Genomic DNA, 228,392 nt, shown 5'->3' on the forward strand with positions numbered 1-228,392 from the left:
GTGACGACGGTGCCGGCTTCGAGCTTCGCGGCAATGGCATCGTGGGCCGGCCGATCGGTGCTCTCGTTGAACGAGGCGAGGTAGACCGCCATCGCGCGGATGTCCTGGTTGGGCAGCGCGGCGAGCTCCTGCACGACCGGCGCCATCGGCCCCGCGGCTACGCCGTGCAGGCGGGACTCGCCGGTGCGCAAATAGGCGTAGAGCTCGTCCTCGCTCCAGGGGATCGGCGCCTTCGACAGCGACGTCAGCGCCGGCGCCTCCCAGCCTTCCGCGAAGCCGCCGGCGAGATAGGCGCTTTGGCGCTCGGCGCCGAGCGCATTGCGTGGCGAGTGGCAGGCGCTGCAATGGCCGAGCCCCTCGATCAGATAGGCGCCGCGATTCCACACTTCCGATTTAGTGGGATCAGGTTGGAACGTGTTGGGCCGATGGAACAGCGCATTCCATCCGGCGAGCAGCGGCCGCAAATTGAACGGGAAGGCAAGCGTATTCGCCGGCGTCTCGGCGCGCACCGGCGGTTGCACCATCAGATAGGCATAGAGCGCCTGCAGGTCGGCATCACTGGTCCTGGCGAAATGCGTGTACGGGAACGCCGGATAGAGATGGTGCCCGTCGCGATGAATGCCCTCGCGCATCGCGCGCTCGAACGCGGGATAGGACCAGGCGCCGATGCCGGTGTCGACATCGGGTGTGATGTTGGTGGTGAAGATGGTGCCGAACGGCGTCTCCAGCGGCCGACCGCCTGCGTTCAGGACACCGTGCTCCGAGGTGTGGCAGACGGCGCAGGCGCCGAGCGCTGCAAGCTCCTTGCCACGGGCGATCGTCGCGGTGGAATAGACCGAGGCGTCAGGCCGCGCGATCGGCGCGATCGCGCGCCACGGCAGCACGGCCGCGCCGATGCCGATCGCCGCTGCGCAGAGTGCGGCAATGCCGGCGAGCACGCCGCCGCGCTTTGCAAAGGGATTCTGCCATCTGTTGAGGTCGGCCGTCTGCGCAGGCGGCGGGAGCGCGGCGGGCGCGACCGGTTGCTCGCCGCGCAATCCCTTCAAAATGCGCTCTGGCGTGAACGGCAATTCGCGGAAGCGCACGCCGGTCGCGTCATAGATCGCGTTGGCAATCGCAGCGGCGCTCGGCACCGAGGCGGACTCGCCGACCCCGAGCGGCGGTTGATCCTGCCGCGGCAGCATCAGCACGTCGATCTTGGGCAGCTCAGGAAACTTGATGATGGGATAGGCGCCCCATTCCCGCGCCGTCACCGCGCCGCGCTCGAAGGACACCTCCTCCATCAGCGCGCGGCTGGTCGACTGGATCACGTTGCCTTCGATCTGGTGCCGTACGCCCTCCGGATTGATCATCAATCCGGAATCCTGGCCGGCGACGACGCGGGTCACGCTGACATCGCCGGTCGCCTTGTTGACGGCGACATCGGCGATCCACGCCGACCACGCCGCGCCGTAACCGGGAAACTTGCTGTGCACATAGAGCGCATAGGCAAAGCCGCGGCCGCGCACGATATCGCCGTCCGCCTCAGGCTCTTTCCACACCGGGCGCGGTGTCCAGCCGGCGCGCTCGGCGACCGCCTTGACGAGATCAATCGCGCGCTTGTCCCTGAGATAGCGCAGCCGGTACTCGATCGGATCGACCTTCGCCTCCGCCGCAAGCTCGTCGATGTAGGATTCATGCGCAAAAGTGTTCGGCAGCGCCGAGACGCCGCGAAACCATGACGCGCGCACGATCGGTGGCATGTCGTTGGCGACCACGCGCATGTTCTCGTAATCGTAGGGCGGGATCGCGGTGCGGTCGCCCATCTCGAACACGGCCGCTTCAGGCGCGATCCGCCCGGTGAGCAGCAGCGCCAGCGTCGGCGCGCCGTTCGACGGATAGCGCGTCGCAAAATCGTAACCCGCAACGCTGCCGTCGGCGTTGAGCCCGCCATTGACATCCATCAGCTGCGCGGTGCCCTTCGGCTCCCAGGCATGTTCCTGCTCGCGGGTGAGCTGGACGCGCACCGGACGGCCGACCGCGCGCGACAGCAATAGCGCATCGGCGGAGACATCATCGGCGCAGTTGCGGCCGTAGCAGCCGGCCGCCTCCATCCGGATCACGTCGATCTCGGATTCCGGCCGTTGGATCAGTAGCGCGAGGTCGCCGCGCAGGATGTGCGGGTTCTGCGTGCCGGACCAGACCCGGATCGCGCCCTCGCTGTAATCGGCAACCGCGCAGGACGGGCCGATCGAGCCGTGCATCTGGTAGGGCCAGAGGTAGGTCCGCTGCATCGACTTGGCGGCCGCCTTGAGCGCGGCGTCGACGTCGCCCTTGTCGATCAGCTGGCGCGGCGTCGAGGGATTGGCGCGCAGCGCTCGCTCCACGTCGGCAAGATCGGTCAGCGCCGGCCCCGGCTTCCAGCTCACCTTGAGCTGCGCGGCCGCCTTGATCGCATTCTCCTCGCGCTCGGCGACGACGCCGACGAAATCGCCGATCCGCACCACCGCGACGAGGCCCGGAATATCGCGCACCGAAGCTTCATCGACCGCGATCAGGCTGGTGCCGACGAACGGACCGGTATCGACGCCGGCGTAAGGCGGGCGGACCACGCGGCCGTGCAGCATGCCGGGCACGCGCACATCGTGGACATAGACGAGCTCGCCGGTGGCCTTCGCCGGCACGTCGACGCGCGGCACCGACTTGCCGACGACCGAATAGGCGCTCACGGCCTTGACCGGAACGTTTTCCGCGAGCTCGAGCCGGATGGTCTCGTCCGCGATCAGCTCGCCATAGGTGATGCTGCGGTTGTCGTGGCCGCGGATCAGGCCGTCCTCGATCGTGAGGTTACTCGCCGGCAGCTCAAGCCGCTCGGCCGCGCGTGCGAGCAAGAAGTGTCGCGCTTGCGCGGCGGCCTTGCGCAGGGGAACGGCGGTGATCTGGATGGTCTCGCTCGCGATCGTCGCGCCCTGGTTCGGCACCACGGCGGTGTCGCCGAGGATCACGACGACGCGGGCAAAGGAGACGTCGAGCTCTTCGGCAACGATCTGTCCGAGCGCGGTGCGGATGCCGGTGCCGAGGTCGACATGGCCATTATAGGCATTGATCGTGCCGTCGGCCGTGATGGTGATGAAGGTCTCGAACGCGCCTTCCGCGCCCAGCACCGCAGGGCGGACGACCGACAGCGAGCCGCGCCGGCGTTGCTCGGGAGCCCGTGCGTCGACCATCAATCGCGCGCCTCGAGCGCGTGACCGGCCGCGCGCATCGCCGCGCGGACGATCTGGATATGCGCGCCGCAGCGGCAGAGGTTGTAGCGCAGCGCTTCCAGCACCTCGTGCTCGGACGGATTTGGATTGCGCGCCAGCAAGGCCTTGGTGGTGATGATCATGCCGTTGAGGCAATAGCCGCACTGCGCGGCCTGTTCGCGGATGAAGGCATCCTGCACGGGATCGGGATGCTCGCGGCTGCCGAGGCCTTCGAGCGTGACGATGCTGCGCCCCGCGCAGCCTTCGATCGGAATCACGCAGGCGCGCGCGGCGACGCCGTCGATCAGCACCGCGCAAGCGCCGCATTCGCCGAGCCCGCAGCCATATTTCGGTCCGTTCAATTCGAGGTCGTTGCGCAGCACGTAAAGCAATGCGGTGTCGGGAGCGGCGTCGACATCATGATTCCTGCCGTTCACGGTCAGGCGCATTGCCCCGGTTCTCCCCTGATGTTTTGCGCTGCAAAGTCAGCGTCAGATCGCCGACGAGGATAACGTTTGTATACAAACGTGCAAGCGGCGGCATGCCGCGCTGCAGCGCGTGCTCGCTTTATGAACAGGGTGCGCAAGCGAAGGGCAGGGTTTGATCGCAAAGGCCGCTTGACAGCTCCCGGGCTCGCGCGCAGGATCATTCGTATACGAACGATATGCATGGGAGGCGGAGGGCAGTATGATCGACCGCCGCAACAAGTCCAGGCTTGGTCACGATGGCTGACACAATGACCGTCGCCGCCGGCGACAAGATCCGCTGCGATGCCTGTCCGGTGATGTGCTACATCAAGCCGGGCGCGGCCGGCGCCTGCGACCGCTATGCCAATCATGACGGCACGCTGGTGCGCGTCGATCCGCATGTCGTGCTGGAGCGCACCGTGTCGCACGGCGGCAAGCTGGTTCCGTTCCAGGTGAGCGGCGACTGGGACGGCAAGATCGTCCGCCAACCCGAACTGTTCGTCACCGCGATCGGCGCCGGAACCACCTATCCGGACTACAAGCCCGCGCCCTTCATCGTGTCGTCGGAAGTCGACGGCGTCGACATGGTCACCGTGGTGACCGAAGGCATTTTCTCGTATTGCGGGGTCAAGGTGAAGATCGACACCGACCGCTATCTCGGCCCGGAAACCGCGATCGTGCGCGCGGACGGCGAGGCGGTCGGCCATGTCACGACCAGCGAATATGGCTCGCAGATGCTCTCGCTCGGCGGGGTGCATCATCTGACCGGCGGCTCCAAGAAGGAGGGCCGCGTCACCTGCGACACGCTGATGGATCTCTCCAACTGCAAGGCGGTAGAGCTGACGATCGACGGCGGCGCCACCGTCGTGGTGCAGGCCGGCAGGCCGCCGATCGTCAATGGTGTGGCAGAAGAGCGCATGCGGGTCGGCTGCGGCTCGGCGACCATCGGCATGTTCGCCAAGCAATGGCACGGCAAGGTCGACGAGGTCGTGGTGGTCGACGACCACATCACCGGCGTGCTCAGCGAGCACCAGGCCGGCAAGCTGCTCGACATCGCCGACACCGGGATCAAGATGAAGGGGCGGCGCTCGACGCCCGGCCGCTATTTCCAGGTCGCCGATCCCGGCACCGGGTGGGGCGGCACCGACATCTCCGATCCGCTGTCGATCCTCGGTCCCTTCAATGCGAAGGAGGCGCGGCCCGGGCTCACCATGCTGATGGTCTCGACCACCGGAGAGCATGCTTCCTATTACGTGCTCGATGAGGCGCTGAAGCCGATCGAGACCGAAATGCCGGCGGACCTCAAATTTTCGGTCGAGCGCATTCAGGAGAATTGCGAGCCGGCGCTGTGCACCGTGCTGTTCATGGGCGGCGCGGGCGGATCGCTGCGCGCCGGCGTCACCGACAATCCGGTGCGGCTGACGCGCTCGGTCAAGGACGCGCTGACGCGGGTGACCAGCGGCGGCGCGCCGGTCTATGTCTGGCCCGGCGGCGGCATCACCTTCATGGTCGATGTCACGCAAATGCCGGCCGGCGCCTTCGGCTATGTGCCGACCCCGGCGCTGGTGGCGCCGATCGAGTTCACGATGAAGCTGTCGGATTACGCGGCGCTTGGCGGCCATATGGACTATGTCCGGCCGCTGTCGTCGCTGCGGGACAGCGCCGAGGTCCGGCCGATGCCGTATCTCCCCGGGCGGCGCGCATGACCAGAGCGTTTTCCAGCGAAGTGGATACCGGTTCGCGCAAAGAAAACGCGTCAAAACAGGAATCTGGAGCCCCGTTCCGATTCCATCGGAACGGAAGAGGCTCCAGGCTCCCGCAAATCGCGCTTCTTCCTGACGGCAAGCGGCTGCATTTGCAGGACGGTCCGATTGATCTGGTTATCGAGGCCAAGGGCGGCGATGCTGACATTCGTACCGCCTATCAGGCTGCGGCGGAGCGCTTCACCGGCTTGCTCGACGAACTCTGCGCGGAACTGGCCGAACTGCGCAGCGCAGCCGCTCCGGGCGGGTGCACGCTGAAAGGTGTGGTCGCACAGCGCATGCATGCGGCGGTCGCGCCGTTTGCCGCCGATTGCTTCATCACGCCGATGGCAGCGGTCGCGGGCTCGGTCGCCGAGGAAATTTTGGGCGCGATGCTTGAGGCCGCAACGCTCGACCGCGCCTATGTCAACAACGGCGGCGACATTGCCCTGCATCTTGGCGACGGCGAACAATTCACCGTCGGCCTGATGGACCGGCCGGACCGCCATGGCGTGATGCGCACCATGACGGTCGATGCCGACACCCCGGTCCGCGGCATCGCGACCAGCGGCCGCCGCGGCCGCAGCTTCTCGCTCGGCATTGCCGATGCCGTCACCGTGCTGGCGCGGACGGCGTCGCAGGCGGATGCCGCGGCGACGGTGATCGCCAATGCGGTCGATCTGCCCAATCATCCCGCGATCCTGCGCGTTCCGGCGAGCGAGCTGCAGCCCGACAGCGACCTCGGCGCGCGGCTGGTGACCCGCGATGTCGGGCGGCTGGCGGAACACGAGGTCGAGCAGGCGCTCGAGGCGGGGGCGGCGCGGGCGCGCGACCTCCTGATGTCGGGATTGATCGAGGGCGCGGCATTGCGTCTACTGGGCGAAATGCGGCTTGTCGGTGCAACTGGGATTGGGGCGCCGGCGTCGCACGCGTTACAGAGAAGAACGACAGAACACCTGCTGCAGGCATGACCGGAAGCGAGGCAAGATGAGCGCCGTCATTCGCAAGATCGTCACCGTGGTCGAGGAGACCCATCTGGAGATGGGCAAGACCATCGCACCGCCGACAAGGCGTGCCGCCGCGATCGCCGTGATCGAAAACCCCTTTGCCGGCCGCTATGTCGAGGACCTGTCGCCGCTGATCGCGATCGGCGAGGAACTCGGCGAACTGCTCTCGAAGCGGGCCGTCGCCGCGCTCGGCATCGACGGCGCCAAGGCGCACAGCTACGGCAAGGCCGCCGCCGTCGGCGAGAATGGCGAGCTCGAGCATGCGGCGGCGATCCTGCATCCGAAGATGGGCGCGCCGGTGCGCAAGGTGCTGTCGAAGGGCGCGGCGCTGATCCCGTCGTCGAAGAAGCGCTCGGGGCCCGGCACCACGCTGGATATTCCGCTCGGGCACAAGGACGCGGCTTTCGTGCGCAGCCATTTCGACGGCATGGAAGTGCAGATCAACGACGCGCCGCGGGCCAACGAGATCATGGTCGCGGTTGCGGTGACCGACAGTGGCCGGCCGCTGCCGCGCGTCGGCGGGCTGACGGTCGGCGAGATCAAGGGCGAAGACGGATTGAGATAATCTCTTTGAAGAAAAACTGGAGGACGGGATGCGTGGTTATTTCGTAGGGGCGGGATTGGCGATCGCGGTCGCGACCATGGCAACGAGCGCCATGACGACGCAGGCCATGGCGCAGAGCGAAATCAAGATCGGCGAGATCAACTCTTATTCCTTGCTGCCGGCGTTCACCGAGCCCTATCGCAAGGGCTGGCAACTGGCGGTGGAGGAGATCAATGCCGCCGGCGGTATTGGCGGCAAGAAGCTCGTTGTCGTTTCCAAGGACGACGGCGGCAAGCCGGCGGACGCGCAGACCGCGGCCAACGAGCTGGTGTCGAGCGAGAACGTCGCGATGCTCACCGGCACGTTCCTCTCCAACATCGGCCTTGCCGTTTCCGACTTCGCCAACCAGAAGAAGGTGTTTTTCCTTGCGGCTGAGCCTTTGACCGACGCGATCACGTGGTCGAAAGGCAACCGCTACACGTTCCGCCTGCGTCCGTCGAACTACATGCAGGCGGCAATGTTGGTGGAAGAAGCCGCAAAACTGCCTGCAAAACGCTGGGCGACGATCGCGCCGAACTATGAATACGGCCAGTCGGCGGTCGCGGTGTTCAAGAAGCTGATGTCGGCGAAGCGGCCCGACATCCAGTGGGTCGACGAGCAGTGGCCGCCGCAGGGCAAGATCGACGCCGGCCCGGTGGTGCAGGCGGTTGCGGCGGCGAACCCGGAAGCGATCCTCAACGTCACCTTCGGCGCCGACCTCGTCAAGCTCGTGCGCGAAGGCAACACCCGGGGCCTGTTCAAGGGCCGCACCGTGGTGAGCTTCCTGACCGGCGAGCCGGAATATCTCGATCCGCTCAAGGATGAGACACCGGAGGGCTGGATCGTCACCGGCTATCCCTGGTACGCGATCAAGACGCCGGAGCATGACGCGTTCTTGAAGGCCTATCAGGCCAAGTACAACGACTATCCGCGGCTCGGCTCGATCGTCGGCTACCAAACCATCAAGGCGGCGGCGGCGATCCTTGCCAAGGCAGGTTCGAGCGATCCGGAGAAGCTGATCGCGGCGGCGGAAGGCATCTCGATGCCGTCGCCGTTCGGCGAGATCACCTTCCGCAAGATCGATCACCAGTCGACGCTGGGCGCCTTCACCGGCAAGACCGCGCTGAAGGACGGCAAGGGCATCATGGTCGACACCGCCTATCGCAAGGGCTCGGACTATCTGCCCAGCGATGCCGAGATCGAGAAGCTGCGGCCGAAGGATTGAACTGCAACCTTCTCCCTCGCCCCGCGCTTGCGGGGTCGAGACGAGCGAAGCTCGCTCTTTGAGGGGCGGGGTGAGGGGCTGTCTCCACAATCGTGCTTGCGGAGAGTCCCCCTCACCCGAAACTCAAGCTGGTGCTTGAGTTTCAACCTCGCCCGCAGGCGGGGCGAGGTGAACAGAAACTCCAACGCGGACCGCCCATGGCTTTCTACGTCGTCCAGTTCCTGACCGGTCTTGCCAGCGCGGCGTCGCTGTTCCTGGTCGCTTCGGGTCTGTCGATCATCTTCGGCGTGACGCGGATCGTGAATTTCGCGCATGGCGCGTTCTACATGCTCGGCGCCTATGTCGCCTTCACGCTGACCGAACGCTTTTCCGGCGCGCTCGGCTTCTGGGGCGGCATCGTCGTCGCAGCGCTGGCCGTGGCCGCCATCGGCGTGCTGGTCGAGATGGTGCTGCTGCGCCGGATCTATCATTCGCCGGAGCTGTTCCAGTTGCTCGCCACCTTCGGCCTGACGCTGATGGTCGAGGATCTCGTGGTTCTGATCTGGGGCCCGGACGATCTGGTCGGCCGCCGCGCGCCCGGCTTCAAGGGCGCGATCGATTTCTTCGGCCAGAATATTCCGAGCTATGATCTGTTCCTGATCGTGCTCGGGCCGGTCGTGCTCGGCGTCCTCTGGCTGTTGTTCCAGCGCACCCGCTGGGGCGTGCTGGTGCGTGCGGCGACGCAGGACCGCGACATGGTCGCGGCGCTCGGCGTCAATCAGAAATGGCTGTTCACCAGCGTGTTCGCGCTCGGCGTCTTCCTCGCCGCACTCGGCGGCGCGCTGCAGATTCCGCGCGACGCGGTCAACCACGCGATGGATCTGCGCGTCATCGTCGAGGTCTTCGTCGTGGTGGTGATCGGCGGCCTCGGCAGCATCATCGGCGCCTTCGTCGCGGCGGTGCTGGTGTCGGAGCTCAACGCCTTCGGCATCCTGATCTTTCCGAAGATCTCCATCATCCTGGTGTTCCTGGTGATGGCGGTGGTGCTCATCGTCCGGCCGTGGGGACTGTTCGGCAAGCCCGAGGCGCCGGCACGGCGCACGCCGGGGCTGACCGTCAATCCGTGGCGGCCGCTGACGATGAACGAGCGGTTCGCCGCGATTGCCGTGCTCGTCCTCGCCGCCGCGCTGCCCTTCGTCGCCGGCAATTATTTGCTCACGGTCGGCTCGGAGATCGCGATCTTCGTGATCTTCGCGGTCAGTCTGCACTTCCTGATGTCGGTCGGCGGGCTCGCCTCGTTCGGCCACGCGGCCTATTTCGGCCTCGGCGCCTATGGCGTGGCGCTGCTCGCCAAGATGGCCGGTTTGCCGATGATCGCCTGCCTGCTGCTCGGCCCGCTGCTCGGGCTAATGGGCGCGGCCGTGTTCGGCTTCTTCGCGGTGCAGCTCTCCGGGGTCTATTTCGCGATGCTGACCCTGGCCTTTGCCCAGATCGTCTGGTCGATCGCGTTCCAGTGGGTATCGGTCACCGGCGGCGACAACGGCATCCTCGGGGTCTGGCCGGAAAAATGGGCTGCGAGCCCGTCACATTTCTATTGGCTGTCGCTCGGCATCGCCGCGCTTGCGGTGGTGATTCTCCGCATCATCGTGTTCTCGCCGTTCGGCTTCGCGCTGCGCGCGACGCGCGATTCGCCGCTGCGCAGCGAAGCCATCGGCATCGACGGCAAGCGCATCCAGTGGACCGCCTTCGTGATCGCGGGCACGGTCGCCGGCCTTGCCGGCGCGCTGTTCGCCTATCTCAAGGGCAGCGTGTTCCCCGACAATATGGGCATCTCGCTGTCGGTCGATGCGCTGGTCATGGTGCTGCTCGGCGGTGTCGAGACGGTGTCGGGCGCGGTGGTCGGCGCCATCGTCTACAAGGCGCTCAACATCTGGCTGGTCAGCCAGACCGATTGGTCAAAACTCGTGCTCGGCGCGTTCGTGGTGCTGATCGTGGTCGCGTTCCCCAAGGGCATCGTCGGCACGCTCGAAGCCTTGATGCATCGCCGGCGCAAATCCTCGTCGTCGGTATCGCCCTTGCTGACCTCCCGCATCGAGAGCGCCGAATGAGCATGGTTCCCACATTGCTGTCGGTCGAGGGGCTGACCAAATCCTATGGCGGCGTGCATGCCGTGCGCGGCGTCTCCTTCGAACTGCGCGCGGGCGAGATTTTGGCGCTGATCGGGCCGAACGGCGCGGGAAAAAGCACCTGCTTCGACATGCTCAACGGCCAGAACATTCCCGACAGCGGCCGCATCCGCGTGCTGGGCGCGGAGACCACCGGCAAGAAGCCGCGCGTGATCTGGCGCATGGGCGTCGGCCGCACCTTCCAGATCGCGGCGACGTTCCCAACCATGACGGTACGCGAGAACGTGCAGGTCGCGCTGGTCTCGCATGGCGGGCAGTTGTTCAATCTGTGGGCCTCGACCGCCCGCCACGCTCGAGACGAGGCCGGGCGGCTGCTCGATCTGGTCGGCATGGGCGCCTATGCGGAGCGGCCCTGCGGCGAGCTCGCCTATGGCGACGTCAAGCGGCTCGAGCTTGCGATCGCTCTCGCCAACCAGCCGAAGCTGCTCTTGATGGACGAACCGACCGCCGGCATGGCGCCGCGCGAGCGCGTCGAGCTGATGCGGCTGACGGCGCGGATCGCGCGCGAGCAATCGATCGGCGTGCTGTTCACCGAGCACGACATGGACGTGGTGTTCGAGCATGCCGACCGCATCCTGGTGCTCAACCGCGGCAGCCTGATCGCCGAAGGTTCGCCCGAAGACGTGCGCGGCAACGCCCAGGTGCGCGCGATCTATCTCGGCGAGGGTCTCGTCTATGACGCCCGGCACCGCGAGGGAGCATCGGCATGAAGCTGACGGTGAAGGATCTCAACAGCTTCTACGGCCCGGCGCATATCCTGTTCGACATCGCGCTCGAGGTCGGCGAGGGCGAAGTGGTCGCCTTGCTCGGGCGCAACGGCGCCGGCAAATCGACCACGTTCCGCTCCATCGTCGGCCTGGTCCAGAACTGCTCCGGCCGCGTGATGTTCGAGGGCCGGGACGTCTCTGATCTGCCGACGCATGCGATCGTGCGCGGCGGGCTCGGCTACGTCCCGGAGGAGCGGCGCATCTTCACGGATTTGACGGTCGAGGAGAATCTCGAGGTTGGCCGGCAGCCGAACCGGGCAGGCGCGCCGCAATGGGATCGCGAAAAACTGTTCAAGCTGTTTCCCAATCTCGGCGAGATGCGCGGCCGGCCCGGCGGGCGCATGAGCGGCGGCGAGCAGCAGATGCTGACGATCGCGCGCACGCTGATGGGCAATCCGTCGCTGGTGCTGCTCGATGAGCCCTCCGAAGGTCTGTCGCCGAAGATCGTCGAGCAGATGGTCGATGCGATCCTGGCGATGAAGAAAGAGGGCGTGAGCATCGTCGTCTCCGAGCAGAATCTGCATTTCGCACGATTGATCTCGGATCGCGCCTATATCATCGAGCGCGGCCGGATCTGCTTCGGTGGCACCATGGCGGAGCTCGATGCGCGTCCGGATATCCGCGACGCGCATCTGTCGCTGTAAGGGCGGAGTGGACAATGGCGAGGAGTGCGGCACCGAAGCGAAACGGGAAGGCGACCAGGCCGGGATACGTGCTGGACGAGCAGATCGGCTTCATCCTGCGCCAGGTGTCGCAGCGCCACGCCGTGATCTTCGCCCGAGAGATCGGCATCAATCTGACGCCGACGCAGTGGGCGGCGCTGTCGAAGCTGTCGGAGGTCGGCGCTTGCTCGCAGAACCAGCTCGGACGGCTGACCTCGATGGACGTTGCGACCATCAAGGGCGTGATCGATCGCCTGACCGCGCGCGGCCTGACCGAGACCTCGCCCGATCCCGACGACGGCCGCCGCCTGCTGGTGAGCTTGACACGCGCCGGCCAGCAGATGGCCGACAAGGCCGCGCCCAATGCGCTGGTGATCTCCAGGGAGACGCTGGCGCCGCTCGACGCCAAGGAGCGCGAGACGCTGATCGCGCTGCTCGGCAAGTTGCGGTGATCGATATACCCCTGCGGCAAGTAAAACGTCGATCCGAATTCGATGGCCGCCCCCGGAGGCTGAAGAGCCCCTTACGCGCTTTGAATATCAGTGGCGAGCAGGCGCTCCCTGAAAGTCGTTGAAAACGTCTCAGAACGAATCGTGTCGCGAATTCGTTCCTGTGTGGTTACTCCCATTTCCTTTAGTCTGATCTCAATAATTGACACGATCTTGATTACCGCGGCCTTCAATCCTTCTTCATCTTTGCAAAGGCGAATCATGGCGTCGGCGGTTGCTGCCAATTTCGCTTTCTTCATGCCGAACACGTTGCTCGATCGGGTCATATGAAGACCCACCCCGGCAAGAATGTAGTATCGGAACGTCTTGAATCGGTTCTCTATCCTCTGATTTCGCCAAAGAAATTCGAGTCGATAGTAGAGGTAGCAAACGGCATGATAGATACGGACGTCATGATCATCCAAAAAGATCGTCTCCTCATATTCAGAGAGTATTCCGCGATAATCTCGAGCGGCTCGCTGCGGTTGAAATAGCAAGCATGCCGCCACAGCCTTCATTAGCACTGAAGGCTGCATGATCCGTGTCCTTTCTATCTCCTGATTTCGGTACTGATTCTCCCGTCGCTCAAAGTAGATTACTTCTTCCGGATCGAGGTTGCGGCAATACTCCTCAAGGCTTTTCATAAACGGCCGCAGAGCCCAGAATTGCTCATCTCTTACTAGATTCTGTCGATTAGTTCCCACAATGATCGACGATACAAAATCATCGTCCTTGGAGCCGATTAGACGGAAGGGGACCTGAATACTGAGAGCTAGATCCTCTCCTCCGGGTCCGACCGCAGTGCCATCACCACAAACCAAGTCGAAGATAATATTGCTGGTCTGGCAGCCGTTGACTATTTGGAAGTCCTCAAGCCGAAATGTGTCGCCGGTCCGGTCAATGTTCTTCGAAACAACAGTTATGCCGTTGTTTCGGAAAACAAACTCAGCTCCGCCTCCGGAGAGGACACTTTCCTTAATGGAGATATTGATTTTCGACTTTGAGTCGTAATCACGAATGTTGTCGAAGAACACGGCGCGGTTGACGCCGATTACCGCATCGAAGAATTTGGAGATGTCGCCGTAGTCATAGCTGGTGCTGGTTTTCGCTTGAAAGAAAATGAACTCAATCGAGGGATTATTGACTGCCGCCAGTTTTTCATCGGCTTCTTGACGGTTGCGTACAAGTTCGCCTTGGATCACTACAGCAATCCCATCGACACCGAACTCGTCGCCATCGAGATGAACGTCGTAGGAGTCTATTGTTTCTCCGAGCAAGCCGCTGAGAATTGAGTAAATCGCGTATATTTCGAATTGCTTCTCTTCGGGATCGGCAGTGATCGAATTGGCTTTTGCAAACTCGCGAAGTTGAGCGCGGATGACTGGATTCATGAATTAACTCAAGTAAGGCTGCATTCGACTTTTATGTTACTTGATCGCCTATTGAAATTCTAGGTAGACGAGCGTTTCCTTTATGCGACTTATTGTGGAGTTCAGTTCAGGCCTAGAAGTGTCCCTGATAATCTCCGGCGCCTTGCTTTCCGGCGGCGTGTCGCGTCCGAATCACATAGCAAGACCGAGCGCGACGGCGCCCACCAGCACGAGGCTGAGTGCCCAAACCGTGTCGAGGTTGAACCAGCTCCGGGATACGAATTTCAGGCCGAGGTAGCGGTAGACCAGCCACGCCAGGCATCCGCCGGCGGCGATCATCGCGCCGGCATGGACGATCGAGACCAGCACGGCCATGGTGAGGCTGGTATCGATCAGGCTGTTGGCAGCCGCATGGCCTTGGTCGGCTTCAGCCTCGCGGCACAGCCCCAGATAGATCGGCACCAACATCAGCGCCGCGCCATGGGCGATCGCCACCGCGAATGACCACAGGACAAGTTGCGTCGGCGGTATCCGCGCCAAGGCCCGCGGATGGCGCCGGTCGATCAGCCGATAGACGCCGAACAGGATGACGAGCAGGCTGGCGCCGATCCGGATCGTGCGCTGCCATTCGACGAGGGTGATCAGCAGCGCGAACGGAAGGATCACCAGCAGCATCGCCAGCAAATGACCGATCGCGAGCGGGCCAAGCGCGGTCACCAGCGCACGCGAACTCCTCTGCATCAATCCCGCAGAAACGGCGAGCGGCCAGCCCATGCCCGGGTTGATCCCGTGGTAGAGGCCGCTCGCGATGACCGCCAGCCACAGCCAGGCCGGAGTCCAGTCGGCCGGGCTCACGTCAGGGCCTTTTCCGTTCCGATCGAATCGGAACGGGCTCTGGATTCTTGTTTTGACGCGTATTCTTCACGCGAACCGGTACCTACCTCGCTCGAAAACGCTCTAGACCGACGGATAGCAGAACGAGTCGGTGGAGCAGTCGCCGCCATCGAGCCGGATCTGGTGCGCCCGGTAGCCGTCGGGGAAGCTGACCCAGTAGTCCTTCGCCAGTTCGAGCCCACCGCCCGGGCTTGCATTCGCCATCACCTCGGCGCCGGGAATGCCTTGCGGATAGAACTGGTCGTCCCAGGTCGAATAGAGCGAATTGGTCCAGTACACCCGCTTGCCGTCACGGCTGATCTCGACCATCTGCGGCCCGCCGGCAAAGACCTGTCCGTTCGCGTGAGGCGCGCGACGAACGATGCCGCCGATGCGGACCGATCCGGCGAGCTTCGGCTTGCGCGGATCGCTGACATCGTATTGGCGCATCTCGCCGGTGCCCCAGCAGGCGACGTAGAGAAACTTGTCATCCATCGACAAGTCGATATCGGTCACCAGCGGAGGTACGGCGCCGAAACCCTGCAACAGCGGCGGCAGCTGGTCTTTCGATGCAGGCTCGGGCGGGATCGTCACCGTCTTCTCGATGTGAAACTTGCCGCCCTCGCGCCACCAGGTCCAGATCGAACCCTCGAGGTTCGTGGTATCGACCACGACGCCAACGAAGCCGTGTTCGCGAACCGGATCGTGCGCCGGACGCACCTCCAGCGCCATCTGATGATTGGCGCCGAGGTCGATGGTCTGGACATTGCGTCGGGCGCGCAGGTCCCAGAAATGCAGCCGGTGGCCGTATTTGTTCGACAGCAGGTCTTCCGGCACGATGCCGTTCTCGAACTGCGGCGGCAAGGCCCACTCGCTGCTCACCATGTAGTCGCGCGGCAGGTTCCACCAGAAATCATAATGCTTGGTCTGCGGGCCACGATCGATCTCCCACCGGCCGAGTACCTCGAATGTCTCGCAGTCCATGATGAAGATGCCGGGCGGGCCGTCGGTGCCGTCCTTGCCGCTCCCGCCGAGCGTGCTGACATAGATGCCTTCCGGCCCGCAGTGGATGGTATGCGGTCGCGAGTAGCCGGTCTTCTTGAAGATTTCCTCGGGCTCGATGATCTTGTGGATCTTCGCTTGCGTCGGGTCCGGCTTGGTGTCGACGATATAGATCCGGGAGGATCGCATGCCGGGGATGATGAGATAGCGACGCTCGAGGAAGGCGTGTCCGGCCAGCGGGGACAGCGCCGACGAGCAGGCGTTCCAGCCGAAATGGTGGAACTCGTCGCCCTTGTTGGGCATCGTCACGGTGTGGACGATCTTGCTGTAGGTCGGAGAGCCGGGCTTGACGTCGATCACCGCGAGTGCGTCCGGCTTTGAAAAATCCGGACTGAGCAGCACGGTGTAGGCAAAGCTCTCGGCCGGCGCTTCCATCGCGAGCTTCGGCGACGCGTGGAACGTAGGATCTGGCCTCATCGTCATCGGCTGCCTCCTGATTGTGTGATGTGGATCGACACGGCACGGCGGCATACAGCAGCAAGAACTTAAATCCGGATCGAAAAATGCCTCTTGCGAGTGCTGCCGGCTAAGGTTCGCTTGCGGGCAGACTACACCTCAACGGTGACAGCTGAAAACAAGGTTCGGTGACGGCGCCGGCGCGGCAAAGCCGCGCGGCGCCGGGCGCGCGATCTGGCAGCCTGCTCAAGGGGTTGAGCAAGCACCGATCCAGTTATCGCCCTGAGAGCAAGTGAACGTATGACTCACGAGCGGCACCAAACACTCAGTGTCGTCCCGGCCTTCGCCGGGGCGACACCGGATATGTTGCACCGCTGTTCACCCCGTCACCCGCGCGCAACGGCTTTGGTGCACCTCACTTCGCCACCACCTCCGGCACCTTGCCCGCGGGCGGCGTGTTGCGGCTGCGCTGGGTGCGGACGATGCCGTCGATGATGGTCATGCCGATGCCCGGGAGATCGCCGAGCTGAACGCTCTCCAGGATGTTCTTGCCTGGCGAATGCTGCGCTTTGTCCATCAGCACGAAATCGGCCGAGCGGCCGATCTCGATCAGGCCGCAATCGAGCTCGCGCATCCGCGCGGTATTGCCGGTCGCCAGGCAGAACGCCAGCTCGGCCGGGAGCTCGCCGAGCGAGGACAATAGCGAGACCATCCGCAAGATGCCGAGCGGCTGCACGCCGGAGCCGGCCGGCGCGTCGGTGCCGAGGATGACGCGATGCAGATCGCCCATCTCGCGCGCGGTCCGCAGTGTGAACAGCGCCGAGCGCTCATTGCCGTTATGCACCAGCTCGAGCCCGCGCTTGCAGCCCTCGCAGATGCAGCGGATCTGGTCGTCGGGCAGGGCGGTGTGGCCGCCATTGATGTGGCCGACCACATCGGTGTCGGCCTCCAGCACCACGTCCTTGTCGATCAGGCCGGAGCCCGGGATCGACGGGCCGCCGGTGTGAATCGTGCTCTGAATGCCGTATTTGCGCGCCCAGCCGACCATCTTGCGCGCGGTCGGTCCGTCCTTGACGCCGCCGAGCCCGACCTCGCCGAGCAGCTTGACGCCGGCCGCGGCCATTTCCTTGAAGTCGTCCTCCACCATCTCGCATTCGATCACGGGCGCGCCGGCATGCACCTTCACGCCGCCCGGACGCAGCGTCCAGAACGCGCGTTGCGCGAAGATCGCCATCGCCTTCAACCCGACGACGTCGCGCGGCCGCCCGGGCATGTGCACCTCGCCGGCGGAGATCATGGTGGTGACGCCGCCATGCAAATAGCTGTCGATCCAGTTGATCTGGTTCTGCCGCGGCGTCCAGTCGCCGGCGACAGGGTGGACGTGGCTGTCGATCAGGCCGGGCGCGACCGTCGTGCCATTGGCGTCGACGATGGTGGTGGCGCCTTCGGTGTCGACCTCCTTGAGGCGGCCGATCGCCGTGATCTTGCCGTTCTCGGCGACGATGGTATCGGCATCCAGGATCGGCTTTTCCAGGGCCCCCGACAGCAACAGCCCGATATTGCGGATCACCAGCTTGCTCGGACCGGTCGCCTGGGGTGCATCGTGCGCCATGGTTTTTCCTTTTGGTTCAACGCCTTCGCCGGCCATTGTGCCCGTGGCTTGACGGCCGGATCAAGCTGGATTATTCATTTGTATACGAACGATCGTGTACAAATGATTTTGCCGCCAATCCGGCCCGCGCGTCAAGGAAACTGACGATGAGCAATTTCAACCAGGAAAGCGTCCTCAGCGTTCACCACTGGACCGACACGCTGTTCTCTTTCAAAACCACGCGCAATCCGTCGTTCCGCTTTCGCAACGGCGAGTTCACCATGATCGGGCTCAGGGTCGGCGAGAAGCCGCTGCTGCGGGCCTACAGCGTCGCCAGCGCGAACTACGAGGACACGCTGGAGTTCTTCTCGATCAAGGTTCCGGACGGCCCGCTGACCTCGCGCCTCCAGCACCTCAAGGAAGGCGACGAGATCATCGTCAGCCGCAAGGCCACCGGCACGCTGGTCATCGACAACCTCGAGGACGGTCGCAACCTCTATCTGGTCGGCACCGGCACCGGCCTCGCGCCGTTCCTCAGCGTGATCAAGGATCCCGAGACCTATGACCGGTTCGAGAAGGTCGTGCTGCTGCACGGCTGCCGCCGCGTCAAGGAGCTCGCCTATGGCGAGATGATCACCGAGAAGCTGCCGCAGGACGAACTGATCGGCGAATTGGTGCGCGACCAGCTGATCTACTACCCGACCGTGACGCGCGATCCGTTCCGCAACCGCGGCCGCATCACCGATCTCATCACCTCGGGCAAGCTGTTCACCGACATCGGCCTGCCGGCGCTCGATGCCGCGCATGACCGCGTCATGATCTGCGGCTCGCCGGCGCTGGTCGCCGACACCCGCATGCTGCTGAACGGCCGCGGCTTCGTCGAGGGCAATCACGGCGAGCCCGCGCAGTTTGTGGTCGAGAAGGCGTTCGCCGAGCGCTGACCGCTACACAGTAACTCCATCTCCTCACCCTGAGGAGCTTGCGCAGCAAGCGTCTCGAAGGGCAAGGCCCGACTGGGGCCTCATGGTTCGAGACGCGCTTTCGTGCTCCTCACCATGAGGGTTGGCGCTAAAGCATGATCCGGAAAAGTGCGAAGCGGTTTTCCGAAAAGATCATGCTCAAACAAGGAGCTAAAGCGCGATGGCGATTCAACCTAATCTCATCGCGCTTTAGGGCCTGACCGCCGGCGTCTCGACCGGCATGCCGCGCGCTCGCGTCATCAGATAGAGCTCGAGCTCGACCAGTTCGGGCGAGCCGTAATCATAAGCCTGCGCGCGGATGCCGGTGATGCAGGCGCGCAGCCGCCGCTGCAACGATCCGAGCGCCTGCCATTCCAGCCGGTACAGCGGATAGCCGGTCGGCTGGCCTTGCGTGATCGCGCTGCCCGCGAGCTTCTTGTCCCAGTTATCATCGTGGCAATTGGTGCAGCCGAGATTGAGCTGGCCCTGCCGTTGCATGAACAGCGCGTGGCCCTGTTCGATGAACGGCGCGAGCTCCGGATCGCCGCCGGCCGTAATCGGCATGCCGCGCGATTGCCGTGCGACATAGGCGGTCAGCGCCAGCAGCTCACGGCTTTCATAGGCGAAGGGCGAGGCCTGCTGGTGGTTGGTCCGGCAGAGGTTGATCCGTCCCTCGAGGTCGACCGGCTTGCCCAGCGCCTTGTCGAAGGCCGGATAGTGCGCCGCGACGCCCTTCATGCTGACGCGGGCGTCGTTGTGGCAGTCGGCGCAGGCCTTGTTGGCGGCGCCGGCCTTGCGCATCCACAGCGTCTCGCCGTCGAGCACGGACAGCATGCCGGGATTGGCGGTGTCCTCGTCCTGCATTGCCTTGCTGTCCGCGCTCATGAAGCTGTAGCCGGAGCGGCGTTCGGATCGCGGGATCTCGGTCGCGAGCGCGGCGCCCGCCATCGCCGTCAGCAGCGCGATGCAGACGGCAATCTTCATTCGACCGTGATCGAAGCCTGCGTGGTCTCCGAAAATCCCTTGTCGCCGATCCATTCGAATTCGAACTTGCCGCTCTCGGTTACCGTCGTGAAGAAGGTGATGAACGGATTGGCCGCGATCGCGGGATAAAGATCGGCGCGGAACACTTCCTTGCCGTTGAAGCGGCAAATGAAGCTCGTGATGATGTCGCGCGGCACAACGCTGCCTGAGGCCGTGTGGCGGTAGCCGGTTTCCATGATGTGCGACATCAGCGTCTTGATCTCGATGACGCTGCCGCGCTTGGCCTTGGCCGGAACATTGATCAGGGCCGACGGCATCAGATCGCCTCCTCGGTGCAGGCGGCGAGCGTCACCACGACGTCGGCGGTTGCCGACCAGAACGTGTCGTCGGACAGCCGCGCGATGGCGGTGACCTTCTGGCTGTCGGCGAGGCGGATGCGGGTCGACACCTGCGCGCGTCCGGCGCGCGGCCCGAGATAAAAATTGCCGATGTTCGGCTGCGGATTCTTCTCGTTGAAGACGTGGATGCTCTTCACATATTCGTCCGCCGTCATCGGGCTGGTGACGCTGACCGTCATCGGCACCGTGTTGCCGTTCTCGACCAGCGGCGGAATGTCGAGCTTGACCTTGCCGGTGTGCACATCGGCCTCGCCGACGACATTGCGGACCGCGGCCGACAGCATCGCCGGCGTTGCGTCCACGGGGCGCACGATCACCAGCGCGGCGGCGCCGCCAGTCAGGCTCAGAAACGTCCGGCGTGTGGTGTAGTCGGAAATCGCCATCGCTTGGTCCTAGTTCCGCAGTATCGTCAAGTAAGCTACGAGATCCTCGATCTGCTCCGCCGACAAGATCGGCCTGCCGCGCCACGAGGTGCCGACGCGCACGAGCCCGTCGACGCGATAGTAGGACGGCATGATCGTCGCCGCATTGAGATGCGACGCATCGACCAGGCGGAGCCGCAACTGTCCTTCCGACCAGCGGCTGCCGCTGCCGGCGAGGTTCGGCGCGAGGTCGCCCTGGAACGCCTGCTCGGGAAATGGGCCGCTGTGACAGAGGATGCAAGTGGAGGAACGCTCGACGATCAGCGCGCGGCCGCGCGCGACATCGCCCTTGGTTCCCGTCAGCGAAACCGGAATCGCATCGCCCACGACGGTGTAGGACCGCAGCTCCTCGGCGCCCGCGGGCCAGCACGCCGCGAACAGTCCTGCGGCGAGAAGCATTGTGAGGGCGAGCCTAGCCAAAGGCCTCTCCCGTGATCCTATTGAACCAGTCGAGCGCTTGGTGAGCTTCTTGCTGGCGCACCTCGCGCGGCGCGTCGACCGGGCTCGTGGTCACCTCCGCCTCGGCGTACTGATCTTCCTTCGGCTGATAGATGCCCTTCAGCGAGAAGGCGTAGCCCGGCGCGACCGTGTTGTAACAGGCACCATCGAGCCGCGGCGTCTCCGGCGCCTTGCCGGCCAGCGCGCTCACGATCGCCGCCGCGCAGGCGCGGCCTTGCGCCGCCGCCGCGGAGGCGGATTTCGGGATGCCGCCGGCGATCGCGGCATCACCGATGACGTGGATGTTGGGCACGAGCTTTGAAGCAAAGGTGACGGGATCGATCGGGCACCAGCCGGTGTAGTCGGCGGCTCCGGCGATGTCAGCGATGCGGCCGGCCCTTTGCGGCGGGATCACATTGGCGACCGCGGCGGTGTAGTTGCCGAAGTCGGTGACGATCTCGTTGGTTGCCGGATCGACCGATGTCACCCGTCCGCCCTGCGACAGCGCGATCCGTTCGATCATGCCGGGATAGAGCTCCGCCCAGGCTTTCTCGAACAGCTTCTGCTGCGAGTAATTGTCCTTGGCGTCGAGCACCAGGATCTTCGACTTCGGCTTGTTCGCCTTCAGATAATGCGCGATCAGGCTGGCGCGCTCGTAAGGCGCGGGCGGACAGCGCAGCGGCGCAGCGGGGACTGCGATCACGACGAGGCCGCCATCGTCCATGGCTTCAAGCTGCCTGCGCAGCAGCAGGGTTTGCTCGCCGGCCTTCCAGGCGTGCGGCATCTTCTCGGCCGCTGCCTCGTCATAGCCGGAGAGGGCGTCGAAGCGCATGTCGATGCCGGGGGCCAGCACCAGCCGGTCATAGGACAGCGTCGTGCCGTCAGCGAGCGCGATGCTGCGCGCCTGGGCGTCGACCTTCGTCGCCGCCTGTGCGGCAATCGTGATGCCGTCCGCCGCAACCTTGTCATAGCTGAATTGCTGTGCGGCAAGCTCGCGCAGACCTGCGATCACCTCGTTGCTGAACGGGCAGGCGGTGAAAGTCCTGTTCGGCTCGATCAGCGTGACCTGAAGCTTTGTGTCGAGCCGCCGCAGCGCCCGCACGCAGGCCGCGCCGCCGAAGCCGCCGCCGATCACCGCGATGCGCGGCGCTGCCTGCGCCAACGCCGGACGCGCCAAGGCAGCCGCTGCGACGGCAGCGGCGCCACGGATCACATCCCTGCGCGTCTGATGACGCGTGACGGCCATGCGCGAGAATCCGAAAAAAGGAGGCGGCGGCCGGTCGGGGCCGCCGCTTTTGGTTTGATCAGGCGAAGCTGATGTTCTGGTTGCGCAGCGGGAAGCTGCGGATGCGCTTTCCCGTCGCGGCGAAATAGGCGTTGAGCACCGCCGGCGCCGCGACGCCGATGGTCGGCTCGCCGACGCCGCCCCAGAACCCGCCGCTCGGCACCATCACCGATTCCACCTTCGGCATTTCGTTAATGCGCATCGAGTTGTAGGTGTCGAAATTGGTCTGCTCGATGCGGCCGTCCTTCACAGTGCAGCCGCCGTAGAACAGCGCGCTGAGGCCGTAGACGAAGGAGCCCGCGATCTGCCGCTCGACCTGCGCCGGGTTGACGACATAGCCGGGGTCGGTGGAGGCGACGATGCGATGCACCTTGATCTTGCTGCCGTCGGTCACCGAGATCTCGGCGGCGCCGGCAACATAGCTGCCATAGCCCATCACCTGCGCGATACCGCGATAGACGCCCTGCGGCGCCGGCGTGCCCCAGCCGATCTTCTCGGCCACGGCGTTGAGCACGGCGAGATGCTTGGGGTGCTTGCCCATCAGCTTGCGGCGGAATTCGAGCGGGTCCTGGCCGACCGCCAGCGCCAGCTCGTCCATGAAGCATTCCATGTAGATCGCGTTGTGATTGACGTTGACGCCGCGCCAGAAGCCCGGCGGAACGTGCGGGTTGCGCATCGAATGCTCGACCAGCAGGTTCGGCACCGAATAGCCGATCGCGGCCTCGCCGGCTTGAGCGACGCCCTGGAACGCGGCGGGGTCCATGCCGTTCTGCAGCGCTTCCGGGCGCACCGAGAACAGGATGGATTGGCCCGACAGCCGGTAGTGCAGCGCGACCAGGTTGTTGTCGGCATCGAACGCGCCGGTCAGCTTGCACTGCGTGATCGGGTGATACTTGCCGTGCTGCATGTCCTCTTCGCGCGACCACAGCAGCTTGATCGGCGTGCCCGGCATCTGCTTGGCGATCGCCACCGCCTGCCGCACATAGTCGGTCATGCCGCGCCGGCCGAAGCCGCCGCCGAGCATCAGCTTGTGCACGTCGACCTTCTCCGCCGGCAGGCCGGAGGCCTCGAGCGCCGCCGCGAATGCCGCCTCGCCATTCTGCGTGCCGCACCACACCTCGCATTTGTCGGGCGTGTAGAGCACGGTGGCGTTCATCGGCTCCATGGTGGCGTGGTTCTGGTAGGGATAGCTGTAGACCGCCTCGACCTTCTTGGCCGCGCTGGCGATCGCCGCCTTGGCGTCGCCGTTCTGGTTGCCGACATAGGCCGGCTGCGCATTGTCGAGACCTTCGGCGAGCCATGTCGCGATCGTCTCGCTGGAGACCTTGGCGTTGGGGCCTTCGTCCCAGACGATCGGCAGCGCATCCAGCGCGGTCTTGGCGTGCCACCAGGTGTCGGCGACGACGGCAACCGCGGTGTCGCCGACCTGCACCACTTTCTTGACGCCCTTCATGCCGGCGATCTTGGCTTCGTCAAAGCTCTTCACCTTGCCGCCGAACACCGGGCAATCCTTGATCGCGGCGTTCAGCATGCCCGGCAGCTTGACGTCGATGCCGTAGACCATCTTGCCGGTGGTCTTGTCGACGGTGTCGAGCCGCTTCAGGCCCTTGCCGGCGATGGTCCAGTCCTTCGGGTCCTTCAGCTTGACGTCGGCCGGCGGCTCGAGCTTGGCCGCGGCTTCCGCGACCTTGCCGTAGGTCGTCGTCTTGCCCGAGGGTGTGTGGGTGATGATGCTGTTGGCGGCCTTGCATTCCGAGGCCGGCACCTTCCACTCGTTGGCTGCCGCCTGGATCAGCATCACGCGCGCGGTGGCGCCGCCCTTGCGGACATAGTCCTGCGAGGTGCGGATGCCGCGGCTGCCGCCGGTCGAGAAATCGCCCCAGGCGCGCTTGCGGGCGACGCTCTGGCCCGGCGTCGGATATTCGGTCGTGACCTTCGACCAGTCGCATTCCAGTTCTTCGGCGACGAGCTGGGCGAGGCCGGTGAGCGTGCCCTGGCCCATTTCGGAGCGGGCGATGCGGATCACCACGGTGTCATCGGGCCGGATCACGACCCAGGCGTTGACTTCAGGCGCGCCGTCGGCCGCGCGCACCACGGCGGGGCCGCCGAATGGCAGATCGAGGCCGAGCGCGAGGCCGGCGCCGGCGGTTGCGGTGCCGATCACGAAGGCGCGGCGATTGAGCTTTGGCATGACGTGCTGGTTCATCGCTGCGTCCTTATGCGTTCGCGGCAGCATGGATCGCCTCGCGCACCTGCTGGAAGGTGCCGCAGCGGCAGATATTGGTGATGGCGTCGTTGATGTCGTCGTCGGTCGGCTTCGGATTGTCCTTCAAGAGCGCCGCGACGGCCATGATCATGCCGCTCTGGCAATAGCCGCATTGCGGCACGTCGCTGGCGATCCAGGCGAGCTGCACCTTGTGCATCACGCCGCCCGCCGCGAGACCCTCGATCGTGGTGATCTCCTTGCCCGCCGCTTCGCTCACCGTCACGCCGCAGGAGCGCATCGCGACGCCGTCGATATGCACGGTGCAGGCGCCGCATTGGGCGATGCCGCAACCGTATTTGGTCCCCGTCAGTCCGACGTTCTCTCTGATAGCCCACAACAGTGGCGTATCGTCCTCGACGTCTACAGTGATTGTCTTGCCGTTAATTTTGAGGTTTGCCATCGCGATCCCCTGAATGGTCCGATCCTCCGACCGAACTGCAGTGCGATGTTGGCCTTGAAACTGGAACGGTTCAAATCAAGAAAATGCGCTCGCAGCGCGAAAGAAAGTTGATGCTGTGGTGTTTGGCCGCGGACTGTGCGCGCTGCATACCTGTCATGACTTTTGCGGCGAAGCGACCGCCAAACGCAGGAAGCTCATGACGCTGCCGACCGCGGCAAATCCGGCACCCAGCGCCAGCGCCACAGTGGCGCCCTCGCGGTCGGCCAATGCGAAGCAGAGCGCGGCGAGGGCGGCGCCGGTGGTCTGCCCCGTCAGCCGCGCGGTCGCGACGATGCCGCTGGCGCTGCCGCTGCGATGCGACGGCGCGCTCGACATGATCGCCTTCATGTTCGGGGTCTGGAAGAAGCCGAAGCCGATGCCGCAGATCATCGTGCGCCAGACGATGTTGGCGACGCTGGGCTCGGCCGGCAGGGTCGCGAGCAGCACCATACCAAGTCCCAGCAGCAGCATGCCGATGCCGCCGAGGATGCCGGCCGGATAGCGGTCCGACAGCCGGCCGCCGATCGGCGCCATGAAGGCGACCACCAGCGGCCAGGGCGTCATGAAGAAGCCGGTCTCGACCTGCGAGCGGTGCAATATGTCCTCGAAGTAGAACGGCAGCGATACGAAGGCGAGGCCCTGCACAGCGAATGAGCAGACGGCGGTCGCGGCGGACAGCGCGAAGATCGGCCGCCGGAACAGGTCGATCGGCAGCATCGGCGCCGGATGATCGGCATGCCGCCGGGTCAGAATCCAGCCGATCACCAGTGCGCCGACAAGGTCGGCGATGACAAGCGCCGGCGCGGCCTTGTGCGCGGCGCTGCCGATGCCGATGATGAAGAGGCCGAGGCAGGCGCAGGCCAGCGCCGCGCCGGTGAAATCGAAGGCGTGGGTGGCGCGCGGCGTCGTCGGCAGCGTCTTCATGCCGATCAGCAACGCGACGACGCCAAAGGGAATGTTGACGGCGAACAGCCAGGGCCATGGGCCGAGCGCGAGGATTCCGGAGGCGATGGTCGGCCCCAGCGTGAAGGCGGTCGCGACCACGAGCGCATTGTGGCCGAAGCCGCGGCCGTGCATCCGGCTCGGATAGACGAAGCGCACCAGCGCGGTGTTGACGCTCATCAGGCCGCTGGCGCCGAGCCCTTGCAAGGTGCGCGCGACCAGCAGGCTCGGCAGCGACCATGCCAGCGCGCAGCCGAGTGACGCCAATGTGAACAGCAGCAGGCCGCCGAGATAGATCCGCTGATGGCCGACGATTTCACCGAGCGCGCCGAGCGGCAGCAGCGTCGCGACCAGCGCGATCTGATAGACGTTGACGACCCAGACCACTTCCGCAGGGCTGACATGCAGATCGCTCGCAATCGCCGGCAGCGCGATATTGGCGATCGCGGTATCGAGCGAGGCCATCGCCAGCGCCGTGAAGATCGCGGCCACCGCCCAGCGGCGGCGTTCCCAAGGCAATCCATCCGGCAGTCCATCGGTGATCGGCGTCGCTGCCGCGGTGGTCGGGGTCTTCTCGAGCATGCCTGAAAATGTCTCCGGGACCGCCATGTACTACGCCGGCATCCCGTTCCCCAGCCGCGGCATTGCATGATGCGTATGCGAAGCGGCCTTGCCGGAAGCGTCAAGAGTCCGGCCGCGGACCGAACAGATATCCCTCGATGGCGCGCAGCACCCGCCGGCTGGCCGCAGCCTGCGAGAGGTCGTTTTGAAGCGCATGGTCGACCATGGCGCGGCTGATCACGATCAGATCCTCGACGGCGTCATCGTCGACTGGCCTTGCGATCTCACGACGATGCCGCGCCAGCAGGTCGGCGACCAGTTCCTTCAATTCGCCGGCCGCTGACGTGCCCGATGACGCCGGGCGCAGGCGATCCTCCTCGGCCTCCAGAATGCGATTGAGCCCGGCCCGCTCGGCATGCGCCTCGAGCTGCGCCCGAACGATCAGGTTGAGCGACGCCGTCAGGCTCTTGCCCTCGGATGCCGCGACCGCATCCCGTACTTTCGCCAGCAGCGCGTCCTCGAACCTCGTGATCAAAGCCAGCGTCAGCGCGTCCTTGTTCGGGAAGTACTGGTACACCGAGCCGATGCTGATCCCGCCGCGCTCGGCGACCGCGTTGGTGTTGTAGCCCTCGAGCCCGCGCGCTTCCAAAACGCGAGCCGCCGCTTCCAGAATCACCGCCACGGTTTCCCGCGAACGCTGCTGAAGCGGCTGTTTGCGGGCCTTTGTGCGCCGCTTCGGCGGCATGGCGGCATCTCCCAAAACGCGAGTTGTGGAATATGAGCAATTACTCACATTATGGCCGTGAAAGGAGAACCGATCAATGGTGACACTGCAAACGACCTCGTCTCCCGTGCTTCCCGAGCACGAGGACGATCCGCACAGGTTTCATATCTTCGTCATGGTCAAGACCACGCGGCACTGGCTCGATCTGAAGACCGAACAGCGCCTCGCCTTCCTGCACGAGGAGGTCATTCCTTTGCTCCGGCGCCGTCCGGAGCTGAAGGTGCGCTGGTTCGAGCCGGAGGCCTTCTCGACCAGGGCGACCGACGTCATGATCTGCGAGACCGATGACCTCTTGGCGTGGGCGTGGTTCTGCGACCACCTGCGCGAGACGAGGTTCTGGGACCACTATTTCGAAGTGCTCGACATCATGCCGGCACTCGAAGGCAATTACCTTGCCTAGGATGCCGACGCCGGCCCGGATCGTTCCGGGCCGGCGTTCCGGCAGCCTGTGGCGACGCAACTTCGTTCCCATCCACATCTGTCATCGCCCGGCTCGAGCGGGCGATCCCAGTACGCCGCGGCCCATCGGTTCAAGCACTGGCGTCTCTGGAATCCAGGATCACCCGCTTTCGCTTTCGCGGTGATGACACCGAGTGGCTGTTTTGGCATCTCGAATTGCGCCCACCCGCATCGTCGTCCCGGCGCAGGCCGGACCCATAATCACCGATGCTGTTTGTCGGGCAATGCTGGAACGACGAGTCCCGTTCAAGACATCCGCCGCGGAGTATGGGTCCCGGCCTTCGCCGGGGCGACGGCGGTGGATGCAGCGTGCGAGCGCGATCAGTCCGAATTCGTGTTCCCGTGGTGTGTCACACAATCGCACGCAAGCGACTTTCGGATAGCTTGCGTCACAGTCCCGATCGACTACCCTTGGTATACAAGCAGGCCCGGCGTCAGATCGGGCCGCAAGAGGGAATGCGCATTGCACGGACAGGCCGACCGGCGCAGCGAAGCCATGCGAAGCGCCAGCGAGGGAACTCGCCGCCGCGCGTTCACCGGCCTCTGGGTCGCGGCATTGCTGGCGATCCTGACCTTCCTGGTCATCTATCCCGTCTTCATGCTGCTGCTCGGCGCGCTCACCGACACCAATCCGGTGGTCGACGGCATCCGTCTCAGCCTGAGCCATTTGTCGATCGCCAATTTCCTCGCCGTGCTGGCCAATCCGAACGTCGCCGAAGCGCTGCTCAACACGCTGATCGCCTGCGGCGGCGGCACGGTGATCGCGGTCGCGATCGGGCTCCTGTTCTCCTGGATCGTGGTGCGCACCAACACGCCGTTCAAGGGCTTCATCGCCGCGGCCAGCATCCTGCCGCTGTTCGCACCGCCGCTGGTCGCGGGCGTGGCCTGGGCCATTCTCGGCTCGCCGAAGACCGGCTTGATCAACACGATGTTCAAGTGGATGGGCTCCGACCTGCGCGTCGATCTCTATTCGATGTGGGGCCTGGTGTTCGTGTTCGGCATCTATTACGCGCCCTATGTTTACATGTTCACCTCGTCGGCGCTGCGCAACATGGACCCGAGCCTGGAGGAGGCCGCGGAAATCTCCGGCGCGAGCCCGGTCGCGACCCTGTTCACGGTGACGTTCCCGCTGATCATGCCGGCGATTGTCTCGGGCATGCTGCTGTCGTTCATTGTGATGCTCGGCATCTACGGCATCCCGGCCGTGCTCGGCGCGCCGACCAACCTGAACGTGCTCACCACCTACATCTTCAAGCTCACCAACTGGTCGCCGCCGCTCTACAACACCGCAGCGGCGGTCGCGATCATCCTGATGGTGGTCACGGGGCTCTTGGTCTATCTGCAGCAGAAATTGCTGAGCGGACGCAGCTATACCACCGTCGCGGGCAAGGCGTTCCGGCCGCGCAGCCTCGATCTCGGCCCGTGGCGCTGGCTCACTTTCGCGATCGGGATCGTCTACCTCCTCATTGTCGTGGTGCTGCCGTCGCTGGCGCTGATCGTCGCGGCGTTCCGCAAGTTCATGTTCATCCGCGACGTCGCGAGCCTGTTCGACATGCGGCAATATTCGCTGACGCATTTCGAGAGCATCTTCGACAATCCGTTGACGATGCGGTCGATCTACAATGCGATCGAGGTCGGCGTCATCACGGCTGTTGTCGGCGGCGCGCTCGCCTTTGCGATCGGCTACACCATCCATCGCACCCGCGTCAGCGGCCGCGGCGCCATCGACCTGATCTCGACCCTGCCGGTCGCGATCCCCGGGCTGGTGATCGGCGTCGCCTATCTCTGGGCCTGGATCGGCGTGCCGGGCGGGCTCTACGGCACGATCTGGATTCTCGCGCTGGCCTTCATTGCGCGCTTCATGCCGGACACCGTGAAGGCGCTGTCGACCTCGTTCCTGCAAATCCACCGCGAGCTCGAGGAGGCGGCCTGGGTCTGCGGCAAGGGCATGCTCGGCACCATCAGGACGATCGTTTTGCCGCTGGCGCGGCCGGGCGTGCTGGCGTCGATGACGCTGCTGTTCGTGCTGGCGATCCGCGAGCTCGGCTCGTCGCTGTTCCTCTACACCAGCAACACCATGGTGATGTCGGTGCTGCTGCTCGACTATTACGAAGGCGGCAATATCGGCAAGACCGCGGCCTTCAGCCTGGTGCAGACGGTGCTGCTCGGTGTCCTGATCGGCGGCGCCAACTGGCTGTCGCGCGGATCAGCGCAGGGCAACGTGGCGCGGACCGGATAACAACGAATAAGGGGAGGATTGCGATGGATAGACGAACCTTCACTACGCTGGCCTTGGCAAGCGTGGCGACGCTTGCATTGGCGCCTGCGGCACAGGCGCAGGAGTTCGGCTCGGCGGAGTTGATCGCGGCGGCCAAGTCAGAAGGCAAGCTCGTTTACTACACCGCGAACTTCGCCGAGATCGAGCAGCAGGTCATCAAGGCCTTCAACAAGCGCTTCCCCGAGATCAAGGTCGAGATGGTTCGCGCGCCCGGCGGCCAGCTGATCACCCGCGTCAAGACGGAGGCCGCGGCCGGCAAGCTGATCGCCGACGTCGTCGACCATTCCGACCGCGCGCTGATGCAGCCGCTGGAAGACCTGTTCCAGGATTACGCGCCGCCGAACGCGGCCGATTACGATCCGCACGCGCTGATCTCGCCGAAATACTGGCCGCGCGCGACGATCGCCTGGTCGATCGCCTACAACACCGAGCTGGTGAAGGACCCGCCGAAATCCTGGATGGACCTGACCAAGCCGCGATATGACAAGCTGATCGGGCAGGTGTTCGCGCAGTCCGGCGGCACCACCTGGACGCGGATCATGTTCGAGCGCCAGGTGCTCGGCGAAGACTACTGGGCCAAGCAGGCCGCGACCCATCCGGTGCTGTATCCCTCCGGCGCGCCGACGGCCGATGCGCTGGTGCGCGGCGAGATCGCGATCGCGCCGCTGCTCTACAACGTGATCTACCAGAAGAAGAAGGACGGCGCGCCGATCGAGATCTTCTTTCCGCCTGAAGGCGCTCCGGTCAATCCCTACGCGACCGGCATTCCGAAGACGGCGGCTCATCCCAATGCAGCAAAGCTGTTCCTGAACTGGTGCCTGTCGAAGGAAGGGCAGACCTTCATGATCAAGGAGCTCGGCAATCTCACGTCGTTAAAGACGCCGCCGGCATATCCGGAGGGGTTCGATCCAAAGGTGGTCAAGCTCTGGTATCCGAAGTTCGACGAGTATGTGAAGCTGCATGCGGCGTGGGTCGCGGACTGGGACAAGACGTTTGGCTACCGGCAATAGGCTGATGGTGCAGCAATGACGGCGACGCTCGAAGTCACCGATCTCAGGAAGCAGTTCTCGATCGGCCGGCCGGCCATCGACGGCGTCAGCTTTGGCGTGCCGGCCGGTGAGATCGTGGTGCTGCTGGGGCCGTCCGGCTGCGGCAAGACCACGACGCTGCGCTGTGTCGCCGGGCTCGAGCATCCGACCGGCGGCGAGATCAGCATTTCCGGGCGGGTGGTCTCCTCGCCCGCAAGCGGCATCCTCGTGCCTCCGCGTTCGCGCGATCTCGGCATGGTGTTCCAGTCCTATGCGGTGTGGCCGCATATGACGGTGCGGCAGAACGTGATCTATCCGCTGAAGCACCGCAAGATCGGGCGCACCGATGCCGCCCGCATGGTCGAGGAGGCGCTGGCGCTGGTCGGACTGTCCGACTATGCCGACCGGCCGGTGGTGGCGTTGTCGGGCGGCCAGATGCAGCGCGTCGCGTTGGCGCGCAGCATGGTGTACCGGCCGCAACTGTTGCTGCTCGACGAGCCGCTGTCGAACCTCGATGCCAAACTGCGCCTGCGGCTGCGCGACGACCTTCGCGTCATCCTCAAGCAGACCGGGATGACCGCGCTCTACGTCACCCATGACCAGGCCGAGGCGGTCGTGCTCGGCGACCGGATCGGCGTGATGCGCGACGGCAAGCTGTTGCAGATGGACACGCCCGACGTGATCTACAATCGTCCGGCCGACCTGTTCGTCGCCAATTTCACCGGCGCCACCAACGAGCTCGCGGGCACGCTCGTCACATGCAATGGCCGCTATGGGGTGGTCGATTTCGGTGACGGCCGGCAGGGGGAGGTCGCGCTGTGCCAGACGCTCAAGCCCGACGAGAAAGTGCGGATCGCGCTGCGGCCCGAGAACATCGCGATCGGCCGCCCCGACGGCGCCAACACCTTCTCGGCAAAGGTGCTCGACCGCAGATATCAGGGCACCCAGACCGCCTACGGCATCGAGCTGTTCGGCAAACGGCTGGAAGCGATCGAGCTCGGCACCGCCGCACGCCATCAGGTCGGCGTCGAGGCGCAGGTCGCGCTGCCGCGCGAATGTCTGTGGGCCTATCGCGACAGCGGGCCGGCATCGCATGATTAGCGAGACCGCGGCCGTCGTCGGTTCGCAATGATGTGAGGCGACCCGTGCCGCCGGTTCGCCGCCTAACCTTCCTCCACCAGCGCGCGGATGCTGCGGGCGAGTCCGAGGATGCGCGGGCCGCATTCGCGCTCGATCTGCTCGGCGCTGAAGCGGAAGGAGGGAACGCCGCAATTGACCGACAGGCATTCTCCGGTCGGCGTGCGATAGAGCGGGGCGGCGACGCCGAAGATCTCGCGCCGCCATTCGCCGAGCGAGACGGCAAAGCCGCGCTCGCGGCACAATTCGATGTCGGGCAAGGTGCGCTTCTGCACGTAGTCGAACTCGTCGGGGCGCTCGGCCTTGACGCGCGCGACATAGGCGCCGAGCTCGTCCTCGGTGAACAGCGACAGCAGTGCGCGCCCGACCGCGGTCGGCGCCAGCGCGCTGACAAAGCCGACGTCGGGCACGTGCGGCGCCGTATCCGTCGTGCGCAGCGTCTCGACATAGATGAAGTCGATCCCGAACGGCATCGCGATCGACACCGTGCCGCCGGCATAGGTCGCGAAGTCGCGCATCAGCGGACGTGCCAGCTGACGCACCTTCAGCGCGGACAACACAGGATAGGCGGCGGCGAGCGCGCCCAGCCCGAGCACGAAGCGGCCCTTGGTGTCGCGTCTGAGATAGCCGAGTTGCTCGAGCGTGTAGGTCAGCCGCGACACCGTCGGCCGCGACAGGCCGGTATGCAACGCGAGTTCGGCGTTCGACAACGAGCCAGGATGACGGCGAAACGCCGCCAGCACGTCGAGGCCATGCGCCAGGGTGGTCGCAAAGGACGGGTCCGCCTGAGCCTCGGCATGGGAAGATGCTGTCATACGGAATATTGGTCTCAGACTGCCATATTTGTCAATATATCGGAATGAATTTGCAAATCGTGTCGATATCGGTTTATCTGCCGGGAATAAGGACAAGGAACCGCTGGAGCGAGGCGCCTTCCGATGACGATGACCGAGCAAGCCCGAGACGTGAAGCCCGCCGCGATCGAGAAGGAGCGGCTGCGCCTGAAGTATCAGGAGGAGCGCAACAAGCGGCTGCGTCCCGACGGCAACGACCAGTATCTCCAGATCAAGGGCCAGCTCGCGCATTATCTCGATGATCCCTACACGCCGGTCACAGAGCGCGCGCCGAAGACCGATCACGTCACCTTCGCCTTCATCGGCGGCGGCTTTGCCGGGCTCGCCACCGCGGCGCGGCTGACCGAGGCCGGGATCAAGGACGTCCGCATTGTCGAGAAGGGCGGCGATTTCGGCGGCACCTGGTACTGGAACCGGTATCCCGGCGCGCAATGCGACACGGCGTCGATGGTCTACATGCCGCTGCTCGAAGAGACCGGCCACATGCCGTCCGAGAAATACGCGCATGCGCCCGAGATCCTCGCGCACTGCCAGCGGATCGGCCGGCAATTCAATCTCTACGACAACGCGCTATTCCATACCGAAGTGACGAGCCTCGATTGGGACGCCGCGCAATCGCGCTGGATCATCCGCACCACGCGGGGCGACGCGTTCACCGCGCAATATGTCGGCATCGGTACCGGCCCGCTGCACGTGCCGAAACTGCCCGGCATTCCCGGCATCGAGCGCTTCAAGGGCCACTCGTTCCACACCAGCCGCTGGGATTACGACTACACCGGCGGCGATCCCAAAGGCGCACCGATGGAGAAGCTGGCCGACAAGCGCGTCGGCATCATCGGCACCGGCGCGACCTCGGTGCAATGCATTCCGCACCTCGCGCGCGCCTGCAAGGAGCTCTACGTATACCAGCGCACGCCATCGTCGGTCGATGTGCGCGGCAACGGGCCGATCGATCCCGACTGGTTTGCCGAGATCGCGACGCCGGGCTGGCAACAGCGCTGGCTGGAGAATTTCACCGCCAACCAGGCCGGCGGATCGGCCGAGGAAGATCTGGTGCAGGACGGCTGGACCGACCTGTCGAAGCGGATTCGCGCCAAGATCATGCTGCTGCCGCGCGAGCAGCGCAGCGTGGAAAACATGCGGGCCGCGTTTGAGGATTCCGACTTCGAGAAGATGGAGGAAATCCGCAACCGGGTCGACACCATCGTCCGCGACGTCGACACCGCGAGGAATCTCAAGGCCTGGTACGGCCAGCTCTGCAAGCGCCCTTGCTTCCACGACGCCTATCTGCAGGCGTTCAATACGGCGGGCACCCATCTGGTCGATACCGACGGCAAGGGCGTCGAGGAGATCACCGAGAACGGGATCGTCGTCGCCGGCAAGGAATACGCGCTCGACTGCATCATCTATGCGTCCGGCTTCGAGGTCGGTACCGAGTACAAGCGTCGCGCCGGCTTCGATCTGACCGGCCGCGGCGGCGTCAAGCTGTCGGAGCATTGGGCCGAGGGCATGCGCACCAAGCACGGCATCCACGTGCACGGTTTCCCCAACGTATTCTTCGTGCAGCCGACGCAGGGTGCCAATCTGATCTCCAACGTGCCGCACAATCTGACCGAAGCGGCGCGGACCATCGCGCTGATGGTCGGCCACGCGCAGGACAACGGCTTCAAGGAAATCGAGGTCAGCAGGGAAGCCGAGGATCGCTGGGTCGAGCTGCTGCTGACCGGCGTCGGCCGGATGATCGGCGGGCCGGATTGCACGCCCGGCTACTACAACAATGAGGGCCGTGAGCCCGGTCCCGCGGCCAAGCTCAATGTCGGCCATCCCTCGGGCGCGCTGGCCTACTTCAAATATATCGACGGCTGGCGCCGCAGCGGCCAGTTCGAGGGCGTGCAATTCCGCTGAGGGAAGCGCGATCGGAACCGATTTCCGCCAATCGAGGGAGTGCTTGAGTATGGCCCAGACAACCGCAAGCGAAACGTCGCACGAAGGTCCGAAGGCGGCATCCGCGCCGGTCATCGCGCAGCACGCGGCGACGCTGAAGGCGCTGCCGTTCGCCGACACCAGGGATTTCGACGACGCCGCGCGCGGCTTTCTCGGCACCATCGAGAACGCACGCGTCACCTCGGCCCAGGGCAGGGTGGTCTGGAGTCTCGAGCCTTACGGATTCCTGTCCGAGGAAAAAGCGCCTGCGACCGTTGATCCGAGCCTGTGGCGGCAGTCGCGGCTCAACATGCATCACGGCCTGTTTGAGGTGGTGCCGGGCGTCTACCAGGTGCGCGGCCTCGACATCGCCAACATGACCCTGATCGAGGGCGGCAAGGGCGTCATCGTGGTCGACACGCTGACCTCGATCGAGGGCGCGCGCGCCGCGATGGAGCTGTACTTCCAGCATCGCGGCAAGCGGCCAGTCGCCGCCGTCATCTTCACGCACACCCACACCGACCATTGGGGCGGCGCGCGCGGCGTGCTCGACGACGCCACGCTGGCTGCGGGCGTGCCGATCATCGCGCCGAACTTCTTCATGGAGCACGCGGTCTCCGAGAACATCATCGCGGGGCCGGCGATGCTGCGCCGCGCGCAATACCAGTTCGGGCCGTTCCTCGCCAAGGGCGCGCGCGGCCATGTCGACTGCGGCCTCGGCAAGACCATGGCGGCGGGCGGTGTGGCGCTGCTGCGGCCAACCGATCTGATCATCGCGACCGGCGACAAGCGCGTGATCGACGGCGTCGAGTTCGAATTCCAGATGGCGCCGAACAGCGAGGCGCCGGCGGAGATGCATTTCTTCATCCCGCGCTACAGGCTGCTGAACCTCGCTGAGAACTGCACGCACAATTTCCACAATCTGCTGCCGTTCCGCGGCGCCGACGTGCGCGACGCGCTGGCCTGGTCGAAATATCTCGGCGAGGCGCTGCAGATGTGGGGCGGCAAGGCGGAAGCGATGTGCGGCCAGCATCACTGGCCGGTGTGGGGGCAGGCGCGGATCGACACCATGATCCGCGAGCAGCGCGACCTCTACAAATACGCGCATGACCAGACCATCCGTCTGATGAACCACGGGCTCAACGCAGCCGAGATCGCCGAGACGATCCGCCTGCCGCAGAGCCTGGAGGGCGCCTGGCACGGCCGCGGCTATTACGGCCACATCAGGCACAATGTGAAGGCGATCTACCAGAAATATCTCGGCTGGTACGACGCCAATCCGGCCAATCTCGATTCCTTGCCCCCGGTCGAGGCCGGCAGGAAGTATGTCGAGTATATGGGCGGCGCCGACGCGATCCTGAAACGCGCCGCGGCGGATTTTGCCAAGGGCGAGTTCCGCTTCGTGGCGCAGGCCGTCAGCCATCTCGTGTTCGCCGAGCCTGATAATCAGGCCGCGCGTTCGCTCCTCGCCGACACCTTCGAGCAGCTCGGCTATGCCGCGGAAAGCTCGACCTGGCGCAACGCCTATCTGTTCGGCGCGCAGGAATTGCGGCAGGGCATGCCGAAGACGCCGCCGCGCTCGCCGATGCCGCGCGAGACGCTGGCCGCGCTGCGCACCGAGCAGCTTTGGGACGTGCTCGGCATCCGCCTCAACGGCCCCAAGGCCGAGGGCAAGCGCATCGTGCTGAACTGGAGCTTCACCGATACCGGCGAGACCTTCGTGCTCAGCCTCGAGAATTCAGCCCTGACCTACGTTAGGGGTGCGCAGGCGGCCGATGCGCAGGCAAGCTTCACGCTGGCGCGCAGCGTGCTGGACGAGGTCATCGCCAAGCTGACCACGTTCCCGGACGCCGTCGGCGCCGGCAAGATCATGGTAGCCGGTGAGCCGCTGCGGCTCGGCGAGTTGATGGCGCTGATGGACGAATTCCCGCGGATGTTCGAGATCGTCGAGCCGAAGCGGACGGCGGTGACGTAACGGACAAATACTCAGAACGACACCCGTCACCCTGAGGAGCGAGCTCTTGCGCGCGTCTCGAAGGGTCGACCAGCCCGGCTGGTGGCCGCGCGTCCGTCGAGGCGCGCTCGCACCTCGGGATGAAGGGATGGCCAGGTGTGTTTGCGTCATTGCGAGGAAGCGGAACGACGAAGCGGATGGCTTCGCTTCGCTCGCAATGACGGGACGGGTCGCCCTCGGGCGCGGTCTCAAATCCCGAGATACGCCGCCTGTACCTGCTTGTTGTTGGCGAGCTCGGCGCTCGTGCCCTGCATGATCACCTTGCCGCTTTCCAGCACATAGGCGCGCTGCACCAGCGACAGCGCGCGGCTGACATTCTGCTCGACCAAGAGGATCGCGGTGCCCATCTTGTGGATCTCGCCGATCTTCTCGAAGGTGACGTCGGTCATCACGGGAGCTAAGCCGAGCGAGGGCTCGTCCAGCATCAGCAGGCGGGGCTTCAGCATCAGCCCGCGGCCGACCGCGACCATCTGCTGCTCGCCGCCGCTCATGGTGCCGGCGAGCTGTTTCCTGCGGTCGGCGAGCCGCGGGAAGACGCTGTAGACGAGCTCCATCGTGCGCGCGCGATCCGCCTTGGCCTTCGGCGTGTAGGCGCCGATCTCGAGATTCTCCTGTACCGTCATTTCCGGGAACACCTGGCGGCCTTCCGGGACATGCGCGATGCCGAGCTCGGGAATCCGGTAGGGCGGCAGCGTGGCGAGGTCGACGCCGTCGAACGTGACCTTGCCGCCGAACAGTTTGACGAGACCGGAGACGGCGCGCAGCGTCGTGCTCTTGCCGGCGCCGTTGGCGCCGAGCAGGCCGACGGCTTCGCCTTCGCCGATGGAGATGCTGACATCGGTGATGGCAGGGACCGAGCCGTAGCTGGCGCTGACGCGGGAGAGCTCAAGCATGGGCGTCTCCCTGCGCCGGCGGATGCACATAGGAGCCGAGATAGGCGCGGATCACTTCCGGATTCTCCACGATCTCCTTCGGCGCGCCCTCGGCGATCTTCTGGCCGTGGTCGAGCACCACGATGTGGCGGGCCACCGCCATGATCGCGCGCATCACATGCTCGACGATCACGATTGTGAGGCCGCTGGCGGAGAGCTTCTTCACCAGCGCCACCGCCTGGTCGATCTCGGCCGGGTTGAGTCCGGCCATCACCTCGTCGAGCAGCAGGATCTTGGGCTGCGTTGCCAGCGCGCGGGCCATTTCAAGCCGGCGCTGGTCGATGGTGGTGAGGTCCTTGGCCGGGGTCTGCGCCTTGGCGGAGAGGCCGACGAACTCGATCGCCTCGAGCGCCTTGTTGCGCGCGGCCGCGATATGTCGGTCGCGCAGGAACGCGCCGGTCATCACATTGGCGAGCACGGTCATCGCGCCGAACGGCTTTGCCACCTGGAAGGTGCGGGCAAGGCCCAGCGCGCAGACATCATGCGGCTTGAGCCCCACGACCTCGTGACCGAAGGCGAGCACCGAGCCGGAATCCGGCCGGTGAAATCCCGTGATCAAATGAAAGCTCGTGGTCTTGCCGGCGCCGTTCGGCCCGATCAGCGCGACCGTCTCGTTCTCCTGCACCGTGAAGCTGACGTCCTGCACGGCGCGCAGGCCGCCGAAGCGCTTGCTGAGACCCTTGATGATGAGTGCTTCTGCCATCGCGACGACCTCAGGCGCGCGCCGGCTTGCGCCGGGCGGTGCGGTGATAGATGTCGGTCGCGAACCCGATCAGTCCGGTCGGCCGCCACAGGATGACAGCCATCAGGATCAGGCTGTAGACCGTGAGCTGGATGCCGCCGACCGAGCTGCCGAGCCAGCTCTGCAGCAGCGCAGAGGTGGTCTCCAGCAGCACGGTGCCGATCACCGGACCCCACAGCGTGCCGATGCCGCCGACGATCGACACCAGCGCCGCCTCGATCGAGACGTTGAAGCTGAACGCGGTCGCAGGATCGATGAAGTAGATGTATTGCGTGTAGAAGGTGCCGGCGAGCGCGGTCAGGAACGCGCTGATCATGTAGATGTCGCGCTTGACCTTCGGCGCGTTGACGCCGATCGCCTCGGCCGCGTCCTCATCCTCGCCGATCGCGACGAGATAGTAGCCGATCCAGGATTTCTCGATTCTGTGGGTGATCCACAGCCCGACCACGAGCAGGCCGAGCACGACGTAATAGTAAGACGACTTCTCCTCGAACTGCATCATCAGCGGCGCGCTGCCGAGGTTCGGGATCGTGGTGCCTTCGGCGCCCCAGGCGAAGTCGCGGAACTTGAGGAAGATCAGCATCAGCACCTGGGCGGTCGCGATGGTGGCGATGGTGAAATAGGGGCCGCGCAGGCGGAAGCAGAGCCAGCCGATCGGCAAGCTTGCGAGCATCGCGACCACGCCGCCCGCGATCATCCCGATCCAGGGCGAGATGCCGTAGTTCACCTGCATGATGGTCGAGGTGTAGGCGCCGAGCCCGAAATAGGCGGCGTGGCCGAGCGAGAGCTGCTTGGCGTAACCGCCCATCAGGTTCCAGGCGACGCCGATGAAGGAGAACAGCAGGATGCGGATGAAGATGTCGATCGCGAATGATGAGGTGACGAGCTGGGGCAAGGCGAGCATGACGACGGCCCCGATCGCGAGCCACAGCCATTTCATGTTGCTGGACGTCTGCATCAGCGGCCCCTCCTGGCGCCGAGCCCGCTCGGCCTGAACGCGAGCGTCAGCAGCAGCAGCGCGAACACCACGATCAGGCCGGAATCGGCGCCGACGAACTGGATGCCGAGCGATTCCGCGACGCCCATCATCAGGCTTGCGATCAGCGCGCCCATCACGTTGCCGAGCGTGCCCATCACGACGGCGACGAACGCCATCAGCACGAACACCTGGCCGACGAATGGATAGGCTGAATAGAACGGCATCAGCAGCGAGCCGGCGGCGCCCGCGAGCGCCAGCGCGGTGCCGAACGCCACCGCGAACACGCGGTTCGGATTGATCCCCATCAGCATCGCGACGTCGCGGTTCTGCGATGCGGCGCGCATGGCGCGGCCGAGATCGGTGGTGTGCAGGAACACCCACAGCAGCCCGCTCAGCGCCATTGCGACCGCGAAGGCGATCAGTTTCGCTACCGGTATGTACAGCCCGCCGATGTGCCACGCCGCATCCGAATAAGACGTGTGGACGGTGCGGTAGTTGGCGCTGAACAACATCAGCGAGAGATTGAGCAGCAATAGCGACAGCGCGAAGGTCAGGAAGATCTGCGGCATGTCGTTCGGCCCCAGCACCCTGCGGATCAGGAAATGCTGGATCAGGACGCCGGCGAGGAACAGCACCGGCATCGAGACCACGAGCGAAACCAGCGGATCGATGCCGAACTGGGTGGCGAGGAAGAACGAGATATACATCCCGATCATCACGAACTCGCCCTGGGCGAAGTTGACGATCTTGACCACGCCGAAGATCAGCGTGACGCCGATGCTGACAAGCGCGTAGATGCCGCCGATGAGCAGGCCGTTGATCACGGCCTGGGCCAGTGTCTCCCACATGCGATGCGACCGCGGTTCAGGTCTTCATCAGCGGGGCGCGGGCGTCTTCCTTCGGGAAGACGCTGACGAGATCGGTGTTCTGCCACTGCACGCCGACCGGGCGGCCGTAGACGTTCTTGCCGTCCGGCCCGAACTTCACCTTGCCGCCCGGCGCCATCGCAGCAAAGCCCGAGGAGACATCGAGTGTCGAGAGCGCCTCGCGCACCTTCTTGGGGTCGGCGGAGGCGGCGCGCTCCAGCGCGTCGGCCAGCATGAAGGTCTGCGCGACCAGGCCGCCGGCATATTCGAACGCGAACTCGCCGGTTCGCTTCTTGAATTCGACATTCACTTTCTGCGCGTCGTCGCTGACGTCGTGGTTCCAGTGCGCAACGCCCTGCAGGCCCTCGGCGGCATTGCCGACATTCTTGTAGAAGTCCGGCATCACGAAGCCGCCGGAGCCCCCGTTGATCGCGATGTTGAGCCCGACCTGCTTCACGGTGCGCACGATCAGGATGAGGTCATTGAGATAGGACAGTGAGAACAGCGTGTTGGCGCCGGAGGCCTTGACCTTGTTGATCAGCGGGCTCGCGTCGGTGAAGCCGGCCGAGTAGGGCTCGAACATCACGATCTCGACGCCTTCGCCCGGCGCCAGCTCCTTCAGCCCGTTCGAGGTCGAGGTGCCGAACGCGGTGTTCTCGAAAATGACGGCGACCTTGGCCTGCTCGCGGACCAGCTTGGCCATCTGCAGCTGCGCCTTGGCAAACTGCGAGGCGCGCGCGAACGGCGTGAAGGTGTAGGTGCGCCCCTTGTTGAGCTGGTCGGAGCTCGATCCGGTGATGATCGGGACCTTCGCCCGTTCGCAGACTTCGCTCGCGATCAAGGTCAGCGCGCTGGCATAGCAGCCGTGGATCGCCGACAGCTTGTTGCCCGTGATCAGGCGGTCGGTCTCGGTGCGCGTCACCGTGGTGTCGCTCTGCACGTCCGAGACGATGAGGTTGAGCTTGGCGCCGCCGAGCGACTTGATGCCGCCGGCCTCGTTGACCATGTCGACCGCGAGCTTGGCCGCAGCCACGCAGCCGACGCCGATCTGCGCCATGCTGCCGGTGGTCGGATAGAGTGCGCCGATGTTGATCGGGTCGGCCGCCCAGCCGCGCAGCGGAACGGCGCCGAACGCGCCTGCCGCGAGCACGCCGCCGGTCTTGGCGAGGAATTTGCGGCGGTTCAGCTTCTTTGGTGAGGCTTTGGACGATGCGGCATTATTAATGGCCGACGGCTTGCGGTCCCCTGTCATGGCGTTCCCCCCTGCGCGATCACGGCACGGTTGCTCCGTCCGCTCGCTTATTATTTTTGCTCAAGCGCGGCGCATAAGAGCACGTAATTCGGCGTTCGCAAAGGCGATATCAGCCGAACTTATGGGGAATCCTTGTCATCGCTGGTGCGTCGCAGCAATCGCGCGACGCGCGCAAGCGGATTGTTTTGCTGCGTGAGAGTTGCCGCCGCACACGACGGTATTATTGACAATCGAACGACCCGACGGACCGGCACGGATGGTGCCGGCCGGCCCGCCGGATCATTCGATCGGCCGCTGCAACTGCTACTCCGCGCTGGCCACCAGCTTGAAGCGCGGCTCGGCTTCCATCAGGCTGCGGAAGGCGGCGAGATAGTCGAGCGCCATGCGCCGCGCGGTGAAGCGGGTCTCGAACTGCTTGCGGATCGCGTCGCGGTTGAGCGTTCCAAGGCGGCCGACGGAGGAGATCGCACTGATCTCGTCCTCGACGATGAAGCCGGTCAGGCCATCCTCGATGATCTCCGGCACCGAGCCGCGGTTATAGGCGATGACGGGCGTGCCGCAGGCCATCGCTTCGATCATCACGAGGCCGAACGGCTCCGGCCAGTCGATCGGAACCAGGAGCCCGATCGCGCCGCTGAGAAAATCCGGCTTCTCGCGGTCGCTGATCTCGCCGATGAACTCGACCAACGGGTTGCTGGTGATCAGCGGCTTGATCAACTCATCGTAATATTCCTGGTCGGCGCGATCGACCTTGGCCGCGATCTTCAGCGGAATGCCGCAGCGGGTTGCGATCTTGATCGCGCGATCGACGCCTTTCTCCGGCGCGATGCGCCCGAGCACCGCGAGGTAGGACGGCTTCGCCGGTTGCGGCGTCAGCAGATTCTCCGGCAGGCCGTGATGAATTGTGCGCACCCAATGCGCCTGCGGCACCGGCCGCCGCTGCGCGTTGGAGATCGAGATCACCGGAATCTTCGAGAAGGTGTTGAAGACCGGCTGATGCTCCGGCAGGTCGAGCCGTCCGTGCAATGTGGTGACGAACGGCGTCGGCTGCCGTGCGAACAGCGACCACGGATAATAGTCGAGATGGCAGTGCAGGAAGTCGAACTCCTCATCGTCGGCCTTCTGCCGCACGCGTTCCAGCATCACCATGTGGAGCGCATTGGGATCGCGGACCGAGCCGTCGAGCCGCAGTGCCTTCGGCCAGGTCGCATCGAGCTTCGCGGAGGTTTGAGAATCGCCACTGGCGAACAACGTCACGTCATGTCCAAGTGTTACAAGTTCTTCGGTCAGCCAGTGCACGACCCGTTCGGTGCCGCCGTAGAGCTTGGGGGGAACAGCCTCCGTCAGCGGGGCAACCTGCGCGATGCGCATCTCTCCGTCTCCTGTTTGTAATGTGGAATGAACTACCCTCAGCCCTCAGATGGCACCGACATGCCAAAGACGGGAACGTTCTCGCACGTGCGAGGTTCCTTAGATGTGGGAGATCTGTCGCTTCTTTCTTCCATCACACTGTGGTCTTGCTGATGCCATCACGCTCCAACAGGTTTTTGCCTATGCCAGCGTTGCAAAATTGTTGCGCAGTGATGGCTGCATCAAGGAATCCCACCGCCGCCCTTCACGTCATCGTGCGCGAGAGCTTCGACTAAAACTTTCTCGTTCACCTTCAACAGCTTTGCAGGACGTCATGGACCATCTGTCAGGATACGCGCATCGTCCGTTTCCCTTTGTGTTGCGCTATCTGCGCCGGCGTCTGCCGTCGCATGTTGTGATTTTGTCAGCCGTGGTTGCGGCGGTTGCCTGTTCGGTAGGCACGCAATACGGCGTGAAGAATCTGGTCGATGCGTTGTCGGCGGGGCCGTCGGCTGCGAACGGCGTATGGCTGGCATTCGCTGTGCTCATGTCATTGATCGCGGCCGACAACTTCCTGTGGCGGATCGCGAGCTGGACCGCGAGCTACACCTTTGTCAGCGTCACCGGCGATCTTCGCCGGGACATGTTCCGCCATCTCACCGGCCACGCGCCGAGCTATTTCACGGATCGGCTGCCGGGCATGCTGACCAGCCGGATCACGGCGACCTCGAATGCCGTGTTCACCGTCGAGAACATGTTCGTATGGAATGTGTTGCCGCCCTGCATCGCGACCTTCGCGGCGATCACCCTGGTTGGAACAGTCAGCGTGACAATGTCAGCAGTGCTGATACTGATCGCGGGAACCATGGTGGTGGCCATGTTCCGCGTCGCCGCCGCCGGCCGGCCGCTGCATGACGATTTCGCCAACAGGGCGGCCGCCGTGGACGGCGAAATGGTCGACGTCATCAACAACCTGCCGCTGGTACGCGCGTTCTGCGGCCTCGGCTATGAGCACGAACGCTTCGATGCGACCGTCAATCGGGAACTCGTCGCGCGCGGCCGTTCCCTGCGCTACCTCGAGAAGCTTCGTCTCATTCACGCCGGCGTGACCGTGATTCTGACCATCGCAATGCTGGCCTGGGCGCTTAGTCTCTGGCAGCAGGGCGCGGCGACCACCGGCGACGTCGTGCTGGTCTGCACGCTCGGCATCTCGATCCTCAGCGCCACCCGTGATCTCGCGGTCGCGCTGGTCGACGTCACCCAGCATGTCGCGCGGCTGACCGAGGCGCTGGCGACGCTGCTGCAGCCGCACGAGCTGAAGGACCATCCGGAGGCCGAGGCGCTGGTGAAGAGCGGCGCCGCGATCGCCTTCAACAACGTCGCGTTCCGCTATCCCGGCGGCCTGCAGGTGTTCGAGCGCTTCAGCCTGCGCATCCAGCCCGGCCAGCGGGTCGGCTTGGTCGGCCACTCCGGCGGCGGCAAGTCAACACTGTTTACCCTTCTGCAGCGCTTCTACGACGTCGAGCAGGGCAACATCACGGTTGACGGCCAGGACATCTCGCGCGTCACCCAGCAGAGCCTGCGCGCGGCAATTTCGGTCGTGCCGCAGGATATCTCGCTGTTCCACCGTTCGATCCTGGAGAACATCCGCTACGGCCGCCCGGACGCGACCGACGACGAGGTGCTGCGGGCGGCGATCGCGGCGCGCTGCGACTTCATCGAGAGCTTGCCCGAGGGCATGAACACCATCGTCGGCGATCGCGGCGTCAAGGTCTCCGGCGGCCAGCGCCAGCGCATCGCGATCGCGCGCGCCTTCCTGAAGGATGCGCCGATCCTGCTGCTCGATGAGGCCACCGCGGCGCTCGATGCCGACTCCGAGGAGGCGATCCGCGAGGCGTTGTCGCGGCTGATGCGCGGGCGTACCGTGGTGGCGATCGCGCACCGCCTCGCGACGCTGCGCAGCTTCGACCGCGTGCTTGTGCTGCAGGGGGGCCGGATCGTCGAGGACGGTCCGCCCGACATCCTCGTGAAGGGAAGGGGCCCCTACCGCGATCTGGTCGCGCGTGAGATGGGCCGCCTTTCCACCAGCGCGGCCTGACCCCGCGTCGTCAAGTGCGTTTGTGCGTTCCGGTGCGTTCGTTCGAACCAGGATACGGGCCAAGCAAGTCGCCAGAGGTTCAGATGGCAGCTGACGTCGTTACGCAGATCATCACCGCTCGCATCACGGAGCACGTCGCCGAATCGCCGTTTTACATTCCGATGACCGGGCCCGCGGCGCGGCCGCGGCGCTCGCTCAAGCATGACGACACCTTCATCGTGCTTGACAGCCATGGCGACATCGGCGCCTCGGCCGGCGGGCCGGACGGCCTGTTCAACGCCGACACCCGCTACCTGGCGCGGCTGGAAATGGTGCTGGAGGACGTGCAGCCGCTCCTGCTCGGCTCCAACATGCGCGACGACAATTCGGCGCTGACGGTCGACCTCACCAATTCCGACGTCTATCGCGACGACCGTCTGACCCTGCCGAAGGACACGCTGCACATCGTGCGCTCGATCTTCCTGTGGCGCGGCACGGCCTATCAGCGCATCGGCCTGCAGAATCACGGCGATCATGCCGCGAGCTTCGATCTCACGCTGCTGTTCGACAACGACTTTGCCGATCTGTTCGAGGTGCGCGGCGAGCGCCGGCCGCGGCGTGGCATCGGCTCGAGCAAGCTGCTCGGCCCGACCGACGTCGTGCTGGAATATGTCGGGCTCGACGAGCAATCGCGGATCACGGCGCTGCATTTCGATCCGCGGCCGACACGGCTGTCGGTCAACGCGGCGACCTATCATTTCGATCTCGAGCCCGGACGGGTGACGTCGCTGTTCGTCGCGGTCTCCTGCAACAAGCCGATCATGCAGAAGCCGGTGCCGTTCTTCCGCGGCCTGCTGGCGCATCGCCGCGAGATGCGGACCTCGTCGGCCGGCGCAGCCAGCATCGAGACCTCGAACAACATCTTCAACGAGGTGCTGTGCCAGGCGATGGCCGACCTCAACATGCTGATGACCGAGACGCCGCAGGGCCGTTACCCCTATGCCGGCATTCCCTGGTATTCGACGACGTTCGGCCGCGACGGACTGATCACCGCGTTGCAGATGCTGTGGGTCGATCCGCGGATCGCCAAGGGCGTGCTGAAGCGGCTCGCGCTGTTCCAGGCCAAGACGGTCGATCCGCTGGCCGATGCCGCGCCGGGCAAGATCCTGCACGAGATGCGCGGCGGCGAGATGGCCGCGCTTCGTGAGGTGCCGTTCGCGCATTATTACGGCAGCGTCGATTCGACTCCGCTGTTCGTGCTGCTCGCCGGGCTCTATCTGGAGCGCACCGGCGATCTGGACACGCTGCGTGAGCTGTGGCCGGCGGTCGAGGCCGGCTTGCAATGGATCGACGGCCCGGGCGATCCCGACCGTGACGGCTTCGTCGAATATCAGCGCGCCACCGAGGAGGGGCTGCGCAATCAAGGCTGGAAGGATTCGTTCGACGCCATCTTCCACGCCGACGGAACGCTCGCCGAGGGCAATATCGCGCTGGCGGAAGTGCAGGGCTACGTCTTTGCCGGCAAGCAGCTTGCCGCGCGCGCGGCGCGCAAGCTCGGCTTTGCCGACAAGGCCGCGAAGCTGGACGCCGAGGCCGAGCGGCTGCGCGAGCGGTTCGAGCAAGCATTCTGGTGCGAGGAGCTCGGCACCTATGCGGTCGCGCTCGACGGCGCCAAGCAGCCGTGCAAGGTGCGCACGTCGAATGCCGGCCAGACGTTATTTTCCGGCATGGTGCGGGAAGACCGCGCGCGACGGGTCGCCGCCGACCTGATGAGCCAGAAGTTTTTCTCGGGCTGGGGCATCCGCACCGTCGCCGCGGGCGAAGTGCGCTACAACCCGATGTCCTATCACGACGGCTCGATCTGGCCGCATGACAATGCGCTGATCGCGCTCGGATTTGCCCGTTACGGCCTCAAGCATTCGGTCGCGCATCTGTTCAAGGGCCTGTTCGACGCCGCCAGCTATATGGAACTGCGGCGGCTGCCGGAGCTGTTCTGCGGCTTCCGCCGCGAGCGCCGGCGCGGCCCGGTGCTCTATCCCGTGGCCTGTGCACCGCAGGCCTGGGCGAGTGCGACGCCGTTCACGCTGCTGGAGGCGGCGCTTGGCCTCGAGTTCGACACCGCGCGCGGCGAGATTCGGTTGCGCGATCCGCGGCTGCCGGAGTTCCTCAACGACGTGGTGCTGCGCGACCTCAGGCTTGGCGCTTCCAGCGTCGATCTGAGGCTGCGCCGCCATGGCGACGAGGTGTCGCTTGAAGTGTTGCGCACGCGCGGCCAGATCCAGGTGTCGATCGTGCTGACGCATTGAGCGTTGTCGCGCGGCATGCGTGCGCTAAGGAAATCGCGGGGAGAGTAACATGCGTCCGAGGATTATGATGATGCTGGTCGCCGCGGCGCTGCTGGCATGCGCTGGTGTCCGTGCCGCCGACGACGAAGCACCGGCGCCTGCACCATCGCCGCCGGCTGCGCAGGCGCCGCCAGCAACTCCTGCGCCGCCGGCAGCCCAAGCGCCGCCAGCAGCTTCTGCGGCGCCGAAGGAGCAAGCCAAGGAACCCTCAAAGGAATCGTCCAAGGAACCGTCGCCGCCGCCGTCGGTGACCGTGATCGGCGCGCGCGATGCGCACGGCATTCTCGGGCGCGACGTTCGTAGTTCCGCCAATGAGAACATGGGCCGTATCGTCGACGTCATTGTCGACCGCGACGGCAAGGTCCGCGCCGCAGTGATCGATTTCGGCGGCTTCCTCGGCGTCGGCAGCCGCAAGATCGTGGTCGATTGGAACGCGCTGCGTTTCGCCGGTGTTTCCAGCAAGAGCGACAGCATCACGCTTGACCTCAACAAGCAGCAGGTGAGCGCTGCGCCCGAGTACAAGGAAGATACGCCGCTGATCGTGCTGGGCGCGGCGGGAAGCCTGCATCCATGGGATTACGAACATTAGGGGGGTAAAGCTGGTCGCGCGTCCGAACTCTTCTTTAGAGACGGTTGGCGACGGTCGTGGCGAGCGATCAGCCGGCAGCACCAACGTTGTGTCAATTGTCCCCGATCAGCCCACACCGGAGGAACCGCGCGGGCCGTCGCGGGAAAGCCAGCGCGGCCTCGACTGGTTCATCTTCTTCCTGGCCGACGTGCAGACCGGCTTCGGCCCGTTCGTCGCGGTCTATCTGACGACGCAGAAATGGACCCAGGTCGAGATCGGCTTCGTGCTCTCGATCGGCGGCATCATCGGCCTCTTGGGCCAGATGCCCGGCGGAGCGATCGTCGATGCGGCGCGCTCGGAGCGGGTTGTTGCGGGCTGTGCGGTGGCTGCGATCGGCGCCAGCGCGCTGGCCTATGCGCTCTGGCCGATCTTTCCCGTGGTGACGCTCGCCGCGACGCTGCACGCGCTCGCGAGCTGCGTGCTCGGTCCGGCGATCGCCGCGATCAGCCTCGGCCTGGTCGGGCCGCTTGCGATCGGCGAGCGACTCGGCCGCAACGCGCGCTTCGCCTCGCTCGGCAGCGGCTCGGCCGCGGCACTGATGGGCGCCTGCGGCTATCTGCTGTCGAGCCGCTCGGTGTTCCTCGTGACCTTCATCCTGGCGATCCCGACGCTGTTGTCGCTGGCGCGCATCCGCGAGCGCGAGATCGACATCGCCCAGGCCCATGGCGAGGTGAAACGGGAAGTCCCCGACAAGCGCGCCACCAGCGTGTTCGCGCTGGTGCGGCAGCGGCCGCTCTTGATCTTCGCCGGCGCGATGATGCTGTTCCAGCTCGCCAATGCCGCGATGCTACCGCTGATGGCGGGCGTGGTTACGACTCGGTCGAGCCAATGGGCGCCGGTCCTGATCGCGGCCTGCATCATTGTGCCGCAGGCGATCGTCGCTTTGTCCTCGCCGTCGGTCGGCCGCATAGCCCAGATCCGGGGCCGGCGGCCGCTGCTCCTGATCGCATTCGTCGCGCTGGCGGTCCGCGGCCTTTTGTTTGCAACCGTGCGTGATCCCTATCTGCTGGTCATCGTGCAGATTTTCGACGGCATCACCGCGGCGATCTTCAGCGTAATGGTGCCGCTGATCGTGGCCGACATCGCCTTCGGCAGCGGCCATTTCAACCTGGCGCAGGGCATTGTCGGCACCGCGGTCGGCATTGGCGCGTCGCTCAGCACGGTGCTGGCCGGCTATGTCAGCGACAAGCTCGGCAGCAGCACGGCCTTCATGGGCCTCGCCGGCGTCGCCGCGTTCGGGCTGTTCGTGATCTGGCTGGTGATGCCGGAGACGCGGCGGACGGCATGATGGCAGGGCGCAACCGCGGCACCATTGGCCGCCGCCGACCAGACCCGGGATGCGGCTACGGGCGCGTTTTGCTGCGCGGCACCCTTCCTCCTGCATGTGCCGTCATATATGAGTGAATACATAAGTGATTTGCTGCTGGAACGAGTCCGATGGTCCCCAGGAGCGAGTTCGCGCGTTGGACCGTGGCGGCGATTAATCAATCCAAAATCGCGGTCTGGTACGGGATTGACGGAGCGCGGGCAGGCATTTCGACCGAGGAGCGGCATGGTACATCGAACGACGACGGCGCAAACCACCGGAGCGATGCGGCGTTGGGGCCAACCCGCCTTTGTGACTTTCGCGGCGATGGTCACACTTGCGTCACTGACCGGTGGCGTCGCGGCGAAAGAGCAGCGTCCCGCGGCAGCCGTCGAGGCGACCGCGCCGCGCACCGCTGGCGAGCCGATCATGGCAATCGTGTCGATCAAGGCCCAGAAGGTGACATTCTACGACGCCGAGGGCTGGATCTACCGTGCTCCGGTGTCGAGCGGCGTCAAGGGACGCGAGACGCCGGCCGGCGTCTTTGCGCTGGTCGAAAAGGATAAGGACCATCACTCGACCATGTATGACGATGCCTGGATGCCGAACATGCAGCGCATCACCTGGAACGGCATCGCGCTGCATGGCGGGCCGCTGCCGGGATATGCGGCTTCGCACGGCTGCGTGCGGATGCCCTACGATTTTGCCGAGAAGCTGTTCGACAAGACCCGGATCGGGATGCGGGTGATCATCGCGCCGAACGACGCGGCCCCGGTCGATTTCACCCATCCGGCGCTGTTCGTGCCGAACGCGCAAGCCATCGCGGCTGCGCCGGCGCGCGCCGATAAGCTCAGCCGCGAGGCCGCGGATGCAGCAAAGGCGGCCGACGAGGCGAAAAAGGCCTCGGTGGCCGCGACCAAGGAAGCCGCACTGTTCACGCCGGCGTCGCTGCGCAAATTGCAACAGATCAAGACCCGTGCCGACGCTGCGGTTGCGTTGGCCGACAAGACGCTCGCCGCGGCCAAGACCGACCAGGCCAAGGCGCGCGCCGAGGATCTGAAGCAAAAGGCGGTGGCCAAGGCCGCGGAAGCGACCACGCAGTTCGAGGCCGCGCAGGGTGACGCCAAGCCGAAGCTCGATGCGGCAGCCGCCGCCAAGGACGCCGCCAAGGCGGCCGAAACCAAGAAGGCGGATACCCAGAAGGCGGCGACCGAGGCGAAGCTCGCGCTGGAGCCGGTGTCCGTCTACATCAGCCGCGCGACGCAGAAGCTTTACGTCCGGCGCAACACCCACAAGCCGTGGGCTGACGGCGGCGAGGTGTTCGACTCAAGCATCGAGGTTCCCGTCACCATTCGCGATCCGGACAAACCGATCGGGACGCACATCTACACGGCGATGGTGCGCAACGACGCGGGCGGTCTGCGCTGGACCGAGGTGTCGATCGACGACGGCGACAACGCCAGGAATGCGCTCGACCGTGTCACCATCCCGCAGGATGTGCTGGATCGCATCGCGCCGACTGCCGTTGCGCGCTCTTCGATCATCATCTCGGACGAGCCATTGAGCGCCGAGACCAACTATCGCACCGAGTTCGTCGCCGTGCTGAGCAACCAGCCCCAGGGCGGTTTCATCACGCGCAAGCCGACCCGGCCTATGATGAACGACGACATGGTGGCGAGCGGGGACGACGGCTTCGGCTTCTTCAGTCAGCGCAGCTGGAATCCCCAGTCGGGCACCCAATACGGCTATCCCCAATACGGCAATCCGCAAGCGCCGGCCCAGTACGGCAATCCGTATTATGGCAATCCGCAAGCCGCCAATCCGCGCCGGCGTGGCGGCCAGTACTACTGGCAGTCGCAGGACTGGTAGGGCGCCGGCGGCATAACCGCCGAAGGATATGATCGGACGGTGAGTGCTGGACGGCGGCGTGGCACCGCCGTCCAATTGCGTAGCGCCGTTACGGGCGAGCTTCCAGGATCAGGTTGAACGGCGTTTCCGCGGCGCGGCGGAACCGCGAGAAGCCGCCTTGGCGCGCCACCTCGCGCAGCCTTGCCTCTCCGGCCTGCGCGCCGAGCGCGAGCCCGACCTCCTGGTCCAGCGACGCCGGCGTGCAGATCATCGTCGAGGCGGCGTAGTAGACGCGCCCGATCGGGTTGAGGTTATCCTCCAGCCGGTCGTTGGCGAACGGCTCGATCAGCATGCAGGTGCCGTCGTCGGCGAGGGTGGAGCGGGTGTGCTTGAGGGCGCCGACCGGATCGCCCATGTCGTGCAGGCAGTCGAAGAAGCACACAAGGTCATAGCCCTTGGCCGGGAACGTCTTGGCGGAATGCGTTTCGAAATGAACGCGGTCCGACAGTCCCGCTTCCCGCGCGGACTTCCGCGCCGCCTCGATCGATCCGTCGTGATAGTCGAAGCCGTAGAAGGTCGATTTCGGAAACGCCTCCGCCATCAATCGCGTCGAGACGCCGTGCCCGCAGCCGACGTCGGCGACGACAGCGCCTTTCTTCAGCTTGTCGACGACGCCCTCGAGCGCCGGCAGCCATTCCTGCACCAGATAGTGCTTGTAGCTGGTACGGAAAAAGCGGGCGGTGCCGCAGAACAGGCACTCGCTGCGCCTGTTCCAGCCGACGCCCTTGCCGGTCTTGAAGGCGTCGGTAATTTTTGGCTCATCGAGAAAGGTCGCGCCGACCAGGCTTCCGACGGCGCCGAGGAAGACCGGGCTGTCCTCGTCGGCCAGCGCGAGCGCCTGCTCGGGCAGCATCGAGAATTTTCCGGTTGCCTTGTCGTACTCGATGTAGCCGGAGGCCGCCTGCGCCGACAGCCACTCCTGGATGTAGCGCTCGGCTGTTCCCGTCGCCTTGGCCAGGGCCGCGGCATTCATCGGCCCGCCCTGCGCGAGAGCCCTGTACAGCCCGAGCTTGTCGCCCAGCAGCATCAGCGAGGCGTTCATCGCCGCGCCGACATCGCCGATCATCTTTCCCATGAATGAATTGAGGCGCTCTTCGTTGACGTCCATGATGTTCCTCCATCGCAATCGCGTTTGGCCAAAAGTCATCATTCGCAATTTCACGCATGCGTCGTCGTCCAGTCGTGGGGCGATGTGATCGCCTGAAAGGTTCGGTGCAATGACCCGATTGTTACCGGGCCGGTGGGATCCCACAGCCGCCGGGCTTCACAAGCCCGCGAGGCGGGCCGCCTACGCCATCACGCGCGGCATGACCAGCCGTTTGTACAGCGCACCGTAGCAGGCGGCCGACAGGTCCCAGCTGTAGGATTTGGCCATCGCGCTGGAGCGCATGGCGTTGAGCCGGTCCTTGGCGCGGTAGGCGTCGAAGGCGCGCCTGACGCCGCCAAGGAAGGATTCCGCCGACGGCTGCGCAAACAGGAAGCCGGTCTCGCCGTCGGCGATGGTTTCCGCAAGCCCGCCGGTCTGGTGGCCTATCGGCAGCGAGCCGAAGCGCTGCGCATACATCTGGCTGAGGCCGCAGGGCTCAAAGCGCGACGGCATCAGGGTGAAATCGCTGCCGGCGAAGATCCGGCGCGCCTGCCCATCGTTGAAGCCGATGATCACGCCGATCGCATCGGGCCGGCGGCGATGCGCGGCCACCAGCGCATCCTCGATGGCGGGCTCGCCGCTGCCGGTGACGACGATCTGTCCGCCGTCCCTGACGATCTCGTCGGCGGCGGACAGCACGAGGTCGACGCCCTTCTGATGCACGAGGCGGGCGACGAGGCCAAAGATCGGCCCGCGCGAGACCGCAAGCCCGAACTGACGGCGGACATAGTCGGCGTTGGCCTGCTTGCCCTTCCAGTCGCCGGCGCCGAACGGCTGTGCGAGCTGCGCGCAGTGGCGCGGGTCCCAGCTTTCGTCAATGCCGTTCAGGATGCCGGTCAGCTGGTCGGCGTCGGAGCGCACACGGAGCAGGCCTTCCAGGCCGCAGCCGAGCTCCGCGGTCGTGATCTCCCTGGCATAGGTCGCGCTTACCGTGGTCAGATGCGAGGCGTAGACGAGGCCGCCCTTGAGGAAGGAGAGCTTGTCGTAAAACTCTAGCCCGTCGATGTGGAACGAGCTTTCCGGTGCGCCGATCCGCCGCAGCGAGTCCTTCGGAAACAGGCCCTGATAGGCGAGATTGTGGATGGTCAGGATCGACGGAATCCGCGCGTTGCGCCAGGCGAGGTAGGCCGGTGTGAGCGCGGCCTGCCAATCGTTGGCGTGTACGAGGTCCGCTGCCCAATTCTTGTCCAGCATCCCGGCTGCAAGTTCGGCAGCGGCGGAGGCAAAGCGGCCGAAGCGGATGTCGTTGTCGGGCCAGTCGCGGCCGGACTCATCGCCATAGGGATTGCCCGGCCTCTCGTAGAGTTGCGGGCACAGCAGCACGTAGACCGGAAGTCCGTCCCTGGTCGACGCGCGCCCGAGCGTGCAGGCCGGCATCTCCGCGAGCGCTCGGCATTGTCCAACGATTTCAATATGCGTGAACTGTTCGACCACATCCCGGTAGCCGGGAAGCATGATCCGGACGTCGCTCCAGGGGCGGAGCGCCCGCGGAAGGGCAGCGGAAACGGCGGCGAGCCCGCCCACGCGGACGAAATCGTCCATCTCCGTCGTGACGAATAAGACCTTCAACAAGCGCCCTCGTTCCAGCCCGTGACATGGCTATGCAAGATCGGGTCCAATCTGCCTTTGAGTAAAATGCAAGACGGCCCGCGCTCCCGGTCTGGACGAGACGCTTTCCTGCCAGGGCGGCTCACTTTAGGGTCACGCGACGCCGAACAACCAATGACGAAGGTGGAGGAAGCCTTGCCGACGACCATAGCCGCTGACGATGAGGGGAATTTGACACGGAGCTTCGACGGCCTTCGTGTGCTCGATTTTTCGACCACGATCGCTGGACCTCATTGCACGCGGATGCTCGCCGACATGGGCGCGGAGGTGATCAAGATCGAGCCCGCCGAGGGCGAGACGATGCGGACGCGGCCGCCGGTGCGCAACAATTGCTCGACGGCGTTCGGCCAGCTCAATATCGGCAAGAACAGCCTGGTGCTCGACCTGAAGTCGCCGGCCGGCGTCGAAGCCGTGCGCCGGCTGATCGCCACCGCCGACGTGCTGGTGGAGAATTTCCGTCCCGGCGTGATGCGGCGGCTGAAGCTCGATTACGCCTCTATCCGCGACATCAATCCGAAGCTGATCTTTTGCTCGATCTCCGGCTACGGCCAGACCGGCCCGTCGGCGGAATTGCCGGCCTATGCGCCGGTGATCCATGCCGCCTCGGGTTACGAGATGGCGCATCTCGCCTACCAGCCGGGCCGCAGCCGGCCGGACTATTGCGGTATCTACCACGCCGATGTGCTGACCGGCGTCTACGCCTTCGGTGCGATCTCGGCGGCGCTCTATCAGCGCGCCGCCAGCGGCAAGGGCCAGCACATCGACGTCTCGATGCTGGAATCGATGCTCAGCCTGACCCTGAACGAGTTGCAGTGGTCGCAATTCGAGGTGAAGCAAACCCAGCGCCCGATGTTCGGTCCGATCGAAACCACCGACGGCTACGTGATGGTGGCGATCGCCAGCGAGAAGACGTTCCAGAACCTGATGCAGGTGATCGGCCGTCCCGATTGGGTATCCGATCCGCGCTTCGCCAAATATTCCGATAGGCGGGAGAACTGGGCGGGCCTGATGGAGGGCGTTGAGGCGTGGTCGCGCTCGGTCAGCACGCAGGCCTGCCTTGCCGCGCTCAACGAGTATGGCGTGCCGTCATCGGCCTATCGCACTGTGCGCGAGGCGCTCGCCGATCCACAAATCGCCCATCGCGGCGCGCTGGCCGAGGTTGCGGACGGCGGCGGCAGCTTCAAGGTGCTCAATCTGCCGTTCCGCATGTCCGGCGCCACGGTCGGTGCGCGCAAGCGGATGTCGACGCTCGGCGAGCACACGCTGTCCTATCTGAAGGAGATCGGGCTCTCCGAGGATCAGATCGCAGGCTTCGCAGCGCAACCGGCAAAGGCGGCGCGTCATTAGGCCTGCGGCTTTTCATCCGTATTACGGTCTTGTCGCGCGCGGCGATTCCGGACAATCTGCCGCCCAACACACGACGATCCGGAACACCGGACGTCGCCCACCTGGGAGGGAGCATTGATGACGCTGGTCGGGCGCGCGTACACGGTTGCGCGCATATTTCTTGTGGCGGGATTAGGTGCAGCGGCGTTCGCTGCACCGGCCCATGCGCAGAAGCAGGGCGGCACGCTCACCGTCGGCCAGGAACTGGACATTCCGGGCTTCGATCCGCTCAAGGTCGGCGTTTACGATACCTCGGCCAACACCGCGGCGGCCGCAATCTTCGACACGCTGATGACGCTCGACGCGAAGGGCGAGCCGGCACCGAAGCTCGCGCTGTCCTGGGAGCATGCCGAGGACTTCAAGACCTGGACCATCAAGCTGCGGCCGGGCGTCAAATTCCACGACGGCACGCCGTTCAATGCACAGGCGGTGAAGGAGAATTTCGACCGTCAGAAGGATCCGGCCAACAAGTGCCGGTGCGCGTTCTACATCACCAGCATCAAGAGCGTGGACGTCATCGATGACTTCACGGTGCGCTATAATTTCAGCGACCCGGCGGTGAACTTCCCGGCGACGCAATCCATTCAGAGCTCCAACAATGTTATGCAGTCGCCGACGGCCTGGAAGACCAAGGGCGACGACTACAATCGCAATCCCGTCGGCACCGGCCCCTACATCCTGAAATCCTGGACTGCCGGCGATCGCATGGTACTGGAGAAGAACCCGGACTATTGGGACAAGGGCAAGCCCTATCTCGACCGCATCATCCTGAAGCCGCTGCCGGACGCGCAGTCGCGTTTTGCCTCCCTGCAATCGGGCGAGGCCGACGTCGTCTGGGACGACGAATACGACGCCGACAACATCGTCAAGGCGCAGAAGGACAAGAGCCTGACGGTTCACTCCTATGCCGGCTCCGGCGCGCAGGTCTACGCGTTCAACACCAAGGCGGCGCCATTCGACGACGTCCGCGTGCGCCAGGCGCTGGTGATGGCGCTCGATCGCAAGAAGATTTCGCAGGCGATCACCAACGGCCTGGCGCGGCCGGCCACCAATCCCTATGGCGACGGCTCCTGGGTCAAGTGCACGGATGACGGCGCGCTGCCGGAGGACACTGCGAAGGCCAAGGCGCTGCTCAAGGACTACGGCAAGCCGGTTGATTTCAAGATGATCGTCTCGGCGACGCCGCGCGGCCGTACCATCGGCCAGGTGCTGCAGCAGCTCTGGAAGCGGGTCGGCGCCAACATGGAGATCGAGCAGGTCGACCAGGCCACGATCGTGCCGCGCGCCTTCATGCGCCAGTTCCAGCTCACGCCGTGGCGCATCGTCGATCTCGCCGATCCCGATCCGCAGATGTACGCCAATTTCCACACCGGCAGTCCGGTGGCGCTGGCGAACTTCTCCGACCCGGAACTCGACCGCCTGCTGGAGCATGCGCGAACCACCGCCGATACCGCCAAACGCACCGACGACTATTGCGCGATCAGCCGCCTGATCAACAAGGAGGCGCTCTGGTTCTGGACCTTCCAGAACACCTATTACGCCATCTCGAGCGCGAAGGTGAAGGGCGTGCCGAAGATGTTCAACGGGGTGCTCGACGTCTCCTACGCCTGGAAGGAATAGCCTTTCATGCTGTTCTTCGTCGCGCGCCGGCTCCTGTACCTGGTACCGGTGCTGATCGCGGTCTCGGTGCTGACCTTCGTGATCGCCTCGCTGTTGCCCGGCGATCTCGCCTATGTGATCTTGGGCGATCAGGCGACGCCCGAGAATGTCGCGGCGCTGCGTCACGACATGGGGCTCGATCAGCCGATCTGGCTGCGCTATCTCGGCTGGCTGTGGCATATCCTGCAGGGCGATTTCGGGCGATCCTTCCGCACCGGGCAGACCGTGTTGCAGGCCGTCAGCGAACGCATCCCGGTCTCGTTCGAGCTGATGATCCTGGCCGAGCTGATCGGGCTTGCGATCGGCGTGCCGCTCGCAATCGCCTGCGCGGCCAAGGCCGGCAGCGCGTTCGACCGCTTCATGACCGGCTCCGCCTTCGGCATGCTGTCGGTGCCGACCTTCCTGTCCGCGATCCTGCTGATCTATCTGTTTGCGGTCGAGCTGCGCCTGCTGCCGGCGACCGGCTACGTGCCGTTCACCGAGGACCCGGTCGCCAATCTGCGCTTCATGGTGTTGCCGGCGCTGACGCTCGGACTTGCGGAATGGCCGGGCATCATGCGCGTGCTGCGCTCCGACATGATCGCGGCGCTGCAGGAGGACTATATCGCGCTCGCCAAGGCGAAGGGCCTCAAGCCATCGCGCATCCTGTTCGTGCACGCGCTGAAGCCGTCGTCGCTGACGCTCGTCACCATCACCGGCATCAATATCGGCCGCCTGATCGGTGGCGCCGTCATCGTCGAGTCGATTTTCGCCTTGCCGGGGATCGGCCGCCTTCTGGTCGGCGCGATCTACACCCGCGATCTCATCATCCTGCAGGGCGTGGTGCTGCTGGTTGCCGCCGGCTTCGTGATCATGAACTTCATCGTCGACATGCTATACGCCCTTCTCGATCCGAGGATTCGCCATGGCCACGCTTGAGCTCAGCCTCGAGGAAGAGGCCGGTGCGACGCCGGCCCGGCGCCGCCGCGGGCTCGGCATGTTGTTCTGGATCGCGATCGGCTGGATGACGCTGGTGTTCGCGGTCGCGATCTTTGCCGACCTGCTGCCGCTTCCGAGCCCGACCGACATGGACATGCTGGAGCGGCGGGCGCCCACCTCCGCCGAGCATTGGCTCGGCACCGACGGTCTCGGCCGTGACGAGCTGTCGCGGCTGATCTATGGCGCGCGCATCTCGCTGATCGTCGGCCTCTGCGCACCGATGATCGGGGTTACCATCGGCGGCGCGCTCGGCATGCTCGCGGGCTATTTCCGCGGCCGTTTCGAATCCTTCGTGGTCGGCAGCATGGACGTGCTGCTGGCGTTCCCGCCGCTGATCCTGGCGCTTGCGGTCACCGCCTATCTCGGCCAGTCGATCTTCAATCTGACCTGCATCCTCGGCGTGCTCGGCATTCCCGCCTTCATGCGGGTGGCGCGGGCGGCGACCTTGTCGCTGGCGCGGCGCGAATTCGTCATCGCGGCGCAGGCGCTCGGCGCCACGCATGCGCGCATCCTGCTGCGCGAGCTGCTGCCCAACGTGATGCTGCCGCTGCTCGCCTTCTTTCTGCTCGGCGTCGCCGTCACTATCGTGGTCGAGGGCTCGCTGTCCTTCCTCGGCCTCGGCGTGCCGCCGCCGATCTCGAGCTGGGGCAGCATGATCGGGGAGGGCCGTGAAAGCCTCGAGGTGGCGCCGCAGCTCGCCTTCATTCCGGCGATCGCGATGTTCCTGACCGTGCTCTCGTTCAACCTGATCGGCGATACGATGCGCGCGCTGACCGATCCCAGGCAGGGCGCGCTATGAGCCGGACGCTGCTCTCGGTCGAGAATGCGGTGGTCGACCTGCCGACGCCGCGCGGCAATCTGCGGGCGGTGGATCATGTCGATCTCACCGTTGGCGCCGGCAGGACGCTCGGTATCGTCGGCGAGTCCGGTTGCGGCAAGACCATGCTGTCGCGTGCGATCCTGCAGCTGTTGCCCAAGAAGGCGAAACTGTCCGGCCGCGTGATGTTCGACGGGCAGGATCTGACGAAACTCCCGGCCGAGAAATTGCGCAAGCTGCGCGGCCGCTCGCTCGCGGTTGTGTTCCAGGACCCGATGACCTCGCTCAATCCCGTGCTGACCATCGGCACCCAGCTGATCGAGACCATTGTGGAACATCTCGAGCTCGATCTTGCCGAGGCCCGGCAGCGTAGCATCGAACTGTTGGCGGCGGTCGGCATTCCCGCGCCCGAGCAGCGCCTCGCGCAATATCCGCACCAGCTCTCCGGCGGCATGCGCCAGCGCGTCGCGATCGCGGTGGCGCTGTCCTGCGAGCCGCAGCTCCTGATCGCGGACGAGCCGACCACCGCGCTCGACGTCACGATCCAGGCGCAGATCCTCGATCTCTTGGCGCGCGAGCAGCAGCGCCGTCACATGGCGATGATCATCATCACGCATGACCTCGGCGTGGTCGCCGGCCGCACCGACGAGGTCGCGGTGATGTATGCCGGGCGCGTCGTCGAACGCGCGCCGACGCCTGCCTTGTTCAAGCAGATGCGGATGCCCTACACCGAGGCGCTGCTCGCCGCGCTGCCGAAGCTCGACGTCGCGCCGCATACGCCGCTGCCGGCGATTTCGGGGCGGCCGCCCGACCCGACCCGGCCGCTCAAGGGGTGCTCGTTCTCGCCGCGTTGCCGCTACTCCGCGGAGCGCTGCGGCACGGAGAAGCCGCAGCTCAGCCGGGCTGAAACGCCGGAGCATCTCTACGCCTGCTTCCATCCGATCACCGCGGGGGTCGGCGCATGATGCTGCAGGCAGCCCCCGATCCGCTGATGAAGGTGGAAAACCTCGTCGTCGAATATTCGGTAGGGGGCAAGACCATCCATGCCGTCTCCGATGTCAGTCTCGAGATCGCGCGCGGCGAGACGCTGGGGCTGGTCGGCGAATCCGGCTGCGGCAAGTCCACCCTCGGCCGCGCGGTGCTGCAACTGCGCCAGGCCGTCTCCGGCAAGGTGCTGTTCGACGGGCACGATCTGACCACGCTGAAGGGCGAGCCACTGCGCAAGATGCGCCGGCGCGTGCAGCTGATCTTCCAGGACCCGATTGCCTCGCTCAATCCGCGGCGGCGGATCGGCGACATCGTCGCCGAGCCGCTGGTGATCGCGGGCGTCAAGGATCCCGAGGAACGCCGACGGCGGGTCAGCGACGTGCTGTCGGCGGTCGGCCTCGATCCGGCGCTGGTGAGCGGACGCCTTCCGCATGAATTCTCCGGCGGACAATGCCAGCGCATCTGCATCGCCCGCTCGCTGGTGCTCAATCCGGAATTCGTGATCTGCGACGAACCGGTGTCCGCGCTCGATGTCTCGATCCGCGCCCAGATCCTCAATCTGCTGGAGGAGATGAAGGCGCGCTACGGCCTGACCCTGCTGTTCATCGCCCACGACCTCGCCGTGGTGAAGGCCGTCTCAGATCGCGTCGCGGTGATGTATCTCGGCCGGCTCTGCGAGGTCGGCCCGTCGGAGCAGTTGTTTGCACGGCCGGCGCATCCCTATACCGCGCTGCTGATCGAGGCGATCCCGGTGCCGGATCCGGATGTCCGCCCGACCCAGAGCGTGCCGGTCGGTGAGCCGCCGTCGCCGATCGCGCCGCCCTCCGGCTGCCGCTTCCGCACCCGCTGCCCGCGGGCCGACGCGCGCTGCGCCAGCGAAGTGCCGGAACTGCGCGTGGTTGCGCCCGGCCAGTTCGCGGCTTGCCATCATCCGCTGGTCTGAATAGGCCTTGGCCTTCAGGCGAGCTGCATGGCGGCTCGCTCGAAAATGGGATCATGAGCGTTTGTCCCGGACGGGCAGGCGTGGCAAGGTCCGCCGCAAGAACAAGCTACGGGAGAACAGCGATGAAGAGTTTCCAGGTCGTCGATTTCAACGCCCCCTTGAAGGAGGTCGATCAGCCGACGCCGCAGCCGTCGGGCACGCAGGTGCTGATCAAGGTCAAGGCCGCCGGCGTCTGCCACAGCGACCTGCATATCTGGGAGGGCGGCTACGATCTCGGCCACGGCCGCAAGCCGCTGTCGCTGAAGGATCGCGGCGTCTCGCTGCCGCGCACGATGGGCCATGAGACGGTCGGCGAGATCGTGGCCTTCGGGCCCGACGTCAAGGACGCCGACAAGGGCGGCCTCAAGGTCGGCGATGTCGCGCTGGCCTATCCCTGGCTCGGCTGCGGCAAATGCCCGACCTGCCTCGGCGGCGACGAGAACATGTGCGCGATCAAGCCGAATGCGCTCGGTGTCTATTGCGACGGCGGCTACGCCGACCACATGACGGTGCCGCATCCGAAGTATCTGCTCAACCTCAAGGGGCTCGATCCCGTCACGGCCGCGCCCTATGCCTGCTCCGGTGTCACGACCTACAGCGCGCTGAAGAAGGTCGAGAAGGATCTCGACACGCCGATCGTGATCTTCGGCGCCGGCGGTCTCGGCCTGATGGCGCTCTCGCTGTTGAAGGCGATGGGCGGCAAGGGCGCGATCGTGGTCGATATCGACGCCAGGAAGCGCGAGGCGGCCGAAGCCGCCGGCGCGCTCGCGACCGTTGACGGCAAGGCGCCCGACGCGCTGGAACAGCTCGTCAAGAAGGCAGGCCAGCCGATCCGTGCCGCGATCGATCTGGTCGGCAACGCCCAGACCTCGCAGCTCGGCTTCGACTGCCTGACCAAGGGCGGCAAGCTCGTGATCGTCGGCCTGTTCGGCGGCGGCGCGCCCTGGGCGCTGCCACTGATCCCGATCAAGGCGGTCACCATCCAGGGCAGCTATGTCGGCAATCTGCGCGAGACCCAGGAGCTGCTCGACCTCGTGCGGACCAAGAAGATTCCGGCGATCCCGGTCACGCCGATGCCGCTGGCAAAGGCGAACGAGGCGCTGACCAATCTGCAGAAGGGCCAGCTGGTCGGCCGCGCGGTGCTGACGCCGTAGATCAAATCACCGTCATCCCGGGATGGTGCGCAGCACCAGACCCGGGATCTCGAGATTCCGGGTTCGATGCTCCGCATCGCCCCCGAATGACTGTTGTGTTCCGGAGATTCCCATGTCCGCCAACGACGCACTCCACATCGCCGTCCTCGGCGGCGACGGCATCGGCCCCGAGGTGATGGCGCCGGCGCTCGACGTGCTGCGCAAGATCGAGGCGTCGGCGGGTTTCAAATTCCGCTTCACCGAGGCGCCGGCCGGCGCGGGCCATTACAAGGAAACCGGCAAGTCGATGCCGGAGAGTACGATCCGGCTATGCGAGGAGGCCGACGCGATCCTGCTCGGAGCCTGCGGCCTGCCATCGGTGCGCTACCCCGACAACACCGAGATCGCGCCGCAGATCGAGTTGCGCATGATCTTCGATCTCTATGCCGGCGTGCGGCCCGCGCGGTTGATCCCGGGCGTGGCGAGCACGATCGTCGGCGCCGACCAGAAGGGCATCGACCTCGTCGTGATCCGCGAATCCACCGAGGGCCTGTTCGCCTCGATGGGCAAGGGCGTCGTCACCGACAGCGAGGCGCGCGAGACGATGGTGATCACGCGCCACACCTCCGAGCGGCTGTTCGAGTTCTCGTTCCGGCTCGCCGAACGCCGCAAGGCGCGCGGCAAGGTCAATGGCGGGCTGACCTGCGTCGACAAGGCGAACGTGTTCAAGGCGTTCGCATTCTTCCGGAACATCTTCGACGAGACTGCGAAGCGTCATCCCGACGTCAGAGCTGACCACCTCTACATCGATGCGACCGCGGCTGCGCTGGTGACGCGCCCGTGGGACTTCGACGTCATGGTGACCGAGAACATGTTCGGCGACATCCTGTCCGATCTCACCGCCGGCCTGATCGGCGGCATGGGCATGGCGCCGTCTGCCGACATCGGCGACCGCTACGCGGTGTTTCAGCCGTGTCATGGCACGGCGCCCGACATCATGGGGCAGGGCAAGGCCAATCCGACCGCGATGATCCTGTCGGCCGCGATGATGCTGGACTGGCTCGCCGACAAGCATGGACTCGAAAGCGCCGCCGAAGCCGGCGAGCGGATCGAGCGCGCGGTCGACAAGGTCTACGCCGACGGCATCAAGCCGTTTGAGTTCGGCGGCAGCAACGGCACGACCGATGTCGCGAAGGCGGTGCTGGCAGCGCTCTAGGCGGTGTGGACTCTAGGGATTCCCTTTTGAGGCCAAATCAGATTCAAGGCTTCTTTTGGGAGGCGGCCTTGGGTGTGATGGATCGTTTGGTGTTGAGCGACGCGGCTTGGGAGCGCATGGCGCCGCTCATCATTGGCCGGCCCGACCAGAAAGGTTCGACCGGACGCGACAACCGGATGTTCGTGGAAGGGGTGCTCTGGATCGTTCGCACGGGCTCTCCCTGGCGTGATCTTCCGGAGGCGTTTGGGGATTGGAACAGCGTGTTCCGGCGCTTCAGTCGATGGAGCACCAAGGGTGTCTGGTTGCGGATCTTCGAGGCGATGTCCGATGATCCGGACTTCGAATATTTGATCGTCGATTCCACCATCGTCCGGGCGCATCAGCACGCCGCCGGGGCAAAAAAAGGGGGTCTGAAGATCAAGCGATCGGGCGCTCGCGCGGCGGCTTGAGCACCAAGATACATATGGCCGTTCGAGGTTTGGGATGTCCCGTGCGGTTCACCCTCACCGCAGGCCAGAAGGGCGATGCCCCGCAAGCCGCCACGTTGATCGAGGGATTGCCCGCCGAGGTCGTCATGGCCGATGCAGCCTATGACGCCGATCATTTGCGCCAGGCCATCGCAGCCAAAGGCGCGATCGCCGTCATCCCCAACAACCCCTCGCGAGCCCTCAAACATCCGCTCGACAAGCATCTCTATGCCCAGCGCCACCTCGTGGAATGCTGCTTCAGCAAGCTCAAGCAGTTCCGTCGCGTCGCAACCCGCTTCGAAAAGACCGCCCGAAATTACCGAGCCATCGTCACGCTCGCTGCAATCGTCCTATGGATGCGATAAGTGTCAACACCACCTAAAGCGCGATGAGATTAGGTTGAATCGTCATCGCGCCTTAGCTCTTTGTTTGAGCATGATCTTTTCGAAAAACCGCTTCGCACTTTTCCGGATCATGCTTTAGCCGCGGAAGGGTGAGGGGGCCGAAGCCCCCTCGCTGATGATTAGCGATGGTGTCCGCCGTGATGTCCGCCGCCGTGATGGCCACCATGATGTCCGCCGTGATGAGGGCGGTGCCCGTAATGATGCGGGCGATGGTGGAATTGCGGACGATGATGCCATCCGTGATGGCGCGGTCCGTAGTAGCCGTATGCGCCCGGTCGCCAATAGCAGCGGCCCCAGCGATCGCAGACCTGGCGCACCTTGTCGACATTGGACGTTTCGCCCGCGATGTGACCGGCTTGCGGAAGCCCGTTGGGCATCGCGGATGCCGCGCCGGACATCAACGCTGCGCTTCCAAGCGCGGCGAGTCCAATAACGGCAAGCTTGATATTCATCGAGATCTCCTTGGTTGAAGCCTGAAAACGTTCGTGCGGGCCACTTCGTTGCTGCGGCAAAAAAGACAGGCTCGTGCACCTGGTTCTGGCGGCGCCGGTTCAACTGAGGAAATGCGGGAGTTCTGAGGTCGCCTGATGCGCGGGCGACAATTGGCCGCGCGACAGAATGGCGACGCATTGCGCGCGCATGCGCTGCGCGAGATGGGCAGTCGAAGCGCGAGCTGGAAAAGCGCGGCGCGCATGCGCGGCGACGCGCGCGAAGATCATGCTCAGGTGGAGCGATGAGATCATGACGCGATGCTCGTCGCCGCTTCATGACCGCGCATCCGGCCAGGACTGAAGCTATCCGCCTGGATCACAAAATCTTGAAAGACAGCCGCGCCTCAAGAAAAAGCGCCGCCATCGGCGATGGCAGCGCTTTTACATCCTCCTGGCCCGACCGGCGTGTGCGGCCGCAGCGGCCGGCGACCGGCCGTTGCGGTGTGGTGGGATCGCGTTCGCGGCGCCGCGACCCGATCCGCGCTCAGTCTTCGTTGGCGGCGATCGATTCCATCAGCGACACCAGCTGACGCTGCACCGTCTGATCCTTGATCTTGCTGTAGGCGCGCAGCAACCGGAGGCTGAACGCGCTGTCGAGGAACAGCAGGCTCTCGACTTCGCGAGCCTTGTTGTCGCCGTCGTAGAAGAAGGTGACCGGCACATCCAGCGCGGTCGCGATCTGTTGAAGGCGGGCAGCGCCGACACGGTTGACGCCCTTCTCGTACTTTTGAACCTGCTGGAAGCTGACGCCAAGCTTGTCGCCGAGTTCGGCCTGCGAGATCTTTTGCTCGACACGGCGCAGGCGAATCCGCTTGCCCAACTCAATGTCCGGCTTGCCGGCACTGCGCTGCTTCATCTTCTTTGCTGCTGATCTGTTCATTCTTGTGACCCGTCCTTCAAATCGAGAATCCCTGGCCCGGTTGGGTCAGGGACACGTTCATGATGTACCGCGTTAAGCTCGAGTGGATCGCCAGTTCGTCTGAACTACGAAATCCAGGAAGATCGCGGGATGGTATCCAAACGCAAAAGCGCAAGGAAACACCCTAGTACCGACTCGGTCGACTACCTGAAGTCGACCGCGCCAAGGTGTCTGTCGACACCCCGCCCTCTACATTTGGCAAAATATTGACCAAACCACAACTAGCGCGAGTTTGATCGACACAGATTTTGCGCACATGCATAATAGGCGTCAATGCACAGCGCCCGTAGTTCTACGGGCCACTATATTGTACGGGCGTCGTTGCACGGATGCAACCCCAGCTAGTGCAGCCTGAGGTCGAGAAGTGGCCGGCAGGTGCTTGACTGAATCATCCGATTTGCAAGAGTTTGACGTAAGTCCAAGTCGGGCTTTCGGAATGTTGCTGGACAATTGCCCAAAAGTTCTCAATCATCTGGAACAAATGTGTGCCTACGACAAGCCGGCGAACTCTGGCGGGAGGGGCCAATGAAGCGAAAGAGGGGAACGCCTCGACTCTACCTCGCGGCTTCGGGAGTTGAAGATATGCCGGTCGCAAACACGGAAGAACGGTTGCTGGCGCTGCTCGCAACGCTGGAGGAATGTCAGGCGTTCCTGACCGACCGGGCGAACACGGAGACGGCGCGGCTGTTGTCCCTTGCCATCCTCGAGCTTCGGATGTAGCTCCACAAGGTAACGGATTCCGAGCTGAAGGCCCTCTGTGACATGATCGCTTCGGATGAGCCCGTGCTGGAACAAACGACGGCCCGGCAACTGCCGCCGTATTTGAGGCTGATCAAGTAAGCCAGCGCCCGCGCGGGACGCTGCTCGGCTTGGGACGTACGGCTCAGCCCGCAGTCACGTCAACCGCCTCGGCGCCTTCGAGCACGCGACGGGCCTTGTCGCGGTCGAGGTCACCTTCCCATGCCGCGACCACGACGGTGGCGACGCAGTTGCCGATCAAATTGCCGACTGCGCGCGCCATGCCGATGAACCAGTCGACGGAGAGCACCAGCACGAGGCCAATCGCCGGGATGCTCGGCACGGCGTTGAGCGTCGCCGCCAGGATGACGATCGCCGAGCCGGGTACGCCATGCGCACCTTTCGAGGTGATCAGCGACACGCCGAGCACCAGCATCAGGTCGCCGAACGACAGCGGCGTGTTGGTCGCCTGCGCGATGAACACGACCGCGAGCGTCAGGTAGATCGAGAAGGCGTCGAGATTGAAGGAATAGCCGGTCGGGATCACGAGGCCGACCACCGAATCCTTGACGCCGAAACGCTCCAACTTGCGCATCACCTGCGGCAGCACCGCGTCGGACGATGCAGTGGCGACCACGATCATCAGCTCCTCGCGCAGGTAGCCGAGGAATTTGAGTATGTTGATGCCGGCGAGCGCCATCACGGCGCCGAGCACGCCGAGCACGAAGATCGCGACCGACACGTAGAACAGCGCGACCAGCGACAGCAGCTGCTTCAGCGAACCGACGCCGTATTTGCCGACCGTATAGGCGACGGCGCCGAGCACGCCGATCGGCGCGAAGCGCACGATGAGGCCCATCGCGCGGAACAGCACGGTCGAGACAGCGTCGATGAAGGAGGAGATCTTCTCGCCCTTCTCGCCGCCGACCAGTGCCAGGCTGACGCCGAAGATGATGGCGAAGAACAAGACCTGCAGCACGTCGTTGCGCGACAGCGCGTCGAACGAGGTGGTCGGGATGATGTTGAGCAGGAAGCTGCCGATGCCTTCGCCCTTCAGCTTCTGCGCGTTGCTGGCATAGTTGCCGAGCGCCTTGGCATCCAGCGTCGAGGTGTCGATGTTCATGCCGTGGCCGGGGCCGAACAGATAGGCGAGCAGCAGGCCGACCACGAGCGCAACCGTCGTCATCGCCTCGAAATAGACCAGCGCCTTGACGCCGACCCGGCCGACCTTCTTGAGGTCGCCGGCACCCGCAATGCCGTGCACGACGACGCAGAACACGATCGGCGCCACGATCATCGAGATCAGCTTCAGGAAGGCATCGCTGAATATCTTCAACCCGATCGCGAAATCGGGCGCGGCCATGCCGATGACGATGCCGAACAGCAGCGCGACAAGCACCTGCACGAACAGTGATGTGTAAAGCGGCTTGCGCGCCACTGTCGCTTCCGCTGCGATGGTCGACATGACTTCCCCCTGTTTCTGGCCGGCCGAACCTGCCAATCATAGCAACTTGCGTGCCAAGATGTCGCAGGATCGGCCGCGCCTAGCCGGTCAGCCGTCGATTTCGAGGGTGCTGGTCACGGTGTAGACGACGCCGTGGGGCAGGAAATCGACGGTGGCCTCGCCGCCGAGCTGGTCGCGGGCACTGCGCTCGATCAGCCGTGAGCCGAAGCCACGCTGGACCGGCGCGGTGACCTGTGGGCCGCCGGTTTCGGTCCAGATCATCCGCAGCTTCGATCCGGGGCCCTCGTTGAGGATTTCCCAGTCCAGCGTCACCGTGCCGGTGTCGTTGGACAGCGCGCCATATTTGGCGGCGTTGGTCGCCATCTCATGCAGGATCATCGACAACACCAAGGCAAGCCGGGGCGACAGCGGCACACGGGGGCCGAACATCCTGACCCGCGCGGACGTGTTCAAGAGGTGGGGCCGCAGCACGCGGCTGACGACGTCCTGGAAGTCGGAGCCCTGCCATTTGTCGGTGGAGAGCAGATTGTGCGCCTCGGCCAGCGCGCCGAGCCGCCCCTCGAACTTGTCGCGCTCGGTGCGGCTCGCACTGCGGAAGGTCTGCGTGGCGATCGATTGCAGGATCGCCAGCGTGTTCTTGACGCGGTGGTTGAGCTCTTCGATCAGCAGGTCGTGCAGCATCTCGCCGCGCGCGATCGTGGTTGCCATCCGCACCGCAAAGCCGAGCCCGACCAGCAGCAGGACGCCGCCGATCACGCTGGTGATCGCCAGCGAGCGCCACAGCGGTGCCACCAGCGAGTTCTCCGCGATCCCCGCGGCGACGGTCCAGCCGGTGACGCGCGACCGGGTGAAACCGGTGATCAGCGCCACGCCTTCCAGCGAGACAGTCGGCAGCGTCGCCTCGCCGCGGCGGAACATCTCGGCAAACAGCGATGGCGAGGCGCGCTGGCCGATGGTCGCCTGCGGATTTGGCACCCGCGCGAGGTTGACGCCGTCGCTGTCGAAGATCGAAATGGTCCAGTCCTGGTTGAGGCGTTGCTTCTCGATGATGGCCTGGAACACCTCGATCGGCGGGCTGAAGGAGATGTCGTAGAGCACCTCGCCGTCGCGCATCACCGGTACCTCGACGGTGATGATCAGCCGCTGCTTCACCGCGCCGAAGAACAGGTTGGAGTATTGCGGCTGCCGCGTCGCGAACACCTTCTCGAGGATCTCGAGATTGTTGCGCGGCGGCAGGCTCGCGGTGTCCGGCGTCAGCGAGGAGAACACCTGGCGTCCGGCGCGGTCCGCCACCAGCACCACGCCGTCCTTGCCGTACTGGTCGATGAAGCCGACCGCGACGCGGCGGAAGTTGTCGAAGTCGCTGTTGCGCAGCGAGTTGGTCAGGGCCAGCACCTGCAGCCCGCCGGTCATGCGCTGCATTTCCGCATCGAGCAGCAGGCGGATGCTGCGCGCCGTCTCCAGCACGCGCTGCGTGGCCGCCTGGCGATCCCGCTGATAATTGTGGAAGACGATCCCGACCGCGAAAATGATCAGCGGCAACATCGTTCCCGCGACCAGAAGCGCGAGACGGACTGGCAATGTCAGTTTCGGCACGAAGTCCCCGGGTCGGTGCCCATTCGCTGCGAGCTTAGGGGAGGCGAGAAAAATTCGCCAAAGGAAATAGTTTTATATCAGAAAGGTTCCGCGGCGCTTTGAGCATGATCCCTCGCGACAAACGTGGAGCGCGTTCGCGCGGAGATCATGCTCAAACGAGGTGTGCGCGGCGGAATGACGTCGTGTCAGAGATTGCTCTCGGTGATCGCGGCGTAGACCATGGTGCGCAGCTCGCGCCGCAGCGGATAGGCGCTCGACGGCAGCACCTGGGTCATGAAGATCGTGATCAGCTCCTCGGCCGGGTCGATGAAGAACGACGTCGTCGCGGCGCCGCCCCAGTTGAATTCGCCCGGGCTACCGGCGATCAGCGTCTGCGACGGGTGCATGGTGACGGCGAAGCCGAGGCCGAAGCCGATGCCGTTATAGGCGGCTTCGGCGAACATCGAGCGCGACATCGCCGGCAGGTCGACGCCACCGGGCAGATGGTTCGAGGTCATCAGCTTCAGCGTCTTCGGGCCGAGCAGCCTGACGCCGCCGAGCGCGCCGCCATTGAGCAACGCACGGCAGAAGGTCAGGTAGTCGGCCGCGGTCGAGCACAGTCCGCCGCCGCCCGAGATCAGCGAAGGCGGCGCCAGGAACGAGCTGGTGGTCGGATCGTCCTGCAGCGTCAGCGTGCCCTTGCGCTCGGCGGCGAGCGGGTTGAAGCCGCCCTGCGGATCGGCGGAATAGCAGGCGGCAAACCGATGCGCCTTGTCGGCCGGTACGAAGAAATCCGTGTCGGTCATGCCGAGCGGCTTGAAGATGCGCTCCTTCAGGAATTGCTCGAACGGCTGGCCGGAGATCTTGCCGACGAGATAGCCGAGCACGTCGGTCGAGACCGAGTAGTTCCAGGCTTCGCCCGGCGAAAATTCCAGCGGGATCTTCGCCAGATCCTCGATCATGCCGTCGAGCGTGCCGGCCTTGATGACCTCGCCGATCTTCTTCTCGCGATAGGCCGCGTCGACATTGGAGCGCTGCTGGAAGCCGTAAGTGAGGCCCGAGGTGTGGCGCAAGAGGTCGACTATTTGCATCGGCCGCGTCGGTGGGCGGGTCAGGAAGGCGGGCGCGGTGCCGGCGACGAACACGCCGAGGTTCTTCCATTCCGGAATATATTTCGCGACCGGCTCGTCGAGCGCGACCTTGCCTTCCTCGACCAGCATCATGAAGGCGACCGACGTGATCGGCTTGGTCATCGAATAGATGCGGAAAATGGTGTCGTCCTTGACCGGCACCTTGCGCTCGAGATCGGCAAAGCCCTGGACCGTGGAATGCACGATCTTGCCGCGGCGATAGATCAGGGCCTGCGTGCCGGGAAAACGGCCGGCATCGATGTAGCGGCTCTTCAGATGCGCTTCGAGGCGGTTGAGGGCAGTGGTCGACATTCCCGCGGATTCGGGCGAGGCAGGCGTGGGGGCTAGCATCAGGCGTTTCTCCGGCTTGCAAGGCAGCCTTGATAGCCGAAAAGTGTCTGCTGCACCAATCCGCTGCCGCTTACCGGCCTTGGGCTGGTGGTGTACCGTCACCCCTGCAATCGCGCCCCCGAAGGGGCCCAAGGTATCTGCCAAGGTATCCGTCAAGGGAAACGCCGAGATGACCCAATTCAACGAAACCGAGCTCACCGCCGCCGTCATCCGCAGCTTCGACCAGACACCCGATCCGCGGGCCAAGTTCCTGCTGCAGGAATTGGTGAAGTCGCTGCACGATTATGTGCGCAGGACCGATCTCACCTTTGAGGAATGGGACCAGGCGATCGGCTTCCTGACCCGCACTGGGCAGAAGTGTACCGACATCCGCCAGGAGTTCATCCTGCTGTCCGACGTGCTCGGCGTGTCGATGCTGGTCGATGCGGTCAACCATCGCGATCGCGACGGCGCGACCGAGACCACCGTGCTCGGCCCATTCTATGTCGGCGAGCACAAGGTGACGCCCCACGGCACCGACATCTCGGCAAGCCTGCCCGGCGAGCGCATGTTCGTGCAGAGCCGCGTCACCGACCTCGACGGCAAGCCGCTGGCCAATGTGCCGGTCGATATCTGGCACGCGGACGATGACGGATTCTACGACTCGCAGAAGCCGAGCTATGCCACCGAAGGTCCGTCGTCGCGGGCGCGCTTAATCACCGATGCCGACGGCCGCTTCTTCTTCCGCACCATCGTGCCGTGCAGCTATCCGATCCCGACCGACGGCCCGGTCGGGCAGATGATCACGCAGACCAACCGTCACCCGATGCGGCCGGCGCATGTGCACTTCCTGGTCAACGCCAAGGGCTACGAGCCGCTGATCACGCATGTCTTCGTCGAAGGCGACAAGTACATCGATTCCGACGTCGTGTTCGGCGTGAAGGATGAATTGATCGCCAAGGTCGAGCGCCGCACCGATCCCGTCATGCCCGATGGCCAGCGATCGGATGGGCCGTGGAGCCTGATGACCTACGAATTCCACGTGAAGCCCGGCGGCGGAATGGCGCCCGCGCCGCTCGGCACCAAGGTCACGGAAGACGCCTGATCGGTTTCTGAACGCTTCTGCCCAATCCTTGTGCGCCGCACAAGGATTGGGCGAATCGCAAATTTTGGCAGCGCGTGGAAAACTCGCGCGTGCTGCGACATGTTGCGCAAGGCTTTGCAGCGAAATCGATTTTTGCACTGCGGTAGATTGGCACAAGGCTTGAATAATCATTAGCCGACGCCATTGAAGCCGTCCCTCGAGGCTACCCCATCGGATTTCTGACGCCGCCAGACCGGGGCCTTCCCGGTGCACGCCTTTTTGCGCCCTGCGCGCGTCGCCATCCGGAGGACGGCGCTCGACGCACTGACGCAACACCGCAACGCAACGACGCAAAGGACGACCGATGACCAAGCCCACCGACAAGCCGCCAAGCCGCGGCCTCAGCCGCCGTCAGCTTCTGAAGGCAACCAGCGGCGCCGCCGCGCTGCTCGCCGCGGCCAAGCTCAACTTTCCCGCAGGCGCGTTCGCGCAGGGCGCCGGTCCCGAGGTGAAGGGCGCCAAGCTCGGCTTCATTGCGCTAACCGATGCCTCGCCGCTGTTCGTCGCCAAGGAGAAGGGCATCTTCGCCAAATACGGCATGCCCGATGTCGAGGTGCAGAAGCAGGCCTCGTGGGGCACCACGCGCGACAATCTCGTGCTCGGCTCCGAGGGCAACGGCATCGACGGCGCGCATATCCTGACCCCGATGCCGTATCTGATTTCGGCCGGCAAGGTGACGCAGAACAATCAGCCGACGCCGATGTACATCATGGCGCGGCTCAATTTGAACGGTCAGTGCATCTCGGTCGCCAAGGAATATGCCGATCTCAAGATCGGCATCGACACCGCGCCGTTCAAGGCGGCGCTGGAGAAGAAGAAGGCTTCCGGCAAGGCGGTGAAGGCCGCGATGACCTTTCCCGGCGGCACGCATGATCTGTGGATCCGCTACTGGCTCGCCGCCGGCGGCATCGATCCCGACAAGGACATTGAGACCATCGTGGTGCCGCCGCCGCAGATGGTGGCCAACATGAAGGTCGGCACGATGGACTGCTTCTGCGTGTGCGAGCCGTGGAATCTGCAGCTGATCCATCAGGACATCGGCTATACCGCGATCACGACCGGCGAGCTCTGGGACAAGCATCCGGAGAAATCGTTCGGCCTGCGCGCCGCCTGGGTCGACAAGAATCCGAAGGCCGCGAAGGCGCTGCTGATGGCTGTCATGGAAGCCCAGCAGTGGTGCGAGAAGGCGGAGAACCGCGAGGAGACCGCGGCGATCTGCGCCAAGCGGCAGTGGATCAACTGCCCGGTCGAGGACATCACCGACCGCATGAAGGGCAAGTTCGACTACGGCACCGGCCGCGTGGTTGAGAATTCGCCGCAGCAGATGCGGTTCTGGAGCGACAACGCCTCCTATCCCTATCAGAGCCACGACCTCTGGTTCCTCACGGAAGACATCCGCTGGGGCAAGTACGAGGCGGGTTTCGACACCAAGGCGCTGATCGCCAAGGTCAACCGCGAGGATCTCTGGAAGGAGGCTGCCAAGGAACTTGGCGTGTCGGACATTCCGGCCTCGACCTCGCGCGGCAAGGAGACCTTCTTCGACGGCAAGGTGTTCGATCCCGCCGATCCCGCCGCATACCTGAAGTCGTTGTCCATCAAGCGTGTTGACGTCTGATTTGAGCGAGCCGCGCGAGCAGCGCGGCTCTCCTTTTTTGACCACGGAGATTTTCGTTCAATGTCGATGCCTGCCATGAAGACTGAAGTGTCGGCGGTGGCGATCCCGCCGGCCACTGCCGCGGCGCCGGTCGTGACCATGACGCCGAAGCGCGCGCCGCGCGCCGAGGCCTACGCCAGGATGGCGAAGGAGACCGCGGCGCGCGTGGTGCCGCCGCTGATCGTGGTCGCGCTGCTGCTGGTGGTGTGGGAGCTGATCTGCCGGCGCGCCGGCTCCAGCCTGCCGCCGCCGTCAAAAGTGTTCAAGGACACCAAGGAGCTGATCCTCGATCCGTTCTTCGACAATGGCGGCATCGACAAGGGCCTGTTCTGGCATCTCTCCGCCAGCCTGCAGCGCGTCGCCTACGGCTATTCGCTCGCGGCGATCGCGGGCATCGCGCTCGGCACGCTGGTCGGACAATCGGTCTGGGCGATGCGCGGGCTCGATCCGCTGTTCCAGGTGCTGCGTACCATCCCGCCGCTCGCCTGGCTGCCGCTGTCGCTGGCCGCATTCCGCGACGGCCAGCCCTCGGCGATCTTCGTGATCTTCATCACCTCGGTGTGGCCGATCATCATCAATACCGCGGTCGGCATCCGCAACATCCCGCAGGACTACCGCAACGTCGCGGCCGTCGTGCAGCTCAATCCGCTGGAGTTCTTCACCAAGATCATGATCCCGGCGGCCGCGCCCTACATGTTCACCGGCCTGCGCATCGGCATCGGTCTATCCTGGCTCGCGATCGTCGCCGCGGAAATGCTGATCGGCGGCGTCGGCATCGGCTTCTTCATCTGGGATGCGTGGAATTCCTCGCACATCAGCGAAATCATCCTGGCGCTGTTCTATGTCGGCATCATCGGCTTCGTGCTCGACCGCCTGATCGCGGGGCTGGGCAAGATCGTGACCCGCGGCACGGCGGCGAACTGAGGAGGACGTCATGCAGGCCTATCTGAAGCTCGATCACATCGACAAGACCTTCACCCGCGGCAGCGCCACCACGGAGGTGCTGAAGGACATCAATCTGACCATCGAGAAGGGCGAATACGTCTCGATCATTGGTCACTCCGGTTGCGGCAAGTCGACCCTGCTCAACATCGTCGCCGGCCTCACCGGCGCCACCAATGGCGGCGTGCTGCTGGAGAACCGCGAGGTCAATTCGCCGGGGCCGGATCGGGCCGTGGTGTTCCAGAATCACAGCCTGCTGCCGTGGCTGACCGTCTACGAGAACGTCAAGCTCGGCGTCGACAAGGTGTTTGCAAGGACCAAGAGCAAGGCCGAGCGCGACGCCTGGGTGATGCACAATCTCAGCCTCGTGCAAATGGCGCATGCCAAGGACAAGCGGCCGAGCGAGATCTCGGGCGGTATGAAGCAGCGCGTCGGCATCGCGCGTGCGCTCGCGATGGAGCCGAAGGTGCTGCTGCTGGACGAGCCGTTCGGCGCGCTTGACGCGCTGACCCGGGCGCACCTGCAGGATTCGGTGATGGCGCTGCATCAGAAGCTCGGCAACACCATCCTGATGATCACCCACGACGTCGACGAGGCGGTGCTGCTGTCCGACCGCATCGTGATGATGACCAACGGCCCGAGCGCGCGGATCGGCGAGGTGCTCGAGGTGCCGTTGGCGCGGCCGCGCAAGCGGCTCGAGCTCGCGACCAACCAGGGCTACCTGAAGTGCCGGCAGCGCGTGCTCGAATTCCTCTATGAGCGCCACAGCTTCGTCGAAGCGGCGTGATGACTACGCCGCCGGCAAGCGCTTCCGCTTTGAACCGAAGCGCCGGCTTCGGTTACCAATGCTCGCGTTTTGAAAAATCGTTTCAGAACTCATTTCATGACCGAGGAGAATTGAGATGAATCCGGCCCAAATCAAGCTGGTTCAGGACAGCTTTGGCAAGGTCGCGCCGATCTCGGAGCAGGCCGCGGTCATTTTCTACGACCGCTTGTTCGAAGTCGCGCCCGCCGTGAAGGCGATGTTTCCGGTCGACATGAAGGAGCAGCGCAAGAAATTGATGACGACGCTTGCCGTCGTCGTGAATGGGCTGAGCAATCTCGACACGATCCTGCCGGCCGCGAGTGCGCTGGCCAAGCGGCATGTCGGCTACGGCGCCAAGGCCGAGCATTATCCGGTGGTCGGCGGCGCGTTGCTGTGGACGCTGGAGAAGGGGCTCGGCGAAGCCTGGACGCCTGACGTCGCCGCCGCGTGGACCGCGGCCTACGGCACGCTGTCCGGCTACATGATCTCGGAAGCCTATGGCCCGGTGCAGCCGGTCGAATAGCAGGCGGTGACAGAAGCCTTCCACGTCGCTGCAAGAGCCCTTCCGTCCGGCCATCGCTCAGGCGGATAGGTGGATTGCTTCGCTGCGCTCGCAATGACGTGCGCAAGCATCTATGGTCCGCCCCGTTCCGCCAACGGGTGAGCCAACAATGATGTTTCTGGAAACGCCGCCGAAACTGATCGCGACTGAAATCTTCTCCGCCGTGCCGGCCGAATTCCGCCGCAGGGTGGCGAGCGAATGGGCCGACGCCAACCGCCCGGGCGCGGTGACCGACTGCTTCATCGAGGGACCGTCGTTCGATGCCGAGGGCAATCTCTACATCGTCGACATCCCGTTCGGCCGCATCTTCAGGATCGCGCCTGACAAGTCATGGTCGCAGGTTGCCGAGTATGACGGCTGGCCGAACGGGCTGAAGATCGATGCGATGGGCCGCATCCTGATCGCCGACTATCGGCACGGGCTGATGGAACTCGATGCCAGGTCGGGCGAGGTCACGCCCCTGCTGCGCTCGCGCAATTCGGAATCGTTCCGCGGCTGCAACGACCTGCACATCGCCTCGAACGGCGACATCTATTTCACCGATCAGGGCCAGACCGGGCTGCACGATCCGACCGGCCGCGTCTATCGACTGCGGGTGAACGGAGCGCTCGACTGCCTGATCGACACCGGCATCAGCCCGAACGGCCTGGTGCTCGATCCGCACGAGGCGGTGCTGTTCGTCGCCATGACGCGCGACAATGCGGTCTGGCGCGCACCGTTCATGAAGGACGGCAGCGTCTCCAAGGTCGGCCGCTTCTGCTCGCTGTTCGGCCCGAGCGGACCCGACGGCATGACGATGGACGCCGCCGGTCGGCTGTTCGTCGCGCATGCCTCGCTCGGCCATGTGTTCGTGTTTGCGCCGAACGGCGAGTGCATCGCGCGGATCAAGTCCTGCGCCGGGCCGAGCTGCACCAATGTCGCGATCGGCGGCGCCAACCGCAACCGCCTCTACATCACGGAATCGGTGACCGGCTCGGTGCTGGTCGCCGACATCGATGGGCTCGGCTAGATATTTTCCCTGGCTGTCGATCCTCGTCGTCGCGCCTGGCGCGCGTCCCGCCATCAGGTCGGCTGCTCACCTGGTGTGGCCGGGCAGTGGTCCGAATGCAGTTTCTCGAGAAACTCCTTCACGCCGCTGACGGCGCCGGTGTTGGAGGCGACGTAGCCGGGAAGGGCGCCCACCGCCTTGTGAAACTCGCTGCTTTTCATGATGTCGAGCACGCGCTGCATCGGCTCGGTCTCGAGGAAGGCGCGCTTGCAGACGAAGAAATAATCTTCCGTGAGCAGGCGGATGAAATCGAGCCCGAACTGTCGCGCCGCGGCCTCGACGCCGAAGCTCGCATCCGCCATGCCGCTCGCGACATAGGCGGCGACCGCCGCGTGGGTGAATTCCATGTGCTGGGCGCCGTTGATCCGCCCTTCCGGGATCTTGTGCAGCCCCAGCAATTGATCGAACAGCAGCCGCGTGCCGGAATCGTGGTCGCGGTTGACGAAGCGGGCCTTGCTCTCGACCAGGTCCTTCAGCGTTGTGATCTTCAGCGGGTTGCCGCGCTTGACCATCAGGCCCATCTCGCGCGTCACGAAATTGATGACGCGGTCCTCGCGCGGATCGAGCCATTCGCGGCAGGCCTTGATGCCCTGCGCGCGCAATTCGCCGCGCGGCAGGTGCACGCCGGAGAGATCGCAGGCGCCCTGCGCCAGCGAGACCAGCGAGTTCTGGTTGCTGACATAGCGCAGATCGACGCCAACGCCGCCCGCGCGGTCGAGGAACTCGCGCAGCTTGGACACCGCAAAGCCATGGCTGGCATGGACCCGGATCACCGACGGTCGCTGCTCGAGAAACGGCTTGATCTCGGTGACCAGCTCCTGCGCGAGGTTTTCGAGCTGCAGCCCGAGCCGCGCCTGCATCCGCTCGCCGGCCCACACCAGCTTCTCGCCGAATGGCGTCAGCTTTGAGCCCTTGCCGCGGTGGGTTTCAACCAGCGGAACGCCGAAGAACCCGGTCCATTGCTCGATCAGGTTCCAGACATGACGATACGACAGCTGCGCGTCGTTGGCGGCGCTGGTGATCTTTCCGGTCTTTCTGATCTCGTTGAGGATGCCGAGCATCACGACCGCGGTCTGTGGGCTGTTTTCTTTCCGAAAGCGCCAGACGGTCTCGATCTCGATCTGCAGCATCGTGGTCACCATTTATGATGTTGACTTCATATATTGGCGTGCCAATAGGCACAAGATATCATATTTACTGCTGATCAAAGCCTCCTAGGTTGAGTGACAACACCAGGAGGAAATATGATGTCAGTTGCATATGGCTATGAGCGTGACGCCCGCCGCGCCCCGACCATCAGGGACGAATTGCTACTGATCGACGGCGCCCGCGTCCGTTCGTTGTCCGGAAACGCCTTCAAGTCGCTCAATCCCGCCACCGAGCAGGTGATCGCTGCCGTCGCCGAAGCCAATGAGGCGGATGTCGACCGTGCCGTGGCGGCCGCCCGCCGCGCCTTCGAGGGGCCGTGGCGCACCATGCGCGCGGCCGAGCGCGGACACATCCTGCTCCGATGGGCCGAGCTGCTGAAGCAGCATGCCGACGAGATTGTCGCGCTCGAAAGCCTCGATGCCGGCAAGCCGATTGCGGGTGTGCTGCGCCAGGATTTTCCCGCCGCCATCGACACGCTGACCTATTACGCCGGCTGGGCCGACAAGATCAGCGGCGATGTGGTCTCGGCGCGCGACGACGCGCTGACCTATACGATGCGCGAGCCGGTCGGCGTGGTCGCCGCGATCGTGCCGTGGAATTTCCCGCTGATGATCGGCATGTGGAAGCTCGCGCCGGCTCTCGCCTGCGGCTGCACGGTGGTGATGAAGCCGGCCGAGCTGACCTCGCTGTCGGCGCTCAGGATCGGCGAGCTTGCGCTCGAGGCCGGTTTGCCGAAGGGTGTGCTCAACATCGTGACCGGGCCCGGCCGCGTCGTCGGCGACGCGCTGGTCAATCATCCCGATGTCGACAAGGTGACCTTCACCGGCTCGCCCGGTGTCGGCCGCGGCATCATGAAGGGCGCCGCCGGCAACTTCAAACGCGTCTCGCTCGAGCTCGGCGGCAAGTCCGCCAATGTGATCTTCGACGATGCCAATCTCGAAGCCGCCGCCAAGGCCGCGGCTGCCGGCATCTTCTTCAACGCCGGGCAGGTCTGCTCGGCCGGTTCGCGCGTGCTGGTGCAGGAGAACGCCTATGACGAGGTGGTCGAGCGTCTGGTCGCCCGCGCAGAAAGCCTGCGGATCGGCGATCCCGCAGATCGCGCCACCGCGCTCGGTCCTGTCATCTCCGAGAAGCAGATGCGCTCGATCCTCGATTATGTCGAAATCGGCAAGCATGAGGGCGCGCTGCTGGCCACCGGCGGTGCGCGGGTCGGTGACCGGGGCTATTTCATCAGCCCCGCTGTGTTCGCCAATGTCGCGCACGAGATGCGCATCTCGCAGGAGGAGATCTTTGGCCCCATCGTCAGCGTGATCAAGTTCAAGGACGAGGCCGATGCGCTGCGCATCGCCAACGGCACCGCCTACAGCCTCGCCGCCGGCGTCTGGAGCGCGGATATGGGCCGCGTGCAGCGCTTCGCCAAGAAGGCCCGCGCCGGCACGGTGTGGATCAACACCTATGGCTACACCGATGTGCGGTTACCGTGGGGCGGCGAGCGCGATTCCGGCCTCGGCCGCGAGCACGGCACCGCCGCGCTCGACAACTTTACCGAGCCGAAGGCGGTGTGGATGAATCTCAACGTTTGATGCGCGTCGAGAGACGCGTGAGCGCGCGTCACAATGCAGCTGTCGTCCCGGCGAAGGCCGGGAGGTAGATTCACATTCGAAGTGCAACACTTGAGCAAAGGCCTCGGCAGGCGTGCGGTAGTCAAGGCATTTGCGCGGGGTGTGGTTGTAGGCGGCGATGAACTGGCGGAATCTGGCGGTCGAGAGGGTTACGAGATCGGTCTTGCGGGGAATAAAGCGGCGCATCCTGCCGATAGCGTTCTCGATGCCGCCCTTCTGCCAGGGGGCGTGGGGATCGCAGAAGAAGGTCTCGATCGAGAGGCGGTGCAGCGCCAGGTGACCGGCGAACTCGGTGCCGTTGTCGAAGGTCACGGTCTGGCGCAGCTCCTGTGGCAGGGTCGCGAAGAAGCCCACGAGATGGCGGGCGACACCGCGCGCGACCTTGCTGGCAAGGCGGATGCCGAGCAGCAGACGCGAGGTGCGCTCGTGCACGGTCAGCACGGCCTGACCGTATTTCGAGAACATCATCAGGTCGGCCTCCCAGTGTCCGGGCACGCTGCGGTCGGCCACTTCGATCGGCCGATTTGCCAAGGAAACACGGCCTTCGATGAAGCTTGCGGGGCTGCCGCCCCTCTTGCCGCGGCGGCCGCGCTTGCTCTTGGCGCGCGGCAGATAGCGCCGCCAGTTGAAATCCGTGGTGCGCCTGAGTTGGGCATAGATGAAGCGGTAGATGGTCTCGTGCGAGATCACCTTGCGCCCGGACTCGCGGGCCAGCCGGCCGGCGACCTGCTCGGGCGACCAGCCCCGGCGAAGGCGTTCCAACACCGCGCGGCGCAGGCCGGGCTCCCGTTCGAGGCGTCCGCCCGTCCAGCGCCGCGCTCGCATCTGGTGCTGGGCATAGTTTGGCTTGTAGCCGACCTGGCTCCCCCGATTGCGCCTCAGTTCCCGAGAGACCGTTGATGGCGAGCGATCCAGAGCTGCCGCGATTTGCCGGACCGAGCTGCCATTGGCCGATAGGCAGGCAATCTCGCATCGGTCGTCCAGAGAGAGCTGCTTGTAAGTCCGCCCCATGGCAACACCTCCTCAAGGAAGTGTTGCACTTCGTTTGTGAACTCAGGGGACCCATAACCACCGATATCTGTTGTTGCACACGGGTGGAATGGCGAGTCTCGCCAACAACGACGGCTGCGGAGTATGGGTCCCGGCCTTCGCCGGGACGACGATGTGGAGACATGGTCGTCCGTATGCTTTATCGTTCTGCGCGGAGCCACAAGGGAACACGAAGAACGAGGCGATCGTGCAGACGAAAAAATTCGGCGACAACGGCCCGCAGGTCTCGGTGATCGGGCAGGGCACCTGGTATCTCGATCGCGGTGACCGCAAGGCGGCCGTCGCTGCGCTGAAGCGCGGCATCGATGCCGGCATGACGCATATCGATACCGCCGAGATGTATGGCGACGCCGAGCTTGTGATCGCGGATGCGATGTCAGGCCGGCGCGACGAGGTGTTCCTAGTCTCGAAGGTCCTGCCGAGCAATGCCTCGCGGCGCGGCACCATCACCGCCTGCGAGCGCTCGCTGAAGCGGCTGAAGACCGATCGCCTCGATTGCTATCTGCTGCACTGGCGCGGAACCACTCCGCTCGCCGAGACGGTCGCTGCGTTCGACGAATTGATCGCGGCGGGCAAGATCCGCGCCTGGGGCGTCAGCAATTTCGACATCGAGGATCTCGACGAACTGCTCGATGTCGCGGGTGAAGGCAAGATCGCCTGCAACCAGGTGCTCTACCATCTGCAGGAGCGCGCCATCGAGCACGCCGTGATTCCCTGGTGCGAGCAGCACGGCGTCGCCGTCGTCGCCTACTCGCCGTTCGGTCACAATGATTTTCCCTCGCCGTCGAGCAGGGCCGGCGCGGTGCTGCAATCGATCGCGCAGGCGCGCAAGGCAACGCCGCGCCAGGTGGCGCTGACCTTCCTCACGCGGCTGCCGTCGGTGCTCGCGATTCCGAAGGCGTCGAACGCGGAGCACGCGGCGGAGAATGCGGCGGCAGGAACTCTGAAGCTCAGCGGCGATGAACTCGCCGCGCTCGATGCCGCGTTCCCGCGCGGGCCGAAGCCACGCTCGCTGCCGATGCTCTGAGGGCGTTCCGCTCCACACAGTTCTTAACAAACTGTTGCAGTTGCGGCGGCATGCGACCTGCGGCGGGCGGTCGCGCGCGCTGGCGCATATCGGAATCCCGTTTTCGGGCATTGTTCTCGCGGCGGAATTGGCGTTCTGTACGAGCAGCAGATTCCCTTTATTTTGCCTTCGAGATTGCCGTGACACCGCCCCCCGCAGCCGTGGCCGCCAGGCTGGACAGCGTTCCCCTTTCATTGCCCGCAAAGACCGCGCCCGCATCGACAAGCAAGGCGCCCGCCCGCACCGACCGGCCGTTCAAGGGCATCGCGCTGATCCTGCTGTCGACCGTATTCCTGGGCACCTCCGACGTCACGGCAAAATATCTCTCCTCCACGCTGCCCTCGATCGAGATCGCCTGGATCCGCTTCCTGGTGTTCGCGATGATCATGACGCCGGCGATGCTGCCGGGCTCGCCGCTGTTCGCGCTGCGCAGCAGCCGTCCCGGCCTGCACGTGCTGCGCGGCGCCGCGCTGCTCGGTTCCTCGCTGATCTTCATCACTGGGCTCGGCTTCCTGCCGATCGCCGAAGCCTCCGCCACCAGCTTCGTCTCGCCGCTGTTCGTTACTGCGCTGTCGATCGCTTTCCTCGGTGAGAGGGTCGGCATGCGACGCTGGATCGCGACCGCGGTCGGCCTTGCCGGCGTGTTCATCATCCTGCGCCCGGGCACCAGCGCCTTCCATCCCGCAGCGATCTTCCCGATCGTCTCGGCGCTGGCCTGGGCGGCCACGTTGATCCTGACGCGCATGATGAGCGGCAGCGAGCGCCCGATCACCGTGATGACCTACTCGTCGATCGTCGGCGTTGCCATCGTCAGCGCGCTGGTGCCGTTCGTCTGGGTTACGCCGAGCTGGCACGACATCATGTTCGGCATCCTGATCGGCGTTGCGTCCACCGTCGGACAGTGGATCGTGGTGTTGGCGTTCCGCTATGGCGATGCCTCGGTGCTGGCACCGTTCTCCTACACGCAGCTGCTGTGGGTCAGCATCCTCGGCTTCCTGATCTTCGGCGAAGTGCCCGACCGTTGGACCATTCTCGGCGCCGGCTTCATCGTCGCCTCGGGCCTCTACACCGCGCATCGCGAGCGCGTCCGACGGTCGCAGCTGCTGACCGTGGCCAGCGAGCCGTCGCCGAACGCCTGAGCGTCCGGACGAAATCGTGCGTCGGTTGCGAAACCGGCTTCAACTAGCGTTGCGCGGGTACAACAGTCGGGCCGAAATCTTTGATCTCGGGTCGCTGAATCACCGGATTTCGGAAACGATCGGCAACCTCACGGTTCGCTGCGTGCTAACCCTAGCCCCAAGAGCGCCGCAGAGCGTTTGGGGGTCGGGTACGTGCATTTTGGTTCGTTCTTTTTCCTGTCAGGTGGTCGGTCGTCTCGCGCTGCGATGGCCTTGGCACTCTGCGCCCTGACCAGCGCAATCGCGTTGCCGACCGGTTCGGCACGAGCGCAGAGTTACACCTGGGGCGGCACGGGCAGCTCGACGAGCACCGATGTTTACGAACTCCCGACCAACTGGTCGACCACGTCGGCCGGCGCGCCGCCGATCCTCCCGAACCAATCAGCCATCTTCGATTCATCGGGATCGGCGACGGTCACGATCGGGCCTGGCTTGATGCTGCCGGGGTCCTGGACCTTCACCGCCAATTCGCAGTCCTACACGATCAATGGCAACCCGGTTGGCTTCAGCCTGTCCGGGCCGACCGGCGGCCTGATCAGCCAGGCCAACAACGGCCAGACCATCACGGTCAACGCCAATCTCACCGACGGCATTGGCGGACCGGCGATGGTGCAGCAGCTCGGCAACAGCACGTTGGTGCTCGCCGGCACCAATGCCTACTCCGGCGGCACGCTGATCTCCGCTGGAACCGTGCAGGTGACGAATGCGGATTCGGTCGGCACCGGCACCATCACGCTCGATGGCGGTACGTTCCAGATGCAGTCGCCGACGGTATCGAGCATTGCCTTCGCCAACAACATCGCGGTCAATGCGGCCGGCGGCACGGTCGATGCGAACGGCGCCCAGGTCAATCTCCAGGGCGTGATTGCCGACGGCGTCGGCGCCGGGGTTCTGCGCCTGATCGACTCGTCGGCGTCCGCGTTTTCCAACGTGCAGCTCTCCGGCGCCAACACCTATTCCGGCGGCACGCTGGCGGTCGATACGACCGTTGTCGTCAGCAACAACAGTTCGGTCGGGTCAGGCACCGTCACGCTCGACAATGCTTCGTTTCAGGCCGACGGCCTCAGCAACCTGACATTCAGCAACAACTTCAAGATCAACACGTCGGCCATCGGCAGCGCGATCGACGCCAATGGCGTGACGCTCGCGATCGCCGGCAACATCGCCGACGGCAACGGCCCCGGCAAGCTAACGGTGCTGGATAATTCAGGCGGCCTCGGCCGCGTCGTGCTGCTCGGCACCAACACCTACACCGGCGGCACCACAATCTGCGATTGCGCGACGTTGCAACTCGGCGACGCCAGCCACACCGCCTCGATCGTCGGCGAGGTCGCGGTCGACGGCAAGTTCGACATCGTCAATGCTAACACCGCGGGCATCACCAAGATCGTCAACGACGGGTTCAACGGGATCGCCACCACGACGTTCTATAATTCCACCACGGCGTCGACGGCGACGATCGTCAACCAGAATTTCGGCATCACGGAGTTTCGCGACAGTAGCACCGCGGGCAATGCCATGGTGAGCAACACCAATGGTGCGCTCACGGTCTTCCGCGACACCAGTTCTGCCGGCAGCGCCAGGTTCACCAACACCAACGGTGGCACTGTGGTGTTCGGCGACGCGTTTGGTCCTCCCGGTGGCTCCGACACCAGCACGGCCGCCAAGGCCGTGATCGACAACTCCAACGGCGGCGCCGCCGTGTTTCTGAGCCACACCAATGCAGGGCAGGCCACCATCACCAACGGCACCAATGGCGGCTCGACGCAGTTTTTCGAGTCCTCATCTGCCGCTGCCGCAACCATCGTCACGCTCGCGGGCGGTCAGGTCGCCTTTTTCCAGAACAGCACGGCGGCAAACGCCAGCTTCGACAACAGCGGCGTGCTCTATTTCGGATCTGTCGGCTTCAATCCGGTGGAGGCGCCGACCGCGGCCAACGCGACGATCGTCAACCGGGCTGGCGGCGTTCTCCAGTTCGATGCCTATGCCACCGCGGGCAATGCAACCATCGACAACCAGGCCGGCAGCCAACACATCTTCACGGCGTTCGCTACCGCGGGCGATGCCACCATTACCACTGAAGCCGGCAGCACCATCAAGTTCTTCAACAACGCGACCGGCGGCAATGCACAGTTCATCACCAACGGCACCGGACTGGTCGATTTCTCGCTTAGCACGGGGCTGAACGGCGATGGGCGCATCACCGCGGGTTCGATCGCAGGCTCCGGCTTCTATTATGTCGGCTCAGGCAACACCCTCGCCGTTGGCAGCAATAATCTCTCGACGACGCTCAGCGGCGTGCTTGCCGACTTCGATCCGTTGAATCCATTCCATATCTGTGGCTGTTTCGGTGGCGGTCGCACCGGTCCGGCGAATTTTGAAAAGACCGGCAGCGGCACGCTGACGCTGTCCGGCGTCAACAGCTATACCGGCACCACGACGGTCAACGGCGGCATTCTTCAGGTCGATGGCTCGATCGCCTCGTCGAGCCTCACCACGGTGAATGCCGGCGGCGCGCTCTCCGGCATCGGCACCGTCGGCAACACGACGATTGCAAGCGGCGGCATCCTGATGCCCGGCAACGCGACACCAGGCACATCCCTGAACGTGGCGGGCAACCTCGCCTTCCAGTCCGGTGCGCTGTACCTCGTCGGGCTCAATTCGACGGCGTCCGCCTTGGCCAAGGTGAGCGGCAGTGCGACGCTGGCCGGATCGGTCGGCGTCAGCGTCGCCTCCGGCAGTACGATCGCCAAGCAATACACTATCCTGTCGGCGGCCGGCGGCCGCAACGGCACGTTCGCCGGCGTCGATTCAACCGGGCTGCCGTCAAACCTCGTCGCGACGCTCGGCTATGATGCGAGCAATGCCTATCTGAACTTCACGCTCGATTACGGCGCGAAGTCGAAGCTGAACGTCAATCAGCAGAACGTCGCCACCACGCTGCAGAACTTCTTCAACGCCAATGGCGGTATCAACGCGGCGTTCGCCGGACTGTCGCCGGCCGGCCTGACGCAGGCCTCGGGCGAGGGCGCGACCGGATCGCAGCAGGCGACGTTCAACGCGATGGGCCTGTTTCTGGGATTGCTGACTGATCCGTTCGTCGCCGGGCGCGATGGCGGCTTCGGCGGCGCGGGGGCGATGCCGTTCGCCGAGGAGAGCACGCCGCTCGCCTATGCGGCGCGCCAGAGCGAGCCGCGCGATGCGCTGGCCGCGATCTACACCAAGGCGCCGCCGCGGCTGGTCAATTTCGAGCAGCGCTGGAGCGTATGGGCGGCGGGCTATGGCGGCTCGCAGACCACCAGCGGCAATGCGATGCTGGGCTCGAACAATACCAGCAGCAGCCTCTATGGCACCGCGGTCGGCGCCGACTACCGCTTCTCGCCGAACACCATCGCCGGCTTTGCGCTCGCCGGCGGCGCCACCAGCTTCAGCGTCAACGGTCTCGGCTGGGGCCGTTCGGATCTGTTCCAGGCCGGCGCGTTCGTCCGCCACAGCGTCGGCGCCGCGTACTTGAGCGCGGCGCTCGCCTATGGCTGGCAGGACGTCACCACCGATCGCATCGTCACTGCGGCCGGCGCCGATCACCTGCGCGCCAACTTCAATGCCAATGCCTGGTCTGGCCGGCTCGAGGGCGGCTATCGCACCGCTACGCCGTGGATCGGGCTGACGCCTTACGCGGCGGCGCAGTTCACGAGCTTCGAGCTGCCGTCCTATGCGGAGAGCGTCGTCTCCGGCGGCGGCGCCTTCGCGCTCAATTATGCCGCGAAGAGCGTCACCGACGTCAGGAGCGAACTCGGCCTGCGCTCCGACAAATCGTTCGCGGTTGATGGCGGCATCTTCACGCTGCGCGGTCGCGTTGCCTGGGCGCATGACTTCAATCCGGACCGCGCCGTTGGTGCGGTGTTCCAGACGCTGCCCGGCGCGGCCTTCGTGGTCAACGGCGCGGCGCAGGCCAGCGACTCGGCGCTGACCACGGCTTCCCTCGAGATGAAGTGGCGGAGCGGCTGGTCGGCCGCCGCGACCTTCGAGGGCGAATTCTCCAACGTGACACAGTCTTACGCCGGCAAGGGCGTTATGCGCTATACGTGGTGACCCTCCGTGCTATAGCCTCCTGCAGCGAAAGCCTGTCCCGGACTTGATCCGCGACAGCATTTCGCGGCACGAAATACGCGTCAAAATGAGTGGGACAAAACCCACGCGGGAGGGAATATGCGCGCAGCGATCTTCAGGAACGGCGAGATCGTCGTCGACCGGATGCCCGAGCCGAAGCCGGGTCCCGGCCAGGTGCTGGTCAAATCGCTCGCCTGCGGCATCTGCGGTTCCGATCTGCACGCACGCAAGCATGCCCACCGCATGGTGGAGCTGAGCAAGTTCCTGCCCGGCCGCACGCCGATGGATCTGTCGCGCGACGTCGTGTTCGGCCATGAGTTCTGCTGCGAGGTCCTCGACTACGGCCCGAACACCACGCGCAAGCTGAAGCCCGGGACGAAAGTGTGCTCGCTGCCGGCGCTGCTGACGCCGGAGGGCCCGAAGGGCATCGGCTATTCCAACGATTATCTCGGCGGCTATGCCGAGCAGATGCTGCTCAGCGAGCCGCTGCTGCTCGAAGTGCCGAACGGGCTTGCGGCCGAGCACGCCGCGCTCACCGAACCGCTTGCAGTCGGCGTGCATGCGGTGGCGATGGCCAACATCCAGGGCGGCGAGGTGCCGCTGGTGATCGGCTGCGGACCGGTCGGGCTGGCGGTGATTGCGGCGCTGAAGATCAGGGGGCTTGGACCGATCGTTGCGGCCGATTATTCGCCGGCGCGGCGCCAGCTCGCCGAGAAGATGGGCGCCGATGTGGTGGTCGATCCCGCCAGGACGCTGCCCTATGCGAGCTGGGCCGAGCACGCCCAGATGACCGACGCTGAGAAGGCGGTGCGTCCGCCGATGCAGGCGCTGCTGCCGCCGCTGAAGCCTGCGCTGATCTTCGAATGCGTCGGCGTGCCCGGCGTGCTGCAGCAGGTGTTCGAGGGCGCCCCGCGTAGCGCTCGTGTCGTCGTGGTCGGCGTCTGCATGGAGACCGACAAATCCGAGCCGATGCTTGGTATCATCAAGGAGCTCAACGTCCAGTATGTGCTCGGCTACACGCCGGAGGAGTTTGCCTATTCGCTGCGCTTGATCGCGGAAGGCCAAGTCGACGCCGCCTCGCTGGTCACCGGCCGCGTCGGCATCGACGGCGTCGCGCGGGCGTTTGCCGATCTCGCTAATCCCGAGGCGCACACCAAGATCCTGGTCGAGCCGTGGCGCTGATTTGGCGTTGAACGCGGCGCTAAACTCACGGCGATGGGCGCGGTTTGCATTTCGTGACGCCGAACCTATAGTTCGCTGTCTCGCATCGCACTGACAGCACGCACCTCATGCGAATTTCGATCATCACGGGAGGCGGCTCCGGCATCGGCGCCGCAGTCGCGCGCCGGCTCGCCGGCCCTGATCAATCCCTGATGCTGCACGGACAGGGCACCGAGGCCGCCGGCCTCGCGCGGCTGAATTCGGTTGCGGAGGAATGCCGCAGCAAGGGCGCGAAGGTCGAGGTGAGCACCGGCGATCTCGCCGAAGCCGGCGCCGGCACCGCGCTGGTCGCGGCAACGCGGGCCGCGTTCGGGCCGATCGACAGCATCGTGCACGCCGCGGGCTTTGCCGACCGGCGCGAGTTCCCCAGCCTGCCGCGCGAGGCGCTGGAGCGCGCCTTCGCGGTGATGGCTGCGGCTTTCCATGAAATCGCGGCGGCGGCGCTGTCCGACCTCACGCGCAGCGCGCAAGGCCGCGTCGTCGCGGTGTCGAGCTTCGGGCCGCATCGCTTCGTGCCCGGCGCTACCTATCCGGGATCGGCTGCGGCGAAGGCCGCGCTCGAGGTGCTGGTGAAGTCGCTCGCGATCGAGCTCGCCGCGTCAGGCGCCACCGCCAACGCCGTGATGCCGGGCTACACCCGCAAGGATCCCGGCCTGTTCGGCGCGCTTGATACCGCGACCTGGGAGCGCGTCGCGAAGGCCAATCCGATGCAGCGGCTGGCCGAGCCCGACGAGGTCGCGGCCGTCGTCGCCTTCCTGCTGTCGCCGGAAGCGGGCCACGTCACCGGCGCGACGCTGCCGGTCGATGGCGGCCTGACCTTGATGTGACGCCATGAGCGAGGGCGAACCAACAGAGCGGGTCGATGTCGCCGTGCTCGGCGCCGGCATGGTCGGCGTCTCGGCGGGCCTCGCCGCGCGGCGGCGCGGGCTCTCCGTCATGGTCGTCGATCGCCGCGAGCCCGGCAGCGAAACCTCCTACGGCAATGCCGGCATCATCTCGTCAGGCTCGATCCTGCCGCTCAATACGCCGTCGCTGCTGAAGAACCTGCCGAAATATCTGACCAACGCGCATCCGGCGCTGCGTTGGAACATTGCGTGGGCGCTCGCCAATGCCGGCTGGGTGATGCGCTTCCTTGCAGCCGCTGTGCCATCGCAGACCAGGCCGCGCGCCGCCGCGCTGCACGGTTTGATCGGGACCTCGCTGAAGCTGCATCGCGACTGGATCGTGCAGGCCGGCGCCGGCCATCGCATCCGCGAAACCGGTTGGCTCAAGGCCTGGCGCAGCGACGGGCTCGCCGCCGCCCAGGCCGAGCAGGCAGCGCTCGCCGAGTTCGGCATCAGGAGCGAGGTGCTCGATCGCCAGGCGATCTCCGCGCTCGAGCCCAACATCATCCCTGCCTATAGCGTCGGCCTGCTGCACACGCAGACGGCATCGGTCGATTCACCTGGAGCTGTGGTCAAGGCCTACGCGCAGATGCTCGCCGCTGGCGGCGGCACGATCAGGCAATCCGGGGTCCGGCGGATCGAGCCGCACGGCGACGGCTGGCGCGTGCAGCTCGCCGACGGCGAGATCGCCGCGCGCCATGTCGTGGTCGCGCTCGGGCCGTGGTCGGCCGAACTGCTGCGGCCGCTCGGCTATCGCGTGCCGCTGGCCTTCGAGCGCGGCTATCACCAGCATTTCGTGCCGAACCCGGCACGCAAATTGCTGCGGCCGATCCATGATGCGGAGGGCGGCTTTCTGATGACGCCGATGGAATCGGGCGTTCGCGTCACCAGCGGCGTCGAGCTCACCGCGCGCGACGCGCCCTCGAATTTTTCGCAGCTCGAGGCGGTGGTGCCGATGGCGCGCAGCGTGGTCGAATTTGGCGATGCGGTCGGCGAGCGCTGGCGCGGCGCGCGGCCGACGCTGCCCGACAGCCTGCCGATGATCGGTGCGGCGCCGCGACATCGCGGGCTCTGGCTCGCCTTCGGCAACCAGCATATCGGCTTCACCACCGGCCCCGGAACTGGCGCCGCAATTGCGGCGATGATCGCGGGCGATGCGCCGCCGTTCGAGGTGCGAGCATTTTCGCCAGACCGGTATATCGCGTGACTCGTGCGAGGCCGCCTGCGATGTTTGGCGATCAAGCGCGCGGCAACCGAGGGGCAGGATGAACTACGTCTGGGATTTCGGCATCCTTGCCAAGTACAGCCATCTGTTCTGGCTCGGGCTCGGCTGGACCATCGCCTACACCATCGGCACCATTATTCTAGGGACCTTGATCGGCCTGATCGTCGGCATGCTGCGGCTGCGGCGCATTCCGGTGATCGACTGGCTCCTGATCGCCTATATCGAATTGTTCCGCTGCACACCGCTGCTGGTGCAGATCATCTGGTTCTACTACGCGTTTCCAGTCGTGATCGGCGTCAACATCCCGGCGCATGTCGCCGCCGTCAGCGTGCTCTCGCTCTATGGCGGCGCGTTCTATGCCGAGATCGTGCGCGGCTCGATCGAGAGCGTGCCGGTCGGCCAGTGGGACGCCGCGAAGGCGCTCGGCTTCCGCGGCTGGCGCCTGATGCGGCTCGTGATCCTGCCGCAAGCGCTGAAGCCGATGATGGCGCCCTATGTCAACCAGTCGGTCACGCAGCTCAAGAACACCTCGCTGGTCTCGATCATCGCGGTACCCGATCTCGTCTACAACGCGACCTTGATCAACGCCGACACCTACCGGCCGCTCGAGGTCTACACCATCGTGGCGCTGATCTATTTTGCGATCCTGTTTCCGTCGACGCTGATGGCCAGGCGGTTGGAGCGCGGGCTGACCTACGACAAGGTGTGAGTTGCTTGACCTCTCCGGCTTGCGGGGAGGTCGGATCGCATCGTTAGATGCGATCCGGGTGGGGGCTCTCTCCATACATAGGGCGTCGCTTGTGGCGACACCCCCAACCCCGGCCCTCCCCCGCAAGCGCCCGCTAGCGGGAGAGGGAAATCACTGCCGTCTCGGCAATCGCCTCAAATACTCAACTCCACCGGCACATCCTCGGGCTTGACGCCGGCGAGGCCGAGGCCCTTCACGAACCATTCGCGCATCTGGCCGATGCCGCGGTTGTAGTCGATCCACACCGAGAGGAAATCGCGCCAGCGCTTGTCGGCTTCGCGCCGCACCGCCGTGCCGCTCGCGATCGTCACCGACGGCGAGGCCAGGATCTTGTAGGTGCCGAGGTTCGGGTTTTTGGCGATCGCGGTCAGCCCGAGCACCAGCGCGTTGACCACGCAATCGACGCGGCCCGACGACATTTCCAACATCACCTCGTCGCGCGACTTCAGCGACTTGATGGTGGCGTTCGGCGCAAAGCGGCGCGCCACCGCCTCGTTGGCCGAGCCGACGTCGACCGCGATCTTGACCTCGGGCTTGTTGATGTCGGCCCAGGTCTTGGCTTCCAGCCCCTTCTTCAGCATCGCGCCGAACGGATGCGGGAACACCAGATTGGTGAAATCGACCACCAGCGCGCGCTGTGGCGTCGGGTTGAGCGCGAAGCCGAGGTCGATCTTGTTGGCCTGCAGATCAAGGATTGAATTGCCGTAGGTCGACTCGACGTATTCCAGCTTGACGTCGAGCAGTTTGGCCAGATCGTTGGCCATCTCGATCGAGAAGCCGGACCAGGTGCCCGAGGCGAGGTCCTTGTTGAAATAGGGCAGCTCGCCCGGAAGCACCGCGATCCGCAGCACCTTGTTGGCCCGGATGCGATCCAGCGTGTTGTCGGCTGGCGTCTGCGCCGAGGCCGGCGTTGCCATCGCGGCCGCGAGCGCCGCGCCGCTGCCGATCCCGAGCGCATAGCGCAGCGCGTCGCGGCGATCTTCGGAGATTTTGATGTCGTCGGATTGAGTCAAGCGGGCCTCCCTGCACCAGATCGGGGGAAGCCTAGCGTCGGTATCCGGTGCCAGCAAGTGCGCGCGCCTGCACCATTGGTAGGCGAGGCGAGGGCGCGGTCGCCTACGTGCCGGACTTCACCTCTCCCGCTTGTGGGGAGGTCGAATAATCCGCGAACCGCGCCCTTAGGGGTTAGCAACGATAGGTCATGTTCGCCCCTGTGACCGAAGAAAAGAAAACGGCGGGGAAGCTCAGTTCGGCTACCCAATCGAGCACTTGGTTGTCTGTCTGGGTTTCTGGACTTGAAAGGTGTGGAAATTGAAAAAGCACCGTCCCGTGAATGTCCAAAAGAACGAGACGATCGATAACCCAAACATCACCGTCGTCGGTCGAGAAAAATTTTGCCAGCAATTCTGCTGTTCCGTCAGAACGAAGCCTGAGAGTGGGGCCGTTGTTCAGGGTGCCGTTCAAGAAGCCGGACAGCTTGCAATCGCCGTAACGAATAGGCGCGCTCCAACTGAGGTCAAGGGTTTGGATAGCATGTGTCGCAACACCCTTATAGCTTTCAGGCTGGTCGGTCGCCGAGCTTTTGCTTTCAAGATGTTCTTTCAACATAGCGTACGCCTCCTTCTAGCCCGCGAATTGCGAGCAACCTCTGGTTTAAAGGGAGGGCGCAAAAGGACCAGTGAGCTGCCTCACAATCTACAATCGCGATTTAGTGATCCTCCCCCGTAAGCGGAGGGCAATCGCATATAGCCGTTTGAGGCAATCGGAGTTCCCGCAAACTCGTCATGCCCGGGCTTGTCCCAGGCATCCACGTCTTCGTTTCCACGCAAAGAAAAGACGTAGATGGCCGGGACAAGCCCGGCCATGACGGCGCGGAAGAATCGGTTCATTCCAAATGCGATTGCCCTGCCCGTAAGCGGGGAGGACAGAGCGTGCTCGTGCCCAGAATCAATATCGTCCCGGCACGTACATCTCCTGCGGGATCGGGCCGCGGTGATAGTCCGGGTTGCGCATTCGCGGCGGCAGCACCACCGGCTGGTGGGTGACCGCCTGATAGGGGATCTGGCTCAATAGATGCGAGATGCAGTTGAGCCGGGCGCGCTTCTTGTCGACGGCGTCGACGATCCACCATGGCGAGTCGGGCAGGTGGGTGCGCTCCAGCATCGTTTCCTTGGCCTTGGTGTAGAGCTCCCAGCGGGTCCGCGCCTCGACGTCCATCGGGCTCAACTTCCACTGCTTCAGCGGATCCTGGATCCGCATCGAGAAGCGGAACGCCTGTTCCTCGTCGGTGATCGAGAACCAGTATTTCAGGAGGACGGTGCCGGAGCGGATCAGCATGCGCTCGAATTCCGGCACCGAGTTGAAGAATTCCTCATACTGCTCGTCGCTGCAGAACCCCATCACCTTCTCGACGCCGGCGCGGTTGTACCAGCTGCGGTCGAACAGCACGATCTCGCCGCCGGCCGGCAGATGCGAGACATAGCGCTGGAAGTACCATTGCGTGCGCTCGCGTTCGTTCGGCGCCGGCAGCGCCGCGATCCGGCAGACCCGCGGGTTGAGCCGCTGGGTGATCCGCTTGATCACGCCGCCCTTGCCGGCGGAATCGCGGCCCTCGAACAGCACGACGACCTTCTTCTTCTCGTGCTGCACCCAATCCTGCAGCTTGACCAGTTCGCCCTGCAGCCGCAGCAATTCGCGGAAATAGGACTTGCGGTCGATCGACGGCCTGCCGGCGGCGCCGTCATGGTCGAGCTCGTCGAGCCTCATGTCGTCGAGCTCGAGCTCGAGTTCCTCGTCGAGGCTGTCGGCCATCTCTTGATGGATGCGGGCGCGCAAGGCTTCATCGCGCAAGGCTTCATCCCGGGAGGCTTCGTCGGTGAGGGCGGAGGTCGTCATGAAGGTCCGTCTTTCAGTGTGTTAGATGGATCGGACGGCAGCATTGACGGGCGATGTTACCCCTCTATGACAATGCCATGACCGCTGTTTCACGCCGCCGGGCGGACTGTGCTAACAAGCCGACAAAGCCAAAAAGGGAGATGTGCCGATGATATCGCTCACGCCAAAAGACGTCCTGCCGGAGGACGGCACCGCTGGCACGCTGGTCGGGCGGGTCTGGCTGCCGCAGGCCGGCGGGCCGGCCGTCGTCGCGGTGCGGGCAGACGGTGTGTTCGACGTCACGGCGCGGTTCCCGACGGTGAGCGCGCTCTGCGAGGAAAGCGATCCCGCGGCCGCGCTGCGCGTCACGCGCGGCGAGCGGATCGGCGATTTCGAGGCGATCCTTGCCAACACCCCGCCCGACGGCCGCGACAAGGCCAGGCCGCATCTGCTGGCGCCGGTCGATCTCCAGGTGCTGAAGGCCGCCGGCGTCACCTTCGCGATCTCGATGCTGGAGCGCGTGATCGAGGAGCGGGCGCGCGGCAATCCGTCCTCGGCGGAGGCGATCCGCAAGGAGGTGGTGCGCCTGGTCGGCGACGATCTCTCCAAGCTGAAGCCCGGCTCCGAGCAGGCGATGAAACTGAAACAGGTGCTGATCGATCAGAATGCCTGGAGCCAGTATCTCGAGGTCGGCATCGGTCCCGACGCCGAAGTGTTCACCAAGGCGCCGACGCTTTCCTCGGTCGGATCAGGCATGGATGCCGGGCTGCATCCGAAGTCGACCTGGAATAATCCGGAGCCGGAGGTCGTGCTGATTGTCTCCGCCGCCGGCAAGATCGTCGGCGCCGCGCTCGGCAACGACGTCAATCTGCGCGACTTCGAGGGGCGTTCGGCGCTCTTGCTGTCGAAGGCCAAGGACAACAACGCGTCCTGCGCGATCGGTCCGCTGCTTCGGCTGTTCGACCAGACCTTCTCGCTCGACGATGTCAGGAAGATGAATGTCGGCCTGACCGTGACTGGCGCAGACGGCTTCGTGCTCGAGGGCCATTCCTCGATCAGCAAGATCAGCCGCGATCCGACCGACCTGGTCGCCCAGACCATCGGCCCCGTGCATCAGTATCCCGACGGCTTTGCGCTGTTCCTCGGCACGATGTTCGCGCCGGTCAAGGATCGCGATGCCAAGGGCGAGGGTTTTACCCACAAGCGTGACGACATCGTGACCATCGCCGCGCCGAAGCTCGGCAAGCTGGTCAACCGCATGCGCAATAGCGACGAATGCGAGCCCTGGACCTTCGGCGTCGGTGCGCTGATGAAGAACCTCGCAGAGCGCAAGGTGCTGTGAGGATCAGGACGGGACGGCGAGTCCACTATCTCGACCACTTCGTCGGCCGTGCGCGGCCTGTCGCGTGGCGGCAGGTCGGCGCCGAGTTGCGCCGACAATCCGGTGACGTTCAGCCGCCTCTCGCAGCGCGTTGAACGACGACGATGGTGACTGTGCCGAAGCGGCGGCGTTGTCGAACATGTTCAGAAACCTGCGCGGCAGATCGACCGTGTGGCGCAACTTGAGCGCGCTAAAACACGCGGAATTTGCAGCTTTTTCCTAGCTTTATGTGAACCAGTTCATCCTCGTTCGCGCCGGTCCGCTCCAGCATATTGGCTCGACGCGAACAGAAGGAGTCGCGGACATGAGCGAGCAGCCATCAAACGGAATGCCCGATTGGCTCACCACCGATATGCTGGTCATTGCCGTCTCACTGGCCATCATCGTGATTGGGATATGGATTGCGCCATAGCCTGATTGTCGCGGCGAGGCCGTCCAGCCGGGCAGGGCGCCAGCGCCAATCACTGAGTTGCCCGACGGCGCAAGCCTCTTTTGCAAAACGGAACGAGATGCAAAGCTCGGACGATTCATGTCGCGAGAGTGCGAAGGTATGCCACTGACAGCGCAACACACTCAATGTCGTCCCTGCGAAAGCAGGGACCCATAACCCCAAATGCAAATTGTTAAGCGATGCTGCAACGACGAGTCCCTCTCACAACAACTGCTGCGGCGTATGGGTCCCGGCCTTCGCCGGGACGACACTGTGGGGTCGGCGTCATTCGAGTGACCAACCAACGCCCTCACACCGGCAACGCCGTCGAATACTTCACCTGGCTCAGCGCAAAGCTGGACTCGATGGAGGCGATGCCGTCGAGCCGGGTCAGCTTGTTCTTCAGGAATGCCTCATAGGAGGAAAGGTCGGCGGCGACGACGCGCAGCAGATAGTCGCGGTTGCCGGTCATCAGGTAGCATTCGAGCACCTCGTCCCATTTCGAGATCGCGCGCGCGAAGCGGTTGAGGTCCTCCTCCTTCTGGCGCGCCAGCTTGATCGAGATGAAGACGGAGACGTGCAGCCCGATCGACTTCTGGTCGACGGTTGCGATGTAGCGAGAGATCACGCCGCGCTCCTCGAGCAGCTTGACCCGGCGGTGGCAAGGCGACACCGACAGCCCGACCTTGTCGGCGAGTTCCTGCATGGTCATGCGGCTGTCGGTCTGGAGCAGACTCAGGATCTTGCGGTCGATGGCATCGAGGGCGGGCATTGGGATGAACTCGTCAGTTGAAGTCGGATCGTGGGAATTTATCCCAATTTTTCCTGTGCTGTCGCGTGGAATTGAGATTTTCGCGGCCGCTTGCGGCAGTAACATTCCGGCATATCGCCCGGAGCATTGCCATGGGAATCGCGCCTGAACGCCTCGACATGCTGTCCGCCCTGGCCCGCAAGGTGCTGTGGCTGTCGTCGTGGACCATCCATCACGCCAACCATGTGCGGCCCTCTACCGACGGGTTGAAGGTCGGCGGCCACCAGGCCTCGTCGGCCTCGCTCGCCAACATCATGTCGGCGCTTTATTTCTCGGTGTTGCGCCCGCAGGACCGCGTCGCGGTGAAGCCGCATGCGAGCCCGGTGTTCCACGCCATCCAGTATCTGTTCGGCCACCAGACCCGCGACAAGCTGGAGAATTTTCGCGGCTACAAGGGCGCGCAGTCCTACCCCTCGCGCACCAAGGACAGCGACGACGTCGACTTCTCGACCGGCTCGGTCGGCCTCGGCGTCGCGCAGACGCTGTTCGCCTCGCTGGTGCAGGATTACGTCAAGGCGCACGGCTGGCTGCAGGACCGGCCGGAGGGCCGCATGATCGCGCTGGTCGGCGACGCCGAGATGGACGAGGGCAACATCTTCGAGGCGCTGCTCGAGGGCTGGAAGCACGGGCTGCGTAACACCTGGTGGGTGGTCGACTACAATAGGCAGTCGCTCGACGCCGTGGTGCGCGAGGGATTGTGGGCCAAGTTCGAGACCATGTTCCGCAACTTCGGCTGGGACGTGGTGATCGTGAAGTACGGCAAGCTGATGCTCGAGGCGTTCGCCGAGCCCGGCGGCGAGGCGCTACGGCGCTGGATCGACAACTGCCCGAACCAGATGTACGCCGCGCTCTGCTTCCAGGGCGGCGCCGCGTTCCGCAAGCATCTGCGCGACGACATCGGCGACCAGGGCGAGGTGTCGGCGCTGATCGAGCGCCGCAGCGACGACGAGTTGCTGGCGCTGATGTCGAACCTCGGCGGCCACGACATGGCGAGCATGATCGAGGCCTTCGAGGCGATCGACCATGATCGGCCGGTCTGTTTCATCGCTTATACCATCAAGGGTGTCGGCCTGCCGATGCAGGGCCACAAGGACAACCACGCCGGCCTGATGACGGTGGCGCAGATGGAGAAGTGGCGCGCCGCGCAGAACATCCGCCCCGGCCACGAGTGGGACAAGTTCGAGGGCCTGTCGCAGGAGCCTGCAAAGCTCGAGGCTTTCCTGGCCGAGGCGCCGTTCAACCGCGAGGGGCGCCGCCGCCTGTCCGCGCCTGAAATCGATGTGCCGGAACGGCTGGCCTTCAAGGCCTCGGCGCAGATGTCGACGCAACAGGGTTTTGGTCTCGTGCTGCACGAGCTGGCGCGCGGCGATAGCGAACTTGCCTCGCGCATCGTCACCGCATCGCCCGATGTCACCGTGTCGACCAATCTCGGCGCCTGGGTCAACCGCCGCGGCCTGTTCGCGAAGGCGGAGAACCACGACCTGTTCCGGCAGGAGAAGATCCCGTCCGCCTACACCTGGGAATATTCGCCGAAGGGACAGCACCTCGAACTCGGCATCGCCGAGATGAATCTGTTCATCATGCTGTCGGCGCTCGGCCTGTCGCACCAGATCAACGGCGCGCGGCTCTTGCCGGTTGGCACGCTGTACGATCCCTTCATCGAACGCGGCCTCGATGCGCTGAACTACGCCTGCTACCAGGATGCCCGCTTCATGGTGGCGGCGACGCCGTCGGGCATCTCGCTGGCGCCGGAAGGCGGCGCGCATCAGTCGATCAAGACGCCCTTGATCGGCATCGGGCAGGACGGGCTCGCCTCGTTCGATCCGGCCTTCGTCGATGAACTTGCCGTGATCATGGGCTGGGGCTTTTGCCACATGCAGCGGGAGGGCGCCGAGGGTGGTTCGGTTTACTTGCGACTCTCGACCCGGACGCTGGAGCAGCCGCAACGGATCATGACCCCGGACCTGCAGCGCGACATCACCGACGGCGCCTACTGGATGCGCAAGCCGGGTCCGAACTGCGACATCGTCATTGCGTATACCGGCACCGTCGCGCCGGAGGCGATCGAGGCGGTCGGCCTGATCGGCGAGAGCCACCGCGACGTCGGTCTGCTGGCGGTAACCTCCGCCGACCGGCTCTATGCGGGTTGGTCCGCCGCGCGGAATTTGCGCCGTGATCGCCGCGGCGCGCAGCATTTGAGTCATATCGAGCGCATGCTGGCGCCGCTCGGCCGCGACTGCGGCATTGTGACCGTGATCGACGGCCATCCGGCAACGCTCGGCTGGCTCGGCAGCGTGCGCGGCCACCGCGTCGAGGCGCTCGGTGTCGAGCATTTCGGCCAGACCGGCACGATCGGCGACCTCTACCGCCACTACGGCATCGATGCCAACGCCATCATCGACGCGGCGGAAAGCGTCTCGGTTGGCGCCCCGGTGCGGCATCGCAAGATGGCGGTGTAGCCCCACATCGTCGTCCCGGCCTAGTGCGCAATTGCGCACGGGGGCCGGGACCCATTACCACAACTGGCAGCAAGTAAACGCGACTCGTTCTAACAGCACCCTTTACCAATTGCCGGCGGTGGTTTTGGGCCCCGACCTTCGCCGGGGCGACGAGACCAACCTTGCCACCTGCGCGATAGCGACATTATATGCCGTTCGCGCGCACGAGCCGCGTCCCGCATATGGCGGGTTCAATTCGCCGGGCTTTCGTGCAAGGATGCCTGCCGAACGCTTTCGTTCCCCATTCCATACGCCCCGTACAAGAGGTTTCCGATGGTCAATCGCATGCAATTCTACATCGACGGCGCCTGGGTCGATCCCGTCGTCAAAGGCAAGTCCACCCCGGTCGTCAATCCGGCGACCGAAGAAGCGATGTATGAGATTGCGCTCGGCTCCAAGGCCGATGTCGACAAGGCAGTCGCCGCCGCCAAGCGCGCCTTCGAGACCTTTTCCCAGACCAGCCGCGAGGAGCGCGTCGCGCTGCTCACCAAGATCGTCGAGGTCTACAAGGGCCGCATGAAGGAGATCGGCGCCGCCGTTTCCGACGAAATGGGCGCGCCGCTGCCGATGGCCGAGAAGATGCAGGCCGGCGCCGGCCTTGGCCACCTCATGAACACCCTCGAAGTGCTGAAGAAGTACGAGTTCGAGGAGACCATGGGCACCGCCGTGATCGTGCGCGAGCCGGTCGGCGTCATCGGCATGATCACCCCCTGGAACTGGCCGCTCAACCAGATCGCCTGCAAGGTCGCGCCCGCGCTCGCCGCCGGTTGCACCATGATCCTGAAGCCGTCGGAGTTCACCCCGACCTCGGCGCTGATCTTCGCGGAAATTCTCCATGAAGCCGGCGTGCCGAAGGGCGTGTTCAACCTGCTCAACGGCCTCGGCCCGGAGGTGGGTGCCGCGATGAGCGAGCACCCGGACATCGACATGATCTCCTTCACCGGCTCGACCCGCGCCGGCGTCGACGTCGCCAAGCGTGCAGCGCCGACCGTGAAGCGCGTCAGCCAGGAGCTCGGCGGCAAGTCGCCGAACGTGATCCTAGACGGCGCCGACCTGACCAAGGCGGTGACCGGCGGCGTGATGCACATGTTCAACAACTCGGGCCAGTCCTGCAACGCGCCGTCGCGCATGATCGTGCCGCTCTCCAAGATGAAGGAAGTGGCCGCCATCGCGAAGGGCGTCGCCGACAAGACCAAGGCCGGCGATCCGCGTGCCGACGGCACGACGATCGGTCCGGTGGTCAACCGCGGCCAGTGGGACAAGATCCAGGCGCTGATCCAGAAGGGCATCGACGAGGGCGCAACGCTGGTCGCCGGCGGTCCGGGCCTGCCCGAGGGTGTCAACAAGGGCTTCTATGTCCGTCCGACCATCTTCGCCGACGTCACCAACGACATGACGATCGCCCGCGAAGAGATATTCGGACCGGTGCTGACCATCCTCGGCGCCAAGGACGAAGCCGACGCGGTGAAGATCGCCAACGACACGCCGTATGGTCTCGCCGGTTACGTCTCGGCCGACACCGTGGAAACCGCGCGCCGCGTCGGCCGCCAGATCCGCGCCGGCAACGTCAACCTGCAGGGCGTGCCGAACGAGCGCACCGCGCCGTTCGGTGGCTACAAGCAGTCCGGCAACGGCCGCGAGTGGGGCCGCTACGGTCTGGAGGAATATCTCGAGGCCAAGGCGGTCGCCGGCTACAACGCGGCGTAAGCCGAGCCACGAGAGACAACATTCTGGCGCCGGGGCGGATCACCGCTCCGGCGTCAGCCGTTTGGAAGGTAGAAGTTTCTATCGTCGTCCCGGCGAAAGCCGGGACCCATAACCACAGGCCTTCGTTTTGCGAAGAATGCGGCCCCAGCGCGCCAGGCCAAGATCCATCGGTGGTGATGGGTCCCGGCTTTCGCCGGGACGACGAGGAAAACTACCCGCCGAGCGCGCCTTGGGTGTTGACGTAGAGCGCATAGATCGACTGGCTCGCCGCCATGAACAGGCGGTTGCGCTTGACGCCACCGAAGCAGAGGTTGGCGCAGCGCTCCGGCAGCGCGATGCGGCCGATCATGACGCCGTCGGGCGCGAACACGACGACGCCGTCGAGTTCGGGATCACCCATCCCCCAGCCGCACCACAGATTGCCGTCGATGTCGCAGCGCATGCCGTCGGGCGTGCCCGGGCCGGCGTCGATGAAGACGCGCTTGTTGGAGATCGTCTTGCCGTCGGCTGCGACGTCATAGGCGAGGATCTTGCGGTTCGGTTCGCCGCGGGATTCCACGACGTAGAGGATCTTCTCGTCCGGCGAGAAGCACAGCCCGTTCGGCCCCAGCACGCCCTCGGCGACGATGGTGGCCTCGCGGGTTGCGGGATCGAGCCGGTAGACGTTGGGCTCGATCTCGGGATCGGCCTTGTAGCCTTCGTAGTTGCCGAGCAGGCCGAAGATCGGATCGGTGAACCAGATCGAGCCGTCGGATTTCACAACGACGTCGTTCGGCGAGTTCAGTCGCTTGCCGCCGAAGGAGTCGATCAGCACCGTAATCGATCCGTCATATTCGGTGCGCACCACGCGGCGGCCGCCATGCTCGCAGGTGATCAGTCGGCCCTGGCGATCGCGGGTGTTGCCGTTGGCGAAGTTCGACGGCTTGCGGAAGATGCTGACCGCGCCGGTCTCCTCCTCCCATTTGAGGATGCGCTGGTTCGGGATGTCGCTGCACAACAGATAGTGGCCGTCGCCGAACCACACCGGACCTTCGGCCCAGCGCAGACCGGTCGCGATGCGCTCGACGGCGGAGAGTTTCAGCCAGTATTTCTCGAAACGCGGATCGAGCGCGCGGATCGCGGGATCGGGATAGCAGGTCGCGGGACGCCAGCCGGCGGAATGAACATCGGACATTTGCTGTTCTCGTTGTTGTGTTTCGATGGTGTTTCCTTGAGCGCCTGGTTTGCTATCATTGTCGGCCTGCGACCGCAATTCGATCGCAGCAATCAGGAAAGAAGAGGGACGGCATGCCACGCATATTGATGACCGGCGCATCGGGGGGAATCGGAACGAGCCTGCGCAAGCTGCTGCCACCGATCTATCCGGATCTCCTGCTGAGCGATATCAAGCAGCCCTCCGATCTCGGCAGCAACGAAAAGTTCAAGGCGGCCGATCTCGCCGACCTTGCGCAGGTCGAGGCGATCTGCGAGGGCGTCGACGGCATTCTGCATTTCGGCGGCTATTCGGTCGAAGGACCCTGGGACGCGATCCTGCAGTCCAACATCATCGGCTGCTACAATCTGTTCGAGGCGGCGCGCAAAAAGGGCGTCAAGCGCGTGATCTTCGCCTCATCCAATCACGCGGTCGGGTTCTATCCGCGTCATTACCGCATCGGCACCGACGTCACCGCGAGGCCGGATAGTCGTTATGGTGTGAGCAAGGTGTTCGGTGAAGGCGTCGGCGCGCTCTATGCCGACAAGCACGGCATCAAGGTCACGTGCCTCCGGATCGGCAATTTCGGCGAGGCGCCGCTCGACCACCGCAGGCTCTCGATCTGGCTCAAGCCGGAAGACCTCGTCCAGCTCTGCCGCATCGGGCTCGAGCATCCCGACATCCATTTCGAGGTGCTGTACGGCGCGTCCTACAATGAGCGCTCGTGGTGGGACAATCACCGCGCCTACGACCTCGGCTATCGTCCGACCGGAAGGGCTGAAGATTTCCGCGAGCACGCGATGGCCGAGCAGGCCAAGCTGTCGCCGGATCCGGTCGGCGATTACTACCAGGGCGGTGCGTTCTGCAGCATGGAGTTCGACGGCGACAAGGAGAGGGTGATCGACTGGAAGAAGTGATCAATCCTCGCATTGCGGCAGTTGCTTCACGGCTTCGGTGTGCTGCTGCGCGTCCTTCGAACCTTGCCCGGATGTCTTGGGCGGGCTGCCGGGCCCGTCAAAGGTCTCGGCGAAGTGCGTGAGGGGAAAGGCGAGGCTGATGGTCTGCCCGGTGAGGTTCTTGGCTTCGACGGCGATGGTCTGCGCGTGCTTCAGCCGCTCGATCATTTCGCCATCGGCCTCGAGCGTGCCGCCGCAGCCGAGCGTGTAGCAATGCGGCCTGGCGATCTGGATCGGCTCGTCCTGATCGATGCGGAGGCTGATCGTGCCTTCCAGCATGGTCCGCGTTCCGACATTGGCGCTCACGATCGCGCGCTTGCTGCTCTGCGGCGAGACGCTGAGCGTGCCGCCCGATGGCGAGCACTGACCGCGCGCGGCGGCGCCGACGAAGCAACTCGCCTCCGTCAGGCATGTCTTAGTCCAGGGCTCGTAGGTGAGCTGCGTCGCGCGCGGATCGGCCGCCTCGCCGACGCCGCCAAGCGCAAGCTGCACGGCCAGCGATCCAAGGAATATAGCCACATAGCGCATCGCCGTCTCCTTCACGAGGAGGCCGCGTATCGCGCTATTGCGGCTTTTTGTCGTTGGAGATGCGGACGAGATAATCCGCCTTGCTGTACTGCATGTGATCGACGCAAAGCTGCGCCAGCGCCCAGCTGTCGCGGCCCTTCAAGAGCTCTATCATCAATTCGTGCTGGCGGCGCGACAATGCGAGGCCCTCGCTGTCGGCGAGGTTCTTGGCGCGCATCGGCAGCGTCAGGTTCATGTAGTCCTGCAGCGAGCGGACCAGATAGGGATTGCCGCAGGCGGAGAACAGCGCGAGGTGGAACGCATCGTTGGTCTCGTGAATGCCGCGCATGTCCTGCGCCTCGGCCTTGATGCAGTAATGCCGTTGCAGCTCGCTCAACTGGTCGATCAGGCTTTGCGGCGCGGGCAGGGCGATCATCAGCGCGGCCTGGCGCGTCAACATCTCGCGCACCTCATAGATCTGCCGCACTTCCTCGGCCGAATAGAACCGCACCGTGGCGCCGACATTCTTCTCGCGCAGCACGATGCCCTGGCGCTCGAGCTGGAACAGCGCCTGGCGGACGAAATGCCGGCTCGCGCCGTAGCGCTGCATCAGGGTATCCTCGACCAGCCGCAAACCGGGCGCGAAGCGGCCGAAGATGATGTCCTCCTCCAGCCGGCGGATCACTTCCGCCTGTTCCTCCTCGCGCGAGGGGGCCTGGAGTTCGGGCAATGTGGGCTCGGCTGTCATGCGCTCTCGGCTTCGGATCGGTGCCTGAGGTCAGCATGGCGCCACGGTTATTGTCAATAATGGGGGCGATTTTGCCGCAGACCAGCCGCAAGCCGCGACCAGATTATCTCATATTGACAATAATTCCTGCCGCTCCTTAAGTGCGGCCGAACAACCACGGGACGAGAAGAAAATGGCCGACGGACTTCGCAAGGGACTGACAAGCTATGGTGACGCCGGCTTCTCGCTGTTCCTGCGCAAGGCGTTCATCAAAGCGATGGGCTATTCGGACGATGCGCTCAATCGGCCGATCGTCGGCATCACCAACACCTACAGCGACTATAATCCCTGCCACGGCAACGTGCCTCAGATCATCGAGGCCGTGAAGCGCGGCGTGATGCTGTCGGGCGCGATGCCGTTCGTGTTCCCGACCATTTCGATCGCCGAGAGCTTTGCGCACCCGACCTCGATGTATCTGCGCAACCTGATGGCGATGGATACCGAGGAGATGATCCGCGCCCAGCCGATGGATGCGGTGGTCGTAATCGGCGGCTGCGACAAGACCTTGCCGGCGCAGATCATGGCCGCGATCAGCGCCGATCTGCCGACCGTGGTGATTCCGGTCGGGCCCATGGTGGTCGGCCATCACAAGGGCGAGGTGCTCGGCGCCTGCACGGACTGCCGCAGGCTGTGGGGCAAGTATCGCGCCGGCGAGATCGACGACAACGAGATCGAGGCCGTGAACGGCCGCCTCGCGCCTTCGGTCGGCACCTGCATGGTGATGGGCACTGCCTCCACCATGGCCTGCATCACCGAGGCGCTCGGCCTGTCGCTGCCGATGAGCGCGACGATCCCGGCGCCGCATGCCGAACGCTTCCGCTCCGCCGAGGCCAGCGGCCGCGTCGCCGCCGAGATGGCGAAGACCAAGGGACCGAAGCCGAGCGAGATCCTGACGCCATCCTCGTTCCGCAACGCCCAGGTCGTCATGCAGGCGATCGGCGGCTCGACCAACGGGCTGATCCATCTCACGGCGATCGCCAACCGCTCGCCGCACAGGATCGACCTCGAAGCGTTCGACAAGCTCGGCCGCGAGGTCCCGGTGCTGGTCGACCTCAAGCCGTCGGGCGAACACTACATGGAGCATTTCCATCATGCCGGCGGCGTGCCGAAGCTGATGGCGCAGCTCGGCGAGCTCATCGACCTCGATGCCAAAACCATCACCGGCCAGACCTTGCGTGAGGTCGTCGCCAATGCCGAGGATGTACCGGGGCAGGACGCGATCCGCTCCAAGGCGAACCCGATCAAGTCCGAAGGCGCGATGGCGATCCTGCACGGCAATCTCGCGCCGCGCGGTGCCGTGATCAAGCAGTCGGCGGCGAGCCCGAAACTACTGCAGCACACCGGCCGCGCCGTGGTGTTCGAATCGGTCGAGGACATGACGCTGCGGGTCGACGATCCCGCGCTCAATGTGACCGCCGACGACGTGCTGGTGCTGCGCAATGCCGGCCCGAAGGGCGCGCCCGGCATGCCCGAGGCGGGCTACCTGCCGATCCCGAAGAAGCTCGCGCGCGCCGGCGTGAAGGACATGGTCCGCATCTCCGATGCCCGGATGAGCGGCACCGCGTTCGGCACCATCGTGCTGCACATCACGCCGGAATCCGCCGTCGGCGGTCCGCTCGGGCTGGTGCGGAACGGCGACATGATCAGGCTCGATGTCGCCAAGCGCAGCATTGATCTGTTGGTTGACGAGGCCGAATTGCAGAAGCGCCGCGCCGCGCTCGCGCCGGCCGGTACGCCCGATTGGGCCAAGCGCGGCTACGCGCATCTCTTCAACGACACCATCCTGCAGGCCGATGAGGGCTGCGACTTTGACTTCATGCGCGCCAAGGGGAAGTAGTTCGGTCTCGATTGGCATCGCAGTCGAATTGTCGATAATTTCCGACTGCGAAGCGCCCGCTGGGGCCTCGACGACCTGATTACCTCTGTTTTATTGACAATCCTGCGCGACTGATGGGATGATCCCCTCAATTAAAAACAGGGGGAACGTCGCGATGGGCTATTCAGCCAGGATCGTCGGGATTGCGATGGCGGCGGCAGCGTTGCTGCTGCCGCCGCGCGCTGGCGCGCAGGAAGTCAAGCACTACCGCTTCGCGCACGATCAGCAGCTCAACACCGGATACAGCGTGGCCTACGACATGTTCTCCGCCAAGCTCAAGGAGTTGAGCAAGGGGACCATGATCGTCGATCAATATCCGGGCGCCCAACTCGGACAGGAGCCGCAGCTGCTGCAGCTCGTGAAATCCGGAGACATCGAATTCGCGATCATCTCATCGGCGAACACCGCGACTATCTCGCCGCAGGCCGGTGTGATGTCGCTGCATTTCCTGTTCCGCGACGCCAACCATGTGGTGAAGGCCCTTGCGGATCAGAAGGTGATTGACGCGATCAAGGCGATGATTGACGACACGTCGCAAGGCCTTCATGTCATCGCGACGGGCAGCCAAGGCGTAAGGAGCATCTACGCCAGGAAGGAAATCCATAAAGTCAACGATCTCAAGGGGGTGAAAATTCGTGTTCAGGCGACGGCCACGGAGGATACGATTTTCCCGGCTTACGCCGCGCAAACCGTCCATATGCCGTTCGGCAGCGTGTACACGTCGCTGCAGACCGGCGTCGTCGAGGCGGCGGAAAACAGCGTGAACGTTTACCTCGTCAACAAGCACTACGAAGTCGCGCCGGTGCTCTCGATGACCGAGCATGAGGCCAACAATGCGCTGTTGTTCATCAGCGACAAGCTGTGGCAGAGCCTTTCAGCGGAGCAGAAGAACTGGGTGACGACGGCGGCCGCCGAGGTGAGCACGAAGGAGCCTGCCAAGGCGTTCGAACTGGAAAAGGCCGCAGCGGCAAAGCTGAAGTCATTCGGCGTCAAGGTGGTCGAGGATGTGGACAAGAAGAGTTTTACCGCGATCGCCGATCCCTATCTCGACAAGCTCGCCAAGGATCTCGGCCCGCATGCGGAGAAGATCAAGAATTTGATCCGCGCGATCAACTAGAGCCCGAGGTTGACGCGGAGCGCGAGCCATGGCCATCGCCGACACACTGGTGCTGCAACGGCAGCGGTATCTGAAATGGCGGGCGCTCGACCGGCTCGAGCTGATCCTGATGATGCTGTGCGGCCTGCTGTGCTTCGGCTTCTCGCTCTCGGTGACCGCCGATATCGTCACCCGCACCATCGGTCATCCCTGGCTGTGGCTGCAGGAGGTGACCTCGACGCTGTTCATCTACGCGATCTTCATCGGGGCCGCGGTCGCGACACGACGCAACGACCATCTCTATCTCACCGCGATCTCCGAAGCGATGCATGGCAGGTCGCGGCTGTTCGTCGAGATCGTCATCCGTCTGGTGGTGCTGGGCGTCGCTTTCTGCCTGGTCTGGTATGGCTATCAAAATTACCTCCGAGGCTTCGGTAGCTTCCGCCTGCCGTCGGGTACGCCGATCGCCTCGCTCTATGCGGTGATCCCGCTGTCCGGCATCCTGATCGGCCTGTTCACGATCGAGCAGCTCATCAACGGGATCCGCAATGGCTTCGACCATCCGGAGCCACCGGATGACGACCTTCCGATTCCTGCGATCGATACCCGCGCGACGACGGGAGTGCAGCCGTGAGCGCACCGGTCGTGCTTGCGCTGATGTCGTTCTGCTTCCTGTTCTTCGGTTATCTCGGCGTGCCCGTGCCGTTCTCGCTGATGGCCGGCGTGTTCGTCGGCGCAGTGCTATCAGACGTCTCGCTGGCGGCGATCATCCAGAAGATCTTCGACGGCGTCGATTCCGAGGCGCTGCTTGCGATCCCGTTCTTCCTCTTGGTCGGCGAGCTCATGAGCTCGGCGAATGTCGTGGTCCGCATCGCCAATCTGTCGGTTTCGCTGGTGGGGCACATCAGGGGCGGGCTGTCGCAGGTCGTCGTCGTCTTCAGCATGTTCTTCTCGGAGATGTCGGGCTCGACCACCGCCGACGTTGCGGTCATGAGCCGGGCGCTCGGCGGGCCGATGCGGCGGGAAGGCTATGAGCCGGCCTTCATCGCCGCGATCATCGCCTCGGCGTCGACGATCGCAGCGCTGGTGCCTCCGAGCATCACGGCGGTGGTCTATGGCGCGGTCGGCAATGTCTCGATCGCCGGGCTGTTCATGGCCGGCGTGGTCCCCGGGCTGATGATCGGCTTCGGACTGATGATCTACTGCTACTTCTTCGGTCCCTCGGGCCTGCGCAAGCCGCGCGCGCCGCTGCGCCAGGTGGCGTTCGCCGCCGGTGACGCGGCGCTGCCGATGATGATCCCGGTGATTTTGCTGGGCGGCATCCTGACCGGCTGGTTCACGCCGACCGAGGCCGGGGTCGTCGCGGTCGCCTACATCATCGTCGTGGTGATCCCGGCGCTGAACCGTGGGCACCTGAAGAAGATCCCGTATGATTTCTGTCTGGCCGGCCTGATCTTCTCGCTGCCGCTGATCACGATCGGCGCGGCGAACGCGTTCGGCTGGATGCTGGCCTATCTGCGCGGCGCGATCTACATCGCGGACTGGATCACCTCGATCGCCGGCAACGACCCGCACCTCATCATGCTCTTGATGGTGCTGCTGTTCACCGTGGTCGGCGACTTCATCGAGCCGGTGCCGACCATCATCATCTTCATGCCGCTGGTCAACGCGCTGACCCAGGCCGGCGACATCAACGGCGTGCATATGGGCGTGGTGTTGATCGCTACGCTGGCATTCGGCCTGATCACGCCGCCCTACGGGCTCGTGCTGCTGATGGCCTCGAAATTCGTCGGCATCAGTTTCGCAAAAGCGTTGCGGGCGGCGCTGCCGATCTATGTCGTGTTCCTGGTCACGATCTGCTTCACGATCTATTTTCCGAAGGTCGTGCTGTGGCTGCCCAAGCAGGTGATCCCGGAATCGGTCGGCTGCTTCAAGGCACCCGGCGGCACGGGGTACATCTGCCCGAACTAGCCAAACCTCTACTTCGACTTGCTGGTGAACTTCTTCACGGCGACGCGGAAATCGTCGGTATGCATGGTCGTGATGATCTTATGTTCCTCGGCGTCGAGCTGCTGCTTGGTTGGTGTGGTGGCCGCCTGATACACCAGTGACTTGGTGGCCGCGATCGCGGCGGGCGGATTCTTTGCCAGGCGCTCGGCGAGCTGCCGCGTCGCAGCCTTCAGCTCGGCCGCGGGGACGGTCTTGACGACGAGACCCCATTCATAGGCCTGCTGCGCGGTGAACCCATCCTCGGCGAGGAAAATCTGCAGCGCGCGTCGGGTGCCGACCGTGCCGACGATGCCGACCGTGCTGCCGCCATCGGGCGACACGCCGATCTTGGCATAGGCGGGCGTGAAGCGGGCGTCGTCCGCGGCGATGCACAGGTCGGTCACGAAGGCGAGGCCCATGCCGGCGCCGGCCGCCGAAGCATGCACGCTTGAGAGAACGATCTTCGGCATCCGCCGGACCGTCTCGATGAACGCGTGATAGTGGTGCAGCATCTCGCCGACCACGGGGGCGATGTTGTTGGCTTCGGCGGCGGCACCGATGGTCTGCAGATCGCCGCCGGCGCAGAAGGCGCGGCCTTCGCCCTCGATGACGAGCACGCGAACGTCCTTGTTGGCTTCGACCTCGGCGCTGAGCTGCTCGAGCTTCTTGGCGATCGTCATGTCGATCGCGTTGAACGCGGCCGGCCGGTTCAGCGTAATGGTCGCGATGGCGCCGTCGATGCGGAGCAAAGCGGGGTCAGTGGCGGAGGGGGCGGGTGCTGGCATATTGAAGACCTTGGGCTTGTTGGTTCCGGACATTTAAGGCCTTGGCGGGAGCCGTGGCAATCCGGTCCGGCGCCGCGGGTGCGCCAGAATCGCCTGGGACCCCCTTGCGTCCGCGCGAGCCATGAGGCCAAATGGCATGTGCCTTCGGTACGCAGACACGAGCGCTGTGGGGACGGGGCAAGCAAGCTAACATCGACAAGAGGAAACGGCATGGGTCACTCCTGCTCGCGCGTATTTGGGTTGTTCCGATGACAGGCTCGGTCATCATCGTCGGCGCCGGACATGCCGGCTTCCAGCTCGCGGCGTCGCTGCGCCAGGCCGGCTTTGCCGAGCGCATCGCTTTGATCAATGACGAAGGCCATTTGCCGTATCAGCGGCCGCCGCTGTCGAAGGGCTATCTGAAGGGGACCGGCGGGCCCGAGACCCTGATGTTCCGGCCCGACAAGTTCTACCAGGACAACAAGATCGACCTGATCACCGATCGCGCCCAAGCGATCGACCGCAATGCGCGGAAAGTGGCGCTCGCCTCCGGCACGTCGCTCGACTATGGCCATCTGGTGTTCGCGACCGGTGCGCGGAACCGGCTGCTGGATATCCCCAACGCCAAGCTCGACGCCGTCCGCTACCTGCGCATCCTGGATGAGAGCCAGGTGCTGCGCGATTTGATCGCGCCCGGCATGCGCGTCGTCGTGATCGGCGCCGGCTTCATCGGGCTCGAATTTGCCGCCACCGCCCGGGCCAAAGGCCTCGAGGTCGACGTGGTCGAGCTCGCCTCCCGCGTGATGGCGCGGGCGGTGACCGCGGAGATTTCCGAGTTCTCGCAATCCCGCCACAGCGCGGCCGGCATCCGGATTCATCTCGGGGTGCAGGTCACGGCGATCGAGGCCGATGGCGGCAAGGTTACCGGCGTCAGCCTGAGCAACGGCACGCACATCCCGGCCGATCTCGTCGTGGTCGGCGTCGGCGTGCTGCCGAATGTCGAGCTTGCCGCGGAGGCCGGGCTGCCGGTGGCATCCGGCATCATCGTCGACGAGTATCTGTTGACCGCCGATCCGAATGTTTCCGCGATCGGCGATTGCGCGCTCTACACCAGCAAGCGCTTCGGCGGGTCGCTGCGGCTGGAGTCGGTGCAGAATGCGACCGACCATGCGCGCTGCGTGGCGTCGCGGCTGACCGGCAAGACCGAGGTCTATGACGGCCTGCCGTGGTTCTGGAGCGACCAGGGCCCCGACAAGCTGCAGATGGCCGGCCTCACCACCGGCTACGACCGCGTCGTGGTGCGCGGCGATCGCGCGCAGGGCGCGTTCTCGGCGTTCTGCTATCGCGGCGACAAACTGCTCGGCATCGAGTCGGTCAATCGCGCCGGCGATCACATGTTCGGCCGCCGGCTGCTCGGTGCCGGCGGCTCGATCACGCCGGAGCAGGCGGCGGATGCGAGCTTCGATTTGAAGAGTGCGCTGACGTAGTCGAATCGTTGTCCCGGCGAAGACCAGGACCCATACTCCGCGGCGATCATTGGCGGAGACGAACGCAGTTACTGCGCGGGTGCCCCAAACTGTAGCCGGTGGTTATGGGTCCCGGCCTTCGCCGGGACGACGCGTGGAAAGAACGGCGCTAACCTCCTGCGCCGTCGGCATCGACGGCGCGGCCCCCATCCGTTGCACGCAAATCGAGGCGGCGGCGTTGGCGTTAGCCAGTGCGTCGCCGAGCGGCTTGCCAATGGCGAGCTGTGAGGCGAGGGCGCCGACGAAGCAATCGCCAGCGCCTGTGGTGTCGACGGCCTTGACCTCGCGTCCCGGCACGAGCAGCGGTTGGTCCTCGACCAGCGCCAGCACGCCGCGCTTTCCGAGCGTGACGCAAACGATTTTGCCTTGCCCTAAGGTCCTGGCCGCCTCGGAGAAGCGCTCCGGCGTGTCGCCGTCTCGCAGCTCCGTGCCAGTCAGGTAGCCGAGTTCGGTTTCGTTCAGAACGAGGATGTCGACGAGATCGAGCAGAGCCTTGTCGGCCTTTTTCGCCGGTGCCGGATTGAGGATCGTGGTGGCGCCGGCAGCGCGGGCGCGCCGGAAGAAGGCCGCGATCGCCGGCAGCGGGATCTCGAACTGGCTGACCGCGACGTCACCCCTCGCGAGGATGGGGGCCGCGACATCATCGGCATCGACCAGCCCATTGGCGCCTGGCACAACGACGATCGTGTTGTCGGCGTTCGCAAGCGTGATGATCGCCGTGCCCGAATGCGTGCCGTCCGTGTCCTTGACGAAGGCGAGATCGACACCTTGTGCGACGAGGAACGTTCTCAGCTCCTTGCCAAACGCGTCGGTGCCGAGCCGGCCGATCAGCGTGGTCGGTATGCCGAGCTTGGCCGAAGCCACCGCCTGGTTGGCGCCCTTGCCTCCGGGAAAATAGAGCACGGCCTCGCCGGCGACGGTTTCGCCGATCCGCGGATGGCGCTCGGCGGTCGCCACCACGTCCATATTGATGCTGCCGGCGACGAAGACGCGCCCCATGGCCTAGCCCCATTCACCTCTATCAGGCCTCGGCGCGAAACTCCTGCTTGACCGCCGCGATATCCGCCAGCGTCGGCAGGCCTGCCTCGTTGCCGAGCTTCTGGATCTTGAAGGTCGAGGCTGCGCGCGCGAACTTGAAATGCTCATGCCAGCCTTTGCTCGGGTTTGAAAGGTAGGAGTAGATGTAGGCGCCGTGGAAGACGTCGCCGGCGCCGTTGGTGTCGATCACGCGCGCGCGCGGGATCGGGAAAGCCGGCAGCGTGCGCACTGTGCCGGCCTCGTCATACCAGAGCAGGCCGCGCTCGCCCATGGTGACGCCGCCGACCTTGCAGCCGCGGCCCTTGAGATAGTCGAGCATCTGCTCCGGCGTCTTGTCCATCTGCTCGCACAGGCGTTCGGCGACGATCGCAATGTCGATGAATGCGAGCAGCTCGTGGGTGTTGGTGCGCAGGCCGCCGCCGTCGAGCGAGGTCAGGATGCCATCCTCGCGGCACAGCTTCGCATAATGGATCGCGGCGTCCGGCTGGTGGCCGTCGATGTGCAGCGCACGGCAGCCCTTGATGTTCAGCAGCGGAAAGGGGTGGATGTGCTGGTCGTCGCGGCAGCGGACGATGGCGCGCTTGCCGTCGTTCGGCATGATGAAGGACAGCGAGGAGGAGTTGACCTTGCGGGGGTGGAACGAGATGCCGTACCTGTCGGCCATGTCCCAGAACATCCGTCCCAGCCAGTCATTGGCCATGGTGGCGATCAGGTCCGGCGGGACGCCGAGCTTGGCGCAGCAGAATGCTGCGGTCACGGCGTTGCCGCCGAACGACACCGCATAGGCGTCGGCGACGTGCTTTTCGTCGCCGACGGGCATGTGATCCGTGATGAAGGTGACGTCGATATAGGTCTGTCCGATGAAGAGAGCCTGCATTCGCTTTCCGTCGTGGCTTGGTGTGGTCCCGGCCGGCGGTTCCAGACTAGCATTGCTGATCGGCCGATATCGCTGAAAATATTCGCAACCCTGCCTGGTTTACAGGTAGAGATGATGGCTGTGCCGGGCCCTTCTGGCATGCGGCATAACGGCTGGCGGCAGTCCGTGGTTCCGGGCTGGGTTAAGGGAGAAACACAATGACGGCAGATTCGGGGAGGTTGCGGCCATGATTATCGGTCTCGATCACGTCGTCGTCCTGACCAGCGACATCGCTGCTGCCAGCGCGGCCTACGAGACGCTGTTCGCGCGGTCGCCTTCCTGGCGCTACAGCGGCGGCGGCGCGGACCGCACGCTGTTCACGCTCGACAACACCACGCTGGAATTGGTGGCGCCGCAGGGCGACGACGATGCAGCCCAGCGCGTCCGCAGCGCGCTCGCCACCCAGGGCGAGGGGCTTGCGAGCCTGTGCTTCCGCACCAGCGATATCGCGAAGACACACCGCAGGCTCGACCGCTTGACGCTAAAGCCCGAACCCGTCGCGGAGGTCGAGAGCCGCGACGACATCAGTGGCGCCACGCTGTCGTGGAAGCGTACGCGGGCCGCGACCGATGCGACGCGCGGCGTGCGCATGTTCTTCCTGGAACGCGAGCAGGAGCGGCCGCTGTCGGTCCGCACCACGACCGCATCGATCACCGCGATGGATCACGTGGTGGTTTCGACCGCCGATCCGGAACGCGCCGCAGCGCTCTATGGTGCTCGGCTCGGGCTCGACATGGCGCTCGACCGGTCGCATCCGGAGTGGGGCCGGCTGATGTTCTTCCGCTGCGGCGACCTCGTCGTCGAGGTCACGCACCGGCCGGGCAAATCGGAGACGGACGCGCCGGACCGGCTGCGCGGCATCTGCTGGCGCGTCGCCGACATCGACGCCACGCGTGCGCGGCTGATCGCCGCTGGTGTCGACGTCTCCGAGGTTCGTACCGGCCGCAAGCCCGGCACGCGCGTGATGACGGTGCGCAACGGCACCTGCGGCGTGCCGACGCTTCTGGTGCAGCCTTCGCAAGGAAAGCCAGACTAGGCTGCGCTTTATCCGCGCGTCGTCCCGGCGGCGGGTGTCGTAGGCAACTGCAGGCTTTGAATTTCTCGTCATTCCGGGGCTCGCGAAGCGAGAACCCGGAATCCATTCACCCACGGAACACGTTGTCCGGTTGATTTCGGGTTCGTGCTGCGCACGCCTTCAGGTGCGCAATTGCGCACCGGGGAATGACGAGGAGGGTGGTTGCGAGAAATATTCCCGCATGGCCGTCACGACAACATTCGTTCTCAAACGTCGTTCGTCATGCTACATTCATCAATTCAGCATCACGGGCGATCGATTTGGCCAAGGCAAAGCGAATTCAGAGATGGCAGCGCGACCCCCAGGGGATGCGGCTGCGGATTCTCGAGGCGGCCAAGCAGGAATTCGCCGCCCATGGCCTCGCCGGGGCGCGGGTCGATCGCATCGCGGCCAATGCCGGCGCCAACAAGCGCATGCTGTACTACCACGTCGGCAACAAGGAGGATCTTTATCTCGAGGTGCTGGAAGGCGCCTATGAGAAGATCCGCGCCGAGGAGCGCACCCTTGATCTCGAGCATCTCGATCCGCCCGAGGCGATCGGGCGTCTGATCGACTTCACGTGGAACTATTTTCTGCGTAACCCCGAGTTCCTGGCACTGCTGAACACCGAAAACCTCGCTAAGGCGAAACACCTGAAGCGTTCGACCAAGGTCAAGTCGATGCACTCGCCCTTTGTCGAGATGATCCGCACCGTGGTGACGCGCGGGGTCGAGAGTGGCGATTTCCGCGTCGCGGTCGATCCGGTGCAGCTTTACATCTCGATCGCCGGGCTGGCGTTCTTCTATCTCTCCAACAGCGCTACGCTGAGCGTGATCTTCGGTCGCGACCTCTTGAAGAAGGACGCCCGCGACGAGCGCCTCGAGCACATGACCGCGCTGGTGCTGGCGGCGCTGACCGGCAAATCCACGGCGGCGTTCGGCGGCGCGATGCCGGTGCTGCGCGCGGCCGAGCACCGCGTGGTGTGAGGCGCACGTTCGCGCTCATCACTGATGCCCGTAGCCCGGATGGAGCGAAGCGCAATCCGGGCTACGAAGTCTCATCCGACAAAAATTCTCGCCTGACGAAAGTCGCGTATTTCGGCGCGATTTTGCCGCGCGCTTGGGGCTGGACAGTATTTATCCAACGGGTTAATTTCTGAACGAACAGAGAGACTGCAAAGGGAGCGTGACGTGGCGGAGGCAAAGAGCCCTTCGGGCCTGTCGAAGGTGCTGAATGCGGCGTGGGTACGTCCGTTCCTGTTTTTGGTTGTCATCGTGGCGGCCTGGGACCTCGCGATCCGCCTGTTCCATATTCCCGCCTACCAAATTCCCTCGCCCGGCGACGTCGTCGCGGTGCTGTGGAGCGACTGGCCGGAGCTGTTGCGGCAGTCCTGGCCGACAACCTATGCAACGATTTGCGGCTTCCTGCTCTCGGCGCTGTTCGGCATTCCCATTGCGATGCTGATCGCGGGTTCGAAGACGGTCGAGAGCTACGTCTATCCGCTGCTGGTGTTCTCCCAGTCCGTGCCGAAGATCGCGATCGCGCCGCTGTTCGTGGTGTGGTTCGGCTTCGGCATCATCCCCAAGGTAATCTCCGCGTTCCTGCTCGGCTTCTTCCCCGTGGTGGTCTCGGCGGTGCAGGGCTTCAAGTCGGTCGACCCTGATATGGTCGATCTGGCGCGCGCGATGCAGGGCAGCCGCTTCCAGGTGTTCCGCGCGGTCAACCTGCCGCACGCGATGCCCGCGATCTTTTCCGGCCTGAAAGTCTCGGTCACGCTCGCTGTGGTCGGCGCCGTCGTCGGCGAGTTCGTCGGCTCCAACTCCGGCATCGGCTATGTGATGCAGCGCTCGATCGGCACCTTCGACCTGCCGACGATGTTCGCCGCGCTGGTGATCCTCGCGCTGCTCGGCGTCATCCTGTTCTGGATCGTCGACCGCATCGAGCGGCTGGTGATCCCCTGGCACGTCAGCCAGCGCGACGACATCATCTTCGCTTCCTAGCGCAGCAAACGGACAAGCGGTCCAAGCAAGGACCGCGGACAATAAAGGGAGAACAACCATGAAGCGTTTGATTGCGGTCGCAGGCGCCGCGCTGGCCTGGACCGCGCTTGCGGTGGCCCCTGCATCCGCGGCCGACAAGGTCGTGCTGATGCTGAACTGGTACGTCTATGGCGAGCATGCGCCGTTCTATTACGGCAAGGCCAAGGGCATCTATGCCGCCGAAGGTATCGACCTCGAGATCCAGGAAGGCCGCGGCTCGGCCGCGACCACGCAGGCGGTGGCCGCCAAGACCGCCGATTTCGGCTATGTCGACGTGCCGACGATGATGCGTGCCGCGGTGAAGGGCGCGCCCGTGATCGCCACCGGCGTGCTGCTGCAGACCAGCCCGATGTCGGCGATGAGCCTTGCCGAGAAGAACATCAGGAAGCCGGAGGACATCAAGGGCAAGACGGTCGCGATCACGCCGGCAGATTCGATGACGCAGATCTGGCCGCTGTTCCTGAAGAAGACCGGCCTGAAGGAAAGCGATTTCAACACCGTCGCCGGCGACGGCCAGACCAAGCTCAACGCCGTGATCAACGGCCAGGCTGACCTGCTGCTCGGCTACGTCATGGACCAGTCGATGAAGATCAAGGACGCCACCGGCAAGGACGTCTATCCGATCAAGTTCGCCGACTACGGCATCAACATGGTGTCGTCGGGCATCATCGCGAACTCCGACTATGTGAAGGCCAATGCGGACCTGGTCCGCCGCTTCATGTCGGCGACGACAAAGGCGGTGGAAGCCGCGGAGAAGGACCCGAAGGCGGCTGCGCAGTCGATCCTCGACGCCAACCCGAAGGGCGGCAAGATCGACACGTTGACGCAAGGCTTCGAACTGACGATCCCGCTCTATCGCACGCCGGAGACCAGGACCAAGCGGCCGTTCCAGGTCACCGACCAGAACATGACCGAGTCGGTCAATTTGATGGTCGAGTATGGCGGCCTCGACGCCAAGGCCAAGGCCAATCCGAAGGCGTTCTACACCAACGACTATCTGCCAAAGGGCAATTCGTGAGCCACAAATATCCTCTGTCGTCCCTGCCGAGTGCGCTGTTGCGCACGGAGCAGGGACCCATAACCACCGGCGTTGATTGGTGCGGAAGGTCTGTGCCCGCGTGCCCGAATGAGCGGACACGGCGTATGGGTCCCTGCTTTCGCAGGGACGACGGGTGGACAGGGCTGTGATGAATCCTGCAACCAAACCAGCCGATGTTCAGCCCGCAGCGCATCTGCGCCTGGTGTCGGACCGCGCGGGCGGTGCCGAGCACGGGATCAAGCTCTCCGGCGTCTCGAAGACCTACCGGTCGCGCGACGGTGATGTGCCGTCGCTGCGGCCGCTCGATTTCACCATCAATGACGGCGAGTTCTTCGTCGTGGTCGGGCCCTCCGGCTGCGGCAAGTCCACGCTGCTCAAGATGATCTCGGGCCTGCTGCCGCCGACGACGGGCGAAGTGCTGATCGCCGGCGAGCCGGTGACCAGGCCGCACGGCAATGTCGGTATCGTGTTCCAGAATGCGCTGCTGCTGCCGTGGCGCGACATCCTCTCCAACGTGATGCTGCCGATCGACATGAAGCAGCTGCCGCGGGACAAATATCTTGCCCGCGCCAGGGACCTGCTGAAGCTGGTCGGCCTCGAGGGTTTCGAGAAGAAACTGCCCTGGCAGCTCTCCGGCGGCATGCAGCAGCGCGCCTCGATCTGCCGCGCGCTGGTGCACGATCCGAAGATCATGCTGATGGACGAGCCGTTCGGCGCGCTCGACGCCATGACGCGCGAGCGGATGAATGTCGAATTGATGCGGATCCAGCGCGAGACCGGCAAGACGGTCCTGTTGATCACGCACTCGATCCCGGAAGCCGTGTTCCTCGCCGACCGCGTGCTGGTGATGACCGAGCGGCCCGGGGCGATCGCCGCGATCTACGATGTGCCGATGCCGCGGCCGCGCTCGCTCGAGACGATGTCCGATCCTGTCTTCAACGAACTGGTGCAACGGATCCGGAAGCATTTCTTCACACAGGGGTCGTTGGACTAACACCCGAGCCTTCAATGCCGCTTCGCCTCAAGGTCAACGATATCGCGTTCTTCGAACGGCCGCTGGTGTTCGCCCGGCCGTTCCGTTTCGGCGCGGTGACGATCACCGCGTCGACGCAGATGTTCGTGCAGGTCGAGATCGAGGTGGAAGGCAAGGGCCGCGCCACCGGCGCCGGCGCCGAGATGCTGGCGCCGAAATGGTTCGACAAGCGGCCGCGTCTGACCGAAGCGCAGTCGCTCGACGGACTTCGCCGTTCGCTTGCGATCGCGCGCGAGCTCTATCTGGCGAAGGGCTTTGACACAGCATTCGGCCTCCATGCCGAACGTATCGGCCCGCAGGTTGCGGCCTGCGCTGCCGAAGACATTCCGCCGCTTGCCGCCGGCTTTGGCCCGGCCGAGATCGACAAGGCGATCCTGGATGCGCTGCTGCGCGCGGCCGGCGCGAACTTCTTCGACGGCATGGCCGGCAATATTGCCGGCATCGACGCGCGGCTGACGGCGGATCTCGACGATGCGGCCATCGCGCGGTTCCTGTCGACGCGCAAGCGGCTTGACCGTGTCGCCGTCAGGCACACGGTCGGAATGGACGACAAGGTTGAAGGCGAGGGCGGCGTCGCCGACCGCAACGAGAACGCCGGTGCGCGCTATTTCAAGCTCAAGCTGAACGGCGATCCCGCGCATGACGCGGCGCGGCTGTCGCGGATCGGCAGCGAGCTTGCAAAGCTGCCTTACGCAACCAGGATCACGCTCGACGCCAACGAGCAATATGCCGACCTTGCCGCGCTGAACGCGCTGGTCGACCGGCTCGACCATGACGCGGCGCTGCAGCCGATCAGGGCAAACCTGCTCTATATCGAGCAGCCGATGCCGCGCGATATCACAAGAGCCTCGCCGCTCGGGAAACTGGCGGCGCACGGCTTCATCATCGACGAAGCCGACGATTCCTATGATGCATTCCCGCAGGCGCGCGCGCTCGGCTATCGAGGCATCTCCTCGAAATCGTGCAAGGGCGTCTACAAATCGATCATCAACGCCACCCGTGCGGCGGTGTGGAGCGCGGATGGCGGCCGGTATTTCGTCAGCGGCGAGGACCTGACCTGCCAGGCCGGGCTCGGCGTGCAGCAGGACCTCGCGCTCGGGGCGTTGATCGGCGTCGCCCATGCCGAGCGCAACGGGCATCATTATGTCGATGGCTTTGCCGACACCCCGGCTGACGAGGCCGACGCCTTCCTCGCCGCGCATCCCGATCTCTACACGCGCGAGGGCGGTAAGGTCCGCCTCGCGATCCATGACGGCGATCTGCTGACCGGATCGATCGCCGCCGCGCCGGGCTTTGCCAGTTCGATCCATCCGAACTGGTCCACCATGCAGCCGCTCAAGCGGCCAACATCACGCGTTTCGCAGGAGCAAGCAGTATGACGACCAAACGCCTCGGCCTGATCATGAACGGCGTCACCGGCCGGATGGGGCTCAACCAGCATCTGGTCCGCTCGATCGTCGCGATCCGCGAGCAGGGCGGTGTGCAGCTCGCGAACGGCGACCGCGTCATGCCCGATCCGATCCTGGTCGGCCGCGACGCCGAGAAGGTCGGCGCGTTGGCAAAACGCTACAGCATCGAACGCCACACCACCGATCTCGATCGCGCGCTCGCGGACAAGGGCGACACCGTGTTCTTCGACGCCGCCACCACGCAGGCGCGGCCTTCGCTGCTGACCAAGGCGATCAATGCCGGCAAGCATGTCTATTGCGAGAAGCCGATCGCGACCAATCTCGAGGAGGCCGTTGCGGTCGTGAAGCTCGCCAATGCCAAGGGCCTCAAGCACGGCACCGTACAGGACAAGCTGTTCCTGCCGGGCTTGAAGAAGCTCGCTTTCCTGCGCGACTCCGGCTTCTTCGGTCGCATGCTCTCGGTGCGCGGCGAGTTCGGCTACTGGGTGTTCGAGGGTGGCTGGCAGGAAGCGCAGCGGCCGTCGTGGAACTACCGCGCCGAGGACGGCGGCGGCATCATCCTCGACATGGTCTGCCACTGGCGCTACGTGCTCGACAATCTGTTCGGCGAAGTCGAGAGTGTGACCTGCCTCGGCACGACTGACATCCCCGAACGCTATGACGAGAAGGGCAAGAAATACCAGGCGACCGCCGATGATTCCGCATACGCGACCTTCCGCCTGAAGGGTGGCGTCATCGCGCACATCAACATGAGCTGGGTGACGCGCGTCTACCGCGACGATCTCGTCACCTTCCAGGTCGACGGCACCCATGGCTCGGCGGTGGCGGGTCTGACCGACTGCGTGATCCAGGCGCGTCAGGCAACACCGCGCCCAGTGTGGAATCCGGACGAGAAGCGGATGCATGATTTCTATGCCGACTGGCAGAAGCTGCCCGAAAACGTCGTCTACGATAACGGCTTCAAGGAACAGTGGGAGATGTTCATCCGCCATGTCTGCGAGGATGCGCCCTACAAATACACCCTGCTCGAAGGCGCCAAGGGCGTGCAGCTCGCCGAATGCGCGCTGAAGAGCTGGAAGGAGCGGCGCTGGATCGACGTCGCCCCGATATCAGTCTGAGAAAGGACCTTGCCATGAACAAGCCAGTCCTGCCCAAGCCTGCCATGACAAAGTCATCGCTGTCGCTGAAGCTGCCGACCGCCGGCGGCGCCCTCGAGACCTATCGCCTGGCGGCGTCGCGGACCTTTCCGGCGAAGCTCGAGGGTACGCTGAACCGCGTGGCATTCTCGGCCGCGCATGTGGTGGCCGATCCGCGCGCCGACGTCGATCCCTGGCTGGCCGCGGCGATCGACTGGGACAGGACGATCGCCTTTCGTGAGCACATCTGGGACCTCGGCCTCGGCGTCGCCGAAGCCATGGACACCGCGCAGCGCGGCATGGGGCTGGACTGGCCGACCTCGCTCGAACTGATCCAGCGCTCGGTAAAGGCGGCCAAGGCCAGGGGCAGCGCGCTGGTGTTCTCCGGCGCCGGCACCGATCACCTCGCGGTCGAGGACGCCAGGTCGATCGACGATGTGATCCGTGCCTATGAGGAGCAGATCGCTGCGGTGGAGCAGGCCGGCGGCCGCATCATCCTGATGGCCTCGCGCGCATTGGCAAAGCTCGGCAAGAGCGCGGAGGATTACGCCGGGGTCTACGACCGCGTGCTGTCGCAGGTTCGTGAACCCGTGATCATCCACTGGCTCGGCGACATGTTCGATCCGGCTCTATCAGGCTACTGGGGCACGGCCGATCTCGACAAGGCGATGGATACGGCGGTTGCCATCATCAACGCCAATGCGGCCAAGGTCGATGGCGTCAAGGTCTCGCTGCTCGACAAGCAGCGTGAGATCGACATGCGGCGCCGGCTCGATGCCCGCGTGAAGATGTACACCGGCGACGACTTCAACTATGCCGAACTGATCGCCGGCGACGACCAGGGATTTTCCCACGCGCTGCTCGGCATTTTCGATGCGATCGCACCGGCGGCTTCCTACGCGCTGTCGCGGCTCGCCGCCGGCGACGAGGCCGGCTTCCACGATGTGCTGGGACCAACGGTGCCGCTGTCGCGCCACATCTTCAAGGCGCCGACGCGCTTCTACAAGACCGGCATCGTGTTCATGGCCTATCTCAACGGGCACCAGGATCACTTCACCATGGTCGGCGGGCAGGAGAGCGCGCGCTCGACCTTGCATCTTGCCGAGCTGTTTCGGCTCGCCGACAAGGCCGGTCTGCTCGCCAATCCGGAGCTAGCTACGCGCCGGATGACGACGATCCTGACCACGCGCGGCATCGACGCCTGATGCGCGACTTTTCCAATGATCACCGCTGGCTGTCGCTGAACACAGCGACCGTCCGCAAGCGGGGCGATCTCCTCGCCATCGTCGAGGCCTGCGCGCGCCATGGCATCCGTGCCATCGATCCCTGGCGCGACCAGGTCGCAGCCGTCGGCCTCGATCGCGCCGTCCGTGCGGTCAAGGATGCCGGGCTCGATCTGTCGGGCTATTGCCGCGGCGGCATGTTCACGGCAGATGGCGCGCATCGCAGCGAAGCGCGCGACGACAATCGCCGTGCTGTCGACGAGGCGGCAGCACTCGGCGCCTCCTGCATCGTGCTGGTGGTCGGCGGCCTGCCGCAATATTCACGGCCGGGCAGCGCGGCATCCAAGGATATCGCGTTGGCACGATCGCAGGTGCATGACGGCATCGCGGAGATGCTGGATTATGCGAAGCAGGCCAAGCTGCCGCTCGCGATCGAGCCGCTGCATCCGGCCTATGCCGCCGACCGCGCCTGCGTGAACACCACGAAGCACGCGCTCGATATCTGCGATGCGCTCGATCCCGACAGAACCGGCGCGATCGGCGTCGCGCTCGACGTCTATCACATCTGGTGGGATCCGGAGCTGATGAGCCAGATCGCGCGCGCCGGCCAGGATCGTCTGCTCGCGTTCCATGTCTGCGACTGGCTGGTGCCGACCAAGGACATCCTCAACGACCGCGGCATGATGGGCGACGGCGTTATCGACATCAGATCGGTGCGCGCCGCCGTCGAGGCGCAGGGCTTTGACGGCTATTCGGAGATCGAGATCTTCTCGAATGACTGGTGGGGCCGTCCGCTGGACGAAGTGCTGCGAACCTGCATCGAGCGGCACCGGACGGTGGTCTAGGACGCCGGAAGGTGGGCACAGCGCTGCATGCGCGCCTCGTGCCTCATTACGACTCTTCGTTGCGGTGCTCGATCTCCAGCGTGACGAGGCGCGCCAGCAGCGTTGCCGGATAGAGCTGGCCGAAGATCGCCTCGAGATTGCACAGGCTCCGCGCGATCGGATGCAGCGGAGCGACGTCGCCATAACCTGTCGTTGTGAGCGTGGCGAAGCTGAAATAGAGGACGCGGCTCGCCAATGTCGGGCTGTCTTCCACCTTCATGCCGGGAAATGCGTCGGGCCTCAGCGTGCCGACAAAGGTGTAGAGCGCCGCGAAGATCACGGCGACCGTGAGATAGAGCAGGACCGCGCCGATCACACGGTGATAGGTGACGCGGCCTGGCGCGAACGTCGCGCGCGCCACCGTCACCGCCATGGTGAGGCCGACGAGCAGCCAGGATGCGGCGAACAGGTTGAGATCGAAAATTGAAGGTGAGCGTAGTCTCAGGATCCCGCCCGTGACGATCATGACGAGCGCGACCAGCATCGTGACGACCGCCAGCGTGCTGCCCGACATCAGGAAGACGCCGCCGACCAGGACCAGCGCGAGCAGGAGCTCAAAAATCTGGAATTCGAACAGGCCCAACGCCTGCAACGGCGCCACCACGAAAATCATGACCAGGAGCAGGACAGTGAGCACCGTCAACAAGGAATCGCCCCAGCGCTCGCGTAGCTCGCCAGTGCTCATCCAGCCGCGCTTCATTCCCGCCCCGTCATTCGGCATTGCTTCGGGATGCCGGTACCGGACATTGCTGCGCGCCGGCCGCAAAGGCAAGATGGGGGACTGGTATTCTGTGGCGCGCCCGGCGATCCGGAGCGCCGGCCGGCCGTCTCAGGGGCTCGCGACCCGCTGCAGCGTGTTGAAGCGGGCTTTCTGCTCGCTGCTCAGCATCGCATAGAACTCGTCCAGTGCAGGCTCGATCAGCTTCGCGGCCTTCTGCATGGCCTCGAGCCGGTGCTGCATCGCCTCCAGCCGGCCGACTGGCGTCAGCGGCACGTCGTTCGGGCAGGCCGCCTGCAGGTCCGCTATGGCTTTTGTGGTCGCATCGCTCAGGCGATCGAGCGCTTCCTTCTGCTTGCCAGCCGGATGAAGCGAGGCCTCGATCCGGTTGATCGGCAGGTGGGCCAGGTCGGATTTCGAATCGCCGCAATTGCCGGTTTGCGCGGTCGCCTCCTGCTGCGGCGAACGCTCGCCGACGTGCGGACCAAGCGCATTGAAGCGGGCCTGTTGCTCGTCGCTGAGCGAGCTGTAGAAATTCTCCAGCGCCGGCCGCACGATCTTGATCGCCTCGAGCGTCGCGCTGATGCGGTTCTGCATCGACCGCAGGCGGCCGGTGGGCGTCATGGCATAGCTGTCCGAACAGGAGTCCTTGAAGATATCGGCGGCCTTTGCCGCTGACGTCTTCAACTCATCTAGGAGCGCGCGCTGCTGCTGGTCCGGCCGTACCGCCCGCGCGATGTCGGCAAGCGGCCAGGCCGTGACGCCCTTGTCCGGTTCGCCGCAGAGCTGCTTGATTGCCTGCGGGCTCGTGTCGGTGCGTTGACGGGACCGATCGCGGCCTGTGGTCGCCGGATAGTCGCCAGGATTGATGCTGGCATAGGCGGAGTAGGGACTGTTGGTGTCCCAGAACACGGTGTCGACGAAGTCGTCATAGGCGTAGGCCCAATAGCCGGGCTCGTAGGCATAGGACCAGAACGTGTAGTCAAAGATGTCCGAATAGGCGTAGGGCCAGAACACCGGCCCAAGCCACGCCACGAAGGCCGCGTGGCTGCCGCGGCGCCAGGCATGCCGGGGCGCCCAGCCGCCTTGGCGCGCCGCAAGCCCTGCTTGGCCTTGCGCACCTGCCTGCTCGCGGAAGCGCGCGGCAAATCGCTCGCGCTGAGCCGCCTGCGTCGCGGCCGTGGTCGCGACCGCAGCGCCAACCGTCGCTGCCGGCGCCAATCTCTGCCGGCGGGTAACGTCGGCCTGCTGCGCACGCTGCTCGCGCTGCAACAGGCGGTTCTGCGCCTGCAGGGCACGGTCATGGACGCGTTGCGCGCGTGCGCCTTGGACCTTTTGCGACTGCAATTGCTGCACGCGCTGCTGCAGGCGATCGATCCGGGTCTGCCGCTCGGTGGTCTGGCGCGAGAGCGCGTCACGCTGCCGCTGCTGCGCCGCCTGCTGGCGTTGCTGGATCATTTGCTGGTGCTGCTGCGCGCGCTGTTGAACGCGCTCCGTCGGCGACGGCCGCTCGCTCAAGCGCGAAGTTGGGCTCGGGCGTGATGGCGCCGCGATATGCGGAGCTTGACGCTGCGGTGCTCCTCGACGGAATTCGGGGCGTGGCGTTGCGACACGCGGCGCGGCGATATGGGGGGCCTGGCGCACAGACGGGGCGGCGAAATGCGGGGCCGGGCGCGGCGCCATTGCCGGTCGCTGCGGGGCGTGGAACGCGGGTGCTGCCGGCCGTGCCATCGCGGGTGGCCGAGCCATTGCAGGCGGTCTCGCCATTGCGGGCGGCCTGGCCATCGCGGGAGGGGCGGCGTGTACCATCGGCGCGGCGGGACGCGCCATTGCGGCCGGTGCAGCCGGCCTTGCCGCCGGTGGACCTTTTCCGTGTGGCTGGGCGGACGCGCCGCCGTTCGCCACGAGCATCGAGCTGCCAATCGAAAAGACAACAAACAAAGCGCGACGGGAAAGCATGAGCGTAGCTCTCCTTTCAACAGTCGCCCGCAGTGCTTCAACGCACTGACGTCGGATTCGTTCGTTGTGGCTACGGCCGGCGTTACGGTCTTCCGGCGCGGGGAACCGTCAGGAGACGTCCTGCGTGAGGGTCGCCGCGATCCGCTCCGTCGCCCAGTCGACCTGATCGCCGGTGATCACCAGCGGCGGAGCGATCCGGATGGTGTGCTCATGGGTGTCCTTGGCGAGAATGCCGCGCGCCTGCAGCGCCAGACAGTAGCGGCGGGCACCGCCGGCTTCCGGATGCAGCTCGATCGCCAGCATCAGCCCGCGCCCGCGCACCTCGCGGATGACGTTGGCGCGGATGTCCTGCAAGCCGGCGAGAAAGCGCGCGCCCTGTTGCGCCGCGTTCTCGATCATTCCCTCGTCGATCAGCACGCGCAGCGCCGCCCGCGCCACCGCGCAGGCCAGCGGATTGCCGCCGAAGGTCGAGCCGTGCTGGCCGGGCCGCAAGGTGCCGAGTACGGCGTTGTTGGAAAGCACCGCCGACACCGGATAGAAGCCGCCCGACAGCGCCTTGCCGAGCAGCGTCACGTCGGCTTCGATCCCTTCGTGCTGCTCGGCGAGCAGCTTGCCGGTGCGGCCGAGCCCGGTCTGAATCTCGTCGAACACGAGCATCACATTGTGCGCGGTGCACAGCTCGCGCACGCGGACGAAATAGCCTGGCGGAGGAATGATGACGCCGGCCTCGCCCTGGATCGGCTCGACCAGGAAGGCCGCGGTGTTCGGCGTGATCGCCTGCTCAAGCGCGGCGGGATCGCCGAACGGGATGATCTTGAAGCCCGGCGCGAACGGGCCGAAATGGTCGCGCGAGCCGGGGTCGGTCGAGAAGCCGACGATGCCGAGCGTGCGTCCATGGAAATTATTGGCGCAGACGATGATCTCGGCCTGTCCGTCCGGCACGCCCTTGACCTCATAGGCCCATTTGCGCACCGACTTGATCGCGCTCTCCACCGCCTCGGCGCCGCTGTTCATCGGCAGCACCTTGTGCGAGCCGGTCAGCTCCGCGAGCTCGCGGTAGAAAAGAGCGAGCTGGTCGTTGTGGAAGGCGCGCGAGGTCAGCGTCAGCCGATGCGCCTGCTCGATCATGGCTGCGAGGATCTTGGGATGGCAGTGGCCCTGGCTCACCGCCGAGTAGGCCGAGAGACAGTCGAGATAGCGGTTGCCATCGGTATCCCAGACCCAGACGCCTTCGCCGCGGGACAGCACGACCCCGATCGGCTCATAATTGTAGGTGCCGAACTGCGCTTCGGTTGCGAGGAAATCAGTGACCGATGCATTCATCATGCGTCACTCCCGCTGCAGCGCCCGAGAGATTACATCAAATCGCGCCTGCAGTTGATTTGGGCATCAGTTCCTCCACAGGGAAGTCTGTCGCCGGCCAAATGTGTCGTCTTATGCGCTGATGCTGCAGGGCACGCTGAGGAAGCCGCGGAAGCGCACCCGCCCGCCGCGAACCGGCGCGCCGTCGAGCGCGTAGTTCGGAAAGCGTTTGAGGAACCGCGAGATCGCGATGGCGCCTTCGAGGCGCGCCAGCGCCATGCCGGCGCATTGATGCGCGCCGGTGCCGAAGGCGAGGTGGCGGTTCGGCGCGCGCGCGACGTCGAAAGCTTCGGGGTTGGGGAATTGCGCGGGGTCGCGGTTGGCCGCGCCGATGCACAGCGTGACCAGCGTGCCCGCCGGCAGCTTCATGCCGCCGAGCTCGGTCTCTTCCACGATCATGCGGTTGCCGAGCTGGTTCGAGCTTTCGTAGCGCAGCATCTCCTCGACCGCGGTCTTGATCAGCTCGGGTTGCGCGATCAGCCGTTGTTTCTGATCCGGATTTTGGCTGAGCGTCACCAGCCCGTTGCCGATCAGATTGGTCGTGGTCTCATGGCCGGCGTTGAGCAGGAAGATGCAGTTGTGCAGCAATTCCTTCGCGGTCAGCCGCTCGCCATTATCCTCACCCTGGATCAGCCTTGTCAGCACGTCGCGTTCGGGATTGCCGGGTCTGGCGCGGCGGCGTTCAACCAGCGTTTCGAGATAGGCGAGGAAATCCTTCACCGCATTGTTGCCGCGGTCGAACGTCTCCTTGCCGATCACGGGCTCCAGCGCCCCCAAAATCGCCAGCGACCAGTCGCGTAGCGGCTCGCGTTCGTCGTGCGGCACGTCGAGCAGATTGCCGATCACCTCGACCGGAATTGCCGAGGCGAAGTCGCCGATCAGCTCGAACCGGTCGCGGGTCTCGATCCGGTCGAGCAGGTCGTCGACCAGCGCGATCAGGTCAGGCTCCATGCCGGCGATCGCCCGCGGCGACAATGCGCCCATGATCAGCCGCCGCACGCGGGTATGCGCCGGCGGATCGTTGAAGACGAGGCTGGTCGTGTGATGCTCGTAGAGCAGCGAGTTGCCGTATTTCGGCAGGAACTCCTTCTTCTTGTCCGAGGAGAACGCCTTGGTGTTCTTGTAGGCGGCGATGAGGTCGTCGTAGCGGGTGAGAAAATAGCAGCCGTTCGGCAGCCGCTTGACCGGCGCGTTCTCGCGCAACGCGCGATAGGTCGGGTAGGGGTCGGCGTAGAACTCCGGCGTCAGCTTCTCCAGGTCGAAGCCGTCAGCCAGCTCTCGCGCGTGTCCGTTCATGGCGCATCCAGCCCAATTAGTTTCATTTGCAACTATCGTAAGCCGCGGGCGGCGGTGGCGCAACACAATTTGCCAGGCGCCGGGAACAGCGCGCAGGGGCGCCGCGTGGTGCGAGCAAATCGCAGAGCCATATGCGGTTTTGCGCTTTGATGAAGCGCGCGCGCCCCTCTACAGTCGCGACCAAACAACAAGACCGGAAACGCCAATGCATGCCCGTGCCGACACTGCGGCCTCCTGGCCCGAGGAGATCTTCTCGATATTGCAGCGCTTCGAGGTGCGTCAGGTGCCCTACGTGCCGGACGCCGGCCATTCGCAGCTGATCGAGCGGGTGCTGGGGTCGTCCTCGATGCGCGGCATCGCGCTGACCACCGAAGAGGAGGGCGTAGCGCTGCTCGCGGGCGCCTGGGCCGGCGGCCAGCGCGGCGTGCTGCTGATGCAGTCGAGCGGGGTCGGCAATTGCATCAACATGCTGTCGCTGGTGCAGATCTTCCGCCTGCCGTTCCTTACGCTGGTGACGATGCGCGGCGAATGGGGCGAGTTCAATCCCTGGCAGGTGCCGATGGGCTCGAACACGCAGGGGATTCTCGAACTGTCCGGGATCAAGGTGCTGCGCGCCTCGCACCCTGAAGAGGTCCGCGAAGTCGTCGAGGCCGGCGCAGCGCAGGCCTATAACGCCTGCACGCCCACCGCCGTCCTGCTGTCGCAGCGCCTGATCGGGGCAAAGGTCTTCACCAAATGAGCAAAGCCAATCTCCTCGACCGCCGTGCCGTCGTTTCCGAACTGCTGAAAGATCGCAAGGGCGCCTTCGCCGTCGGCGGCCTCGGCGCCTCGACCTATGACATCGCCGCCGCCGGCGACCACGACCGCAACTTCTATCTCTGGGGCGGCATGGGCGGCGCCGTGATGATCGGGCTCGGCCTCGCGCTGGCCCAGCCGACGCTGCCGGTCGTCGTGATCACCGGCGACGGCGAGATGCTGATGGGGATGGGAAGCCTCGCCACCGTCGGCCTGCAGCAGCCCAAAAATCTCTCGATCATCGTGCTGGACAATGAGGCTTATGGCGAGACCGGCGGCCAGGCCAGCCACACCGGCGGGCCTGCCGACCTGGTCGGTGTTGCCAAAGCCTGCGGAATCGGTGATAGCCGGGCGATCAGCACGATGGCTGAGGTCGAGGCTTTTGCCTCGTCTTTGCAAGACGTTACGGCAGGGCCGCGGTTCGCCAGCGCAAAGATCGACGGGGCCAATCTGGAGCGCGTGCTGTCTAGCCGCGACGGCACCTACCTCGTGAACCGGATCAGAGGGTCGATCGGCCACACTCCTATTTAAAGTGGCTTTCGCGGTGCAATAGAACCTTGACTTTTGGTAAAGTGAGTGATTACTCACGACCCAAATGTCTACCTTACGCATGACGAGTGACTTGCGGCGTCAGTTGATCCTGAGCGCCGCAAAGCGGTGTTTCGCCCGCAACGGCTTTGCCGGCACCACGACAAAGAGCGTGGCGGCCGCGGCTGCCATTTCGGAAGGGCTGCTGTTCAAGCATTTCCCGTCCAAGGCGGCGCTCTATGCCGAGATCCTTGCCGAGGAGTGCGAGGCGGATCCCGATCTCGCGCATCTGCTCGGGCAGGAGCCCTCGACTGCGACGCTGGTCGAGCTAGTGCAAGGCATGGTCGGTCACTTCATGCAGCTGCGTGATGCGCCTGATCAGGAAGAGGCGCAGCGGATGCGGCTGATGGTGACGAGCCATCTCGACGACGGCGAGTTTGCGCGCCTGCTCTACGACAAGGTCGGCAAGCTGATCGGTCCGACCTTCGCCGCCTCGCTCGAGCGGGCGATTGCCTCCGGCGAGGCCACGAAGATCGGCGACGAGCCGCTCAACCTGTTCTGGTTTGCGCACCATACCGTGCTGATGGGTGCGCTGACCCAGCTGCCTGCGACACCGTGTCTCCCCTACGGCGATGCCGCCGCGGCCGAGCGCCAGCTTTGCCAATTCATCCTTCGCGGCATCGGACTTACCGAAGCCGCAATTTCAACTCATTTGGGCCGCCAGCCGTCGCCGATCGCAGGACCGTCGGTAACTGCAGAAAGTGCATGACATGAATATTCAGACCGAAAGCCACATCTCGGGGCAACCGATCAAGGAGAAGCAAGCCAAGCGTCCCGTCCGCATGGTGCGCTGGTTCATCATCGTAGGCCTGTTGCTGGCCCTGCTCGTCGGTGCGCTGGTCGGCTTCAACGCCTTCCGCAGCCACATGATCGCGCAGTTCTTTGCCAACAATAAGCCGCCGCCGGCGAATGTGTCGGCCGTCGAGGCGAAGACCGAGGTGATTCCGAACCTGCTGACCGCCGTCGGCGATCTCGTCGCCGTGCACCAGGTCAACGTCACGACCGACGTGCCGGGCCGCATCACCGAGATCCTGTTCACCGCCGGCAGCCACGTGAAGGCCGGCACGCCGCTGGTGCAGTTGTTCGACGCACCGGAGCAGGGCGACCTCGCCAACTACAAGGCGCAGGCGACCGTCGGCGAGCTGCAGCTCGACCGCGCCAAGCAGCTCGCGTCGCGCCAGTTCGGTCCGCAATCGACCGTCGACACCGCGCAGGCGGCTTACGACCAGGCCAAGGCGGGCATTGCCAAGACCGAGGCGCTGATCTCGCAGAAGCTGGTGCGCGCACCGTTCGAAGGCGATCTCGGCGTGCGCCAGGTCGAAGTCGGCCAGTACCTGACGGCCGGCACGCAGATCGTGTCGCTGACCGATCTGTCGGTGCTGTACGCCAACCTGACCGTCACCGAGAAGCAGAGCTCGCAGATCAAGGTCGGCCAGGCCGTACGCGTCTCGGTCGACGCCTATCCGGGCCGCACCTTCGAGGGCAAGATCACGACCATCGAGCCGCAGATCGCGACCGACACCCGCAACATCCGGGTTCAGGCCACGATCCAGAATCCGGACAGCATCCTCAAGCCCGGCATGTTCGCGACCACCACGATCGTGCTGCCCGGGAAGCCGCCGGTCGTGACCATTCCGGAAACCGCGGTCGACTACACGCTGTATGGCGACTCGGTGTTCCTGATCACCGAGAAGAAGGGCGACGACGGCAAGACCACCCTGACCGCGGACCGCACCTTCGTGAAGACGGGCAACCGCGTCGAGGGCCGTGTCGAGATCCTCAAGGGTCTGAAGGCGGGGGACAAGGTAGTCGCCGTCGGCCAGATCAAGCTGCAGTCGGGCATGGCGGTTGCGATCTCGACCGATCCGCCGCCGCCGGTTCCGGCCGAACCGCCGCGCTACTGATCTTCATTCATCGAACTCGGAGGGCCATCGGCCCTCCGCCACATCTTGCCGCAAGCCGGCAGAACACGAATCGAGTTGGCGATGGCCTTCACTGATATTTTCATCAAGCGCCCGGTGCTGTCGGTCGTCGTCAGCCTGCTGATCCTGCTGATCGGCCTGCGCGCGGCGATGGTTTTGCCAATCCGGCAATATCCGAATCTTTCGAACACCGTCGTGACGATCACCACGTCATACCCCGGTGCGTCGCCCGAGCTGATCAACGGCTTCATCACCACGCCGATCGAGCAGGCCGTCGCGTCGGCCGAAGGCGTCGACTACATGACGTCGAACTCGGTGCTCGGCACCTCGACGATTCAGGTCTACGTCAAGCTCAATCACGATCCGAACCAGGCGCTGACCGAGGTGCTCGCCAAGGTCAACTCGGTCAAATACCTGATCCCGAAGGAAGCCTTCGACCCCGTCGTGACCAAGGCGACCGGTGACACCATCGCCGTGATGTATCTGGGCTTCTCCAGCGAGGAGCTGACCGGATCGTCGATCTCCGACTATCTGACCCGCGTCGTGCAGCCGGTGCTCTCGACGGTCGATGGCGTCGCCTCGGCCGACATCCTCGGCGGCCAGACCTTCGCGATGCGCGTCTGGCTCGATCCGACCCGCATGGCCGGACGCGGCGTGTCGCCCAACGACGTCGCCGCCGCGATCGCCGCCAACAACTTCCAGGCGGCCGCCGGCCAGACCAAGGGCTTCTTCATCGTCTCCAACGTCTCGGCCAATACCGACCTTCAGAACATCGATCAGTTCAAGCGGATGATCGTGAAGGCGAAGGACGGCGGCTTCGTGCGCATCGAGGACATCGCGACGGTGGAGCTCGCCGCGCAGTCGACGGACGCCAGCGTCGCTTTCAACGGCGAGCATGCGATCTTCATCGGCATCAAGGCGACGCCGCAGGGCAACCCGCTGACCCTGGTGAAGGGCGTTCGCGCGCTGTTCCCCGACCTCGAGCGCAACCTGCCGCCGTCGATGAAGATGAAGGTGGCCTACGATTCCACCAAGTTCATTCAATCGTCGATCGACGAGGTCGAGAAGACGCTCACCGAAGCGGTCCTGATCGTCGTCGTCGTCATCTTCCTGTTCCTGGCCTCGCTGCGGTCGGTGATCATCCCCGTCGTCACCATCCCGCTGTCGCTGATCGGCGTCTGCATCCTGATGCTGGCCGCCGGCTTCAGCTTCAACCTGCTGACGCTGCTGGCGATGGTGCTGGCGATCGGCCTCGTGGTCGACGATGCGATCGTAGTCGTGGAGAACATCCATCGACATCTCGAGGAGGGCCTGCCACCGGTGCAGGCATCGCTGAAGGGGGCCCGCGAGATCGTCGGTCCCGTCATCTCCATGACGATCACGCTGGCGGCGGTGTACGCGCCGATCGGCTTCCTTGGCGGCGTGACCGGCACGCTGTTCCGCGAATTCGCCTTCACGCTGGCCGGTTCGGTGATCGTGTCGGGCGTGATCGCGCTGACGCTGTCGCCGATGATGTGCTCGGTGTTCCTCAAGAGCGCGGAGGAGGGCCGGTTCGCCAGGCTGGTCAATCGCGTGTTCGGCGCGTTGACGCGGGCCTATGGCCGTCAGCTCGACCGTTCGCTCGACTACCGCCCGATCACGGCGCTGTTCGCCGTGACCATCCTCGGTCTGGTCGGCTTCCTCTATATGCACATCCAGAAGGAGCTGGCGCCGCAGGAGGACCAGGGCATCGTGTTCGCGGTGACCAAGGCGCCGAAATACGCCAACATCGACTACATCGATTTCTACGGCGACAAGATGGACAAGGAGTTCCAGAAGTTTCCCGAGACCGACCTGCGGTTCATCCTGAACGGCATCACCGGTCCGCAGGGCGGCTTCGCGGGCATGCTGCTCAAGCCGTGGGATGAACGCAAGCGCAGCGCGCAGGCGCTGCAGCCGCTGGTTCAGGCCGAGCTGTCCAAGATCGAGGGCATCAGCGCGTTCGCGTTCAGCCTGCCGCCGCTGCCCGGCGGCCCCGGCGGTCTGCCGGTGCAGATGGTGATCTCGTCGACGGCCGGATTCCAGCAGGTGTTCGACCAGATGAACAAGCTGAAGGATGCGGCGCGCAAGAGCGGCCTGTTCATCGTCACCGACAGCGACCTCGACTTCAACCAGCCGGTGGTCCGGGTGAAGGTCGATCGCTCCAAGGCGAGCGACCTCGGCATCACCATGCAGTCGATCGGCGGCGCCCTGGCGACGCTGCTCGGCGGCAACTATGTCAACCGCTTCAATCTGGAAGGGCGCTCCTACCAGGTGATCCCGCAGGTGCCGCGCGCCAGCCGGCTCGCGCCCGAGGCATTCAACGACTACTACGTTCCCACCGCGACCGGGCAGCTGGTGCGGCTGTCGACCGTGGTTTCGGTCGAGACCGGCGTCGATCCGAACGCGCTGACCCACTACAACCAGCTCAACTCGTCGACCTTCCAGGCGGTGCCGATGCCCGGCGTCTCGATGGGGCAGGCGGTGGAGTTCCTGCAGGGTGAAGCCAAGAAGCTGCCGTCCGGCTTCAGCTACGACTTCCTGGCCGACTCCCGGCAATACGTCCACGAAGGCAATCAGCTGCTGGTCACCTTCGCGTTCGCCATCATCATCATCTTCCTGGTGCTGGCGGCGCAGTTCGAGAGCCTGCGCGATCCGTTCGTGATCATGATCTCGGTGCCGATGGCGATCGTCGGCGCCTTGATCCCGCTGTTCTTCGGCGTCGCCACCATGAACATCTACACCCAGGTGGGCCTGCTGACGTTGGTCGGACTGATCACCAAGCACGGCATCCTGATGGTGGAGTTCGCCAACGAGCTGCAGCTCAACGAGGGACTGGACCGCCGCGCGGCGATCGAGATGGCTGCCCGGATCCGCTTGCGTCCGATCCTGATGACGACGGCGGCCATGGTCACCGGCCTGCTGCCGCTGCTCACGGCCTCGGGCGCCGGCGCTGCCAGCCGCTTCTCGATCGGGCTCGTGGTCGTGGCCGGTATGACGATCGGCACGCTGTTCACGCTGTTCGTGCTGCCGATGGTCTACACGGTGATCGCGACCGACCACCAGGCCGCGGCCCATTCCGATCGCGCCAAGCAGATCGCCGACTACGAGCTCGACCGTCGCGGCGGCGCGCTGAAACCGACCTGAGCCCTCCAAGCTCATGCTCGCAGGGAAGGCGGCACTGGCGAAAGCCACTGCCGCCTTTTCTTTGTCTCGTGATAGCCTTTGCCGAGGGCGGGCAGAAAGTAACTCGCCTCAGGAAATCCGGAGGAAACAGGCATGGCGAGCGAGTTTGCGGCGGGCAATTACCGGTTCATTCCGGCCGTGTTCCAATATTCAAGCGGCGCGCAGGCGAACGCGGGCTATGAGATCGAGCGGGTGCGCTTCGATCGCCTGCTGCCGCTCGCGGAAGGTTTTGCGCGGATCGCGGCCTACATCAAGGATGCCGGCCGCCCGTTGACGGCGTTCTGCGCCTGCGAATTGCGTTCGCCGGCCGCCTTCACCGAAGACGGCTTCCGCGCCTTCAACCAGCACTACGTCAAGACGCTCGCCGAATGGGGGCTGTTCGACGGCACCATCAATCCGGTGGCGCGCAGCAATGTCTGTCCCGAGATCGATCCGCCGGCCGAGCCGTCGTTCCATGCGTTCTCGTTCACGCGGCCGAGCACGACGACGTCGCCCTCCTTCGTGATCGCCGGCGGCGCGGAGGCACGCGGCGGCACCGCCAGCTATCCCGACCGCATCGTTTGCTATCGCGATCTCAGTCCCGGCGCGTGGCGGGAGAAGGTCCGCTTCACCGCCGGCGAGATGGAGCGCCGTCTGGCGGAGTTCAGCTTCGGCTGGCAGGAGACGACGGCGGTGCAGGCCTACACCGTGCACGACATCCATCCCGTGCTCGTCGACGAGCTGGTCCGCCGCGGCGCCACCCGCTCCGGCCTGACCTGGCACTTCTGCCGCCCGCCGGTGGTTGATCTCGAATACGAGATGGATTGCCGCAGGGTGCTAAGGGAAGTGGTGATCTAAAGCATGATCCGGAAAAGTGCGAAGCGGTTTTCCGAAAAGATCATGCTCAAACAAAGAGCTAAGGCGCGATGACGATTCAACCTAATCTCATCGCGCTTTAGCTTTCGTCGTCATTGCGAGAAGCGAAGCGACGAAGCAATCCATAGCTCCGCACGCTCGGTGATGGTAGATTGCTTCGCTCCGCTCGCAATGACACGAACTTGGTGTCACGCAACTCTCCCCGTCATCCCGCGAAGGCGAAGCCTTTGCGCGGGGATGACGGAGAGGGATGGGCGCGCTCAGTTTGCAGTCACCGCGCCTTCGGGTCCAGCGCGTCGCGCAGGCCGTCGCCGACCAGATTGAACGACAACACGACCAGGAAGATCGCAAGCCCCGGCCAGACCGCCATCCATGGCGCGCTTGTCAGGAAGCGTTGCGCGGCGTTGAGCATGCTGCCCCAGGACGGCGCCGGCGGCTGCTGGCCGAGGCCGAGGAACGACAGCGCGGCCTCGGCGATGATCGCGGCCGCGATCGACAGCGTCGCCTGCACCAAAAGTGCCGGCAGGATGTTGGGCAGGATGTGGACCAGCGCGATCCGCCAGCGCGGATTGCCCATCGCGCGCGCCGCCTCGACATAGTCTTCGACCTTGACGCTCATCACCTGGCCGCGGGTCAGGCGGATGAAGATCGGGGTCGCCGAGACGCCGATCGCGATCATCGCGTTGCCGAGGCTCGGGCCGAGGAACGCCGCGAGCGCGATCGCCAGGATCAGGAACGGGCAGGCCAGCATCGCATCGGTGATGCGGCTGATCAGCGCGTCGATGAAGCCGCCGCGATAGCCGGCGACGAGGCCGAGCGGTACGCCGATCGCAAGCGCGATGCCGACCGAGATGACGCCGGCAAGCAGCGAGGCGCGGGCGCCGAACACGACGCGGGCCAGCACATCGCGGCCGAGCTCGTCGGTGCCGAACCAGTGCTGCGCCGACGGCGCCTTGCGCACCAGCGACCAGCTCGTCGCAATGGGATCATAGGGAACGATCAGCGGCGCGAACACGGCGAGCAGGATGAAGATCGCGATCACGGCGAGGCCGAGCACGGCGCCCTTGCGCCGGATCAGCCGCCGCCAGGCGCGCCGCGCCGGGCTTTCCAGCGTTTCGGCGACGGCAAGCGAAGCGGCAGTGGTGAGTGTCGCGTCCGTCATCTGGTCAGCCCCTCAGCCGCGGGTTGACGAGGATGTAGGCTATGTCGGCGATCAGGTTGAGCGTGATGTAGATCGTCGCCGTGGTCAGCACCACGCCCTGCACGACGGCATAGTCGCGATTGAACACGGCATCGACGATCAGCTTGCCGAAGCCCGGGATCGAGAAGATCTGCTCGGTGAGGACCGCGCCTGACAGCAGCGTGCCGAGCTCGAGTGCGCCGAGCGTGATGATCGGCGTCAGCGCGTTGCGCATCGCATGCTTGAGGATCACCGTCCGCTCGGACAGGCCCTTGGCGCGCGCGGTGCGGACATAGTCGCTCTCCAGCACCTGCAGCATGGCGCTTCGTGTGTGCCGCATCAGGATCGCCGCGATCGCATTGCCGAGCACGAAGGCCGGCATGATTGACGCGGCGATGCTGGCGCGCCAGTTCTCGGTCAGCGGCACGTAGCCGGACGCCGGCAGCCAGCCGAGTTCGATGGAGAACAGGAAGATCAGCATGATGCCGAGCCAGAAGTTCGGCGTCGAGATGCCCCACAGCGCGAACAGATTGGCGCCGTAGTCCCAGGCCGTGCCCTTCTTCACCGCCGAGACGATGCCGGCGGGAATGCCGATCAGGAAGGCTATCACGATCGCCATGCCTGCAAGCTGCAGCGTCACCGGCAGCTTCTGCGCGATCAGCTCCAGCACCGGCATCTTGTTGCGCAAGGACTCGCCGAAGTCACCCGACAGCACGCCCTTGATCCAGTAGACATATTGCACAGGGATCGGCTGATCGAGATGGTACTGCGCGCGGATCTGCGCGATCACCGCAGGATCGCGTTCCTCGCCGGCCATCACCAGCGCCGGATCACCCGGCAGCAGATGCTGCAGCGAGAAGATCAAGACCGAAACGAAGAACAGCGTCGGGACGATCTGAGCCAGCCGCTTGGCAAGGAAGTTCAGCATCGCGATGCTCGTGTCCCGGACACCGGCGTGATCATTTCAGCTTCAGCCCGACCACGCGCACCAGCCCATCGGGCATCTGCTTGTAGCCGTCGAGCTTTGTCGTGTGTGCGATGATGATGCGGCGATGGTAGATATAGAGGAGCGGCTCGTCCTCCTGTTCCAGCTTGGTCAGCTTGGCGTAGATCGCCTTGCGCTGCGCCATGTCGGTGGTGAGGCGGGCGTCGTCGAGCGCCTTGTCGGCCTCGGGACTGGCCCAGGCGCTGTAGTTCTGCGGCGCATCCTTGTGCAGGAAGACATAGGAGTTGCCGTCCGGATCGATGCGGCCGCTCCACGCCAGCATATAGGCCTGGTATTCGCCGGCCTCGGCCTGCTTCAGCGAGGTCGCGAATTCGGTGACCCGGATCTTCAAGTCGAAGCCGGCCTCCGCCGCCATCGATTGAATGACCTGCGCGGTGGCTTCGGTCTCGGGGCCCTTCGGCACCATGAAATCGACGCTGACCGGCGGCGTCACGCCGGCCTCCTTCAACAGCGCCTTGGCCTTTGCGACATCGCGCGGGCGGATCGGAAAGTCCTTCTGGTAGTAAGGATGATCCGGGCTCAGCCACTGGTTTCCAGGCTTGAACTCGCCGTTGAACACGACCTGGTTGATCGCCTCGCGGTCGATCGACAGATCAAGCGCCTGCCGGACCTTGGCGGACTGGCTGAGGGCACCCTTGGCCTTGTCCTTTCCGATGTTGAGGGTGATGCCCTGATAGCCGAGCTCGATCGCGCTCGAGACCTTCAGCCGCGAATCCGCACGCACGTCCTTCAGGTCGGTCGCCAGCACGCGTTCGATCAGGTCGAGCCCGCCGGATTTGAGATTGGCAAGCCGCACCGTGGCGTCCACGATCGGCAGATAGACGATGCGGTCGATGAAGACATTGTCCTTGTTCCAGTAGTCGGCAAATTTCTCCAGCACGATGCGGTCCTGCTGCACGCGCTCGACGAATCTGTAGGGACCGGCGCAGACCGGATGCAGGCCGAACTTGTCGCCGGCAGCCTTGGCGGCCTTCGGCGACACCATCATGCCGGCGCGGTCGGTGAGCTGCGCGATCAGGGGCGAGAACGGTGCCTTGAGCACCAGCTTGATGGTTAGGGGATCGACGACATCGATGTGATCGATGCTGGCAAGCTCCGGCTTGCGGAACGAGCCGGGGAAGGTCAGATGCCGCTCCAGCGAGAATTTGGCTGCCTCCGCATCGAGCGGCTCGCCATCCTGGAACTTGACGCCAGGCCTGAGCTTGATCGTGACCTCCTTGCCGTCGGCGGAGGTCTCGTGCGACAGCGCGAGCTGTGGCACGATGTTGAGCTTCTCGTCGATGTCGAACAGCTTGTCGCACAGCGCGGCAAACACGATGCGACCGACATAGGTGCGTGCCATGGTCGGGTCGAGCACGTCGGGGTCCTCGGCAAGACCGATCCGCAGCGTGGTCTGTGCCTGGGCGCCAGCCGCCAGCGATAGCAGCAGGGCGGCAACGGTTGCCGCCAAACCAAACATCCTCATCACACAGCTCCCCATTTTCATGCCTGCGGCACCGTCCCGAAATGACCAACCCCGCCGCGCCCGGTCCCTTCCGCGGCTCCGCTGAAGGCCGCCACCAATTTCTCCAGCGACGGCGAGAAGCCACCGTCAGAGGGGACGATACTCTCGGCGGGCGGCAGGTCCGCGATGCGGTGACAGGCCGTGGCGTGGCCCGTGTCATCCGCCAGCAATAGCGGAACCTCGCTGCGGCAGCGCGCGATCGCATAGGGACAGCGGGTATGGAAGCGGCAGCCGGAGGGCGGATTGAGCGCGCTCGGCAGCTCGCCCTCCAGCACGATGCGGCTGCGCTTCGCACGCGGCTTCGGCACCGGGATCGCCGACAACAGCGCGCGGCTGTAGGGATGGCGCGGGGCCGCGAACAGCGCCTGTGCATCGGCGGTCTCGACGATGGTGCCGAGGTTCATCACGGCGACGCGGTCGGCGATGTGCTTCACGACGGCCAGATCGTGCGAGACGAAGATATAGGCGAGCTTCAGGCCGTCCTGCAGGTCGCGCAGCAAATTCAGGATCTGCGAGCGGATCGAGACGTCGAGCGCCGACACCGGCTCGTCGCAGATGATCAGCTTCGGCTCGACCGCGAGCGCGCGGGCAATCGCGATGCGCTGGCGCTGGCCGCCGGAGAATTCATGCGGATAGCGCCGCGCGAAGCGCGGCTCGAGCCCGACCAGGCGCAACAGCTGCTCGACGCGCTCGCGGCGGGCCGGCGGCGGCACAAGATTGTGCAGCGCCAGCGGCTCGGTCAGGATCTGGCTCACCGTCATGCGCGGGTTGAGCGAGGCGTAGGGGTCCTGGAAGATCAGCTGCGCGTCGCGGCGGAATGCGCGGAGCTGCTCGGCATTGAGCGTGCCAAGGTCGCGGCCCTCGAAGCGGATACGTCCGGCATCCGGCTCGATCAGCCGCAGCACCAGCCGGCTGACGGTGGATTTGCCGCAGCCGGATTCGCCGACCAGCGCCAGCGTCTTGCCGGCCTCGACCGTGAAGCTGACGCCGTCGACCGCCTTCACATGGGCGGTCGGCCGGCCGAACAGCGAGCGTTCGGCGACGAAATGCTTCACCAGCCCTTCGACCTCGAGCAGCGCAGTCATGACACCAGCCGCTCCAGCGGCGCGCGGATGCAGCGCGAGGCGTGGGTCGGGCTCAGCAGCGCGAGCGGCGGCGGCGATTTGGTGCAGGCATCCTCGACGAACGGGCAGCGCGCGGCAAAGCGGCAGCCGGCGGGCGGGTTCGCCATGTTCGGCACCATGCCCTCGATGGTGGCGAGACGGCTGGTGCGGCGGTCGAGCCGCGGGATCGAGCCGAGCAGGCCGACCGTGTAGGGATGCTGCGGATTGGCAAACAGCTCGTCGACCGGCGCGCGCTCGACGATCTCGCCGGCATACATCACCGCGACCTCGTCGCAGACTTCGGCGACGACGCCGAGATCGTGGGTGATCAGGATGATCGCGGCGCCGCTCGCGGCCTTCAGCTCCCGCATCAGATCGAGGATCTGCGCCTGCAAGGTGACGTCGAGCGCGGTGGTCGGCTCGTCGGCGATCAGAAGCTGCGGATCGCAGGCCAGCGCCATCGCGATCATCACGCGCTGGCGCATGCCGCCGGAAAGCTTGTGCGGAAATTCGTCGACGCGTTTCTCGGGCGAGGGAATATGCACGCGGCGCAGCAGCTCGATGCTGCGTTCGCGCGCCGCGCGCCGGGAGCCGCCGCGGTGGCGCAGAATCGTCTCGGTGATCTGGTCGCCGATGGTGAAGCTCGGGTTGAGCGAGGTCATCGGCTCCTGGAAGATCATCGCGAGGCGATTGCCGCGCAGGTCGCGCAGCGTCGCATCAGGCACGTCGAGCAGGTCGAAGCCGTCGAAGCGGATCGTGCCGGAGACGGCGGCGGATTGCTTCGGCAACAGCCCCATGATCGCAAGCGAGGTCACGCTCTTGCCGCAGCCGGACTCGCCGACCAGGCCGAGCGTGGCGCCGTTGGCGACGGAAAGATCGACGCTGTCGACGGCATGCGTCACGCGGCCGTCGTCGCCCTGGAAGGCGACGCGCAGGCCCTCGATCTCGATCAGCGGGCCTGCCTTCATTCGCGACTCGTGGTTGTCGCCGCGATGCCGGCGTCGATCGTGGCGCGATCGCTGGTTCCGGCCGGGTTGTCGCGGGTCGGCATGAAGCTCCGGAACGGAACCCAGTGCTCTCGGCTGACGGCTTCCAGCCGCTCCAGCTCGCGCAAGGGATCGGTGTGGTCGTCGACGCGCAGATCGAGCGCCGGCCATTCCTCTGCGCCGTGGATCAGAAGAGCCGCCGATTGCTTGCCGCGCTTGTCGCCACCGGCCGCTTCGCCGGCGAACATCGCCTTGATCAGCCGTTCCGCGAACGGCAGCTTCTCGTTCGCGGCATAAACGCGCGCGGTCTCGTCGAGCACCGCGGGTCCGGCCAGCATGTTGCCGGCGATCGAGAACCCGTCGCCGGCGATATGGCCGAACCAGTCGATGCAGTCCTTGCCGGAATGCGCTGCGATGCGGCCCCTGGCGTCCATGACATGGACCTGCCGGCTCTCGCGGCCGCTGTCGGGCGCAATCAGCGCCGCGATCACCTCATGCGGGCTGTTGCCGCCGCGCAGCAGCGCGAGGCCGTCGATGCCGTAATAGGGATTGACCAGCGCCTGCGTCGCCACCGCGCCGATCCCGGGTGCGATGTGCGGCACCAGCGCGCCGACCGCGAAGAACCGCGTCGCGACGGCGATGCCAAGCTGGCCGGTGGCGCTGTCGCGGGCGATGATCGACCAGGTCATCTCGCGTCTCTTCTCCCTCTCCCCGCTCTTCGCGGGGAGAGGGCTGGGGTGAGGGGCTTGTTCCGCGAAGATGGTACAAATCGAGTTCGCGGAGACTCCCCCTCACCCGGATCGCATCTTCGATGCGATCCGACCTCTCCCCGCAAGCGGGGCGAGGTGGAGTTTGGGGCTCGCTCCGCGATCCGACCGGACGTCATCATGCTGTGGCGATCACCTTGTGTTAGCGGCCTGCGGCGTAACCCTGCATGCCGCGCGGATTGGCGGCGGCGCGGCGGCGGGCGCCGACCTTCGAGGCCGCGGTGAGGCGGCCTTCCGACCAATCGGGACCAATCTCAACCACATGGCCGCGGCGTTTCAATTCGTCGATGGTCGATTTCGGCACGCGGTTTTCCAGCACCAGCACACCGGGCCGCGACGTGCGAGGCCAGAACGAGATCGGGAAATGCTCGGAGTGCCAGGCCGGGGCGTCGATCGCCTCCTGCAGATTGAGACCGGCGTGGACATGGCGCAGGAAGAACTGCGTGATCCACTGATCCTGCTGGTCGCCGCCCGGCGAGCCCCAGGAGAGATACGGCTCGCCGTCGCACAGCGCCATGGTCGGCGAGAGTGTGGTGCGCGGCCGCTTGCCCGGCGCGAGCGAGGCAGGGTGGTTCTCCTCGAGCCAGAACATCTGGGCGCGGCTGCCGAGGCAGAAGCCGATCTCGGGAATCACCGGCGAGGACTGCAGCCAGCCGCCGGACGGCGTCGCCGAGATCATGTTGCCGGCCTTGTCGATGATGTCGAAATGCACGGTATCGCCGCGCACCTCGCCGAACCGGCCGACGGTCGGCTCGCCCGCGCCCATGGCGCCGACCGCCTCGCGATGCCCTTCGGCGTGTCGCAACTTCACGACGCCGCCGAAGCCCTCGAGCGAGCCGGGGCGGAAGTCGAGCGAAGCCTTGTCTTTCGAGATCAGCTTGCGCCGTTCGTTGTTATAGGCATCGGACAGCAGCGTCTCGATCGGGATGTCGGTGAATTTCGGGTCGCCGTAGAACGTCTCGCGATCGGCATAGGCAAGCTTGGCGGCTTCGATCTGCAGATGGATGAAGTCGGGGCCTGCGGGATCGAGCCCGTCGAGCTCGAAACCCTTCAGCAGCGCGAGTTGCTGCAGCATCACCGGACCCTGGCTCCAGACCCCGGCCTTCTGCACGGTGTAGCGACCGTAATCATAGGTGAGCGGCGCCTCGATGGTCGGCTGCCAACGCGCCATGTCGTCGGCCGACAGCACGCCGCGGTGCGGCGAGCCGGAGACGTCCATCACCTCCTGGGTGCGGCAGAACTTATCGATCGCCTCGGCGACGAAGCCCTTCGACCAGGCCTGCCGCGCGCGCTCGATCTGCGCCACGCGATCGCCGCCGGCGCTCTCTGCCTCATCGAGGATGCGTGCGTAAGTTTCCGCGAGCTTCTTGTTGGTGAAGATGGTGCCGGGCTTCGGCACCTCGCCGTTGGGCAGATAGACGTCGGCCGATGTAGTCCAGTATTTCCGGAACAGTTGCTCGACGGTCTTGATGGTGGCCGATGCACGCTCGACCAGCGGATAGCCGTCGCGTGCGTAGGCGATCGCGGGCTCCAGCACGTCGCGCAGCTTCATGGTGCCGTAGTCGCGCAGCAGCAGCATCCAGGATTCGAATGTGCCGGGCACGCAGGCCGCAAGCAGGCCGGTGCCGGGCACCATCTCGAGACCCTCGCTGCGATAATGCGCGATGGTTGCCTTCGCCGGCGCCGGGCCCTGGCCGCAGATCACCTCGCTTTTGGCGCGCTTGACGTCGTGCACGATGATCGGAACGTCGCCGCCGGGGCCGTTCAGATGCGGCTCGACCACCTGTAGCGTGAAGGCGGTGGCCACTCCGGCGTCAAAGGCGTTGCCGCCTTTCTCCAGCGTTGCCATGCCGACCGCGGTGGCGATCCAGTGCGTCGAGGTGACGACGCCGAAAGTGCCTTCGATCTCGGGCCGGGTTGTGAACGGATCGGGGTTGATGTTGCTCATGGCGATTGACCGTTCGTCGGTTTGTTGTTGGGCCTCTTTGGCGGGCGCACTTGATCACAGGCCGGCTGGTATGCCAACCGCTTGGTGGACATGGCCGCTCCCATCCGCGTGATCATGCCGGAACGGCGGCGGGACTGTTTACGGCATGGCAGGCGACGCCGTCGATCAGTTCCGGTGTCTTCTGGCGGCAGAGATCGAAGGCGAGGGGACAGCGCGGGTTGAAGGAGCAGCCTGACGGCGGATCGATCGGATTCGGAATCTCGCCCTTCACCGGGATGCGCTGGCGGCCGGACATCGCAAGGTCCGGAACCGCGCCGAGCAGCATCTTCGTGTAGGGCATTCGCGGGTTCTCGAACAATTCTCTGCCCTCGGCGATCTCGACGATGCGGCCGAGATACATCACGCCGATCCGGCTCGCCATGTGGCGGACCACTGCGAGATTGTGGCTGATGAAGAGATAGGTGAGGCCGAACTTGTCCTGCAGATCGCGCATCAGGTTGAGGATCTGCGCCTGCACGGAGACGTCGAGCGCCGAGGTCGGCTCGTCGCAGACGATGAACTCGGCCTCGGATGCCAGCGCGCGGGCGATCGCGATGCGCTGGCGCTGGCCGCCGGAAAATTCATGCGGGAATTTTTGACCGTCGTCGGGGTGCAGGCCGACCAGCGAGAGCAATTCGCCGACCCGAGCCTTGACGTCGCGCTCGCCCTGGATCAGGTCGAAGGCGCGGATCGGCTCGGCGACGATGGCGGCGACCCGGTAGCGCGGATTGAGGCTCGCATAGGGATCCTGGAAAACCATCTGGATGCGCCGGCGCAAGCGGCGACGCGCCTGGCCCTGCCGCGGGTCGGTCATCGAGACGCCGTCGATGACGACCTCGCCCGAGCTCGGCGGCAGCAGGCCGACCACCATCCGCGCGACCGTGGTCTTGCCGGAACCGGATTCGCCGACCAGCGCGAAGGTCTCGCCGCGCTTGATGTCGAAAGAGACGCCGTCGACGGCTTTCAGGAATTCGAGATGGCCGCCCTCGATCACGCGGTTGAGCCACGGTTTGGAGACGTCGAAGACGCGGCGCAGGTTCCTGACCTCGATCAACGTCCCGCTCATGCCGCCGTCTCCTTCGCCGGCTCAAACAGGTGGCAGGCGACGGATTGCGTGCCCTGCCGGATCGGCTCGGGGCGTTCGACGTGGCAGCGATCGAAGGCAAACGCGCAGCGCGGATTGAACGGGCAGCCCGGCGGAATCGCCGACAGCCGCGGCATCGAGCCGGGGATCTGCACCAGGCGCTTGTCCTCGCCGGCGAGGGTCGGGATCGCGCCCATCAGGCCTTTGGCATAGGGATGCAGCGGGTTGCGCACCACCTCCTGCACCGGGCCGATCTCGGCGATGCGGCCGGAATACATCACCGCAACGCGGTCACAGGTTTCGGCGATCACGCCCATGTCGTGGGTCACCAGCATCACGGCGGTGCCGTGGTCGCGGCCGAGCCGCTTGATCAGCGCGATGATCTGCGCCTGCACGGAGACGTCGAGCGCGGTGGTCGGCTCGTCGGCGATGATCAGTTCGGGCTCGGCGCAGATCGCAAGCGCGATCACGACGCGCTGGCGCATGCCGCCGGAGAATTCGTGCGGGTAGCCGTCGATGCGCTTTTCCGGCGCGGGAATGCCGACCTCGGCCAACAGATCGATAGCGCGCCTGCGCGCGGCGCTCTCGCTCAGATTGCTGTGGGTGCGAATGGTCTCGATGATCTGGTCGCCGATCCGGTAGAGCGGATTGAGGCTGGTCAGCGGATCCTGGAAGATCATGCCGATCCGCTTGCCCCTGATGCGGCGGATCTCCTCCGGCGGAAGATGGTCGATCCGCGTGCCCGAGAGTTCGATCTCGCCGCCGGAAATGCGGCCGGGCGGATCGATCAGTCCGATCACAGCAAGGCCGGTGACCGATTTGCCGGCGCCGGACTCGCCGACCACGCCGAGTACCTCGCCCTTGGCGATGTCGAACGACACGCCGTTGATGGCGCGCAAGGTCGCACGGCGGGTGACGAATTCCACCACGAGATTGCGCACGGAAAGAACAGGCTTGGTCATCGGAGCTTCGGATTGAGTGCGTCGCGCAGCCAGTCGCCGAGCAGGTTGATGGAGAGGATCAGGCCGGCCAGCGCAATGCCGGGGAAGGCGACGATCCACCATTCGCCGGCGAACAGATAGTTGTTGCCGATCCGGATCAGGGTGCCGAGCGAGGGCATGGTGTCGGGCATGCCGGCGCCAAGGAACGACAACGTCGCCTCGGTGATGATCGCGAGCGCGAGGTTGATGGTGGCAATGACGAGGATCGGGCCCATCGTGTTCGGCAGCACGTGCCGCAGCATGATCTTCGGCGCCGGCAGGCCGATCAGCTGCGCCGCGGCCACGTAATCCTTGTTCTTCTCGACCATCACCGAACCGCGCACGGTGCGGGCATATTGCACCCAGAAACTGAGGCCGATCGCGATGATGAGGACGCCGAGCGTGCTCATCTCGTCGAGCCGGTTGCCGAGCAGCGATTTGGCGACGCCGTTGACCAGCAGTGCGATCAGGATCGCGGGGAAGGTGAGCTGCACGTCGGCGATCCGCATGATCACGGTGTCGACCACACCGCCGAAATAGCCTGCGATCAGCCCGAGGGCGATGCCGAGCGCGCCGGCGAAGACCACGCCGGCCAGGCCGACCGCAAGCGAGATGCGCAGGCCGTAAAGGATCGCCGAGAGCACATCGCGGCCCTGCTCGTCGGTGCCGAGCAGGAACGGGCTTTGGCCGTCGGCGGTCCACAGCGGCGCGATCCGCGAGTTGATCAGCTGCAGCTGCGCCGGATCGAACGGGTTCTGCACCGCGAGCCACGACGCGAAGATTGCGAGCAGAAAGAACAGCAGCGTGATCACGGCGGCGACCATCGTCAGCCTGGAGCGACGGAATGAATAGAAGACGTCGCTGTCGAGCGCGCGCCTGAACCAGCCGGCAGGGGCCTGGTGGTCCTGGGAGGGATGGGGGACGACGGCATCGGACATCGGTCAGCCCCTCATGCCGCGCGGCCGACGGTCGAGCGCAAGCGCGGATCGACCACGGTGTAGAGGATGTCGACCACGAGATTGATGGTGACGAAGATCAGCGAGACCATCAACAGGTACGCGGCCATGATCGGGATATCGACATTCTGCACGGCCTGCACGAACAGAAGTCCCATGCCCGGCCATTGGAACACGGTTTCGGTGATGATCGAGAAAGCAATAACCGAGCCAAACTGCAGGCCGGCCACCGTGATGACCGGAACCAGGGTATTCTTCAGCGCATGGCCGAAATGGATCGCGCGCGTGGTCAGCCCGCGGGCGCGGGCGAAGCGGATATAGTCGGTCCGCAACACTTCCAGCATTTCGGCGCGCACCAGCCGCATGATCAGGGTCATCTGGAACAGCCCGAGCGTGATCGCCGGCATGATCAGCGCCTTCAGGCCCGAGACGGTCAGCAGTCCGGTGGTCCACCAGCCGAGCTTCACCACCTCGCCGCGGCCGAAGGAGGGCAGCCAGCCCAGCGTCACCGCGAACAGATAGATCAGCAGGATGCCGATCAGGAAGGTCGGCAGCGAAATGCCGATCAGCGATACCGCCTGGAATAATTTGGCGAGCACGGTGTCGCGGCGCAGCGCCGAATAGACCCCCATCAGGATGCCGGCCACCATCGCGAACAGCGTGGCGCAGATCGAAAGCTCCAGCGTCGCCGGCAGCCGCTCCGCCAGCAGCGAGGAGACCGGCAGGCGGAACTGGTAGGACACGCCGAACTTGAACTGCAGCGCATTGATGAAGTAGCGGCCGAACTGCACTAGCACCGGATCGTCAAGGCCGAGCGAGTGCCGGATTTCAGCGCGCTGCGCGGCCGACGTGTCGATCGAGACGATCTGGTTCACCGGGTCGCCGGCGAAACGGAACATCGCGAACGCAATCACGCCCACGGCGAGCATCACGCCGATCGCCTGCAGGAAGCGGCGAAGAGTGAAAGCCAGCATCTCTACCTTTCACTGCTTTTGACATTCGGCGCGCGGCTTTGCGCGGCCGGAAAGCGCGAGGTCCCGGAAGCCTGCGCTTCCGGGACCCAATTCGCCAAAACCACTATTCACCCTGTTTGGTCGCCCAGTAGAGCAGCACCTGGTTGTCCGCGCGCTGGGTCAATTTGACCTTTTTCGACACGCCCCACACCAGCGGTTGCTGATGCAGCGGAATGTAGCCGTAGTCCTTGATGACGATTTCGTAGGCCTGCTTGATCAACTGGTCGCGCTTGGCGGTGTCGCCTTCGACCAGGACCTTGTCGGTGAGCGCGTCGACTTCCTTGTTGCAATAGCCGCCGAGATTGGCCTCGCCCCTTGTGGCATCCTTCGGATCGTCGCGGCAGCCGAGGATGTCGTGCAGCACGTTGTGCGAGTCGGACGTCGCGGGCGTCCAGCCCAGCATGAAGAACGAGGTCTGGTAGCCGCCGGGCTTCAGCACCTTGGCGAAATACTGCGCCTTCGGCTGCGCCAGCAGGTTCACCTTGACGCCGATGCGGGCCAGCATGCCGACCACCGCCTGGCAGATCGCGGCGTCGTTGACATAGCGGTCGTTCGGGCAGTCCATCGTGACTTCGAAGCCGTTCGGATAGCCGGCGTCGGCCAGCAGCTTCTTGGCACCATCAGGATCGAGCTTCGGCCGGGTGAATTCCTTCGACAGCGGATAGAGCTCGGGGGCGATCATCAGCGTCGAGGGGGTCGACATGCCGCGCATGACGCGGGTCTTGATCAGATCGACGTCGATCGTCTTGTAGAAAGCTTCGCGGACGCGGATGTCCTTGAACGGATTCTTGCCCTTGATGTTGGAATACAGTAACTCGTCGCGCGCCGTATCCATGCCGATGAAGATGGTGCGAATTTCCGGCGCGGTCATGACGGTCGCGACGCCGCTGGAATTGACGCGCTGGATGTCCTGGAGCGGAACCGGTTCGATGACGTCGACTTCGCCGGAGAGCAGCGCGGCAACGCGGGTGGCGTCGGAGCCGATCGGGGTGAAGATGATCTCCTTGAGATTATGCTCGGGCTTGCGCCAATAGCCTGGAAACGCCTTGAACACGGTCTTCACGCCGGGCTGGTGGCTCTCGATCGTGAAGGGGCCTGTGCCGTTCTCGTGCAGCGCCGCGTAACTCGGCGTGGTTGCGGAGGCCGGCGTCGGTGCGACCGAGTTGTTCTCCTCGCACCACTTCTTGTCCATGATGTACCAGCTATCCCATTGCGAGATCAGGATGGGATTGGGCGAGTCCAGCGTTACGTCGACGGTGTAGTCGTCGACCTTGCTGAACTTGGCGTCGGCCGGGACGTTGCTGAGGAAGTTGGAGCCCCTGGCGCGGACGCGCTCGGCCGAGAACAGCACGTCGTCGGCGGTGAAGGGATCGCCATTGTGGAATTTCACGCCCTTGCGCAGATGGAAGCGCCATTTGGTCGGGCTCAGCGTCTCCCAGCTTTCCGCCAGGGCCGGAATGATCTTGAGGTCCTTGTCGCGCGCGGTGAGGCCTTCGTAGACGTGGGCGTGGTGCGCGATCGTCGTAGTTTCCTTCAGCGTGTAGGGATCCAGCGACTTCAGCTCGCCCTGGTTCGCATACTTCAACGTCTGGGCCGATGCCGGCAAAGCAAAGGCGACGAGTGCGGCGATAGTGGCCGCAAACAAACTCCAACGTACCGACATGTAATCCCGCGTCCCCGTTTTTGTCCGCCGGCTGCTTTGTCCGGCTGGTATTATTGATCCATGTTGCCAGAGTTTACCGGCCGCGCAAGCGCGATTTGCCAAAGGGTTAACCCGTCCGCGCGGGTGCAGCGCAATGAACCGGATTGGAGAGTAGGCCGTTGGCGCGAACGCGTGACATTCGACTTTCGGAGTGCCGCTTGTCGGTCACGGGAATGATCACCGGCGCGCCCGCTTATGCCGGCCGCTCCAACCAGTTTGGAGCAAGGGCTCCAAACGGTTTGGAGCAAGGGCTCCAAACGGTTTGGAGCAGGGGCTCCAAGCGGATTGGAGCAACCGCTCCAAACGGTTTGGTTGACCATAACGGATGATTGAGGCCGACTGCCCCCCGGGGCAGGTACGGCTCGCTTGCGCAACTCGCCCCGTCCCGGCGATACTATGGCGGGCCAAGGCGCATTTGAGGAGGCGGATATGAAAGTCAACGTCGAGATAGATTGTACGCCCCTCGAAGCGCGGCAATTCTTCGGCCTGCCGGACGTGGCGCCGATGCAGGCCGCCGTGATGGACAAGCTGCAGCAGCAGATGACGTCGAACATCGAGAAGATTTCGCCGGAATCGCTGATGCAGAGCTGGTTCACCTTCGATCCCAAGCTCGCCGAGCGCTTCCAGGACATGTTCGTGGCGATGGCCGGCTTCGGCGGCTCGAGCAAGAAGAAATAGTGACCGGCATGGACAGGAGCGTTGATGGGACCGAACGCCGGTTGCGCCCGCCGAGCCTGTTCCTGATGCTGGCGGAGGCGCGCGGCGTGCTCGAACTCAATTCGAGCCTGCTGCTGTCGCCCCTGCTGATGCAGGCGCCGAAGGGCGATGGTCATCCGGTGCTGGCCCTGCCGGGCTTCCTCGCCAGCGACCTTTCGATGGCGCCGATGCGGCGCTATCTGAAGGAGCTCGGCTACGACACCTACGCCTGGAACATGGGCCGCAATTTCGGCGGGATTTCCAGCAGGCGGGCTGCGCTGCGCGACCTTCTGAAGCGGGTCCATGAGGCGTCGGGACGCAAGGTCTCGATCATCGGCTGGAGCCTCGGCGGCGTCTATGCGCGCGACCTGGCGTTGCAGATGCCGGAGCTGGTGCGCTCCATCATCACGCTGGGCAGTCCGTTCGCCGACGACATCCGCGCCACCAATGCGACGCGGCTCTATGAGCTGCTGTCCGGCGAAGGTGTCGACGACATCCCGGAGATCCGCACCGCGATCGCCGGCGACATGCCGGTGCCGACGACCTCGATCTATTCCCGCACCGATGGCATCGTGAACTGGCGGACCTCGCGCGTGCGGCCGTCGGCCACCGCCGAGAACATCGAGGTGCATTTCGCCAGCCATATCGGCCTCGGCGTCAATCCCGCGGCGCTGTGGGCGATTGCGGACCGGCTGGCCCAGCCGGAAGGGGAATTCCGGCATTTTGACCGCTCGGGCCCCTTTGCCATTGCCTACGGGCCGCCAGAACAGGCACTATCCTGACCAAACGACGAGAAGCGCCGCCCAAGGCGCCCGCGTAAGTAGGCTCTCGGGAGGAGATCATGAGCGACGCCAAGAAGCTGTCCTCGCTGGACGCATCGTTTCTCTATCTGGAAACGCCGGAAATGCCGATGCATGTCGGCAGCATGGCGATCTTCCGGCTGCCCGACGGCTACAAGGGCGACTTCTTCGAGGAGTTCAAGGCGATGATCGCCTCGCGGCTGCACATCGCACCGATCCTCAAGGCACGCCTGCAGAAGGCGCCGCTCGACATCGATCATCCTTCCTGGGTCGAGGACGACCAGTTCGACATCGACCGTCACATCTTCCGCGCCAGCCTGCCGGCGCCGCGCGATCGCGCCACGCTGGAGCGTATCGTCGGCTGGATGCACGCCAAGCTGTTGAACCGCGCCCGCCCGCTCTGGGAGTTCTACGTCTTCGAGGGCATGAAGGACAACGAGATCGGGCTCTATTCCAAGATGCACCATGCCTGCATCGACGGTGGCGCCGGTGCGGCGCTGACCAGCATGATCTACGACCTGACGCCGGTGCCGCGCGAGATCGAGCCGCCGAGCGCGAAGAAGGTCGCGCAGGAGCCGCGCGACATCGCGGCCAATCTGATCGATGCCTATCAGCAACTCTGGACCCAGCCGTTCGAGGCGGCCGCCGCCGCGCAGAAGAGCCTGGAGCTGCCGCGTTCCGGCAAGAGCGACCTCGGCTCGATCCTGTTCGACAACGCCATGTTCCAGATCGAGAGCGCGGTGAAGTTCGCCGGCTCCATGCCGACGGTCATCAAAAGCCTGTCCGACGTCGTCGCCAAGGTCGCCGATCCGAGATCGCGCGAGAGCCTGCAGGCGATGTCCTCGCCGCCGACCATCCTCAACAAGGCGATCTCGTCGGAGCGCAGCTTTGCCGGCACCTCGATCTCGCTGTCGCGTGCCAAGGCCCTCGCGAAGGCGTCCGGCGGCAAGCTCAACGACGTTGTGCTGGCGCTCGCCTCCGGCGTGGTGCGGCGCTATCTGATCAGCCAGGGCGCGCTGCCGAACAAGTCGCTGACGGCAGGTGTTCCGATCTCGCTGCGCGAGGAGGGCAATGCCGAATCCAACAACCAGGTGTTCGGCATGATCTGCTCGATCGCGACCGACATCGAAAACCCCAGGAAGCGGCTGGAAACCATCATCGCGCAGTCGACCAAGTCCAAGGAGATGTCGCATCCGCTGCGCGCCTTGGTGCCGCAGGTCACCAACATCTCGCTGCTGGGCGCGCCGATCCTGGTGCAGATCCTGGCGCTGCTCTACAGCCGCTCCGACCTCTCCAACGTGCTGCCGCCGGCCACCAACATCACGGTCTCGAACGTGCCGGGGCCGCGGCAGACGTTGTATGCGGCGGGCGCCGAGCTGCTGCACATCTTCCCGGTTTCGATCTCGACCCACGGCGTGGCGCTCAACATCACCGTGCAGAGCTACCGCGATCAGCTCGATTTCGGCTTCATCGTGGGTGCCAACATCATTCCCCACGTGCAGGTGATGTGCGACATGCTGCCGCTCGAGTTCGATGTACTCGAGGCGGCGTTCGCTCCCCCGCCTGCGGACATCAGGGGCGCAGCCGAATAAGGATGCCTGTCGATGATTGAAATGCCCCCGCTGCAGTTCGCCGAGACGAACGGCATCCGCATGGGGTTTTATGAAGCAGGCCCCAAGACCGACACGCCGCCGGTGGTGCTGTGCCACGGCTGGCCCGAACTGGCGTTCTCCTGGCGCCACCAGATCAAGGCGCTGGGCGAGGCCGGCATCCGGGTGATTGCGCCGGATCAACGCGGCTATGGCGCGACCGACCGGCCGGAGCCGGTCGAGGCCTACGACATGGAGCACCTGACCGGCGATCTCGTCGGCCTGCTCGACCATCTCAAGATCGACAAGGCGATCTTCGTCGGTCACGACTGGGGCGGCTTTGTCGTCTGGCAGATGCCGCTCAGGCATCCTGCGCGGGTCGCCGGCGTCGTCGGCGTCAACACGCCGCATTGGGACCGCGCGCCGATGGATCCGATCGCGCTGTTCCGCCAGCGCTTCGGCGATCACATGTACATCGTCCAGTTCCAGGATCCGGCGCGCGAGCCCGACCGCATCTTCGGCGGCCGCGTCGAGCAGACCTTCGACGCCTTCATGCGCAAGCCGGTGCCGCGTCCGGCGGATGCGCCACCCGAACAGCCGATCGCCGGCGTCGGCGCCTCGGCGCGGCTCAACCTGGCGTTTCCGCAGATGATCGCGAATTACGACGCCAAGCATGATCCGCGCACGCCGATCTTGTCGGCCGACGAGAAGAAGGTGTTCGTGGACACCTTCACCAAGACCGGCTTCACCGGCGGCATCAACTGGTATCGCAATTTCACCCGCAACTGGGAGCGCTCGGCCGGGCTGGACCATCACGTCCGGGTGCCGTCGCTGATGATCATGGCCGAGAACGACGCGGTGCTGCCGCCCTCGGCCGCCGACGGAATGGAGCGGTTGGTGCCGGACCTCGAGAAGTATCTGGTCAAGGACAGCGGCCATTGGACGCAGCAGGAAAAGCCTGACGAAGTCAGCGCGAAGCTGATCGAATGGTGCAGAAAGCGATTTGGCTGACGACGACGTCGTCATTCCGGGGCGATGCGCAGCATCGAACCCCAACGCGCAATTGCGCATTGTGGAATCTCGAGATTCCGGGTCTGGTCCTTCGGACCATCCCGGAATGACTGAGGTTAGAGGGGGCACTTCCAACATGGCGTCCGGCAACAGACTGAGTCCGATTCCGCATCCGCCGACGAAGCCGGTGGTCGGCAACATGCTGTCGCTGGACTCGACCGCGCCGGTGCAGCATCTCGTCAAGCTCTCCAAGGAGCTCGGGCCGATCTTCTGGCTCGACATGATGGGCGCGCCACTCGTGATCGTGTCCGGCCACGATCTCGTCGACGAGCTCTCCGATGAAAAACGCTTCGACAAGGCGGTGCGCGGCTCGCTGCGCCGGGTGCGCGCGGTCGGCGGCGACGGTCTGTTCACCGCCGACACCAAGGAGCCGAACTGGAGCAAGGCGCACAACATCCTGATGCAGCCGTTCGGCAACCGCGCCATGCAGTCGTACCACCCGAGCATGGTCGACATCGCCGAGCAGCTGGTCAAGAAATGGGAGCGCCTCAACGCGGACGAGGAGATCGAGGTCGTCCACGACATGACGGCGCTCACCCTCGACACCATCGGCCTCTGCGGCTTCGACTACCGCTTCAACTCGTTCTACCGCCGCGACTACCACCCGTTCGTGGAATCGCTGGTGCGCTCGCTCGAAACCATCATGATGACCCGCGGCCTGCCGCTCGAGGGTCTGTGGATGCAGAAGCGGCGCAAGACGCTCGCCGACGACGTCGCCTTCATGAACAAGATGGTCGACGAGATCATCGCCGAGCGGCGCGGCAACACCGCCGCGACCGACGACAAGAAGGACATGCTGGCGGCGATGATGACCGGCGTCGACCGCGCCACCGGCGAGCAGCTCGACGACGTCAACATCCGCTACCAGATCAACACCTTCCTGATCGCCGGCCATGAGACCACCAGCGGCCTGCTGTCGTGCACGATCTATGCGCTGCTGAAGCACCCGGAGGTGCTCAAGAAGGCCTATGAGGAGGTCGATCGCGTCCTCGGGCCCGACGTCAACGCGCGGCCGACCTATCAGCAGGTGACGCAGCTCACCTACATCACCCAATGCCTGAAAGAGGCGCTGCGGCTGTGGCCGCCGGCGCCGGCCTACGGCATCGCGCCGCTGAACGATGAGACGATCGGCGGCAAGTACAAGCTGAAGAAGAACACCTTCATCACCATCCTGGTGATGGCGCTGCATCGCGATCCCAGCGTCTGGGGCCCGAACCCCGACGTGTTCGATCCCGAGAATTTCAGCCGCGAGGCTGAGGCCAAGCGCCCGATCAATGCCTGGAAGCCGTTCGGCAACGGCCAGCGCGCCTGCATCGGCCGCGGCTTTGCCATGCACGAGGCGGCGCTGGCGATCGGGATGATCCTGCAGCGCTTCAAGCTGATCGACGTGCATCGCTACCAGATGCATCTGAAGGAGACGCTGACCGTCAAGCCGGATGGCTTCAGGATCAAGGTGCGGCCGCGCGACGACAAGGACCGCGGCGCGTTCGCCGGCGGCACGGGCGCGGTTGCGGCCGCGCCGAAGGCGCCGCGCGCGCCGACCACGCGTCCCGGCCACAACACGCCGATGCTGGTGCTCTACGGCTCCAATCTCGGCTCTGCCGAGGAACTGGCAACCCGCATGGCGGATCTGTCCGAGATCAATGGCTTCGCGACGCGGCTTGGCCCGCTGGACGATTATGTCGGCAAGCTGCCGGAGGAGGGCGGCGTGCTGATCATCTGCGCCTCCTACAATGGCGCGGCGCCCGACAACGCCACGCAGTTCGTCAAATGGCTCGATAGCGACCTGCCGAAGGATGCCTTCGCCAAGGTCCGCTACGCGGTGTTCGGTTGCGGCAACAGCGATTGGGCGGCGACCTACCAGTCGGTGCCGCGCTTCATTGACGAGCAGCTCACCAAACATGGTGCGCGCGCCGTCTATCCGCGCGGCGAGGGCGATGCGCGCAGCGATCTCGACGGCCAGTTCCAGAAATGGTTCCCGGAGGCGGCCAAGGTCGCGACCAAGGAATTCGGCATCGACTGGAATTTCACCCGCACCGCCGAGGACGAGCCGCTCTACGCGATCGAGCCGGTGGCGCAGGGTGCGGTCAACACCATCGTGACGCAAGGCGGCGCGGTGCCGATGAAGGTGCTCGCCAATAACGAGCTGCAGACCAAGGCAGGCGCTCATCCGTCGGAGCGTTCGACCCGGCATATCGAGGTCGAGCTGCCGGCCAGCCTGAAATACCGCGTCGGCGATCATCTCAGCGTGGTGCCGCGCAACGATCCGACATTGGTCGATTCCGTTGCGCGCCGCTTCGGCTTCCTGCCGGCCGACCAGATCCGTCTGCAGGTCTCGGAAGGCCGCCGCGCTCAATTGCCGGTCGGCAACGCCGTGTCGGTCGGACGGCTGCTCACCGAGTTCGTCGAGCTGCAGCAGGTCGCGACCCGCAAGCAGATCCAGATCATGGCCGAGCACACTCGCTGCCCGGTCACCAAGCCGAAGCTGATGGCCTATGTCGGGGACGACGATGCCTCGGCCGCGCGCTATCGCGCCGACGTCTTGGCGAAGCGCAAATCGGTATTTGACCTGCTCGAGGAACATCCGGCCTGCGAGCTGCCGTTCCACCTCTATCTCGAAATGCTGTCGCTGCTGGCGCCGCGCTATTATTCGATCTCGTCGTCTCCGGCCGGCGAGGCGCAGCGCTGCAGTGTCACCGTGGGCGTGGTGGAGGCGCCAGCAAGTTCCGGGCGCGGCATCTACAAGGGCGTCTGCTCGAACTACCTGGCGCGCCGCCGCGCCGGCGACACCGTCCACGCCACCATCAAGGAGACCAAGGCCGGCTTCCGCCTGCCCGATGACAATGCCGTGCCGATCATCATGATCGGGCCGGGCACCGGGCTCGCACCGTTCCGCGGCTTCCTGCAGGAGCGCGCCGCGCGCAAGGCGCAGGGCGCGACGCTGGGGCCGGCGATGCTGTTCTTCGGCTGCCGGCATCCCGAGCAGGACTTCATCTATGCGGATGAGCTGAAGGCGTTCGCCGCCGACGGCGTGAATGAACTCCACACCGCCTTCTCGCGCGCCGACGGTCCGAAGACCTATGTGCAGCACCTCGTCGCCGCGCAGAAGGACCGGGTGTGGGAGCTGATCCAGAAGGGTGCGATCGTCTATGTCTGCGGCGACGGCGGCAGGATGGAGCCCGACGTCAAGGCGACCCTGATGTCGATCTACCGCGAGCGCACCGGTGTCGACACTGACGCCGCCGCGCGCTGGATCGAGGAAATGGGCACCAGGAACCGCTACGTGCTCGACGTCTGGGCAGGTGGCTAGCCCGTGCCTTCGCAGCCCGGATGGAGCGAAGCGTAATCCGGGACAGCGTCAGATGCGGACCGACCGGCTCCCGGATTTCGCGGAGCCTGTCATCGGGCGCGCGTTCGCGCGACCCGTTGGCTCCATCCGGGCTACGCATGGGTGATTTGGGGGCACCGGCCGTGATACAAGCCGCCGCATGATTCCATGGGAAAAGATCGATACCGCGCGCATTCCCGGCACCGAGGGTGAATTGCGTCTGATGCGGCGAGGCCGCGAATTCTCGATCATGCTCGGCACCAACGAGCTGATGAACAGCCGCCTGTCGGGCTCGGAAGAGGCGTTGGCGACGCTCGCCGCGAAGAAGATCGAGAAGGTCGCACGGCCGCATTTTCTGATCGGCGGCCTCGGCATGGGCTTTACGCTGCGGGCCGCGCTCGCCGTGCTCGGGCCCGAGGCGAGAATCGTGGTGGCCGAACTGGTGCCGGCGGTCGTTGCCTGGGCGCGAGGTCCGATGGCGGAGATCTTCGGCGACAGCCTGAACGATCCGCGCGTGAGCATCCGGGAGGAGGATGTTGCCAGCGTGATCGAACGCCAACCGCTCAGCTTCGATGCCATCCTGCTCGACGTCGATAACGGGCCTGAAGGTCTCACCCGCAAGGCCAATGACGCGCTGTATGATGTCTCCGGGCTCAAGATCGCACACACGGCTTTGCGGCGCGGCGGCGTGCTCGCCGTCTGGTCGTCCGGTCCGAACGCCAGGTTCCCGAAATCCTTGTCCCGGGCCGGGTTCGCGGTCAACGAAATTGCCGTCCGCGCCACCGGCCGAGGCCGCGGTGTCCGCCATGTGATCTGGATCGCGGTCAAGGACTAAAGCGCGATGAGATTGGGTTGAATCGTCATCGCGCTTTAGCTCTTTTTGAGCATGATTCTTCGGAAAACCGCTTCACACTTTTCCGGATCATGCTCTAGCCGGCATCCCGGCGCGCTCGCCAGCCTGATCATGCCAGTGGCCGAGCACAAGCCATCACGATGCCTCAGAACATCGTGTTGTTGTTGGCGGGATTCTCCGGAACGGGCTGCGCCACGTCCCAGTGCTCGACGATCTTGCCGTCTCGAGCTTGAAGATGTCGACGATCGCATTGCCGCGAGTGCCGGCTCGCGCACGGCGTGGACGTGCAGGATCACGTAGTCGCCGTCGACGAATGAGCGCTTGATCTCGCTGTGCGAGTTCGGAAACTTCTCGCGCAGGAAGCCGATGAACTTGCGGAAGCCTTCCGGGCCGTCGGCCGCGCCGGGATTGTGCTGCACATAGCGGTTGCCGACATAGGCGAGCGCCGCGTCAGCGTCCTTCTGGTTCAGCCCCTTCTCGTAGAAGGCGAGCACCGCCTTGCGGTTGGCCTCCTGCTGCGCTTCGTTGGCGGCCGCAATTGCCGATGAAGACGCGAGCGCGAGGAGGAGAGCGGCGACGGCTGTCTGTGGCCGGAGAGGGGTCTTCATCTGGTTGCTCCCGGTGGCTGAGCGCTGGATAGCGCTCTCTACAGCGTCCATGCCGCGCCCGGAAGAACGCACTCCTGGCTCACATGGTTACCGGAAGATACCGGAGCCCCGTTCCGATTGAATCGGGACGGGCTCTCGATTCTGGCTTTGAGGCGTTTTCTTCACGCGAACCGGTATCCACTTCGCTCGAAAACGCTCAGGCCTTACGCCGCCTTCGCCGCCGCGCCATGCGCGTGCTTGTCGATGGCGTCGATGATCTGCGGCCACATCGGAATCGGCAGGGCGTGGCCCATGCCCTCGATCATCACGAGCTTCGCGCCCGGGATCGAGACCGCGGTGTCCTTGCCGCCTTCGGGATGCACCAGCGGATCGATGGTGCCGTGGATCACCAGCGTCGGCGCCTTGACGCCGCGCAGGCGCTCCTTGCGGCTGCCGGAGGCGAGGATGGCGCGGAGCTGGCGGCCGACGCCCTCGGGATTGAGGCCGCGCTCATAGGTGCGCCGCGCGCGTTCGGGATCGAGCGCCTCGTCCTCGGGAAACGAGCCGTTGCGCAACACCTTCCAGGTCTGCCCGAAGCGGACGAAATACTCTTCCTTGCTCTTCGGTGGCGGTGCCATCAGCACCGCGGTCGCCTCGCGGGTCGGCCCCGGGATCTTTGGATTGCCCGTGGTCGACATGATCGAGGTCAGCGAGCGCACGCGCTCGGGAAAGGTGATCGCAACCTCCTGCGCGATCATGCCGCCCATCGAGGCACCGACCAGATGCGCAGTGCGGATGCCGAGCGCATCCATCAGCCCGATCGTGTCCCTCGCCATGTCGGCCAGCTTGTAGGGTGCTGCGACCGGGATCTTCAGGAAGCGGAGCTTGAGCAGTTCGAGCGCGGTCAGCCGCTTGCCGCCGCTCAGGCGGGAGGATTTGCCGATATCCCTGTTGTCGAATCGGATGACGCGAAAACCGCGGGCGGCGAGCTGGCGGCAGAACTCGTCGTCCCAATGGATCATCTGGGCGCCGAGGCCCATGATCAGGAGCAGCGGCTCGGCATTCGCATCGCCAAAAATCTCGTAGCAGATGTCGATGCCATTGGCGCGGATGATCTGCGGCGGCTGATGGGCGAGCGTGGTCACGGGCGTCCCCTGCTGGTGTCGCGGTCAGGAACCTCTATGCCACGGATTGACGCAGCGCAGAAGAGCCTCGGCGTCGCTGGTCGCGCCGCGCAGTTGACCGATCAGCAGCAACAGTGTCGTATGGCAGAAACAAATGGAAGCGCGGCAAGCGCTCGAAATTGGTGTGGAGGAGCGCCGCATGGCCGACAAGGGCAACGACCCTGCCGTGATCTGGCAGACGATGATTGGCGAGATGGAGAAGGGGTTCAACTCCTTCGGCAACCAGCTCATGAGCTCGCCGGAATTTTCCAAGGTGATGAACCAGGCCGGCGGCGCCGCGGCCGGTGCACAGAAGCAGCTCGGCGAGCTGATGGAGAAATATCTGCTGGCGATGAACCTGCCGAGCCGCGCCCAACTCGTCGGCATGGCCGAGCGCCTGCAGTCGATGGAGAACCAGCTCAACGAGATCAAGACGCTGCTGCAGCAGGTGCACCACAATTCGCTGGCGCCGGACGACGGCCACGGCGCAACGCCGCGGCCACCGCGCACCAAGCAGCCGCCGGCGGAGGGAGGCAGCAAATGAATGCTCCCACCCCCTTTGATTTCGCCTCGATCTCCGAGCGGGTCCAGTCCGAGGTGCAGCGCGCGATCCAGCGCAGCATCAAGGGCGTCGAGTATTTCTCGAGCTCCGGCCCGTCGCTCGGCTCGACGCCGAAAGACGTGCTGTATTCGCGCGGCACCATGAACCTCTATCACTACCGGCCGCAGGCCAGCGAAGTCTATCGCGTGCCGGTGCTGATCGTGATGGCGACCACCAACCGCGGCTACATCCTCGACCTGGTGCCGGGGCAGAGCTTCATCGAGTTTCTGCTCAAGCGCGGCTTCGACGTCTACATGCTGGACTGGACCGCGCCGAAGCCGGAGGAAAAATCGCTGCGCATGGAGGATTACGTCCTCGACTTCATTCCGGAATCGGTCCGCCGCGTGCAGCAGGATTCCGGCGAAAAGGACGTCTCGGTGATCGGCTATTGCTTCGGCGGCGTGCTGTCGCTGCTCTACGGCTCGATCTTCAACGACGGGCCGATGAAGAACCTGATCTGCTTCACCACGCCGATCGATTTCCGTGAGATGAAGCTGTTCTCGAATTTCGCCGACCGCCGCTATTTCGACGTCGACCGGCTGATCGACAGCACCGGCAACATGCCGCCCGAACTGATCCTGCAATCGTTCGACATGTTGCGGCCGGCCGCGCGTGTCGTCGGCCAGATCCAACTCTGGGACAACATCTGGAACGACGAGTTCGTCAAGTCGTACCGGATGTTCGATCGCTGGGCGACCGACACGCTGCCGCTCGCGGGCGAATATTTCCGCGCCATCACCAAGGACCTGATGTGGGACAACAAGCTCTACAACGACACCATGACGGTCGGCGGCCGCGAGGCGAAGCTTGCCGACATCAAGGTGCCGATCCTGCACGCGGTCGCCGAGCACGACCACATCGTGCCGTATGATGCGGCAAAACATCTCATCACCAAGATCGGCTCCGAGGACAAGGAGGAGGTGATGCTGAAAGGCGGTCACGTCTCGCTGGTCGCCGGCGCCAACGCAATCAAGCGGCTGTGGCCGAAACTGGACTCCTGGCTGGGCAAAAGATCGACCTAAGAAGGGTCGACTTGAGAGAGATCGACATGACCGAACAACGTTCCTATCCGCGCCGCGTCAAGACCGAAGCGGGCGACATCGAGTTTCGCCTGATGATTCGGGACCACGAGGCCGCGGTGCTGGCCTTCGCGCAAAAGCTGCCGACGCATGATCTCTTGTTCTTGCCGCGCAACATCAGCCAGCCGAAGGTGCTGTCGGCCTGGATCAACGAGATCGAGCGCGGCGACATCACGAGCCTGCTCGCGATCAAGGACGGCAAGGTGGTCGGCTGCGGCACCCTGGTGCGCGATCCGCATTCCTGGTCGCCGCATGTCGGCGAGATCCGGATGGTGGTGTCGCTCGACGTGCGCGGACAGGGCGTCGGCCGGGCATTGTCGCAGGAGACCTTCGCCATCGCGCTCGGTGCCGGGCTGGAGAAGTTCTCGGTGCAGATGACCGTCGACCAGCAGGCGGCGATCGCGCTGTTCGAAAGCCTCGGCTTCAAGGCGGAGGCCCTGCTGCGCGACCATGTCCGCGACGTCGAGGGCAAGACCCACGACATCGTCGTGCTGGGGCACAACGTGGCGCAGGTCCGGGCCCAAATGGAGGCGTACGGGGTGTCCGACGCGGTCAGTGGTAATTAGAAACCGTTTTCTGCTGGTTCTCTAGGCAATCTGCCGGATCTTCGTGCTGTTCACAGGTTCGTGATATCGCGCTGCAACATCTATGTTGCGATGCATCATGGGATGTGTCATAACACCGTTGCCCCGGGCCAAACCGGACGGGGTGAGCCCATAGCTCAAACCTGAGGATGGAGAGACCCCCAATGACCACCGAAACCAATTCCGTGCTGAACAGCGTCAAGGAAGCCTTCGCGCCCGTCACCGAGGCGTTCACCAAGCTTCAGAACCTGGAAGTTCCGGAAGCCGCCCGTGAGTTCGTGAAGAAGCAGGCCGAGGCCGCCAAGACCCGCGCTGCCGATGCCTATGCCGGCTCGGAGAAGGTGACCAACGTGATCGAGTCCGCTGTTGCCGGTTCGGTGACCGAAGCCGCCAAGATCAGCCGCAACATCCAGCAGGCGATCTACCAGGACGCCGAGGCGTTCTTCGCCGGTATCGACAAGCTCGCGTCCGCCAAGTCGCTGAGCGAAGCCGCCCAGATCCAGTCGGAGCTGGCCCGTGCGCGTGGCGAACTGTTCGTCTCGCGGGCGAAGGCCACCACCGAGTATCTCGGCAAGCTCGTCACCGACGGTGCGAAGACCGCGCAGGACAACTTCGCCAAGGTCTACGGCAAGACCGCCTGATCGCGGCCGCGCTGACCAACTGCCCTTTTCGAAGGCCCGCCATTTTGCGGGCCTTCTTTTTTGGCGGTGTCCTTCATAACTCAAGTATCCATCGTCATTCCGGACGACGCGAAGCGGCGATCCGGAATCTCGAGATTCCGGGTTCATGCTTCGCACGCCCCGGAATGACGGCGGTGGGGCCATGCTATGCTTCGTTCGTCACCCCTGCGAAACCCCATGACCCTTCCCGCCGCCCTCATTGCAACGCCAGTCGACGTCGAACGCGCGGCCGAGCTGCGGCGCGTCAAGTGGCTGGCGACCGGCGTGCTGGCGGCAACCTTCATCATCTTCATCGCAGCGAAGGCGCTGCTGCCGGTGCATCCGGTGTTCGGTTTCATCGCCGCGTTTGCCGAGGCCGCAACCATCGGCGGCCTCGCCGACTGGTATGCCGTCGTCGCCTTGTTCAAGCGGCCGCTCGGCCTGCCGATCCCGCATACCGCGATCATCCAGAGCAATCAGGCGCGCATCGCCGAGAAGCTTGGCGAGTTCATCGAGAACAATTTCCTGGAATCCGGGCCGGTCGAGGCCAAGCTGCGCGAGATCGATTTCGGTTCGTTCATCGCCGACTGGCTGCGCGACCGCAAGCGTTCCGAAGATCTCGCCCGCTTCGTGCTGCGGATGCTGCCCGAGGCATTCGCGGCGACCGAGAGCTCGGGGTTGATGCAGTTCATCAGCCGCCGCGTCACGACGCAGGTGCTCTCGATCGACCTCGCGCCGCTCGCGGCCGGCGCGCTGCGCGGCTTCGTGCAGGAGGGCAAGCATGGCGGCCTGCTCGACGACATCCTGCGCGTGCTGCACCAGACGCTGACGCAGCAGGAGACCATGGCCGTGATCCGCGACAAGGTCCGCGCCGAGATGCCGACGCTGCTCAGGCTCTATCGTGCCGACAAGTTCGTGGTGAACCGGATCATCGCCTCCGCCACGAAATTCTTCGAGGAAGTGCGCAACGACCCGCAGCATCCGTTCCGCGGCGAGTTCGACCGCATGCTGCTGTCCTTTGTTGACCGGCTCGGCAGCGACAAGGCGTTCGCCGATCGCATCGATGGCCTCAAGCGCGATTTGATGGCGCGGCCCGAGCTTGCCAATCTCGGGCGCACCATCTGGGCCAACGTCAAGGACTTCATCGAGCGCAGCGCCTCGGGCGAGTCGCAGGTGCTGCAGCATCAGCTGGCGCGAATGCTGGTCGAGGCCGGCGACGCGCTCGACGGCGACGCCGACCTGCGCGGCGAGATCAATCAGGGCCTGGTGGCGATCCTGCGCACCGTCGTCGCCGAGCAGAAGAGCGGCGTCTCGAGCTTCATCGCCGACCAGATGAAGAGCTGGGACATGGAGCAGCTGATCTCCCTGATCGAGGTCAATGTCGGCAAGGACCTGCAATACATCCGCTTCAACGGCGCGCTGATCGGTGGGCTCGCCGGCCTCGCGCTTTACACCCTGGAGTACACGCTGCGGCTGCTGTGACCGATTGGGCACGAACGTCACTTTAGTTGTGGCAAGTGTGACCTGGACCGCTTGCACGAAAGTGTCCGGTTCCCTAGCTTTTCAGGACAGATTGTTGCGTTGCGGAACGATTCCGCCGGGTTTGCGTCAATTCCGTTGACCCATTCCCGTTGGTCCCATTGCCGGCGGTCCTGCCGGAAGAGGAGCTGAAATGTCCGTTGCTGCGCAGACGCTACGCCCGCCGTCCAGGACGCTGATGTTTCTGGAAGGCCGCGCCATTCATGAGCTCGGCGCCTTTCTTGGTGCATTGCCGCTGCTCAGCCTCGCGCCGCGCGGCGATGGGCATCCGGTGCTGGTGCTGCCCGGACTGATCGCCTCCGACATGTCGACCCGGCCGCTGCGCGACTTTCTCAGGAGCAAGGGCTACGCCGTCAGCGGCTGGCGCCAGGGCCGCAATCTCGGGCTCCGCGCCGGCGTGCAGGACGGGATGGTCGACCTGCTGCAGGAGATGAATGAGACGACCGGCCGCAAGGTCTCGGTGGTTGGCTGGAGCCTCGGCGGCCTCTATGCGCGCCAGCTCGCCAAGATGATGCCGGAGCGCGTGCGCCAGGTGATCACGCTCGGCAGCCCGTTTGCCGCCGGCCCGAAGTCGACCAACGCCTGGCGCGTCTATGAGATGGCCAGCGGGCGCCGCGCCGATGAGGAGGATTCCCGTTTCGGCGGCTCGCTCGCCAGTGCGCCGCCGGTGCCGACCACCGCGATCTTCAGCCGCACCGACGGCGTCTGCGCCTGGCAGGGCTGTCGCGAGCAGGCCTCGTCGATGACCGACAGCATCGAGGTCGAGAGCAGCCATTGCGGCATGGGTCATCACCCGGCCGTGGTCTACGCGGTCGCCGATCGCCTCGCGCAAAAGGAAGGCGAGTGGGCGCCGTTCGATCGCAGCGGCTGGCGCAGCATCGTCTATCCGGATCCCAATCGCTAGGTCTTGCGAAGGTCTCTCTTCACCTCGCCCCGCTTGCGGGGAGAGGTCGGATTGCGAAGCAATCCGGGTGAGGGGACTCTCCACGTATCGTCTGTCACCGCATTTGCGGAAGCGGCTCCTCACCCCAACCCTCTCCCCGCAACAGCGGGGCGAGGGAGAAGCTAGAGCGGCTACATTGTCGTGAATCGACAAAACGCGCTATGCGTTGGGCATGCCACAGCCGCTTGCCCGCATCGTCGACCAGCTGAAGCGCGAGCCGTCACGCACCGGCTCGATCATCATCACCGTGTTCGGCGATTCCATCGTGCCGCGCGGCGGCTCGGTGTGGCTCGGCACGCTGCTCGAATTCTTCAAGTCGCTCGACATCGACGGCAATGTGGTGCGCACTGCGATGTCGCGGCTCGCCGCCGACGGCTGGCTCGAGCGCAACAAGGTCGGCCGCAACAGTTTTTATCGGCTGAACGCCAAGGGCCGGCAGACCTTCGACACCGCGACGCGGCACATCTACGATCCGCCGCCGTCGGACTGGACCGGCCGCTTCGAGCTGCTGCTGATCGGCAATGCCGAGGACCGCGATGCCGCGCGCGAGGCGTTGAAGAATGCCGGCTTCGGCAGCCCGCTGCCCGGCGTGTGGGTGGCGCCGTCGGGCGTGCCGATCCCCGATGAAGCGTCGCGCGCGATCCGTCTCGAAGTCTCCGCGGAAGACGACAGCGGACGCCGGCTGCTCAGCGAGAGCTGGCCGCTCGACCGCACCGCGGACGCCTATCTGAAGTTCATGAAGACGTTCGAGCCGCTGCACGGCTCGATCATCCGCGGCGAGACACTGAGCGACGCCGACGCCTTCACCGCGCGCATTCTCTTGATCCACCATTACCGCCGCGTCGTGCTGCGCGATCCGCTGCTGCCGTATCAGCTGCTGCCCAAGGATTGGCCGGGCAGGGCGGCGCGGAAACTCTGCGGCGAGATCTATCGCGGACTGCTTTCGCCGTCGGAACAATGGCTTGACGACCATGCAACCAACGAGGACGGGCCGCTGCCGAAGCCCAACGGGGCAGTGGCGCGCCGTTTCGAGGGCGTCTGAACATATTACAAAAACTTCTTGCATTTGAAAATTATTGTTATATATTCCCTTCCAACAACACACCGGGAGGTCGGCCATGTACACGCAGGCGCTCAACTCATCCGACGGCGACGATCGCGGCGTCGAGGATGTGGCCCGTGCCAGTCAGTTCCAGGCCCGCATCGATGCCGACGAGCGCATCGAGCCGAACGACTGGATGCCCGCCGCCTATCGCAAGACGCTGACGCGGCAGATTTCCCAGCACGCGCATTCCGAAATCGTGGGCATGCTCCCCGAGGGCAACTGGATCACCCGCGCGCCGTCGCTGCGTCGCAAGGCTGCGCTGCTCGCCAAGGTGCAGGACGAATGCGGCCACGGCCTCTATCTCTACGCCGCCGCCGAGACGCTCGGCACCTCGCGCGAAGAGCTGGTCGACGCGATGCTCTCGGGCAAGGCGAAGTATTCCTCGATCTTCAACTATCCGACGCTGACCTGGGCCGACATCGGCACCATCGGCTGGCTGGTCGACGGCGCGGCGATCATGAACCAGATCCCGCTGTGCCGTTGCTCCTACGGCCCCTATGCGCGGGCGATGATCCGCGTCTGCAAGGAAGAGTCGTTTCACCAGCGCCAGGGCTTCGAGATCATGGTGACGCTGTGCCGCGGCACCGCGGAGCAGAAGGCGATGGCGCAGAACGCGCTCGATCGCTGGTGGTGGCCGGTGCTGATGATGTTCGGTCCGCCGGACCAGGCCAGCCAGCACAGCGACACCTCGACCAAATGGAAGATCAAGCGCTTCTCAAACGACGAGTTGCGCCAGAAATTCATCGACGCCACCGTGCCGCAGGCCGAATTCCTGGGCCTGACGATCCCCGATCCCGGCATGAAGCAGAACGCAAACGGCAATTGGGAGCACAGCCCGATCGACTGGGACGAATTCAAGCAGGTGCTATCAGGCAACGGCCCCTGCAACCGCGATCGTCTCGCCGCGCGCCGCAAGGCGCATGAGGAGGGCGCCTGGGTGCGCGAGGCCGCGATGGCCTATGCCGAGAAGCGCAGGAGCCGCCAGCTCGCGCAAGCCGCAGAATAAGGGAGCACCGCCATGGCCACGCCGAACGTTCCGCTCTGGGAAGTCTTCATCCGCAGCCGCAATGGCCTCGCGCACAAGCATGTCGGCTCGCTGCATGCGGCCGACTCGACGCTCGCCCTGCAGGCCGCGCGCGACATCTACACCCGCCGCGGCGAGGGGCTGTCGATCTGGGTGGTGCCCTCGAACGCGATCACCGCGTCCGATCCGTCCGAGAAGGGCATGATGTTCGAGCCGGCGGAATCCAAGATCTACCGCCACCCGACCTTCTACGACGTCCCCGACGAAGTCGGGCATATGTGAATTTCGCTCCCCCTCATGGTGAGGAGCGCGCAGCGCGTCTCGAACCATGAGGCCCGTGCAGTGACAGCGGCCCATCCTTCGAGACGCGCCTTCGGCGCTCCTCAGGATGAGGCTCGAGTGTGTTGATGCAGGATATGAGAACATGGCGACCGCCAACATCGAAGTCTCCGAAACCCCGCTGGTGCTCTACGCGCTGCGCCGCGCCGATGATGCGCTGATCCTCGGCCATCGGCTGTCTGAGTGGTGCGGCCATGCGCCCGCCATGGAAGAGGACATGGCGCTCGCCAATATGGGCCTCGACCTGCTCGGCCAGGCCCGTGAGCTCTACACCTACGCGGCCAAGGCCGAAGGCCGGGGCAACGACGAAGACAAGTTCGCTTACCTTCGCGACGTCAGGCAGTACCGCAATCTGCTGCTGCTCGAACAACCGAACGGCGACTTTGCGCGCACCATGGTGCGGCAGTTCTTCTACGCGGCATTCGCCGATCTCTACTGGCGCGCGATGATGGCCTCGTCCGATGCGACGCTCGCGGCTATCGCGGCGAAGTCGGAGAAGGAGAGCGCCTATCATGTCAGGCATTCGTCGGAATGGATCGTCCGGCTCGGCGACGGCACCGAGGAGAGCCACCGCCGCGCGCAGGGCGCGATCAACGACCTCTGGGCCTATACCGGCGAGATGTTCGCGGTCGACGACAGCGAGCGCGGCCTGATTGACGCCGGCATTGCGATCGATCCCGCGGCGCTGCAACCGCGCTGGCTGAAGACGGTCACCGGCATCGTCAACGAGGCGACGCTGTCGTTGCCGAAGAGCGACTGGATGCAGCAGGGCGGCCGCAGCGGCAGCCACAGCGAGCACCTCGGCCATCTCCTCAGCGAGCTGCAATCGATGCAGCGAACCTTTCCGGGGGCGACATGGTGACCGTTGCGCTCAGCGATGCCGATCTGCGCCGGCGCGCCTGGAGCGCGGCCGCGCAGGTGGTCGATCCCGAGATCCCGGTGCTGACCATCGCCGATCTCGGCGTATTGCGCGATGTCGCGGTCCACGACGGGCATGTCGAGGTCGCGATCACGCCGACCTACTCCGGCTGTCCCGCGATGAACATGATCGCGCTCGAGATCGAGCTCGCGCTGGAGCGTGAAGGCATTCATAAGCCGAAGGTCCGCACCGTGCTGTCGCCGGCCTGGACCACCGACTGGATGAGCGAGGACGGCCGCCGCAAGCTGAAGGAGTATGGTATCGCGCCGCCGCTGCCGGGCTCCTCGCGCCGCGCGCTGTTCGGCGAGCTGGCGGTCGCGTGCCCGCAATGCGGCTCCGTTGATACCGAGCTGCTCTCCGAGTTCGGCTCGACCTCCTGCAAGGCGCTGTGGCGTTGCAGGAGCTGCCGTGAACCCTTCGACTACTTCAAGTGTCATTGACCATGTCGACACCACGATTCCACCGCTTGTCCGTCAGCGACCTTCGCCGCGAGGCGTCGGACGCGATTTCGATGACCTTTGCGATCCCCGACGATCTGCAAGGCGACTACCGTTTCACTCCGGGCCAGTATCTGACGCTGCGCACCACGATGGACGGCGAGGAGGTTCGCCGTTCCTATTCGATCTGCTCCGGTCCCGACGACGGCGAATTGCGCATCGCGGTGAAGAAGGTCGACGGCGGCGCGTTCTCGAACTGGGCCGCCGACGAGCTGAAGACCGGCGACGAGCTCGACGTGATGACGCCGACCGGGCGTTTCGGCGTCGCCCACGCGCCGGGCGAGGCGCGGACCTATGTCGGCTTTGCCGCCGGCAGCGGTATCACGCCGATCCTCTCGATCATCAAGGGCGTGCTGGCGCGCGAGCCGGACAGCCGCTTCTTCCTGTTCTACGGCAACCGCTCGACCGAAGGCGTCATGTTCCGCGAGGCGCTGGAGGAGCTGAAGGACCGCTTCATGCAGCGGCTCTCGGTGTTCCACGTCATCTCTGGCGAGGAGCAGGACATTCCGATCCTGCACGGCCGGCTCGACGGCGAGAAGGTGCGGGTGCTGCTGCGCTCGCTGGTGCCGGCCGAGACGGTCGATCACGTCTTCGTCTGCGGCCCGGTCGCGATGAGCGAGACCATCGAGGCGACCTGTCGCGAGATCGGCATCGCCGACGAGCGCATCCATGTCGAACGCTTCGTATCGGAATTCGGCGGCAAGCCGCGGCCGAAGGTCGTCGTTCCCGCCGGCGCGCCGCCGAAGGCGATCGCCGGGCTGATCATCGACGGCAAGCGCCGCGAGGTCCCGGTAGCCGACGGCGAGTCGATCCTCGACGCCGCGCTGCGCGCCGGCATGGACCTGCCGTTCGCCTGCAAGGGCGGCATGTGCTCGACCTGCCGCGCCAAGCTGGTCGAAGGCGAGGCGCCGATGGACTTGAACTATTCGCTGGAGCCGTGGGAGCTGAAGGCGGGGTTCATCCTCACCTGCCAGGCCAAGCCGTGCTCCGAGAAGGTCGTGGTCGACTACGACCACGTCTGAGAGTTGTCGTCATTCCGGGGCGATGCGCAGCATCGAACCCCAATGCGCAATTGCGCATTGTGGAATCTCGAGATTCCCCGGTGCGCAATTGCGCACCTGAGGTCTGGTCCTTCGGACCATCCCGGAATGACGGAAGTAGCGTTGACGTCTCGCGCGTCGCGCCCAACACTGATTAACGCCAAGAGGCCCTCCGCAACGGGCCCACGCACAGGGAGTTCGATGTGAACGTGAAGGCCACGCTATCGCCCGAGGACTTGACGCCGGAAGATTTGGCCCGCGCCTGCGCCGACGCGATGTGGAAGGAGGACGACGCCAGCAAGGGCCTCGGCATGGAGCTTGTCGAGATCAAGCCGGGGCAGGCGGTGATGGCGATGACGGTGCAGCCGCACATGGTCAACGGCCAGCGCATCTGCCATGGCGGCTACATCTTCACGCTGGCCGATTCTGCCTTCGCCTTTGCCTGCAACAGCCGCAACGATCGCGCGGTGGCGGCGCAGGGCAACGTCACGTTCATCCGGCCCGGCAAGCTCGGCGACCGCCTGGTGGCGACCGCGCGCGAGATCTCGCGCAGCGGCCGCTCGGGAATCTACGACGTGAGCGTCACTGCCGGCGACAGCGTGATCGCCGAATTCCGCGGACATTCGCGCGTGATACCGGGCAGCTGGCTGCCCGACACGGACATCAAGGCATAAAGGCTTCAGGGGAAAACGTCGATGGCAACGGCAAAGCTCAAGGTCAAGGACAGTGGTTATCACGCCGAGCTCGATGCGGCCGAGCGCGCCTCGCGCGACGAGATCATGGCGCTGCAGACCAGGCGGCTGGCCTGGTCGCTCAAGCATGCCTATGACAACGTCGCGCACTACAGGAAGGCGTTCGATGCCGCGGGCGTGCATCCGTCCGATTTCAAGCAGCTGCCCGATCTCGCCAAATTTCCGTTCACGGTGAAGACCGATCTGCGCGACAATTATCCCTTCAACATGTTCGCGGTGCCGCGCGAGCAGCTGGTGCGGGTCCATGCCTCCTCAGGCACGACCGGCAAGCCGATCGTGGTCGGCTACACCAGGGCCGACATCGACACCTGGGCGGACGTGATGGCGCGCTCGATCCGCGCCGCCGGCGGCCGGACCGGCATGCTGATGCACAACGCCTATGGCTATGGCCTGTTCACCGGCGGCCTCGGCGCGCATTACGGCGCCGAGCGGCTGGGCTGCACGGTGATCCCGATCTCCGGCGGCATGACCGAGCGGCAGGTGCAGATCATCAACGACTTCCGGCCCGACATCATCACGGTGACGCCGAGCTACATGCTGGCGATCCTCGACGAATTCAAGCGGCAGGGCCTCGATCCGCGCAAATCGTCGCTGAAGTTCGGCATCTTCGGCGCCGAACCCTGGACCAACGCGATGCGCGTCGAGATCGAGCAGGCCTTCGACATGGACGCCACCGACATCTATGGCTTGTCGGAGGTAATCGGCCCCGGCGTCGCGCAGGAATGCGTGGAGACCAAAGACGGTCTGCATATCTGGGAGGACCACTTCTACCCCGAGGTGATCGATCCGCTGACCGGCGAGGTACTGCCCGACGGCGAGAAGGGCGAGCTGGTGTTCACCTCGCTCACCAAGGAAGCCTTCCCGATCATCCGCTACCGCACCCGTGACCTGACGCGGCTGTTGCCCGGCACGGCGCGGCCCGGCATGCGGCGAATGGAGAAGGTGACCGGCCGCTCCGACGACATGATTATCCTGCGCGGCGTCAACGTGTTCCCGACCCAGATCGAGGAAGCGCTGCTGGCGACCGACTGGTGCGGCGGTCACTTTGTCATTGAGCTGACCCGCGAAGGCCGCATGGACGAGATGACGGTGCTCGCCGAAGCCCGGCCCGAGAGCTGGGATGGCGAAGGGCTGGTTGTTCACGCCGAGAAGGTCTCCGCCTTCATCAAGAACACGATCGGCATCTCCACCCGCGTCCGCGTCGTTGCGCCCGAGACGCTGGAGCGTTCACTCGGCAAGGCGAAACGTGTTTACGACAAGCGGCCGAAAGAATAGCCTAATCCCTGCAATCCAACAGGGCGCAGGGTATGGCCGACACCAATGAAACGACCGCTGCGGAGATCTTGGCTGATATCCGCGCCGGCAAGGTAACGGCGGTCAGCGTCGTCGAGGCCGCACTCGATCGTGCGGAGCGGCTCAAGCACCTCAACACTTTCATCGTGCTGAACCGTGACGGCGCGCTTGCTGCGGCGCGCGAGGTCGATGCCGGGACGCGGACCGGCGCGCTGGCCGGTCTCCCCATCGTCGTGAAGGACAACATCAACACATCAGATCTGCCGACATCGGGCGGCACGCCGGCGCTGCAACACGCGCGGCCTGCGCGAAACGCGCCGTCGCTGCAAAAGCTGCTCGACGCAGGTGCTGTCGTGATCGGCAAGACCAATTTGCACGAGCTCGCCTTCGGCATCACCAGCACCAATCTCGCGCCGTTCGCGGGGCCGGTGCGGAATCCGTACGACACGGGCCGGATCCCGGGCGGGTCGTCCGGCGGAACGTCGGCCGCGATCGCCGCGCGCATCGCCACCTGCGGCCTCGGATCGGACACCGGCGGCTCGACCCGCGTGCCCGCGGCGCTGACCGGGACCGTCGGCCTTCGGCCTTCGGTCGGCAATAGCGGCGCCGAGCGGCGTTATCACGACGACAACCAGGTGGTTCCGATCAGCCATACCCGCGACACCGTCGGTCCGATGGGACGCACGGTCGCCGATGTCGCGCTGCTCGATGCCGTGATATCAGGCACGCCGCTCGCAGCGAGCATCCCGCTACGCGGCGTGCGCCTCGGCACTCCCGGCTGTTTCTGGAACGGCCTCGATCGCGATGTCGAGGCCGTCGCTCGCGCAGCCTGCGCCCGGCTCACGGCCGCCGGCGCGGTGCTGGTCGATGTCGATATGCCCGATCTGTTCGAGCAGAACGGCAAGGTGTCCTTCGTGGTCGCGCTGCATGAGCCGATCGCCGATATTCCGGCCTGGCTTGCCGCCTCCGGGATCGAGGGGATCACGCTGTCCGACATCGCGGCCGGCGTCGCCAGTCCCGACGTCGTCGGCGCTTTCGGCGCCATCACGGCGGACGCCTTCGGTGCCGCCTATGATGATGCGATCAAGGTGCAGCGGCCGGCGCTGCAGGCGATCTATGCCGCGTACATCGCGGACAACAGGTTGGACGCCATCCTGTTTCCGACCACGATCGCGCCTGCACCGGTCATCGACGAAAAGAGCGGGTCCGGAGAAATGTCGGTCAATGGCAGCGCGCCGGTGCCGACCTTCGGCACCATGATCCGCAACACCGATCCCGGCAGCAATGCCGGCCTTCCGGGGCTGTCGCTCTATGCCGGCATGACGCCCGATGGCCTGCCGGTTGGGGTCGAACTCGACGGTCCGGTCGGTAGCGATACCAGGCTGCTTGGGCTCGGCCTGTCGATTGAGGCGATCCTGGGCACGGCCCCGCCGCCGAAGCTCTGACACCGCCGACCGCAAACAAGCCCCTTGAATTGATCGGTCAGTCGATTAGTCATGGCCCGAGGCCATCCGGCCGCCACCATCCGCGTGCCTTGCGGCGCGCTCCATGACCGAGACTGGAACGCTGATGCCGCCGGCCCCGCAAGCAAATCGTCTTCCTGTCGACGCGCGCTGCGTGCGCCTGCTGACGAAGGCGGAGAACGCGGCGGCGGTGGCGCCGGTGGTCGAGACCCATGCACTTTCGCGCGGCGACAACGACGTCTTGATCGAGGTGAAGGCGGCGGCGGTCAATCCGTCCGACGTGAAAGCCGCGACCGGGCTGATGCCCTATGCCGTCTTCCCGCGCACCAGTGGTCGCGACTACGCCGGCGTCGTGATCGATGGTCCCGCTGAATTTATCGGGCGCGAGGTGTTCGGCTCGTCCGGTGACCTCGGCATCCGCCGCGACGGCACCCATGCCACGCATCTAGCGGTCGAGCGCGATGCCGTGGTGGAAAAGCCCGCCGGCATTTCCTGGGACGAAGCCGCCGGGATCGGCGTGCCCTTCGTTACCGCGATGGAGGGCCTGCGCCGCGCCGGCCTGCCGAAGGCGGGGGAGAGCGTGCTGGTGATGGGCGTCAACGGCAAGGTCGGGCAAGCCGCGGTGCAGATCGCGAGCTGGCGCGGCGCGCGCGTGATCGGCGTGGTGCGCAAGAGCGAGCCTTATGAAGGGCACAGCAATTCGCCGGTCGAGGTGATCGACGCCTCCACCACCGATGTCGCCGCTCGCGTGCGCCAGCTGACCGGCGGCAAGGGCGCCGACATCGTCTACAACACGGTCGGCGATCCCTATTTCCAGGCCGCGCACAAGTCGCTGGCGCTGCGCGGCCGCCAGATCCTGATCGCGGCGGTCGACCGCATCGTGCAGTTCAACATCCTCGAATTCTACCGCGGCCAGCACACCTATGTCGGCATCGACACGCTTGCGCTGTCGTCGGTTGCGTCCGGCGAGGTGTTGCGCGAGCTCGCGCCGGGCTTTGCCGGCGGACATCTGAAGCCATTCCCGATCAAGCCGAGCGCGATCTATCCGCTGGAACAGGCCAAGGCGGCGTTTGTTGCCGTGGCAGGCTCGTCGCGCGATCGCGTGATTTTGCGACCGTGATGACGGGATAGCCGAGAGAACCCGCATGGACCCAGGCACGATCGTTATCCTCGCCGCCCTGATCATCGGCCTGATCTATGGCTCGGTCGGGCTGCTCAGCGGCTTCTGCATGATGAGCGGCCTGCGCGGCTGGTGGGCGGAGGGCGACGGCCGCTTGGCGCGCACCTATGCGCTTGCGATGGGCGTCGCGATCGCGGCCTCGCAGCTTTTGGCGGCGGCAGGCGTTGTCGATCTCGGCAAGTCGATCTATCTGCAGCCGTCCTTCTCGGCGCCGGTGATGTTCCTCGGCGGGCTGCTGTTCGGTTACGGCATGGTGCTCTCGAACGGCTGCGGCTCGCGGGCGCTGGTGCTGCTCGGACGCGGCAATCTGCGCTCCTTCGTGGTCGTGATCGTGCTCGGCATTTTCGCCGAGATAACGCTGAAGGGCCTGATTGCGCCGGCGCGCATCGCAATGGTGCAGGCCTCGCAGGCAACAGTCGCCGCCAATTCGGTGCCGTCACTGCTGGTGAACGCCGGTCTCGGCGCGGTGCAGGCACGAATGCTCGCCGCCTCGGTGCTGTCAGCTGTCCTGATCATCTTCGCCTTCGCCCATGCGCCGTTCCGAAAATCATTCGGGCAGATCGCGGCCGGCCTGATCGTGGGCCTGTTGGTGGCGGGGGGCTGGTACGCGACCGGCTATCTCGGCGCCGACGATTTCAATCCGGTGCCGTTGACGTCGCTGACCTTTATCGCGCCGATCGCCGACGCCCTGCAATATGTGATGCTGTCGACCGGCTCGACGCTGAATTTCGGCATCGTCACCGTGTTCGGCGTGTTCGCCGGCAGCCTGATCACGGCCATCGTCACCGGGCGCTTCCAGCTCGAGGGCTACCGGTCGCCGCAGCATATGCTGCGCTCGGCGAGCGGCGCCGCGCTGATGGGCGCCGGCGGCGTGATGGCGTTCGGCTGCTCGGTCGGGCAGGGGCTGACGGGACTGTCGACGCTGTCACTGTCGTCCCTCGTCGCGATCGCCGGCATCATGCTCGGCACCGGCGCCGGCCTACGCGGCGCGCTGCGGGTCAGGCCGCTTGCGACGGCCTGACTGAATTGCGCGACGGTGCGTCCGCGAGCGAGCTCAGCGCGATCCCGCCGACGATCAGCGCCGCGGCGATCGCCAGCGAGAGATCGATCGGTTCGCCGAGCAAGAGTGCCGCGGTCACGATGCCGACGATCGGCGTCGCCGTGGTTCCGAGCGAGGTCGTCAGCGCCGGCAGGCTCTTGTTGACAACAGACATCGCCCAATAGGCCAGCGCGGTGCCGATGAAGCCGGAATAGAGAAACAGCAGCAGGAGGTGTGGCGACCAATTTACCTCGGGCACGCCTTCGGTGACCAGCGCCGACGTCGTCAGCACCAAAGTCGCGACCAGCACCTGCCACAGCAGGAGCTGCAGCGGCGTCGCGATCCAGCGGTGCGAGCGGATATAGATGATGTTCGCGGCCCAGCAGATCGCGGCGATGATGATCATGCCGGCGCCGGCGAGGACATGCAGATTGCTCCAGTCCAGCGACGCAGGGTTGAGGATGACGCAGAGCCCGGCGAGTCCGAGCGCGACGCCGACAAGCTTGAGCATCCCGAGCCGTTCGGTGCGCGCGGCGGCCGCGGCAAGGGCGACCCAGAGCGGCGTGGTGTAGCCGAGCACGACGCCCTTGCTGGCCGGGAGATAACGCAGGCCGGCGGCGACCAGCGTCGAGAAGAACGTCATGTGCAGCAGCGCCACGCTGAGCACGACCGGGACATCGGCGATCCGCGGAATGATCAAATTGCCGCTGGCGCGCAGGATCACCAGCAGGGCGATCAGGGCGACCCAGCTGCGGATCGAGGCGGTCCACAGCGGGGGCACCGCCTCGACCAGCGATTTCGTGACCGACCAGTTGATGCCCCAGGCCAGCACCACGACGATGAACAGGGCGGCGGCCCTGGCGGGGGAGAGTGACTGGTTCACGGCAGAATCCTTGCAGGCGATACCGCTTGTGAATAGGATCGTACTGGCTCTCTCAAAAGAGCCAGATATTGGAGAACAATGGAGCCAGATTGATCCTCGCCGAATTGCTCGCGCTGAAGCGATCGGACGACGCCGGGCTGGCCGCGCAGTTGACCCAGCAGCTGCGCGTGCTGATGGCGAGCGGCCGGATCCGGAGCGGCGCCATGCTGCCGTCGAGCCGCAGCCTTGCGGCCGAGCTCGAGGTGGCGCGCAACACCGTAACGCATGCCTATGAGCAGCTCGCCGCCGAAGGGTATCTGCGGGTCGCGGCGCGGCGGCGGCCGGTTGTGACCGACGATATCGAGGCGCGCTTCGACAAGGCTCTGCCTGCGCCACGCCGTGATGCCGCCCGCAAGCCGCTGCTGTCGCCCTGGGCCTTGCAGCTCTCCGATACGGATTGGCCGCTGTCCTACCAGGCCGATTTCCGGCCGCTGCGGCCCGGGCTTGCGGATGCGTGCGAGTTTCCGCACGAGATCTGGGCGCGCTGCCTGCGCCGCAGCGCATTGCGCCGCCGCTTCAACGAGCAGACCGTGGTCAACCGGCCGAGCCTGCGCGAAGCCCTATGCGATTACCTTGAAGTCAGCCGCGGCGTGCGCGCCGAGGCCGATCAGATCCTGGTGCTGCCGACGGCGCAGGCGGCGCTGACGCTGATCGCCGCGACCACCATCGCCGCCGGCGATGCGGTGTGGACCGAGGATCCCGGCTACCCCGGCGCCGCGGCGGCGTTTCGTGCGGCCGGTGCAAACGTCGTCGGTGTCAGGCTCGATCAATGGGGCATGATGCGGACGCGCTCGGCGGGCGCGCCGAAGCTGATCTTCACCACGCCGTCACATCAGCACCCGACAGGGCGGGTGATGCCGGTCGCGCGCCGCACCGAGCTGTTGGCCTCAGCCGAGCCCGGCAAGACCTGGATCGTCGAGGACGATTACGACGGCGAGTTTCACTATGACAGCCGCCCGATGCCGGCGCTGCAGGGGCTCGATCGCGAGGGACGCGTGCTCTATCTCGGCACCTTCGCCAAGGCGATGACAGCCGATATCCGCATCGGCTATCTGGTGGTGCCGCCACAGCTGGCACGGACGATGGAGATCGCGCAGCGCCATCTCGGGCTGATCGCCTCCGTGCATGTCCAGGAGGCGCTGGCCGGCTTCATGGCCGACGGGCATTTCCTGGCCCATGTCAGGCGGATGCGGCGCATCTACCGATCACGCCGGGACCATCTTGCGACAGCGCTGACGCGGCATCTCGATGCGGTACTCACGGCCGAGGTGCCGCCGGGCGGCATGCAGCTGATTGCCCGTTTCAAGGATGGCCGTGCGGACCGGGATGCCGCGACGCGCCTGGTCGCCGCCGGCGTCGAGGTGCGCGCACTGTCGAGCCTCGCGCTGGAACGGCCGCGCGATCACGGCCTGTTGCTGGGCTTCGCCGCCTGGCGCGAGAACGAGATCGGCGCCGCGGTGCGGACCATGGCGAATAGCCTGACCGGCAAGCGCGCGGCGCGCGGGTAGAGGAGCGTTCGCATGATTTCGGAATAGTAGAATAATATCCCTGAGTTGCCCGACGTGTCAAGTTGCCTTGTCGAACGCCGGCGGCCGCCGGCACCTTTGCATGGGGTTGTTTTCGATATTTTTCAGCGCGCCCCTGCGACGGCCCGCGGGCGCGAGGGCCGATGCCGCTGACATGCTGTTACGGCTCGGACCGTCTCGCTGCGTTGCGGCTTATTCCGCGGCCTTGGTGACGATCCGCACCTCCGACGTCAGCGTCTTGTGCACCGGGCACTTGTCGGCGATCTCCATCAGCCGCTTGCGCTGGTCGGCATCGAGTTCGCCCTCGATCCTGATGACGCGGTCGATCTGGTCGAGCATGCCCTCGCGGGTCTCGCACTCCTCGCAATCCTTGGCGTAGATCTTGCTGTGCGTCAGCGTCACGGTGACGCGATCGAGCGGCAGCGACTTGCGGTCGGCATACATCCGCATCGTCATCGAGGTGCAGGCACCTAACCCGGCCAGTACGAAGTCGTACGGCCCGGGGCCGGAATCCTGGCCGCCGACGGCGATCGGTTCGTCGGCCAGCATGCGATGCGGACCTGCCGTGACGATCTGCTGAAACTTGCCGGCGCGGGTCTCCTGCACGACGACGTTGCGTGGCGCAGTGCCGGTATCTGCCGCCGGCTGCGGCGCGATATCGATATAGCGTTCGGCCCAGGCGCCGATCACGTCGGCGACGTAGGCGGCATCCTGCTTGCCGCTCAACAGATGATCGGCGCCGGCCAGCGAGACGAAGCTCTTGGGGTGCCTGGCGGCGCTGAAGATATGCGTGGCGTTGTCGATGCCGACGGTGTCGTCGGTCGGCGAATGCATGATCAGCAGCGCCTTGTGCAACTGCTTCACCTGCGCCATCAAGTTCTGCTCGGCGACGTCGTCGAGGAATTCCCGCTTGATGCGGAAGGGGCGGCCGGCGAGCGAGACTTCGCCTTCGCCCTGGGTGCGGATGTCCTCGATCCGGTCCCTGAAGAAATGCGTGACATGGACGGGATCGGACGGCGCGGCGATGGTCGCGACCGCCTTGGCCTCGGGGATCTGCCCCGCGGCGGCGAGGATCGCGGCGCCGCCCAGGCTGTGGCCGATCAGGATCGCGGGTGCCTTGTGCGTCTCGCGCAGATGGTCGGCGGCGCGAACGAGATCGGCGACGTTCGACGAGAAGGTCGAGTTGGCGAACTCGCCCTCGCTGGAGCCGAGGCCGGTGAAGTCAAAGCGCAGCGTGGCGATGCCCTTGGCCGCGAGCGCGACCGCGATGCGCTTTGCGGCCAGCACGTCCTTGCCGCAAGTGAAGCAGTGCGCGAACAGCGCATAGGCCTTGATCGGCCCCTCGGGCGTGTCAAGTGCGGCAGCAAGCTGATGGCCGCCAACACCGGTGAATTGAAAGCGTTCGTGCGGCACAGGAAGGCTCCATCATTCTGTTGGTTTGTCAGTCGCCAGAATAGCGCTGTTCGGCCCAGGGATCACCGCGATTGTGATAGCCGCGGACCTCCCAGAAGCCGGGCGCATCCTCGGTGAGGAATTCGATGCGCTGCAGCCACTTCGCGCTCTTCCAGAAATAGAGATGCGGCACCACGAGCCGCACCGGGCCACCATGCTCCTGCTCCAGCGGCTTGCCCGACCAGCTATGGGCGAGCAGCGCGTCCTCGGCGGCAAAGTCCTCGAGCGGCAGGTTCGTCGTATAGCCGTCATACGAATGCAGTGCCACGAAGCGCGCGTCCTCGCGTGGCTGGCAGGCGGCGAGCAGGTCGCTTGTGGCGAGCCCCTCCCACTGATTGTCGTAGCGCGACCAGGTCGTGACGCAGTGGATGTCGGAGACGAATTGCGTTTGCGGCTGCGCCATGAACTGCTGCCAAGTCCAGTAGATGGTCTGCTCGACCGCGCCGTAGACGTCGAGCCGCCAGCGTTCCTGCGAGATGTTCGGCATCAACCCGAGATCGAGCACCGGCCAGTCCGCCGTCAGATGTTGGCCCGGCGGCAGGCGCTGCTCCTCCGGGCGGGTGATCCTGCCGGTGAGGAATTTGCCTTCGCGCGCCCAGCGCTGTTTGCTGCACGTCAGTTTGCTGTCGGGCGGTTCGTTATCGTCGGTCATGGGCGTTTGCGCCGTCACTCGTGGCGATGCATCGCGGAGTCGCGCTTGGTATCGCGCATCGTGGAGTAGATCAGCAGCGACAGGAAAATCATGCCGCTGAGATAGTAGTAGAACCAATCCTCATGCCCGATGCTCTTGAAGTAGAGCGCGACCGCCGGCGCGGTGCCGCCGAAGATCGACACCGTGATGGCGTAGGGCAGGCCGACGCCGAGCGCGCGGACATTGGTCGGAAACAGCTCGGCTTTCACGATCGCGTTGATCGAGGTGTAGCCGGCGACGAAGATCCAGGCGCCGCAGATCAAAAGAAAGGCCATGAAAGGCGACTTGGTGTCCTTCAGCGCGGTCAGGATGGGGATCGTGCCGAGCGTGCCGGCGATGCCGAAGAAGATCAGCAGCGGCTTGCGGCCGATCTTATCGGAGAGCCCGCCGTAGATTGGTTGCAGGATGGTCGCGAAGATCAGCGAGCCGAAGATCACGAACGTGGTCTGGTCCTCGGTGAGGCCGACCGACAGTTTCACGAAGGTCTGCATGTAGGTGGTGAAGGTATAGAACGCCGCGGTGCCGCCGGCGGTGAGGCCGACCACCAGCAGCAATTCGCGCGGATAGTTCAACAGGCCGACGATCGAGCCGGTCGGCTTGGAAATCTTCTTGGCTTCCTCAAACGCCTCGGTCTCATGCAGGCCGCGCCGCATCACCGCTGCGACGATCGCGAGCATGGCGCCGATCACGAACGGAATCCGCCAGCCCCAGGCCTTCAGCTCGTCCGGCGTAAGGAACACCTTTTGCAGCAACAGCAGCACGATGATCGCGGTGAGCTGGCCGCCGATCAGCGTGACGTACTGAAAGCTGGAGTAGAAGCCGCGGTGCTTGGGATCGGCGACCTCGCTGAGATAGGTGGCGCTGGCGCCATATTCGCCGCCGAGGCTCAGGCCCTCGATCACGCGGGCCAGCGCCAGGATCGCCGGGGCCGCGATGCCGATCGAGGCATAGGTCGGCGTCACCGCGATGATCAGCGAGCCGAAGCACATGCAGACCACCGAGAGCGTCAACGACAGCCGCCGGCCATAGCGGTCGGCGATGAAGCCGAACAGCCAGCCGCCGAGCGGGCGCATCAGGAAGGTCGCGGCAAACAGCACGGCGGCATTGAGCTGCTGCACCACCGGATCGCTGTGCGGGAAGAACGCCGGCGCGAAATACAGGGCAAACGCCGTGTAGGCGTAGAAATCGTACCACTCGACGAGATTGCCGACCGAGCCGATGAAAATCGCTTTCACCCGCCGCTCGACGTCGTGGATGTCGAGATGATCGCTCGCGGGCTGAGCGGTTTGTTCGGACATGGCATTGCTCCCGGACTCGTCGGTTCGATTCCGGGGCAAGCTACCTCATTGGGTGACGTGATGTAACCGCTGTCCGGTTCCTCAGGCGTTGTTGCCGAACAGGACAGGGAGTTGACGCGGACCGCGCACCGTGCCTTCCGACCAGGTGACCTTGCCGGCCGGATCGAGCTGGAAATCCGGGATTCGCTTCAGCCATTCCTCGATCGCGACCTGCATCTCCATGCGCGCGAGGTTGGAACCGACGCAGCGGTGGATGCCGAGGCCGAATGCGGCGTGGCGGTTCTCCTTGCGGTCGATCACCACCTTGTCCGCATCGGGAAACATGGCGGGATCGCGATTGGCGGCGGGGAAGGACAACAGCACCATGTTGCCCGCCTTCACCGGGCAGCCGGAGATCGTGGTCTCCTTCATCACCTCGCGCGCCATCGTCACCGGCGAATAGGCGCGCAGGAATTCCTCGATCGCGGTCGGGATCAGTGCCGGCTCCGCGATCAGGCGCTCGCGATCGGCCGGCGTCTTGGCGAGGTGCCAGAGCGAAGAGCCGATCGCGCTCCAGGTGGTGTCGATGCCGGCGATCAGAAGCAGCCGCAGCGAGCCCAGCACGTGCTCGTCGGTGAGCGGCTGGCCGCCGGGGCCCTTGGCCCGCAGCAGCTGCGAGATCAGATCGTCGCCCGGCTCAAGCTTGCGCTGCTCGAGATGGGCCACGAAGTAGCCGGTCATCTCGCGTACGCCGTTCATGAGCTCGTCTTCGTTCTTGATGCCGAGCTCGAGGATCTGGTGGATCCATTTGATGAAGAGATCGCCGTCCTTCTCGGGAATCCCCAGCATGTGGGCGATGGCGCGCACCGGGATATGCTTGGTGTAGCGCGCGGCGGCGTCGCAATGGCCATCGTCGATGAATTCGTCGATCAGCTCGTTGCAGATCGCGCGCACCCGCGGCTCCAGCCGCTTCATCGCGTCCGGCGTGAACGGCGGCAGCAGCACCTGCTTGGCGGGCTTGTGCTCCGGCGGATCAGAGGTGATCGGCGGCGCGCGGGCGGTGATCTCGGGGCGGATGTCGCGCACGATGACGCGGCGCGAGGAGAAGTGCTCTGTGTCGTAGGCGATCTCCTTCACCGCCTGATAGGTGGTCGGCATGTAGCAGCCGAGGAAGCGCTCGGTATGCACGACGGGCGAAGCCGCGCGCAGCGTCTCCCAGATCGGGAACGGGTCGTCGGTCCAGACCGGATCGGTATGGTCGAAATCATGGACCCAGTCGGAGACCGGGGGATGTTCGGGCAGATAACTTGCGGACGGGGAATCGGACATCAGCTCGTTTCCTTCTCGTTCGATCAAACGCTGGTCGGCTCAACGGGCGGCGCGCAGCCATCCCTTGGCCGGAGCTATTCCTCGGTGACTTCGATCGCGATTTCCGGGCAATTGGTCTGCGCGAGCCAGGCCTTGTCCTCGAGCCCGGCCGGGACGGTCCCGTCGCCGACCTCATGGGCGTTGCCGTATTCGTCGAGCTCGAACAATTCGGGGGCGAGTGATTTGCAGCGGGCGTGACCCTGGCACTTGTCCTGGTCGACGCGGATTCTGAGCTTGGACATGCAAGCACCTCCCTCGGCTCTGGCGCATTGTGGGTTGCGCCGGGTTCCTCATTCCAGTTTATGCAGGTTCTAGCCTGCTTGGGCGCCGGCCTCTTAACCGGATCACCAAGTTATAGTATATTACATTATCGTCGTGCTTGCGCGTCAAGCGAAAATTCAGCGATCATTGCCGCAATGGGACAAATCGTTCGTAAGCCGTTCAAAACCTACCACCACGGCGACCTCCGCGAAGCCCTGATCCAGGCCGCGTTACGCGAGGTCGAGCTCGGTGGTCCCGAGGCGATCAGCATCAAGGCGCTGGCCAAGCAGCTCGGCGTCTCGCAGCCGGCGCCGTACCGGCATTTCGCCGACCGCGAGGCGCTGCTGGAGGCGGTGACCGCGGAAGCATTCCGGCAGTTCAACGTGATCATGCGCGAGGCGATCGAGCAGTCGAGCAAGGGCTCGAAGCTGTCGCGCTTTGCCCAGGCCGCGCTCGCCTTCGGGCTCGAGCGCCACGGCATCTACCGGTTGATGTTCGCGTCGCGCACCATGGCCTGCGCGCCGAAGGGCAGCGAGCTGCACACCGCGGCGATGGAAACGCTGGCACTGCTGATCGAGTCGTTCGAGGCGCCGGCGGTCGGGCTATTGCGCGAGCGGCAGGCGCTGAAGATCTGGGCCGGACTGCACGGCATCGTGATGCTCGCCGAGCAGGGCCTGCTGACCGGCGAGTCCGCGCAGATCAGCCGCGAGGAGTTGCTGGACGAAATCGTCGAGCAGACCAAGGCGGCACTCACCGTGGCGCTCAAGGCGACGGGGGATAAGGCGTAGGCTTCGCGTCTTAGGGCCGCATCAACAGATTCATCACCTCATCCTGAGGAGCTTGCGGAGCAAGCGTCGAAGGGTGAGGCCACAGACCGGGCCTCATGGTTCGAGACGGCGCTGCGCGCCTCCTCACCATGAGGAAAAAGCCTTACTTCGGCGGACGGGGATCGATCGGCGTGGTGCCGCGCACGCCCAGAATGTCCTCCAGCACTTTCGCGCCGGCCAGAAGCTGCGCCTCGGCACGCGGCTTTGCGATCATCTGCAGACCGACCGGCAGGCCCGAGGCGGTGAAGCCGCAGGGCAGCGACAGCGCCGGGCAGCAGGCCAGCGTGATCGCGTAGACGATGCCGAGCCATTCGACGTAGTTGTCGAACTTCTTGCCGTCGCACTCCGCGACATAGCGGTTCTCGACCGGGAATGGCGCCACGATGGTCGCGGGCGCCAGCAGCAGGTCGTACTTGTCGAAGAATTCGAGCGCACGCGCCGTCATCGCGACGCGGTGCGCCTCGGCGCGCTCGAGCTTTTCGACCGTGAGCTTCAACCCCTCCTCGATGTTCCAGATCACCTCGGGCTTCAGCAGATCGCGCTTGGTGCGCAGCAATTCGGCCTTGCTGATCGCGAAATCGAACGCGCGCAACACGTGGAAGCATTCATGGGCTTCGCGCAAATCGGGATGCGCTTCCTCGACGATCGCACCGGCCTCCGCAAACCGTTCCGCCGCCTTGCGCGTCACAGCCCTGACCTCGGGATCGACCGGCGTGATGCCAAGATCGGGCGAATAGGCGATGCGCTTCGGCTTGCTGCCTGACCGCGCCGCCGACAGGAACGACGTCGATAGCGCGGGCAGCGACAGCGGATCGGCGGCATGCTCGCCGCTCATCGCGTCGAGCAGCAGCGCGAGGTCCTCGACATTGCGCGCCATCGGTCCCTGCACGCCGAGGGTACGGTCGACGCCGAACTTCGGCGTGTGCGCGACGCGGCCGATCGACGGCCGGAGGCCGACGATGCCGCAGAAGCTCGCCGGGTTGCGCAGGCTGCCGCCCATGTCGGAGCCGTGCGCGAGCCACGCGGTGCCGCTCGCCAGTGCCGCCGCGGCGCCGCCGGAGGAGCCGGCGGCCGAGCGCGATGTGTCCCAGGGATTGCGGGTCGGGCCGAACACCTCGTTGAAGGTGTTGGCGCCGGCACCGAATTCCGGCGTGTTCGACTTGGCATAGATCACGCCGCCATTCTCTTCGAGGCGCTCGACCAGGATGTCCGACTTCGCCGGGACATTGTCCTTGAAGATCGGCGAGCCCTGCGTGGTCAGCACGCCGGCGACGGCGGTGAGGTCCTTGATCGGAACGGGAAGGCCTGCGAGCAGGCCGCGCTCGCTGACCGGTTTCTGCATCAGGGCCTTGGCGTGGGTGCGGGCGCGGTCGAAGCAGAGCGTCGGCAGCGCGTTGACCTTGCCGTCCACCTCGGCGATGCGCGTCTCCAGCACGTCGAGCAGATCGAGCGGCGTGACGTCGCCGGCCTTCAGCTTCTCGACGACGGCACACGCCGTTTCCTTCACCAAGCCCTGATCAGCCATGCGCCGTTGCTCCTATGCCTTCTGTTTGCTTGTGCTGTAGAACATTTCCTGCCGTCGTGGCAATGCGACGAGAACCGAAGGGGCAGGGATGGCAGCGTTGTTTTCCGCGCTGGACTGGCGCGCGATGAGCCAGCAGGAGCGTGACCTCGGCTTGAACAATGGCGTTGCCGTCAAGGGCAGCGCCGAGATCGCTGCGGGCTGGGAGCAACGCTCGGCGGCGCTGCGGCAAAAGCACGCCGGCCATCTCGACCTCAGATACGGCCCGCGCGAGCGCAACCGGATCGACTTCCTGAAAGTCCGCGACGGCGCGCCGACGCTGCTGTTCATCCACGGCGGCTATTGGCAGACCCGTGCCAAGGAAGTGTTCACGATCTTCGCCGAGGGGCCGATGGCCCACGGCATCAATGTCGCGCTGATCGGCTATACGCTGGCGCCGGATGCGACGCTCGATGACATCGTCGCCGAGATCCATGCCGGCATCGACTTTCTGGCCGGGCGGTTGCCCGCGCTCGGGGCCGCTGCCGAGAGCATCGTGGTGTCGGGCTGGTCGGCCGGCGGACATTTGACATCGATGGCGCTGTCGAACGGCCATGTCCGGGCCGGCATGGCGATCTCGGGAATCTACGACCTCGAGCCGATCAGGCATTCCTATCTCAACGAAAAGCTCAAGCTCGACGAAGCGGCGTCGCGGCGCAACTCGCCGATGATGGCGGAAGGCGGCACGGCAAAGCCGCTGTCGCTGGTGGTCGGCAGCGCCGAATTGCCGCTGCTGCGCAAGCAGACCGCCGATTTCGCCGGCCATCGCGCCCGTTATGGCTTGCCGGTGACCTATGAGGAGATCGCCGGCGCCGATCATTTCTCCATCATGAACCAGATGCTGGCGCCGCAGGGTCGCATCACGACGCTGATCCGGCAGCTGCTCGAGCGGACGGCGAGTTGACGTCATTGCGAGCGAAGCGAAGTAATCCATCGGTCCGCATATATGCAGAGCAATGGATTGCTTCGTCGCTGTCGCTCTTCGCAATGACGTGGAGAGCTGCCGTCAGCCCCACCCCGACGTGAGCCCGCCGTCGACCGTGTAGATCACGCCCGACGTATAGCCGGCGCGATCGGACGCCAGGAACGCCATCAGGTCGCCGATCTCGCGTGCATGCGCGGGCCGGCCGAGCGGCAGACCCTTCTGGAATTCCTTGTAACGGCTCTCGTCGCCGAACTGGTTCTTGGCGCGGGTCTTGAGCAGCGTGACGTGGCGGTCGGTCCCGACAGGGCCCGGATTGATGCCGACGACGCGGATATTGTCGGCGAGACTCTTGCCGCCGAGCGCGCGGGTGAACGCCATCAGCGCGGCATTGCCGGCGCTGCCGCAGATGTAATTGGCGTCGAACTTCTCGCCGGCCGCGCCGATGTCGTTGACGATCACGCCGCCGCCGCGCGCCTTCATCTGCGCGTAGATCGCGCGCGTCAGGTTGACATAGCCGAACACCTTGAGCTCCCAGGCGTGCCGCCAGGTCGCCTCGTCGATCTTGTCGATCGAGCCGCCGGGGATATCACCGGCATTGTTGACGAGGATATCGATGTCGGCAGCCTCTTTTGCCAATCGCGCCTGATCTTCCGATTTGCGCAAGTCGACGACGCTGACCGCCGCATCAATCTGATGCGCCGAACGAAGCCGTTCGGCCAGCGCCTTCAATTGCTCGCCGTTGCGGGCGGCGAGCAGCAGGTTGGCGCCTTCCTCGGCAAAGGCTTCGGCGGCGGCCGCGCCAATGCCCTTGGAGGCGCCGGTGATCAGGACACGCTTGCCGCGCAGATGCAGATCCATGGGATGTCTCGCTTGGTATGAGGAGTGGGGTGTCGGCGAATTTGGTGGGGCAGGGTCGCGCCGCGGTCAACACTGCACTGCAGCGTTGCGCTCGCGCGAAGTTTGGTCCATTGCAGGACCATCAGAATAGGCGGCATTGCCGGCCGGGCAAATCACAAGGGTGTTCTCGATGAGCAGCGCAAAGAAGCAGTATCGGATTGCGGTCATTCCCGGTGACGGCATCGGCAAGGAAGTGATGCCGGAGGGCCTGCGCGTCATCGAGGCGGCGGCGAAGAAGCACGGTGTCGACGTGAAGTTCGACCATTTCGACTTTGCCTCCTACGACTATTACGAGAAGCACGGCGAGATGATGCCGGCGGACTGGAAGAACCAGATCGGCAAGCATGATGCGATCTATTTCGGCGCGGTCGGCTGGCCGGCGAAAATACCCGACCATATCTCGTTGTGGGGATCGCTCATAAAATTCCGCCGCGAGTTCGACCAGTACGTCAATCTGCGCCCGGTGCGGCTGATGCCCGGCGTGCCGTCGCCGCTGGCGAACCGCAAGCCCGGCGACATCGATTTCTGGGTGGTGCGCGAGAACACCGAGGGCGAATACTCTTCCGTCGGCGGCCGCATGTTCCCGGACACCGACCGCGAATTCGTCACCCAGCAGACCGTGATGACCCGCACCGGCGTCGACCGCATCTTGAAGTTCGCGTTCGATCTGGCGCAGTCGCGGCCGAAGAAGCATCTGACCTCGGCGACCAAGTCGAACGGCATCTCCATCACCATGCCCTACTGGGACGAGCGCGTGGAGGCGATGGCCAAGAAATATCCCGGCGTGAAGTGGGACAAGTACCACATCGACATCCTGACCGCGAACTTCGTGCTGCATCCGGACTGGTTCGACGTCGTGGTCGGCTCCAACCTGTTCGGGGATATCCTCTCCGACCTCGGCCCGGCCTGCACCGGCACCATCGGCATCGCGCCGTCGGGCAACATCAATCCGGAAGGCGATTTCCCCTCGGTGTTCGAGCCGGTGCACGGCTCGGCGCCTGACATTGCGGGCCAGGGCATCGCCAACCCGATCGGCATGATCTGGTCGGGTGCGATGATGCTGGAGCATCTCGGCGAGAAGCAGGCGGCTGATGCGATCGTCGGCGCGATCGAGCGCACGCTCGGCGAACGCACGCTGCGCACGCGCGACCTCGGCGGCAATGCCGACACTACGGCGTGCGGCAAGGCGGTGGCAGAGATGGTGGATTAGCTACGCAGTCAAACACGGGGTCGTCCTGGCGAAAGCCAGGACCCATTACCCCGAGTGCTTGTTGTGTTGCTGGTTCTGACCACCGCCCTGCGCGATGACGCAGGCCGGTGGTAATGGGTCCTGGATCGCGCTCGCTACGCTCGCTTGTCCAGGACGACGTCGTTATTGATTGCGTCGCAATCTGCGTAGGGCGAGTTAGCCACCCTACGGCCACTGTCGTCCCTGCGAAAGCAGGGACCCATAACCACAGGGGGCCTGTGTTAGAGCTCCTGTGGACCCAGCGTTTGCGACAATGTGGAGCGGTAGTTATGGGTCCCGGCTCGCGCGGAGCCTGTCATCGGGCGGCGCTTCGCGCCGACCCGTTGGCTTGGCCGGGACGACGGTGAAATTACTCCTTCACGATCCTGCGGCAATGCTCCCACGCCGCGTGGATCAAATTCTCGCTCGCCTCGGGCGTACGGAAGGCGGAGTGCGCCGACAGCGTCACGTTCGGGATCTTCGTCAACGGGTGATCCTTCGGCAGCGGCTCGATGTTGTAGACATCGAGGCCGGCGTGGCGGATGTGGCCGGAGTTGAGCGCATCGATCATCGCCTGCTCGTCGACGATCGCGCCGCGCGCGGTGTTGATCAGCACCACGCCCTTTTTCATCTTCGCGATCTTGTCGCGCGTGATCATCCCGCGGGTCTCGTCGTTCAGCAGCAGATGGAGCGAGACCACGTCGCTGTTCGCCAGCACGGTGTCGAGATCGACGAACTCGACGCCCGGATGGCTCTTGGGCGACCGGTTCCAGGCGATCACCTTCATGCCGCTGCCGAGCGCGATGCGGGCGACCTCGGCGGCGATGCCGCCGAAGCCGACCAGGCCGAGCGTCTTGCCGGTGAGCTGCATGCCATCCTCGCGCAGCCAGTTGCCGGCGCGCATCTCGCGGTCCATCTGCGCGATCACGCGCGCCGACGACCACATCAGCGCGATCGCCGATTCCGCGACCGCGGTGTCGCCATAGCCCTTGATCAGGTGCACGGAGATGCCGAGCTCGGCAAGCTCTTCCGGGTTCATGTAGCTGCGCGCGCCGGTGCCGAGGAACACGACGTGCTTCAGGCCGGCGCACTTCCTCGCAACATCGGTCGGCAGCGCGGTGTGGTCGACCACCGCGATCTCGGCGCCGTCGAGCACCGCCGGATAGTCCTCGGACTTGATGTCCGGGTTGCGGTTGATCCGCATCCGGGGATCGCCGGGCTTTTCCAGGCGCTCCGTGATGACAGCAAGCGATTCATTGGCGTCGACAAACACTGCGCGCACGAAAGCCTCCATCGATGAGGAGAAACGAAGATCAGGACGCGACGCCGGCGAGCGCCAGCACCGTATGCATCAGGACGTTGGCGCCGGCGGCGCAATCGGTCTGCGTCGCGTCTTCCAGCTCGTTATGGCTGATGCCATCCTTGCAGGGCACGAACACCATTGCTGCCGGCATCACCGTGTTGAGGTTGCAGGCGTCGTGGCCGGCGCCCGAGGTGATGCGGCGGTGCGAATAGCCGAGCTGCTTGGCCGCGTTCTCGACGGCGTCGACCAGCTTGGGATCGAAATGCGTCGGTGCCTTGCGCCAAACGAGATCGAGTTGAACCTCGACCTTGCGCCGCGTTGCGATCTCGGCAACGGCCGCACGCAGGTCGCGGTCCAGCGCATCCATGATCCCGGCGTCGGCGCTGCGGCAATCCACGGTGAAGGCGATCTCGCCGGGGATGACGTTGCGCGAGGGCGCGGCGATCACCGCCTCGCCGATGGTACCGACTGCCTTCGGGCCGTGCTTCTTCGCGATGCTTTCCATCGCCAGCACGATCTCGGACAGCGTCGCCAGCGCATCGCGGCGCAGCGGCATCGGGGTCGAGCCGGCGTGGCTCTCGAAGCCGGTGATCTTGCCGTCGTACCACAACACGCCCTGGCCGGAATCGACCACGCCGATGGTCTTGCTCTCGGCCTCCAGGATCGGGCCCTGCTCGATATGCAGCTCGACGAAGCTGGTGAACTTCTGGCGGCCGACCGGGGCGTCGCCGCGATAACCAATCGTGTCCAGCGCCTGCGCCACCGTGACGCCCTCGGCGTCCTTGCGCGACAGGATGTCGTCGGTGGTGAAGTCGCCGACATAGGCGGCCGAGGCCATCATCGCCGGCGCAAAGCGCGAGCCTTCCTCATTGGTCCAGTTGCAGATGCAGATCGGCAGCTCGGTCTCGATCCCGGCATCGTTGAGCGTGCGCACCATTTCGAGCGCCGCCAGCGTGCCGAGCACGCCGTCATATTTGCCGCCGGTCGGCTGGGTGTCGAGATGCGAGCCGACGCCGATCGGCGGCTTCGACATGTCCCGTCCTTTCCTCAACCCGAACATCGAGCCGAGTGCGTCGACCTGCACCTCGAGGCCGGCCTCCTCGCACGCCTTGCGGAACCAGTCGCGCACCTGCTTGTCTTCGGCGCTCAGCGTCAGCCGCCGCACACCGCCCTTGGGCGTTGCACCGAACTGCGCGGTTTCGTGGATGGTGCCCCAGAGGCGGGCGGAATCGATCTGCAGGTTGGTGGCGGCTCGGCTCATGTCGTCAGTCCATTTTTATTTTCGTCATTCCGGGGCGATGCGTCAGCATCGAACCCGGAATCTCGAGATTCCGGGTCTGGTCCTTCGGACCATCCCGGAATGACGTTCGATTATCCGGCAATCGTTCAATGACGCGCCACTCCCGCGCCGTCAACCGCCACGCTCGCCTGTGCGATCTGCCGGGCGAGATTGGCGACACGCTCGATGGCGACCGCATCGGGCGAGGCGAGCCAGCTCGCGGTGAAGGTGAGGGGCGGCAGCTTGAGGTCGGTGTCGAGCAGCAGCAAGCGCCCGTCGGCAAGCTCGTTCTCGACGATCGCTGCCGGGATCACCGCGATGCCAAGCCCTTCATTGGCCATGTGGATCACGGTCGCGAGCGAGGTCGAGGCGTGCAGCCGGATCGGGGGCAGGTCGGGGGCGTTGAACAGCGCGCGCACGGTCTCGTAGGGCTGGGTCTTGCGCGGAAAGGTGATGATCGGAAACCGCGCCAGGTCCTGCCGCGCCACCGGGCCGTCGCCGAGGCCGAGGGCCGGGCTCGCCAGGAAACCGATCGGGTAATCGCACAGCACATGGTTATGCGCGCCGGACGCCGAGACCGGTCCGAGCACGAAGGCGAGCTCGATCTCCTGCGCCAGCAGCCGCGCGGTCAGATTGGGCGTGATGTCGACCTCGATCTCCAGCGACAGGTTCGGGTAGACCTCATTGACGCTCTTGACGAGGCGCGGCAGCCAGGTGTGCACGATGGTCTCCGCGACACCGAGCCGCAGCGCGCCGCGCATCGCCGAGCGGTCGCCGACCTCGGCCATCATCTCCGAACGCAGGCCGATCAGCTTCTCGGCATAGATCATCATCAGCCGTCCACTCGGGGTCGGCGAGGCCACCCGGTGGTCGCGGTTGAGCAGCTTGACGCCCATTTCGCGCTCGAGCTGGGCAATGCGCTGGGAGATCGCCGGCTGGGTGGTGTTGAGCCGCTGGGCGGCGCCGCGGAAGCTGCCGAGCTTGACGACCCAAAGAAATGTCTCGATCGAGCGGAAGTCCGTCATTGGAAGCATTTTCCCGATCGATAAATCTGTTTTATCGATTTTGATTAGAAAGGACGATTAGACATTATATCACGCTTGGTGTTGGTTTGTCCTTGTCGAGATTATGGGCAGGAGAATCCCATGACTGTTTTTGCGGCAGTGCAGCGATCTCAGGGGGAGCCAGTGCTGGCGAGCGTCGAAGCGCGCCGCGCCTGCCGTGACGGCGTGGCCTCGGCCACCACAGCCGGTCTCGCCAACGGTTTCGTCCAGGGCAATCTCGCGATCCTGCCGGAAAAACTCGCCGGCGCCTTCCACCGCTTCTGCCAGCTCAATCCGAAGCCATGCCCGATCATCGGCATGTCCGACGTCGGCGATCCCCGCATTCCCTCGCTTGGCCTCGATCTCGACATCCGCACCGACGTGCCGCGCTACCGGGTCTGGCGCGACGGCGAGGTGGCGGACGAGCCGACCGACATCACCAAATACTGGCGCGACGATCTCGTCACCTTCGTGCTCGGCTGCTCCTACTCGTTCGAGGAGGCGCTACTGGATGAGGGCCTGCCGATCCGTCACATTGAACGCAATCTGCGTGTGCCAATGTACCGGACCAGTATCGCGTGCAGCCCGTCGGGGCCGTTCGCGGGACCCATGGTGGTGTCGATGCGCCCGTTCAAGCCGGCGGATGCGATCCGCGCGGTGCAGATCACCTCGCGCTTCCCGTCCGTGCATGGCGCGCCGGTCCACCTCGGCCATCCGCATGCGATCGGCATCAAGGATATCGCCAAGCCGGATTACGGCGATGCGGTACCGGTCGCTGATGACGAGATCCCGGTGTTCTGGGCCTGTGGCGTGACGCCGCAATCGGTGATCGCAAGTGCGAAGCTGCCGTTCGCGATCACGCATTCGCCGGGCCTGATGCTGGTGACCGATCTCAGGAACAAGCAGCTCGCTGTGCTCTGAATAGGCAATTCGTGCAATTCATTGAGGCTTTACTGCGCGCTACAAGCGTCACATCGATAATAACAAGCTGACCAAGGGGAAATTTCGATGACGATCTCTCGCCGTAACGTGTTGCTGGGTGCCACTGCCGCCGCGGCGCTCGGTCCGATGGCCGCGCGCGCGCAGACCAGTGAAGTGGCAATCGGCGTGATCTATCCGCTGTCGGGCGCCAGCGCGCAGATCGGCGTCGACGCGCAGCGCGCGTTCGAAACCGCGGCCGACATCATCAACAAGAACTATGACTTCGCACTGCCGCTCGCCAAGGGCGAGGGCCTGTCCGGCCTCGGCGGCGCCAAGGTCAAGCTCGTGTTCGCCGACCACCAGGCCGATCCGCAGAAGGGCCGCGCCGAAGCCGAGCGCCTGATCACGCAGGAGAAGGTCTGCGCCGTGATCGGCACCTATCAGAGCGCGGTCGCCGTCACCGTCAGCCAGATCTGCGAGCGTTACGGCGTTCCGTTCCTCTCGGCCGACAATTCCTCGCCGAGCCTGCATCGCCGCGGCCTGAAATACTATTTCCGCGCCTCGCCGCATGACGAGATGTTCTCGACCGCGATGTTCGACTTCTTCGATGCGATGAAGAAGAAGGGCCAGAAGATCGAAACGCTGGCGCTGTTCCACGAGGACACCATCTTCGGCACCGATTCGGCGAACGCGCAGACCAAGCTCGCCGGCGAGCGCGGCTACAAGATCGTGGCCGACATCAAGTACCGGGCCAACTCGCCGTCGCTGACCGCCGAGGTGCAGCAGCTCAAGGCGGCGAATGCCGACGTGCTGATGCCGTCGAGCTACACCACCGACGCGATCCTCCTGGTCAAGACCATGGCCGAGCTCGGCTACAAGCCGAAGAACATCATGGCGCAGGACGCCGGCTTCTCCGAGAAGGCGACCTATGACGCGGTCGGCGACAAGCTCGAGGGCGTGATCTCGCGCGGCAGCTTCTCGCTCGACCTGGCGCAGAAGCGTCCGATGGTCGGTCTGATCAACGAGATGTACCGCGCCAAGTCCGGCAAGGACTTCAACGACTATTCGTCGCGCCAGTTCATGGGCCTGATCGTGATGGCGGACGCCATCAACCGCGCCAAGTCGACCGACGGCGAGAAGATCCGCGAGGCGCTGGTCGCCACCGACATGCCGGGCGATCAGACCATCATGCCGTGGCGGCGCGTCAAGTTCGACGAGATGGGTCAGAACAACTTCGCCGACCCGGTGCTATTGCAGTACTCCGCGAAGAACTTCGTGACGATCTTCCCGGATCAGGCCGCGGTCTCCGAGGCGATCTGGCCGATGAACAGCTGATCGGTCTCTCAGTTTCCCTACGTCGTCCCGGGCGAGCGAAGCGCGACCCGGGACCCCCGCGCGAGTGCTTGCACTCGTCGCGTAACCCAGGCAGGCGTTTTGCGATGATTGGTTGTTGTCTCTCCTCCCGGTGCATTTGTGGTTATGGGTCCTGGCCTTCGCCAGGACGACGCTTGAATGATGCGTTGACCGGGGCGCAGCGGTGACAGCCGAGACCATTATCCAGAGTTTGGCGAGCGGCCTGTTGATGGGGCTGCTCTACGGACTGATCGCCGCAGGCCTCGCATTGATCTTCGGATTGATGGACGTCGTGAATTTCGCGCACGGCGAGTTCCTGATGATCGCGATGTACGCGACCTTCTTCCTGTTCGCGTTCTTCGCGATCGATCCCTTGCTGTCGGCGCCGCTGGTCGCCGCGGCGCTGTTCGTGTTCGGCGCGGTGGTCTATCTGTTGATCGTTCGCTTCGCGATGCGCGCCAAGGCCAATGCCGGCATGGTGCAAATCTTCTCGACCTTCGGCCTGGCGATCGTGATGCGGGGGCTTGCCCAGTTCTTCTTTACGCCCGACTATCGCAGCGTCACCAACTCCTGGGTCGGCGGCAAGACGGTGTCGATCGCCGGCATCTATCTGCCGGAGCCGCAGCTGATCGGCGCGATGCTGTCGATCGCGGCCTTCGTCGCGCTGTACTTCTTCATCAATCGCACCGACTTCGGCCGCGCGCTCGAGGCGACGCGCGAGGACGCCGGCGCGGTGGCGCTGGTCGGCATCGACAAGAACCGGGTGTTCGCGCTCGGCTGGGGCCTTGGTGCGGCGCTGGTTGGCCTCGCCGGCGCCATCATGGCGATCTTTTTCTACGTCTATCCCGACGTTGGCGCGTCGTTCGCCCTGATCGCCTACGTCACCGTGGCGCTCGGCGGCTTCGGCAGCGTGTTCGGCGCCTTTGCCGGCGGCATCATCGTCGGCCTGGTGGAGGCGACCACCGCGCTGATCCTGCCGCCGTCGCTGAAATCGGTCGGCATCTATGCCGTTTACCTGCTGGTCGTCTTCATCCGCCCGCGTGGCCTGTTCGGATCGATGTGATGGACACCCAGTTCGCCCAACGCCGCAGGCGTGACCTGATCGTGGCTGCCTGCCTCGCGGCGATCGCCGCGCTGGTGCCGCTGTTCGTCAAGGACGTCTACGTCCAGAACATCATGGTGCTGACGCTGATGTATGCGGCGCTGTCGCAGAGCTGGAACATCCTGTCTGGCTATTGCGGGCAGATCTCGCTCGGCCATGCGCTGTATTTCGGGCTCGGCGCCTATACCACCGCGCTGCTGTTCACCAAGTTCGGCGTGCTGCCGTGGTTCGGCATGCTGGCGGGCGGGGCGATCTCCGCACTGATCGCGATGGCGCTCGGCTATCCCTGCTTCCGCCTGCGCGGGCATTACTTCGTGATCGCGACCATCGTGATCGCCGAGATCGCGCTGCTGTTGATCCAGAACTGGGATTGGGCCGGCGCCGCGCTCGGCATCGACATCCCAGTGCGCGGCGACAGCTGGCTGAAATTCCAGTTCACGCGCTCGAAGCTGCCTTACTTCTACTTTGCGCTGGCGCTGGCCTGCATCGCCTGGTTCGTCACCTGGTGGCTGGAGGATTCCAAATGGGGCTATTGGTGGCGCGCGGTGAAGGACAATCCCGATGCGGCCGAAAGCCTCGGCGTGGTGGTGTTCAATTCCAAGATGGGCGCGGCGGCGGTCTCGGCCTTCCTCGTTGCGGTCGGCGGCAGCTTCTACGCCCAGTTCGTCTCCTACATCGATCCTGAGAGCGTGATGGGCTTCCAGTTCTCGCTGCTGATGGCGCTGCCTGCGGTGCTTGGCGGCATCGGCACCTTGTGGGGCCCGGTATTGGGCGCTGTCATCCTGATCCCGCTCACCGAGCTGACGCGCTCGTTCATCGGCGGCTCCGGGCGCGGCGTCGACCTCATCGTCTACGGCACGCTGATCGTCGTGATCTCGCTGGCGCTGCCGCGCGGCCTGGTCAGCGTGTTCTCCCTGCGCAAGGGAGCTGCACGATGACGGCGCTTCCGGAAACCCCGCTCTTGGAAACTCGCGGTGTCTGGCAGCGCTTCGGCGGCCTGGTCGCCAACAGCGACGTCTCGATTTCGGTCGGGCGCGGCGAGATCGTCGGCCTGATCGGCCCCAACGGCGCCGGCAAGTCGACGCTGTTCAACCTGATCGCGGGCGTGCTGCCGCCGACCCAGGGCTCGATCATCTTCGACGGCGAGGACGTGACCAAGCTGCCGGCGGCGGAACGCTGCCAGCGCGGCGTCGGGCGCACCTTCCAGGTCGTCAAGAGCTTCGAGACCATGACCGTGATCGACAACGTCATCGTCGGCGCGCTGATCCGCAACACCAAGATGCGCATTGCGCGGCAGAAGGCCTATGAGGTGCTGGAGTTCTGCGGCCTTGCCGCGCGCGCCGACAAGCTTGCCGCCGACCTCGTCCCGTCAGAGAAGCGCCGGCTCGAAGTGGCCCGCGCGCTCGCCACCGAGCCGAAGCTGCTGCTGCTCGACGAAGTCCTCACCGGACTGACGCCAGTCGAGGCACAGACCGGCGTCGAGCTGGTGCGCAAGGTCCGCGCCGCCGGCATCACCGTGCTGATGGTCGAGCACGTGATGGAAATCGTGATGCCGCTGGTCGACCGCGCCATCGTGCTCAATCTCGGCAAGGTACTGGTCGAGGGCAAGCCGACCGAGGTCGTCCGCAATCCGGAAGTCATTTCTGCCTATCTCGGGGATCGTCATGCTGTCGGTGCGTGAAGTCACCACCGCCTATCAGGGCCTGGTCGCGATCTCCTCGGTGTCGATCGACGTCACCAAGGGCGAGATCGTCTGCGTCGCCGGCGCCAACGGTGCGGGCAAGTCGACGCTGTTGAAATCGATCGCCGGCGCCGAGCGGCCGCGCGCTGGGACCGTCACCTTCGACGGCAAGCGGATCGACGGCCAGCCGCAGCACGTCATCACGTCAAGCGGCATCGCTTACGTGCCGGAGAACCGCCGGCTGTTTCCGCGGCTCTCGGTGCGCGACAATCTGCGGCTCGGCAGCTATCTCTACCGCAGCCAGTCCGACCGCGACGCGCCGCTCGATCTGGTGTTCAAGTTGTTCCCGCGACTTGGCGAACGGCTCGACCAGCGTGCCGAGACCTTGTCCGGCGGCGAGCAACAGATGCTCGCGATCGGCCGCGCGCTGATGACGCGGCCGCGGCTTTTGATGCTCGACGAGCCGTCGCAGGGCATCATGCCGAAACTGGTCGACGAGATCTTCCAGGCCGTGAAGCGCATCCGCGACGCCGGCATGACGGTCCTGATCGTCGAGCAGCGCATGGCCGAATGCCTCGAGATCGCCGACCGCGCCTACATCCTGCAGACCGGCCGCGTGCTGATGCAGGGCACCGCCGCCGAGATCAGCGGCAATCCCGACGTGCGGAAAGCCTATCTCGGGCTTTAGCGCTAAGGTATCGCAGCGCACGCACTCGTCATCCTGAGGTGCGCGCCTCTTCGGCGCGCCTCGAAGGATGGCCGCGGGCGAGTATGTGGCCCATCCTTCGAGGCTCGCTTCGCTCGCACCTCAGGATGACGCCAGTATGTGTGGTGCGCGCTATCCAGCCCGTAGCCCGGATGAGCGCAGCGACATCCGGGGCGTCCCGCATATCGCTGCGCTCATGCGGGCTGTGAATCCAGCCCACGCAGCCTACTTGCCCTCGTCGATCTTCTCGACCTTGGCGGCGAGGTCCGGCACGCGGCTGACCCGATAGGTCGCGTTGCTGCATGTCAGCGTCCAGGCCTCGTTGTCGGGCTTCGAGAGCTTGTCGTCCCGCTCGGCCTTGAGCGGCTTGTCGCAGGCATAGCCTTGCGCGCGCAGCTGGGTTGCCAGCATGCCTTGCAAGGTCTCTTCGGTCCGTCCGTCCGACGCCGCAAGGCCGACGGCGAACGGTGCCGCTAACGCCAAGCCCGTGAACCTCATCATGACTGTCCTTCGCATATCGATCCTCCGCTTGATCTAGTGAGGGTGATCCGGCAGCACGAGCCCGAACGTCCTGGTCAAATCAGCCACCTGGTCGGGCGACAAATAGCGCGGGTTCAGCCCGCGCAGCAGCAGATAGAGCTTTGCGGTTTCCTCCAGCTCCTCGGTCGCGAACACCGCCGCTTCCAGCGTATCGCCCGACACAACGGGCCCATGATTGGCGAGCAGCACCGACGAATATTTCCCGGCCAGCCCCCGGATCGCGTCGGCAACGGCCGGATCGCCGGGGCGATAATAGGGCACCAGCGCGGTCTGGCCGCACTTCATGACGTAATAAGCCGTCATCGGCGGCAGCGCGGCGCGCGGATCGATCTCGGGCAGCATCGAGAGCGCGACCGAATGGGTCGAGTGCAGGTGCACCACGGCGCCGGCGGAGGCGCGCGTCTGGTAGAGCGCGGTGTGCAGCGGCACTTCCTTGGTCGGGGCATCGCCAGAGACGAGCCGGCCGTTGCCGTCGAGCCGCGACATTTTCGCCGGATCGAGGAAGCCGAGCGAGGCGTTGGTCGGCGTCACCAGCCAGCCGCCGTCGTCGAGCCGGACGCTGATATTGCCGGAGGAGCCCGGCGTCAGGCCGCGCTCGAACAGCGAGCGGCCGAAGCGGCAGATGTCCTCACGAAGCTTTGTTTCGCTCATCCGGTTTCGCTCTTCCGGTTTAGCTCTTGGCGCCATCTTTGGCGCCATCCGTTTTCCGCTTTGTCTCATGCTTTGGCAGCGCGGCCAAGCCGTGATAGGCAAGCAGCAACGAGCATGAACCGGGCCCGGAACGCCGCGCTGGCGCAAAGTGACAGCCGGTTTTCCGAAAAGGTCATGCTCAAACAACTAAAAATGTTCAGGGATCGCCAAATGTCCAGTTCCGCAACATCACGTGTCGCCGTCATCGGGCTGGGCTCGATGGGATACGGCATGGCGACCTCGCTCAGGCGGGCCGGTTTCGAGGTGACCGGCTGCGACGTCACGGCCGATGCGGTGGCGCGCTTCGTCGTCGACGGCGGCAAGGGCGCCAAGTCGCCGGCCGAGGCAGCCCGGGATGCCGACATTGTCGTCAGCGTTGTCGTCAACGCCGCGCAGACTGAAGCGATCCTGTTCGGCAAGGACGGCGTCGCCGAGACCCTGGCCAAGGACGCGGTCTTCATCTCCTCGGCGACCATGGATCCCGATATCGCGCGGCGCCTCGCAAAGCAGCTCGAGGCGACCGGCCGGCACTATCTCGATGCACCGATCTCCGGCGGCGCGCAGCGCGCGGCGCAGGGCGAATTGACGATTCTCGCCTCCGGCAGCGCCGCGGCGTTTGCGAAGGCGCGGCCGGCACTTGGTGCGATGGCGGCAAAACTCTACGAGCTTGGCGATGCCGCAGGGCAGGGCGCCGCGTTCAAGATGATCAACCAGCTGCTGGCCGGCGTGCATATCGCGGCCGCCTCCGAGGCGATCGCCTTTGCCGCCAAGCAGGGCCTCGACATCCGCAAGGTCTATGAGGTGATCACCGCCTCCGCCGGCAATTCCTGGATGTTCGAGAACCGCATGCCGCATGTCCTCGACGGCGACTATGCGCCGCGCAGCGCGGTGGAGATCTTCGTCAAGGACCTCGGCATCATCCAGGACATGGCGCGCAATGCGCGCTTCCCGGTGCCGGTCTCGGCCGCGGCCTTGCAGATGTTCCTGATGACCGCGGCCGCCGGCATGGGCCGCGACGACGATGCGTCGGTGGCGCGGATGTATGCGCAAGTCACCGGCACCAAGCTCCCCGGCGATAAATAAGAGGATCACATGCCCCGTTTTGCCGCCAACCTCACCATGATGTTCAACGAGGTCCCCTTCCTCGACCGCTTCGAAGCGGCGGCGAAGTCGGGCTTCACCGCGGTCGAGTTCCTGTTTCCCTACGACCATCCGGCCGAGGAGGTGGGCAAGCGGCTGAAAGGCAATGGGCTGACGCAGGCGCTGTTCAACTTGCCGCCGGGCGACTGGAACGCCGGCGAGAAGGGGTTTGCCGCGCTGCCGGACCGCTTCGCCGACCTGCAGCGGAGCCTGAAGACCGCGCTGCCCTATACGCAGGCGACCGGCGTCAAGCGGGTGCATCTGATGGCGGGCATCGGCGAGCGCAGCGATGCCGGGGCCGTCGCCGCGTTTCGCAAATCGGTCGCCCATGCCGCGGAGTTCTTCGCGCCGCACGGCCTCGACGTCGTGATCGAGCCGATCAATCCGCGCAACGTGCCCGGCTACTTCCTCAACGACTTCATCTTCGCGCGCGATCTGATCAACGAGCTTGGTATCGCGAACCTGAAGCTGCAGTTCGACATCTACCACTGCCAGATCATCCATGGCGACGTCACCATGCGGCTGCGTGAAATGATGCCGATCATCGGCCACGTCCAGATCGCGTCGATCCCCTCGCGCAACGAGCCCGACGGCGAGGAGCTGAACTATCCGTTCCTGTTCGGCGAGCTCGACCGGCTCGGCTATGGCGGCTTCGTCGGCTGCGAATACAATCCGCGCGGCAAGACCACCGACGGTCTCGCCTGGTTCAAGCCCTATGCCGGAGTGAAGCCGTGACGCTCGCGGGACATCTGTCTCTTGGTTGCATCGCCGACGACTATACCGGCGCCTCCGATCTCGCCAACACGCTGACCCGCGCCGGCCTGCGCACGGTGCAGACCATCGGCGTGCCCGCGGACGATCTCGCGCTGCCCGAGGTCGACGCCGTCGTGGTGTCGCTGAAGAGCCGTTCGATCGAGGCCGGCCTCGCCGTGACGCGTTCGCGCGCAGCAGAGGCCTGGCTGCGCGGCCGCGGCGCCAAACATATCCTGTTCAAGATCTGCTCGACCTTCGATTCAACCGATGCCGGCAATATCGGCCCCGTGATGGACGCGCTGCGCGCCGATTCCAGGGATGCCATCGTGCTGGTGACGCCGGCATTCCCGGAGACCGGCCGCACCGTCTACCAGGGCAATCTGTTCGTCGGCTCGGTGCCGCTGAATGAGAGTCCGCTGAAGGACCACCCGCTCAACCCGATGCATGATTCCAATCTGGTTCGCGTGCTGGCGCGGCAAAGCACGACCAAGGTCGGCCTGGTCGATCTTGCAACGCTGAGCCGTGGCGCGGACGCCGTCCGGGCAAAGCTCGCCGAGCTCACGCACGGCGGGATCGGCGCCGCCATCGTCGATGCGGTGTTCGACCGCGACCTCGAGACCATCGGGCAGGTCGCGCTGGATCACCGTCTTTCGGTCGGCGCTTCCGGGATCGGGCTTGGCCTGGCGCGGGCGCTGGTCGCCGCGAGCAAAGCCAAACCGGACACCGCGGATGCGATGCTGGCGACGCCGGTCGGCGGCCCGGCGGCGTGCCTTGCCGGCAGTTGCTCGCAGGCGACCCTGCGCCAGATCGCCAACGCCGAGAAGGTGATGCCGGTCCTGCACCTCGATCCCGAGCGGGTGGTCGCCGGCAAGGACGAAACGCAGCGTGCGCTCGCCTGGGCCAGAGACCGGCTCGGGGCGGGGCCAATCCTGATTGCGAGTAGCTCGACCCCGGATCAGGTGGCAGCTGTGCAATCCCGTCATGGTCGTGACGCAGCCGGGCATGCCATCGAGCAGGCGATGGCCGACATCGCGGATGGTCTGGTGCAGTCGGGCGTGCACAGGCTGGTGGTCGCCGGTGGTGAAACTTCGGGCGCCGTGGTCGACCGCCTGCGCATTCCCGGATTCCTGGTCGGTGCGGAAATCGCCGCCGGCGTGCCGGTTCTGCGAGCGGTCGGCGCCGGGAGAGGCGAGATGGTGCTTGCACTGAAATCAGGCAATTTCGGCGGGCCGGAGTTTTTCTCGGATGCGCTGGCATTGATGCCTTGATGCGGCTGGCGCGCATCATGCCACGCCGTAGATGAGCGCCTCCGTAGTTCAACGGGGAACCAAATTAACCCTACTTAAGGAGGGGGGCTGGCTTTGATGTCTGCGGCGTCCCGCCACGCCCCCAGCCATTCGATCGGGCTTCGCGAGCCCGATATCAAGAGACCCCACGATGTTCGCCAAATTCTCGATCCGCGCCAAGATTATTGCCGTGGTTGCGTTCCTGCTTGTCGCGATGACAGGCATGGGCATGCTGGCGGTCGTGAATTTACGGTCGATCAACGCCAACACCGTCGACATCACGACGAGCTGGCTGCCGAGCGTGCGTGCGCTCGGCGATCTGCGCGCCGGCGTCATCACCTATCGCAACGTGGTCCGCGAGCACATGCTGTCCGAGACGCTGGAGGACAAGCTCGCGCAGGAAAAGACCCTGACCTCGGTGGTCGACGCTAACCTCAAGGTCCGCGCGATCTACGAGCCGCTGATCGCGACCCCCGCGGAGCGCGCGCTCTACGGTCAATGGGTCGATGCCTGGACCCGTTACAAGAAGGGCACCGAGGAGGTGATGGCGCTGTCGCGTCGGGATGTCGGCAAGACCCCGCATGATGCGCATGAGCTGAACGCCAAGACCGTCAACAAGATCGGCCTCGAGGCCGACGAGATCCTGCGCAAGGACATCGAGCTCAACAATGCCGGCGCCGACAAGGCGGCGCAGGAGGCGGCAAACAGCTACGCGTCGGCCGTCATGCTGCTTGCGATGATCCTTGGCGCCGCCATCATCGTCGGCGTCTGCGTCAGCTTCCTGATGATCCGCGACGTCTCAGCCGGCATCGCCTCGATCGTGAGCCCGATGCAGGCGCTGGGCCGCGGCGACCTGACCGCAAACGTCCCGCATCAGGGCGAGAAGACCGAGATCGGCGCGATGGCCGATACGCTGCAGGTGTTCAAGGAAGCCCTGGTCGCCAAGAAGGCGGCCGATGAAGCCGCCGCTGCGGACGCCGAAGCCAAGATCGAGCGCGGCCGCCGGGTCGACACCATCACCCGCAATTTCGAACAGATGATCGGCGAGATCGTGCAGACCGTGTCATCCGCCTCGACCCAGCTCGAAGCCTCCGCCGGCACGCTGTCGTCGACCGCCCGGCGTTCGCAGGAGCTGACCACGTCGGTTGCCGCGGCGTCCGAGGAAGCCTCGACCAATGTCCAGTCGGTGGCGTCGGCGACCGAGGAACTGTCGTCGTCGGTGACCGAGATCAGCCGCCAGGTGCAGGAGTCGGCACGGATGGCCGGCGATGCCGTCGGCCAGGCGCGCACCACCAACGATCGCGTCAGCGAGCTGTCGAAGGCCGCCGCGCGGATCGGCGACGTCGTCGAACTGATCAACACCATTGCCGGCCAGACCAATCTGCTGGCGCTGAACGCCACCATCGAGGCGGCGCGTGCCGGCGAGGCCGGTCGCGGCTTCGCTGTCGTGGCGTCCGAGGTGAAGGCGCTGGCCGAGCAGACCGCCAAGGCGACCGGCGAGATCGGCCAGCAGATCGCCGGCATCCAGACCGCGACCCAGGAGTCGGTCGGCGCGATCAAGGAAATCTCCTCGACCATCGAACGGCTGTCGGAAATCTCGTCCACCATTGCCGCCGCGGTCGAAGAGCAGGGCGCGGCGACGCAGGAAATCTCCCGCAACGTGCAGCAGGCGGCGCAGGGCACCCAGCAGGTCTCGGCCAACATCACCGACGTCCAGCATGGCGCCAACGAGACCGGCTCAGCGTCGAGCCAGGTGCTGTCGGCGGCCCAATCGCTCTCGGGCGACAGCAGCCGCCTCAAGCTCGAGGTCAGCAAGTTCCTCGACGCCGTCCGCGCCGCCTGATCCGGCGGCGCCGCTGCTCGGGCGGCCGCCATCCTTCGCCTAATCGATGCCGACGTGGTGGGCTGACCCGGCCCACCACGTTTTACATTTTCGCAGGGCAGCGATGCGTTAACCTCGCGTCGGCCGAAATAGCATCCTCGGCCGGCTCGCATTCGCAGCAGAGCCGTCTCTTTTTGACGACGATCCGCGCGCGATCGGCGGCCCTGCGCCCGGCATGGTGGCTCGGAGCGCGCAGCGTCACGCACTATGCCGAGGAAGTGAAAGCCGCCGCGGCTCCGCGGGTTGGCGTTTTGCCCGGCATCGGGTAAATCGGCCGCTGCGGAACGGCTTTTGCAATGTCGATTCCTCTGCCTGGGCGGGCTTCATTTCGGGAACGCTTCTTTTATGATCGCACTGGTCCGTATCGCGCTGAGCCGGCCATATACTTTCGTCGTGCTCGCGATCCTGCTGTTGATTATCGGACCGCTGGCGGCGTTGCGCACGCCGACCGACATCTTCCCGGACATCCGCATCCCCGTGATCGGCGTGGTCTGGCAGTACACCGGCCTGCCGCCGGACCAGATGTCCGGCCGCATCACCACGCCGTTCCAGCGTGCGCTGACCACGACCGTCAACGACATCGAGCATATCGTCGCCAATTCCTATAATGGCGTCGGCATCATCAAGATCTTCTTCCAGCCCAACGTCGACATCCGCACCGCCAATGCGCAGGTCACCGCGATCTCGCAGACCCTGCTCAAGCAGATGCCGCCGGGCGCGACGCCGCCGCTGATCCTGAACTACAGCGCCTCGACGGTTCCGATCATCCAGGTCGCGCTGTCGGGCGAGGGACTGACCGAGCAGAACCTCGCCGATATCGGCATCAACCAGGCTGCGCACGCCGCTGGTCACGGTACCTGGCGCAGCGATCCCGTATCCGTTCGGCGGCAAGCAGCGTCAGGTCCAGATCGATCTCAATTCGACCGCGTTGCAGGCGCGCGGCCTGTCGGGCCAGGACGTCGCCAATGCGCTCGCCGCACAGAACCTGATTACGCCGGTCGGCACGCAGAAGATCGGCAATTTCGAATACACCATCAACCTCAACAACTCGCCGCTGCGGCTCGAGGAGCTCGGCGACCTGCCGATCAAGCAGGTCAACGGCGCGATGGTCTATGTGCGTGACGTCGCTTCGGTCCGCGACGGCAACCCGCCGCAGACCAACATCGTCCATGTCGACGGCAACCGCTCGGTCTTGATGATGGTGCTGAAAGCCGGCGCCACCTCGACGCTCGATATCATCTCCGGCATCAAGCAGAAGGTGATCGAGGTCAAGGACCAGATGCCGGACGCGCTGAAGATCGGCTTCATCGGCGACCAGTCGGTGTTCGTCCGCGGCGCGATCACCGGCGTCGCCTTCGAGGGCGTGATCGCCGCGCTGCTCACCAGCATCATGATCCTCTTGTTCCTCGGCAGCTGGCGCTCGACCGTCATCATCGCGGTGTCGATCCCGCTGTCGGTGCTGGGCGCGATCATCATGCTGTCCCTGATCGGCGAGACGCTGAACATCATGACGCTCGGCGGCCTCGCGCTCGCGGTCGGCATCCTCGTCGACGACGCCACGGTGACGATCGAGAATATCAATTATCACCTCGAGCAGGGCAAGCCGGTCGAGCAGTCGATCCTCGACGGCGCCAACCAGATCGTGACGCCGGCCTTCGTCTCGCTGCTCTGTATCTGCATCGTGTTCGTGCCGATGTTCTTCCTCACCGGCGTGGCGCGCTTCCTGTTCGTGCCGATGGCCGAAGCGGTGATGTTCGCGATGATCTGGTCGTTCATCCTGTCGCGCACCCTGGTGCCGACCATGGCAAACTATTTGCTGCAGGCGCATGTGCATCATGAGGGCGCGCCGCCGAAGTCGCGCAATCCCCTGGTCTGGTTCCAGCGCGGCTTCGAGGCGCGGTTCGAGCGCATCCGCGGCGGCTATCGTGGCCTGCTCGCGATGGCGCTCGGTCATCGCACGGTGTTCGTGAGCTGCTTCCTCGCGGTCGTCGCCGCGTCGTTCCTGCTGGTGCCGTTTCTGGGCCGTAACTTCTTCCCGTCGGTCGATGCCGGCAACATCCTGATGCATGTCCGCACCCAGGTCGGCACCCGCGTCGAGGAGACCGCCAACCAGCTCGCCGACATCCAGAAGGCGATCCGCAAGCTGGTGCCCGGCGAGATCGAAACCATGACCGACAACATCGGCATGCCGATCTCCGGTATCAACATGACCTACAACAACACCGGCGTGATCGGTCCGCAGGACGGCGACATCCAGATCCGCCTGAAGGAAGGCCACAAGCCGACCGAGCAGCATGTCCGCACGTTGCGTGAGCAATTGCCGCGGCTGTTCCCGGGCACCAGCTTCGCGTTCCTGCCGGCCGACATCGTCAGCCAGATCCTGAATTTCGGCGCGCCGGCGCCGATCGACCTGCAGATCCGCGGCGCCAATCTCGAGGCCAACTTCGCCTATGCCAACAAGCTGCTGGCCGGGATCAAGCGCATCCCCGGCATTGCCGATGCACGGATCCAGCAGTCGCCCAACAACCCGACCTTCAACATCGATGTCGACCGCACCCGCGCGCAATATGTCGGCCTGACCGAGCGCGACGTCACCAACTCGCTGGTGGTCAACCTCGCCGGCTCCTCGCAGGTGGCGCCGACCTATTATCTCAATCCCGATAACGGCGTGTCGTATTCGATCGTGATGCAGACGCCGCAGTATCAGATCGACTCGCTGAGCGCGCTGCAGACCCTGCCGATCACCGCGACCGGCAACACCCAGGCGCCGATCCTCGGCGGCATCGCCGACATTAAGCGTGCGACCTCGAGCGCGGTGGTGTCGCAATATGACATCCAGTCGCTGGTGCAGATCTACGCCACGACGCAAGGCCGCGATCTCGGCGGCGTCGCGACCGACGTGCGCAAGCTGATCGCCGACACCGCCAAGGAGGTGCCGAAGGGCTCGTCCGTGGTGCTGCTCGGCCAGGTGCAGACCATGAACTCGGCCTTCACCGGCCTCTTGTTCGGCCTGCTCGGCGCGGTCGTGCTGATCTACTTCCTGATCGTCGTGAACTTCCAGTCCTGGTCGGACCCGTTCGTGATCATCACGGCGCTGCCCGCCGCGCTCGCCGGCATCGTCTGGATGTTGTTCACGACGGAGACCACGCTGTCGGTTCCGGCGCTCACCGGCGCCATCATGTGCATGGGTGTGGCGACCGCCAACAGCGTGCTCGTGATCAGCTTCGCCCGTGAGCGCTATGAGGAACTCGGCGATCCCGTCGCGGCGGCCCTGGAAGCCGGCTTCGTCCGGTTCCGCCCGGTGCTGATGACCGCGCTCGCCATGATCATCGGCATGGCGCCGATGGCGCTGGGGCTCGGCGAGGGCGGCGAGCAGAACGCGCCCTTGGGCCGGGCCGTGATCGGCGGCCTGATCTTCGCCACCTTCGCGACCCTGATGTTTGTTCCCGTGGTATTCAGTATGGTACACAAGAAGCAAGGCGCCAAAGCCGCCGCCTCATCGGAGATTCCGCATGCCGCCCACTGAACAGCGCCACCCGGTTTCTCGCCGGAGATTGGGCATCTTCGGCGTGGTGGCCCTGGTCGGGGCGGGCCTGATCGTCGGCACCGGGATCCGCGCCCGTGAGGAACAGGACACACGGCTGAAGGAATGGACCGACGACCAGGCCATTCCGACCGTCGCGGTGGCGCTGCCCAATGCCAAGGCGCTGAGCCCCACGATCGACCTGCCGGGCCGGCTCGAGGCCTATTCCCGCGCGCCGATCTATGCCCGGGTGTCCGGCTACCTGAAGAACTGGGACGCCGACATCGGCGCCCGCGTCAAGGCCGGCCAGGTGATCGCCGAGATCGAGGCGCCCGACCTCGACCAGCAATTGCTGCAGGCGCGCGCCGATCTCGCCAGCGCCCAGGCCTCGGCCAAGCTTTCCGAAGCCACGCTGAACCGGCGCAAGACGCTGGTGGCCTCGAACTTCGTCTCAGCCCAGGAGATCGATGAGCGTACCGCAGACCTTTCCAACAAGAACGGTGCGGTCAAGGCCGGCCAGGCCAATGTCGAGCGGCTGGAAGCGCTCGCCGGATACAAGAAGATCACGGCGCCGTTCGACGGCGTGGTGACCTCGCGCGACACCGACGTCGGCGCGCTGATCAACGCCGGCGGCAACTCGGGCCCGGCGATGTTCACGATCTCGGACATCACCAAGCTGCGCGTCTATGTCAACGTGCCGCAGAACTACGTCCCGGCGATCAAGATCGGCGCCAAGGCCACGCTGGCACTGCCGGATTACCCGAACCGCACCTTCCAGGCGACGGTCGAAGCCTCCTCGCAGGCGGTCGATGTCGCCTCCGGCACGACGCGGATGCAACTCGGGCTCGACAATTCCTCCGGCGAATTGATGCCGGGCAGCTATGCCAGCGTGAAGCTCAATCTGCAGCGTGAATCCACGCCGCTCAGCATTCCCGCCAGCGCGCTGATCTTCAACAGCAACGGCCTGCGGGTCGCAACCGTCGGTCCTGACGACAAGGTGCTGTTCAAGACCGTGAAGATCGGCCGCGACCTCGGTAAGGAGATCGAGATCGCCACCGGCCTCGCACCCGACGACCGCATCATCACAGCCCCGCCGGACGGACTCGCCGACGGCGATCATGTCCGCGTCACCGGTGCCGGCGCCAAGGGCAAGCCGACCACGGCGTCCGAAAAGCAGGACGTGAAGGGGTAGGGCGCTCGGCGCTTCGCCTCTTACCTCCCCCCGCTTGCGGGGAGAGGTCGGATCGCATGCTAATGCGATCCGGGTGGTACAGGTCTCACGGCGAGCAAAACTCGCGGAAGCAGCCCCTCACCCCAACCCTCTCCCCGCAAGAGCGGGGCGAGGGAGCTTAGAGACCTACCCCACCCGCCATTCCAGCATGCCATCGCCGGCGGTGACGATGTTGCCCGTGGTGCCGACCGGCGTGCGGTCCATGTCCTGCAGATAGGCCAGTGTTGCCGTGTCGCTAGCCGGGATGCGGCCGAGCGTGCGGCGGCCGTCCTCGGTGCGCAGCATGGTGACGCCGTGCTCGACCTCGCCATTGCCGCGATAGATCACCGTGAAAGCCTCGACCTTGCCTTTGCCCGCTGCCTCTGCGGTGAAGTCGGGCACGTTGCGCCGGTTGCGGTCGGCCTCCGCCTGAACGCTGGTGTCCTGCTTGAGCGCGCCGTTCGGCGCCGCGCGCGACAGCACGAGGCCATGATGCTTGGTGACGAAGCCGCCCTGGCCGTAGAGCAGGCCGAGCGTGCCGCCGCTTCTCAATTTGCGCACCATCGCGCAGGCCGAGTGCGTCATGTAGGTGTTGAGCGGCGCGCCGAAGAACGTCAGACCACCCGTCACGGTCGGCTGCACGTCGGGCCCGAGGCCGAGCGTCCGGCGCGCCATCTTCGGCACGCAGGGGAAGCAGCTATAGAGCTCGATCGCGTCGAACTTCTTGCCGTCGCCGCCGACGAGATCCATCACCGCCTTCAGCACCGCGGTCTGCGCGTGGCTTTCGACGAACTGGTCGCGGATCAGGTAGTCGCGCGGCTCTTCCGCCGAGGCGCCGCCGAGCGGATAGATCAGCTTGTCCTCCGGCACGCCGGCCGCGCGCGCTTTTGCGAGGCTGGTCAGGATCAGCGCGCCGCCCATGTTCACCGTCGGGTTCGCCACCATCAGCTTTGTATACGGCCAGGCAATCATCCGGTTGTCGGGCGTGGCCGTGGTGATCTCGTCGCCGGTGAACGTCTTCTTCAGCCACGAGTTCGGATTTTCGGCGGCGACGCGGGCGTAGGTCGACCACAGCTCGCCGGACTCCTTCAGCGCCTCGCGCGCGGCGTCTGGCCCCAATGCGCCGATGTTGCGGACTCATAGAGCGGATAGACCGTGATCGGCCTGAACACGCCGAGGCTCACGGCCATAGGCTTCTGGAACGCGGCGCCGCGCTTCGGCTCCTCCACGTCGTGCGCGAACGGCGTCCACGGCAGCTCCACGCCGGCGCGCTGCGCCTTGGTCGCGGTCGACTGCGCCTCCGCGCCGCAGACCGCGGCAACGCTGCATTCGCCGCGCGCGATGCGTTGCGCGGCCTCATGCAGATAGCGGATCGGGCTCTCGCCGCCGACCGGACCGTAATAGAGATGCGCCGGCGCAATGCTGAGCCGCTGCGCCAGCTGCTTCTCGGGATCGCGGTAGCGCCAGCTCAGGAAGTTGACGACGTCGAGCGACTGCACGTCGGACAGTAGCCTGGCGCCGCTGTCGGCTTCGGCGCGCTTCAGCGCCTCCTCCAGCAGCGTGAGCGGCTCGAGGCCGGCGGTGATGTCCTTCGGACGATCGACGATTTCGCCGACGCCGACGATGACGGGAATGCGGTCTTCGGGAATGCTGTTCGACATTCTTGTTGTTTCACTCTGCGGTCTTGGACTCGATGGTTGTTATTGGCGTCATTGCGAGGAGCAAAGCGACGAAGCAATCCATACTTCCGCTGGGGTGAGACGGATTGCTTCGCTTCGCTCGCAATGACGGGGAGGGATCGTCACTCCGCCACCAGCGCATTCATGTGCTCGACGGCCTCGACGAACTCTTCCTTGAACTCCTGCACCACGGCGCCGGCCGACTTGACGCTGTCGACCAGGCCGACGCCCTGGCCGACGAAATAAGTGACGAGATCGCGGGCCTTTTCGTTACCGCCAGCCGCGGCGCGGTCGATGGCGTTGAAGGCGTCGCGGCTGATGATGCTTTGCAGCGGCATCGGCAGCGCGCCGGGGCTTTCCGGCGAGCGGTCCCAGGCGTCGGTCCATACCGAGCGGAGCTGCCGCGCCGGCTTGCCGGTGCGGCCCTTGGAGCGGATCGCGTCGCGCGAGGAGGCCGCGATCATCTTCTCACGGAAGATCTCCGAGGTCTCCGATTCCACCGTGGCCAGCCACACCGAGCCGGTCCAGGCGCCCGCCGCGCCCATCGCCATGCAGGCCGCCATCTGGCTGCCGGTCATGATGCCGCCGGCGGCGAGCACCGGCACGTCGCGGATCTTTTGGACCGCCTTGATCACCTCGGGCACCAGCACCATGGTCGAGACCTCGCCGCAATGGCCGCCGGCCTCGGTGCCCTGCGCGACGAGGATATCGACGCCGGCCGCGACCTGGCGCAGCGCGTGCTCTTTGGAGCCGACCAATGCCGCCACCGGCACACCATGCTTGCGGCCCATCTCGATCATCGCCTTCGGCGGCACGCCGAGCGCATTCGCGATCAGCCGGATCGGATGCCGGAACGAGACCTCAAGCAGTTGGAGCGCAGTTTCGGCGTCGAACGGTTGCGGCTGGTTGTCGGCGACGTTGCGGCTGGTCAGCTCGATGTCGTATTTCTTCAAGAGATTGCGGGTGAAGTCGCGATGCTCCTGCGAGACGCGCGCTTCGAGGCTCTTCCAGGTGACGTTCTTCTCGCCCGCGGTCGAGATGTTTTCCGGGATCAGCACGTCGATGCCATAGGGCTTGCCGTCGACATGCGCGTCGATCCACTTCAACTCCTGCTCCAGCGTCTCCGGCGAATGCGCGGTCGCGCCGAGCACGCCGAAGCCGCCGGCGCGGCTAACCGCCGCCACCACGTCGCGGCAATGGCTGAAGGCGAGCAGGGGGAAGTCTACCCCCAGCATGTCGCAGATCGGTGATTTCATGGACTGATTCTCTCCCGGCGGCTGCTTCTTGTGCTTGTTGGCGTCAGCCGCTGCAACGCTAGCGCATCACGGTCAGCGAAGCCAAGCGGGTTTCGGCCACGGCGATCTTGCGTGCAGGCGCTGCTTGGCTGCATCGCTCGCAGCGCATTCCGCAAGGTAGAAAATGCGATGGCGTGGGCTGGGCAAAGCCGAGCGAGCCCACCATCTAGTGCGGACATGGGGATGGGCACGGCGGCCGCCGCGCCACCTGGCAAGAACATGAATCGGGAGCCAACGACGTGAATGACATTCCTGCCTACGAGCCGCCCAAAGTCTGGACCTGGAACAAGGAGAGCGGCGGGCGCTTTGCCAGCATCAACCGGCCGGTCGCCGGTCCCACCCACGACAAGGAACTGCCGGTCGGCCGCCATCCGCTGCAACTCTACTCGCTGGCGACGCCGAACGGCGTGAAGGTCACCGTAATGCTGGAAGAGCTGCTGGCGGCGGGGCACACGGGCGCGGAATACGACGCCTGGTTGATCAAGATCGACGGCAATCAGTTCGGCAGCGGCTTCGTCGCGGTCAATCCGAACTCGAAGATCCCGGCGCTGATGGACCGCAGCGGAAAGGAGCCGATCAGGGTATTCGAGTCGGGCTCGATCCTGGTTTACCTCGCGGAAAAATTCGGCGCGTTCCTGCCGACCGACGTCAAGTCCCGTGCCGAAGCCTTCTCCTGGCTGTTCTGGCAGATGGGCGCGGCGCCCTATCTCGGCGGCGGCTTCGGGCATTTCTACGCCTATGCGCCGACCAAGATCGAATACGCCATCGACCGCTTTGCGATGGAGGTGAAGCGCCAGCTCGACGTGCTGGACCGCCGGCTCGCCGACAACGAATATCTCGCGGGCGATGTCTACACCATCGCCGACATGGCGGTGTGGCCGTGGTACGGCAGCCTCGCCAAGGGCCTACTTTATGGCGGCGGCGAATTCCTCTCGGTGCAGGACTACAAGAACGTGCAGCGCTGGACCGACGCGATTGCGGCACGGCCGGCGGTGAAGCGCGGCCGCATGGTCAACCGCACCTGGGGCGAGCCGTCGAGCCAGCTCCATGAGCGCCACGACGCCAGCGATTTCGAAACGAAGACGCAGGACAAGATCGGCGAGCCGGTGGCGTCTTAGCATCGCCGACTACCATCGGCCCGTCCGTGAAACTCGTCATGCCCGGCCTTGTGCCGGGCATCCACGTCTTGCCCGCTGGGGCCGAAGACGTGGATGGCCGGGACAAGCCCGGCCATGACGAGATGACACGCTCTTGCTAACCTGCCCGACTCTTAGCCCAGCAAATCGTCATACTCCGGATGCTTCTTCATGAAGCCCTGGATGAATTCGCATTTCACGACGAGCTTGATGCCCTGCGCACGCACGGCGTCGAGTGTCGCGCGGGCAAGCTTGGAGCCGATGCCGCGACCGCCGAGCTCCGGAGGGACCTCGGTATGAACCAGCGTGATCGTGTCCGGCGTCTTGCGGTAGACCACGAAAGCGGTTGCGCCGTCGACGGCGAGTTCGAACCGGCTCTGCGCCGCGTTGTCGCTGAAGATTTCGCTCATTGTCTTGTCCTCATGATTTCTTCTGCGCGCCCTCGGCCGCGGGAAACACCACGCGGTCGTCGGTGCGGCAGTAGCGGTCGGCGAACATGCGGCCGATCGGGTGGTAGCGATCCATGTGGACGCGCATCGCCTCGCGGTCCCACAATTCGTCGCGGATGTGGAAGTGAATGCCTTCGCCCATGATCAGCTCGCGGTCGCCATTGACGTCGATCAGCTTCCAGGTCTTGCATTCCATCGCGAACGGTGCGTCGGCGAGCCGCGGCACCGCAATCTTGGTCGATGGCGCGAGCTTGAGGCCGAGATAGTCGGGCTCGCCGATCTCGGGCGGGAAGTCGCCGGAGGTCTCGTGCATCGCGCGCGCCAGCGGCTCGTCGGTCAGGTTGACCACGAACTCGCCCAGGCGCTGGATGTTGACCAGGGTGTCCTTCTCGCGGCCGTCCGGCCTGCGGTTGACAGCGAACATGCAGAGCGGCGGATCCTCGCAGAATACGTTGAAGAACGAGAACGGTGCGGCATTGACCACGCCGTCCGCGCCCGTGCTCGTCACCCAGGCGATGGGCCGCGGCAGCACGAAGGAGGTCAGCACCTTGTAGCGTTCGCGCTGGGTGAGGTCGCTTGGGGCGTATTCCATGGGATGTCCGAAAACGGAGGGCGGGTTAGGGGAGCGTAACCCGCCGCGACCGGACAGCAAAGTAAAAGGCGGGACACGCTCGCGCGAACCCGCCTTGCAGACTTGCTTGTTTATTCCTCGGAGCGCTCTTCCCTTACCTCGCCCCGCCTGCGGGGAGAGGTCGGATCGCATCGTTAGATGCGATTCGGGTGAGGGATTCTCCGCGAGTTCAGCTTTCACCGCCCCGTGGAGGGGAGCCGCTCATCCCGACCTTCTCCCCGCAAGAGCGGGGAGAAGGAGAAGAAGCGACTACGGCATGCTCAGCTCGTGGCGGCCGACCACCATCCAGTGCACCTCGTCCGGTCCGTCGGCGAAGCGGAGATGGCGGACGTCCTGGTACATTTCGCCGAGCGGCGACCACTGCGAGATGCCGGTGGCACCGTGCATCTGGATCGCCTGGTCGATCACCTTGCAGGCGCGCTCGGGGACCATGGCCTTGACCATCGAGACCCAGACGCGGGCTTCCTTGTTGCCGAGCACGTCCATCGCCTTGGCCGCCTTCAGCACCATCAGCCGCATCGCCTCGATCTCGCAACGCGCCTGGGCGATGATCTGCATGTTGCCGCCGAGATGGGCGATCTTCTTGCCGAACGCCTCGCGGGTGAGGCCACGCTGCACCATCATATCGAGCGCCTTCTCGGCCTTGCCGATGGTGCGCATGCAGTGATGGATGCGGCCCGGTCCGAGGCGGACCTGCGAGATCTCGAAGCCGCGGCCTTCGCCGAGCAGCATGTTCTCCTTCGGCACCTTGCAATTGTTGAAGCGCAGATGCATGTGGCCGCGCGGCGCATGGTCATGGCCGAACACGTGCATGGGCCCGAGGATCTCGACGCCGGGGGTGTCGATCGGTACCAGGATCTGCGATTGCTGCTTGCTCGGCGCTGCGTCGGGATTGGTCTTCACCATCACGATCATGATCTTGCAACGCGGATCGCCGGCGCCGGAAATGTAATACTTCTCGCCGTTGATCACCCACTCGTCGCCGACGAGCTTCGCGGTGGTCGAGATGTTCTTGGCGTCGGAGGAGGCGACGTTCGGCTCGGTCATCGCATAGGCCGAGCGGATCTCGCCGTTGAGCAGCGGCTTCAGCCACTTCTCCTTCTGCGCCTTGGTGCCGACGCGCTCCAGCACCTCCATGTTGCCGGTGTCGGGGGCCGAGCAGTTCATCGTCTCGGAGGCTAGCGGGCTCTTGCCGAGCTCGGCGGCGATATAGGCGTAGTCGAGGTTGTTGAGGCCTTCGCCGGTTTCGGCGTCGGGCAGGAAGAAGTTCCAGAGGCCGACTTCGTTGGCCTTGTCCTTGGCCTTCTGCAGGATCGCGAGCTGCTCGTCCGTGAAGCTCCAGCGGTTGGTCTTCTTCTCGCCGGCGCGATAGAACTCGACCGACATCGGGTCGACCGTGTCGCGGATGAACTGCTTCACATGGTCGTAGAGCGGGCGGACCTTGTCCGACATGCGCAGGTCATTGAGATCGTCGCCCGGATTAAGCGTGTAGTTCGTGGTGCGCGGCACATAGGCATGCTTCATTGTCTTTTCTCCCTCGCGAAGGCGCGTTTCGCGGCGGACAATAGACGCGTGCGACGCGAAGCGCGAGTACCGATTTTCCGATCACCTCTACCGCATCGTGGAATTTCGCGACGGCGTTTCAAACGTTGTTTGAACGCCGCCGCGTACAGCGTGAAAAGATTCCGGCGGGCGCCGGTTAGCTCATCCGGTGCATCGCGCAGATCTTGTTGCCGTCGAGGTCGCGCAGATAGGCGAGATAGAGCTTCACGCCAGACCCTTCCCGTACGCCCGGCGGGTCCTCGCAAGGCTTGCCGCCATTGGCGATGCCGGCCGCGTGCCAGGCATGGACCTGCTCCGGCGAAGAGCAGGCAAAGCCGATCGTGCCGCCGTTGGCGTGCGTTGCCGGTTCGCCGTTGATCGGCTTGGACACCATGAAAATGCCGGCCTTGGTGAGGTACATGATGCGGTGACCGTCGACCCGGGCCGGCCGGACATCGAGCGTGCCGAGCAGCGCATCATAGAACGCCTTGGCCTTGTCCAGATCGTTGGTGCCAACCATCACGTGTGAAAACATCTGAAATATCCTCCCTGCTTGTTAAAAGCCGCCTCATTGCGTCCCTTGCGGCTCAAACGCTAGCAGCAGTTTTGCCACGACGGAAGCGACGCCGCGTCGCGCGTTGTTTTACCCGTCACTCTCCGGCCGTCATTCCACGCCGCGCAACTGCGCACCCCCCGCGCGATGCTGCGATCGGCGCCGGGCTTTGCCGGCGCAGTCTGCTTTGGAGAAGGCAAGTAAACGCAAGACACGGACGCAGCGGCGCCGCGAGGGTGCGGATGTATGATTCAAGCTCGCGCCACATATTCAGCGTCGTCCCGGCGCAGGCCGGGACCCATAACCACCGATGTTATTTGTGGTGCGATGCTAGTACGACGAATCCCGTTCACAACACCCGCCGCGGCGTATGGGTCCCGGCCTTCGCCGGGACGACACCGGTGATGCGGGAAGGGCTGGGCTAGAACGCCGTGTACCCGCCGTCGATCACAAAGCAATCCGCCGTATGATAGGACGACGCCTTGCTCATGATGTAGACGGCGATGCCGCCGAAATCGCTCGGCTCGCCGAAGCGGCGCAGGGGGATGCGCGGCATCACATTGGCGACGAACTTGTCGTTGGCCATGATGCCGGCGGTCATGTCGCTCTTGATCCAGCCGGGCAGGATCGCGTTCGCGGTGACGCCGTGGCGCGCGAGCTCGACGCCGAGCGCGCGGCACAGCGCGTTCAGCGCCGCTTTGGTGCCGGCATAGTGCTCGTTGCGCGCGGTGCCGAACAGCGAGGCGAGGCTCGAGGTCGCGACCAGCCGGCCGAACTTGTCACCGGCCTCGGCGCGGTCGGTCATGTGGCGTGCCGCAGCCTGGAATACGTGAAACACGCCGTCGAGATTGGTCGCGAACATCTTGCGCCATTCCTCCTCGGTGCGGTCGATGAAGGCTCTACGTCCGCCGCCGCCGATGCCGGCGTTGGCGAAGCAGCCATCGACGCGGCCGAAGGTGTCCAGCGTTGCCTTCATCGCGGTCTTGACCGAGCCGGAATCGCTGACGTCGCAGAATTGCGTCGCGACCTTGCCGGGGCCGGCCTTCATCGAGGCCGCGGCGTTGGCGTTTTTTTCCGCGTTGCGGCCCCAGATCGAGACGTTGCAACCAGCGGCGTTCAGCGCCTGCGCGATGCCGAGGCCGATGCCGCCATTGCCGCCGGTGATGACAGCGACGCGGCCGGTGAGATCGAAGATGCCACTCATTGGGGTTTCCATTTGGTTTGGTGCGCGCTAATCACGCGTTCACGATGGGCTTGCCGCCGACCATGGACAAGCCCGGCACAAAAATCAAATATGGGTCGAAGCATCGACCTACCGCGGTACCAAACCGCCGAAACAACGTGAAGAGGAAACCATGCAGTTCAAACACGTCACGCTCGACTTCGATGGATCGGTCGCGATCCTCAGGCTCGACCACCAGGAAGTCATGAACGCGGTCTCGATCGACATGCTGGGCGGGCTTGCCGCGGCGCTCGATGCGATCGACGACAAGCGCGACGAGGTGCGCTGCCTGGTGATCACGGGCGCAGGTCGCGCCTTCTGCACTGGTGCCAATCTGCAGGGCCGCAACCAGCAGAAGCCCGGCAAGAGCAATGCCGGCGCGGCGCTAGAGACAGCGTTCCATCCGTTCCTGCGCCGATTGCGTAAGCTGCACTGTCCGATCGTGACGGCGGTGAACGGCCCGGCCGCCGGCGCCGGCATGAGCTTCGCCCTGATGGGCGACCTCATCCTGTGCGCGCGCTCGTCCTATTTCCTGCAGGCGTTCCGCCGCATCGGCCTGGTGCCGGATTGCGGCTCGACCTGGCTGTTGCCACGGCTGATCGGCAAGGCGCGCTCGGTCGAGCTGTCACTGCTCGGCGAGCGGCTGCCGGCCGAGAAGGCGCTGGACTGGGGTCTCGTCAACCGCGTCTATGACGACGCCGCGCTGATGGAAGAAACCATGAAGCTCGCGCACGATCTCGCCAACGGCCCGACGGTGGCGTTGTCGCTGATCCGAAAGCTCTATTGGGACAGCCCGGAAAATACCCTCGAGGATCAGCTCAATCTGGAATTCGAGTCGCAGCGCCTTGCAGGTAGCGCCGAGGATTTCAAGGAAGGTGTCACCGCATTCCTCGAGAAGCGGCCGGCGAAGTTCAAGGGCAAATGATCGAGACCGAACTCACCCGCTGCGTCGCCTCGTTTCATCCAGGCGCAACCGGCGTCACCGGCGCCGCAAAGCTCTCCGGCGGCGCCAGCCAGGAGACCTGGACGTTCGACATCGTGCATCCGAACGGCACTATCGGCGCGATCCTGCGCCGCGCGCCGCCTGGCTACGGTGCCGCGCCGGGCCGTGCCGCCGGCCTCGATGCCGAGGCGACGCTGATGCAGCTCGCGCATGACGCGGGCCTGCCATCGCCGAAGGTGATGCATGTCTTGAGACCGGAGGACGGCCTTGGCCGCGGCTTCATCATGGCGCGGGTCGAGGGCGAGACCATCGCGCGGAAAATTTTGCGCGACGAGGAATTTGCCGGTGCACGGCCGATCCTCGCCCGCCAGCTCGGCCGCGTCATCGCCGGCATCCATGGCCTGCCGCAGGCCAAACTGCCGAAGCTGCGCAGCCTGACCGCAACCAGGGAGATCGAGGATCTCGCCCGCGAGTATCACAGCTTCAACTGGCCGCGGCCGGTGTTCGAGTTGGCGCTGCGCTGGCTGCGCGATCACGATCCCGGTCCGTCGTCCGAGACGACGCTGGTGCATGGCGATTTCCGCCACGGCAATCTGATCATCGGTCCCGACGGGGTGCGCGCGGTGCTCGACTGGGAGCTCGCGCATACCGGCGACCCGATGGAGGACCTGGGGTGGATCTGCGTCAACTCGTGGCGCTTCGGCGAGATCGACAAGCCGGTCGGCGGTTTCGGCACACGCGAAGATTTGTTCGCAGGCTATGAGGAAGCCGGCCGCAAGGCCGACCCGGACCGCGTGATGTTCTGGGAAGTGATGGGCACGCTGCGCTGGGGTGTGATGTGCTGCGGCATGATGCAGCGCTTCCGAAGTGGCCCGGATCACTCGATGGAGCGCGCGATGATCGGGCGGCGCGCGTCGGAAACCGAGATCGATCTGCTTAGGCTACTCGCACCGAGAGGTCGTTGACATGCAGGACGAACCGACACCCACCGAACTGATCAAGGCCGTCGCCGATTTCCTGCGCAGCGAGATCGCGCCCGCGATCAAGGGGCACAACGGCTTCAAGCTGCGCGTCGGCATCAACGCGCTCGACCTGGTGACGCGGCAGCTCGCGCTCGCCGAGGCCGGTGATGCGACCGAAGCTGCGCGGCTGAGGCAATTGTTGGGCACCGACGGGACGCTGATGGAGCTGAACCGCGTGCTGTCGGAGAAGATCGCGGGTGGCGAGGTCGATCTGAAAACGCCCGGGCTTTCGGAGCATCTCTGGCAGACCACGCTGGACAAGCTCGCCGTCGACCAGCCGAACTACGCGTCCTACAAGCGGGAGCTGGCGACCAAGTAGGATTGGTAGAGCGAAGCGAAACCCATCACGACACGCGAATGACGCTGATGGGTATCGCGGCGCTCAACAGGCCGCGATACATCCGACGTCGTCCCGGCGCAGGCCGGGACCCATTACCACAAATATCGGGTGTTGCGCACGGCCGGAACGACGATCCCGTTCACAACACTGGCCGCCGAGTATGGGTCCCGGCCTTCGCCGGGACGACGAGTGGACAGAGCGATTACCGCCCGAGCCACTTCGGCGGCCGCTTCTCCGAAAACGCCTTCGGGCCCTCGATGTAGTCCTGCGAGGCAGCCATTGCCTTCACCGCCGGATAGTCGCGCTGCTCGGCCAGTGCCTGCTCCAGCGAGACTTCGAGGCCCTTCTGGATCGCCTGCTTGGAGGCGCGGATCGACATCGGCGAGTTCTTGGTGATGGTCTCGGCCCAGCGCTCGGCGGCCGCCAGCGCCTCGCCCTGCGGCACCACCTCGTTGACGAAGCCGAGCTCGAGGCCTTCCTTGGCGCTGACGTGGCGCGCGGTCAGGATCATGCCCATGGCGCGCTTCAGCCCGATCTGGCGCGGCAGCCGGTGCAGGCCGCCGGCCAGCGCAGCGAGGCCGACGCGCGGCTCGGGCAGGGCGAAGGTCGCATTCTCGGAAGCTATGATCAGGTCGCAGGCCAATGCGATCTCGAACCCGCCGCCCATCGCGACCCCGTTGACGGCGGCGATGATCGGCTTGTCGCAGTCGAAGCGGGTGGTGAGGCCGGCGAAGCCGCCCTTGTCCCAGCCGCGCTTGCCGCCGGCGGCCTGCCATTTCAGGTCGTTGCCGGCGCAGAACGCCTTGTCGCCGGCGCCGGTGACGATCGCGACCCACTGCTCGGGATCGGCGGAGAAGTCGTCGAACACCTTGTTGAGCTCGAAATGCGCGTCGATATGCAGCGCGTTGTAAACCTCGGGCCGCGACAGCGTCACGATGGTGATGGGACCCTTGCGCGTCACCTTGGAGAATTTCAGATCCATGTATGCTCCCGTCGATTTTCTGCGGCGAAGAATATTGCTGATATCCTAGCGCCTGCGCGTCGTTCCGTGCCATCCAATTACGCAAGGCGACCGCGCGTGCAAGCCTCGCTCGCCTGCTTGACTTGGCGACAGGCTTCTCACCTTAATCGACCCGAACGCGGATGCGCGACAGCGTCTAGACGCAAAATCAGATTCAACAATATTTCCGGGAGAGACCGCCTTGGATTTCAATCTGCCGGCTGACCTGACAGCCTATCTCGCCGAGCTCGATCGCTTCATCGAACGCGAGATCAAGCCGCTGGAAGAGGCTGACGACAACATCCGCTTCTTCGACCATCGCCGTGAATGGGCGCGCACCGATTTCGACAAGGGCGGCCTGCCGCGCCATGAATGGGAGCTGTTGCTGCGCAAGGCCAAGAACCTGGCCGACGCCGCCGGCCATCTGCGTTTCGCGATCCCGAAGCGTTATGGCGGCAAGGACGGCTCCAACCTCTGGATGGCCGTCATCCGTGAACATTTTGCCTCAAAGGGTCTCGGCTTGCACAACGATTTGCAGAACGAGCACTCGATCGTCGGCAATCTGCCGATCGTGACCATGCTCGACCGCTACGGAACCGACGAGCAGAAGGCGATGATCGACGGCTCGATCACCGGCAAGTACCGCATCACGTTCGGTCTGACCGAGCCCGAGCACGGCTCGGACGCCACCCATATGGAAACCAAAGCGGTTCAGGCCACGCGCGACAACGTCAAGGGCTGGATCATCAACGGCGAGAAGATGTGGACGACAGGCATGCATGTCGCCACGCACTGCGCGCTGTTTGCCCGCACCTCGGGCAATGACGGCGATGCGCGCGGCATCTCCTGCTTCCTGGTGCCCGCGAAGTCGGCGGGGGTGAAGGTCGAGGAGTATATGTGGACCTTCAACATGCCGACCGACCATCCGCGGGTCAGCTTCACCGATGTGTTCGTGCCTGAGGATGCGCAGTTCGGCGAGGTCGGCCGCGGCCTGTCGCTGGCGCAATGCTTCGTGCATGAGAACCGCATCCGCCAGGCGGCGAGCTCGCTTGGCGCCGCGGTCTACTGCATCAATGAGAGCGTGAAATATGCCCGCGAGCGCAAGCCGTTCGGCAAAGCGCTGGCCGAGAATCAGGCGATCCAGTGGCCGCTGGTCGAGCTTGCGACCCAGGCCGAGATGTTGCGGCTATTAATCCGCAAGACCGCCTGGGAGATGGATCAACTGACCCAGGCGCAGGTCGAGCACACGCTGTCCGACCGGGTCTCGATGTGCAACTATTGGGCAAACCGTCTGTGCTGCGAAGCCGCCGACCGCGCGATGCAGGTGCATGGCGGCATGGGCTACTCGCGCCACAAGCCGTTCGAGCACATCTACCGCCATCACCGCCGCTATCGCATCACCGAAGGCAGCGAGGAAATCCAGAAGCGCAAGGTGGCAGGCTTCCTGTTCGGCTACATGGGGGCCGGCAAGCACTAACGCAGAGGAGGCGGGACGACATGGAAGGTGGATGCACCTGCAGAAACGTCCGCTACCGCCTGACCGGCAGGCCGCTGATCGTGCACGCCTGCCACTGCACCTGGTGCCAGCGCGAGACCGGCACGGTGCACGCGCTCAACGCGATGTACGAGGCCGAGCGGGTCGAGCACATCGCGGCCGAGCCCGAGATCGTTGACACGCCGTCGGCGAGCGGCAAGGGGCAGAAGATCGCGCGCTGCCCCATCTGCAAGGTCGCGGTGTGGAGCAATTATCCGGGCGCGGGACCGGCGGTGCGCTTCGTCCGCGTCGGCACACTGGACGATCCGAGCCAGTGCCCGCCGGATGCGCACATCTTCACATCTTCGAAGCAGCCTTGGGTGACCTTCCCGCCGGGCGTGAAAGTGTTCCCCGAGTATTACGATCGGAAAGAGGTCTGGCCAAAAGAGGCGCAGGAGCGGTGGCGCACGATGCGGGAGAAGATGAAGAAGACGTGATGACTCTCTCCATCGTCGTCCCGGCGAAGGCCGGGACGACAGAGGAGGCTAATTCACCTGCCGGTCCTTGCCCGCCCAGTACGGTTCGCGCAGGCTCCGCCGCAGGATCTTGCCCGACGGGTTGCGCGGCAGCGCCGGGATGAAGTCGACCGATTTCGGCGCCTTGTAGCCGGCGATCCGCTCGCGCGTGAAGTTGATGATGTCGGTCGCGGTCGCGGCTTTTCCCGGCTTCATCACCACCACCGCCTTCACCGCTTCGCCCCATTTGTCGTCGGGAATGCCGATCACCGCGGCCTCCGCCACGTCAGGATGGTCGCACAGCGCGCTCTCGACCTCGGCCGGATAGATGTTCTCGCCGCCGGAGATGATCATGTCCTTGATGCGGTCGTGGATGTAGAGGTAGCCGTCCTTGTCCATGTAGCCGGCATCGCCGCTGCGCAACCAGCCGTCGCTGTCGATGGTGCGCGCGGTGGCCTCGGGCAGATTCCAGTAGCCGGCCATGTTGGAGCCGGAGCGGGTGGCGATCTCGCCGACTTCGTCCGGCGGCAGCGGCTTGCCGTCAGGATCGAGGATCGCAAGCTCGATGCCGGGCAACGCCTTGCCGGCCGAGCGCATGCGGTCGAGCCCTTCGATATGATCCTCCGGCGGCAGCGCGACGATGGTGCCGGTGGTCTCGGTCATGCCGTACATCTGCACGAAGCCGCATTTGAAGACCTCGATGCACTCCTTTAGCAGCGCCGCCGGAATCGGGGAGGCGCCATAGAGCATGTATTTCAGGCGGGAGAAGTCGACCTGCCGCGCGCGCGGCTGCCGCACCACGAACTGCATCGCGGCCGGCACCATGAACAGCTTTGTGATGCCGGACTGCTCGAAGAAGTCGAGCACCTTGGTCGGGTCGAACTCGCGCGCGATCACGCCGCGGGCGCCGTGATAGAGCCCCATCACGCCCCAGCCGGAGCCGCCGATATGGAAGATCGGCATCGCGACCAGCGAGACGTCGTCGGTGGTCCAGCGGTTCCACTCCGGCTTCTCGGCCTCGTTGCCGCTCTGCACCAGATTGAGGAAATTGGCGTGCGACAGCATCGCGCCCTTCGGCTTGCCCGTCGTGCCCGAGGTGTAGAGCTGGATCGCGATGTCCTTCGGCTCGATCGCAACGCGCGGGTCGTCGCCGCCCTGCGCATCGCGCCACGCGACGAAGTCGGGCCATTCCGGCGCGCCGCCCTCGGTCGTGATGATGGTGCGGACGCTCGGCAGCTTGTCGCGGATGGTGCGCGCCTGCGTGATGAATTCGGGGCCGACGAACAGCACGGGGGCCCTGCAGTCATCGACGATGAAGGCGACCTCGGGGCCCGCGAGGCGCCAGTTCACCGGCGCCATCACCACACCGGCCTTCATCGCGCCCATCAACAGCTCGAAATAGAAGTCGCTGTTCTTGCCGAGATAGGCGATGCGCTCGCCCTTCTTGACGCCCATCGCGATCAGCGCGTTGGCGACGCGGTTGGTCTTGATGTCGAACTCGGCGAAGCTGGTTTGCCGTCCCTCGAATTCATAGGCCAGCGCATCGCCGCGGCTCTTGGCGCGCTCGCGCACCATGTCGGCAAGGTTGGTCAGTTTCGGCGCGTCGGACATGTTTCCCCCGTGACGTCTTGTTTTGGTTGCGCCGAGTGTGGCGGCATCGCGCGGGAAAAACAATATGGGGTGTATGGGCGCGATCTTTCAACACGGTCGTCCCGGCGCAGGCCGGGACCCATAACCACGAATGCTTATGTGGCACGACGCTGGGGCCACAGCGTACGCAAATGCGCGCATCTGTGGTTATGGGTCCCTGCTTTCGCAGGGACGACAGTTGAGGTTGGGGCACGACGTTGGGGCCGCAGCGTGCGCAATCGCGCACAGCGGTGGTTATGGGTCCTGGCTTTCGCCAGGAGGACGACAGTGGTTGAAGCGCGAGCTGTTGCTTCAGCCCCGCGCCGCGCGATCCTTCTCGTTCTGCGCCTTGATCGACTCGCGCGCCTTGGTCCAGTCGTCGTCGCTCCAGTCGCGGAGCTGATAGAAGTTGCCGCCCATCGCGAGCGCCTGCGCGCCGTCCATGGCGATGGTCTCGCCGTTGATCCAGTCGCAGCCGCCGGAGATCAGGAACACCGCGAGGTTCTGCAACTCCTCCATGGTGCCGACGCGGCCCATCGGGTTCATCGCCTTGGTCCGTGCACCGGCCTCGTCGCCTGGCTTGATGCGCTTGCTCATGCCTTCCGTCGGAATCTCGCCGGGCGCGATGGTGTTGAGGCGGATGCCGTGACGGCCCCATTCGATCGCAAGCGACATGGTCATGGCGTGGATCGCCGACTTGCTCATCGCCGATGGCACCACGTAGGGCGAGCCATTGCGCACCCAGGTCACGGTGATCGACACCACGTTGCCGCGGTGGCCGCCGGCGATCCAGCGCCGGCCCACCGCGTGCGTCACGTAGAAGGTGCCGTGCATCACGATGTTGGCGACCGCATCGAAGCCGCGCGGCGACAATTCTTCCGAGCGCGAGATGAAATTGCCGGCGGCGTTGTTGATGAGATCGGTGAGCGGACCGCTGGTGGTCCAGATCGCCTCGATCATCTCGTCGACCGCCATCGCGTTGCGGATATCGACGCCGTGGCTGACCACGTGCCCGCCATGCTCGGCCATCAGCTCGGTGGCGGTTTCGTCGCAGACGCTCTTGCGGCGGCCGCAGATATGCACCTCCGCCCCGAGCTGCAGGAACCGTGAGGCCATGGCCTTGCCCAGACCGGTGCCACCACCGGTTACCAGTATGCGCCGCCCGGCAAGAAGCTGATCAGAGAACATCGTTTCCTCCACGGGGGTTGTCAGTTAATTGGTCGATTGACTAAAAGCGGACAACGGCCTTTCTGTAAAGCGCCAACAAGGAACAGCGGAGGAGATTTCAATGGAAGATCGCGTTTCGATATCGATTTCGGACGGTATCGCCGATGTCCGCCTAGTGCGGGCGGACAAGATGAACGCGCTCGACGCTGCGATGTTCGAGGCATTGGTGGCCGCAACCGACCGACTTTCCAGGGAAAAAGCCGTTCGGGTGGTGGTGCTGTCCGGCGAGGGCCGGGCATTCTGCGCCGGGCTCGACATGGGCCGGTTCGCCGCCATGAAGGACGGCGGTAACGGGGTGCCGGGCGGCGAGAAGCGCGATCTCACCATTCGCACCCACGGCAAGGCCAATTTCCCGCAGCAGGCGGTCTGGGGCTGGCGCCAGCTTCCGGTGCCGGTGATTGCCGCGGTTCACGGCGTCGCGTTCGGCGGTGGCTTGCAGCTCGCGCTCGGCGCCGACATGCGCTTCCTCTCGACCGATGCGCGGATGTCGATCATGGAAATCAAATGGGGCCTTGTGCCCGACATGGCGGGCACGCCGATCCTCGCGAGCCTCGTGCGCGACGACATCCTGCGCGAGCTCACCTATACCGGCCGTATCTTCTCGGCGCAGGAGGCTCAAGGTTACGGCCTTGCCACCCGCGTCTGCGACGACCCGCGCGCCGCGGCGCTCGAAGTCGCGCGCGAGATCGCCGGCAAGAGCCCGGATGCGATCCGTGCCGCCAAGCGCATGCTCAACAATCTGTCCGTCGACCCGGCGGCCGCGCTGCTCGCGGAATCGGTCGAGCAGCAGAAATTGCTCGGCAGCCCGAACCAGACCGAATCCGTGCGCGCCAATCTGGAGAAGCGCGCGCCAAGGTTTGCGGATGCGGGGTAACGACCGCAGTCATTCCGGCGCGATGCGCAGCATCGAACTATGGTGCGCAATTGCGGACCGGAGAATCTCGAGATTCCGGGTTCGCGCTCTGCGCGCCCCGGAATGACATTTAACCCGACGAAAGATCGGACAACGACAATGGAAACGTCCCAGCCCTTCCTCGGCATCGTCAGCGGCGGTCGCCGGCGCGATCACGCTGCGGTCGCCGAGCGCGCCGACCGCATTGCCAGCGGCCTCAACAAGCTCGGCGTCAAGCCGGGCGACAGCGTCTGCATGCTGATGCGCAACGACATCGCCTTCATCGAGGCTGCCTATGCCGCGATGCGGCTCGGCGCCTATGGCGTGCCGATCAACTGGCACTTCAAGCCGGAGGAGATCAACTACGTGCTGACGGATTCCGGCACGCGCGTCCTGATCGGTCATGCCGACATGCTGCATCCGCTGCGCGGCGCGATCCCGCCCGGCGTCATCGTGCTCAGCGTGCCGACGCCGCCGGAAATCCTCGCCAACTACAAGATCGATCCCGACCATCTGGCGACACCGGATTTCGCGATCGATTTCGAAGCCTGGCTCGCGCAATTCCCGCGCTATGACGGTCCGGTGGTGCCGCAGCCGCAGAACATGATCTATACCTCGGGCACCACAGGCCATCCGAAGGGCGTGCGCCGCTTCGCGCCGACGCCGGAGCAGACCGCCAATGCGGAAGCAATGCGCGCGATGATCTACGGTCTGAAGCCCGGTGCACGTGCGATCCTGCCCGGACCGCTCTACCATTCTGCGCCGAATTCCTTCGGCTTGCGCTCGGGCAAGCTCGGCGGCGCGCTGGTGCTGATGCCGCGCTTCGATGCGGAGGAGTTTCTGCAGCTGATCGCGCGCGAGCGGATCGACACCATCTTCATGGTGCCGACGATGTTCATCCGCCTGATGAAGCTGCCCGAGGAGGTGCGCCGGAAGTACGACATGTCGTCGCTGCGCCACATCATCCATGCCGCCGCGCCGTGTCCGCCCGACGTCAAGCGCGCCATGATCGAATGGTGGGGGCCGGTGATCTACGAGTTCTACGGCTCGACCGAGTCAGGCGCGGTCACCTTCGCCAATTCCGAGGACGCGCTGAAGAAGCCCGGCACGGTCGGAAAGATCTCGCCCGGCGCCGAGCTGCGCTTCATCGGCGACGACGGCAAGGAGGTGCCGCAGGGGCAGATCGGCGAGATCTATTCTCGG

General features: G+C 65.0%; 195 protein-coding genes and 4 pseudogenes (2 of these 199 running past the window's edge). 116 read left to right on the top strand and 83 right to left on the bottom strand.

Going from position 1 to position 228,392, the window contains the following annotated elements:
• Together ACVWY5_RS09175 and ACVWY5_RS09180 are read right to left on the bottom strand one after the other, a co-directional pair.
• A protein-coding gene (locus ACVWY5_RS09175) for a molybdopterin cofactor-binding domain-containing protein (protein WP_028334373.1) crosses the window boundary here: on the bottom strand, nt 1–3,206 show its 5' portion. The gene continues 337 nt to the left of window position 1, outside the view; only the first 3,206 of its 3,543 coding nucleotides appear in the window; the start codon lies at nt 3,204–3,206; its stop codon lies off the left edge, out of view.
• Nucleotides 3,206–3,673: a (2Fe-2S)-binding protein gene (locus ACVWY5_RS09180; protein WP_028334372.1), complete on the bottom strand. Its 468-nt coding sequence runs from the start codon at nt 3,671–3,673 to the stop codon at nt 3,206–3,208. The genes ACVWY5_RS09175 and ACVWY5_RS09180 overlap by 1 nt, the downstream gene beginning before the upstream one ends.
• Before the next feature lie 275 nt (nt 3,674–3,948).
• Between ACVWY5_RS09180 and ACVWY5_RS09185 the strand changes: the two genes are divergently transcribed.
• From ACVWY5_RS09185 to ACVWY5_RS09220, 8 genes are all read left to right on the top strand, one after another.
• On the top strand, nt 3,949–5,397 hold the full coding sequence (locus ACVWY5_RS09185; protein ID WP_028334371.1) for a hypothetical protein: 1,449 nt from the start codon (nt 3,949–3,951) through the stop codon (nt 5,395–5,397).
• Entirely contained in the window at nt 5,394–6,404 is a 1,011-nt protein-coding gene (locus ACVWY5_RS09190) for a UPF0280 family protein (RefSeq protein WP_051376171.1), read from the top strand. Before ACVWY5_RS09185 ends, ACVWY5_RS09190 begins: the two co-directional genes overlap by 4 nt.
• 16 nt (nt 6,405–6,420) lie before the next feature.
• Complete coding sequence (locus ACVWY5_RS09195) at nt 6,421–7,005, top strand: amino acid synthesis family protein (RefSeq protein ID WP_016842455.1); 585 nt, start codon at nt 6,421–6,423, stop codon at nt 7,003–7,005.
• A gap of 28 nt (nt 7,006–7,033) precedes the next feature.
• Nucleotides 7,034–8,248 (top strand): ABC transporter substrate-binding protein, encoded by a 1,215-nt coding sequence (locus ACVWY5_RS09200; protein WP_028334370.1) that lies wholly within the window; start codon nt 7,034–7,036, stop codon nt 8,246–8,248.
• A gap of 197 nt (nt 8,249–8,445) precedes the next feature.
• Nucleotides 8,446–10,335, top strand: a complete 1,890-nt coding sequence (locus ACVWY5_RS09205) for an ABC transporter permease (RefSeq protein ID WP_028334369.1) — start codon at nt 8,446–8,448, stop codon at nt 10,333–10,335.
• The gene (locus ACVWY5_RS09210) at nt 10,332–11,123 is read left to right on the top strand and encodes an ABC transporter ATP-binding protein (protein WP_028334368.1); all 792 of its coding nucleotides are present in this window, start codon (nt 10,332–10,334) and stop codon (nt 11,121–11,123) included. Before ACVWY5_RS09205 ends, ACVWY5_RS09210 begins: the two co-directional genes overlap by 4 nt.
• Nucleotides 11,120–11,824 carry a branched-chain amino acid ABC transporter ATP-binding protein gene (locus ACVWY5_RS09215; RefSeq protein WP_028334367.1) on the top strand — a complete coding sequence of 235 codons (705 nt, stop codon included), beginning with the start codon at nt 11,120–11,122 and terminating at the stop codon, nt 11,822–11,824. The genes ACVWY5_RS09210 and ACVWY5_RS09215 overlap by 4 nt, the downstream gene beginning before the upstream one ends.
• A gap of 14 nt (nt 11,825–11,838) precedes the next feature.
• Complete coding sequence (locus ACVWY5_RS09220; RefSeq protein WP_028334366.1) at nt 11,839–12,294, top strand: MarR family winged helix-turn-helix transcriptional regulator; 456 nt, start codon at nt 11,839–11,841, stop codon at nt 12,292–12,294.
• Between the two features lie 71 nt (nt 12,295–12,365).
• On the opposite strand, the gene ACVWY5_RS09225 is transcribed toward ACVWY5_RS09220, so the two are convergent.
• From ACVWY5_RS09225 to ACVWY5_RS09240, 4 genes are all read right to left on the bottom strand, one after another.
• A complete protein-coding gene (locus ACVWY5_RS09225) occupies nt 12,366–13,721 on the bottom strand; it encodes an AIPR family protein (RefSeq protein ID WP_028334365.1) in 1,356 nt (451 codons plus the stop codon).
• A 171-nt stretch (nt 13,722–13,892) separates the two neighbouring features.
• Nucleotides 13,893–14,555, bottom strand: coding sequence for a hypothetical protein (locus ACVWY5_RS09230; RefSeq protein WP_028334364.1), 663 nt, complete (start codon nt 14,553–14,555; stop codon nt 13,893–13,895).
• Nucleotides 14,556–14,657: 102 nt separating this feature from the next.
• Entirely contained in the window at nt 14,658–16,058 is a 1,401-nt protein-coding gene (locus ACVWY5_RS09235; protein ID WP_028334363.1) for a selenium-binding protein SBP56-related protein, read from the bottom strand.
• 388 nt (nt 16,059–16,446) lie between these two features.
• Nucleotides 16,447–17,643: an amidohydrolase family protein gene (locus ACVWY5_RS09240; protein ID WP_028334362.1), complete on the bottom strand. Its 1,197-nt coding sequence runs from the start codon at nt 17,641–17,643 to the stop codon at nt 16,447–16,449.
• A gap of 146 nt (nt 17,644–17,789) precedes the next feature.
• Between ACVWY5_RS09240 and ACVWY5_RS09245 the strand changes: the two genes are divergently transcribed.
• Nucleotides 17,790–18,563, top strand: coding sequence for a ferredoxin--NADP reductase (locus ACVWY5_RS09245; protein WP_028334361.1), 774 nt, complete (start codon nt 17,790–17,792; stop codon nt 18,561–18,563).
• Between the two features lie 228 nt (nt 18,564–18,791).
• Here ACVWY5_RS09245 and soxA read toward each other — a convergent pair whose 3' ends face one another.
• The 9 genes from soxA to ACVWY5_RS09290 all read right to left on the bottom strand — a co-directional run bounded on the left by soxA (nt 18,792) and on the right by ACVWY5_RS09290 (nt 27,061).
• Nucleotides 18,792–19,565, bottom strand: a complete 774-nt coding sequence (gene soxA / locus ACVWY5_RS09250; protein WP_028334360.1) for a sulfur oxidation c-type cytochrome SoxA — start codon at nt 19,563–19,565, stop codon at nt 18,792–18,794.
• Entirely contained in the window at nt 19,562–19,882 is a 321-nt protein-coding gene (soxZ, locus tag ACVWY5_RS09255; RefSeq protein ID WP_028334359.1) for a thiosulfate oxidation carrier complex protein SoxZ, read from the bottom strand. The genes soxA and soxZ overlap by 4 nt, the downstream gene beginning before the upstream one ends.
• On the bottom strand, nt 19,882–20,346 hold the full coding sequence (locus ACVWY5_RS09260) for a SoxY-related AACIE arm protein (RefSeq protein WP_028334358.1): 465 nt from the start codon (nt 20,344–20,346) through the stop codon (nt 19,882–19,884). Before ACVWY5_RS09260 ends, soxZ begins: the two co-directional genes overlap by 1 nt.
• 9 nt (nt 20,347–20,355) lie before the next feature.
• Nucleotides 20,356–20,784: a sulfur oxidation c-type cytochrome SoxX gene (gene soxX / locus ACVWY5_RS09265; RefSeq protein ID WP_028334357.1), complete on the bottom strand. Its 429-nt coding sequence runs from the start codon at nt 20,782–20,784 to the stop codon at nt 20,356–20,358.
• A gap of 13 nt (nt 20,785–20,797) precedes the next feature.
• Nucleotides 20,798–22,069: an NAD(P)/FAD-dependent oxidoreductase gene (locus ACVWY5_RS09270; RefSeq protein WP_028334356.1), complete on the bottom strand. Its 1,272-nt coding sequence runs from the start codon at nt 22,067–22,069 to the stop codon at nt 20,798–20,800.
• Nucleotides 22,070–22,127: 58 nt separating this feature from the next.
• Nucleotides 22,128–24,314, bottom strand: a complete 2,187-nt coding sequence (locus ACVWY5_RS09275) for a molybdopterin cofactor-binding domain-containing protein (RefSeq protein WP_028334355.1) — start codon at nt 24,312–24,314, stop codon at nt 22,128–22,130.
• 10 nt (nt 24,315–24,324) lie between these two features.
• Complete coding sequence (locus ACVWY5_RS09280) at nt 24,325–24,774, bottom strand: (2Fe-2S)-binding protein (protein WP_016846497.1); 450 nt, start codon at nt 24,772–24,774, stop codon at nt 24,325–24,327.
• Between the two features lie 153 nt (nt 24,775–24,927).
• On the bottom strand, nt 24,928–26,337 hold the full coding sequence (locus ACVWY5_RS09285; RefSeq protein ID WP_051376170.1) for an MFS transporter: 1,410 nt from the start codon (nt 26,335–26,337) through the stop codon (nt 24,928–24,930).
• Between the two features lie 100 nt (nt 26,338–26,437).
• Entirely contained in the window at nt 26,438–27,061 is a 624-nt protein-coding gene (locus ACVWY5_RS09290; protein WP_038377512.1) for a TetR/AcrR family transcriptional regulator, read from the bottom strand.
• Between the two features lie 76 nt (nt 27,062–27,137).
• Between ACVWY5_RS09290 and ACVWY5_RS09295 the strand changes: the two genes are divergently transcribed.
• From ACVWY5_RS09295 to ACVWY5_RS09310, 4 genes are all read left to right on the top strand, one after another.
• The gene (locus tag ACVWY5_RS09295) at nt 27,138–27,500 is read left to right on the top strand and encodes a darcynin family protein (RefSeq protein ID WP_028334353.1); all 363 of its coding nucleotides are present in this window, start codon (nt 27,138–27,140) and stop codon (nt 27,498–27,500) included.
• 522 nt (nt 27,501–28,022) lie between these two features.
• Complete coding sequence (locus ACVWY5_RS09300; RefSeq protein WP_321177547.1) at nt 28,023–29,798, top strand: iron ABC transporter permease; 1,776 nt, start codon at nt 28,023–28,025, stop codon at nt 29,796–29,798.
• Between the two features lie 23 nt (nt 29,799–29,821).
• Complete coding sequence (locus ACVWY5_RS09305) at nt 29,822–30,847, top strand: extracellular solute-binding protein (protein ID WP_321176826.1); 1,026 nt, start codon at nt 29,822–29,824, stop codon at nt 30,845–30,847.
• Nucleotides 30,848–30,862: 15 nt separating this feature from the next.
• Entirely contained in the window at nt 30,863–31,966 is a 1,104-nt protein-coding gene (locus ACVWY5_RS09310; protein WP_028334350.1) for an ABC transporter ATP-binding protein, read from the top strand.
• Nucleotides 31,967–32,028: 62 nt separating this feature from the next.
• Here the strand turns inward: ACVWY5_RS09310 and ACVWY5_RS09315 are convergent, their stop codons facing one another.
• The gene (locus ACVWY5_RS09315; protein WP_038377511.1) at nt 32,029–32,817 is read right to left on the bottom strand and encodes an IclR family transcriptional regulator; all 789 of its coding nucleotides are present in this window, start codon (nt 32,815–32,817) and stop codon (nt 32,029–32,031) included.
• Nucleotides 32,818–32,940: 123 nt separating this feature from the next.
• Here ACVWY5_RS09315 and ACVWY5_RS09320 point away from each other — a divergent pair, with 123 nt between their 5' ends.
• Both ACVWY5_RS09320 and ACVWY5_RS09325 read left to right on the top strand, forming a co-directional pair.
• Entirely contained in the window at nt 32,941–34,761 is a 1,821-nt protein-coding gene (locus ACVWY5_RS09320; protein ID WP_028334348.1) for a flavin-containing monooxygenase, read from the top strand.
• A 49-nt stretch (nt 34,762–34,810) separates the two neighbouring features.
• On the top strand, nt 34,811–36,754 hold the full coding sequence (locus ACVWY5_RS09325; RefSeq protein ID WP_028334347.1) for an alkyl sulfatase dimerization domain-containing protein: 1,944 nt from the start codon (nt 34,811–34,813) through the stop codon (nt 36,752–36,754).
• 227 nt (nt 36,755–36,981) lie between these two features.
• Here ACVWY5_RS09325 and ACVWY5_RS09330 read toward each other — a convergent pair whose 3' ends face one another.
• From ACVWY5_RS09330 to ACVWY5_RS09355, 6 genes are all read right to left on the bottom strand, one after another.
• Nucleotides 36,982–37,686 (bottom strand): ABC transporter ATP-binding protein, encoded by a 705-nt coding sequence (locus ACVWY5_RS09330; protein ID WP_028334346.1) that lies wholly within the window; start codon nt 37,684–37,686, stop codon nt 36,982–36,984.
• A complete protein-coding gene (locus tag ACVWY5_RS09335; RefSeq protein ID WP_028334345.1) occupies nt 37,679–38,428 on the bottom strand; it encodes an ABC transporter ATP-binding protein in 750 nt (249 codons plus the stop codon). The genes ACVWY5_RS09330 and ACVWY5_RS09335 overlap by 8 nt, the downstream gene beginning before the upstream one ends.
• Nucleotides 38,429–38,438: 10 nt before the next feature.
• The gene (locus ACVWY5_RS09340; protein WP_028334344.1) at nt 38,439–39,425 is read right to left on the bottom strand and encodes a branched-chain amino acid ABC transporter permease; all 987 of its coding nucleotides are present in this window, start codon (nt 39,423–39,425) and stop codon (nt 38,439–38,441) included.
• Nucleotides 39,425–40,294, bottom strand: a complete 870-nt coding sequence (locus ACVWY5_RS09345) for a branched-chain amino acid ABC transporter permease (RefSeq protein ID WP_028334343.1) — start codon at nt 40,292–40,294, stop codon at nt 39,425–39,427. The genes ACVWY5_RS09340 and ACVWY5_RS09345 overlap by 1 nt, the downstream gene beginning before the upstream one ends.
• Nucleotides 40,295–40,310: 16 nt before the next feature.
• Nucleotides 40,311–41,564: an ABC transporter substrate-binding protein gene (locus ACVWY5_RS09350; protein ID WP_028334342.1), complete on the bottom strand. Its 1,254-nt coding sequence runs from the start codon at nt 41,562–41,564 to the stop codon at nt 40,311–40,313.
• A gap of 303 nt (nt 41,565–41,867) precedes the next feature.
• Nucleotides 41,868–42,935 (bottom strand): glycosyltransferase family 4 protein, encoded by a 1,068-nt coding sequence (locus tag ACVWY5_RS09355; RefSeq protein WP_028334341.1) that lies wholly within the window; start codon nt 42,933–42,935, stop codon nt 41,868–41,870.
• 313 nt (nt 42,936–43,248) lie between these two features.
• Between ACVWY5_RS09355 and ACVWY5_RS09360 the strand changes: the two genes are divergently transcribed.
• The 5 genes from ACVWY5_RS09360 (at nt 43,249) to ACVWY5_RS09380 (ending at nt 51,139) form a co-directional block, all read left to right on the top strand.
• Complete coding sequence (locus tag ACVWY5_RS09360) at nt 43,249–45,012, top strand: ABC transporter ATP-binding protein (protein WP_028334340.1); 1,764 nt, start codon at nt 43,249–43,251, stop codon at nt 45,010–45,012.
• Between the two features lie 83 nt (nt 45,013–45,095).
• Entirely contained in the window at nt 45,096–47,297 is a 2,202-nt protein-coding gene (locus ACVWY5_RS09365) for an amylo-alpha-1,6-glucosidase (protein WP_028334339.1), read from the top strand.
• Between the two features lie 49 nt (nt 47,298–47,346).
• Nucleotides 47,347–47,925: a PRC-barrel domain-containing protein gene (locus ACVWY5_RS09370; RefSeq protein ID WP_157347604.1), complete on the top strand. Its 579-nt coding sequence runs from the start codon at nt 47,347–47,349 to the stop codon at nt 47,923–47,925.
• Between the two features lie 88 nt (nt 47,926–48,013).
• Entirely contained in the window at nt 48,014–49,252 is a 1,239-nt protein-coding gene (locus ACVWY5_RS09375; protein WP_028334337.1) for an MFS transporter, read from the top strand.
• A gap of 264 nt (nt 49,253–49,516) precedes the next feature.
• Nucleotides 49,517–51,139 (top strand): L,D-transpeptidase, encoded by a 1,623-nt coding sequence (locus ACVWY5_RS09380; protein WP_028334336.1) that lies wholly within the window; start codon nt 49,517–49,519, stop codon nt 51,137–51,139.
• A gap of 88 nt (nt 51,140–51,227) precedes the next feature.
• Here the strand turns inward: ACVWY5_RS09380 and ACVWY5_RS09385 are convergent, their stop codons facing one another.
• Entirely contained in the window at nt 51,228–52,286 is a 1,059-nt protein-coding gene (locus tag ACVWY5_RS09385) for a class I SAM-dependent methyltransferase (RefSeq protein ID WP_038377509.1), read from the bottom strand.
• A gap of 180 nt (nt 52,287–52,466) precedes the next feature.
• Nucleotides 52,467–53,894 (bottom strand): glycogen synthase GlgA, encoded by a 1,428-nt coding sequence (gene glgA, locus ACVWY5_RS09390; protein ID WP_038377525.1) that lies wholly within the window; start codon nt 53,892–53,894, stop codon nt 52,467–52,469.
• Between the two features lie 153 nt (nt 53,895–54,047).
• On the opposite strand from glgA, the gene ACVWY5_RS09395 reads away from it, so the two are divergent.
• The 9 genes and pseudogenes from ACVWY5_RS09395 to ACVWY5_RS09435 all read left to right on the top strand — a co-directional run bounded on the left by ACVWY5_RS09395 (nt 54,048) and on the right by ACVWY5_RS09435 (nt 63,923).
• On the top strand, nt 54,048–55,280 hold the full coding sequence (locus ACVWY5_RS09395; protein ID WP_028334333.1) for a CoA transferase: 1,233 nt from the start codon (nt 54,048–54,050) through the stop codon (nt 55,278–55,280).
• 117 nt (nt 55,281–55,397) lie between these two features.
• Entirely contained in the window at nt 55,398–56,939 is a 1,542-nt protein-coding gene (locus ACVWY5_RS09400) for an ABC transporter substrate-binding protein (protein ID WP_028334332.1), read from the top strand.
• A 6-nt stretch (nt 56,940–56,945) separates the two neighbouring features.
• Nucleotides 56,946–57,896 (top strand): ABC transporter permease, encoded by a 951-nt coding sequence (locus ACVWY5_RS09405; RefSeq protein WP_028334331.1) that lies wholly within the window; start codon nt 56,946–56,948, stop codon nt 57,894–57,896.
• A complete protein-coding gene (locus ACVWY5_RS09410) occupies nt 57,883–58,755 on the top strand; it encodes an ABC transporter permease (protein WP_028334330.1) in 873 nt (290 codons plus the stop codon). Before ACVWY5_RS09405 ends, ACVWY5_RS09410 begins: the two co-directional genes overlap by 14 nt.
• Nucleotides 58,752–59,738, top strand: a complete 987-nt coding sequence (locus ACVWY5_RS09415) for an ABC transporter ATP-binding protein (protein WP_028334329.1) — start codon at nt 58,752–58,754, stop codon at nt 59,736–59,738. The genes ACVWY5_RS09410 and ACVWY5_RS09415 overlap by 4 nt, the downstream gene beginning before the upstream one ends.
• Nucleotides 59,735–60,703 carry an ABC transporter ATP-binding protein gene (locus ACVWY5_RS09420; protein ID WP_028334328.1) on the top strand — a complete coding sequence of 323 codons (969 nt, stop codon included), beginning with the start codon at nt 59,735–59,737 and terminating at the stop codon, nt 60,701–60,703. Before ACVWY5_RS09415 ends, ACVWY5_RS09420 begins: the two co-directional genes overlap by 4 nt.
• Before the next feature lie 122 nt (nt 60,704–60,825).
• A complete protein-coding gene (locus ACVWY5_RS09425; protein ID WP_028334327.1) occupies nt 60,826–61,896 on the top strand; it encodes an alcohol dehydrogenase in 1,071 nt (356 codons plus the stop codon).
• A 112-nt stretch (nt 61,897–62,008) separates the two neighbouring features.
• Entirely contained in the window at nt 62,009–63,091 is a 1,083-nt protein-coding gene (locus ACVWY5_RS09430) for an isocitrate/isopropylmalate dehydrogenase family protein (RefSeq protein ID WP_028334326.1), read from the top strand.
• Nucleotides 63,092–63,207: 116 nt separating this feature from the next.
• Nucleotides 63,208–63,923: pseudogene (locus ACVWY5_RS09435) on the top strand (IS5 family transposase).
• Nucleotides 63,924–63,975: 52 nt separating this feature from the next.
• Here ACVWY5_RS09435 and ACVWY5_RS09440 read toward each other — a convergent pair.
• From ACVWY5_RS09440 to ACVWY5_RS09450, 3 genes are all read right to left on the bottom strand, one after another.
• Nucleotides 63,976–64,290, bottom strand: a complete 315-nt coding sequence (locus ACVWY5_RS09440; RefSeq protein ID WP_028338132.1) for a hypothetical protein — start codon at nt 64,288–64,290, stop codon at nt 63,976–63,978.
• Nucleotides 64,291–64,513: 223 nt separating this feature from the next.
• Entirely contained in the window at nt 64,514–64,705 is a 192-nt protein-coding gene (locus ACVWY5_RS09445) for a hypothetical protein (protein ID WP_028338131.1), read from the bottom strand.
• Nucleotides 64,706–64,937: 232 nt separating this feature from the next.
• Nucleotides 64,938–65,333 carry a helix-turn-helix domain-containing protein gene (locus ACVWY5_RS09450; protein WP_016844123.1) on the bottom strand — a complete coding sequence of 132 codons (396 nt, stop codon included), beginning with the start codon at nt 65,331–65,333 and terminating at the stop codon, nt 64,938–64,940.
• A 621-nt stretch (nt 65,334–65,954) separates the two neighbouring features.
• Between ACVWY5_RS09450 and ACVWY5_RS09455 the strand changes: the two genes are divergently transcribed.
• Nucleotides 65,955–66,092: a hypothetical protein gene (locus ACVWY5_RS09455; protein WP_456671667.1), complete on the top strand. Its 138-nt coding sequence runs from the start codon at nt 65,955–65,957 to the stop codon at nt 66,090–66,092.
• 163 nt (nt 66,093–66,255) lie between these two features.
• On the opposite strand, the gene ACVWY5_RS09460 is transcribed toward ACVWY5_RS09455, so the two are convergent.
• The 3 genes from ACVWY5_RS09460 to ACVWY5_RS09470 form a co-directional block, all read right to left on the bottom strand.
• Nucleotides 66,256–67,575, bottom strand: coding sequence for a dicarboxylate/amino acid:cation symporter (locus ACVWY5_RS09460; RefSeq protein WP_028338130.1), 1,320 nt, complete (start codon nt 67,573–67,575; stop codon nt 66,256–66,258).
• Nucleotides 67,576–67,662: 87 nt separating this feature from the next.
• Nucleotides 67,663–69,171 carry a sensor histidine kinase gene (locus ACVWY5_RS09465; protein WP_028338129.1) on the bottom strand — a complete coding sequence of 503 codons (1,509 nt, stop codon included), beginning with the start codon at nt 69,169–69,171 and terminating at the stop codon, nt 67,663–67,665.
• Nucleotides 69,172–69,356: 185 nt separating this feature from the next.
• Complete coding sequence (locus tag ACVWY5_RS09470) at nt 69,357–70,631, bottom strand: serine hydrolase domain-containing protein (RefSeq protein WP_028338128.1); 1,275 nt, start codon at nt 70,629–70,631, stop codon at nt 69,357–69,359.
• A 169-nt stretch (nt 70,632–70,800) separates the two neighbouring features.
• Between ACVWY5_RS09470 and ACVWY5_RS09475 the strand changes: the two genes are divergently transcribed.
• From ACVWY5_RS09475 to ACVWY5_RS09500, 6 genes are all read left to right on the top strand, one after another.
• Nucleotides 70,801–71,715, top strand: coding sequence for an intradiol ring-cleavage dioxygenase (locus ACVWY5_RS09475; protein WP_028338127.1), 915 nt, complete (start codon nt 70,801–70,803; stop codon nt 71,713–71,715).
• A 343-nt stretch (nt 71,716–72,058) separates the two neighbouring features.
• Nucleotides 72,059–73,369, top strand: coding sequence for a CmpA/NrtA family ABC transporter substrate-binding protein (locus ACVWY5_RS09480; RefSeq protein ID WP_028338126.1), 1,311 nt, complete (start codon nt 72,059–72,061; stop codon nt 73,367–73,369).
• A 60-nt stretch (nt 73,370–73,429) separates the two neighbouring features.
• Nucleotides 73,430–74,332, top strand: coding sequence for a nitrate ABC transporter permease (gene ntrB, locus ACVWY5_RS09485; RefSeq protein ID WP_026192466.1), 903 nt, complete (start codon nt 73,430–73,432; stop codon nt 74,330–74,332).
• Nucleotides 74,333–74,342: 10 nt separating this feature from the next.
• Nucleotides 74,343–75,137, top strand: a complete 795-nt coding sequence (locus tag ACVWY5_RS09490) for an ABC transporter ATP-binding protein (protein ID WP_028338125.1) — start codon at nt 74,343–74,345, stop codon at nt 75,135–75,137.
• Between the two features lie 115 nt (nt 75,138–75,252).
• On the top strand, nt 75,253–75,678 hold the full coding sequence (locus ACVWY5_RS09495; protein ID WP_028338124.1) for a globin family protein: 426 nt from the start codon (nt 75,253–75,255) through the stop codon (nt 75,676–75,678).
• 148 nt (nt 75,679–75,826) lie between these two features.
• The gene (locus ACVWY5_RS09500) at nt 75,827–76,726 is read left to right on the top strand and encodes an SMP-30/gluconolactonase/LRE family protein (protein ID WP_028338123.1); all 900 of its coding nucleotides are present in this window, start codon (nt 75,827–75,829) and stop codon (nt 76,724–76,726) included.
• A 53-nt stretch (nt 76,727–76,779) separates the two neighbouring features.
• Here ACVWY5_RS09500 and ACVWY5_RS09505 read toward each other — a convergent pair whose 3' ends face one another.
• Nucleotides 76,780–77,895, bottom strand: coding sequence for a substrate-binding domain-containing protein (locus tag ACVWY5_RS09505; RefSeq protein ID WP_051376430.1), 1,116 nt, complete (start codon nt 77,893–77,895; stop codon nt 76,780–76,782).
• Nucleotides 77,896–78,012: 117 nt separating this feature from the next.
• Between ACVWY5_RS09505 and ACVWY5_RS09510 the strand changes: the two genes are divergently transcribed.
• A complete protein-coding gene (locus ACVWY5_RS09510; protein WP_028338122.1) occupies nt 78,013–79,497 on the top strand; it encodes an aldehyde dehydrogenase family protein in 1,485 nt (494 codons plus the stop codon).
• 63 nt (nt 79,498–79,560) lie between these two features.
• On the opposite strand, the pseudogene ACVWY5_RS09515 reads toward ACVWY5_RS09510, so the two are convergent.
• Nucleotides 79,561–80,547, bottom strand: a pseudogene (locus ACVWY5_RS09515) (IS30 family transposase); the annotation flags it as partial.
• A 226-nt stretch (nt 80,548–80,773) separates the two neighbouring features.
• Between ACVWY5_RS09515 and ACVWY5_RS09520 the strand changes: the two are divergent.
• The 7 genes from ACVWY5_RS09520 (at nt 80,774) to ACVWY5_RS09550 (ending at nt 90,979) form a co-directional block, all read left to right on the top strand.
• Nucleotides 80,774–81,613: an aldo/keto reductase gene (locus tag ACVWY5_RS09520; protein ID WP_028331881.1), complete on the top strand. Its 840-nt coding sequence runs from the start codon at nt 80,774–80,776 to the stop codon at nt 81,611–81,613.
• Between the two features lie 179 nt (nt 81,614–81,792).
• Entirely contained in the window at nt 81,793–82,791 is a 999-nt protein-coding gene (locus ACVWY5_RS09525; RefSeq protein WP_456671668.1) for a DMT family transporter, read from the top strand.
• Between the two features lie 246 nt (nt 82,792–83,037).
• The gene (locus ACVWY5_RS09530) at nt 83,038–86,922 is read left to right on the top strand and encodes an autotransporter domain-containing protein (RefSeq protein WP_028331879.1); all 3,885 of its coding nucleotides are present in this window, start codon (nt 83,038–83,040) and stop codon (nt 86,920–86,922) included.
• 117 nt (nt 86,923–87,039) lie between these two features.
• A complete protein-coding gene (locus ACVWY5_RS09535) occupies nt 87,040–88,122 on the top strand; it encodes a zinc-binding dehydrogenase (protein ID WP_028331878.1) in 1,083 nt (360 codons plus the stop codon).
• Between the two features lie 107 nt (nt 88,123–88,229).
• Nucleotides 88,230–88,988 (top strand): SDR family NAD(P)-dependent oxidoreductase, encoded by a 759-nt coding sequence (locus ACVWY5_RS09540; protein ID WP_028331877.1) that lies wholly within the window; start codon nt 88,230–88,232, stop codon nt 88,986–88,988.
• 4 nt (nt 88,989–88,992) lie between these two features.
• Entirely contained in the window at nt 88,993–90,252 is a 1,260-nt protein-coding gene (locus tag ACVWY5_RS09545) for an NAD(P)/FAD-dependent oxidoreductase (RefSeq protein WP_028331876.1), read from the top strand.
• 58 nt (nt 90,253–90,310) lie between these two features.
• Complete coding sequence (locus tag ACVWY5_RS09550; protein ID WP_028331875.1) at nt 90,311–90,979, top strand: amino acid ABC transporter permease; 669 nt, start codon at nt 90,311–90,313, stop codon at nt 90,977–90,979.
• 173 nt (nt 90,980–91,152) lie between these two features.
• Here the strand turns inward: ACVWY5_RS09550 and ACVWY5_RS09555 are convergent, their stop codons facing one another.
• From ACVWY5_RS09555 to ppk2, 3 genes are all read right to left on the bottom strand, one after another.
• Nucleotides 91,153–92,031: a transporter substrate-binding domain-containing protein gene (locus ACVWY5_RS09555; protein WP_028331874.1), complete on the bottom strand. Its 879-nt coding sequence runs from the start codon at nt 92,029–92,031 to the stop codon at nt 91,153–91,155.
• A gap of 172 nt (nt 92,032–92,203) precedes the next feature.
• Nucleotides 92,204–92,626 carry a DUF6294 family protein gene (locus ACVWY5_RS09560; protein ID WP_028331873.1) on the bottom strand — a complete coding sequence of 141 codons (423 nt, stop codon included), beginning with the start codon at nt 92,624–92,626 and terminating at the stop codon, nt 92,204–92,206.
• Nucleotides 92,627–92,965: 339 nt separating this feature from the next.
• Nucleotides 92,966–93,913 (bottom strand): polyphosphate kinase 2, encoded by a 948-nt coding sequence (gene ppk2, locus ACVWY5_RS09565; RefSeq protein ID WP_028331872.1) that lies wholly within the window; start codon nt 93,911–93,913, stop codon nt 92,966–92,968.
• Between the two features lie 148 nt (nt 93,914–94,061).
• Between ppk2 and ACVWY5_RS09570 the strand changes: the two genes are divergently transcribed.
• A complete protein-coding gene (locus tag ACVWY5_RS09570; protein WP_028331871.1) occupies nt 94,062–95,234 on the top strand; it encodes a fumarylacetoacetate hydrolase family protein in 1,173 nt (390 codons plus the stop codon).
• Between the two features lie 779 nt (nt 95,235–96,013).
• Here ACVWY5_RS09570 and ACVWY5_RS09575 read toward each other — a convergent pair.
• A complete protein-coding gene (locus tag ACVWY5_RS09575) occupies nt 96,014–96,475 on the bottom strand; it encodes an Lrp/AsnC family transcriptional regulator (protein WP_016841346.1) in 462 nt (153 codons plus the stop codon).
• Nucleotides 96,476–96,606: 131 nt separating this feature from the next.
• On the opposite strand from ACVWY5_RS09575, the gene ACVWY5_RS09580 reads away from it, so the two are divergent.
• On the top strand, nt 96,607–98,973 hold the full coding sequence (locus tag ACVWY5_RS09580) for a transketolase (RefSeq protein WP_028331870.1): 2,367 nt from the start codon (nt 96,607–96,609) through the stop codon (nt 98,971–98,973).
• A gap of 312 nt (nt 98,974–99,285) precedes the next feature.
• The gene (locus ACVWY5_RS09585) at nt 99,286–100,719 is read left to right on the top strand and encodes an aldehyde dehydrogenase family protein (RefSeq protein ID WP_028331869.1); all 1,434 of its coding nucleotides are present in this window, start codon (nt 99,286–99,288) and stop codon (nt 100,717–100,719) included.
• A 211-nt stretch (nt 100,720–100,930) separates the two neighbouring features.
• On the opposite strand, the gene ACVWY5_RS09590 is transcribed toward ACVWY5_RS09585, so the two are convergent.
• Nucleotides 100,931–101,893 (bottom strand): SMP-30/gluconolactonase/LRE family protein, encoded by a 963-nt coding sequence (locus ACVWY5_RS09590; RefSeq protein ID WP_028331868.1) that lies wholly within the window; start codon nt 101,891–101,893, stop codon nt 100,931–100,933.
• 113 nt (nt 101,894–102,006) lie between these two features.
• On the opposite strand from ACVWY5_RS09590, the gene ACVWY5_RS09595 reads away from it, so the two are divergent.
• On the top strand, nt 102,007–102,828 hold the full coding sequence (locus tag ACVWY5_RS09595; RefSeq protein WP_028331867.1) for an NAD-dependent epimerase/dehydratase family protein: 822 nt from the start codon (nt 102,007–102,009) through the stop codon (nt 102,826–102,828).
• Here the strand turns inward: ACVWY5_RS09595 and ACVWY5_RS09600 are convergent, their stop codons facing one another.
• Nucleotides 102,829–103,395 carry an invasion associated locus B family protein gene (locus ACVWY5_RS09600; RefSeq protein WP_157348271.1) on the bottom strand — a complete coding sequence of 189 codons (567 nt, stop codon included), beginning with the start codon at nt 103,393–103,395 and terminating at the stop codon, nt 102,829–102,831. It abuts the gene before it with no gap.
• Between the two features lie 34 nt (nt 103,396–103,429).
• On the bottom strand, nt 103,430–104,122 hold the full coding sequence (locus ACVWY5_RS09605; protein WP_028331865.1) for a GntR family transcriptional regulator: 693 nt from the start codon (nt 104,120–104,122) through the stop codon (nt 103,430–103,432).
• A 172-nt stretch (nt 104,123–104,294) separates the two neighbouring features.
• On the opposite strand from ACVWY5_RS09605, the gene ACVWY5_RS09610 reads away from it, so the two are divergent.
• From ACVWY5_RS09610 to ACVWY5_RS09625, 4 genes are all read left to right on the top strand, one after another.
• Nucleotides 104,295–105,998, top strand: coding sequence for an IlvD/Edd family dehydratase (locus tag ACVWY5_RS09610; RefSeq protein WP_028331864.1), 1,704 nt, complete (start codon nt 104,295–104,297; stop codon nt 105,996–105,998).
• 154 nt (nt 105,999–106,152) lie between these two features.
• A complete protein-coding gene (locus ACVWY5_RS09615) occupies nt 106,153–107,154 on the top strand; it encodes a TRAP transporter substrate-binding protein (protein WP_028331863.1) in 1,002 nt (333 codons plus the stop codon).
• Nucleotides 107,155–107,182: 28 nt separating this feature from the next.
• Nucleotides 107,183–107,767 (top strand): TRAP transporter small permease, encoded by a 585-nt coding sequence (locus tag ACVWY5_RS09620; RefSeq protein ID WP_028331862.1) that lies wholly within the window; start codon nt 107,183–107,185, stop codon nt 107,765–107,767.
• Nucleotides 107,764–109,104, top strand: a complete 1,341-nt coding sequence (locus ACVWY5_RS09625) for a TRAP transporter large permease (RefSeq protein WP_028331861.1) — start codon at nt 107,764–107,766, stop codon at nt 109,102–109,104. Before ACVWY5_RS09620 ends, ACVWY5_RS09625 begins: the two co-directional genes overlap by 4 nt.
• 8 nt (nt 109,105–109,112) lie before the next feature.
• On the opposite strand, the gene ACVWY5_RS09630 is transcribed toward ACVWY5_RS09625, so the two are convergent.
• Nucleotides 109,113–109,907 carry an enoyl-CoA hydratase/isomerase family protein gene (locus tag ACVWY5_RS09630; protein WP_028331860.1) on the bottom strand — a complete coding sequence of 265 codons (795 nt, stop codon included), beginning with the start codon at nt 109,905–109,907 and terminating at the stop codon, nt 109,113–109,115.
• Between the two features lie 248 nt (nt 109,908–110,155).
• Here ACVWY5_RS09630 and ACVWY5_RS09635 point away from each other — a divergent pair, with 248 nt between their 5' ends.
• Nucleotides 110,156–111,373 (top strand): FAD-dependent oxidoreductase, encoded by a 1,218-nt coding sequence (locus ACVWY5_RS09635; protein WP_028331859.1) that lies wholly within the window; start codon nt 110,156–110,158, stop codon nt 111,371–111,373.
• 102 nt (nt 111,374–111,475) lie between these two features.
• On the opposite strand, the gene rbsK is transcribed toward ACVWY5_RS09635, so the two are convergent.
• Together rbsK and ACVWY5_RS09645 are read right to left on the bottom strand one after the other, a co-directional pair.
• A complete protein-coding gene (gene rbsK, locus ACVWY5_RS09640; RefSeq protein WP_028331858.1) occupies nt 111,476–112,411 on the bottom strand; it encodes a ribokinase in 936 nt (311 codons plus the stop codon).
• A 22-nt stretch (nt 112,412–112,433) separates the two neighbouring features.
• Nucleotides 112,434–113,327, bottom strand: a complete 894-nt coding sequence (locus ACVWY5_RS09645) for a sugar kinase (protein ID WP_028331857.1) — start codon at nt 113,325–113,327, stop codon at nt 112,434–112,436.
• Between the two features lie 226 nt (nt 113,328–113,553).
• Between ACVWY5_RS09645 and ACVWY5_RS09650 the strand changes: the two genes are divergently transcribed.
• The 9 genes from ACVWY5_RS09650 to ACVWY5_RS09690 all read left to right on the top strand — a co-directional run bounded on the left by ACVWY5_RS09650 (nt 113,554) and on the right by ACVWY5_RS09690 (nt 123,144).
• Complete coding sequence (locus ACVWY5_RS09650; RefSeq protein WP_028331856.1) at nt 113,554–114,402, top strand: VOC family protein; 849 nt, start codon at nt 113,554–113,556, stop codon at nt 114,400–114,402.
• Nucleotides 114,403–114,749: 347 nt separating this feature from the next.
• On the top strand, nt 114,750–115,406 hold the full coding sequence (locus ACVWY5_RS09655) for a TetR/AcrR family transcriptional regulator (protein WP_038377107.1): 657 nt from the start codon (nt 114,750–114,752) through the stop codon (nt 115,404–115,406).
• Between the two features lie 204 nt (nt 115,407–115,610).
• On the top strand, nt 115,611–116,420 hold the full coding sequence (locus ACVWY5_RS09660; protein WP_028331854.1) for an ABC transporter permease: 810 nt from the start codon (nt 115,611–115,613) through the stop codon (nt 116,418–116,420).
• A 58-nt stretch (nt 116,421–116,478) separates the two neighbouring features.
• Complete coding sequence (locus ACVWY5_RS09665; protein WP_028331853.1) at nt 116,479–117,477, top strand: ABC transporter substrate-binding protein; 999 nt, start codon at nt 116,479–116,481, stop codon at nt 117,475–117,477.
• Nucleotides 117,478–117,646: 169 nt separating this feature from the next.
• Nucleotides 117,647–118,492: an ABC transporter ATP-binding protein gene (locus ACVWY5_RS09670; protein ID WP_028331852.1), complete on the top strand. Its 846-nt coding sequence runs from the start codon at nt 117,647–117,649 to the stop codon at nt 118,490–118,492.
• A 14-nt stretch (nt 118,493–118,506) separates the two neighbouring features.
• Nucleotides 118,507–119,910 (top strand): hypothetical protein, encoded by a 1,404-nt coding sequence (locus ACVWY5_RS09675; protein ID WP_028331851.1) that lies wholly within the window; start codon nt 118,507–118,509, stop codon nt 119,908–119,910.
• On the top strand, nt 119,907–121,058 hold the full coding sequence (locus ACVWY5_RS09680; protein ID WP_028331850.1) for a Gfo/Idh/MocA family protein: 1,152 nt from the start codon (nt 119,907–119,909) through the stop codon (nt 121,056–121,058). The genes ACVWY5_RS09675 and ACVWY5_RS09680 overlap by 4 nt, the downstream gene beginning before the upstream one ends.
• 14 nt (nt 121,059–121,072) lie before the next feature.
• A complete protein-coding gene (locus ACVWY5_RS09685) occupies nt 121,073–122,281 on the top strand; it encodes a dihydrodipicolinate synthase family protein (RefSeq protein WP_028331849.1) in 1,209 nt (402 codons plus the stop codon).
• Nucleotides 122,281–123,144: a sugar phosphate isomerase/epimerase family protein gene (locus ACVWY5_RS09690; RefSeq protein ID WP_028331848.1), complete on the top strand. Its 864-nt coding sequence runs from the start codon at nt 122,281–122,283 to the stop codon at nt 123,142–123,144. Before ACVWY5_RS09685 ends, ACVWY5_RS09690 begins: the two co-directional genes overlap by 1 nt.
• 46 nt (nt 123,145–123,190) lie before the next feature.
• Here the strand turns inward: ACVWY5_RS09690 and ACVWY5_RS09695 are convergent, their stop codons facing one another.
• Together ACVWY5_RS09695 and ACVWY5_RS09700 are read right to left on the bottom strand one after the other, a co-directional pair.
• A complete protein-coding gene (locus tag ACVWY5_RS09695) occupies nt 123,191–123,868 on the bottom strand; it encodes a potassium channel family protein (RefSeq protein WP_225160765.1) in 678 nt (225 codons plus the stop codon).
• Between the two features lie 144 nt (nt 123,869–124,012).
• Entirely contained in the window at nt 124,013–124,936 is a 924-nt protein-coding gene (locus ACVWY5_RS09700; RefSeq protein ID WP_321176789.1) for a Spy/CpxP family protein refolding chaperone, read from the bottom strand.
• Between the two features lie 72 nt (nt 124,937–125,008).
• Between ACVWY5_RS09700 and ACVWY5_RS09705 the strand changes: the two genes are divergently transcribed.
• A complete protein-coding gene (locus tag ACVWY5_RS09705) occupies nt 125,009–125,443 on the top strand; it encodes a hypothetical protein (RefSeq protein WP_244482388.1) in 435 nt (144 codons plus the stop codon).
• Between the two features lie 525 nt (nt 125,444–125,968).
• On the opposite strand, the gene rocD is transcribed toward ACVWY5_RS09705, so the two are convergent.
• Together rocD and ACVWY5_RS09715 are read right to left on the bottom strand one after the other, a co-directional pair.
• Nucleotides 125,969–127,183 (bottom strand): ornithine--oxo-acid transaminase, encoded by a 1,215-nt coding sequence (rocD, locus tag ACVWY5_RS09710; protein WP_028331845.1) that lies wholly within the window; start codon nt 127,181–127,183, stop codon nt 125,969–125,971.
• Nucleotides 127,184–127,294: 111 nt separating this feature from the next.
• Nucleotides 127,295–128,518 (bottom strand): cytochrome P450, encoded by a 1,224-nt coding sequence (locus ACVWY5_RS09715; protein ID WP_028331844.1) that lies wholly within the window; start codon nt 128,516–128,518, stop codon nt 127,295–127,297.
• Nucleotides 128,519–128,723: 205 nt separating this feature from the next.
• Here ACVWY5_RS09715 and ACVWY5_RS09720 point away from each other — a divergent pair, with 205 nt between their 5' ends.
• From ACVWY5_RS09720 to cnbZ, 6 genes are all read left to right on the top strand, one after another.
• Nucleotides 128,724–129,257 (top strand): thiamine pyrophosphate-binding protein, encoded by a 534-nt coding sequence (locus ACVWY5_RS09720; RefSeq protein ID WP_028331843.1) that lies wholly within the window; start codon nt 128,724–128,726, stop codon nt 129,255–129,257.
• Nucleotides 129,254–129,844, top strand: a complete 591-nt coding sequence (locus ACVWY5_RS09725) for a thiamine pyrophosphate-dependent enzyme (protein ID WP_028331842.1) — start codon at nt 129,254–129,256, stop codon at nt 129,842–129,844. Before ACVWY5_RS09720 ends, ACVWY5_RS09725 begins: the two co-directional genes overlap by 4 nt.
• A 64-nt stretch (nt 129,845–129,908) precedes the next feature.
• Entirely contained in the window at nt 129,909–130,610 is a 702-nt protein-coding gene (locus ACVWY5_RS09730; protein ID WP_028331841.1) for a TetR/AcrR family transcriptional regulator, read from the top strand.
• Between the two features lies 1 nt (nt 130,611).
• Nucleotides 130,612–131,805, top strand: coding sequence for an efflux RND transporter periplasmic adaptor subunit (locus ACVWY5_RS09735; RefSeq protein ID WP_016842923.1), 1,194 nt, complete (start codon nt 130,612–130,614; stop codon nt 131,803–131,805).
• A gap of 81 nt (nt 131,806–131,886) precedes the next feature.
• Entirely contained in the window at nt 131,887–134,988 is a 3,102-nt protein-coding gene (locus ACVWY5_RS09740; protein ID WP_028331840.1) for a multidrug efflux RND transporter permease subunit, read from the top strand.
• 132 nt (nt 134,989–135,120) lie between these two features.
• On the top strand, nt 135,121–135,864 hold the full coding sequence (cnbZ, locus tag ACVWY5_RS09745; protein ID WP_028331839.1) for a 2-amino-5-chloromuconate deaminase CnbZ: 744 nt from the start codon (nt 135,121–135,123) through the stop codon (nt 135,862–135,864).
• A gap of 289 nt (nt 135,865–136,153) precedes the next feature.
• Here the strand turns inward: cnbZ and ACVWY5_RS09750 are convergent, their stop codons facing one another.
• The 12 genes from ACVWY5_RS09750 to ACVWY5_RS09805 form a co-directional block, all read right to left on the bottom strand.
• Nucleotides 136,154–137,044: an ABC transporter permease gene (locus ACVWY5_RS09750; RefSeq protein WP_028331838.1), complete on the bottom strand. Its 891-nt coding sequence runs from the start codon at nt 137,042–137,044 to the stop codon at nt 136,154–136,156.
• A 4-nt stretch (nt 137,045–137,048) separates the two neighbouring features.
• A complete protein-coding gene (locus ACVWY5_RS09755; protein ID WP_028331837.1) occupies nt 137,049–137,990 on the bottom strand; it encodes an ABC transporter permease in 942 nt (313 codons plus the stop codon).
• A 31-nt stretch (nt 137,991–138,021) separates the two neighbouring features.
• Nucleotides 138,022–139,533: an ABC transporter substrate-binding protein gene (locus ACVWY5_RS09760; protein ID WP_051375983.1), complete on the bottom strand. Its 1,512-nt coding sequence runs from the start codon at nt 139,531–139,533 to the stop codon at nt 138,022–138,024.
• A gap of 17 nt (nt 139,534–139,550) precedes the next feature.
• Complete coding sequence (locus ACVWY5_RS09765) at nt 139,551–140,657, bottom strand: dipeptide ABC transporter ATP-binding protein (RefSeq protein WP_028331835.1); 1,107 nt, start codon at nt 140,655–140,657, stop codon at nt 139,551–139,553.
• Nucleotides 140,654–141,643 carry an ABC transporter ATP-binding protein gene (locus tag ACVWY5_RS09770; protein ID WP_028331834.1) on the bottom strand — a complete coding sequence of 330 codons (990 nt, stop codon included), beginning with the start codon at nt 141,641–141,643 and terminating at the stop codon, nt 140,654–140,656. The genes ACVWY5_RS09765 and ACVWY5_RS09770 overlap by 4 nt, the downstream gene beginning before the upstream one ends.
• Nucleotides 141,640–142,350 carry a DUF1028 domain-containing protein gene (locus tag ACVWY5_RS09775; protein ID WP_028331833.1) on the bottom strand — a complete coding sequence of 237 codons (711 nt, stop codon included), beginning with the start codon at nt 142,348–142,350 and terminating at the stop codon, nt 141,640–141,642. Before ACVWY5_RS09775 ends, ACVWY5_RS09770 begins: the two co-directional genes overlap by 4 nt.
• Before the next feature lie 220 nt (nt 142,351–142,570).
• Complete coding sequence (locus tag ACVWY5_RS09780) at nt 142,571–144,376, bottom strand: gamma-glutamyltransferase family protein (protein WP_028331832.1); 1,806 nt, start codon at nt 144,374–144,376, stop codon at nt 142,571–142,573.
• Nucleotides 144,377–144,488: 112 nt separating this feature from the next.
• A complete protein-coding gene (locus ACVWY5_RS09785) occupies nt 144,489–145,481 on the bottom strand; it encodes an ABC transporter ATP-binding protein (RefSeq protein WP_028331831.1) in 993 nt (330 codons plus the stop codon).
• The gene (locus tag ACVWY5_RS09790) at nt 145,478–146,461 is read right to left on the bottom strand and encodes an ABC transporter ATP-binding protein (RefSeq protein WP_028331830.1); all 984 of its coding nucleotides are present in this window, start codon (nt 146,459–146,461) and stop codon (nt 145,478–145,480) included. The genes ACVWY5_RS09785 and ACVWY5_RS09790 overlap by 4 nt, the downstream gene beginning before the upstream one ends.
• Entirely contained in the window at nt 146,458–147,417 is a 960-nt protein-coding gene (locus ACVWY5_RS09795) for an ABC transporter permease (protein WP_028331829.1), read from the bottom strand. Before ACVWY5_RS09795 ends, ACVWY5_RS09790 begins: the two co-directional genes overlap by 4 nt.
• Nucleotides 147,418–147,428: 11 nt before the next feature.
• Nucleotides 147,429–148,409 carry an ABC transporter permease gene (locus ACVWY5_RS09800; RefSeq protein ID WP_028331828.1) on the bottom strand — a complete coding sequence of 327 codons (981 nt, stop codon included), beginning with the start codon at nt 148,407–148,409 and terminating at the stop codon, nt 147,429–147,431.
• Nucleotides 148,410–148,512: 103 nt separating this feature from the next.
• Entirely contained in the window at nt 148,513–150,111 is a 1,599-nt protein-coding gene (locus ACVWY5_RS09805; RefSeq protein WP_028331827.1) for an ABC transporter substrate-binding protein, read from the bottom strand.
• A gap of 468 nt (nt 150,112–150,579) precedes the next feature.
• Here ACVWY5_RS09805 and ACVWY5_RS09810 point away from each other — a divergent pair, with 468 nt between their 5' ends.
• The 6 genes from ACVWY5_RS09810 (at nt 150,580) to ACVWY5_RS09835 (ending at nt 158,469) form a co-directional block, all read left to right on the top strand.
• Complete coding sequence (locus tag ACVWY5_RS09810) at nt 150,580–150,828, top strand: DUF6489 family protein (protein ID WP_028331826.1); 249 nt, start codon at nt 150,580–150,582, stop codon at nt 150,826–150,828.
• A gap of 8 nt (nt 150,829–150,836) precedes the next feature.
• Complete coding sequence (locus tag ACVWY5_RS09815) at nt 150,837–151,628, top strand: alpha/beta hydrolase (protein ID WP_028331825.1); 792 nt, start codon at nt 150,837–150,839, stop codon at nt 151,626–151,628.
• Nucleotides 151,629–151,687: 59 nt separating this feature from the next.
• The gene (locus ACVWY5_RS09820; protein WP_028331824.1) at nt 151,688–153,238 is read left to right on the top strand and encodes a WS/DGAT/MGAT family O-acyltransferase; all 1,551 of its coding nucleotides are present in this window, start codon (nt 151,688–151,690) and stop codon (nt 153,236–153,238) included.
• A gap of 12 nt (nt 153,239–153,250) precedes the next feature.
• Entirely contained in the window at nt 153,251–154,246 is a 996-nt protein-coding gene (locus ACVWY5_RS09825; protein ID WP_028331823.1) for an alpha/beta hydrolase, read from the top strand.
• A gap of 136 nt (nt 154,247–154,382) precedes the next feature.
• On the top strand, nt 154,383–157,616 hold the full coding sequence (locus ACVWY5_RS09830; protein WP_028331822.1) for a bifunctional cytochrome P450/NADPH--P450 reductase: 3,234 nt from the start codon (nt 154,383–154,385) through the stop codon (nt 157,614–157,616).
• 178 nt (nt 157,617–157,794) lie between these two features.
• Nucleotides 157,795–158,469 (top strand): spermidine synthase, encoded by a 675-nt coding sequence (locus tag ACVWY5_RS09835; protein WP_028331821.1) that lies wholly within the window; start codon nt 157,795–157,797, stop codon nt 158,467–158,469.
• Nucleotides 158,470–158,504: 35 nt separating this feature from the next.
• Here ACVWY5_RS09835 and ACVWY5_RS09840 read toward each other — a convergent pair whose 3' ends face one another.
• Nucleotides 158,505–159,095: a nuclear transport factor 2 family protein gene (locus ACVWY5_RS09840; RefSeq protein ID WP_321176788.1), complete on the bottom strand. Its 591-nt coding sequence runs from the start codon at nt 159,093–159,095 to the stop codon at nt 158,505–158,507.
• A 203-nt stretch (nt 159,096–159,298) separates the two neighbouring features.
• Nucleotides 159,299–160,219 (bottom strand): alpha/beta fold hydrolase, encoded by a 921-nt coding sequence (locus ACVWY5_RS09845; RefSeq protein ID WP_028331820.1) that lies wholly within the window; start codon nt 160,217–160,219, stop codon nt 159,299–159,301.
• 178 nt (nt 160,220–160,397) lie between these two features.
• On the opposite strand from ACVWY5_RS09845, the gene ACVWY5_RS09850 reads away from it, so the two are divergent.
• The 17 genes from ACVWY5_RS09850 (at nt 160,398) to ACVWY5_RS09930 (ending at nt 176,275) form a co-directional block, all read left to right on the top strand.
• Nucleotides 160,398–160,781, top strand: coding sequence for a hypothetical protein (locus ACVWY5_RS09850; RefSeq protein WP_028331819.1), 384 nt, complete (start codon nt 160,398–160,400; stop codon nt 160,779–160,781).
• Nucleotides 160,778–161,860: a PHA/PHB synthase family protein gene (locus tag ACVWY5_RS09855; protein ID WP_028331818.1), complete on the top strand. Its 1,083-nt coding sequence runs from the start codon at nt 160,778–160,780 to the stop codon at nt 161,858–161,860. The genes ACVWY5_RS09850 and ACVWY5_RS09855 overlap by 4 nt, the downstream gene beginning before the upstream one ends.
• 26 nt (nt 161,861–161,886) lie before the next feature.
• Entirely contained in the window at nt 161,887–162,483 is a 597-nt protein-coding gene (locus ACVWY5_RS09860) for a GNAT family N-acetyltransferase (RefSeq protein WP_028331817.1), read from the top strand.
• Nucleotides 162,484–162,665: 182 nt separating this feature from the next.
• Nucleotides 162,666–163,142 (top strand): phasin, encoded by a 477-nt coding sequence (locus tag ACVWY5_RS09865; RefSeq protein ID WP_028331816.1) that lies wholly within the window; start codon nt 162,666–162,668, stop codon nt 163,140–163,142.
• Between the two features lie 216 nt (nt 163,143–163,358).
• Nucleotides 163,359–164,642 (top strand): DUF445 domain-containing protein, encoded by a 1,284-nt coding sequence (locus ACVWY5_RS09870; protein WP_028331815.1) that lies wholly within the window; start codon nt 163,359–163,361, stop codon nt 164,640–164,642.
• A 190-nt stretch (nt 164,643–164,832) separates the two neighbouring features.
• Entirely contained in the window at nt 164,833–165,603 is a 771-nt protein-coding gene (locus ACVWY5_RS09875; RefSeq protein WP_028331814.1) for an alpha/beta fold hydrolase, read from the top strand.
• A gap of 211 nt (nt 165,604–165,814) precedes the next feature.
• On the top strand, nt 165,815–166,684 hold the full coding sequence (gene paaX / locus ACVWY5_RS09880; protein WP_028331813.1) for a phenylacetic acid degradation operon negative regulatory protein PaaX: 870 nt from the start codon (nt 165,815–165,817) through the stop codon (nt 166,682–166,684).
• Between the two features lie 76 nt (nt 166,685–166,760).
• Nucleotides 166,761–167,753, top strand: coding sequence for a 1,2-phenylacetyl-CoA epoxidase subunit PaaA (paaA, locus tag ACVWY5_RS09885; RefSeq protein WP_028331812.1), 993 nt, complete (start codon nt 166,761–166,763; stop codon nt 167,751–167,753).
• A gap of 12 nt (nt 167,754–167,765) precedes the next feature.
• Nucleotides 167,766–168,053 (top strand): 1,2-phenylacetyl-CoA epoxidase subunit PaaB, encoded by a 288-nt coding sequence (gene paaB, locus ACVWY5_RS09890; protein ID WP_024579339.1) that lies wholly within the window; start codon nt 167,766–167,768, stop codon nt 168,051–168,053.
• A gap of 142 nt (nt 168,054–168,195) precedes the next feature.
• The gene (gene paaC, locus ACVWY5_RS09895; RefSeq protein ID WP_028331811.1) at nt 168,196–168,972 is read left to right on the top strand and encodes a 1,2-phenylacetyl-CoA epoxidase subunit PaaC; all 777 of its coding nucleotides are present in this window, start codon (nt 168,196–168,198) and stop codon (nt 168,970–168,972) included.
• On the top strand, nt 168,966–169,469 hold the full coding sequence (paaD, locus tag ACVWY5_RS09900) for a 1,2-phenylacetyl-CoA epoxidase subunit PaaD (RefSeq protein WP_028331810.1): 504 nt from the start codon (nt 168,966–168,968) through the stop codon (nt 169,467–169,469). The genes paaC and paaD overlap by 7 nt, the downstream gene beginning before the upstream one ends.
• A 2-nt stretch (nt 169,470–169,471) precedes the next feature.
• On the top strand, nt 169,472–170,548 hold the full coding sequence (gene paaE, locus ACVWY5_RS09905; RefSeq protein ID WP_038377105.1) for a 1,2-phenylacetyl-CoA epoxidase subunit PaaE: 1,077 nt from the start codon (nt 169,472–169,474) through the stop codon (nt 170,546–170,548).
• 221 nt (nt 170,549–170,769) lie between these two features.
• Nucleotides 170,770–171,240 (top strand): hydroxyphenylacetyl-CoA thioesterase PaaI, encoded by a 471-nt coding sequence (gene paaI / locus ACVWY5_RS09910; protein ID WP_028331808.1) that lies wholly within the window; start codon nt 170,770–170,772, stop codon nt 171,238–171,240.
• Between the two features lie 21 nt (nt 171,241–171,261).
• Nucleotides 171,262–172,593: a phenylacetate--CoA ligase PaaK gene (gene paaK, locus ACVWY5_RS09915; RefSeq protein ID WP_028331807.1), complete on the top strand. Its 1,332-nt coding sequence runs from the start codon at nt 171,262–171,264 to the stop codon at nt 172,591–172,593.
• Between the two features lie 32 nt (nt 172,594–172,625).
• A complete protein-coding gene (gene iaaH / locus ACVWY5_RS09920; protein WP_028331806.1) occupies nt 172,626–174,056 on the top strand; it encodes an indoleacetamide hydrolase in 1,431 nt (476 codons plus the stop codon).
• Nucleotides 174,057–174,159: 103 nt separating this feature from the next.
• Entirely contained in the window at nt 174,160–175,194 is a 1,035-nt protein-coding gene (locus ACVWY5_RS09925) for a quinone oxidoreductase family protein (RefSeq protein WP_456671669.1), read from the top strand.
• A 25-nt stretch (nt 175,195–175,219) separates the two neighbouring features.
• Complete coding sequence (locus tag ACVWY5_RS09930) at nt 175,220–176,275, top strand: YeeE/YedE family protein (protein WP_028331804.1); 1,056 nt, start codon at nt 175,220–175,222, stop codon at nt 176,273–176,275.
• Here the strand turns inward: ACVWY5_RS09930 and ACVWY5_RS09935 are convergent.
• Complete coding sequence (locus ACVWY5_RS09935; protein WP_038377104.1) at nt 176,253–177,176, bottom strand: DMT family transporter; 924 nt, start codon at nt 177,174–177,176, stop codon at nt 176,253–176,255. The genes ACVWY5_RS09930 and ACVWY5_RS09935 overlap by 23 nt on opposite strands.
• A 68-nt stretch (nt 177,177–177,244) precedes the next feature.
• Between ACVWY5_RS09935 and pdxR the strand changes: the two genes are divergently transcribed.
• Entirely contained in the window at nt 177,245–178,723 is a 1,479-nt protein-coding gene (pdxR, locus tag ACVWY5_RS09940) for a MocR-like pyridoxine biosynthesis transcription factor PdxR (protein WP_321176787.1), read from the top strand.
• A gap of 210 nt (nt 178,724–178,933) precedes the next feature.
• Here pdxR and ACVWY5_RS09945 read toward each other — a convergent pair whose 3' ends face one another.
• From ACVWY5_RS09945 to ACVWY5_RS09965, 5 genes are all read right to left on the bottom strand, one after another.
• Nucleotides 178,934–180,154 (bottom strand): alpha/beta fold hydrolase, encoded by a 1,221-nt coding sequence (locus ACVWY5_RS09945; RefSeq protein WP_028331801.1) that lies wholly within the window; start codon nt 180,152–180,154, stop codon nt 178,934–178,936.
• A 28-nt stretch (nt 180,155–180,182) separates the two neighbouring features.
• Nucleotides 180,183–180,845, bottom strand: coding sequence for a sulfite oxidase-like oxidoreductase (locus tag ACVWY5_RS09950; RefSeq protein WP_028331800.1), 663 nt, complete (start codon nt 180,843–180,845; stop codon nt 180,183–180,185).
• A 14-nt stretch (nt 180,846–180,859) separates the two neighbouring features.
• Entirely contained in the window at nt 180,860–182,182 is a 1,323-nt protein-coding gene (locus ACVWY5_RS09955; protein WP_028331799.1) for an MFS transporter, read from the bottom strand.
• 81 nt (nt 182,183–182,263) lie between these two features.
• Nucleotides 182,264–183,490, bottom strand: a complete 1,227-nt coding sequence (locus ACVWY5_RS09960; protein WP_028331798.1) for a cytochrome P450 — start codon at nt 183,488–183,490, stop codon at nt 182,264–182,266.
• A gap of 74 nt (nt 183,491–183,564) precedes the next feature.
• Nucleotides 183,565–183,771 carry a ferredoxin gene (locus tag ACVWY5_RS09965; RefSeq protein ID WP_016842874.1) on the bottom strand — a complete coding sequence of 69 codons (207 nt, stop codon included), beginning with the start codon at nt 183,769–183,771 and terminating at the stop codon, nt 183,565–183,567.
• 174 nt (nt 183,772–183,945) lie between these two features.
• Here ACVWY5_RS09965 and ACVWY5_RS09970 point away from each other — a divergent pair, with 174 nt between their 5' ends.
• Complete coding sequence (locus tag ACVWY5_RS09970) at nt 183,946–184,578, top strand: TetR/AcrR family transcriptional regulator (RefSeq protein ID WP_028331797.1); 633 nt, start codon at nt 183,946–183,948, stop codon at nt 184,576–184,578.
• Nucleotides 184,579–184,720: 142 nt separating this feature from the next.
• Here the strand turns inward: ACVWY5_RS09970 and ACVWY5_RS09975 are convergent, their stop codons facing one another.
• A complete protein-coding gene (locus ACVWY5_RS09975; protein ID WP_028331796.1) occupies nt 184,721–186,142 on the bottom strand; it encodes an amidase in 1,422 nt (473 codons plus the stop codon).
• An 88-nt stretch (nt 186,143–186,230) separates the two neighbouring features.
• Here ACVWY5_RS09975 and ACVWY5_RS09980 point away from each other — a divergent pair, with 88 nt between their 5' ends.
• A complete protein-coding gene (locus ACVWY5_RS09980; RefSeq protein WP_028331795.1) occupies nt 186,231–187,082 on the top strand; it encodes an alpha/beta hydrolase in 852 nt (283 codons plus the stop codon).
• Between the two features lie 102 nt (nt 187,083–187,184).
• Here the strand turns inward: ACVWY5_RS09980 and ACVWY5_RS09985 are convergent, their stop codons facing one another.
• On the bottom strand, nt 187,185–187,961 hold the full coding sequence (locus ACVWY5_RS09985) for an SDR family oxidoreductase (protein WP_028331794.1): 777 nt from the start codon (nt 187,959–187,961) through the stop codon (nt 187,185–187,187).
• A 169-nt stretch (nt 187,962–188,130) separates the two neighbouring features.
• Here ACVWY5_RS09985 and ACVWY5_RS09990 point away from each other — a divergent pair, with 169 nt between their 5' ends.
• Nucleotides 188,131–189,210 carry a tartrate dehydrogenase gene (locus tag ACVWY5_RS09990; RefSeq protein WP_028331793.1) on the top strand — a complete coding sequence of 360 codons (1,080 nt, stop codon included), beginning with the start codon at nt 188,131–188,133 and terminating at the stop codon, nt 189,208–189,210.
• Nucleotides 189,211–189,598: 388 nt separating this feature from the next.
• On the opposite strand, the gene ACVWY5_RS09995 is transcribed toward ACVWY5_RS09990, so the two are convergent.
• The 3 genes from ACVWY5_RS09995 to ACVWY5_RS10005 all read right to left on the bottom strand — a co-directional run bounded on the left by ACVWY5_RS09995 (nt 189,599) and on the right by ACVWY5_RS10005 (nt 192,835).
• Entirely contained in the window at nt 189,599–190,510 is a 912-nt protein-coding gene (locus tag ACVWY5_RS09995) for an NAD(P)-dependent oxidoreductase (protein WP_028331792.1), read from the bottom strand.
• A gap of 31 nt (nt 190,511–190,541) precedes the next feature.
• Complete coding sequence (locus tag ACVWY5_RS10000) at nt 190,542–191,792, bottom strand: Zn-dependent hydrolase (RefSeq protein ID WP_028331791.1); 1,251 nt, start codon at nt 191,790–191,792, stop codon at nt 190,542–190,544.
• 125 nt (nt 191,793–191,917) lie between these two features.
• Nucleotides 191,918–192,835, bottom strand: coding sequence for a LysR family transcriptional regulator (locus ACVWY5_RS10005; protein WP_028331790.1), 918 nt, complete (start codon nt 192,833–192,835; stop codon nt 191,918–191,920).
• 120 nt (nt 192,836–192,955) lie between these two features.
• Between ACVWY5_RS10005 and ACVWY5_RS10010 the strand changes: the two genes are divergently transcribed.
• The 6 genes from ACVWY5_RS10010 to ACVWY5_RS10035 all read left to right on the top strand — a co-directional run bounded on the left by ACVWY5_RS10010 (nt 192,956) and on the right by ACVWY5_RS10035 (nt 198,598).
• Nucleotides 192,956–193,774, top strand: coding sequence for a putative hydro-lyase (locus ACVWY5_RS10010; protein WP_028331789.1), 819 nt, complete (start codon nt 192,956–192,958; stop codon nt 193,772–193,774).
• Between the two features lie 87 nt (nt 193,775–193,861).
• A complete protein-coding gene (locus ACVWY5_RS10015) occupies nt 193,862–195,109 on the top strand; it encodes an ABC transporter substrate-binding protein (RefSeq protein WP_028331788.1) in 1,248 nt (415 codons plus the stop codon).
• A 202-nt stretch (nt 195,110–195,311) separates the two neighbouring features.
• On the top strand, nt 195,312–196,190 hold the full coding sequence (locus tag ACVWY5_RS10020; protein WP_026192487.1) for a branched-chain amino acid ABC transporter permease: 879 nt from the start codon (nt 195,312–195,314) through the stop codon (nt 196,188–196,190).
• Complete coding sequence (locus tag ACVWY5_RS10025; RefSeq protein ID WP_028331787.1) at nt 196,190–197,167, top strand: branched-chain amino acid ABC transporter permease; 978 nt, start codon at nt 196,190–196,192, stop codon at nt 197,165–197,167. The genes ACVWY5_RS10020 and ACVWY5_RS10025 overlap by 1 nt, the downstream gene beginning before the upstream one ends.
• Nucleotides 197,164–197,910: an ABC transporter ATP-binding protein gene (locus ACVWY5_RS10030; protein ID WP_028331786.1), complete on the top strand. Its 747-nt coding sequence runs from the start codon at nt 197,164–197,166 to the stop codon at nt 197,908–197,910. Before ACVWY5_RS10025 ends, ACVWY5_RS10030 begins: the two co-directional genes overlap by 4 nt.
• Nucleotides 197,894–198,598: an ABC transporter ATP-binding protein gene (locus ACVWY5_RS10035; protein WP_018270525.1), complete on the top strand. Its 705-nt coding sequence runs from the start codon at nt 197,894–197,896 to the stop codon at nt 198,596–198,598. The genes ACVWY5_RS10030 and ACVWY5_RS10035 overlap by 17 nt, the downstream gene beginning before the upstream one ends.
• A gap of 243 nt (nt 198,599–198,841) precedes the next feature.
• Here ACVWY5_RS10035 and ACVWY5_RS10040 read toward each other — a convergent pair whose 3' ends face one another.
• Together ACVWY5_RS10040 and otnC are read right to left on the bottom strand one after the other, a co-directional pair.
• Nucleotides 198,842–199,117: a hypothetical protein gene (locus ACVWY5_RS10040; protein WP_050386036.1), complete on the bottom strand. Its 276-nt coding sequence runs from the start codon at nt 199,115–199,117 to the stop codon at nt 198,842–198,844.
• Nucleotides 199,118–199,150: 33 nt separating this feature from the next.
• On the bottom strand, nt 199,151–199,807 hold the full coding sequence (otnC, locus tag ACVWY5_RS10045) for a 3-oxo-tetronate 4-phosphate decarboxylase (protein WP_028331784.1): 657 nt from the start codon (nt 199,805–199,807) through the stop codon (nt 199,151–199,153).
• Between the two features lie 192 nt (nt 199,808–199,999).
• Between otnC and ltnD the strand changes: the two genes are divergently transcribed.
• The 6 genes and pseudogenes from ltnD (at nt 200,000) to ACVWY5_RS10075 (ending at nt 209,622) form a co-directional block, all read left to right on the top strand.
• Entirely contained in the window at nt 200,000–200,929 is a 930-nt protein-coding gene (gene ltnD / locus ACVWY5_RS10050; protein ID WP_456671770.1) for an L-threonate dehydrogenase, read from the top strand.
• 9 nt (nt 200,930–200,938) lie between these two features.
• Entirely contained in the window at nt 200,939–201,721 is a 783-nt protein-coding gene (gene otnI / locus ACVWY5_RS10055; RefSeq protein ID WP_028331782.1) for a 2-oxo-tetronate isomerase, read from the top strand.
• Nucleotides 201,718–203,007 carry a 3-oxo-tetronate kinase gene (gene otnK / locus ACVWY5_RS10060; RefSeq protein ID WP_028331781.1) on the top strand — a complete coding sequence of 430 codons (1,290 nt, stop codon included), beginning with the start codon at nt 201,718–201,720 and terminating at the stop codon, nt 203,005–203,007. Before otnI ends, otnK begins: the two co-directional genes overlap by 4 nt.
• Nucleotides 203,008–203,176: 169 nt before the next feature.
• Complete coding sequence (locus ACVWY5_RS10065; protein WP_028331780.1) at nt 203,177–204,868, top strand: methyl-accepting chemotaxis protein; 1,692 nt, start codon at nt 203,177–203,179, stop codon at nt 204,866–204,868.
• 384 nt (nt 204,869–205,252) lie between these two features.
• A pseudogene (locus tag ACVWY5_RS10070) lies at nt 205,253–208,433 on the top strand (efflux RND transporter permease subunit).
• Entirely contained in the window at nt 208,420–209,622 is a 1,203-nt protein-coding gene (locus ACVWY5_RS10075; protein WP_028331778.1) for an efflux RND transporter periplasmic adaptor subunit, read from the top strand. Before ACVWY5_RS10070 ends, ACVWY5_RS10075 begins: the two are co-directional and overlap by 14 nt.
• Nucleotides 209,623–209,787: 165 nt before the next feature.
• On the opposite strand, the pseudogene ACVWY5_RS10080 reads toward ACVWY5_RS10075, so the two are convergent.
• Nucleotides 209,788–211,301, bottom strand: a pseudogene (locus tag ACVWY5_RS10080) (acetyl-CoA acetyltransferase).
• Between the two features lie 140 nt (nt 211,302–211,441).
• Complete coding sequence (locus ACVWY5_RS10085) at nt 211,442–212,575, bottom strand: nitronate monooxygenase (protein ID WP_028331776.1); 1,134 nt, start codon at nt 212,573–212,575, stop codon at nt 211,442–211,444.
• A 278-nt stretch (nt 212,576–212,853) separates the two neighbouring features.
• On the opposite strand from ACVWY5_RS10085, the gene yghU reads away from it, so the two are divergent.
• Entirely contained in the window at nt 212,854–213,732 is an 879-nt protein-coding gene (gene yghU, locus ACVWY5_RS10090; protein WP_028331775.1) for a glutathione-dependent disulfide-bond oxidoreductase, read from the top strand.
• Nucleotides 213,733–213,884: 152 nt separating this feature from the next.
• Here the strand turns inward: yghU and ACVWY5_RS10095 are convergent, their stop codons facing one another.
• The 5 genes from ACVWY5_RS10095 to ACVWY5_RS10115 form a co-directional block, all read right to left on the bottom strand.
• Nucleotides 213,885–214,160 carry a GNAT family N-acetyltransferase gene (locus ACVWY5_RS10095; protein WP_028331774.1) on the bottom strand — a complete coding sequence of 92 codons (276 nt, stop codon included), beginning with the start codon at nt 214,158–214,160 and terminating at the stop codon, nt 213,885–213,887.
• Between the two features lie 10 nt (nt 214,161–214,170).
• Nucleotides 214,171–214,791 carry a flavin reductase family protein gene (locus tag ACVWY5_RS10100; protein WP_028331773.1) on the bottom strand — a complete coding sequence of 207 codons (621 nt, stop codon included), beginning with the start codon at nt 214,789–214,791 and terminating at the stop codon, nt 214,171–214,173.
• Between the two features lie 288 nt (nt 214,792–215,079).
• Nucleotides 215,080–216,354 carry an acyl-CoA dehydrogenase family protein gene (locus ACVWY5_RS10105; protein ID WP_028331772.1) on the bottom strand — a complete coding sequence of 425 codons (1,275 nt, stop codon included), beginning with the start codon at nt 216,352–216,354 and terminating at the stop codon, nt 215,080–215,082.
• Between the two features lie 175 nt (nt 216,355–216,529).
• On the bottom strand, nt 216,530–216,907 hold the full coding sequence (locus tag ACVWY5_RS10110; RefSeq protein ID WP_028331771.1) for a VOC family protein: 378 nt from the start codon (nt 216,905–216,907) through the stop codon (nt 216,530–216,532).
• 439 nt (nt 216,908–217,346) lie between these two features.
• The gene (locus ACVWY5_RS10115) at nt 217,347–218,129 is read right to left on the bottom strand and encodes an SDR family NAD(P)-dependent oxidoreductase (protein ID WP_038377103.1); all 783 of its coding nucleotides are present in this window, start codon (nt 218,127–218,129) and stop codon (nt 217,347–217,349) included.
• Nucleotides 218,130–218,280: 151 nt separating this feature from the next.
• On the opposite strand from ACVWY5_RS10115, the gene ACVWY5_RS10120 reads away from it, so the two are divergent.
• From ACVWY5_RS10120 to ACVWY5_RS10130, 3 genes are read left to right on the top strand one after another with little or no spacing between them, the layout of a single operon-like run.
• Nucleotides 218,281–219,072, top strand: a complete 792-nt coding sequence (locus tag ACVWY5_RS10120; RefSeq protein ID WP_028331769.1) for an enoyl-CoA hydratase/isomerase — start codon at nt 218,281–218,283, stop codon at nt 219,070–219,072.
• Nucleotides 219,069–220,055, top strand: a complete 987-nt coding sequence (locus ACVWY5_RS10125) for a phosphotransferase family protein (protein WP_028331768.1) — start codon at nt 219,069–219,071, stop codon at nt 220,053–220,055. Before ACVWY5_RS10120 ends, ACVWY5_RS10125 begins: the two co-directional genes overlap by 4 nt.
• A gap of 1 nt (nt 220,056) precedes the next feature.
• Entirely contained in the window at nt 220,057–220,431 is a 375-nt protein-coding gene (locus ACVWY5_RS10130) for a DUF6285 domain-containing protein (protein WP_028331767.1), read from the top strand.
• A gap of 223 nt (nt 220,432–220,654) precedes the next feature.
• Here ACVWY5_RS10130 and ACVWY5_RS10135 read toward each other — a convergent pair whose 3' ends face one another.
• On the bottom strand, nt 220,655–221,434 hold the full coding sequence (locus ACVWY5_RS10135) for an enoyl-CoA hydratase-related protein (protein WP_028331766.1): 780 nt from the start codon (nt 221,432–221,434) through the stop codon (nt 220,655–220,657).
• A 220-nt stretch (nt 221,435–221,654) separates the two neighbouring features.
• On the opposite strand from ACVWY5_RS10135, the gene ACVWY5_RS10140 reads away from it, so the two are divergent.
• Both ACVWY5_RS10140 and ACVWY5_RS10145 read left to right on the top strand, forming a co-directional pair.
• Entirely contained in the window at nt 221,655–222,929 is a 1,275-nt protein-coding gene (locus tag ACVWY5_RS10140) for an acyl-CoA dehydrogenase family protein (protein ID WP_028331765.1), read from the top strand.
• A gap of 20 nt (nt 222,930–222,949) precedes the next feature.
• Nucleotides 222,950–223,423 carry a GFA family protein gene (locus ACVWY5_RS10145; RefSeq protein ID WP_028331764.1) on the top strand — a complete coding sequence of 158 codons (474 nt, stop codon included), beginning with the start codon at nt 222,950–222,952 and terminating at the stop codon, nt 223,421–223,423.
• A 48-nt stretch (nt 223,424–223,471) separates the two neighbouring features.
• Here ACVWY5_RS10145 and ACVWY5_RS10150 read toward each other — a convergent pair whose 3' ends face one another.
• Together ACVWY5_RS10150 and ACVWY5_RS10155 are read right to left on the bottom strand one after the other, a co-directional pair.
• Nucleotides 223,472–225,052 carry a fatty acid--CoA ligase gene (locus ACVWY5_RS10150; protein WP_028331763.1) on the bottom strand — a complete coding sequence of 527 codons (1,581 nt, stop codon included), beginning with the start codon at nt 225,050–225,052 and terminating at the stop codon, nt 223,472–223,474.
• 330 nt (nt 225,053–225,382) lie between these two features.
• The gene (locus ACVWY5_RS10155) at nt 225,383–226,258 is read right to left on the bottom strand and encodes an SDR family oxidoreductase (protein WP_028331762.1); all 876 of its coding nucleotides are present in this window, start codon (nt 226,256–226,258) and stop codon (nt 225,383–225,385) included.
• A 100-nt stretch (nt 226,259–226,358) separates the two neighbouring features.
• Here ACVWY5_RS10155 and ACVWY5_RS10160 point away from each other — a divergent pair, with 100 nt between their 5' ends.
• Nucleotides 226,359–227,171: a crotonase/enoyl-CoA hydratase family protein gene (locus tag ACVWY5_RS10160; RefSeq protein ID WP_028331761.1), complete on the top strand. Its 813-nt coding sequence runs from the start codon at nt 226,359–226,361 to the stop codon at nt 227,169–227,171.
• A gap of 138 nt (nt 227,172–227,309) precedes the next feature.
• On the top strand, nt 227,310–228,392 hold the 5' portion of the coding sequence (locus ACVWY5_RS10165) for an acyl-CoA synthetase (protein ID WP_028331760.1). Its footprint extends 462 nt past the window's final position; the window shows 1,083 of its 1,545 coding nt (coding positions 1–1,083); the start codon lies at nt 227,310–227,312; the stop codon falls past the right edge of the window.

The organism is Bradyrhizobium sp. USDA 3256 (assembly GCF_054058275.1).

What these genes read in the sequence shown, in the direction of transcription:
- ACVWY5_RS09680 (WP_028331850.1), top strand. Translation starts at nt 119,907, where the DNA reads ATGACGACCAAACGCCTCGGCCTGATCATGAACGGCGTCACCGGCCGG.
- ACVWY5_RS09330 (WP_028334346.1), bottom strand. Translation starts at nt 37,686, where the DNA reads ATGCTTGAGCTCTCCCGCGTCAGCGCCAGCTACGGCTCGGTCCCTGCC.
- ACVWY5_RS09510 (WP_028338122.1), top strand. Translation starts at nt 78,013, where the DNA reads ATGTCAGTTGCATATGGCTATGAGCGTGACGCCCGCCGCGCCCCGACC.
- ACVWY5_RS09990 (WP_028331793.1), top strand. Translation starts at nt 188,131, where the DNA reads ATGAGCAGCGCAAAGAAGCAGTATCGGATTGCGGTCATTCCCGGTGAC.
- ACVWY5_RS09630 (WP_028331860.1), bottom strand. Translation starts at nt 109,907, where the DNA reads ATGCCAGCACCCGCCCCCTCCGCCACTGACCCCGCTTTGCTCCGCATC.
- ACVWY5_RS09670 (WP_028331852.1), top strand. Translation starts at nt 117,647, where the DNA reads ATGAATCCTGCAACCAAACCAGCCGATGTTCAGCCCGCAGCGCATCTG.
- ACVWY5_RS10000 (WP_028331791.1), bottom strand. Translation starts at nt 191,792, where the DNA reads ATGAGCCGAGCCGCCACCAACCTGCAGATCGATTCCGCCCGCCTCTGG.
- ACVWY5_RS09475 (WP_028338127.1), top strand. Translation starts at nt 70,801, where the DNA reads ATGACCCAATTCAACGAAACCGAGCTCACCGCCGCCGTCATCCGCAGC.
- ACVWY5_RS09955 (WP_028331799.1), bottom strand. Translation starts at nt 182,182, where the DNA reads ATGTCCGAACAAACCGCTCAGCCCGCGAGCGATCATCTCGACATCCAC.
- ACVWY5_RS09415 (WP_028334329.1), top strand. Translation starts at nt 58,752, where the DNA reads ATGAGCCGGACGCTGCTCTCGGTCGAGAATGCGGTGGTCGACCTGCCG.
- ACVWY5_RS10095 (WP_028331774.1), bottom strand. Translation starts at nt 214,160, where the DNA reads ATGAGCGAAATCTTCAGCGACAACGCGGCGCAGAGCCGGTTCGAACTC.
- ACVWY5_RS10010 (WP_028331789.1), top strand. Translation starts at nt 192,956, where the DNA reads ATGACTGTTTTTGCGGCAGTGCAGCGATCTCAGGGGGAGCCAGTGCTG.
- ACVWY5_RS09560 (WP_028331873.1), bottom strand. Translation starts at nt 92,626, where the DNA reads ATGTTGAAAGAACATCTTGAAAGCAAAAGCTCGGCGACCGACCAGCCT.
- ACVWY5_RS10075 (WP_028331778.1), top strand. Translation starts at nt 208,420, where the DNA reads ATGCCGCCCACTGAACAGCGCCACCCGGTTTCTCGCCGGAGATTGGGC.
- ACVWY5_RS09440 (WP_028338132.1), bottom strand. Translation starts at nt 64,290, where the DNA reads ATGTCGACAAGGTGCGCCAGGTCTGCGATCGCTGGGGCCGCTGCTATT.
- ACVWY5_RS10005 (WP_028331790.1), bottom strand. Translation starts at nt 192,835, where the DNA reads ATGACGGACTTCCGCTCGATCGAGACATTTCTTTGGGTCGTCAAGCTC.
- ACVWY5_RS09480 (WP_028338126.1), top strand. Translation starts at nt 72,059, where the DNA reads ATGACCAAGCCCACCGACAAGCCGCCAAGCCGCGGCCTCAGCCGCCGT.
- ACVWY5_RS09550 (WP_028331875.1), top strand. Translation starts at nt 90,311, where the DNA reads ATGAACTACGTCTGGGATTTCGGCATCCTTGCCAAGTACAGCCATCTG.
- ACVWY5_RS09820 (WP_028331824.1), top strand. Translation starts at nt 151,688, where the DNA reads ATGAGCGACGCCAAGAAGCTGTCCTCGCTGGACGCATCGTTTCTCTAT.
- ACVWY5_RS09690 (WP_028331848.1), top strand. Translation starts at nt 122,281, where the DNA reads ATGCGCGACTTTTCCAATGATCACCGCTGGCTGTCGCTGAACACAGCG.
- ACVWY5_RS10125 (WP_028331768.1), top strand. Translation starts at nt 219,069, where the DNA reads ATGATCGAGACCGAACTCACCCGCTGCGTCGCCTCGTTTCATCCAGGC.
- ACVWY5_RS09795 (WP_028331829.1), bottom strand. Translation starts at nt 147,417, where the DNA reads ATGTCCGATGCCGTCGTCCCCCATCCCTCCCAGGACCACCAGGCCCCT.
- ACVWY5_RS09540 (WP_028331877.1), top strand. Translation starts at nt 88,230, where the DNA reads ATGCGAATTTCGATCATCACGGGAGGCGGCTCCGGCATCGGCGCCGCA.
- ACVWY5_RS10145 (WP_028331764.1), top strand. Translation starts at nt 222,950, where the DNA reads ATGGAAGGTGGATGCACCTGCAGAAACGTCCGCTACCGCCTGACCGGC.
- rocD (WP_028331845.1), bottom strand. Translation starts at nt 127,183, where the DNA reads ATGAATGCATCGGTCACTGATTTCCTCGCAACCGAAGCGCAGTTCGGC.
- ACVWY5_RS09855 (WP_028331818.1), top strand. Translation starts at nt 160,778, where the DNA reads ATGAATGCTCCCACCCCCTTTGATTTCGCCTCGATCTCCGAGCGGGTC.
- ACVWY5_RS09740 (WP_028331840.1), top strand. Translation starts at nt 131,887, where the DNA reads ATGGCCTTCACTGATATTTTCATCAAGCGCCCGGTGCTGTCGGTCGTC.
- ACVWY5_RS09775 (WP_028331833.1), bottom strand. Translation starts at nt 142,350, where the DNA reads ATGACCTGGTCGATCATCGCCCGCGACAGCGCCACCGGCCAGCTTGGC.
- paaB (WP_024579339.1), top strand. Translation starts at nt 167,766, where the DNA reads ATGGCCACGCCGAACGTTCCGCTCTGGGAAGTCTTCATCCGCAGCCGC.
- ACVWY5_RS09825 (WP_028331823.1), top strand. Translation starts at nt 153,251, where the DNA reads ATGATTGAAATGCCCCCGCTGCAGTTCGCCGAGACGAACGGCATCCGC.
- ACVWY5_RS09675 (WP_028331851.1), top strand. Translation starts at nt 118,507, where the DNA reads ATGCCGCTTCGCCTCAAGGTCAACGATATCGCGTTCTTCGAACGGCCG.
- ACVWY5_RS10100 (WP_028331773.1), bottom strand. Translation starts at nt 214,791, where the DNA reads ATGGAATACGCCCCAAGCGACCTCACCCAGCGCGAACGCTACAAGGTG.
- ACVWY5_RS09500 (WP_028338123.1), top strand. Translation starts at nt 75,827, where the DNA reads ATGATGTTTCTGGAAACGCCGCCGAAACTGATCGCGACTGAAATCTTC.
- ACVWY5_RS09310 (WP_028334350.1), top strand. Translation starts at nt 30,863, where the DNA reads ATGACGGCGACGCTCGAAGTCACCGATCTCAGGAAGCAGTTCTCGATC.
- ACVWY5_RS09545 (WP_028331876.1), top strand. Translation starts at nt 88,993, where the DNA reads ATGAGCGAGGGCGAACCAACAGAGCGGGTCGATGTCGCCGTGCTCGGC.
- ACVWY5_RS09835 (WP_028331821.1), top strand. Translation starts at nt 157,795, where the DNA reads ATGATTCCATGGGAAAAGATCGATACCGCGCGCATTCCCGGCACCGAG.
- ACVWY5_RS09215 (WP_028334367.1), top strand. Translation starts at nt 11,120, where the DNA reads ATGAAGCTGACGGTGAAGGATCTCAACAGCTTCTACGGCCCGGCGCAT.
- ACVWY5_RS09960 (WP_028331798.1), bottom strand. Translation starts at nt 183,490, where the DNA reads ATGTCCGATTCCCCGTCCGCAAGTTATCTGCCCGAACATCCCCCGGTC.
- ACVWY5_RS09285 (WP_051376170.1), bottom strand. Translation starts at nt 26,337, where the DNA reads ATGCTCGAGAAGACCCCGACCACCGCGGCAGCGACGCCGATCACCGAT.
- ACVWY5_RS10155 (WP_028331762.1), bottom strand. Translation starts at nt 226,258, where the DNA reads ATGTTCTCTGATCAGCTTCTTGCCGGGCGGCGCATACTGGTAACCGGT.
- ACVWY5_RS09200 (WP_028334370.1), top strand. Translation starts at nt 7,034, where the DNA reads ATGCGTGGTTATTTCGTAGGGGCGGGATTGGCGATCGCGGTCGCGACC.
- ACVWY5_RS09780 (WP_028331832.1), bottom strand. Translation starts at nt 144,376, where the DNA reads ATGAGCAACATCAACCCCGATCCGTTCACAACCCGGCCCGAGATCGAA.
- ACVWY5_RS09970 (WP_028331797.1), top strand. Translation starts at nt 183,946, where the DNA reads ATGGGACAAATCGTTCGTAAGCCGTTCAAAACCTACCACCACGGCGAC.
- ACVWY5_RS09810 (WP_028331826.1), top strand. Translation starts at nt 150,580, where the DNA reads ATGAAAGTCAACGTCGAGATAGATTGTACGCCCCTCGAAGCGCGGCAA.
- ACVWY5_RS09205 (WP_028334369.1), top strand. Translation starts at nt 8,446, where the DNA reads ATGGCTTTCTACGTCGTCCAGTTCCTGACCGGTCTTGCCAGCGCGGCG.
- paaC (WP_028331811.1), top strand. Translation starts at nt 168,196, where the DNA reads ATGGCGACCGCCAACATCGAAGTCTCCGAAACCCCGCTGGTGCTCTAC.
- ACVWY5_RS09785 (WP_028331831.1), bottom strand. Translation starts at nt 145,481, where the DNA reads ATGAGCGGGACGTTGATCGAGGTCAGGAACCTGCGCCGCGTCTTCGAC.
- ACVWY5_RS09315 (WP_038377511.1), bottom strand. Translation starts at nt 32,817, where the DNA reads ATGACAGCATCTTCCCATGCCGAGGCTCAGGCGGACCCGTCCTTTGCG.
- ACVWY5_RS10135 (WP_028331766.1), bottom strand. Translation starts at nt 221,434, where the DNA reads ATGGATCTGAAATTCTCCAAGGTGACGCGCAAGGGTCCCATCACCATC.
- ACVWY5_RS09405 (WP_028334331.1), top strand. Translation starts at nt 56,946, where the DNA reads ATGCTGTTCTTCGTCGCGCGCCGGCTCCTGTACCTGGTACCGGTGCTG.
- paaK (WP_028331807.1), top strand. Translation starts at nt 171,262, where the DNA reads ATGGCAACGGCAAAGCTCAAGGTCAAGGACAGTGGTTATCACGCCGAG.
- ntrB (WP_026192466.1), top strand. Translation starts at nt 73,430, where the DNA reads ATGTCGATGCCTGCCATGAAGACTGAAGTGTCGGCGGTGGCGATCCCG.
- ACVWY5_RS09350 (WP_028334342.1), bottom strand. Translation starts at nt 41,564, where the DNA reads ATGACAGGGGACCGCAAGCCGTCGGCCATTAATAATGCCGCATCGTCC.
- ACVWY5_RS09360 (WP_028334340.1), top strand. Translation starts at nt 43,249, where the DNA reads ATGGACCATCTGTCAGGATACGCGCATCGTCCGTTTCCCTTTGTGTTG.
- ACVWY5_RS09730 (WP_028331841.1), top strand. Translation starts at nt 129,909, where the DNA reads ATGTCTACCTTACGCATGACGAGTGACTTGCGGCGTCAGTTGATCCTG.
- iaaH (WP_028331806.1), top strand. Translation starts at nt 172,626, where the DNA reads ATGGCCGACACCAATGAAACGACCGCTGCGGAGATCTTGGCTGATATC.
- ACVWY5_RS09305 (WP_321176826.1), top strand. Translation starts at nt 29,822, where the DNA reads ATGGATAGACGAACCTTCACTACGCTGGCCTTGGCAAGCGTGGCGACG.
- ACVWY5_RS09355 (WP_028334341.1), bottom strand. Translation starts at nt 42,935, where the DNA reads ATGCGCATCGCGCAGGTTGCCCCGCTGACGGAGGCTGTTCCCCCCAAG.
- ACVWY5_RS09605 (WP_028331865.1), bottom strand. Translation starts at nt 104,122, where the DNA reads ATGACAGCCGAGCCCACATTGCCCGAACTCCAGGCCCCCTCGCGCGAG.
- ACVWY5_RS09320 (WP_028334348.1), top strand. Translation starts at nt 32,941, where the DNA reads ATGACGATGACCGAGCAAGCCCGAGACGTGAAGCCCGCCGCGATCGAG.
- ACVWY5_RS10115 (WP_038377103.1), bottom strand. Translation starts at nt 218,129, where the DNA reads ATGAGTGGCATCTTCGATCTCACCGGCCGCGTCGCTGTCATCACCGGC.
- ACVWY5_RS09340 (WP_028334344.1), bottom strand. Translation starts at nt 39,425, where the DNA reads ATGCAGACGTCCAGCAACATGAAATGGCTGTGGCTCGCGATCGGGGCC.
- ACVWY5_RS09425 (WP_028334327.1), top strand. Translation starts at nt 60,826, where the DNA reads ATGAAGAGTTTCCAGGTCGTCGATTTCAACGCCCCCTTGAAGGAGGTC.
- ACVWY5_RS09455 (WP_456671667.1), top strand. Translation starts at nt 65,955, where the DNA reads ATGCCGGTCGCAAACACGGAAGAACGGTTGCTGGCGCTGCTCGCAACG.
- ACVWY5_RS09600 (WP_157348271.1), bottom strand. Translation starts at nt 103,395, where the DNA reads ATGCGCTATGTGGCTATATTCCTTGGATCGCTGGCCGTGCAGCTTGCG.
- ACVWY5_RS09570 (WP_028331871.1), top strand. Translation starts at nt 94,062, where the DNA reads ATGATATCGCTCACGCCAAAAGACGTCCTGCCGGAGGACGGCACCGCT.
- ACVWY5_RS09450 (WP_016844123.1), bottom strand. Translation starts at nt 65,333, where the DNA reads ATGAACAGATCAGCAGCAAAGAAGATGAAGCAGCGCAGTGCCGGCAAG.
- ACVWY5_RS09610 (WP_028331864.1), top strand. Translation starts at nt 104,295, where the DNA reads ATGGCCGACGGACTTCGCAAGGGACTGACAAGCTATGGTGACGCCGGC.
- ACVWY5_RS09590 (WP_028331868.1), bottom strand. Translation starts at nt 101,893, where the DNA reads ATGTCCGATGTTCATTCCGCCGGCTGGCGTCCCGCGACCTGCTATCCC.
- ACVWY5_RS10035 (WP_018270525.1), top strand. Translation starts at nt 197,894, where the DNA reads ATGCTGTCGGTGCGTGAAGTCACCACCGCCTATCAGGGCCTGGTCGCG.
- ACVWY5_RS09860 (WP_028331817.1), top strand. Translation starts at nt 161,887, where the DNA reads ATGACCGAACAACGTTCCTATCCGCGCCGCGTCAAGACCGAAGCGGGC.
- ACVWY5_RS09635 (WP_028331859.1), top strand. Translation starts at nt 110,156, where the DNA reads ATGACAGGCTCGGTCATCATCGTCGGCGCCGGACATGCCGGCTTCCAG.
- ACVWY5_RS10130 (WP_028331767.1), top strand. Translation starts at nt 220,057, where the DNA reads ATGCAGGACGAACCGACACCCACCGAACTGATCAAGGCCGTCGCCGAT.
- ACVWY5_RS09790 (WP_028331830.1), bottom strand. Translation starts at nt 146,461, where the DNA reads ATGACCAAGCCTGTTCTTTCCGTGCGCAATCTCGTGGTGGAATTCGTC.
- ACVWY5_RS09235 (WP_028334363.1), bottom strand. Translation starts at nt 16,058, where the DNA reads ATGACGATGAGGCCAGATCCTACGTTCCACGCGTCGCCGAAGCTCGCG.
- ACVWY5_RS09365 (WP_028334339.1), top strand. Translation starts at nt 45,096, where the DNA reads ATGGCAGCTGACGTCGTTACGCAGATCATCACCGCTCGCATCACGGAG.
- ACVWY5_RS09410 (WP_028334330.1), top strand. Translation starts at nt 57,883, where the DNA reads ATGGCCACGCTTGAGCTCAGCCTCGAGGAAGAGGCCGGTGCGACGCCG.
- ACVWY5_RS09295 (WP_028334353.1), top strand. Translation starts at nt 27,138, where the DNA reads ATGGTGACACTGCAAACGACCTCGTCTCCCGTGCTTCCCGAGCACGAG.
- ACVWY5_RS09645 (WP_028331857.1), bottom strand. Translation starts at nt 113,327, where the DNA reads ATGCAGGCTCTCTTCATCGGACAGACCTATATCGACGTCACCTTCATC.
- soxA (WP_028334360.1), bottom strand. Translation starts at nt 19,565, where the DNA reads ATGAAGATTGCCGTCTGCATCGCGCTGCTGACGGCGATGGCGGGCGCC.
- ACVWY5_RS09770 (WP_028331834.1), bottom strand. Translation starts at nt 141,643, where the DNA reads ATGAAGGCAGGCCCGCTGATCGAGATCGAGGGCCTGCGCGTCGCCTTC.
- ACVWY5_RS09685 (WP_028331849.1), top strand. Translation starts at nt 121,073, where the DNA reads ATGAACAAGCCAGTCCTGCCCAAGCCTGCCATGACAAAGTCATCGCTG.
- ACVWY5_RS09850 (WP_028331819.1), top strand. Translation starts at nt 160,398, where the DNA reads ATGGCCGACAAGGGCAACGACCCTGCCGTGATCTGGCAGACGATGATT.
- soxZ (WP_028334359.1), bottom strand. Translation starts at nt 19,882, where the DNA reads ATGCCGTCGGCCCTGATCAATGTTCCGGCCAAGGCCAAGCGCGGCAGC.
- ACVWY5_RS09400 (WP_028334332.1), top strand. Translation starts at nt 55,398, where the DNA reads ATGACGCTGGTCGGGCGCGCGTACACGGTTGCGCGCATATTTCTTGTG.
- ACVWY5_RS09930 (WP_028331804.1), top strand. Translation starts at nt 175,220, where the DNA reads ATGGACCCAGGCACGATCGTTATCCTCGCCGCCCTGATCATCGGCCTG.
- ACVWY5_RS09245 (WP_028334361.1), top strand. Translation starts at nt 17,790, where the DNA reads ATGAGCAATTTCAACCAGGAAAGCGTCCTCAGCGTTCACCACTGGACC.
- ACVWY5_RS09800 (WP_028331828.1), bottom strand. Translation starts at nt 148,409, where the DNA reads ATGCTGGCTTTCACTCTTCGCCGCTTCCTGCAGGCGATCGGCGTGATG.
- ACVWY5_RS09950 (WP_028331800.1), bottom strand. Translation starts at nt 180,845, where the DNA reads ATGACCGACGATAACGAACCGCCCGACAGCAAACTGACGTGCAGCAAA.
- ACVWY5_RS09580 (WP_028331870.1), top strand. Translation starts at nt 96,607, where the DNA reads ATGGGAATCGCGCCTGAACGCCTCGACATGCTGTCCGCCCTGGCCCGC.
- ACVWY5_RS09385 (WP_038377509.1), bottom strand. Translation starts at nt 52,286, where the DNA reads ATGGACGTCAACGAAGAGCGCCTCAATTCATTCATGGGAAAGATGATC.
- ACVWY5_RS09290 (WP_038377512.1), bottom strand. Translation starts at nt 27,061, where the DNA reads ATGCCGCCGAAGCGGCGCACAAAGGCCCGCAAACAGCCGCTTCAGCAG.
- ACVWY5_RS09615 (WP_028331863.1), top strand. Translation starts at nt 106,153, where the DNA reads ATGGGCTATTCAGCCAGGATCGTCGGGATTGCGATGGCGGCGGCAGCG.
- ACVWY5_RS09765 (WP_028331835.1), bottom strand. Translation starts at nt 140,657, where the DNA reads ATGACTGCGCTGCTCGAGGTCGAAGGGCTGGTGAAGCATTTCGTCGCC.
- ACVWY5_RS09505 (WP_051376430.1), bottom strand. Translation starts at nt 77,895, where the DNA reads ATGCTGCAGATCGAGATCGAGACCGTCTGGCGCTTTCGGAAAGAAAAC.
- ACVWY5_RS09755 (WP_028331837.1), bottom strand. Translation starts at nt 137,990, where the DNA reads ATGCTGAACTTCCTTGCCAAGCGGCTGGCTCAGATCGTCCCGACGCTG.
- ACVWY5_RS09210 (WP_028334368.1), top strand. Translation starts at nt 10,332, where the DNA reads ATGAGCATGGTTCCCACATTGCTGTCGGTCGAGGGGCTGACCAAATCC.
- ACVWY5_RS10160 (WP_028331761.1), top strand. Translation starts at nt 226,359, where the DNA reads ATGGAAGATCGCGTTTCGATATCGATTTCGGACGGTATCGCCGATGTC.
- ACVWY5_RS09445 (WP_028338131.1), bottom strand. Translation starts at nt 64,705, where the DNA reads ATGATCTCATCGCTCCACCTGAGCATGATCTTCGCGCGCGTCGCCGCG.
- ACVWY5_RS09815 (WP_028331825.1), top strand. Translation starts at nt 150,837, where the DNA reads ATGGACAGGAGCGTTGATGGGACCGAACGCCGGTTGCGCCCGCCGAGC.
- ACVWY5_RS09240 (WP_028334362.1), bottom strand. Translation starts at nt 17,643, where the DNA reads ATGGCGCACGATGCACCCCAGGCGACCGGTCCGAGCAAGCTGGTGATC.
- ACVWY5_RS09420 (WP_028334328.1), top strand. Translation starts at nt 59,735, where the DNA reads ATGATGCTGCAGGCAGCCCCCGATCCGCTGATGAAGGTGGAAAACCTC.
- ACVWY5_RS09975 (WP_028331796.1), bottom strand. Translation starts at nt 186,142, where the DNA reads ATGGCTGATCAGGGCTTGGTGAAGGAAACGGCGTGTGCCGTCGTCGAG.
- ACVWY5_RS09325 (WP_028334347.1), top strand. Translation starts at nt 34,811, where the DNA reads ATGGCCCAGACAACCGCAAGCGAAACGTCGCACGAAGGTCCGAAGGCG.
- rbsK (WP_028331858.1), bottom strand. Translation starts at nt 112,411, where the DNA reads ATGGGGCGCGTCTTCGTCGCCGGCAGCATCAATATGGACGTGGTGGCG.
- ACVWY5_RS09495 (WP_028338124.1), top strand. Translation starts at nt 75,253, where the DNA reads ATGAATCCGGCCCAAATCAAGCTGGTTCAGGACAGCTTTGGCAAGGTC.
- ACVWY5_RS10105 (WP_028331772.1), bottom strand. Translation starts at nt 216,354, where the DNA reads ATGAAGCATGCCTATGTGCCGCGCACCACGAACTACACGCTTAATCCG.
- ACVWY5_RS09380 (WP_028334336.1), top strand. Translation starts at nt 49,517, where the DNA reads ATGGTACATCGAACGACGACGGCGCAAACCACCGGAGCGATGCGGCGT.
- ACVWY5_RS10030 (WP_028331786.1), top strand. Translation starts at nt 197,164, where the DNA reads ATGACGGCGCTTCCGGAAACCCCGCTCTTGGAAACTCGCGGTGTCTGG.
- ACVWY5_RS09530 (WP_028331879.1), top strand. Translation starts at nt 83,038, where the DNA reads ATGGCCTTGGCACTCTGCGCCCTGACCAGCGCAATCGCGTTGCCGACC.
- ACVWY5_RS09720 (WP_028331843.1), top strand. Translation starts at nt 128,724, where the DNA reads ATGCATGCCCGTGCCGACACTGCGGCCTCCTGGCCCGAGGAGATCTTC.
- ACVWY5_RS09870 (WP_028331815.1), top strand. Translation starts at nt 163,359, where the DNA reads ATGACCCTTCCCGCCGCCCTCATTGCAACGCCAGTCGACGTCGAACGC.
- cnbZ (WP_028331839.1), top strand. Translation starts at nt 135,121, where the DNA reads ATGGCGAGCGAGTTTGCGGCGGGCAATTACCGGTTCATTCCGGCCGTG.
- ACVWY5_RS09430 (WP_028334326.1), top strand. Translation starts at nt 62,009, where the DNA reads ATGTCCGCCAACGACGCACTCCACATCGCCGTCCTCGGCGGCGACGGC.
- ACVWY5_RS10025 (WP_028331787.1), top strand. Translation starts at nt 196,190, where the DNA reads ATGGACACCCAGTTCGCCCAACGCCGCAGGCGTGACCTGATCGTGGCT.
- ACVWY5_RS10040 (WP_050386036.1), bottom strand. Translation starts at nt 199,117, where the DNA reads ATGATGAGGTTCACGGGCTTGGCGTTAGCGGCACCGTTCGCCGTCGGC.
- ACVWY5_RS09220 (WP_028334366.1), top strand. Translation starts at nt 11,839, where the DNA reads ATGGCGAGGAGTGCGGCACCGAAGCGAAACGGGAAGGCGACCAGGCCG.
- ACVWY5_RS09275 (WP_028334355.1), bottom strand. Translation starts at nt 24,314, where the DNA reads ATGAACCAGCACGTCATGCCAAAGCTCAATCGCCGCGCCTTCGTGATC.
- ACVWY5_RS09865 (WP_028331816.1), top strand. Translation starts at nt 162,666, where the DNA reads ATGACCACCGAAACCAATTCCGTGCTGAACAGCGTCAAGGAAGCCTTC.
- ACVWY5_RS09585 (WP_028331869.1), top strand. Translation starts at nt 99,286, where the DNA reads ATGGTCAATCGCATGCAATTCTACATCGACGGCGCCTGGGTCGATCCC.
- ACVWY5_RS09980 (WP_028331795.1), top strand. Translation starts at nt 186,231, where the DNA reads ATGGCAGCGTTGTTTTCCGCGCTGGACTGGCGCGCGATGAGCCAGCAG.
- paaX (WP_028331813.1), top strand. Translation starts at nt 165,815, where the DNA reads ATGCCACAGCCGCTTGCCCGCATCGTCGACCAGCTGAAGCGCGAGCCG.
- ACVWY5_RS09225 (WP_028334365.1), bottom strand. Translation starts at nt 13,721, where the DNA reads ATGAATCCAGTCATCCGCGCTCAACTTCGCGAGTTTGCAAAAGCCAAT.
- ACVWY5_RS09805 (WP_028331827.1), bottom strand. Translation starts at nt 150,111, where the DNA reads ATGTCGGTACGTTGGAGTTTGTTTGCGGCCACTATCGCCGCACTCGTC.
- paaA (WP_028331812.1), top strand. Translation starts at nt 166,761, where the DNA reads ATGTACACGCAGGCGCTCAACTCATCCGACGGCGACGATCGCGGCGTC.
- ACVWY5_RS09840 (WP_321176788.1), bottom strand. Translation starts at nt 159,095, where the DNA reads ATGAAGACCCCTCTCCGGCCACAGACAGCCGTCGCCGCTCTCCTCCTC.
- ACVWY5_RS10015 (WP_028331788.1), top strand. Translation starts at nt 193,862, where the DNA reads ATGACGATCTCTCGCCGTAACGTGTTGCTGGGTGCCACTGCCGCCGCG.
- ACVWY5_RS09185 (WP_028334371.1), top strand. Translation starts at nt 3,949, where the DNA reads ATGGCTGACACAATGACCGTCGCCGCCGGCGACAAGATCCGCTGCGAT.
- ACVWY5_RS09965 (WP_016842874.1), bottom strand. Translation starts at nt 183,771, where the DNA reads ATGTCCAAGCTCAGAATCCGCGTCGACCAGGACAAGTGCCAGGGTCAC.
- ACVWY5_RS10150 (WP_028331763.1), bottom strand. Translation starts at nt 225,052, where the DNA reads ATGTCCGACGCGCCGAAACTGACCAACCTTGCCGACATGGTGCGCGAG.
- soxX (WP_028334357.1), bottom strand. Translation starts at nt 20,784, where the DNA reads ATGCTTCTCGCCGCAGGACTGTTCGCGGCGTGCTGGCCCGCGGGCGCC.
- ACVWY5_RS09535 (WP_028331878.1), top strand. Translation starts at nt 87,040, where the DNA reads ATGCGCGCAGCGATCTTCAGGAACGGCGAGATCGTCGTCGACCGGATG.
- ACVWY5_RS09490 (WP_028338125.1), top strand. Translation starts at nt 74,343, where the DNA reads ATGCAGGCCTATCTGAAGCTCGATCACATCGACAAGACCTTCACCCGC.
- otnI (WP_028331782.1), top strand. Translation starts at nt 200,939, where the DNA reads ATGCCCCGTTTTGCCGCCAACCTCACCATGATGTTCAACGAGGTCCCC.
- ACVWY5_RS09575 (WP_016841346.1), bottom strand. Translation starts at nt 96,475, where the DNA reads ATGCCCGCCCTCGATGCCATCGACCGCAAGATCCTGAGTCTGCTCCAG.
- ppk2 (WP_028331872.1), bottom strand. Translation starts at nt 93,913, where the DNA reads ATGACGACCTCCGCCCTCACCGACGAAGCCTCCCGGGATGAAGCCTTG.
- ACVWY5_RS10110 (WP_028331771.1), bottom strand. Translation starts at nt 216,907, where the DNA reads ATGTTTTCACACGTGATGGTTGGCACCAACGATCTGGACAAGGCCAAG.
- ACVWY5_RS09735 (WP_016842923.1), top strand. Translation starts at nt 130,612, where the DNA reads ATGAATATTCAGACCGAAAGCCACATCTCGGGGCAACCGATCAAGGAG.
- ACVWY5_RS09370 (WP_157347604.1), top strand. Translation starts at nt 47,347, where the DNA reads ATGCGTCCGAGGATTATGATGATGCTGGTCGCCGCGGCGCTGCTGGCA.
- ACVWY5_RS09665 (WP_028331853.1), top strand. Translation starts at nt 116,479, where the DNA reads ATGAAGCGTTTGATTGCGGTCGCAGGCGCCGCGCTGGCCTGGACCGCG.
- paaD (WP_028331810.1), top strand. Translation starts at nt 168,966, where the DNA reads ATGGTGACCGTTGCGCTCAGCGATGCCGATCTGCGCCGGCGCGCCTGG.
- ACVWY5_RS09620 (WP_028331862.1), top strand. Translation starts at nt 107,183, where the DNA reads ATGGCCATCGCCGACACACTGGTGCTGCAACGGCAGCGGTATCTGAAA.
- ACVWY5_RS09750 (WP_028331838.1), bottom strand. Translation starts at nt 137,044, where the DNA reads ATGACGGACGCGACACTCACCACTGCCGCTTCGCTTGCCGTCGCCGAA.
- ACVWY5_RS09190 (WP_051376171.1), top strand. Translation starts at nt 5,394, where the DNA reads ATGACCAGAGCGTTTTCCAGCGAAGTGGATACCGGTTCGCGCAAAGAA.
- ACVWY5_RS09270 (WP_028334356.1), bottom strand. Translation starts at nt 22,069, where the DNA reads ATGGCCGTCACGCGTCATCAGACGCGCAGGGATGTGATCCGTGGCGCC.
- ACVWY5_RS09195 (WP_016842455.1), top strand. Translation starts at nt 6,421, where the DNA reads ATGAGCGCCGTCATTCGCAAGATCGTCACCGTGGTCGAGGAGACCCAT.
- otnC (WP_028331784.1), bottom strand. Translation starts at nt 199,807, where the DNA reads ATGAGCGAAACAAAGCTTCGTGAGGACATCTGCCGCTTCGGCCGCTCG.
- ACVWY5_RS10085 (WP_028331776.1), bottom strand. Translation starts at nt 212,575, where the DNA reads ATGAAATCACCGATCTGCGACATGCTGGGGGTAGACTTCCCCCTGCTC.
- ACVWY5_RS09345 (WP_028334343.1), bottom strand. Translation starts at nt 40,294, where the DNA reads ATGTGGGAGACACTGGCCCAGGCCGTGATCAACGGCCTGCTCATCGGC.
- ACVWY5_RS09280 (WP_016846497.1), bottom strand. Translation starts at nt 24,774, where the DNA reads ATGGCAAACCTCAAAATTAACGGCAAGACAATCACTGTAGACGTCGAG.
- ACVWY5_RS09470 (WP_028338128.1), bottom strand. Translation starts at nt 70,631, where the DNA reads ATGCTAGCCCCCACGCCTGCCTCGCCCGAATCCGCGGGAATGTCGACC.
- paaE (WP_038377105.1), top strand. Translation starts at nt 169,472, where the DNA reads ATGTCGACACCACGATTCCACCGCTTGTCCGTCAGCGACCTTCGCCGC.
- ACVWY5_RS09760 (WP_051375983.1), bottom strand. Translation starts at nt 139,533, where the DNA reads ATGAGGATGTTTGGTTTGGCGGCAACCGTTGCCGCCCTGCTGCTATCG.
- ACVWY5_RS09830 (WP_028331822.1), top strand. Translation starts at nt 154,383, where the DNA reads ATGGCGTCCGGCAACAGACTGAGTCCGATTCCGCATCCGCCGACGAAG.
- ACVWY5_RS10065 (WP_028331780.1), top strand. Translation starts at nt 203,177, where the DNA reads ATGTTCGCCAAATTCTCGATCCGCGCCAAGATTATTGCCGTGGTTGCG.
- ACVWY5_RS09260 (WP_028334358.1), bottom strand. Translation starts at nt 20,346, where the DNA reads ATGGCGATTTCCGACTACACCACACGCCGGACGTTTCTGAGCCTGACT.
- ACVWY5_RS09460 (WP_028338130.1), bottom strand. Translation starts at nt 67,575, where the DNA reads ATGTCGACCATCGCAGCGGAAGCGACAGTGGCGCGCAAGCCGCTTTAC.
- ACVWY5_RS09650 (WP_028331856.1), top strand. Translation starts at nt 113,554, where the DNA reads ATGATTATCGGTCTCGATCACGTCGTCGTCCTGACCAGCGACATCGCT.
- ACVWY5_RS09655 (WP_038377107.1), top strand. Translation starts at nt 114,750, where the DNA reads ATGCGGCTGCGGATTCTCGAGGCGGCCAAGCAGGAATTCGCCGCCCAT.
- ACVWY5_RS09395 (WP_028334333.1), top strand. Translation starts at nt 54,048, where the DNA reads ATGACGAAGGTGGAGGAAGCCTTGCCGACGACCATAGCCGCTGACGAT.
- ACVWY5_RS09925 (WP_456671669.1), top strand. Translation starts at nt 174,160, where the DNA reads ATGACCGAGACTGGAACGCTGATGCCGCCGGCCCCGCAAGCAAATCGT.
- ltnD (WP_456671770.1), top strand. Translation starts at nt 200,000, where the DNA reads ATGTTCAGGGATCGCCAAATGTCCAGTTCCGCAACATCACGTGTCGCC.
- ACVWY5_RS10120 (WP_028331769.1), top strand. Translation starts at nt 218,281, where the DNA reads ATGCAGTTCAAACACGTCACGCTCGACTTCGATGGATCGGTCGCGATC.
- ACVWY5_RS09335 (WP_028334345.1), bottom strand. Translation starts at nt 38,428, where the DNA reads ATGGCAGAAGCACTCATCATCAAGGGTCTCAGCAAGCGCTTCGGCGGC.
- ACVWY5_RS09595 (WP_028331867.1), top strand. Translation starts at nt 102,007, where the DNA reads ATGCCACGCATATTGATGACCGGCGCATCGGGGGGAATCGGAACGAGC.
- ACVWY5_RS09180 (WP_028334372.1), bottom strand. Translation starts at nt 3,673, where the DNA reads ATGCGCCTGACCGTGAACGGCAGGAATCATGATGTCGACGCCGCTCCC.
- ACVWY5_RS09985 (WP_028331794.1), bottom strand. Translation starts at nt 187,961, where the DNA reads ATGGATCTGCATCTGCGCGGCAAGCGTGTCCTGATCACCGGCGCCTCC.
- ACVWY5_RS09715 (WP_028331844.1), bottom strand. Translation starts at nt 128,518, where the DNA reads ATGAACGGACACGCGCGAGAGCTGGCTGACGGCTTCGACCTGGAGAAG.
- ACVWY5_RS09695 (WP_225160765.1), bottom strand. Translation starts at nt 123,868, where the DNA reads ATGAGCACTGGCGAGCTACGCGAGCGCTGGGGCGATTCCTTGTTGACG.
- ACVWY5_RS09875 (WP_028331814.1), top strand. Translation starts at nt 164,833, where the DNA reads ATGTCCGTTGCTGCGCAGACGCTACGCCCGCCGTCCAGGACGCTGATG.
- ACVWY5_RS09725 (WP_028331842.1), top strand. Translation starts at nt 129,254, where the DNA reads ATGAGCAAAGCCAATCTCCTCGACCGCCGTGCCGTCGTTTCCGAACTG.